Source organism: Pantoea sp. RIT-PI-b (assembly GCF_001187905.1).
Classification (GTDB): domain Bacteria; phylum Pseudomonadota; class Gammaproteobacteria; order Enterobacterales; family Enterobacteriaceae; genus Pantoea; species Pantoea nemavictus.
On sequence record NZ_LGIS01000007.1, the window covers coordinates 112651 to 313367 of the forward strand.

Annotated in this window: 148 protein-coding genes, 1 tRNA gene and 4 pseudogenes (1 of these 153 running past the window's edge); 87 read left to right on the plus strand and 66 right to left on the minus strand. The window is 55.8% G+C overall.

From position 1 onward, the window contains the following. Window positions 1-434, minus strand: the 5' portion of a protein-coding gene (gene tolC / locus AC790_RS00670) for an outer membrane channel protein TolC (RefSeq protein ID WP_009127681.1). The gene continues 1039 nt to the left of window position 1, outside the view; 434 of the gene's 1473 nt are visible here — the first part of the coding sequence; it begins with the start codon at window positions 432-434; its stop codon lies off the left edge, out of view. Window positions 435-647: 213 nt separating this feature from the next. Here tolC and nudF point away from each other — a divergent pair, with 213 nt between their 5' ends. Genes nudF through parE form a run of 5 tightly spaced genes read left to right on the plus strand, consistent with a single transcriptional unit; the run spans window position 648 to window position 5102 of the window. Beyond that, complete coding sequence (gene nudF, locus AC790_RS00680) at window positions 648-1283, plus strand: ADP-ribose diphosphatase (RefSeq protein ID WP_049850617.1); 636 nt, start codon at window positions 648-650, stop codon at window positions 1281-1283. Continuing rightward, the gene (locus tag AC790_RS00685) at window positions 1280-1705 is read left to right on the plus strand and encodes a DUF1249 family protein (protein ID WP_008103400.1); all 426 of its coding nucleotides are present in this window, start codon (window positions 1280-1282) and stop codon (window positions 1703-1705) included. The genes nudF and AC790_RS00685 overlap by 4 nt, the downstream gene beginning before the upstream one ends. A 42-nt stretch (window positions 1706-1747) precedes the next feature. Further along, window positions 1748-2575, plus strand: coding sequence for a 3',5'-cyclic-AMP phosphodiesterase (cpdA, locus tag AC790_RS00690; RefSeq protein WP_009127687.1), 828 nt, complete (start codon window positions 1748-1750; stop codon window positions 2573-2575). A gap of 3 nt (window positions 2576-2578) precedes the next feature. After that, window positions 2579-3160 carry an esterase YqiA gene (gene yqiA / locus AC790_RS00695; RefSeq protein ID WP_049850618.1) on the plus strand — a complete coding sequence of 194 codons (582 nt, stop codon included), beginning with the start codon at window positions 2579-2581 and terminating at the stop codon, window positions 3158-3160. Window positions 3161-3206: 46 nt separating this feature from the next. Continuing rightward, the gene (parE, locus tag AC790_RS00700) at window positions 3207-5102 is read left to right on the plus strand and encodes a DNA topoisomerase IV subunit B (RefSeq protein ID WP_049850619.1); all 1896 of its coding nucleotides are present in this window, start codon (window positions 3207-3209) and stop codon (window positions 5100-5102) included. Between the two features lie 29 nt (window positions 5103-5131). On the opposite strand, the gene AC790_RS00705 is transcribed toward parE, so the two are convergent. After that, window positions 5132-6604: a tetratricopeptide repeat protein gene (locus AC790_RS00705; RefSeq protein ID WP_049850620.1), complete on the minus strand. Its 1473-nt coding sequence runs from the start codon at window positions 6602-6604 to the stop codon at window positions 5132-5134. A 94-nt stretch (window positions 6605-6698) separates the two neighbouring features. On the opposite strand from AC790_RS00705, the gene AC790_RS00710 reads away from it, so the two are divergent. From AC790_RS00710 to AC790_RS00725, 4 genes are all read left to right on the plus strand, one after another. Next, window positions 6699-7598 carry a LysR substrate-binding domain-containing protein gene (locus tag AC790_RS00710; RefSeq protein WP_049850621.1) on the plus strand — a complete coding sequence of 300 codons (900 nt, stop codon included), beginning with the start codon at window positions 6699-6701 and terminating at the stop codon, window positions 7596-7598. Between the two features lie 266 nt (window positions 7599-7864). Further along, a complete protein-coding gene (locus AC790_RS00715) occupies window positions 7865-10024 on the plus strand; it encodes an Ig-like domain-containing protein (protein WP_049850622.1) in 2160 nt (719 codons plus the stop codon). 54 nt (window positions 10025-10078) lie between these two features. Further along, window positions 10079-10957 (plus strand): OmpA family protein, encoded by an 879-nt coding sequence (locus AC790_RS00720; protein ID WP_049850623.1) that lies wholly within the window; start codon window positions 10079-10081, stop codon window positions 10955-10957. Between the two features lie 210 nt (window positions 10958-11167). Beyond that, the gene (locus AC790_RS00725; protein ID WP_049850624.1) at window positions 11168-14374 is read left to right on the plus strand and encodes an Ig-like domain-containing protein; all 3207 of its coding nucleotides are present in this window, start codon (window positions 11168-11170) and stop codon (window positions 14372-14374) included. Between the two features lie 86 nt (window positions 14375-14460). Here AC790_RS00725 and AC790_RS00730 read toward each other — a convergent pair whose 3' ends face one another. Together AC790_RS00730 and AC790_RS00735 are read right to left on the minus strand one after the other, a co-directional pair. Beyond that, window positions 14461-14772 (minus strand): putative quinol monooxygenase, encoded by a 312-nt coding sequence (locus AC790_RS00730; RefSeq protein WP_049850625.1) that lies wholly within the window; start codon window positions 14770-14772, stop codon window positions 14461-14463. A 31-nt stretch (window positions 14773-14803) separates the two neighbouring features. Beyond that, window positions 14804-15385: an NAD(P)H-dependent oxidoreductase gene (locus AC790_RS00735; RefSeq protein ID WP_009127707.1), complete on the minus strand. Its 582-nt coding sequence runs from the start codon at window positions 15383-15385 to the stop codon at window positions 14804-14806. Window positions 15386-15544: 159 nt separating this feature from the next. Here AC790_RS00735 and AC790_RS00740 point away from each other — a divergent pair, with 159 nt between their 5' ends. Beyond that, complete coding sequence (locus AC790_RS00740; protein WP_049850626.1) at window positions 15545-16309, plus strand: transporter substrate-binding domain-containing protein; 765 nt, start codon at window positions 15545-15547, stop codon at window positions 16307-16309. Window positions 16310-16421: 112 nt separating this feature from the next. Here AC790_RS00740 and AC790_RS00745 read toward each other — a convergent pair whose 3' ends face one another. The 6 genes from AC790_RS00745 to AC790_RS00770 all read right to left on the minus strand — a co-directional run bounded on the left by AC790_RS00745 (window position 16422) and on the right by AC790_RS00770 (window position 21791). Further along, window positions 16422-17282 carry a ketose-bisphosphate aldolase gene (locus AC790_RS00745; protein WP_009127711.1) on the minus strand — a complete coding sequence of 287 codons (861 nt, stop codon included), beginning with the start codon at window positions 17280-17282 and terminating at the stop codon, window positions 16422-16424. Between the two features lie 155 nt (window positions 17283-17437). Beyond that, a complete protein-coding gene (locus AC790_RS00750; RefSeq protein WP_049850627.1) occupies window positions 17438-18289 on the minus strand; it encodes a class II fructose-bisphosphate aldolase in 852 nt (283 codons plus the stop codon). Window positions 18290-18298: 9 nt separating this feature from the next. Continuing rightward, the gene (locus tag AC790_RS00755) at window positions 18299-19390 is read right to left on the minus strand and encodes a PTS fructose transporter subunit IIC (RefSeq protein ID WP_049850628.1); all 1092 of its coding nucleotides are present in this window, start codon (window positions 19388-19390) and stop codon (window positions 18299-18301) included. Between the two features lie 11 nt (window positions 19391-19401). Further along, window positions 19402-19716, minus strand: coding sequence for a PTS fructose transporter subunit IIB (locus AC790_RS00760; RefSeq protein ID WP_009127717.1), 315 nt, complete (start codon window positions 19714-19716; stop codon window positions 19402-19404). A 24-nt stretch (window positions 19717-19740) separates the two neighbouring features. Then, window positions 19741-20211: a PTS sugar transporter subunit IIA gene (locus AC790_RS00765; RefSeq protein ID WP_009127719.1), complete on the minus strand. Its 471-nt coding sequence runs from the start codon at window positions 20209-20211 to the stop codon at window positions 19741-19743. A gap of 17 nt (window positions 20212-20228) precedes the next feature. Beyond that, on the minus strand, window positions 20229-21791 hold the full coding sequence (locus tag AC790_RS00770; RefSeq protein WP_049850629.1) for a transcription antiterminator: 1563 nt from the start codon (window positions 21789-21791) through the stop codon (window positions 20229-20231). Between the two features lie 407 nt (window positions 21792-22198). On the opposite strand from AC790_RS00770, the gene parC reads away from it, so the two are divergent. From parC to ftsP, 3 genes are all read left to right on the plus strand, one after another. Beyond that, window positions 22199-24469 (plus strand): DNA topoisomerase IV subunit A, encoded by a 2271-nt coding sequence (gene parC, locus AC790_RS00775; RefSeq protein ID WP_049850630.1) that lies wholly within the window; start codon window positions 22199-22201, stop codon window positions 24467-24469. Between the two features lie 41 nt (window positions 24470-24510). Next, on the plus strand, window positions 24511-25248 hold the full coding sequence (locus tag AC790_RS00780) for a 1-acylglycerol-3-phosphate O-acyltransferase (RefSeq protein ID WP_009127726.1): 738 nt from the start codon (window positions 24511-24513) through the stop codon (window positions 25246-25248). Window positions 25249-25366: 118 nt separating this feature from the next. Further along, the gene (ftsP, locus tag AC790_RS00785) at window positions 25367-26794 is read left to right on the plus strand and encodes a cell division protein FtsP (protein WP_049850631.1); all 1428 of its coding nucleotides are present in this window, start codon (window positions 25367-25369) and stop codon (window positions 26792-26794) included. Between the two features lie 289 nt (window positions 26795-27083). Here the strand turns inward: ftsP and dkgA are convergent, their stop codons facing one another. Then, window positions 27084-27911 carry a 2,5-didehydrogluconate reductase DkgA gene (dkgA, locus tag AC790_RS00790; RefSeq protein ID WP_049850632.1) on the minus strand — a complete coding sequence of 276 codons (828 nt, stop codon included), beginning with the start codon at window positions 27909-27911 and terminating at the stop codon, window positions 27084-27086. Window positions 27912-28116: 205 nt separating this feature from the next. Between dkgA and AC790_RS00795 the strand changes: the two genes are divergently transcribed. Then, window positions 28117-29037 carry an AraC family transcriptional regulator gene (locus AC790_RS00795; RefSeq protein ID WP_049850633.1) on the plus strand — a complete coding sequence of 307 codons (921 nt, stop codon included), beginning with the start codon at window positions 28117-28119 and terminating at the stop codon, window positions 29035-29037. Here the strand turns inward: AC790_RS00795 and AC790_RS00800 are convergent, their stop codons facing one another. Then, on the minus strand, window positions 29038-29700 hold the full coding sequence (locus tag AC790_RS00800; RefSeq protein ID WP_009127733.1) for a DedA family protein: 663 nt from the start codon (window positions 29698-29700) through the stop codon (window positions 29038-29040). Between the two features lie 98 nt (window positions 29701-29798). Continuing rightward, a complete protein-coding gene (gene metC, locus AC790_RS00805; protein ID WP_049850634.1) occupies window positions 29799-30989 on the minus strand; it encodes a cystathionine beta-lyase in 1191 nt (396 codons plus the stop codon). Window positions 30990-31249: 260 nt separating this feature from the next. On the opposite strand from metC, the gene exbB reads away from it, so the two are divergent. Together exbB and exbD are read left to right on the plus strand one after the other, a co-directional pair. Continuing rightward, window positions 31250-31978, plus strand: coding sequence for a tol-pal system-associated acyl-CoA thioesterase (gene exbB / locus AC790_RS00810; RefSeq protein ID WP_071531065.1), 729 nt, complete (start codon window positions 31250-31252; stop codon window positions 31976-31978). Between the two features lie 5 nt (window positions 31979-31983). Further along, window positions 31984-32406 carry a TonB system transport protein ExbD gene (gene exbD, locus AC790_RS00815; protein ID WP_049850635.1) on the plus strand — a complete coding sequence of 141 codons (423 nt, stop codon included), beginning with the start codon at window positions 31984-31986 and terminating at the stop codon, window positions 32404-32406. Window positions 32407-32490: 84 nt separating this feature from the next. On the opposite strand, the gene AC790_RS00820 is transcribed toward exbD, so the two are convergent. Continuing rightward, window positions 32491-34332, minus strand: coding sequence for an Ig-like domain-containing protein (locus AC790_RS00820; RefSeq protein WP_049850636.1), 1842 nt, complete (start codon window positions 34330-34332; stop codon window positions 32491-32493). A gap of 400 nt (window positions 34333-34732) precedes the next feature. Between AC790_RS00820 and AC790_RS00825 the strand changes: the two genes are divergently transcribed. Then, window positions 34733-36079 carry an MFS transporter gene (locus AC790_RS00825; RefSeq protein WP_049850637.1) on the plus strand — a complete coding sequence of 449 codons (1347 nt, stop codon included), beginning with the start codon at window positions 34733-34735 and terminating at the stop codon, window positions 36077-36079. A gap of 199 nt (window positions 36080-36278) precedes the next feature. Here AC790_RS00825 and AC790_RS00830 read toward each other — a convergent pair whose 3' ends face one another. The 5 genes from AC790_RS00830 to AC790_RS00850 are packed head-to-tail and all read right to left on the minus strand — an operon-like array spanning window position 36279 to window position 41502. Then, the gene (locus tag AC790_RS00830) at window positions 36279-37244 is read right to left on the minus strand and encodes a spore coat U domain-containing protein (RefSeq protein WP_049850638.1); all 966 of its coding nucleotides are present in this window, start codon (window positions 37242-37244) and stop codon (window positions 36279-36281) included. Beyond that, entirely contained in the window at window positions 37241-39676 is a 2436-nt protein-coding gene (locus tag AC790_RS00835; RefSeq protein ID WP_049850639.1) for a fimbria/pilus outer membrane usher protein, read from the minus strand. The genes AC790_RS00830 and AC790_RS00835 overlap by 4 nt, the downstream gene beginning before the upstream one ends. Then, window positions 39676-40371, minus strand: coding sequence for a molecular chaperone (locus AC790_RS00840; protein ID WP_049850640.1), 696 nt, complete (start codon window positions 40369-40371; stop codon window positions 39676-39678). Before AC790_RS00840 ends, AC790_RS00835 begins: the two co-directional genes overlap by 1 nt. A 28-nt stretch (window positions 40372-40399) precedes the next feature. After that, window positions 40400-40894 carry a spore coat U domain-containing protein gene (locus AC790_RS00845; RefSeq protein ID WP_200902246.1) on the minus strand — a complete coding sequence of 165 codons (495 nt, stop codon included), beginning with the start codon at window positions 40892-40894 and terminating at the stop codon, window positions 40400-40402. A gap of 38 nt (window positions 40895-40932) precedes the next feature. Then, window positions 40933-41502 (minus strand): spore coat protein U domain-containing protein, encoded by a 570-nt coding sequence (locus tag AC790_RS00850; RefSeq protein ID WP_008103338.1) that lies wholly within the window; start codon window positions 41500-41502, stop codon window positions 40933-40935. Between the two features lie 548 nt (window positions 41503-42050). On the opposite strand from AC790_RS00850, the gene AC790_RS00855 reads away from it, so the two are divergent. The 3 genes from AC790_RS00855 to AC790_RS00865 all read left to right on the plus strand — a co-directional run bounded on the left by AC790_RS00855 (window position 42051) and on the right by AC790_RS00865 (window position 47910). Continuing rightward, entirely contained in the window at window positions 42051-44150 is a 2100-nt protein-coding gene (locus AC790_RS00855; protein WP_049850642.1) for a bifunctional diguanylate cyclase/phosphodiesterase, read from the plus strand. A 158-nt stretch (window positions 44151-44308) separates the two neighbouring features. Continuing rightward, window positions 44309-46399 (plus strand): bifunctional diguanylate cyclase/phosphodiesterase, encoded by a 2091-nt coding sequence (locus tag AC790_RS00860; protein WP_049850643.1) that lies wholly within the window; start codon window positions 44309-44311, stop codon window positions 46397-46399. Between the two features lie 98 nt (window positions 46400-46497). After that, a complete protein-coding gene (locus AC790_RS00865; protein WP_049850644.1) occupies window positions 46498-47910 on the plus strand; it encodes a PLP-dependent aminotransferase family protein in 1413 nt (470 codons plus the stop codon). Here AC790_RS00865 and AC790_RS00870 read toward each other — a convergent pair. Both AC790_RS00870 and AC790_RS00875 read right to left on the minus strand, forming a co-directional pair. Continuing rightward, window positions 47907-48389: a YlaC family protein gene (locus AC790_RS00870; protein ID WP_009128093.1), complete on the minus strand. Its 483-nt coding sequence runs from the start codon at window positions 48387-48389 to the stop codon at window positions 47907-47909. The genes AC790_RS00865 and AC790_RS00870 overlap by 4 nt on opposite strands. A 158-nt stretch (window positions 48390-48547) precedes the next feature. Beyond that, window positions 48548-50263: pseudogene (locus tag AC790_RS00875) on the minus strand (flagellar biosynthesis protein FlhA); the annotation flags it as partial. On the opposite strand from AC790_RS00875, the gene AC790_RS00880 reads away from it, so the two are divergent. The 6 genes from AC790_RS00880 to AC790_RS00905 all read left to right on the plus strand — a co-directional run bounded on the left by AC790_RS00880 (window position 50253) and on the right by AC790_RS00905 (window position 56073). Continuing rightward, the gene (locus AC790_RS00880) at window positions 50253-51158 is read left to right on the plus strand and encodes a flagellar motor protein MotB (RefSeq protein ID WP_235440712.1); all 906 of its coding nucleotides are present in this window, start codon (window positions 50253-50255) and stop codon (window positions 51156-51158) included. The pseudogene AC790_RS00875 and the gene AC790_RS00880 sit on opposite strands and share 11 nt — an antisense overlap. A 310-nt stretch (window positions 51159-51468) precedes the next feature. Beyond that, entirely contained in the window at window positions 51469-52077 is a 609-nt protein-coding gene (locus AC790_RS00885; protein ID WP_007891882.1) for a cupin domain-containing protein, read from the plus strand. Between the two features lie 111 nt (window positions 52078-52188). Next, window positions 52189-53628 carry a circularly permuted type 2 ATP-grasp protein gene (locus AC790_RS00890; RefSeq protein ID WP_007891881.1) on the plus strand — a complete coding sequence of 480 codons (1440 nt, stop codon included), beginning with the start codon at window positions 52189-52191 and terminating at the stop codon, window positions 53626-53628. After that, a complete protein-coding gene (locus tag AC790_RS00895) occupies window positions 53622-54551 on the plus strand; it encodes an alpha-E domain-containing protein (protein ID WP_007891880.1) in 930 nt (309 codons plus the stop codon). The genes AC790_RS00890 and AC790_RS00895 overlap by 7 nt, the downstream gene beginning before the upstream one ends. Beyond that, a complete protein-coding gene (locus AC790_RS00900) occupies window positions 54548-55348 on the plus strand; it encodes a transglutaminase family protein (protein WP_007891879.1) in 801 nt (266 codons plus the stop codon). Before AC790_RS00895 ends, AC790_RS00900 begins: the two co-directional genes overlap by 4 nt. A 20-nt stretch (window positions 55349-55368) precedes the next feature. After that, on the plus strand, window positions 55369-56073 hold the full coding sequence (locus AC790_RS00905) for a proteasome-type protease (protein ID WP_007891878.1): 705 nt from the start codon (window positions 55369-55371) through the stop codon (window positions 56071-56073). Between the two features lie 71 nt (window positions 56074-56144). Here the strand turns inward: AC790_RS00905 and AC790_RS00910 are convergent, their stop codons facing one another. Then, on the minus strand, window positions 56145-56828 hold the full coding sequence (locus AC790_RS00910) for a response regulator transcription factor (RefSeq protein ID WP_235440713.1): 684 nt from the start codon (window positions 56826-56828) through the stop codon (window positions 56145-56147). Window positions 56829-57038: 210 nt separating this feature from the next. Here AC790_RS00910 and AC790_RS00915 point away from each other — a divergent pair, with 210 nt between their 5' ends. The 5 genes from AC790_RS00915 to AC790_RS00935 all read left to right on the plus strand — a co-directional run bounded on the left by AC790_RS00915 (window position 57039) and on the right by AC790_RS00935 (window position 65791). Continuing rightward, on the plus strand, window positions 57039-58739 hold the full coding sequence (locus AC790_RS00915; RefSeq protein WP_049850648.1) for a lysophospholipid acyltransferase family protein: 1701 nt from the start codon (window positions 57039-57041) through the stop codon (window positions 58737-58739). A gap of 179 nt (window positions 58740-58918) precedes the next feature. Beyond that, entirely contained in the window at window positions 58919-59986 is a 1068-nt protein-coding gene (locus tag AC790_RS00920; protein ID WP_049850649.1) for an ABC transporter ATP-binding protein, read from the plus strand. Between the two features lie 24 nt (window positions 59987-60010). Next, window positions 60011-61000 (plus strand): ABC transporter substrate-binding protein, encoded by a 990-nt coding sequence (locus AC790_RS00925; protein ID WP_049850650.1) that lies wholly within the window; start codon window positions 60011-60013, stop codon window positions 60998-61000. Between the two features lie 2 nt (window positions 61001-61002). Beyond that, window positions 61003-62745, plus strand: coding sequence for an iron ABC transporter permease (locus tag AC790_RS00930; RefSeq protein ID WP_049850651.1), 1743 nt, complete (start codon window positions 61003-61005; stop codon window positions 62743-62745). 202 nt (window positions 62746-62947) lie between these two features. Then, window positions 62948-65791: an EAL domain-containing protein gene (locus tag AC790_RS00935; protein WP_049850652.1), complete on the plus strand. Its 2844-nt coding sequence runs from the start codon at window positions 62948-62950 to the stop codon at window positions 65789-65791. Between the two features lie 138 nt (window positions 65792-65929). On the opposite strand, the gene ftnA is transcribed toward AC790_RS00935, so the two are convergent. Continuing rightward, complete coding sequence (gene ftnA, locus AC790_RS00940) at window positions 65930-66436, minus strand: non-heme ferritin (RefSeq protein ID WP_007893200.1); 507 nt, start codon at window positions 66434-66436, stop codon at window positions 65930-65932. Between the two features lie 238 nt (window positions 66437-66674). Between ftnA and AC790_RS00945 the strand changes: the two genes are divergently transcribed. The 11 genes from AC790_RS00945 to mrdA all read left to right on the plus strand — a co-directional run bounded on the left by AC790_RS00945 (window position 66675) and on the right by mrdA (window position 79332). Further along, complete coding sequence (locus tag AC790_RS00945; RefSeq protein ID WP_049850653.1) at window positions 66675-67778, plus strand: M20 peptidase aminoacylase family protein; 1104 nt, start codon at window positions 66675-66677, stop codon at window positions 67776-67778. A gap of 235 nt (window positions 67779-68013) precedes the next feature. Beyond that, on the plus strand, window positions 68014-69603 hold the full coding sequence (prfC, locus tag AC790_RS00950; RefSeq protein WP_049850654.1) for a peptide chain release factor 3: 1590 nt from the start codon (window positions 68014-68016) through the stop codon (window positions 69601-69603). Between the two features lie 261 nt (window positions 69604-69864). Continuing rightward, window positions 69865-70479: a molecular chaperone OsmY gene (gene osmY / locus AC790_RS00955; RefSeq protein ID WP_007893194.1), complete on the plus strand. Its 615-nt coding sequence runs from the start codon at window positions 69865-69867 to the stop codon at window positions 70477-70479. Window positions 70480-70572: 93 nt separating this feature from the next. Next, window positions 70573-70734: a DUF1328 domain-containing protein gene (locus AC790_RS24020; protein ID WP_007893192.1), complete on the plus strand. Its 162-nt coding sequence runs from the start codon at window positions 70573-70575 to the stop codon at window positions 70732-70734. A gap of 173 nt (window positions 70735-70907) precedes the next feature. Beyond that, a complete protein-coding gene (locus tag AC790_RS00960; RefSeq protein ID WP_007893189.1) occupies window positions 70908-71960 on the plus strand; it encodes a patatin family protein in 1053 nt (350 codons plus the stop codon). Continuing rightward, window positions 71957-72736 carry a metal-dependent hydrolase gene (locus AC790_RS00965; protein ID WP_007893186.1) on the plus strand — a complete coding sequence of 260 codons (780 nt, stop codon included), beginning with the start codon at window positions 71957-71959 and terminating at the stop codon, window positions 72734-72736. Before AC790_RS00960 ends, AC790_RS00965 begins: the two co-directional genes overlap by 4 nt. A gap of 291 nt (window positions 72737-73027) precedes the next feature. Then, window positions 73028-73807 (plus strand): deoxyribose-phosphate aldolase, encoded by a 780-nt coding sequence (gene deoC / locus AC790_RS00970; RefSeq protein WP_049850655.1) that lies wholly within the window; start codon window positions 73028-73030, stop codon window positions 73805-73807. A gap of 62 nt (window positions 73808-73869) precedes the next feature. Then, window positions 73870-75192, plus strand: a complete 1323-nt coding sequence (deoA, locus tag AC790_RS00975; RefSeq protein WP_049850656.1) for a thymidine phosphorylase — start codon at window positions 73870-73872, stop codon at window positions 75190-75192. Window positions 75193-75286: 94 nt separating this feature from the next. Next, window positions 75287-76510 carry a phosphopentomutase gene (gene deoB / locus AC790_RS00980; protein WP_049850657.1) on the plus strand — a complete coding sequence of 408 codons (1224 nt, stop codon included), beginning with the start codon at window positions 75287-75289 and terminating at the stop codon, window positions 76508-76510. A gap of 33 nt (window positions 76511-76543) precedes the next feature. Continuing rightward, window positions 76544-77257, plus strand: a complete 714-nt coding sequence (gene deoD, locus AC790_RS00985) for a purine-nucleoside phosphorylase (protein ID WP_007893178.1) — start codon at window positions 76544-76546, stop codon at window positions 77255-77257. Between the two features lie 200 nt (window positions 77258-77457). Then, window positions 77458-79332: a penicillin-binding protein 2 gene (gene mrdA, locus AC790_RS00990; RefSeq protein WP_049850658.1), complete on the plus strand. Its 1875-nt coding sequence runs from the start codon at window positions 77458-77460 to the stop codon at window positions 79330-79332. A 9-nt stretch (window positions 79333-79341) separates the two neighbouring features. Here mrdA and AC790_RS25280 read toward each other — a convergent pair whose 3' ends face one another. After that, entirely contained in the window at window positions 79342-80664 is a 1323-nt protein-coding gene (locus AC790_RS25280; protein ID WP_049850659.1) for a PAS domain-containing methyl-accepting chemotaxis protein, read from the minus strand. Between the two features lie 195 nt (window positions 80665-80859). Here AC790_RS25280 and AC790_RS01000 point away from each other — a divergent pair. Then, a tRNA-Phe gene (locus AC790_RS01000) sits at window positions 80860-80935 on the plus strand. A 176-nt stretch (window positions 80936-81111) separates the two neighbouring features. On the opposite strand, the gene AC790_RS24520 is transcribed toward AC790_RS01000, so the two are convergent. Continuing rightward, the gene (locus tag AC790_RS24520; RefSeq protein ID WP_082204258.1) at window positions 81112-81435 is read right to left on the minus strand and encodes a TIGR03758 family integrating conjugative element protein; all 324 of its coding nucleotides are present in this window, start codon (window positions 81433-81435) and stop codon (window positions 81112-81114) included. Between the two features lie 285 nt (window positions 81436-81720). On the opposite strand from AC790_RS24520, the gene AC790_RS01010 reads away from it, so the two are divergent. Continuing rightward, on the plus strand, window positions 81721-82476 hold the full coding sequence (locus tag AC790_RS01010; RefSeq protein ID WP_049850661.1) for a hypothetical protein: 756 nt from the start codon (window positions 81721-81723) through the stop codon (window positions 82474-82476). Between the two features lie 97 nt (window positions 82477-82573). On the opposite strand, the gene AC790_RS24610 is transcribed toward AC790_RS01010, so the two are convergent. Then, on the minus strand, window positions 82574-83188 hold the full coding sequence (locus AC790_RS24610; RefSeq protein WP_152929105.1) for a hypothetical protein: 615 nt from the start codon (window positions 83186-83188) through the stop codon (window positions 82574-82576). Window positions 83189-83474: 286 nt separating this feature from the next. On the opposite strand from AC790_RS24610, the gene AC790_RS24035 reads away from it, so the two are divergent. Continuing rightward, complete coding sequence (locus AC790_RS24035) at window positions 83475-83636, plus strand: zinc-binding dehydrogenase (protein WP_369817551.1); 162 nt, start codon at window positions 83475-83477, stop codon at window positions 83634-83636. Between the two features lie 202 nt (window positions 83637-83838). On the opposite strand, the gene AC790_RS01020 is transcribed toward AC790_RS24035, so the two are convergent. The 13 genes and pseudogenes from AC790_RS01020 to AC790_RS01080 all read right to left on the minus strand — a co-directional run bounded on the left by AC790_RS01020 (window position 83839) and on the right by AC790_RS01080 (window position 111269). Then, window positions 83839-84414 (minus strand): Ail/Lom family outer membrane beta-barrel protein, encoded by a 576-nt coding sequence (locus AC790_RS01020; RefSeq protein ID WP_049850663.1) that lies wholly within the window; start codon window positions 84412-84414, stop codon window positions 83839-83841. A gap of 249 nt (window positions 84415-84663) precedes the next feature. Beyond that, window positions 84664-85191 carry a hypothetical protein gene (locus AC790_RS24615; protein ID WP_072093383.1) on the minus strand — a complete coding sequence of 176 codons (528 nt, stop codon included), beginning with the start codon at window positions 85189-85191 and terminating at the stop codon, window positions 84664-84666. Window positions 85192-85889: 698 nt separating this feature from the next. Continuing rightward, window positions 85890-94898, minus strand: a complete 9009-nt coding sequence (locus AC790_RS01030) for a hemagglutinin repeat-containing protein (RefSeq protein WP_049850665.1) — start codon at window positions 94896-94898, stop codon at window positions 85890-85892. Between the two features lie 9 nt (window positions 94899-94907). Next, window positions 94908-95438 (minus strand): toxin-activating lysine-acyltransferase, encoded by a 531-nt coding sequence (locus AC790_RS01035; RefSeq protein ID WP_049850666.1) that lies wholly within the window; start codon window positions 95436-95438, stop codon window positions 94908-94910. Then, window positions 95438-97123 carry a ShlB/FhaC/HecB family hemolysin secretion/activation protein gene (locus AC790_RS01040; RefSeq protein ID WP_049850667.1) on the minus strand — a complete coding sequence of 562 codons (1686 nt, stop codon included), beginning with the start codon at window positions 97121-97123 and terminating at the stop codon, window positions 95438-95440. The genes AC790_RS01035 and AC790_RS01040 overlap by 1 nt, the downstream gene beginning before the upstream one ends. A 422-nt stretch (window positions 97124-97545) precedes the next feature. Continuing rightward, the gene (locus AC790_RS24865; RefSeq protein WP_049850668.1) at window positions 97546-103638 is read right to left on the minus strand and encodes an Ig-like domain-containing protein; all 6093 of its coding nucleotides are present in this window, start codon (window positions 103636-103638) and stop codon (window positions 97546-97548) included. Between the two features lie 237 nt (window positions 103639-103875). After that, window positions 103876-105927, minus strand: coding sequence for a pyridoxamine 5'-phosphate oxidase family protein (locus tag AC790_RS01050; RefSeq protein WP_049850669.1), 2052 nt, complete (start codon window positions 105925-105927; stop codon window positions 103876-103878). A gap of 10 nt (window positions 105928-105937) precedes the next feature. Next, window positions 105938-106555 carry a glutathione S-transferase family protein gene (locus tag AC790_RS01055; RefSeq protein WP_049850670.1) on the minus strand — a complete coding sequence of 206 codons (618 nt, stop codon included), beginning with the start codon at window positions 106553-106555 and terminating at the stop codon, window positions 105938-105940. Between the two features lie 138 nt (window positions 106556-106693). Next, window positions 106694-107206, minus strand: a complete 513-nt coding sequence (locus tag AC790_RS01060) for a ferritin-like domain-containing protein (protein ID WP_007893072.1) — start codon at window positions 107204-107206, stop codon at window positions 106694-106696. Window positions 107207-107276: 70 nt separating this feature from the next. Further along, a complete protein-coding gene (locus tag AC790_RS01065; protein WP_049850671.1) occupies window positions 107277-107459 on the minus strand; it encodes a general stress protein in 183 nt (60 codons plus the stop codon). 356 nt (window positions 107460-107815) lie between these two features. Then, the gene (locus tag AC790_RS01070) at window positions 107816-109222 is read right to left on the minus strand and encodes an MFS transporter (protein ID WP_049850672.1); all 1407 of its coding nucleotides are present in this window, start codon (window positions 109220-109222) and stop codon (window positions 107816-107818) included. A 160-nt stretch (window positions 109223-109382) separates the two neighbouring features. Beyond that, window positions 109383-110471, minus strand: coding sequence for a tartrate dehydrogenase (locus AC790_RS01075; protein WP_007893079.1), 1089 nt, complete (start codon window positions 110469-110471; stop codon window positions 109383-109385). Between the two features lie 14 nt (window positions 110472-110485). After that, a pseudogene (locus AC790_RS01080) lies at window positions 110486-111269 on the minus strand (MFS transporter). Between the two features lie 131 nt (window positions 111270-111400). Between AC790_RS01080 and AC790_RS01085 the strand changes: the two are divergent. The 12 genes and pseudogenes from AC790_RS01085 (at window position 111401) to AC790_RS01140 (ending at window position 122054) form a co-directional block, all read left to right on the plus strand. Beyond that, window positions 111401-112309 (plus strand): LysR family transcriptional regulator, encoded by a 909-nt coding sequence (locus AC790_RS01085; RefSeq protein ID WP_049850673.1) that lies wholly within the window; start codon window positions 111401-111403, stop codon window positions 112307-112309. Between the two features lie 366 nt (window positions 112310-112675). Further along, window positions 112676-113635: a LysR family transcriptional regulator gene (locus AC790_RS01090; protein ID WP_193372792.1), complete on the plus strand. Its 960-nt coding sequence runs from the start codon at window positions 112676-112678 to the stop codon at window positions 113633-113635. 376 nt (window positions 113636-114011) lie between these two features. Then, on the plus strand, window positions 114012-115466 hold the full coding sequence (locus AC790_RS01095; RefSeq protein WP_049850674.1) for an NAD(P)-binding domain-containing protein: 1455 nt from the start codon (window positions 114012-114014) through the stop codon (window positions 115464-115466). Further along, entirely contained in the window at window positions 115463-115945 is a 483-nt protein-coding gene (locus AC790_RS01100; protein ID WP_007893093.1) for a CMD domain-containing protein, read from the plus strand. The genes AC790_RS01095 and AC790_RS01100 overlap by 4 nt, the downstream gene beginning before the upstream one ends. Continuing rightward, on the plus strand, window positions 115942-116508 hold the full coding sequence (locus AC790_RS01105; protein WP_049850675.1) for a peroxidase-related enzyme: 567 nt from the start codon (window positions 115942-115944) through the stop codon (window positions 116506-116508). Before AC790_RS01100 ends, AC790_RS01105 begins: the two co-directional genes overlap by 4 nt. A 10-nt stretch (window positions 116509-116518) precedes the next feature. Beyond that, a complete protein-coding gene (locus AC790_RS01110; protein WP_049850676.1) occupies window positions 116519-117256 on the plus strand; it encodes an amino acid ABC transporter ATP-binding protein in 738 nt (245 codons plus the stop codon). Window positions 117257-117276: 20 nt separating this feature from the next. Then, on the plus strand, window positions 117277-118092 hold the full coding sequence (locus AC790_RS01115) for a transporter substrate-binding domain-containing protein (RefSeq protein WP_049850677.1): 816 nt from the start codon (window positions 117277-117279) through the stop codon (window positions 118090-118092). A gap of 87 nt (window positions 118093-118179) precedes the next feature. Then, window positions 118180-118864 (plus strand): annotated as a pseudogene (locus AC790_RS01120) (amino acid ABC transporter permease). Between the two features lie 15 nt (window positions 118865-118879). Beyond that, window positions 118880-119572 (plus strand): amino acid ABC transporter permease, encoded by a 693-nt coding sequence (locus AC790_RS01125; protein WP_007893102.1) that lies wholly within the window; start codon window positions 118880-118882, stop codon window positions 119570-119572. 174 nt (window positions 119573-119746) lie between these two features. After that, window positions 119747-120277 carry a helix-turn-helix domain-containing protein gene (locus AC790_RS01130; RefSeq protein ID WP_049850678.1) on the plus strand — a complete coding sequence of 177 codons (531 nt, stop codon included), beginning with the start codon at window positions 119747-119749 and terminating at the stop codon, window positions 120275-120277. Window positions 120278-120307: 30 nt separating this feature from the next. Then, a complete protein-coding gene (gene fabF, locus AC790_RS01135) occupies window positions 120308-121573 on the plus strand; it encodes a beta-ketoacyl-ACP synthase II (RefSeq protein ID WP_049850679.1) in 1266 nt (421 codons plus the stop codon). A gap of 58 nt (window positions 121574-121631) precedes the next feature. Continuing rightward, complete coding sequence (locus tag AC790_RS01140) at window positions 121632-122054, plus strand: MarR family winged helix-turn-helix transcriptional regulator (RefSeq protein WP_235440714.1); 423 nt, start codon at window positions 121632-121634, stop codon at window positions 122052-122054. On the opposite strand, the gene AC790_RS01145 is transcribed toward AC790_RS01140, so the two are convergent. From AC790_RS01145 to AC790_RS01160, 4 genes are all read right to left on the minus strand, one after another. Next, complete coding sequence (locus AC790_RS01145; protein WP_049850681.1) at window positions 122051-122473, minus strand: ester cyclase; 423 nt, start codon at window positions 122471-122473, stop codon at window positions 122051-122053. The two genes, AC790_RS01140 and AC790_RS01145, sit on opposite strands and share 4 nt — an antisense overlap. 296 nt (window positions 122474-122769) lie before the next feature. Next, on the minus strand, window positions 122770-123834 hold the full coding sequence (gene uxuA / locus AC790_RS01150) for a mannonate dehydratase (protein ID WP_036622076.1): 1065 nt from the start codon (window positions 123832-123834) through the stop codon (window positions 122770-122772). A gap of 131 nt (window positions 123835-123965) precedes the next feature. Beyond that, window positions 123966-124670: a response regulator transcription factor gene (locus AC790_RS01155; protein WP_049850682.1), complete on the minus strand. Its 705-nt coding sequence runs from the start codon at window positions 124668-124670 to the stop codon at window positions 123966-123968. Continuing rightward, complete coding sequence (locus AC790_RS01160; protein WP_235440715.1) at window positions 124667-127897, minus strand: transporter substrate-binding domain-containing protein; 3231 nt, start codon at window positions 127895-127897, stop codon at window positions 124667-124669. Before AC790_RS01160 ends, AC790_RS01155 begins: the two co-directional genes overlap by 4 nt. 397 nt (window positions 127898-128294) lie before the next feature. On the opposite strand from AC790_RS01160, the gene AC790_RS01165 reads away from it, so the two are divergent. Next, window positions 128295-129251: a sensor domain-containing diguanylate cyclase gene (locus AC790_RS01165; RefSeq protein WP_049850684.1), complete on the plus strand. Its 957-nt coding sequence runs from the start codon at window positions 128295-128297 to the stop codon at window positions 129249-129251. A gap of 128 nt (window positions 129252-129379) precedes the next feature. Here the strand turns inward: AC790_RS01165 and AC790_RS01170 are convergent, their stop codons facing one another. Beyond that, window positions 129380-131248 (minus strand): amidohydrolase, encoded by a 1869-nt coding sequence (locus tag AC790_RS01170; protein ID WP_049850685.1) that lies wholly within the window; start codon window positions 131246-131248, stop codon window positions 129380-129382. Between the two features lie 147 nt (window positions 131249-131395). On the opposite strand from AC790_RS01170, the gene AC790_RS01175 reads away from it, so the two are divergent. Next, window positions 131396-132304, plus strand: a complete 909-nt coding sequence (locus AC790_RS01175; RefSeq protein WP_049850686.1) for a LysR substrate-binding domain-containing protein — start codon at window positions 131396-131398, stop codon at window positions 132302-132304. Here AC790_RS01175 and AC790_RS01180 read toward each other — a convergent pair whose 3' ends face one another. Beyond that, entirely contained in the window at window positions 132305-133894 is a 1590-nt protein-coding gene (locus AC790_RS01180; RefSeq protein WP_049850687.1) for an MFS transporter, read from the minus strand. Window positions 133895-134111: 217 nt separating this feature from the next. Between AC790_RS01180 and AC790_RS01185 the strand changes: the two genes are divergently transcribed. Continuing rightward, entirely contained in the window at window positions 134112-134930 is an 819-nt protein-coding gene (locus AC790_RS01185) for an alpha/beta fold hydrolase (RefSeq protein ID WP_049850688.1), read from the plus strand. A gap of 351 nt (window positions 134931-135281) precedes the next feature. On the opposite strand, the gene treF is transcribed toward AC790_RS01185, so the two are convergent. After that, complete coding sequence (gene treF, locus AC790_RS01190) at window positions 135282-136940, minus strand: alpha,alpha-trehalase TreF (RefSeq protein ID WP_049850720.1); 1659 nt, start codon at window positions 136938-136940, stop codon at window positions 135282-135284. A 416-nt stretch (window positions 136941-137356) separates the two neighbouring features. Further along, a complete protein-coding gene (locus tag AC790_RS01195; RefSeq protein ID WP_049850689.1) occupies window positions 137357-138211 on the minus strand; it encodes an SDR family oxidoreductase in 855 nt (284 codons plus the stop codon). A 101-nt stretch (window positions 138212-138312) separates the two neighbouring features. Between AC790_RS01195 and AC790_RS01200 the strand changes: the two genes are divergently transcribed. Continuing rightward, on the plus strand, window positions 138313-138678 hold the full coding sequence (locus AC790_RS01200; protein WP_049850690.1) for a helix-turn-helix domain-containing protein: 366 nt from the start codon (window positions 138313-138315) through the stop codon (window positions 138676-138678). A gap of 385 nt (window positions 138679-139063) precedes the next feature. Here AC790_RS01200 and yghX read toward each other — a convergent pair whose 3' ends face one another. Beyond that, window positions 139064-139954 (minus strand): YghX family hydrolase, encoded by an 891-nt coding sequence (gene yghX / locus AC790_RS01205; RefSeq protein ID WP_049850691.1) that lies wholly within the window; start codon window positions 139952-139954, stop codon window positions 139064-139066. A 568-nt stretch (window positions 139955-140522) separates the two neighbouring features. On the opposite strand from yghX, the gene AC790_RS01210 reads away from it, so the two are divergent. From AC790_RS01210 to AC790_RS01235, 7 genes are all read left to right on the plus strand, one after another. Further along, window positions 140523-141944, plus strand: a complete 1422-nt coding sequence (locus tag AC790_RS01210; RefSeq protein WP_007890347.1) for a cytochrome ubiquinol oxidase subunit I — start codon at window positions 140523-140525, stop codon at window positions 141942-141944. A gap of 1 nt (window position 141945) precedes the next feature. Then, complete coding sequence (gene cydB / locus AC790_RS01215) at window positions 141946-142950, plus strand: cytochrome d ubiquinol oxidase subunit II (protein WP_007890346.1); 1005 nt, start codon at window positions 141946-141948, stop codon at window positions 142948-142950. A 1-nt stretch (window position 142951) separates the two neighbouring features. Next, complete coding sequence (locus AC790_RS24050) at window positions 142952-143119, plus strand: DUF2474 domain-containing protein (RefSeq protein ID WP_007890345.1); 168 nt, start codon at window positions 142952-142954, stop codon at window positions 143117-143119. 244 nt (window positions 143120-143363) lie between these two features. Next, a complete protein-coding gene (locus AC790_RS01220) occupies window positions 143364-144230 on the plus strand; it encodes a helix-turn-helix domain-containing protein (RefSeq protein WP_049850692.1) in 867 nt (288 codons plus the stop codon). 251 nt (window positions 144231-144481) lie between these two features. Further along, a complete protein-coding gene (locus AC790_RS01225; protein ID WP_235440716.1) occupies window positions 144482-144625 on the plus strand; it encodes a hypothetical protein in 144 nt (47 codons plus the stop codon). A gap of 370 nt (window positions 144626-144995) precedes the next feature. Further along, window positions 144996-145778, plus strand: a complete 783-nt coding sequence (locus tag AC790_RS01230) for a siderophore-interacting protein (RefSeq protein ID WP_049850693.1) — start codon at window positions 144996-144998, stop codon at window positions 145776-145778. Window positions 145779-145868: 90 nt separating this feature from the next. Next, the gene (locus AC790_RS01235) at window positions 145869-146408 is read left to right on the plus strand and encodes a PadR family transcriptional regulator (protein ID WP_152929106.1); all 540 of its coding nucleotides are present in this window, start codon (window positions 145869-145871) and stop codon (window positions 146406-146408) included. A gap of 69 nt (window positions 146409-146477) precedes the next feature. On the opposite strand, the gene AC790_RS01240 is transcribed toward AC790_RS01235, so the two are convergent. Then, the gene (locus AC790_RS01240; RefSeq protein ID WP_049850694.1) at window positions 146478-146771 is read right to left on the minus strand and encodes a SelT/SelW/SelH family protein; all 294 of its coding nucleotides are present in this window, start codon (window positions 146769-146771) and stop codon (window positions 146478-146480) included. 230 nt (window positions 146772-147001) lie between these two features. Here AC790_RS01240 and AC790_RS01245 point away from each other — a divergent pair, with 230 nt between their 5' ends. From AC790_RS01245 to AC790_RS01265, 5 genes are all read left to right on the plus strand, one after another. After that, window positions 147002-149335 carry a TonB-dependent receptor domain-containing protein gene (locus AC790_RS01245; RefSeq protein ID WP_049850695.1) on the plus strand — a complete coding sequence of 778 codons (2334 nt, stop codon included), beginning with the start codon at window positions 147002-147004 and terminating at the stop codon, window positions 149333-149335. 49 nt (window positions 149336-149384) lie between these two features. Further along, window positions 149385-150416 carry a hemin-degrading factor gene (locus AC790_RS01250; RefSeq protein ID WP_049850696.1) on the plus strand — a complete coding sequence of 344 codons (1032 nt, stop codon included), beginning with the start codon at window positions 149385-149387 and terminating at the stop codon, window positions 150414-150416. Continuing rightward, the gene (locus AC790_RS01255; protein WP_049850697.1) at window positions 150413-151255 is read left to right on the plus strand and encodes a hemin ABC transporter substrate-binding protein; all 843 of its coding nucleotides are present in this window, start codon (window positions 150413-150415) and stop codon (window positions 151253-151255) included. The genes AC790_RS01250 and AC790_RS01255 overlap by 4 nt, the downstream gene beginning before the upstream one ends. A 96-nt stretch (window positions 151256-151351) precedes the next feature. After that, entirely contained in the window at window positions 151352-152350 is a 999-nt protein-coding gene (locus tag AC790_RS01260; protein ID WP_049850698.1) for an iron ABC transporter permease, read from the plus strand. Continuing rightward, entirely contained in the window at window positions 152347-153126 is a 780-nt protein-coding gene (locus tag AC790_RS01265) for a heme ABC transporter ATP-binding protein (protein WP_049850699.1), read from the plus strand. The genes AC790_RS01260 and AC790_RS01265 overlap by 4 nt, the downstream gene beginning before the upstream one ends. 72 nt (window positions 153127-153198) lie before the next feature. On the opposite strand, the gene AC790_RS01270 is transcribed toward AC790_RS01265, so the two are convergent. Next, entirely contained in the window at window positions 153199-154182 is a 984-nt protein-coding gene (locus tag AC790_RS01270; protein WP_049850700.1) for an MDR family oxidoreductase, read from the minus strand. A 479-nt stretch (window positions 154183-154661) separates the two neighbouring features. Here AC790_RS01270 and AC790_RS01275 point away from each other — a divergent pair, with 479 nt between their 5' ends. Then, entirely contained in the window at window positions 154662-156812 is a 2151-nt protein-coding gene (locus AC790_RS01275) for an ornithine decarboxylase (protein ID WP_049850701.1), read from the plus strand. Window positions 156813-156946: 134 nt separating this feature from the next. Here AC790_RS01275 and mltC read toward each other — a convergent pair whose 3' ends face one another. From mltC to mutY, 3 genes are read right to left on the minus strand one after another with little or no spacing between them, the layout of a single operon-like run. Beyond that, window positions 156947-158026 (minus strand): membrane-bound lytic murein transglycosylase MltC, encoded by a 1080-nt coding sequence (gene mltC / locus AC790_RS01280; protein WP_007890331.1) that lies wholly within the window; start codon window positions 158024-158026, stop codon window positions 156947-156949. Window positions 158027-158080: 54 nt separating this feature from the next. Further along, a complete protein-coding gene (locus AC790_RS01285) occupies window positions 158081-158353 on the minus strand; it encodes an oxidative damage protection protein (protein WP_007890330.1) in 273 nt (90 codons plus the stop codon). Next, on the minus strand, window positions 158353-159438 hold the full coding sequence (mutY, locus tag AC790_RS01290) for an A/G-specific adenine glycosylase (protein WP_049850702.1): 1086 nt from the start codon (window positions 159436-159438) through the stop codon (window positions 158353-158355). Before mutY ends, AC790_RS01285 begins: the two co-directional genes overlap by 1 nt. A 154-nt stretch (window positions 159439-159592) precedes the next feature. On the opposite strand from mutY, the gene trmB reads away from it, so the two are divergent. The 3 genes from trmB (at window position 159593) to AC790_RS01305 (ending at window position 161457) form a co-directional block, all read left to right on the plus strand. Further along, entirely contained in the window at window positions 159593-160312 is a 720-nt protein-coding gene (gene trmB / locus AC790_RS01295) for a tRNA (guanosine(46)-N7)-methyltransferase TrmB (RefSeq protein WP_007890328.1), read from the plus strand. Continuing rightward, window positions 160312-160638 carry a YggL family protein gene (locus AC790_RS01300; protein WP_049850703.1) on the plus strand — a complete coding sequence of 109 codons (327 nt, stop codon included), beginning with the start codon at window positions 160312-160314 and terminating at the stop codon, window positions 160636-160638. The genes trmB and AC790_RS01300 overlap by 1 nt, the downstream gene beginning before the upstream one ends. A gap of 102 nt (window positions 160639-160740) precedes the next feature. Next, window positions 160741-161457, plus strand: a complete 717-nt coding sequence (locus AC790_RS01305; RefSeq protein ID WP_049850704.1) for a DUF2884 domain-containing protein — start codon at window positions 160741-160743, stop codon at window positions 161455-161457. Between the two features lie 32 nt (window positions 161458-161489). On the opposite strand, the gene hemW is transcribed toward AC790_RS01305, so the two are convergent. The 4 genes from hemW to AC790_RS01325 are packed head-to-tail and all read right to left on the minus strand — an operon-like array spanning window position 161490 to window position 164513. Next, a complete protein-coding gene (hemW, locus tag AC790_RS01310) occupies window positions 161490-162632 on the minus strand; it encodes a radical SAM family heme chaperone HemW (RefSeq protein WP_049850705.1) in 1143 nt (380 codons plus the stop codon). Further along, complete coding sequence (locus tag AC790_RS01315; protein WP_049850706.1) at window positions 162625-163218, minus strand: XTP/dITP diphosphatase; 594 nt, start codon at window positions 163216-163218, stop codon at window positions 162625-162627. The genes hemW and AC790_RS01315 overlap by 8 nt, the downstream gene beginning before the upstream one ends. A 20-nt stretch (window positions 163219-163238) precedes the next feature. Next, entirely contained in the window at window positions 163239-163793 is a 555-nt protein-coding gene (locus AC790_RS01320; RefSeq protein WP_007890323.1) for a YggT family protein, read from the minus strand. 12 nt (window positions 163794-163805) lie between these two features. Continuing rightward, window positions 163806-164513 (minus strand): YggS family pyridoxal phosphate-dependent enzyme, encoded by a 708-nt coding sequence (locus tag AC790_RS01325; RefSeq protein WP_049850707.1) that lies wholly within the window; start codon window positions 164511-164513, stop codon window positions 163806-163808. Between the two features lie 16 nt (window positions 164514-164529). Here AC790_RS01325 and AC790_RS01330 point away from each other — a divergent pair, with 16 nt between their 5' ends. After that, a complete protein-coding gene (locus tag AC790_RS01330) occupies window positions 164530-165522 on the plus strand; it encodes a type IV pilus twitching motility protein PilT (RefSeq protein ID WP_049850708.1) in 993 nt (330 codons plus the stop codon). Between the two features lie 136 nt (window positions 165523-165658). Here AC790_RS01330 and ruvX read toward each other — a convergent pair whose 3' ends face one another. The 8 genes from ruvX to metK form a co-directional block, all read right to left on the minus strand. Then, entirely contained in the window at window positions 165659-166075 is a 417-nt protein-coding gene (gene ruvX, locus AC790_RS01335) for a Holliday junction resolvase RuvX (protein ID WP_007890320.1), read from the minus strand. Next, complete coding sequence (locus AC790_RS01340; protein WP_007890319.1) at window positions 166075-166638, minus strand: YqgE/AlgH family protein; 564 nt, start codon at window positions 166636-166638, stop codon at window positions 166075-166077. Before AC790_RS01340 ends, ruvX begins: the two co-directional genes overlap by 1 nt. 82 nt (window positions 166639-166720) lie before the next feature. Continuing rightward, window positions 166721-167665 (minus strand): glutathione synthase, encoded by a 945-nt coding sequence (gene gshB / locus AC790_RS01345; RefSeq protein WP_007890318.1) that lies wholly within the window; start codon window positions 167663-167665, stop codon window positions 166721-166723. Between the two features lie 38 nt (window positions 167666-167703). Continuing rightward, on the minus strand, window positions 167704-168435 hold the full coding sequence (gene rsmE / locus AC790_RS01350; protein ID WP_007890317.1) for a 16S rRNA (uracil(1498)-N(3))-methyltransferase: 732 nt from the start codon (window positions 168433-168435) through the stop codon (window positions 167704-167706). Between the two features lie 73 nt (window positions 168436-168508). Then, window positions 168509-169216 carry a deoxyribonuclease I gene (endA, locus tag AC790_RS01355; protein WP_007890316.1) on the minus strand — a complete coding sequence of 236 codons (708 nt, stop codon included), beginning with the start codon at window positions 169214-169216 and terminating at the stop codon, window positions 168509-168511. A gap of 88 nt (window positions 169217-169304) precedes the next feature. Next, window positions 169305-169817, minus strand: a complete 513-nt coding sequence (locus AC790_RS01360; protein ID WP_049850722.1) for a SprT family zinc-dependent metalloprotease — start codon at window positions 169815-169817, stop codon at window positions 169305-169307. 83 nt (window positions 169818-169900) lie between these two features. Continuing rightward, a complete protein-coding gene (locus AC790_RS01365) occupies window positions 169901-171295 on the minus strand; it encodes a sugar porter family MFS transporter (RefSeq protein WP_007890314.1) in 1395 nt (464 codons plus the stop codon). Between the two features lie 475 nt (window positions 171296-171770). Next, complete coding sequence (metK, locus tag AC790_RS01370; protein WP_007890313.1) at window positions 171771-172925, minus strand: methionine adenosyltransferase; 1155 nt, start codon at window positions 172923-172925, stop codon at window positions 171771-171773. A gap of 777 nt (window positions 172926-173702) precedes the next feature. Between metK and speA the strand changes: the two genes are divergently transcribed. From speA to AC790_RS01415, 8 genes are all read left to right on the plus strand, one after another. After that, window positions 173703-175682: a biosynthetic arginine decarboxylase gene (gene speA / locus AC790_RS01375; protein WP_049850709.1), complete on the plus strand. Its 1980-nt coding sequence runs from the start codon at window positions 173703-173705 to the stop codon at window positions 175680-175682. A gap of 718 nt (window positions 175683-176400) precedes the next feature. Then, entirely contained in the window at window positions 176401-177090 is a 690-nt protein-coding gene (locus AC790_RS01380) for an EAL domain-containing protein (protein ID WP_049850710.1), read from the plus strand. A gap of 308 nt (window positions 177091-177398) precedes the next feature. Then, complete coding sequence (locus AC790_RS01390) at window positions 177399-192521, plus strand: Ig-like domain-containing protein (protein WP_049850712.1); 15123 nt, start codon at window positions 177399-177401, stop codon at window positions 192519-192521. A gap of 74 nt (window positions 192522-192595) precedes the next feature. Next, a complete protein-coding gene (locus AC790_RS01395; protein ID WP_007890308.1) occupies window positions 192596-194047 on the plus strand; it encodes a TolC family outer membrane protein in 1452 nt (483 codons plus the stop codon). After that, window positions 194044-196215, plus strand: coding sequence for a type I secretion system permease/ATPase (locus AC790_RS01400; RefSeq protein WP_049850713.1), 2172 nt, complete (start codon window positions 194044-194046; stop codon window positions 196213-196215). Before AC790_RS01395 ends, AC790_RS01400 begins: the two co-directional genes overlap by 4 nt. After that, window positions 196212-197438 (plus strand): HlyD family type I secretion periplasmic adaptor subunit, encoded by a 1227-nt coding sequence (locus AC790_RS01405; protein WP_049850714.1) that lies wholly within the window; start codon window positions 196212-196214, stop codon window positions 197436-197438. The genes AC790_RS01400 and AC790_RS01405 overlap by 4 nt, the downstream gene beginning before the upstream one ends. 264 nt (window positions 197439-197702) lie before the next feature. After that, window positions 197703-198623, plus strand: coding sequence for an agmatinase (speB, locus tag AC790_RS01410; protein ID WP_007890305.1), 921 nt, complete (start codon window positions 197703-197705; stop codon window positions 198621-198623). 54 nt (window positions 198624-198677) lie between these two features. Continuing rightward, the gene (locus AC790_RS01415; protein ID WP_049850715.1) at window positions 198678-199085 is read left to right on the plus strand and encodes a YidB family protein; all 408 of its coding nucleotides are present in this window, start codon (window positions 198678-198680) and stop codon (window positions 199083-199085) included. Between the two features lie 80 nt (window positions 199086-199165). Here AC790_RS01415 and AC790_RS01420 read toward each other — a convergent pair whose 3' ends face one another. Continuing rightward, complete coding sequence (locus AC790_RS01420; protein ID WP_007890303.1) at window positions 199166-199921, minus strand: M48 family metallopeptidase; 756 nt, start codon at window positions 199919-199921, stop codon at window positions 199166-199168. Between the two features lie 273 nt (window positions 199922-200194). On the opposite strand from AC790_RS01420, the pseudogene AC790_RS01425 reads away from it, so the two are divergent. Then, a pseudogene (locus AC790_RS01425) lies at window positions 200195-200717 on the plus strand (transketolase); the annotation flags it as partial.

Consider the following 200717-nt stretch of genomic DNA (forward strand, 5'->3'; position numbering starts at 1 on the left):
AGCGTATCGATTGCCTTCAACACGTTGAAATAGGCAGTTGCGCTGTTCAGAATCAGGTCTTGCTGGGCAACCTGATAAGTGACGTCTTGAATACCGGCTTGTTTTTCCTGCAGCGACAGCGCACGCCATTTCGACATATCGAAAATAGTTTGAGTTAATTGCAGAGATGCGCTGGTCGTGTTGGAATGAAGTCCGCTGCTGTCACGGTAACCGTTGTTATAAGTGTAATCTGCGCCCAAGCCTAACTGCGGCAATAAAGGACTACGCGCTTCATTGATTTTCTCAAATGCAGCGTCGCGGTCAGCGGCGGAAGCACGCAGATCGGGGTTGCTAAGGCGCGCCTGCTGGTAGACCTGCAACAGGTTTTCTGCCTGGCTGGCAAGGCTGAATCCGCCCAGGCTCAGTCCAATAAAAAGTGGGAGCAGTTTTTTCATTTGCATTCCTTTTGTTGCAGCAAAATGCACGGGTAGTGCTGCAGGTAAGCCAAAAAAATAATCGCCGATTCTACAGAGGCGGCGTCAGAGATAAGTTGGCTGAACGTGCCTTCTTCCCCTAATTTACGTAAATAATTCAAAAAGAACCACTCGGACGGAGCGGTATACTTGGCTTTTCTTTGCTCCATCCCAATCTGCATAAGGAATCAGACGATGATGAGTGAAAAAAAATCCCCTGTGACTTTCACAAAAAACGATGTAGAAATTATTGCACGCGAAACGCGTTACGATGGTTTTTTTTCCATTGTCAGCTACCGTTTCCGCCACCGTCGTTTTAATGGCGAAATGAGCGGTGAAGTGGTGCGCGAAGTTTTTGAGCGCGGACACGCCGCCGTGCTGCTACCCTATGATCCCTTACGTGACGAAGTGGTGCTGATCGAACAGATCCGCATTCCGGCTTTTGATTCCAGCCCAACGCCCTGGCTGCTGGAAATGGTGGCTGGAATTATCGAGCCCGGCGAAACGCCGGAAGATGTCGCACGGCGTGAGGCAATAGAAGAAGCCGGCCTCAAGGTTGGCCGTGTAAAACCGATAGTGAATTACTTAGCCAGCCCAGGCGGAACGTCTGAACGTTTGTCGGTGCTGGTGGGCGAAGTGGATGCCAGCCTGGCAGAGGGAAATCACGGGCTGGAGGAAGAGAATGAGGATATTCTTGTCCATGTAGTAAGCCGCGAACAGGCTTACCGCTGGGTGGAAGAGGGGATTATTGATAACGCAGCATCTGTCATCGCCCTGCAATGGCTGGCGTTGCACCATGAAAAACTACGACAAGAGTGGAAGCTAAAATGAAACAGCGCTATACCCCTGACTTTCCCGAAATGATGCGTCTGTGCGAAACCAATTTCGCCCAGCTGCGTCGCCTGCTGCCGCGCAATGACGAGGCAGGTGCATCGGTGATCTATCAGGTGAATGGCGCCAGCTATCAGCTCACCATCGAAGAATCAACGCGTTACACCACGCTGGTTGAAGTGCGTCAGGTGGCACCCGCGGTGAGCTACTGGAGCCTGCCTTCTATGTCGGTGCGGCTCTACCATGATGCGATGGTCGCTGAAGTGTGTTCCACTAAACAGATCTACCGATTTAAAGCGCGCTATGATTATCCTAATAAAAAATTGCATCAGCGCGATGAAAAACATCAGATTAACCAATTCCTTGCGGATTGGTTGCGTTACTGCTTAGCGCACGGCGCTGTGGCTGTACCGGTCTGCTGATAGCGTGAAACGCAACAATGGCGTGGAGATTAAGGAAACGCTTTGGATAGCCTGCTAACTCTTCCTGCGGTAGATGGGTCTGGTATCAGGATTTTACAAATCACGGATACCCATCTTTTTGCAGGAAAACATCAATCGCTGCTTGGGGTGAACACCTGGTCGAGTTTTGCTGCAGTGCTGGATGCCATTGAGGCGCAGCAGCAGCATTACGATCTGATTATCGCCACTGGCGATCTCGCTCAGGATCATACCGTTGAAGCCTACCAGCACTTTGTAGCGGGCATTTCGCGTCTGCCAAAGCCTTGCGTCTGGCTACCGGGCAATCATGATTTTCAACCGGCGATGGTTGATACGCTGGCCGATGCGGGCATTAAGTCGGACAAGCACGTTCTTTTAGGCGATCACTGGCAGTTAGTATTGCTGGATAGCCAGGTGTTCGGCGTGCCGCACGGCATGTTAAGTGAATATCAGCTGGAATGGCTGGATACCGCGCTGCGCAAGTATCCGGAGCGTCATACTTTGGTGCTGCTGCATCATCATCCGCTGGCGTCGGGTTGTACCTGGCTGGATCAGCACAGCTTGCGCAATCCCCATCAGCTGGAAGCGGTACTGCAACACTTCCCGCGCGCACGAAATCTGGTGTGTGGCCATATCCATCAGGAACTCGATCTCGACTGGCATGGGCGCCGCGTCATGGCTTCACCCTCCACCTGCGTGCAGTTCAAACCCCATTGCACCAACTTCACTATTGATACGCTCGCCCCCGGCTGGCGCTGGTTTACCCTGCAGCCTGATGGCACGCTGGAAACCGAAGTGAACCGCCTGCAAAGCGACATGTTCCGTCCCGATCTTGATTCCGAGGGCTACTAAGCCATGGCGGCACTGATTTATCTGCACGGCTTCAACAGTTCTCCGCAATCGGCGAAAGCCACGCAGCTGCAGCAATGGCTTAGCGAACAGCATCCGCATATTCATGTCATGGTGCCACAATTACCGACCTTCCCGGCTGAAGCCGCCATTATGCTGGAAGAGTTGGTCATGCAATATGCGGGTGAACCCCTTGGTCTGGTGGGATCGTCGCTCGGTGGCTATTTTGCCACCTGGCTGTCGCAATGTTTTATGTTGCCGGCGGTGGTGGTGAATCCCGCCGTGCGGCCGTTTGAGCTGCTGGTGGATTACCTGGGAGAAAATCGTAATCCCTACACTGGCCAGCAATATGTGTTAGAGTCTCGCCACATTTACGATCTGAAAGTGATGCAGATTGACCCTCTCGAAGCGCCCGATTTACTTTGGCTGCTGCAACAAACCGGCGATGAAATACTCGACTATCGCCAGGCGCTGGAGTATTACAGCGCATGCCGCCAGACGGTTGAAGAGGGCGGCAATCATGCCTATATCGGATTCGAACGCCATTTCGCACAAATAGTTGATTTTCTGGGATTAAATCCTCAGTAACGCTGTGAGATGGGGCCATTTTCCTATTGCCAATCAGACATATACGATGAGCCAATCAAGCTATAATGCCGATGCCATTGAGGTCCTGACCGGCCTTGAACCGGTGCGTCGTCGTCCGGGGATGTACACCGATACCACGCGCCCAAACCATTTGGGCCAGGAAGTGATCGATAACAGCGTCGATGAGGCGCTGGCCGGTCACGCCAAGCGCGTTGAAGTGATTCTTCATGCCGATCAGTCGCTGGAAGTTATTGATGACGGTCGTGGCATGCCGGTGGATATCCATCCGGAAGAGGGCGTGCCTGCGGTTGAGCTGATTCTTTGTCGCCTGCATGCGGGTGGTAAATTCTCCAACAAAAACTATCAGTTCTCTGGCGGCCTGCATGGCGTAGGGATCTCGGTGGTGAATGCCTTATCAAAGCGCGTAGAAGTGACCGTGCGCCGTAACGGCGAAATCTATCAGATTGCCTTTGAAAACGGCGATAAAGTGCAGGATCTTACCGTTACCGGCACCGTCGGAAAACGTAACACCGGCACCAGCGTGCACTTCTGGCCGGATGAAAGCTTCTTTGATAGTCCACGCTTCTCGGTTTCTCGTTTATCACATCTATTAAAAGCGAAAGCGGTACTCTGCCCGGGCGTAGAAATTGTCTTTAAAGACAAGGTCAACGACACCGAACAGACGTGGATGTATCAGGATGGCCTGACGGATTATCTGTGTGAAGCCATTGACGGCTTGCCGACGCTGCCAGAAAAACCCTTCGTCGGCAGCTTTGCCGGCGACGTTGAAGCGGTGGATTGGGCGCTGCTGTGGCTACCGGAAGGCGGTGAGCTGCTGACGGAAAGCTACGTCAACCTGATCCCGACCATGCAAGGCGGCACGCACGTCAACGGCCTGCGTCAGGGATTGCTGGATGCAATGCGCGAGTTCTGTGAATTCCGCAACATTCTGCCGCGTGGCGTGAAGCTCTCGGCGGAAGATATCTGGGATCGCTGTGCGTACGTGCTGTCGGTGAAGATGCAGGATCCACAATTTGCCGGTCAGACCAAAGAGCGCTTGTCATCACGTCAGTGTGCGGCGTTCGTCTCAGCCGTAGTAAAAGATGCCTTCAGCCTGTGGCTGAACCAGAATGTGCAGGCAGCTGAAATGCTGGCCGAGCTGGCGATCTCTAGCGCCCAGCGTCGTATGCGTGCCGCCAAGAAAGTGGTGCGTAAAAAGCTCACCAGCGGGCCGGCATTGCCTGGCAAGCTGGCTGACTGTACCGCGCAGGATCTGAACAAAACTGAACTGTTCCTCGTCGAAGGGGATTCTGCTGGCGGATCCGCCAAGCAGGCGCGCGATCGCGAGTATCAAGCGATCATGCCGCTCAAGGGTAAGATCCTCAATACCTGGGAGGTCTCTTCAGACGAAGTGCTGGCCTCGCAGGAAGTGCATGATATTTCAGTGGCGATTGGTATCGATCCCGATAGCGAAGATTTGAGTCAGCTGCGTTATGGCAAGATCTGTATTCTGGCGGATGCGGATTCCGATGGTCTGCACATTGCCACCTTGCTGTGCGCGCTGTTTGTGAAGCATTTCCGCTCGCTGGTGCAGCACGGCCATGTCTACGTAGCGATGCCGCCACTCTACCGCATCGATCTCGGCAAAGAAGTCTATTACGCGCTGGATGAAGATGAGAAAGAGGGCGTGCTGGAGCAGCTCAAGCGCAAGAAAGGTAAGCCTAATGTGCAGCGCTTTAAAGGTTTGGGTGAGATGAACCCGCTGCAGCTGCGCGAAACTACGCTCGATCCCAATACGCGTCGTCTGGTCCAGCTCACGGTCAGTGACGAGGATGTCGATCAAACGCTGCGTGTGATGGATATGCTGCTGGCGAAGAAACGTTCGGAAGATCGCCGTAACTGGCTGCAAGAGAAAGGCGACTTAGCCGACCTCGAAGTGTAAAAATAAGGGACGCCGCGGCGTCCCTTTTTTTATGGCTGCAAGGCGTGTTTCACGCGTGCGATCACGTCGCTCCACTCTTCATCCTGCCCACGCGCAAACAGTCGCATCTGCGGGTACCACGGTGAATCCTCGCGATCCGCCAACCAGCGCCAGTCGCGAGCCCATGCCGGTAGCAATACCCAGCAAGGTTTGCCCAGCGCACCCGCCAGATGAATCACCGAGGTATCCACCCCAATGACCAGATCCAGCTGTGAAATGACCGCAGCGGTATCCTGATAATTGGCGAAGCGGGCGCCATAAGGTTGCACCTGCGGGAAATCAATAACCTCCTCCTCGCCCGCGCCTTTTTGCAGGCTAATCCAATGCGTATTCGGCAGATCAAACAACGGCGCAAGCTGTGACAGGTGTGCAAGCGATCGCTGGCTATCATTTTTATGTCCGCTCGATCCTTTCCACACGACACCGATTTTTTTGCCAGTTCCTGCAATCGGCCACTGTTCCTGCTGCTCAGTTGAGCTGAACAAATAGGGATGTTCGGCACTAAAAGGCTGGACTGAGTCGAGGAAATGCTGCGGCAAATCTAACAGCGAGCACCAATAATCGACTTTGGGCAGTGAATGCTGTTTATCTTCCCTAACCAGATAGCTATCAACGTGTGCCAGCGTCACCATCAAGGGTTTGAGGGCGTTACTGCCCAGCATAAGCACCTTGTCAGCCTGCTTTTCCGTTTTCACCCGTGAGAGAAAACGACAGAACTGAATCTCATCTCCCAGTCCTTGCTCGGTGCGCACCAGCAGCGTTTTACCGCGCAGATCTTCGCCCTGCCAGTAAGGAAACGGCAGCGTAGGTAAGGAAAAGAAACGGTCGGGATTATCTAACGCGTAACGAGCCTGATAATTGCGCCAGCCGGCGGAAAAATTGCCCTGTTGCAGCTGCACCATGCCAAGCGCGTTACGGCAGCGGCGATCGCTGCGTCGTTCACGCAGCACCTGCTGCATCAGACTTTCGGCTTCCGGCAGCTGGCCCATATGCGCGAGCAAGGTGCTCATGCCGTAGCGGGCTTCGGTATAATCCGGCTTGATATGTAGCGCCAGGCGATATTGTGCGAGTGCGGCGTGATAACGATGCTGTTTATGCAGCAGAATGGCGTAGTTATTGTGACAGGCGGCGTAATGGGTATGTGCCTTAAGCGCAGCCTGGTAACAGGATTCTGCTTCAGAGAAACGCCCAGCGTCATAGTGGGTTAAACCTAAGCCATTCAGTAATCCGGCATCCTGCGGCGTCACTTTTAACGCGCGCTGATAGTAGCGCTGCGCCAGCTCCAGTTCACCGTTGCGTCGCGCCAGACGTGCGGCCTCATGCAGAAACCAGCTATCGTAAGGTACCAGCGTCAGGTGCGCACGGATCTTGCGCCAGGCTTCATCCTGTCGTCCTTGCTGCAGCAGCTGAGTTACTGCCTGCTGCTGACGTAGCTCGTTACTCATCCGAGGTTTATGGCGCATTATGTTATCCTGCCGCTGGTGAAAGTGGCGTAATCTACGGCAAAAGTTGCTGCTCAGGCGCTAAGACAGGTCTTGTTCTCAGGGAGATGGAAGAGTGAAAATCACGCTGGAAGAGTTACGCGCATGGGTGGCGGTGGTAGATACCGGTTCGATCACTGCGGCAGCGGAACAGTTAGAGCAAACCAGCTCCGGTATCAGCCGCGCGTTGAGTCGTCTGGAAGGCAAGCTGCAAACCACGCTCATGCATCGCACCACCAGACGTCTGGCGCTCACCGAAGAAGGACTGATTTTTCTCGACCATGCGCGGCAGATTCTGGCTTCCGTTGAGCAGGCAGAAGAGCACATCGCCCAGCGTCGGGATATCCCTTCAGGACGGCTGCGCGTCAACGCTAATACGCCTTTCACGCTGCACGTGATTGTTCCGCTGGTAGCGGAATTCCGTGAGCGCTATCCGCAGATTCAGCTGGAACTGAACACGGATGACATTGTGATCGATCTGCTGGAACAGCAAACCGACATCGCCATCCGCATCGGCGAACTGCGAGATTCAACCCTACGTGCGCGTGTGCTCGGCAGCAGCGCCATCCGCCTATTAGCTAGTCCCGGCTATCTGGAAAAGTTTGGTGTCCCTGAAGATGTTGCGGCGCTGGCAAATCATCAACTGCTGGGTTTCAGTCAACTTGATGCCCATAACGTCTGGCCGGTGTGGCAGCGTGAAGGTGAGTTTTTGCGCATCAAGCCAACGCTTTCCGCATCCAGCGGCGAGACGCTGCGCCAGCTGGCGTTAGCTGGACAAGGCATTGTGCGCTTATCTGATTTTGTCAGCCGCGAAGATCGTGTCAGTGGCCGCCTGGTGCAGGTTCTACCCGATGACACTCGCGAACTGCGCTTACCCATCCACGCTGTGTATTACCGCAACCAATCCCTCACCTCTCGCATTACCTGTTTTCTGGATTTTTTACGTGAAAAAATTCAGGAAAACCATCTGCTTTAGTCCTCTTCCTGACTCATCCCTCACCATGTTTATTCTCCGTGATTTTCATTAAATAACCATTAATTCAATTAGTTAATGAGTTAATCCCTTTTTGGGCAACGTTTGGAATTATTTATTTCTTAACGGGACGTTTCTTATGTCTCGGAAATCTCTCTTTCCGGATTATGACGCTCACTTTGAGCCCACATCCGTGGGTTAAGCCAGGGAGATTGCTGCGCTTGTCCGCAATCGAGCAATCAAAATTTAATGTACGGAAGGGATTAACCATGAACGTTTCGCCCGTGAGTGTTGCTGTTATTGATAAAAAAACAATAACCAAGGCCGAAGTATTACGTACCGGCAAAGATGGCAAGGCGGCAAAAGTCCAGGCCATTACTAATGGCAAATATTTGCTGACCCAAAATAATGACGGTGTTGCGCCAGAAAACATTACCGTCAAGCGCGTAGGAAAGAATCTGTTAGTGATGCTGGAAGGCTCTGACGCTAACGATCCCGATCTGATTATCGAAGACTTTTTTGCCAAATCTGGCGCACTGGTCGGTAAAGCCGAAGATGGCGAAATGCATGAGTACGTCGCTACCGATGGCGATGCCGATCATGATGCTGCCGCGTTGGCTGATGGCGAAACCAGCTCGCTGGCCTTGGGCGAAGGAGCTTATGTTGATACCGCAGGCGGCTTTGATCTGGCCTCCGGCTTTGAATGGTCACCTGCGCTGATTGCGCTGGGTGGCTTAGCAGCCATTGCGGCGGCGGCTGGCCTTGGCTATGTGGCGGCGAAAGAGCAATACCAGGACAGCAATAACGGCGGTAACAGCGGTAACGGCGGCGGTGATAACGGACAAGGCGGCGGCGGTAGCGGCGGCAGAGACGTACATGTTCCGGTCGTGAAAGGGCTATTCGATGACGTAGGCAGCATCACAGGTCCAATCGCCAAAGGTGGCAGAACGGATGATGTGACTCCAACGCTTAACGGTACGGGCTCTAAAGGTAATGTCATCGAGATTTGGGATGGCGAGAAGAAAATTGGCGAAACGACCGTCGGTGCAGACGGCACCTGGTCATTTACGCCAGGCACGGCGCTGGGCGCCGGCGAGCACAGCATCACTACGCGTGAACGTAATGAAAAGGGCGTGGTAAGTGAGAAAAGCGAAGCGTGGAAATTTATCGTTGATCTGACCGCACCAAATCACGGCACCATCGATAAGATGCTCGACGATAGCGCTAATCCAGCGAAAGAGATTAGCAATGGTGGCGTGACCAATGATAAAACGCCCGTTTTGTCTGGCAAAGCTGAAAAGGGCTCTACCGTCGAAATCTGGAAAGATGGCAAGTTGGTAGGTACGGCGAAAACCGACAGTGAAGGTAACTGGAAATTTATCAGCCCGGAGTTATCCGAAGGCAAGCATGATTTCAGCGCTGTAGTGGTTGATGAAGTAGGTAATAAAGGCCGACCATCGGACCCGTATATTGTTGAGATTGATACCACAGCGCCAGAAAATAAAGGCATCGGTAAAATCAGCGATGACGATGGTAAGCCCATCGAGAATGGCAACGAAACGGAAGACAGAACGCCTACCTTTGGCGGTGAAGGTGAGAAGGGTGAAATCATCACCATCATCGATAACGGCAAGCCAATTGGTAGCACCATTGTTGGCGATGACGGCTCATGGACTTTCACTCCAGAAAAACCTATTGATAACGGCGAGCATGAATTCCAGATTATCGTAAAGGATCCCGCCGGCAACGAATCTGAGCTGTCTGATAAAGTCATTATCGATATTAAAGATCCGGAAGGTCCCGTAAATCCGGGGGAAGTGATCCCCGATCCGAACGTGCCCGTAACCGGTAGCATTGAGGCCCTGTTCAAAGATAATAATCCTGGAGGCACGAAATTCTTGGTAGGTAATCATATCTCTAATGACACCACGCCAATTATCGAAGGTAAGGGAGTTGCAGGGGATACTGTTTATCTGTGGGTTACCGGTTCTAAAGGCCACACCTACTACTCCACGACTATAGGTGCTGATGGTAAATGGAGTTTTACCTTCCCGGAACTGGCTGAAGATAAGTACAAGCTTGAGGCCGCTTTCAAGGATGCTGATGGTGTCGTAACCGCAAAAACACCTGTTTTTGATTTTGAAATCGATATTACGCCGCCGCCGCGACCAATCCCTAAAATTGATGGGGTCGATTTTGATGAACTAGGCTTATCCGATTTGCTGTCAGATCAAGGTCATTCTCTATTTAGCGATCAGCAGGAAGAGAGTGTTCTACTTCACGATTTGAAAGCAATGTTGCTAAATGATATTTCGTTCAGCGCTGATGCCAGCGGAAATAGTGCCTCGGGTGTATTGGCTGCGAATAATTCAGCGAATAATACTACTCATCAAATGAATGATCTCCTTGATCAGATATCACACGACTAATTATTGAGATAAAGAGAAACAGGTATCTTTTGATACCTGTTTTCCGGAGTTATTATGAAAAATAAATCTATGATGATATTGGCTGCATTTGCGTCATTGTCAGTAATGACAGTATGCAATGTGCAAGCACAAAATAATTTTGGTCAGAGCTGGCGTTCAATGCCTGCCGCAGCGGCTGATCAAGTACGGATTGTTTATTATCGTCCAGCAGATGCTGTAAGTAATTCACCGGCAAATATTTATGTGGATGGTGAATTCCAGACTTCATTGCTTGCCGGTGGATACAGTACTTTCTGTTTAAGTCCAGGCGTGCATTCGCTGGGAAGTTTTACCAATGATGCGCCATCGTATCAGGGCAAGCAGCAGCAACCGTGGCGCGATAATCTGGCAGCCGGAAAAACTTACTATATTCGCGCGAGCCTGGATGGATCGGGTCGTCCATTAGTGACCAGTACCACAGACGCGCAGCAGCAATTAGTTGGTACCCGCCAGCAAACGCATTTGTTGTCACGTGCTTCATCGGTTGTTGCTTGTCAGCAAGGCACAACACAGTCTTATGATAACTATACATTTTCATCAGACCTGCTGTTTAAATTTGCTAGCGCGAACAGTGATGATATTTCCGATGAAGGCCGCAGGGCTATTCAACAATTTACTGCCATGCTGAAGCAACAATCCAACATGCAGGCGCATATCGTTGTATCTGGTTTCACCGATCCTATTGGTGATGAAGAGAGCAACATGAAATTGGGCCAGCGTCGTGCTGATGCGATTAAGAAATTACTGGTCAATAATGGCCTGTCCAGTGCCAATATTTCTTCTCAAAGTATGGGAGAAAGCCAGGTATCTAAACAGTGTCAGGGCACACGTAAAGAGCTGGTAGCCTGCTATGCAAGTGAGCGTCGTGTTATTATCAGTGTAGAAAATAAATAACACTCCTGTAATTTTCTTATTATTAACCAAAGGCCTTCCGATATTATTCGGAGGCCATTTATTTTAAATCTAACCTTCTGGTTGTGAAATTATTAGCGTCCGGAATTTGAGACATGTCCTGTGTAACGAATTACGCTAACCAGGAGAAAATTATTTCGTTCCGGAGGGATATCCGGAGTCCGATAATCACACCTTGAAAGGAATATAATCATGGCGAAAAATATTTTTAACGACGTCCCACCGCCGGAATATCCAGCGATTATTATTAATACTAAAAACTCCGCTTACAAATGGGAAAGTCAGGAAACCGGTGAGCCCTATGGCCAGGCTGAAATCGTCATTGATGGTTACTCCAAGACCATTGAGCTGGGTGCCGATGGTAAATGGAGCTATGATCCAACGTCAGTATGGGAAAGTGGTAAATGGGCGGAAGGTGAACACGTTATTCAGGTGCGAACCTTTGATGCCGGCGGTAACGATGGCCCACCTCTGCTGTACATTTTAAACGTTGATAACACCCCACCTGCAGCGCCTGAGATTTGGCGTGTTGTGGACAATACCGGTAGCGACATGGGTAACCTGACGCCGGGCCAAACCAGTGATGAACGTAAACCTGTCATCTCGGGTGTGGCTGAGCCGGAATCAATGGTTTATCTCTATGATAAAGATGGCACCACGCCGATTGGCGAAGCGCGTGCAGACAAGATGGGTGCATGGACCATCACTCCTGAACTGGGCGATGGCGACCATATCCTGACCGTCACTTCGCAGGATGCGGCGACCAATACCAGCGTCAAGTCAACCCCATTCAATATGACGATCAGCGGTGGCGCTGTGGTCTTTGCCGAAAAGGGAGTGGCTGAAGCCTCTGAAGTCGCAAACGAGACTGCTGGAGTGGGCACTTTTGAGGAGAGCGAAGATTCCCTTACCACACCACGCACCTATTTCAGCAGTGGCAAATTGGAACTTGGAGATAACACCGGCGAAGGATTGGTTAAGGTGCAGGTCGCGATTGGTGATTATGCTCACACTTTCTATGCTGACGCCAACGGCGACTGGAGTTTCAACGGATTCCCGGAACTGCCGGATGGCACTTATGTCTATCAGGTGCGCTACTGCGATCTGGGCGATAACTGGGGTGAGCCGCTGCAACAGATCTTTGTGATCGATAGCTCTCTACCGGAAAAACCGCAAATCATGCGTGTTATTGATGATAACGGGGCAACGGATTGGCTGACATCGGGTCAGTACACCAATGACACAACCCCAACCATCAGCGGTGTGGCTGCGCCAGGCTCGACAGTTTATATCTACGATATCAACTCAAATGAGATCGGTTCTATGGCCGTAGGCGCAGATGGCCGCTGGACCTTTACCACCCCAGAGCTGACTGGTGATGACACGCATGCATTTACTGCGGCGTATAAAGATCGTCACCAGCGTATGAGCCCTAAATCCGATAACTTCGTTATCAAGTTAGATACCTCTGTTCCGGTTAATCCGAAAGTAGAAAAGGTTTGGGATGATGAGGGAACCGTGGGGCCAGTGGAATCAGGTAAGGCCACTGATGACAAAACGCCAATTATGTCAGGTTCAGGCACGGCAGGATCCACAGTGCGTATCTGGGAAGGCGATAAAGTCATTGCCAGCACCATCGTTGACCAGCAGGGCAAATGGGAAATCGTCTTGCCAGAACAGGAAGACGGTACCCACAATCTGCGTATTGATGCGGTGTCGAAAGGCGGTACCGAGTCAGCTGGCTCAGATAATTTCCAGCTGGTAGTTGATGCAAAAATGCTGCCACCGACGCAAATTGAGGAAGTGATTGCCAATAACGGTCCAGAGGATGTCGTCATTAAAGACGGTGACGCCACCAGCGATGCAACCCCGGTTCTGCGTGGTAAAGGTAATGATGGTGAAATCGTCATTATCTCTGATAACGGCAAACCTATTGGCTCAACGGTAGTTAAAGACGGCAAGTGGGAGTTTGAAATCCCTGAGGCTGAGAAGTTTGAAGACGGCGACCATCAGTTAGTGGTTCGGGTTGTAGATCCAGTAACGGAAAAGAGCTCCGGCGATTCTGATCCGGTGAACATCGTGGTTGATACCACACCACCAGAGAAGCCTTCTGAACCGACCATCATCGATCACGAAGGTGACAACGCAGGTCAGATTGTTGCGCCGGGTGAACCGATTGACGATAGCCGTCCTGAGTTTGGTGGTAAGGATGCTGACAAAGACGATATCGTAAAAATCATCATTCGCGATGAAGACGGTAATGACACGGTAATTGGTACGGCCATCGTTGGTGAGAGTGGAGAATGGACCATTCGTCCAGAAGAGCCAATCCCTGATGGTGATTATGAAGTTATCGTTGTCATCACCGATCCAGTGGGTAATGAATCTGAGAAATCGGATCCGATTGAGTTGATTATCGATACCAAAGAACCAGGTGCATTAACCGATTTGGTCCTGACCGATGACGTTGGCTTGATTACCGGACCGATTAAAAATGGTAGTGAGACCGACGATGACAAGCCTGTTCTGACGGGTAAAGGTCAGGATGGCACCCAGGTCATCATTTACGATGGTGAAGATGAAATCGGTCGTGCCAACGTTGAAAACGGTCAGTGGTCATTTGAGCTGCCAAAGCTTGCAGAAACTGCTCATAGCATCAAAGTTCAGCCAGTAAGCGGCTCAGGTAAACGTGGCGAAATCGTTGATGTAGCTGATTTTATTGTCGATACCTCAATACCAACCTCAGGTACCTTTGACAGCGTTCATGCTGACAATAAATTAGATCCAGATACTAAGCTGCCTGTAGAAAGGGATGCGACGGCTGGACCTGGTGAAGTCAATGACCAGACCTTGATCATGCGCGGTACCGGTACCGATGGCGACCTGGTAATCGTTTATGGTGATCAGGAACGTACCAACATCATCGGCAGTACCACGGTAGAGAACGGGGTGTGGAGGCTGGATACGGAGGAACTGCCTGAGGCTTGGTACCACTTTACCGCAAGCTTCTTTGATAAAGCGGGTAACGAGTTGGCGATTGACGCAGACTTTAAGGTTAAAGTCGATATCACTCCGCCAAAAAGGCCAAGCCCTGTTCCAGCTAGCATCAATGAACTGGAAGAAGAAGATCTGATGCACATGTCACTGAATGACATTATTGCTAACAGCAATGATTCACTGTTCATCGACAACGGCAAAACGCAGCTGGTGGTATCTGAGAAAGCCGGTAAAGAGCTGACGCTGGAAGACATCCTGCCGAAAGGTGAAGATGTGAATAACTGGAGCCAGGCGAACGGCACCGTAACCGTGGCAGGCGTTGAGTATGACGTTTACCAGAACAACGGTGGTGATGCGGAAGTGCTGGTACAGCACAACCTGAACCAGGAGCAGCAGCACTAATCTCTGATTAGCTGCTAAACAAAAACCCCAATCGAAAGATTGGGGTTTTTTTATGCTTGATGCTGAAACAAAAATGAAGCACTAATTCATTTTTTTGCGTCTTCCAGCACCAGAATTTTCACATCAACCACTTCATCTTTAATGATTTCGCGATGCGCATCCATATGCGGCATTTGTTGATGCTGCTCCAGATGGCGCAGTGATTCCCACAACTCCAGCATAAAAATCGAGTCTGGCGAATTCTGTTTCCACGGCACCTGCGCCTGATGATCCACCAACGCATCGTATTGATGGCAGCCATCCTCTTCCAGCACGGTTGGAATCAGTTTATTAATAGCATCCAGCACCACCTGACGGCGGCCTGGCTTCACACAAATCTCTGCGACGACGGTTAACATAATGCTTCCTCTTTTCCCTGGGTGCTTACAGTTAAGCAAAGATCTGGCTGAGATGAGTCCGATAACGCTCAATATCGCGTGGCACATCCGGCATCTTAATCACATCGTTACAGATAAAGGTCGGCAGAGCTTCCATCCCGAGGAACTGGTTGGCTTTATGGAAGTGCAGATACAAACCATCTACACCGACGCCTTCGAAGAACTGCTCTGGATCGTTAAACGCTTCCAGCGGTGCGTTCCAGGTCAAAGACAACATGTATTTTTTACCCTGAATCAAGCCGCCCGAACCGTACTTTTTACCGGCATCGCTGCGCGTGCGGCCATCGCTGGCATACAGTGAACCGTGACCTTCGGTGAAGACGTCATCGATGTACTTTTTCACCGTCCACGGCTCGCCCATCCACCAGCCTGGCATCTGATAAATCACCACATCGCTGTCGAGATATTTCTGCACTTCTTCAGTCACGTTGTAATCGCTATCGGCAAGGGTGACTTGTACCTGATGTCCCAGGTCGCGCAGCTGGCTGGCCGCCACGTCGGTTAACGTATGATTCAGCTCGCCTTTCGAATGGGCAAAGGTTTTTCCGCCATCGATAATTAAAATATTGCTCATGTTTCGCTCCGTTTCTCGTTGATGGCGCACACTCTACGCGCGTGCGGGAGAGAGAAAAATGCGTGATTGATCACAACACTTTTGCGAATACAGCAATAATGCGCCCGCTTATGAAACAATCTGCGCGCAAACTAACATCAACTCGAAAAAGAAGAAGCCATGAAAACCGCGATACTGAGTGCATTACTTCTGGTGACCGGCGCTGCTCAGGCGCAATCCCACCTTGATGAAATCCGTGCCAGCAAAACCTTAAAAGTCTGTACCACCGGCGATTACAAACCTTACAGCTATCTGCGCAGCGATGGCCAATATGAAGGGTTGGACATCAGCATGGCGCAATCGCTGGCCGCCAGCCTTGGCGCAAAAGTGCAATGGGTGCCGACCACATGGAAAACCCTAAGCGATGATTTTGTGGCGAAGCAGTGTGATATCGCCTTGGGCGGCGTCTCGGTTACGCTGAAGCGTCAGCAGATTGCCTGGTTTGCCCAACCGCTCGGCGTGGATGGTAAAATTCCGCTGGTGCGCTGCGATGACAAAGTGAAATATCAAACGGTTGAACAGATTAACCAACCCAGCGTGCGGGTGATTGAACCGGCCGGCGGTACTAATGAGGCTTTCGTGCACAGCCATCTGCCGCAGGCGACGCTGCAACTGGCCGATAACGTCGGCATTTTTCAGCAGCTGGTGGATAACAAAGCTGATGTGATGATCACCGATGCGTCTGAAGCGCTGTTCCAGCAAAAGCACTATCCAACGCTGTGCGCGATCAATCCGGATAAGCCGATGCAGTACGGTGAGAAGGCGTACATGATCCCGCGCGATGATATGAGCTGGAAGCTGTATGTCGATCAGTGGCTGCATCTCAGCACCGCCACCGGCGAATATGCGCAGATTGCCGGACAGTGGTTAGGGGTGATTAAGTAAAAAAAATGCGCGATAAATCGCGCCGCTACGGTTTTGTGCACTGTTTGGGCACAAGCCTCAATACGTCCACTTACTGTAGCGGCGCAATTTATTGCGCAAGGTAGCATAACGATCAGTACAAACTCGCCTTACCCAATCCACCAAACAGATTCATTTTGTAGCGAATCACCGCTTTCGCGGCAGTAATCGCATCCGGATAAATCACGTTCGGATCCCACCAGGTCTCACGCGCCAGAATTTCACGCAGCTTATCGAAATAGGCAAATTTCATATCGCTGGAAATATTGATTTTACCCACCCCAAGCGTCACCGCTTCAGCGATCTCCGCATCCGGATTGGCTGAACCGCCATGCAGCACCAGCGGAATGGTTACGCGCTGTGAAATGTCTCGCAGAATATGCATCTGCAGCTCCGGCTTCATATTTTTGGGATAGATGCCGTGCGCGGTCCCAATCGCCACCGCCAGCGTATCCACGCCGGTGCGCTGCACAAAATCCTCCGCCTGCGCCGGTTCGGTGTAGATCACTTTACTCACGCCGCCTTCCACAGAAGTACCGGTATCGCCGATGGTGCCGAGTTCACCTTCCACCGACACCCCCACCGCGTGCGCTAGCTTCACCACCTCTTTGGTCAGCGCCACGTTCTCTTCATAGGGCAGCAGCGAACCATCTATCATCACCGAAGTAAAACCGCACTGAATGGCGCGCAACACCTGGGCGATAGACGCGCCATGATCGAGGTGGAGGGTAAACGGCACTTTGCTTTTTAGCGTGCGTTCACGCACATAGCCAAAGAACGCATCGGTGACAAACTCCAGCTCGCTCGGGTGGATGGAAATTATCGCGGGCGTGTTTGTGGCTTCGGCTTCTTCCACTACCGCACGGATAAAGCAGCTGTCCGCCACATTAAAAGCGCCAATCGCATAACGGTGTTCACGAGTCGGTGCCAACATCTCTTTCATTGAAATCAACATGTTAATTTTTCCTCAGCGTGATGTTTACCGGAGCCGACGTGCGCGCCGACCCGATGATGGAGAGTGATAAGGTGATTTTTAAAACCGGGTGCGCCTAAATGCGTACCGTACAATGTTGGGTCGCCATTAATGGCGACCGCCAGCCAGCGCCGTTGCTAAACCTTGCCCGCCGAGCCCGACCAGCTCAGATACTCAACCACCACTTCGCGGCAGGCGGACTCCATCAGCGCAAGGAGATCGGCGAGCTCGGCGTGGGGATGTTGTTTCAGCGCCTGTTCAACCGCCATTTTCCCGGCATCAAACACCGCCGCGCCGACGTTAATCTTGGCGACGCCAAACTCGCTCACGCGGCGAATATCCTCGGCCGGCGTGCCCGAACCGCCATGCAGCGCCAGCGGTCGGGTGGAAACCGCCTGCAGCTCCTGCAAGCGCTGGAAATCAATCTTTGGCTTTACGCCCGCCGGATAAAGCCCGTGCGCCGTGCCGACCGAAATCGCCAGCAGATCGATATCGGTCTGCTCGATAAACGGCAGCACATCCGCCACCTGCGTCATCTTTACCGAAGCATCCGCCAGCGCGTAGGTGGGCGCATCGGCGATATGCCCTAACTCGCCTTCCACGCAAACGCCGGCGGTGTGCGCCATCTTTACCACCGCCGCGGTCTGGCGAATGTTTTCGGCGAGTGGCTCCGATGAGGCATCAATCATCAAGCCGGTAAAACCGGCGCGAAACGCCTGACCAATCAGCGGAAACGCTTTGCCGTGATCGAGTGCCAGCGCCACCGGCACGCGGGCGGTATCGGCCAGCGCTTTGACTAACGGCACTGCGATCGCTGGCGGAAAGTGCGCGCTATGCCCCTGATAAACATTGAGGATCAGCGGGGCGCGCTGCTGTTCGGCGGCCTGAATGGCGGCGCGCGCGGTTTCAAGGTTGAAGCAGTTAATCGCCAGCACCGCGTAGCGCTGTTGGGCAGCGGCCTGAATCAGGTCATTCATCATGGCAAACATGGTGGCTCCTTATTCCAGAGTGAATTTGATCTCTTCATCGCGGACGCCTGGGGCTTCCACGTCATCGAACTCTTCATCTGCCTGGGTGACCGGTTTCTTCAGCACCGCCAGCATCACGCCGCACACCGTGGTACCGATGCCGAGCGCTAAGCAGAACAGCCAGGGTTTAGTGAACAGCGGCACCACAAACATCCCGCCGTGCGGCACCGGTGCGCCCACGCCCCACACCATAATCAGCCCTCCGGCGAGGGCGGAGGCCACCACGCAGCTGCCAACCACGCGGAACAGGTCACGCGCCGCAATCGGAATCACCCCTTCGGTAATCATGCAGATGCCCATCGGGAAGGCAGCTTTCAGCGCCTCTTTTTCCGCTTTGGTGTACTTGTTGCGACTAAGCAGATACGACAGCGTGATGCCGAACGGCGGGATCATCGAGCCGACAAACTTCACCGCTTCCGGCCCGTAAATGCCGTCAACCAGCATGCCGTCGGCGAACAGCGACATGGTCTTATTCACCGGTCCACCGAAGTCGAAGGTGGCCATCGCGCCAAGAATCGCGCCCATCACAAACTTCGAGCCGCCCTGCATCGACTCCAGCAGCGCAATCAGCGCCTTTTGCAGCCAGACAATCGGCTGGCCGATAAAGGTCATCATTAGCAGCCCCGCAATGATGGTGCTGAGCACCGGCAGCACCATAATCGGCATTAAGCCCTGCATTGATTTCGGCAGCCTGATGGTGCGACGCAGCAGCAGCACCGTGTAACCCACGAGGAAGCCACCGAGAATGCCGCCGATAAAACCGGTGCCGATCTGTCCGCAGATAAAGCCGACGATCAGGCCGGGCGCAAAACCGGGACGATCGGCGATCGAGTAGGCGATCGCCGCGCTGATCAGCGGCACGATCAAGCCCATGCCCCAGCCGCCAATCTGATTGAGCATCCAGGCGAGGCTACCGGTCTGTTTGCCGACATCCGGCCCGCCGATCACCTGGCCGAGCGCGATACAGATCCCGGCGGCAACGATCAGCGGGATCATCCAGGAGATGCCGGTGAGCAGATGCCCTTTGATCTCCTGGCCGTACTGGCGTTTGTTATCACTCATGCTGGATCTCCTCAGGCGCGCGCCAGTGAATCCGCCACTTTTTCGAGGAATTTAACCGGTGACTTGATCACCACTTCGGTTTTCACTCGCACAATGGGTTTGCCCTGAAAGCGCTCCTCGCCTTTAATCTTCACGTCGACGGCGAGGATCACCACGTCAGCGGCGGCAATCTCCTCCGCCGTCAGTGGCGTTTCGGTGCCGATGGTGCCCTGCGTTTCCACGTGGATGGTGTGGCCCAACGCGTGGGCCCCCTTAATCAGTTTTTCGCGCGCAATATAGGTATGCGCGATGCCTGCCGTGCAGGCCGCTACACAGACGATATTCATGTGTCACCTCAGAGAGTTAGGCGGTTAACAGAGGTCGGTTTCGGCGTACTGACTAAACAGCCGGATGATATTGCTGGCATCGTTTTCCACCAGCAGTTGGGCTATCACCTCATCATCGGCCAGCGCGCTGGCCACCTGCGACAACAGGCGAATATGGGTAGTGTTCTGATCTTCCAGCCGCACCGCGAACAGGATGATGCAGCGCACCTGGCTGCCATCCAGCGTTTCCCATGGAATGTCATGTTGGGTGCGGCCGATGGCGAGTGTGGTTTGTTTCACCGCCGCAGATTTACCGTGCGGGATGGCAATGTGGTTTTCGAAGCCGGTAGAACCTTCGGCTTCGCGCAGCCAGACGTCCTCAATAAAGGCGGCGCGGTCGCTGATGGCGCCGTCGTGGTAGAGCAAATCGGTCAGCTCAAGAATCGCTTCTTCTTTGCTGGTGGCGGTTAGCGCCAGGTTAACGCGGCGCGGCGTCAGAATGCGGGAAATATCCATGGTGAATCCTCATGCAATTAATGTTCAGCCAAGGCGCAGAAGGCGCCGTCAGGTAGCTGGCTACCAATCATGGCGTCAGTCACCCGCCGGATATCGTCATCGTTAAAGAAGGCGCTGACATACACTGCCGGAACAGCGCCGGCGTGAAGGTGAATGGTGGTAATCACCAAATCCACCGTTTCTCGCTGGCAAAAGTCAGCCTGATTACTGGCCGAGACGACGCCAACAATTTCCCAATCCGGAAAGGCGCGCAGGATGCGGCTCTTAAGCAAATGCGAGGTGCCAACGCCGCTGGAGCACACCACCAGAATGCGTTTGTGAGCGATTTGTCGCTCCAGCGCGGCCTGGAAATGCACGCACAGATAACCTATTTCGTCATCCGCCACCGATGAAAGTCCCTGGCTGCGTGCAGTTAATTGCATTGCCTGTTTAGTCAAAGAAAATATCTCTTTCATCTCCTGCTGAATATCTTCCAGCAGCGGATTGCGAATATGAATATGGTATTTGAGTCGATTTAATAATGGTTTTATATGTACCAGCAATCCTTCAAATAATAATCGGTCCTGCACTAAATCCTGCTGAATAAAGGATGAGAAACGATCAATTAATTCACAGGTTATTTTTACGGATTCAGCAGTGGAAAATTGATTATGCAGCGGTGCATTATCACCGCGCTCTTCCACCACAATGCCGGATGAGACGATATATTGATAAATAAAGCCCACCTCATCGGCCGGCAGCGCGCAGCACATACGCTGCTCAATCTGGGTCACCATCTGCCTGGCGATGGTGAGAATTCGTTGATCGAGATCCTGCGCGCTGGTCATGGTTTCCAGCGCCAGCGCGTTTCCTTGCGCCATGCGATGCATCATGATCAGGATATGGGTGCAGAGATTGAGGTACCACGCATCGCCCAGCGGATAACTCAATTGCTGCTCCATGTGCTGCAGCAGTGCCTGTACAAAAGCCACATCCTCATCGCCAAAATAGTGCACCAGCGCTTGCTGGCTGCCGGGGTCGAGCCGCGGTAGCAGCGGCGTGCCGGCAACGTTTTGCTGCATCACATCGTTAATCAGCGACACCATCGCCTGGCGCAGCGCCTGCTCATTGCCTTCAATGTGCGTGCCGCCGGGGCCGCGCTGCAGCTGCAAACCTAACGGCTGCAACCACTCCTCAATCACCTTCAGATCATTGACGATGGAGGCCTGGCTAATGAAGTAGCGCTCCGAAAGCTTGCTGATCGAGGTGGCGCGCGGTGCGTCGCTCAACAGCTGCGAGGCGATTTTCACCCGGCGGCTATTATGGCCCAGCGCATCCGGGCTGCTTTCATCGCCGTTAAGCTGCTGCTCCAGCAGCAAGCGCTGCTGAATATCATCCACTCGCAAACGTACGCCGCGTCCCGGCGTTTTTTCCAGCTGCAGCGACCAGTTGCTGAGCCAGCTCTCAAGCCACTGCAAATCGCGCTGAATGGTTTTCTCAGACACGCCAAGCTGTGACGCTAACTCTTTACTGGGCTGCGGTGCGGCATGATGCAGCAGCAATTTCACTAATCGGTGTTGTCGCGAAGTCAGTATTTGCATGCGGTCACCCTTATTTCGGCAAAACGTTAATGGCGAATTGATGTTTATATTTATTCCATGCCAGAAATCAGAAGCGCAAAAATGTGGGTCTTGTGGAGTATGAATTTAGGAGAGTCATCAGCAAGCAACAATACTAAATGTTGTCCGCGCGAGCGGACATTATTAATAGGGTATTGTCGGTGTGGCGTTAATTGCGAAGCTGCTCACATATTATTTGGGATATTCAGTGTGATATAGCTCCCATTCCTTTTTAAATTTCCAACCAATATCACGTTATTTAATATGAGACGAATCTGTTCGCTGCACTGGCTTCTTTGTGACTAAACCGCACGAATAAGGTAATATCCTCGCCAAATGAGCGCCGGATGTCCCGCCGTTGCGGGCCACGAAGTGAGGATGCGAGCTTAATGAGCGAATTGACGCAGGATGGTGCAGAGCGTCTTGCCCTGCACAAGTTTACGGAAAACGCGTACCTGAACTACTCCATGTACGTGATCATGGATCGTGCGCTGCCGTATATCGGCGACGGTCTAAAACCAGTGCAGCGCCGCATTGTGTACGCCATGTCGGAATTGGGCCTCAATTCCACTGCCAAATTCAAGAAATCGGCGCGTACCGTGGGTGACGTGCTGGGTAAATACCATCCGCACGGCGACAGCGCCTGTTATGAAGCGATGGTGTTGATGGCGCAGCCGTTCTCCTATCGCTATCCGCTGGTGGATGGCCAGGGAAACTGGGGTGCGCCGGACGATCCGAAATCCTTCGCTGCGATGCGTTATACCGAATCGCGCCTGTCTAAATACGCTGAAATCCTGCTGGGTGAGTTGGGTCAGGGCACGTCCGATTACATCCCGAACTTTGACGGCACCCTGCAGGAGCCGAAAATGTTGCCGGCGCGCCTGCCGAACATTCTGCTGAACGGCACCACCGGCATTGCCGTGGGGATGGCAACCGACATTCCGCCGCACAACCTGCGCGAAGTGGCTGAAGCCGCGGTTAAACTGATCGACAATCCCAAAACCACGCTGAATGAGCTGTTGGATGTTGTGCAGGGGCCGGATTATCCGACCGAAGCCGAAATCATCACGCCACGCAGCGAAATCCGTAAGATCTATCAAAGCGGTCGCGGTTCCATCCGCCAGCGCGCGGTGTGGAAAAAGGAAGATGGCGATGTGGTGATCACCGCGCTGCCGCATCAGGTTTCGGGTGCGCGCGTGCTGGAGCAAATTGCCAACCAGATGCGCAACAAAAAGTTGCCGATGGTGGAAGATCTGCGTGATGAATCTAACCACGAAAACCCGACGCGTCTGGTGATTGTGCCGCGCTCTAATCGCGTGGATGTGGAGCAGGTGATGAACCATCTGTTTGCCACCACCGATCTGGAAAAAAGCTATCGCGTTAACCTGAACATGATCGGTCTGGATAACCGTCCGGCGGTGAAAAACCTGCTGGAAATCCTCACTGAGTGGTTGGTTTATCGTCGCGCAACCGTGACGCGCCGCCTCAACTATCGTTTGGATCGCGTATTGCGTCGCCTGCATATCCTTGAAGGTATGCTGGTAGCGTTCCTCAATATTGATGAAGTCATCCATATTATCCGCAGTGAAGATGAGCCGAAGCCGGTGCTGATGTCGCGCTTTGACATCAGCGACACCCAGGCCGAAGCGATTCTCGAATTGAAACTGCGCCATCTCGCCAAGCTGGAAGAGATGAAGATTCGCGGTGAACAGGCGGAGCTGGAAAAAGAGCGCGACCAGCTGCAGGCGATTCTGGCGTCAGAGCGCAAGATGAGCAACCTGCTGAAGAAAGAGCTGCTGGCTGATAGCCAAACCTACGGCGACGATCGCCGTTCGCCGCTGCGCGAGCGTGAAGAAGCGAAAGCGCTGAGCGAAACCGAGCTGGTCAGCGCCGAGCCGGTCACCATCGTGCTGTCGCAGATGGGCTGGGTGCGTAGCGCCAAAGGTCACGATATCGATCCTGCCGGTTTGAGCTACAAAGCGGGTGACAGCTATCTGGCTGCCGCGCGGGGTAAGAGCAATCAGCCGGTGGCCTTTATTGACTCAACCGGGCGCAGCTACACGCTGGATCCCACTTCGCTGCCGTCAGCGCGCGGGCAGGGCGAACCGCTCACCGGCAAACTAACGCTACCGCCGGGCGCGGTGATGGAGCAGGTGCTGATGGAGCCTGACGATCAGAAACTGCTGATGGCGTCGGATGCCGGTTACGGTTTCATCTGTACCTTTGCCGATCTGGTGTCGCGCAATCGTGCCGGTAAAGCGTTGCTGACGCTGCCGGAAAACGCCAAAGTGATGACGCCAATGGCGGTGCATTCGGGTGATGATATGCTGCTGGCGATCACGCAGGCCGGACGCATGCTGATGTTCCCGGTCGGCGATCTGCCGCAGATGTCGAAAGGCAAGGGCAACAAAATCATCTCAATCCCTTCGGCGGATGCTGCTGCGGGCACCGACAAACTACAATGGTTGCTGATTCTGCCGCCAGGCGCGTCGATCACCGTGTACGTTGGCAAGCGTAAGCTGATTATGCGTGATGAAGATCTGCAGAAAGTCCGCGCCGATCGCGGTCGTCGCGGCAGCGTAGCGCGTGGCCTGCAACGCATTGATAGCGTAGAAGTGAATGCACCAGCGCGTCCAAAAGCTGACGCGAGTGAAGAGTAACGCTGTAATTCAGGCGATGGAATGCCCAATTTGAGGAATCTATGTTACTAATTTTACGAGCAATTATTGTTATTGTTTATTCTATTGTGGTCAGTATTATCGGCATTATCTGGTGTCTTTTTTCACCGCGTAATCCGCGTCACGTGGCGACGTTCGGCCATATGCTGGGTCGGCTGTCGACGGTGTTTGGTCTCAAAGTAGAACTGCGCAAGCCGCCGGAAGCCGCGCATTATGGCAACGCGATCTATATCGCCAACCACCAGAACAACTACGACATGATCACCGCTGCCAAGATTGTGCAGCCCACCACGGTGACCGTCGGTAAGAAAAGCCTGCTGTGGATTCCATTTTTTGGCCAGCTCTATTGGCTGACCGGTAACCTATTGATTGACCGTGATAACCGCTCGAAAGCGCACGGCACCATTGGTGAGCTGGTGGATCAATTCAACAAAAAGCGCATCTCGTTCTGGATGTTCCCGGAAGGGACGCGCAGTCGCGGTCGCGGTCTGCTGCCGTTCAAAACCGGCGCGTTCCATGCGGCGGTGGCGGCCGGTGTCCCGATCATTCCTATCGTGGTGTCCAACACCCACGATAAGATCAAGCTGAACCGCTGGAACAACGGTTTAGTGATTGTCGAGATGTTGCCACCGGTCGATACGTCGCAGTTTGCCACCACGTCGGTACGCAAGCTCGCCACGCACTGCCGTGAATTAATGTCGACTAAACTGGAAGAATTGAACGCCGAAGTCGCCGAGCGTGAAAAAAGCGGTAAACTCTGACCAGCAAAAAGGGGCAGATAATCATCTGCCCCGTTCTCAAGCCACACAGCAACCAATAATCAATTAAAACAACATGGACACGGCGTCTTTACGCCACGCTCAAAAGGTCTGAAGTTTTATGTCTTGCAGCAGACGTCAGTTTATTCAACTTTCTGCCGGTGTCGCGCTGGCTTCCAGTGCCATGCCTTACGCCGCCCGCGCCGCCGCGCCATTGGGCGATACGCCACTTCCTATTCCGCCGCTGATTGAATCACGTCGCGGACAACCGCTATTTTTGACCCTGCAGCGCAGCCATTGGTCGTTCAGCGGCAACAGCAATAAAGTGCCGGTGTGGGGTCTTAACGGTATGTATCTCGGCCCAACGGTGCGCGTTTACAGCGGCGACGATGTGAAGCTGATCTACAGCAACCGCCTTAACGAACCGGTATCAATGACCGTTAGCGGTTTGCAGGTGCCGGGTGCGTTGATGGGCGGTGCGCCGCGCATGATGTCGGCGGGTGCCGATTGGGCACCGGTATTGCCGATTCGCCAGGGCGCGGGCACTTTGTGGTATCACGCCAACACGCCAAACCGCATGGCGCCGCACGTCTATAACGGCCTGGCCGGCATGTGGCTGGTTGAAGATGATGTCAGCAAATCGCTGCCGCTGCCGAAACATTACGGCGTCGATGATTTCCCGTTGATCATTCAGGATAAGCGGCTCGATAACTTCGCCACGCCGGTTTACAACCCACCCTCCAGCGGCGGTTTTGTTGGCGATGTGCTGTTGGTGAACGGCGTGCAAAATCCGTATGTCGAAGTCTCACGCGGCTGGGTCCGTTTGCGTTTACTGAATGCTTCCAACGCGCGCCGCTTCGATCTCAGCTTCTCCGACAATCGTCCCTTCACGGTGATTGCCAGCGATCAGGGTTTCCTGCCTGCGCCAGTTGCGGTACAGCTGCTGACGCTGGCGCCGGGCGAACGTCGTGAAATATTGGTGGATATGTCGCAGGGCGATGAAGTATCGATTACCGCCGGAACGGCGGCGGGCTTGATGGACCGCCTGCGCGGTCTGTTTGAGCCGTCTTCAATTCTGACCAACACGCTGGTGCTAAGCTTGCGCCCAACCGGTTTGTTGCCGCTGGTGACGGATAACCTGCCGATGCGTTTATTGGCGGATCAGATTCTTGATGGCGTAGCGGTGCGCACGCGTGAGTTCCGCATTGGTGACAGCGAGCCGGGCATTAACGGCGTGCTGTGGGACATGAACCGCATTGACACCACCGTGCAACAAGGCACCTTTGAACGCTGGATCATCCACGCCGATCGCCCGCAGTCGCTGCACATTCAGGGCGTGATGTTCCTGATTAAGAACGTGAATGGCGCGCAGCCGATGGGCGAAGATCGCGGCTGGAAAGATACCGTGTGGGTTGATGGTAGCGTAGAGCTGCTGGTGAGTTTCCCGCAGAGTTCGTCAGAGCATTTCCCGTTTGTCTATTACAGCCAAACGTTAGAGATGGCGGATCGCGGTACGGCGGGGCAGTTATTGGTGAATCCAGCGTTGTAATGCCCTCACCCCAGCCCTCTCCCGCAAGCGGGCGAGGGAGCAGATCGAGCAGATTTGGCACCTAACAACTCCCTCTCTCGCAAGCGGGCGAGGGAGTAGATCGAGCAGATTTGGCACCTAACAATTCCCTCTCCCGCAAGCGGGCGAGGGAGTAGATCGAGCAGATTTGGCACCTAACAATTCCCTCTCCCGCAAGCGGGCGAGGGAGCAGATCGAGCAGATTTGGCACCTAACAATTCCCTCTCCCACTTGTGGGAGAGGGTTAGGGTGAGGGGAAGACCGCACCAACCTAGCCGTTAAACGCTTCCGGATCCGGCCCCAGACGATTACCGCTATCCAGCTTACTGATTTCACTCACCTCCGTCTTATCTAACCTGAAATCAAACACCTGGAAATTCTCGCGGATACGCTCCGGCGTAATCGACTTCGGAATCACCACCAAACCGCTATCCAGATGCCAGCGAATAACGATTTGCGCCGGCGTCTTACCGTACTTCTTCGCCAGCTCGCGGATAATCTCCTGATCGAACACGCCTTTACCGCCTTGCGCCAGCGGGCTCCAGGATTCGGTTTGAATCTGGTGCAGCGCATTCCACGCATGCAGCGTGCGCTGCTGCAGCATCGGATGCAGTTCAATCTGGTTCACCACCGGCGACACTCCAGTTTCATCGATTAAACGTTTGAGATACGCCTCGTGGAAATTACATACGCCGATACTTTTGGTTAAGCCTTGCTGCTGCAGCTCAATCATCCCTTTCCAGGCGTCGACATAGGTATCTTTCTCCGGGCACGGCCAATGCATCAGATACAAATCGACCTGCTCCAGCTGCAGCTTCTTCAGACTGGTTTCCATCGCCTGCTGCCAGTTGGTCTGATCGTCGTTCCACAGCTTGGTGGTGATAAAAATGTCTTCGCGCGCGACATCAGTCTCTTGCAGCGCCTGTCCAACCGCCTCCTCATTTTTATAGATGGCGGCGGTATCAATGGAGCGATAGCCCACTTTTAAGGCTTCCAGAATAGCGTTACGAGCATCGTCAATGCTCGCCTGCCAGACACCAAGTCCAAGCTGCGGCATCATGTTGCCGTCGCGTAATTTAATAATGGGTTGCTCTGCCATAATTGCTCCTTATCCGTTGCAGTGACTTACCGTAGAAAAGATGTGCTTAAGTCTAGTCAACAAACCTTGCCTGCGGATCAGTGTGGCAAGCATGCAGCACTTTTGCCTGGGCAATTTCTGCAAGAATCTTGCCTGATTCTCCAGTCTGATGGAGTTTTAAGCAGCGTTACGGCAAACTGCTTTTTTTGCTGCCTGAGAGAAAAACATGTCAAACGACGCCCTTTGTCGCCAGCTGGCGCAGCGTGTGGTTGCGTTGATGAGCGACCTGAGTAAGCCGCTGTGCACGGTGGAAAACGTCAAGCTAATCTATGCCTGCGAAACCCTGCCGCGTACGCCGATGATGTATCAACCTGGGATTGTGATTCTGTTTCAGGGGCGCAAAACCGGTTACCTTGGCAGCACCATTTTTCACTACGACGCCACTAAATATCTGATGCTCACCGTGCCGCTGCCGGTGGAGTGTGAAACCGAAGCCACGCTGGCAGAGCCGCTGGCGGGCATGTGTTTGAGTGTTGATATCGCCAGCCTGCAGGATTTGTTGCTGGATATTGGTGATGACGAGCAGTTCCAGCCGCAGGCGCAAACCTCCGGCATTCATTCAGCCTTTATGAGCGACGAGATGCTGTGCGCTGCCGAGCGCTTGCTGGATGTGATGAACAATCCGCGCGATGCCCGCGTACTTGGGCCGCAGCTGGTGCGCGAGATGATCTATTACGTGTTAATCGGGCCGATTGGCGGTGCGCTGCTGTCGCTGGTCAATCGTCAGACGCAGTTCAGCCAGATTGCCCGCGCGCTGCGTCGCATCGAAAATCACTTTGCTGAAAGCCTGAGCGTCGACATGCTGGCCGCCGAAGTGAATATGAGCATCTCGGCGTTTCATCACAACTTTAAAGCGGTGACGCAAACGTCGCCGCTGCAATATCTCAAGCGCTATCGCCTGCATCAGGCGCGCCTGATGATGTTGCAGGATGGCATGAAGGCCAGCGCCGCGGCAGTACGCGTCGGCTATGAAAGTCCTTCGCAATTTTCGCGCGAGTTTAAGCGTTATTTCGGCGTGACGCCGGGAGAAGAAGCGAGCCGCGTGCGTCAAACCGTACCGTTATTACCGTTTGACGCCGCGTCGTAATCAGGAGACTTTCTGGCGGCGTTTTTTCCACACCACCACAATGCTGCCGGCAAGACCGATAAACAGCAGGGCAATCGGCAGGATCATTAGGATCGCCATCACCTGATCTTCATGGCGTTTGATAAAGGGCACATGGCTGATGCCGTAGCCCAGCGTCACCACGATCCCAACCCACAACAGGCCGCTCAGCCAGTTAAATAGCTGAAAACGCCCATTTTTCAGTCCAGAAATGCCGGCCATGGTGGGCAGCAACGTGCGGACAAAGGCGAGGAAGCGGCCAACCAGCAGCGCCATCAAGCCATGGCGGTCAAACATCGTCCACGCGCGCTGGTGATATTGTGCCGGCAAGTGTAATAACCAACTTTTCACCAGTTTGGTATTGCCCAGCCAGCGCCCTTGTAAGTAGCTCAACCAACAGCCGAGACTGGCTGCGGTAGTTAAAATGACGATGGTCGGCACGAAATCCATCACGCCCTTGGCCACCATCGCGCCGGCCAGTAACAGCAGGCTGTCGCCCGGCAGGAACGACGCGGGCAATAAACCGTTTTCCAGAAACAGCGTCAAAAACATCACGCCGTAGACAATCCACACGACATCCGGATTACCTAGCGCGGCAAAATCCTGATGCCAAAGCGCCTGGACAATCTCATGTAAAACACCCATCAGCTATTCCATCGAGTCACAAGGATTCTAATTTTAACCTTCTGTGGCACTGCATTCGTTGATCTCTCATCGCCGCCACAGCGTGGTTGAGTTTCTGTTTAGTTTTTTAAGCGCGCAAAGCCAGCTTTCAAATCATCCAGCAAGTCATCAACGTGTTCGAGACCAATATGCAGACGCACTAAGGTGCCATCAAAATCAACGCCGCCCGCCGGACGAATCGCCGCCAATTCCTCAGGCTGATTCGCCAGAATCAGCGATTCATAGCCGCCCCACGAATAGGCCATGCTGAAATGGTGGAAGTGATCGAGATAATTTGCCAACTGCTCGCGACTTAATTTTTCATGCAGGATAAAGGAGAACAAACCGCTGCTGCCGCTGAAGTCGCGCTGCCAGAATGCGTGGCCTTTACACTGCGCCAGCGCCGGGTGATTAACGCGCGCCACTTCCGGCTGCGCGGCCAGCCACTCGGCGACCTGCAATCCGCTCTCTTCGTGCTGACGCAGGCGCGTGCCCAGCGTGCGCAGGCCACGGCTCGCCATATAAGCGGTATCGGCATCGACCATCTGGCCCATCAGGTACGAATTCTCGCGCAGCTGCGGCCAGCAACGCGCATTGGCTACCGCGGTGCCAATCATCGCATCGCTGTGACCAATGATGTATTTGGTGCCGGCCTGAATCGAAATATCGATGCCGTGCTCCAGCGCGTTAAATAACACGCCCGCCGCCCAGGTATTATCGATCATGATTATCGCGTCAGGCGCTTTCGCGCGCACGGCGGCAACGATGGCCGGGATATCCTGCACTTCCATGGTGATCGAAGCCGGAGATTCCAGGAACACCACGCGCGTATTCGGCTGCACCAGTTCGCCAATTTCGCTGCCGATGCAATGATCGAAATAGGTGGTGGTGACATTCAGCTTGCTGAGAATTTTAGAGCAAAAATCCTGGGTCGGTTCATACACCGCGCCGCTCACCAGAATGTGGTCGCCGGCTTCGACAAAGGACAAAATGGCGTTGGATACCGCCGCCGCGCCGCACGGATAAAGCGCACAGCCCGCGCCGCCTTCCAGCTCGGTCATCGCATCCTGCAGCGAGAAATGGGTGAGGGTGCCGCGACGGCCATAAAACAGTTCGCCTGTTGCGCGACCGGCGGTGGCGCGTTTTTTGTCGGCGACGCTGTCAAAAACCAGTGAGGAAGCGCGTTGAATCACGCTGTTTACTGAGCCCTGAGTGTAACGTTTGCTGCGTCCCGCGGTGACCAGCCTGGTGTCTATTTTTTTCGTTGCCATCACTGCCTTTCCTGACATTTCCCACAAAACATTCACGTTACCACGAATCGCTATGGCGGGTTGAGCCTGAATGCCGATTATCAGAGTGAGGCCAGTATTGCGCATAACATCGGCTAAATTGTGGAAATGACAGGCATCTTTCCTTTGTAAATAGTAATGAGAACCACTATCACTTCGGTGGTGTTTTTTGCTATGATCCGCGCTTCAATCGTGAACTGTGCAACAGAAGTTGGAGATGCAGCGTGGTAGCCAGTGATTTGATGCAAACGGATCTCTCCGTTTGGGGCATGTATCAGCATGCCGATATCGTGGTAAAGATTGTGATGATTGGCCTGTTACTGGCTTCCGTCGTCACCTGGGCGATTTTCTTCGGTAAGTTTGCTGAGCTGAGCGGGGCGAAACGTCGCCTGAAGCGCGAGCAGCAGGCGCTGGGCGAAGCCCGATCGTTAAACGATGCTTACCGTGCTGCAGAAAACTTCAAAGGCAACAGCCACAGCGCTGTGTTGCTCAACGATGCGCACAATGAACTGGAGCTGTCAGCCGGCACTGAAGATTTGGACGGCATTAAAGAGCGCACCAGCTTCCGTCTCGATCGCCGCGTTGCCGCCTTCAGCCGTCATGCCGGTCGCGGTAATGGCTTCCTGGCCACCATCGGTTCCGTTGCGCCATTTATCGGCCTGTTCGGTACCGTTTGGGGCATCATGAACAGCTTCATCGGTATCGCGAAAACACAAACCACCAATCTTGCTGTAGTGGCACCCGGCATTGCTGAAGCGCTGCTGGCCACGGCCATTGGTCTGGTTGCGGCGATTCCTGCCGTGGTTATCTACAACGTCTTCGCGCGCATGATCGCCAGCTACAAAGCGTCGCTGGGCGACGTCGCCGCGCAGGTCATGTTACTGCAGAGCCGCGATCTTGACCTCGGCAACGTCGATACGGCGAAAGAAGCCAACCGTCCAGCGGCGGCACAGAAACTGCGCGTAGGATAAGTATTATGGCGATGCGTTTAAACGATGACTCGGTAGGCGATGGCGAAATGCACGAAATCAACGTGACGCCGTTTATCGACGTCATGCTGGTTCTGCTGATCATCTTTATGGTCGCCGCACCGTTAGCCACGGTCGATGTGCGCGTTAACCTGCCAGCGTCGACCAGCGCGCCACAGCCGCGTCCGGAAAAACCGGTTTATCTGTCGATTAAAGAAGATAAGCAGATCTACATCGGTAACGATGCGGTGACCAAAGAGACGCTGGTGAATACGTTGAGCGCGCAAACCGAAGGCAAGAAAGACACCACCATCTTCTTCCAGGCGGATAAATCAGTCGATTACGCCACCCTGATGGAAGTGATGGATCAGCTGCGCGAAGCCGGTTACCTGAAGATTGGTTTGATGGGCAGGGAAACGGTTAAGAAGTAATTCCGTTTGGTACGCTGATGTCTTGAATAGAAGGGTCGCTCTTGCAGCGACCCTTTTTTATGGCTGCCTTACTGAGAAGCAGTGTTAGGCGGCGTAAGAGCCAGCGCCGTCCTGCAGCAGCTGTTCGCTGTTGTCATGGCTATAAACGTGGTATTGCGCAGCAGTATTGGCCGTAGCGGTTTCTTGCATCCAGTCGCTGGCCTCTGTTCCCTGCGGCAGAATATCTTCCAGCTGTAACGCCACGGCAGTAGTGTCCTGGAGCTCAAGCTGCGAGCTGTCAATAAACAGACCTTCGCCTTCCTCGACCAGCAACTGCTGCAGCGTTAGGTTGCTGTTTTCCTCTGGCTCGACACTGCTGATCTGCGCCTCCTCAACAAGGTTGATGTGGAATTTATCGCTCCAGTTACTTTTCATCTCCCCGGTGGAGGCGCGAGCCTGGTATTCCCAGATGCCCGGTTGATCCAGCTGCGGCGAGGTAAAGCTCCATTTACCGTCTTCACCCACGCGTGCAGTGCCGCTGCTGCGCAGACTTTCTCCCTGCAGACCAAACTCAATTTCAATGATCTGGCCAGGTGTACCCGTGCCTTGCAGCGTAGGTGTGTTGTCGTCAGTGGTGCCGTTGTGGAAAACAGGATCCTGCACCAGACCCACATCATCGTTGGCAAAATTGATGCTCGGTGCCAGCGGGGCACCTGGGATCATGATCAGCTCGAAGTTATCGCTCCAGTCACTGGTTTGCCCTGCAGTCACGCCGCGCGCACGAAACGCCCACTCGCCATAATTGCTCAGCTCAGCGGACTTAACCTGCCAATTTCCCTGTTGATCAACCGTTGCACTGCCCGCACTTTGCCAGCTACCGTTACTGAGCTTGTACTCAATTTCTACCACGCTTCCTGGCGCGCCTTTGCCCTCTAGCGTCGGCGTTTTATCATCGGTGGTGCCACGGTGATAAACCGCACCGGTCATCGCCCCAGCGTCATCGTGGGCAAATTCAATGGTTGGCTCGATGTCCTTCAGCGCTTTCATATTGAGCGCAAAATCGGGACGGTAGTCGGCGATGCTATTCACATAGGTTGCATGGAAGGTGTAAAGGCCGTCGCCACTGATCATTGAGCGCGACTGAATGGACCAGTCACCATTAGCATCTGCCAGCACGCTGCCTTTATAGCCGATGCCGCCGTGGCTATTCTGCGCATACAGATAAACTATGCTATTTGGCTCAGCCCGACCGACAATAACTGGCGCGAAGTCATCGGTGCTTGCGCCAGAGTTCAGTTTGCCCTGTACGGTACCCACGTCATCCATGGCATAGCTGATGGTAGCGGGAATCCCCGGTGAATCATCGACTTGTAATACGTAGCGATCTGAAGATTCACTGACGCGATCAAACTCGTCAGTCGCGGTCACTTTCAACTGATGTTCGCCGTTGCCAAGCTGTGCCTTGATCGTCCATTCACCATTCTGTAGCGCTACGGTGCAGCCTACCCATTGTTCAAAGTCATAAAGTTGCACAGTGCTACCGGGTTGGGCATAGCCTTTTAGCGTAGGGGTTGTGTCATCAGTGATCTGACCATTGCCAATTCCGCCGGTAACCTTGCCGACATCATCTATCGCTGAAGTAATCGCGGGTTTATCGGGGGCTGAAAGGTCGACCTCCAGTGAGAATTGGTGCGGTTCTCCATGATTATCAGCGAGATCAAAACCGCGCATGGTGACGTTATGGCTGCCTTCATTGAAAAACAGCGGCGGCTGAAATGACCAATTACCATCCTCGCCGACTGTGGTGCTGAAGATACGTTCATTAATGATGAATTCAATCACGGTACCGGCTTCATCGGGCAAATTACCTTGCCAGAATTGATAAGGCGTACCGACGCGAATTGATTTACCACCTGAGATAGGATCAAAGCTGAGAGGTGTTGGCATGAGTGTTCTCCACCGGAATTAGCCACGGCCCAATTGCCGTTAAGCGGGCCAAGAATAAAAGCGTGGGTAACGAATATCCTACGGGACTTGTCTCGGAATCGAGCAGAGTCTTATTTATAGGGCTAATTAATTTCACATTAAAAACAATAGGTCATTTCGCCACGTATTTTCAGTTAGTTTATGATTGATAATGAAATTGATAAATTAAAAAGGCGATAGCTCTTTTAGGGTTGAATTCGCCAATCAATAATAATTTTAATATTATTCCTATTGCTTATGAAATCTGATTGTTAATTTTTGGTTACCATTGATCATGTTTTTGTAAACTGCAATGGTGAAGAAGATCACGTTTATTCCTGGCTCAACACGTTAAAACGGAAGAAAAACCAGGAAGGACAATATGAGCGCAAGTCACTCTTTACAAAAGTCGCCGCAGGGCGGTGCCAAAACTATCTTTAGCGTTACCAGCGGTAACTTCCTTGAGATGTACGATTTCATGGTGTTTGGCTATTACGCTACGGCGATCGCCAAAACCTTTTTCCCCGGTGATGATCCCTTTGCCTCTTTGATGCTCACGCTGATGACCTTCGGCGCGGGCTTTTTAATGCGTCCGCTGGGCGCGATTATCCTCGGGGCTTACATCGATCATCATGGTCGACGCAAAGGTTTGCTGCTGACGCTGGGCTTAATGGCCATCGGTACCTTGACCATCGCGCTGGTGCCGGGATATGCCACGCTGGGTGCCGCCGCACCGATTCTGATTCTGCTCGGCCGCTTGCTGCAGGGCTTCTCGGCGGGCGTTGAGTTAGGCGGTGTATCAGTTTATCTGGCGGAAGTGGCGCCAAAGGGGCGCAAGGGCTTTTATGTCAGCTGGCAATCAGGTAGCCAACAGGTGGCGGTGATCTTTGCGGCGCTGCTGGGCCTGGGTTTAAACCATCTGCTGGCGAAAGACGCGGTGACCGAATGGGGCTGGCGTATTCCGTTTGTCGTCGGCTGTATGATTGTGCCGTTCCTGTTCTACATCCGCCGTATGCTGGAGGAGACCGAAGCCTTCAGCCAGCGTAAGCATCATCCCTCAATGAGCCAGATTATGCGCTCAGTCGGCCAGAACTGGGGGCTGGTGTTGGCAGGCATGCTGATGGTGGTCACCACCACCGTGATGTTCTACATGATCACTGCCTTTACCCCGACGTTCGGTAAAACAGTCTTGATGATGAGCGATAAAGAGAGCTTCCTGGTGACGCTGTTTGTCGGCATCTCGAACCTGTTTTGGCTGCCGGTGATGGGCGCATTATCGGACCGCGTCGGGCGCCGTCCGCTGCTGATTATTTGCACCATCCTGATGATTATCACCACCTGGCCGGTGCTGCATTGGCTGGTCGGATCGCCGACCTTTGCCCACCTGGTTGAAGCCGAACTGTGGCTCTCATTCCTGTACGCCAGCTACAACGGGGCGATGGTGGTGTACCTGGCAGAGATTATGCCGGCAGAAGTGCGCGCCACCGGCTTCTCATTGGCCTATAGCCTGGCGACGGCGCTGTTCGGCGGTTTTACCCCTGCGGTGTCGAGTTATCTGATTCATGCGACTGGCGATAAAGCCATGCCGGGCATATGGCTGTCATTCGCGGCGGTGTGCGGGCTGGTGGGTACGCTGCTGATTGGCCGTAGGGTGAAGCAGTACCGCGATGAGCATCGTTCCCCTCACCCTAACCCTCTCCCGCAAGCGGGAGAGGGAATAGTTAGGTAAACCCCTGCAAGCGAGAGAGGGGATAGTCAGGTAATAACCAAACCTACAAACCGCTCGATCGGCTCCTTCTCCCGCCTGCGGGAGAAGGCTGGGATGAGGGACAGCACGCACTATCCCAAAACCCAAAACCCAAAACCCAAAACCCAAAACCCAAAACCCAAAACCCAAAACCCAAAACCCAAAACCCAAAACCCAAAACCTAAAACGACACATCCACCACCACGCTATCGGTATAATTCCCCGCTGCCGGCGTATTCTGCGTCGTCAAAATCTGCGCGGTATAGGTAAAGTTGCGCGTCACGGTATCCGCATTCAACGAGGTCGACGTCGTGCTGCTCCAGCGATCGGTGCCGGTCGGCCCCCAGCGTGCAGTCGTCGTCGTACCTTTGTAGATGTCATACGCCAGCCGATTAGTTCCGCTCGCCATCTGCCGCGTGGTGCCGCTGTAGTAGCTGCCGTTGCTTAAGCCCACGGTGTAAGTGCTGCCCTTCGAACACACCACGTTAATCGTCTGCTGCACCGTTGAAAAACTGCCGACTAACGGCGCACTGCCAAAGCTGACGTTGGGCGCGGTGATAGTGGTGCAGTCATTGGTGACCACCAGGTTTACGGTAATTGGCATCGCTGTGCCGGCGCTGGTCTGCAGCGTGCCCACACAGGCTCCCAGCAGGTTCACGCCTGCGCAGACGTTATAACTCACCGTAAGCGTAATGGTGGTGGTGTAGGTGCCCGCCGCAATCACCTGGCCGGGCACGGTGCGGAAGTAGAGCGGAATATTGAAGTTGAGACTGTTCCCCAATGCCAGCAGCGATGATGAGTTCCAGCGATAGCTGCCACCCTGTTGTAATTCGGTCGCACAGGCGCTGTCGATACACATCTGAATCGGAATGCTGTCGGTACCGCCGCTCGAGGTTTTTAGCGCCGCGCGCGTGCCACTGAGGTTGGTGGCGGTGGTGAAGGCATAAGTAATGAAATCCGTCCCCAACAGAGACAGGCCGCCGGTACCGCAGTTGACGTTGGTGGTGCTGGACGTGGGATTAACGGTTGAGCCAACCGAAAAGGTAGTGACAGAGCCGAAGGTGGCGGTCGGTGCGGATAATCCGCAGGCGGCATAGCCAACGCCAGGCAGTAACAACAGCGCCAGCAGCAGCAGAAGCGTTCTCATGGTGAAATTCCTGACTGTGAATTATCCGCGCTGCTCACCGCGGCACCCTGCGGTGGCGGTGGCAGCGCGCAGGTAAGCGGCCCGTAGGTTTCCAGCGCTATTGGCTGGCCGTCGGCAATCGCCAGCTGCGTATCACAGCTGCGTCCATCCGGCGTCACCACGTGAATCGGATTGTTAGCGCCGAGATCTTCCATCCACACAATGCCGTCCCAGCCAACGTATTCAGTGGCTTGATTCGGACGTAACACCTGGCTGGAGATCGGCAGCGGCTGATGATTGCTGTCATGCAACACCACGCTGGCCGCGCGTAACCGCTCAACCGGGAAGTTAAGCAGATAGCCGCTTTTACGTTTCACGGCAAAGCGCTGTTCCACTTTTGGCGCAGTGCGATCGGCGGGGAGATCGAGCGTATCGATATCGTATTTGGCGCCGTAATAGCTGCTGATGGACGGCACCAGCAGATAGCCCTCGTTATCGGTGCGGCCCATAGTTTGGTTTTCATAGCGCACCGTCACGTCGGGATAATCGGTCTTCACCACCACAAAGGCGTCATTGATATCGTTGGCAGCGAACACGCGGTTATCCATTAACACCACCGAACCGGTGAAATCGGCCCACTGCGTGGTGTTGTCGTTATCACCGTAAAAGCCGGCCGAGGTATCAATTTTGTTATTGCGATAGCGCAGGCTGCCCTGGCGATAATCCCCGCTGTCGCTGCCTTGATTGGCCCACGCGGCATCGTAGGAGAAGCCGCCGTCGGTTGGCATCGCGCGTGACACATACAGGCGTTGATTGTTGTTGCCCTGCTGGTCGCGCTCCATGCTGACCGAAGCGCTACTCTGTTCGCCAAACGGAATCACCAGAGAAATCGCGCCACTCCAGTCGCCCTGATCCCGATCGCGACTGGCGGAGATGTACAGGCTGCTGTTACCCCACAGGTTTTTACTCCACGACAGGTTCATCAAACGCGTGCGATCGCCATTGCCGCCGGAGATATCGAAATAGGCCAGCCCGAGGCTGCCATAATCGCTGAGCGACACGCTGGCAGTGTATTGCGCGCTGCGGCGTGACAGCGAGTAGCTGGTATTGGCGCTGTCGCCACGGCTGCCAACCAGCGCGAGATTACCGAACTCGGCACTACGAATGGTGTGCTGCGTGCCAAGGCTGAACCAGCTGTTGTTGTATTGATAACCCCAGCTGTATTGCGTGCCGGCACTGCCCGCCATCTGGCTCTGCGCCAGCGCGCCGTTGACCACGCCCAGGCTGCCAAGCTTGACCAATCCCCCCGCGCCGCCCATCGCCACGTTGTCGCTGCCCTCCGCATGGCTCTCCAGCGTCAGCCAGTCGGTTAGGCCGTAACGGTAAGAACCGCTGGCGGCGGCGGCACCGTAATCAAAATTCTTAATGCCGTAGTTTTCGCGTATCGCACCGGCAGAGAACGAGTAATCGGATAAGCCCTGTTTCAACAAACTGCTGGAGACGTAAAACGGTAGCGTAGTGGTGATTTGCCGTCCTACCGCATCGGTGGTGGTGATCACCGCATCGCCCGCACCGTTCACAAACGGCACGTTAGTGAGCGACCACGGACCGGGCTGAACATCCGCCTGCGCGCTGCGGTAGCCGTTGATAAACAGATCGACCGACGAAGGCACCGCCGCCTGGCCCGAAAAGGCTGGCAACGGATAGGTCACCAGATCCGGACGCACGCTGAAGTCGCGGCCAATCTGCACCCCGCCGAGGCGCACGCTGTTGCTCCAGCTCAGCGCATCGGTGACCAAATCCCCGGCGCGCCAGCTGATTGCCGCGTTCTCGTTTTCGTTGCTAAACCAGGTGTCGTAGCGAATGTAGCCTTCCTGCTGGCCGGAGACGCCGCCTTCCAGTTGCTGTACGTACACGCCGTTCGTTGAAAACTGCCCAGCCGGGCCGAAGAGACGCAGTTCGTTCCAGCTGGAGAGGCGCGAACCGGCGTTATCGGTGCGCGTAGCGTAGAAGTCATAGTTGAGCAGGGCGCCGTTGCTGGCGCGACCGGGAAAGCGCGGCGCGTTTAGCTGTTGGCCAATAGTCTGGCCCGGTAGCCAGGCGGGCGGCACCGTCAATAACAGGCGCTGACGGCGTTCGTCATACTCCACTTTCGCTCCGCTCAGGTTGCTGACGTCGATCTGCTGCCCTTGCAGTTTCCCGGCCGGAATACCGGCGCGCTCCAGATCGCCACGACGCACCCAGAACGCCCCATTTTTGCGCTCCACCGGGACGATGTCGCCACGTTCGCCCTGGTTGACCACCAGTTCCAGCATGTATTGCTGGCCGCTGGCGTTATTCTCCAGCGCAGGCGGCGGTGGCAGCTCGGAGAAGGTCTCCGCGCTGCTGGTAATTGGGCTGATACAGAGCACGCTGGCCACCGCCAGCGCGCAGGGATGCGGCGTTAACTTCATCAACGCGCGGCAGCGCTGCTCCAGTGGCCTTTATTCATGTCTGCTGCCAGCTCACCGCTCACGCTGCTGGTTAACGGCCAGCGATTGCTGCTGTTCGCCAGCACGTAGCCGAACAAGCCATTGCCCATTTTGCGTCCGCCAATGGTAACGTTGCTTAACCGCGCGTGACCGCTGCCGCGATTGGTCAGCTCCAGCCAGCGTTTGCCGCCGCTGTTCACTTCCTGCCAGCTCAGCTGCGGTTTTGCCGTATCGCGCGTGACGCCGTCGCCATACACGAATAACGGCACCGAATAGCGCATCTGGAAAGTCAGGCCCGCCTGGTTTTCGCCTGGCGTGCGTGGCGTGGGGATCTCATCCAGCACCACGCGATACGCCATTTCACGTCCGGCAGTCGGCGGGGTTTGTTTAATTAAGCGCACCAGCTGGCGCTGTCCCGGCTCAAGACGCACCATCGGCGGGCTCGCCGCCACCTGCTGCTGGGTTTGATACTGCTCCTGGCCGTTAATTTGCTGCCAGCTGAAGATGCGCACCTGCATCATGGTGGTGGCATTGCCACGATTCTCCAGCCACAGCTCGCTGGCTTTTTCGTCGGGGTTGATGGCGGGATCGATGGGCCACACCATCAGCGAGTTGGCGGCGTGCACCGCGGGCGTGAGTACCACAAGCAGCAACAGTAATCGGGCGCGCAGGTTCATCTTCATATCATCCTTCTTATCACTGACGTCACCAACTGAGCGTGACGGTTAAGGTGTCGGTATAGGTCCCGGCGCGCGTCGGGCCGGGCAGCGTTAACAGGCCATAAATTGGCAAAGTAATGTTGTTGGCATTGCTGTAACTCAGCGCCACGGCGCTGTTTACCGGAATCGCCGTGGTATGCGCGGCATTGGTGTAGAGGCTATAGGCCACGGTGTTGGTGTTACTGGTGTGTTTGAGGTTGCGGCTAGAGGTGTAGTTGCTGCCGCCGTTAATGCTCATGCTGACGGCGGTGCCTGGCGTGCAGGCGAGCGTGATGGTGGTGCTTTGCACATAGCTAGCGCTGACGCTGCTGGAAGCCACGCCAGATTGGGTACCAAAATTGAGCGTGCCGAATACCCCGGTATTGGTTCCGGAGACGACACAGCCTGCCACTACTGATGCTGAGACCTGAAAGGTTGCTGTCGGCAACCCCCAGGCGGAGACGCTCCCTATCAGCAGGGCGAGGCCGCCTGCACTGTGCATCAACCGCTGCACCACGGCCACCCTGATTATCCTTTCCCTCAGTAATTCACCGCCACGTTAATGGTATCGGTGTAGGTGCCTGCGGGAATCAACGGGTTAAAGCCGCCGCCCACTACGCGACCATAAATGGCGTAGTTGGTCCCGAGCGTCGGGTCCGTGGTGCCACTAGCGGCGATGTTGGTGTTATTAGCGATGGCAGTGGTAAACGCGGCGTCGCTATACAGCGTATAAGCGATGCCCTGCGTATTGTTGGAGCCGAGGATGAGATAACGCGGCTGGCCGCTCACCGTACCGTAAATGGTCGCCGGTGCAGCATTACTGCTGGTGACCTGCACGTTGAAGGTTTGTCCGGTGGTGCAGCGGACAAAGATGCCGTTACCCGAGGCACCTACCAATGTAGCGTTCAGGGTATCGAAGGTTGCTGCGCTGCTACCAAAGTTCAGAGTACCAAAGTTAACGCCTGTCGTTGCTGACTGACCATTGACTAAACAACCGGTGGTCAGCGTCAAGGTGGCATTGATGGTTCCCGTTGTGGTGGCGGCAAAAACAGCAGTAGGGGCAAGTGCGGCGCTTAGGCTGGTAGCCACAAGAAAAAGCTTGAGTTTCATAATCATTCCTTACTGATTATCCAAGGTCAGTGCTTTTTCACCTGGTTATACATTTATGCAAATACATCCGAAATCAAACAAGAGCCGCATGCAGCCCGACAGCGTAAGCGCCCGCTATCTAAGAAAATTCTTAGATGGTGGATTAATGATTTATATCAGTTTTCTTTACTATAGATCAGCAAATCGGGCCTTGTGCGCCAATGTTCACTTTTTTCCCTAATCAATTGCCACTTTTCGCCGATAACGCAGTAAACACAAGGGGTGGCGAGTGGTTAAAAAAACTAAACAAGCGGTGATTCCCCCCTCTACCACGCGCTTCGGTTCGATGATATGTTCGTGCATTAATCAGATATTATTAATTTTTCTATTAAAGACTGACGATGAATATAAAAAAAACCAGCCCCACCATTCCAGATTTGTCTGGAACGGCTTTTTGTTGAACTTCGCCACAGGCGGTCATTAAGCACGCTTGATCGGCGTTTTATCATCCTTGTTGATATTTGACGACACCGAACCTGCTGCGCAGCGGGTTGAGTTTAGGAGCGCACATGCTGCTGGTTACCTGGGATAGCGTTCTGGTTACCGTTTCACTGATTGTGGCCTTCATCGCCGCTTTTACCGCTCTGGACAGCGCCGGACGCGTGGCCGTATCACGCGGCACGCTGGCAAAATTGTGGTTAGTCGGCGGCGGTACCGCCATGGGCATCGGCATCTGGGCGATGCACTTCATTGGCATGCTGGCGATGAAAATGCCGATGACCATGCGCTATGACATGCAGCTCACCGCCATCTCCCTACTGGTGGCGATTGTTGCCGCCATCTTTGCCTTTGCTCAGGGCGTGCAGGGCAGCCATCTCACGCGCCGGCGTTTACTGCGCGGCACCCTCATCCTCGGCAGCGGCGTGATTGTCATGCACTACCTCGGCATGAACGCGCTAATGATTGAAACCCCCATCTACTGGAATATGCCGCTGGTGCTGCTGTCGGTGGTGATTGCCTATGCCGCGTCTGGCGCGGCATTGTGGCTGGCGTTCCATTTGCGTCAGGGCAAAAGCCTGCTGCTATTACGCGCCTGCGCGGCGCTGGTGATGGGCATTGCCGTTGCGGGCATGCACTACACCGGCATGGCGGCGGCAGAATTCAGCATGCCGGTTATGATGCAGCATCACGGCGCCAGTGAAGAGGGGCTGGCGGTGTGGGTAACGATTATTACGCTGACCATTCTGGGGCTGATGCTACTGATTTCGATGCTGGATGCGCAACTGCGCGCGGCGCGTCTCGCGGCCAAACTCAAGCGCGCCAACAGTGAACTGCGCCAGCTGGCGCTGCACGATAATCTGACCGCGCTGCCGAACCGCGTGATGCTGGAACAAGAACTCACTGCGCAGATCAAACAGGCGACGCTGCAGGATGAGAACTTCGCGCTGATGTTTATGGATCTCGACGGCTTCAAGGCGGTTAACGATACCTGGGGCCATCACGTTGGCGACCGCTTGCTGATTGCGGTGGCCGAGCGCCTGCGTGTGGAGTTGAGCGAAGAGATTTTACTGGCGCGGTTGGGCGGCGACGAATTTGTGTTGCTGTGTCCGCAATGCTATCTCCATCAGGCGACACAACTGGCGCAGCGGCTGGTGCAGGTGATTGATGCACCTTTCGATCTCGATCGTTATTCGCTGCGCGTGTCGCTCAGTATCGGCATTGTCATCTTCCCGCTGCACGGTCGCAGCCAGCAGGAGATGATGTTCAACGCCGATTCCGCCATGTATCACACCAAACACAGCGGGCGTAATGGCTGGTGCGTGTTTGAACCGGCGATGAGCGCGGTAGCTCAGCATCAGCTGGCGCTGGCCAACGATCTGTGGAACGCGCTGGAATATCAAGAAATGCGCCTGTTCTATCAGCCTAAATTCCGCGCGGGCGGCACGGTATTGATCGGCTTTGAAGCGCTGTTGCGCTGGCAGCATCCGCGTCGCGGCCTGCTGATGCCGGACACATTCCTGGCGCGAGCAGAGAAAACCGGGCAGATTGTCGCGCTGGGTAACTGGGTGATTAACGAAGCCTGCCGCCAGCTAAAACAGTGGCACGATGCCGGCAACGCTGACTGGACGGTGTCGGTTAATCTTTCGGCCCTGCAATTCCAACAGCGCGATCTGATCGATAGCGTGCGCCAGGCACTGCTGCACCATCAGATACCCGCCGGGACGTTGATGCTGGAGATCACCGAGAGCATCGCCATGCGCGATCCGCAGTTTAGCCAGCAGCGCATTGCCGAATTGCATCGGCTGGGGGTGAAAGTGGCGATCGATAACTTTGGCATCGGCTACGCCAATCTGCTGCATCTGAAACATCTGGAAGCCAGTGAGCTGAAAATCGACCGGGCCTTTATCAATAGCCTGCGCGCCGGCAGCGAAGATGCCGCCGTGGTCAGCGCGATGTTATCGCTGGCGCAAACGCTCAACCTGCGCATGGTAGCCGAGGGCGTTGAGACCGAGGAGCAGCAGCGCTTGCTGACGGGATTAGGCTTCGATACCTTGCAGGGCTATCTGCTCGGTAAGCCAACACCGGCGGAGCGCATCGGCGAATTTACCGCTGCGCTTAATCTGCCGCTGGTGTTGCCGAATAGCATCGTACCGCTGGCCAGGGCGTGATAAACCATTTTTCTTTTCTTCCGCATCGGAAGGTTTCATCGTTCATAGACTCAGATCGGCAGGTATTCTGCCGATAATTCCTACAATAAAACCAATAGATTCCTCACTTTTCACAACACCACAGCTGACTTAACCCGGCTTTAACTTGGGAAATCACTATGTTAGTGACTTCGTACGATTCGTTTACCGTCATCGTCTCCATCCTGGTGGCAATGCTGGCTTCGTTTACCGCGCTGGATATGGCAGGACGCGTGGCTTCCTCAACTGGCAAGGTGGCGCTGGTTTGGTTATTCGGCGGTGGATTCGCTATGGGCATCGGCATCTGGGCGATGCACTTTATCGGCATGCTGTCGATGAGCCTCGATATGGTCATGAGCTACGACCCCACGCTCACCGTCACCTCGATGGTGGTGGCGGTGCTGGCTTCGGTGTTTGCGCTGTGGCTGGTGTGCTCAACCCCGACGCTGCCATGGCGACGGCTGTGCGGCGGTGCGCTGGTGCTGGGCACCGGCGTGGTGGCCATGCACTACACCGGCATGGCGGCGCTGATGTTTTCGCCGGGTATCACCTGGAACTGGGGCTGGGTGGCGGCCTCGGTGGCTATCGCGCTGATGGCTTCAGGTGCCGCATTATGGCTGGCGTTCAACCTGCGTGAAGGACACGGACGCGTTACCGTCCTGCGGCTGGGCGCATCGGTGGTGATGGGCTGTGCGATAGCCGGCATGCACTACACCGGCATGGTCGCGGCCAACTTCCCGATGCAGAGCCACGCGACGCACATGGGCGTGAACAGCAACTGGCTGGCGGTGGTGGTGACGGTGGTGACGCTGGCGATCCTCGGCATTACCTTGCTGGTATCGATGCTGGATGCCCGCCTGCAGGCTCGCACCTCAATCCTTGCCCACTCGCTAGCTGAAGCCAACCGCGAGCTGGCACAGCTGGCGCTGCACGATAATCTGACGCGCTTGCCCAACCGTATTCTGCTTGAAGATCGCCTGGAGCAAGCCATCAATAAAGCTAACCGTGAGAAATCACAGTTTGCGCTGATGTTTATGGATCTCGATGGTTTCAAGGCCGTCAACGACGCCTTTGGCCATCATGTCGGCGACAATCTGTTGATCGGCGTCACCGAACGCATGACCGACCAGATGAAAGGGCACTACACGCTGGCGCGCATGGGCGGCGACGAATTTGTCCTGCTGCTGGAAATTGACGATCCCAACGATGCGGCGGCGGTGGCAGATTCGCTGGTGAAAGCGGTAGATCGTCCTTTTGATATCTCGCGCTACGAGCTGGTGGTGTCGCTGAGTATTGGCATTGCGGTTTATCCGGGCGATGGCAAAGACGAGCGCGAACTGATGTTTAACGCCGATGCCGCCATGTATCACACCAAAAACAACGGTCGCAACGGCTACACCTTCTTCCAGCCGTCGATGAATATGCTGGCGCAGTCCCAGCTGCAGCTGAATAACGATCTGTGGCAAGCGCTGGATAACCATGAACTACGGCTGTTCTATCAGCCAAAATACTGCGCACCGCGCGGGCCGATCCTCGGTTTTGAAGCGCTGCTGCGCTGGCAGCATCCGACACGCGGTCTACTGGCGCCAGATACCTTTCTGCCGATGGCGGAAAAGACCGGCATGATTGTGAGTATCGGCAATTGGGTGATTAACGAAGCCTGTCGCCAGCTGCGTTCCTGGCATTTACAGGGGCATCCGCACTGGTCGGTGGCGGTCAACCTGTCGGCACTGCAGTTTGAGCAGAGCAACCTGGTTGAAACGGTGACCGATGCGCTGGCGCAGCACCAAATCCCGGCTGAGCTGCTGACGCTGGAAGTGACGGAAACCACCGCGATGCGCGATCCAGAGGAGAGCGTGCGTATTCTCACCGAGCTGACCAATATGGGCGTCAAGGCATCGATAGATGACTTCGGCACCGGCTACTCGAGCTTGCTGTATCTCAAGCGTTTACCGGCCAGCGAGCTGAAGATCGATCGCGCGTTTGTTAATGAACTGCAGGCGCATTCGGAAGACGCCACCATTGTGTCAGCGATAGTCGCGCTGGCGCAGTCGCTGCATCTTAAAGTGGTCGCTGAAGGAGTAGAGACGCAGGATCAGCAGGCGTTTCTGACGGGCCTGGGCTGCGATACGTTGCAGGGCTATTTGCTGGGTAAACCGGTGCCGCCGGATCGCATCAACGAGCTGCCGAATTTTTACGAGGAAGTAGTAGAGCTGGAGCGCATGCCTTAGCCCGTAAGTTTTCCCCTTCTATTCATTCCCTCTCCCGCTTGCGGGAGAGGGTTAGGGTGAGGGAAACTAGCCGCCAAATCTTCTACATCGGAGTTCGGGTGGCGAAATATCAGCAGTTGGTCGAGCAGCTTCGCACGCAAATTGAGGCACGCATCTGGCCGCCAGGCGAAAAACTGCCGTCGCTACGCCAGCAGGCGGAGCAGAGCGGGCTCAGCCTGATGACGGTAATGCACGCCTACGAGGTGCTGGAGAGTCAGGGCTGGATCGTATCGAAACCGCAATCCGGCTACTACGTGGCGCCGCGCGCTGCCGAAAGTCGTCCCCGGCTGCCCACCCAGGAAATTGCCAAAACCGATCAGGCCGACACCAACAGCTTTGTGTTTGACGTGCTGCAAGCCACGCGCAATCCCGCCATTATGCCGTTTGGCTCAGCCTTCCCGGATCCCGAACTGTTCCCGCAGCGCCAGCTGATGCGCTCGCTGGTGAAAGTCTCGCACAACCTTAAACCCACCGATGCGCTCAACAACCTGCCGCCGGGCAATGAAGAATTGCGCAAAATTCTGGCGCAGCGCTACGCGCAGCAGGGCATTACGCTGTCGCCGGATGACATTGTGATTACCAACGGCGCGATGGAAGCGCTCAACCTGAGCCTGCAAGCCGTCACCGAACCCGGCGATTGGGTGATCCTCGAGAATCCGTCGTTTTATGGCGCCCTGCAGGCGATTGAACGCCTCAAGCTGAACGCCATCGCCATTGCCAGCGATGTGGAACACGGCATGGATCTCGATGAGCTGGAGCAGGCGCTGCAGCGCTGGCCGGTAAAAGCCTGCTGGCTGATGACCAACCGGCAAAATCCGCTCGGCTTTACGCTCAGCGCCGAGCGCAAACAGCAGCTGGTGGCGTTGCTGGCGCGCTACAACGTAGCGATGATTGAGGATGATGTGTACGGCGATCTGTATGAGGGCCACGACAAGCCGCTGCCGGCCAAAGCCTTTGATCGTGACGGCAACGTGCTGCACTGCGGCAGTTTCTCTAAGAATCTGGTGGCGGGATTTCGCGTAGGCTGGGTGGCGGCCGGGCGTCATGCGCAACGCGTACAGCGTATCCAGCTGATGAGCACGCTGTCGACCAGCGCGCCGATGCAGTTGGCCTTAGCCGATTTTCTCAGCACACGCAGCTATGATGCGCATCTGAAAAAGCTGCGCCAGACGCTAGCGAAACGCAAACAGCTGGCGCAGCAGGCGCTGCGGCGGGTGCTGCCTGCTGATGCCAGCATCAGCGACACGCCGGGCGGTTATTTCCTGTGGATTGCGCTGCCTGCGCAGATCAATACCACTGAGCTTTATCATTTGGCGTTGCAGCAAGGGATCAGCATTGCCCCCGGCCAGCTGTTTTCCAGCAGCGAGGGCTTCAGTCACTGTTTCCGCTTTAACACCGCCTGGCCGTGGGATAGCCGTGCCGAAGCGGCCGTCGAAACGTTAGGCAAATTGATTGCCGGGCTAAACCGCTAAACCTGAGCCGCCTGCTGGTGGCCCCAGGTGAGGTAGTAGACATCGTAGAAATCCACTTCACCTTTCTGCTTCATCAGGCGATCGATGCCGCTGCGCACGCGATCGGGCGTTTGTGGGTTATCCAGAATCTTATCCAGCGCCTGCTGCGAAACCGGCTGCACGTAATACCACTCGCCGTTATAGCAAACGCGTAAATCCAGCGTATCGATATCTTCGAAGCGATATTTGGGATTGATATCCATCAGCATCAGCACGCTCATCACCACCACAAACACCGTGGCAAACCAGAAGGCGGGCCAGCCGAGCATGTCGGTGGAGAAGATCAGCGCCACGCACAGCGCGTAGCACAGGTACATGATGGCCCAGAGTCCCGGATGGGTTTTGAGGAAGGAAAAGCTAAAGCGCGGCAAGTTATCGCGCTGCCCCTCACGGTTCAGCGTGGCGATTTCGTCGAGCAGAATTTGTTTAATCGCGTCCATTGTTCACCTCTAATTATCACTGCCTGCCAGTAAAGCACATAACAGTGAAGCGAATTAGAGACAGATTTGCTGTGTTTTTTTATAACAGTTAGCCTGGTGCGGTTTTTCCCTCACCCTAACCCTCTCCCGCAAGCGGGCGAGGGAATTGATCGAGTGAATCAAGAAACCTGCCCCACAATCTGCAAATTAGCGTCATCCGGTACTTCGTTATACGACAGCACGTTCAGCCCGTTGGCAAACAGTCGGGCATAGCGCGCAATCAGTGGACGCAGCTGCGGCGTTACCAACAGCACCTGGGTCAGATTCTGCGCTTTAAGCTGCTCCATCATCACCGGCAGCGTGCTCTGCAACTGCGTCAGGATATTCGGATCGACCGGGAAGCTATCGAGCGCCACTTTGCCGGCCTGCTGCGCCTGGTTCAGCGCGGACAGCAGCAGATTCTCCAGACTGTTCTCCAGCGTATAAGCCGACAACGGCTTGTTGTCCGGCGCAATCGCCGCCACCATCGCGCGCCGCAGCGCATAGCGCACATCGGAGGTCAGCAGAATCGGATCTTTGGTGATCGCTGAGCTCTCCAGCAGCGTAGTCGCAATGGTGGTGATGTCCTTCAACGACACCTGATCGTTCAGCAGCAGACGATAAACCTTGAGCTGCAGACTGAAATTCACCGCGGCATTCACATCTTCCGATAGCTTGGGTGCCACGTTGCTTAGCCGCTGATGCAGCTGCGTGATGTCATCATAATTAAACAGCTCCGGCAGATGCTCGCGCACCACTTTATTCACATGCGTAGCGACGACGCTGGCGCAATCTACCACCTGATAACCCAGATTCAGCGCCTTGGCTTTCTGCTCCGGCAGGATCCAGGTCACCGCCATGCCGTAGGCGGGATCGGTGTCCAGCACGCCGTCGATCTCGCCGTACTGCTCCGGCGTGGGGATCGCCATCAGACGATCGGCGTGCACTTCGCCAACTGCGGTGCGCACACCATTGATCTTAATCGCGTACTGCGCCGGTTTGAGATGGAAATCCTCGCGCAGGGCGATTTCCGGCAGCAGCACGCCGCTGGTTTCAGACACCACCTGACGCACGCCGCGCATACGCAACGTCAGCGGCGCACCTTTGCCTTTATCCACCAGCGTCACCAGCTTGTAGCCGAGATTGAGGCCGATTGGCTCAACCATCGGGATATTGTCCCAGCCAATCGCCGGCTGCTCTTCCGGCTGCGCCAGCGCCTGATGGATGGCGTCCATATCGGCATGATCCTGCGTCGGCTTTTGCACATTACGGCCTTGACGCCAGGCAGCGAACAGCAGCAGAGCGGTAAAGATCAGGAACACCAAATGCGGCATGCCGGGCACGATCGCCAGCACAAACATCACGGCGGCGGCGGTGTAAAGCGTGTTGGGTTTTGCCAGCAGCTGCGATTTAATGTCATCGCCCATGTCCGCGCCATCGCTGATGCGCGTCACGATAATCGCTGCCGCCGTTGACAGCAGCAGCGAGGGAATCTGTGCGACTAAGCCGTCACCAATGGTCAGCAGCACATACTGCTCAAATGCTTGTCCCGCCGGTAATCCGTGCTTGAACACGCCAATCAAAATACCGCCAATCACGCTGATCAGCAGGATCATGATCCCGGCGATCGCATCCCCGCGCACGAACTTTGAGGCACCGTCCATCGCACCGTAGAAATCGGCTTCATTCGCCACGTCTTTGCGGCGGCTACCGGCCTGCTCCTGATTGATCAGGCCAGCATTGAGATCGGCATCGATCGCCATCTGTTTGCCGGGTAATGCATCAAGGGTAAAGCGGGCCGACACCTCAGAGATACGCTCGGCCCCTTTGGTCACCACCACAAAGTTGATCATCAAACGCGGCGGCAAGAAGGCGCACCACGCTCATCATGGCGGTGCGTGGAAAGTGGCGTTTGCCGACTTTACCCTGGCGATGATGGCGCTGTTTATGGTGCTGTGGATTATGGGCGCGGTGACCGAAGACGAGCGCAAAGAGATTGTGGCGCAGCTGAACGGCACGTCGGTGTTTGAGGGCTCCGGCTTCAATCCGTTTGACGTCGAGAAGTCCATGGGCTCAGCGGGATCGTCGATCATTGGCGAAACCCTCGCGGTTTCACCGCCGACGCAGAGTGCGACCGTTAGCGCTTCACCGGCGGATAACACGCTGGAGAGCGGCAGCAAGCCGCAGGAAGATTTAGACAGCGTATTATCACGTTCTGATGCCGAACTGACGCTGTTACAGAGCCAGATCCAGCAGTTGATCAATAGCTATCACGCGCAAAATTATCTGATGCTGGAAACCCTGCCGCAGGGCCTGCGCATCCTGATTCAGGACGATCAGGATCGCATGATGTTCCCGCGCGGGAGCGCGGTGTTAACCCCGTTCTTCCAGAAGCTGCTGACGGAACTCGGTCCGGTATTTAACCGTATCGACAATAAAATCATGATCAGCGGTCATACCGATGCCGCGCAATACAGCGGTAACGCGGCTTACAACAACTGGAACCTGTCTGGCGATCGTGCGCTGGCGGCGCGCCGTGCGCTGGAGCGTGGCGGGCTGGAGAGTGCGCGCGTATTGCAAGTCAACGCCATGGCATCACGCATGCCGCGTGACAGAGAGGATCCAATGAGTGCACGCAACCGCCGCATCGAGATTCTGGTATTAACCGATGCAGCAGCCGAAACTCTGTTCCAATTTTATGGCCGCGAAGGGGAGAACGTCGTAAAACCCATCGCTGAACGCCTGCGATAACCTGTCAGTGCCTTTGAATCATCTTTGATTCGACCGGTGGCGAAATCCACCGGTTTTTTTTTGCCTGAAATCCATGCGCCTTGCGGCCAGGTGCGCATAAATGCGCCCCGACAAAACCACTCTATCCCTGCGTAGGGTCGCCATTGATGGCGACCGAATTAACGCCGGCACATCATGTTAAATATGTTGCGCAGTAATTTGGCTTTAGTTAGCTAAATCATTCTTTTATGTGAATTTTGTCGGCGGGCGCACATTGCATTGTGGGTTGGGTAAGCCACAATTAAGCATCGTGTTTAACCGGAGAAAGAGTATGACTGCCAACCACTCCAGCCTGCTGTTACTGATGTCTTTCGCCGCCGGTACCTTTTCCGCGGGATCGTCCAGCAATCCGCAACATTTGATGCTGTCGCTGCCCTCCGGTGGCGTGCCCAATAGCCCGCTGCCGCTGATCATCTGGCCCGGCATCGTGCCGGATGAAGATGAGGCGGAAGATAGCGCCGCCTGGTTTGAAAAAACCTTTACCCGCAACGGCTGGCCGGCCGCCTGGCGTTCGCCGATCTTCCCGTACACCCATTATCATCCCAACACCCATGAAGTGTTAGGCGTAGCGGCCGGTTGGGCGGAGGTGCTGTTTGGCGGCGATAGCGGCCGCATGGTGACGCTGCGCGAAGGCGATGCGGTGCTGATTCCCGCTGGCGTCGGCCACAAGCAGGTGTTTGCCTCGGAGGATTTTTTCACCGTTGGCGCCTATCCTGAAGGAATGTCCCCGGAAACCGTGCGCGATGAGCCGTCGCGTTTGCGTGCGTCGAAGGAGAAGATCCAGCAGGTTCCACTGCCGCAGCGCGATCCGTTTACCGGTGGCGAAGGCGCGATGACGGAGATTTGGCTGCCGATCGCGCAGCAGCTGATGCACCAGTAAAGTGCAATTTCGCCATTTCCTACCGCGCGGCGCGTGTGCCATGCCGGGGCAAGCCTCTGGCACAGTTTGTGCAGGAGAGAGTGATGTCCTCTGACAAGCGCCGGGTAAATCATGAAAGAAAGCTACCAGATAGCACCGCACTTCTATGATGAGATGTTGCTGAGCGATGGCCAACACCGCGCTCACTACCAGCATTACTGGGAATGGTTACAACAGGCGGACAAAGATGCCGTGGCGCGCAAGCGCGAAGAGGCGGAACTGCTGTTTCATCGCGTCGGCATCACCTTCAACGTGTACGGTGACGACGGCGGGGCAGAGCGTTTAATTCCTTTCGATAGCGTGCCGCGCATTATTCCTGCTAGCGAGTGGGCGATGCTCGATCGCGGCATTCGTCAGCGCGTGCAGGCGCTCAACGCCTTTCTGCATGACATCTACCATCAGCAATTCATCCTCAAAGCAGGCATCGTACCCGCCGAGCAGGTGCTGGTGAACGATCAATATCAGCCCTGCATGCACGGCGTCGATCTGCATCGCAATATCTACGCGCACATCGTCGGCGTGGATATGGTGCGCAATAACGACGGCGAATATTACGTGCTGGAGGACAATCTGCGCACGCCATCTGGCGTCTCCTACATGCTGGAGAATCGTAAGATGATGATGCGCCTCTATCCGGAGCTGTTCGCCGAGCGCCACATCGCGCCGGTGGAACGCTATCCTTCTCATCTGCTGCAAACGCTGCGTGAAAGCTCGCCGGTCAACGATCCGGTGGTGGTGGTGCTCACGCCGGGCCGCTTTAACAGCGCCTACTTCGAACACAGTTTCCTCGCGCAGCAGATGGGCGTGGAGCTGGTGGAGAGCGCCGATCTGTTTGTGAAGGATGGCGCGGTGATGATGCGTACCACCGCGGGCCCGTGCAAAATTGATGTGATCTATCGCCGCGTTGATGATGCTTTCCTTGATCCGCTGGCGTTCCGTCCGGATTCGATGCTCGGCGTGCCGGGCCTGCTATCAGTGTATCGATCCGGCAACGTGGTGCTGGCGAATGCCATCGGCACCGGCGTCGCTGATGATAAGTCGATCTATCCCTATGTGCCGGAGATGATCCGCTACTACCTCGACGAAGAGCCGATCCTGAATAACGTTCCTACCTGGCAGTGCCGCAAACCACAGGATTTGACTTATGTGCTGGCCAACCTGGCGAAAATGGTGGTGAAAGAGGTGCACGGCGCGGGCGGCTACGGCATGTTGATTGGCCCGGTGGCGAGCCAGCAGGAGCTGAGTGATTTCCGCGATCGCCTCAAAGCGCGGCCGGAAAATTACATCGCCCAGGACACGCTGTCGCTCTCGACCTGCCCAACCTTTATTGATAACGGCCTCGCGCCGCGTCATATCGATCTGCGGCCGTTTGCCCTGTGTGGCGCGGATATCCGGCTGGTGCCTGGCGGCTTAACCCGCGTGGCGCTCAACGAAGGTTCGCTGGTGGTGAACTCGTCGCAGGGCGGCGGCACCAAGGACACGTGGGTTCTGGAGGATGACGCATCATGCTAAGCCGCACGGCCAGTGGCCTTTATTGGATGGCGCGCTATCTGGAGCGCGCAGAACAACTCGCTCGCGTGTTGGATGTCACCAACCGTTTGTCGTTAATGCCGGTACGCGGTAATCAGGGTGATGATCTGCTGCTGCCGCTCAACCTCACCGGCACGCGTGAACTGTTCGAAACCCTCAACGGTCGCTTCACTATGTCGCAGCTGTTCAACTTCTTCGCGCTTGACGATCGCAATCCGTGCAGCATTTTCAGCTGCTGGCAGGAGGCGTGGAACAATGCGCATGCGGTGCGCGGCAGTTTGTCATCGGAAGTGTGGGAGAGCATCAACTCGACCTGGATCGAGATGCGCAATACGCGGCGGCGCGGCATCACCAGCGCCAATGCCGATAGCTTTTTTGATTGGGTTAAAGAGCGCTCGCACCTGTTTCGCGGCGCGATGTTCGGCACCTTGCTGCGCGGCGATGCCATGAGCTTTATCCGCATCGGCACATTAATGGAGCGCAGCGACGGCACCGCGCGTCTGTTGAGTGTCAATCAGCAACTGATGGAGCAGCAGTCGGATTCGGTACGTGAATATTATCGCCTCGACACCCTGCTGCGCGCGGTATCCGCCCGCGAAGCCTATAACGCCATATTCAAGCAGCAGCTGTTGCCGGATCTGGTGAATGAGATGCTGATCCTGCGCAGCGAAAGCCCGCGATCGCTGCACTCCTGCATTGATGAGATCGCTACGCAGCTGGAGCAGCTCGGCAGCAGCGGGGAAGATCGACCGCGCTATTTGATCACCGTGCTGCTGGCGGAGATGCGTTTCAGCACCTGGGAAAGCCTGACGCAGGAAGGGTTAACGCACTGGCTCACGGCTTTCCTGACGCGCCTCAACGCGCTGGCAGACAGCATCAATCACACCTATCTGGAGGCGAAATGAGACTGAACATCGAGCATAAAACCCGCTACGCCTATGAGCAGCAGGTGACACTCAGTACCCAGTATCTGCGCCTGACGCCGCAAAACTCGGTGCATCAACGGATTATCTCGTGGGATCTGGAGCTGCCGTGCGCAGCCACCTGCACGCAAGATGCCTATGGCAATGTGATGCATGTGCTGACGCTGGATACGCCACATCAGCAGCTCGATATCGCGGCGCGTGGCGTGGTAGAGATTCTTGATGCCGGCGAATGGGCGCCCGATCCGGAATGCGCCTTGTCGCCGCTGGTGTTTCTGCGCGCCACGCCGCTGACCCAGCCCGATGGCGAAATCCGCGAGTTTGCTCAGCGCTACTGGCGGCCGGAAAAGCCGCTGGCCAGCCTGGAAAAATTGATGGATGAACTGCTGCTGAAGATGCCGTATCGTCCCGGCAGCACCCAGGTGAGTGATAACGCGGCGAAAGTATTTGCTGCCGGCAGCGGCGTTTGCCAGGATCACAGTCACGTGTTTCTCGCCTGCTGTCGCAGCCTGGGGATTCCGGCGCGCTATGTCAGCGGTTATCTCTATACTGAAAACGTGGAGCACGTCGCCACTCATGCCTGGGTTGAAGCCTGGCTGGATGGCAGTTGGCACAGCTTTGATATCACCAATAATACCCGTAGCACGCGCCAGCATTTGCGGCTGGCAGTCGGCGTGGATTATCTCGATGCGTGTCCGGTGCGCGGTATGCGGCTGGGCGGCGGCGGTGAAGATATGCTGGCGGTGGCTGCGGTGCTGCAGGTGCACGGGCAGCAGTAATTTTCCTGGCAGGCTTAACTATGACTTATTGTGTGGCAATGCGTTTATCGTCAGGGATGATTTTTGTTTCCGATTCACGTACCAACGCGGGCGTTGATCATATTTCCTCGTTCCGTAAATTGCATGTGTTTCAGGTGGATGATGAGCGCACGCTGGTGCTGCAAAGCGCTGGCAATCTGGCGACCACGCAGAGCGTGCTGAGCCTGCTGCGACGTAACAACGGCGATGGCGATCAGCCCAATCTGCTGAATGGGCGATCGCTGTATGACATTGCGCTGATGGTGGGTGAAACGCTGCGTGAAGTGATTAAGCGCGATGGCGAGGAGTTTGGCGGCACGCTGTTGTTGGGCGGCCAGATTCGCGGCGAGGAGCCACGTCTGTTTCAGATCTACCCGCAGGGCAACTTCATTGAGGCGAGCGTCGATACGCCCTATTTCCAGATTGGTGAGAGCAAATACGGTAAACCGATTATTGATCGCGTGCTGCGCTACGAAACGCCTTTAAGCCAGGCGATGCAGTGCGCGCTGATTTCGATGGACTCTACGCTGGCGAGTAATATTTCCGTTGGCCTGCCGCTGGATGTGATGGTGTATCGCAGCGACAGTTTTAGCGACAGCGAGCAATATCACATCACCGAACAGCATCCCTACTATTCGCAGATTCGCCAGCTGTGGAGCAAAGGGTTGTTGAGCGTGTTTTCGCAGTTGCCACCGTTAAAGTTGTAACCGCTGCATGTAAATGCGCATGTTATGCGCTAGGGTCGCCATTAATGGCGACCTGGTCAATTGCCGCGCAATTAAATCAGCGCATTGAGTTTGGCGGTCATATTAATTCCGCTAATCCCTTTTAATCCTAATTTGCGCAGGATTTTTATTTTATAAGTGCTGACGGTTTTACTGCTCAGCTGTAATTGCGAAGCGATCTCTTTATTACTCATCCCCGAAGCCAGTTTAACTAACACCACCAATTCGCGTCGCGTCAGGCTCATCAGTTTCTCGCTCTCGATCAATTCTCCGGCATCCGCGGCGGCATGGGTCACCGGATAAAAACGATTACCGCGCTCGACTTCTTTTATGGCGGTAATGAGCGTGTCTAATTCCCCCCGTTTGTAGACATAACCCTCAACGCCTAATTGCAGGCAACAGCGTTGATAAAAAAGACTTTCTGAGGCGGTAAATATGATGATTTTCTGTTCAGGAAGCGCGCGTTTAATATCGGCAATCAGCGGAATGCCGGCGCGGCCGGGCATGGTGAGATCGAGTAGCAGGACGTCTGGACGCAGCTGGTGCAGCTCGGTAATCAGCATATCTCCTTTCTGCGCAATGCCAACAATTGCATAGTGATATGAGTCTAAAAGTGCCTGGATACCCGCACAAATTAACGGATGGTCATCAACAATAAATACCGAATGAATCATATGTGTAGCCCAGAAAAAAAAGAAAAAACCCAAGGGTGAAAAACACCCATAAAAAAAACACAACCAGAGGTGTGACCAGATTAATTCACGGGGCTTAACAATAAGATTTAAGCTCTGTCTTGAATTTGGGAATTTAAGATCAATTGATCGGTTTTATGCGCGAGAACAAAGCACGTTGCTTTTTTTTCCGCCGTAACAGGACGCGAGTCATAAATCTGAAAACAAGCCGTTTTAACGTCGAGGCGATAAACCGCGGCGCATAAAAGGTGAATGATGTTTTCAGTTGATCAGCTTCTCGATAGTTACTGGCCAGGTCATCAGGCGGCGAACTGGCAAAAAAGCGCGCTGAAATGGGCGGTTCGCGAGCATGAATTCCAGGCATTTGCCGCGCGTTATCGCCACCTCAAAGGCGTGGACATGGTGGAGCAAGTGCTGGATCACCTGGATGTGCGCTGCGAACTGAGCGAGCGTGATTTAGAGCAGATCCCCACGCGCGGGCCGGTGGTGATTGTGGCGAATCATCCGCTCGGTGCGTTGGATGGATTGGCGCTGCTGGCGGCGGTTTCACAGGTGCGGCGCGATGTGAAAATCGTGGCTAACCGCATGTTGATGATGCTGGAGCCGATCAACAACATGATGCTGCCGGTGGATAACATGGGCAACCGCACCAGCCGCGAGCAGCTCACGCGCATGCAGCAGCATCTTGATAATCAGGGCGTGCTGATTATCTTCCCGGCGGGCGAAGTGTCGCGCCTCTCCAGCCGTGGTGTGCGCGATCGTCACTGGCATCACAGCTTTCTGCGCCTCGCGGCCCGCGCCCGTGCGCCGATTGTGCCGGTGCACGTGGTGGGCCGTAACAGCCTGGCGTTCTACGCGGCGGCCAAAATCGCCTCGCCGCTGGCGCTGTTAATGCTGGTACGCGAGATGTTCCGCCAGCGCGGGTCACGCATCAAACTGCATATCGGCGAGCAGATCCCGTTTGCCAACTGGCACGATGGCCACACGCCGGGCAAAGAGCTGGCGAAGCGGCTGCGCAAACATCTCTACCGGATTGGTCAGGGCCGTCGCGGCCTGTTCCAGACCGAAGCGGCGATTGCGCGTCCTGAAGATCGCGCTGAACTGAAAAAAGCGCTTTTGGAGAGCGAGCGTCTGGGCACGCTGCCCGATGGCAAACAGATCTATCTGTGGCGGCGCAACGGCGCCAGCTGGGTACCGCTGCTGCGTGAACTGGGACGTTTGCGCGAAGTCGCGTTCCGCGCGGTGGGCGAGGGCAGCGGTCGCCGTCGCGATCTTGATAAATACGATGATGATTACTATCACCTGATTCTGTGGGATGACGATGCGCTGGAGATCGTCGGTGCTTATCGCTTTATTCCGGGTGCCGAACAGCTGGCGCGCCGTGGGCTGGAGGGGATTTACAGCGACAGCCTGTTCCACTACGACGCGCGCATGTTGCCGATCATTAATCAGGGATTGGAGCTGGGGCGCAGTTTTATTCAGCCCGCTTATTGGGGCAAACGCGGCCTCGATTATCTGTGGATGGGCATCGGTGCCTACATCGCCCGCTATCCGGAAACCCGCTATCTGTTTGGTCCGGTCTCGATTTCCGGCGGTATGCCGCTGGCTGCACGCGATCTGCTGGTGGCGTTTTATCGCCTCTACTTCCCCACCGAACTGCCGCTGGCCACCTCACGTCGTCCCTATCCGGCATCGCTGCCAGAAGTGCTGGCCCAGTTCACCGGCGATAACTACAGCGAAGATTTGCGGCGTCTCAAACATCTACTGGCCAATCTCGGTACTGCCATTCCTACGCTCTACAAACAGTACTCCGAGGTGTGCGAACCGGGCGGCGTGCAGTTTATCGATTTCGGCAGCGATCCCGATTTCAATAACTGCATTGATGGCCTGGTGCTGGTGGATCTCACCCGCGTGAAGCCCGCGCGCTATGAGCGCTATATCGGGATGCATCTGTGAATCGGCTTGCAGCACGCACGTCCTCGTTGCGGCGCGATTTATCGCGCTCTGTACACTCCGCTCTCCTGGAGAACGCGCAATAAATTGCGCCGCTACAACCTAGGCGGACAATGATGTCACGGCGCTGTCATCTGAGTGTCGTAGGGTCTTAGCCGGACTGTCAGAGAAAGGCCGCAAACATGGCGTCAATCACACTGCGCGGGCTGTGCAAATCCTTTGCGGCGCAGCCGGTATTGCAAGACATCTCGCTGCAGATTGCGCAGGGAGAATTTATCGCCGTATTGGGCCCGTCGGGCTGCGGCAAGACCACGTTGCTGCGCCTGCTGGCCGGTTTCGAAACCGCCGATGGAGGCGAAATCCACGTTGGCGATCGCTGCTTTGCCGCACCGGGCGTGCATCTGCCGCCGGAAGATCGTCAGCTTGGCGTGGTGTTCCAGAGCTACGCGCTATGGCCGCATATGACGGTGGCGGAGAATGTCTCCTACAGCCTGAAGGTGAACGGCGTAGCACGTGCTGAGCGCGAGCGCCGCACCCAGCAGGCGCTGGAGCTGGTGGGATTAGAACACTTCGCGGCACGTCGTCCCGCCGATCTCTCCGGCGGCCAGCGTCAGCGCGTGGCGCTCGCCCGTTGTTTGGTGGCGCAGCCGACGCTGGTGCTGCTCGACGAGCCGCTGGCGAACCTCGATGTTCATCTGCGTGCCACCATGGAAGAGGAGTTCCGCCGCTTCCATCACCACAGTCACGCCACCCTGCTTTACATCACCCACGATCAGCATGAAGCGATGGCGCTGGCCGATCGCATTGTGGTGATGGATGGCGGACGCGTAATGCAGTTCGCCACGCCGCAAACGCTGTGGCGCGAGCCGGCGAATGCCATGGTCGCGCGCTTTATTGATGACGGCAAAGTTCTGCCCATCAGCGATATTGAACCGCTCGGCGAGGGCCGCGCCTTTGCCACGCTGTTTGGGGTGCGCATGGCGTTACGCTGTGCGCCACATCAGCGCCCGCAGCCACAGGCGCAGGCCAGTTTCCACGCGGTGGATTTTCGTCTGGCTCAGCCCGGCGAGCCGCAATTTGCCGCTCGCGTACAGCGGGTGATCTATCGCGGCGGCCATCATCAGCTCAACGTCACGCCGCTGGCTGCACCCGAATCCCGCCTCACGCTGCTGCTGGCCGATCAATCTTTACCCGCTGTCGACGCGACCCTCGGTGTGGCGCTGCGCGACGGCTGGATTCTTCCTTCTTAACCTTCTTCTACTCAGGGACATGCGATGCGTACTACCTTCAACGTTTTGATGTTAGCCAGCGGTTTACTGGTTTCTGCCGTCACTCATGCCGAACCGGCGCCAGCGGGCAAGCTGGTGGTCTACACCTCGCAGGCGCCGGAGATTGCGCAGCAAACCATGGATGCATTTAAAGCCGCCTATCCCAATGTGCAGGTGGAGTGGACGCGCAACGGCACCACGCAGTTGATGAACGTGCTGCGTACCGAAATGCTGAGCGGCCAGGCCAAACCGGACGTGCTGCTGATTGCCGATGCCATTAACCTTGGCGCGCTGAAAAATGAGAACCAGCTCTACACCTACAACGATGCGCCGCTCAGCCACATCAATCCGTCGTTCTACGACCAGGACAAGACCTTCTTTGGCACCAAAATTATCGCCACGGTGATTGCGTATAACACCCAGCACGCGCAGCCGGTTGACAGCTGGAGTGCGCTGGCGGTCGAAGCCAATAAAGGCCAGATCGCGGTGCCAAGCCCGCTGTACTCCGGCGCGGCGCTCTACAAGCTGCACACCGATATCAACACGCCGTCAATTGGCTGGAGCTTCTATAAAAAGCTGGCGGCGCTGGGTGTTGCGCCGCAGGGCGGCAACGGTCCGGCGCTGAAGGCGGTGGCCAGCGGGCTGGATAAATACGGCATCATCACCGACGCCGATGTGATTCTGGCGAAGAAAAAGGGCTCGCCGGTTGATCTGGTTTATCCGCAAGAGGGCGTCTCCTACGTCACCGAACCGGTAGCGATCATGAAATCGGTGCATAACCTGCCTGCCGCCAAAGCGTTCGTGAACTTTTTGCTGTCCGAGCCGGGCCAGAAACTCGTGGTTGAGCAGGGCAACCGTCCGGTTGACGATCGTATCGCGGCGCCGGAAGGTTTCACGCCCATCAACAAAATTAAGTTGCTGTCGCCGGACGTAGCGCAAGCGATTAAAGAAGACGCCGCAGTGCGCGAGCAGTTTACCGCGCTGTTTGGCGGCTAATCATGAGCGTGGTGAGCAACGAATGGCGTAGCACGGCGCGCGGCGCTAAACGCCTGGGCTTTAACAGCGAACGGCTCATTCTGGCGCTGCTGGTGCTATTGATTGGCCTGCTCTCGGTCGCGCCGCTGCTGCGGTTGGTGTGGACCGCGATTGCGCCGCACGGCGTGCCGGATCTGGCGCGCTTGACGCGTCTGCTGGCGAGCGATCGCGTGTTGATCGCCAGCTTCAATACCTTGTTCATTGCGCTCAGTTCGACCCTTATCTCGGTGCTGCTGGGCACCGTCGCCGCGTGGCTGGTGGCGCTCAGCGATATGCGCGGCAAAACCGCCTGGGTGTTTGCCTTTATTCTGCCGCTGATGATTCCGCCGCAGGTGACGGCGCTGGCGTGGCTGCAGGCGCTGGCGCCCGGCAGTCCGCTGGCGCTGCTGTTTGCCCGTCTGGGATGGCCGTGGTTTGCGCCGGGCGAACAGCCGCTCTACTCCTTAAGCGGCATGGTGTTGCTGCTGGGTACCCATAATGCGCCGCTGGTGTTTCTCACCGTGCGCGCGGGATTACGGCGGCTGCCGGCTGATTTGGTCGAAGCCGCGCAGGCCAGTGGCGCCTCACGGGCGCGCGTGCTGTTCACGATTATTTTGCCGCTGGCGCGCCCAGCGATTTTTGCCGGTGCCGCACTGACCTTTGTCGCGGCCGCAGGCAACTTCGGCATACAGGCGATGCTGGGGATTCCGGCGCGCGTCCCGACGCTGATCACGCTGGTGTATCAACAGCTGAATGGCATTGGTCCGAGTGCGCTGCCGAATACCGCCGTTTACGCCTTGTTAATTGCCGTAATTACGCTGGCGGGCATGGCGGCCAGCGCGTGGTTAGGTGGGCGACATGATGTGCGCGTCAACGGTGCGCCGCGTGTGTGGCAGCAATCGCTGGGGCGTGGCCGGATGGCGATTGCCGGCGCCGCCTGGCTGTGGATGGCGCTGACCTTGTTATTACCGCTCAGCGCTTTGCTAATCACCGCATTAACCCGTGGTTTCGGCCAGGCGCTGAGCTGGCAAACCCTGACGCTGGAGAACTTCCGCGCCGCGTTGTGGGGATATCCGGCGGTGCGTCACGCTTTTCTCACCAGCCTGGGCTTGACCACGCTAACGGCGCTGCTGCTGACCTTCTGCGCGCTGTTTCTCGCTTACTTCCTCAGCTGGCGTCGCAGCAAATTAGTGCGCGGCCTGTGGCTGGCAAGTGAACTGACCTACGCGCTGCCGGGCATTGTCACCGGCGTGGCGGCGATGCTGTTCTTCCTGCGTCCGCTGCCGATGATCAATGTGTCGCTGTACGGCACGGTATGGATCATCCTTGCCGCTTATCTGGCGAACTTTCTCGCACTGGTGTTGCGTCCGACGCTGGCGGGATTTGCGCAACTGGAACCGGCGCTGGATGAAGCCGCGCGGTTGTGCGGTGCGGGTTTCATGCGCCGCATGCGCGATATTTTACTGCCGCTGGCGGCGCCGTCGGCCCTGGCCGGCAGTGTGCTGGTATTTCTCACGGCGCTGAATGAGATTCAGGTTTCAATACTGCTGGTGACCTCGCAAACGCAAACTATCGGACCGACCATCGTGTTTCTTGATGAAGGCGGATCGGCTTCGCTGGCGGCGGCGGTGGGCTGCCTGATGATCCTCGTGGTTTTCTTATTAATGGCGCTTGCTAGCAGGCTGACGCGCCGCCTGCCGCAGGGCGTTTTGCCGTGGCAGGCATAACGGTTTTTACCGTCAACAGTTGCTGATTGCTGAAGTATCCCGCTGAACATTTTCTCGCCACTGCCGATAACTGACCTACCAACATTTGTCTGTGGATGAATAGCGCTTGTCAGCGCTGCGTATTTGCGCTTAAGTCTGCATGCTAATTAAGAATTTTCTTAATATTTCTGAATAATACCAGGCCAGCAATAGGCGAATAACAATGAATAATAACTCTGACGTCATGTACCGATTATTGGTGCAGAGCGTGGTGGATTACGCCATTTACATGCTCAAACCCGATGGCACCGTGGCGAACTGGAACGCCGGGGCACAACGCGCCAAAGGCTACACGCCCGATGAAATTGTTGGGAAGAATTTTGCGCTGTTCTACAGCGAAGACGATCGTAAAAACGGCGCGCCGCAGCGCGGGCTGGCGGTGGCGACAGCGACGGGGCGCTTCGAAACCGAAGGCTGGCGCTATCGCAAAGATGGCAGCGCGTTTTGGGCGCATGTGGTGATCGACGCGATTCGGGATGAGTATGGCGAGCTGATGGGTTTTGCCAAAATCACCCGCGACTGCACCGAACAGCAGGAACAACAGCGTAAACAGCGCGAGCAGGAGCAGCGCTTTCGCATGCTGGTGGAGGGCGTCAGCGATTACGCCATCTACATGCTCGATTTGGACGGCAACGTTGAAAATTGGAACGTAGGCGCCCAGCGCGCGAAAGGCTACGTGGCCGAAGAGATCGTCGGACAGCACTTCTCACGCTTCTATAGCGCGCAGGATCGCCTCAATCACATCCCGGAAAAAAACCTTACCACCGCGTTTAAAACTGGCCGTTTCGAAGATGAAGGCTACCGCTATCGCAAAGATGGCAGCGCGTTCTGGGCGCACGTGATTATTGATGCGATTCGCGATGATGCCGGTAAATTGATCGGCTACGCCAAAATCACCCGCGACTGTACTGAGCAGCAGGCGCTGCTGCGCAAACAGCATGAGCAGGAGAAAAACTTCCGCCTGCTGGTGGAGGGCGTGCGCGATTACGCCATCTATATGCTGGACGTGCAGGGCCGCGTGGTGAACTGGAATAGTGGTGCTCAGCGCGCCAAAGGCTATATCGCCGACGAGATTGTCGGTCAGCACTTCTCGGTGTTTTACAGCTCCGCCGAACGCAATGCCAACGCGCCCGAAGCCAACCTCGGGATTGCGTTAAAAACCGGCCGTTTCGAAGATGAGGGCTGGCGCTACCGCAAAGACGGCTCGGCGTTTTGGGCGCATGTGGTTATCGAGGCCATCCACGATGAAATCGGCAAACTGATTGGTTTCGCCAAAATTACCCGCGATATCACTGAACGGCGTGAGAATGAGCAGCAGCTGCTGCGTGCGCGCGATTTAGCGCAGACGCAGAGCGCGAAGATGTCTGAGCTGTCGGGCTTCCTTGACACCATCATCAGTAATATTCCGTCTTGCGTGATTGTTGAAGACGCCATCAGCCGCGAAATTTTGATGGTGAATGACAAAGCCGAGCAGCTGTTTGGCGTCAATAAAGCGCTGATCATGCATAAACGTCCGCATGAGTGCATGTCGGCCGAGCTGGGGGATTACTTCAATAGCCTGGCGGATGTGGCCTTGCGCAGCGAAGGTATTCATGCGCGCGAACAGCTGATGCTAACCGCCGGCGGCGAGCGCATTCTGCATACCCGCGCCACCACCATCAGCGGCAAAGATATGCGGCAGAACTACGTGATGCTGATTGTGGAAGATGTGACCGACCAGCGCGAAGCCGATGCGCGCATCCGCCATATGGCGCACCACGATAACCTCACCAGCCTGCCAAACCGCGTGCTGTTCCGCCAGAAGCTGAGCGAAGCGCTGCGCGTGGATAACCAGAACGGCCACACCAGCGCCACGCTGTGTCTCGATCTCGACAACTTTAAAAACGTCAACGATGCGCTCGGCCACCAGATTGGTGACGACCTGCTGCGCGTGGTGGCAAAGCGCCTGCGAACTGCGCTGCGCGATCACGATACCCTGGCCCGCATCGGTGGCGATGAGTTTGCCATTGTGCTGCCGAATGTGCGCAGCGCGGATGAAGCGGCGGTGGTGGCACAACGTTTGATCGAAGCGATTCGTCCGCCGATTAACGTGGAAGGGCATAACTTGTCGGTGGGCTTGAGCGTTGGCATCGCGCTGACCTCGCAAGCCACCAATACGCCGGAACATATGCTGCGCTGCGCCGACATGGCGCTGTATGAAGCCAAGCGCAATGGGCGCAACCGCTTCGAGCACTTCACCATGGAGATGGACGATCAGGCGCGCAGCCGTCGCGTGATCGAGAACGATCTGCGGGAAGCGATCACCGGTCGCCAGCTCAAACTCTATTACCAACCGATCACCGACGAGAAAGGCATTATTGGCTATGAAGCGCTGATGCGCTGGCATCACCCGATTAAGGGGCTGATCATGCCGAATGATTTCATCCCCATTGCTGAAGAGACCGGCTTGATCCATATGCTCGGCGCGTATGCGCTGTATGAAGCCTGCCGCGAAGCGCAGAGCTGGGGCACGCAACAATCGGTGTCGGTTAACCTGTCGCCGCTGCAGTTCAAAAACAGCTCGCTGGTTTCGGTGGTGGAAGGGGCGTTACGGGAATCAGGGCTGGCACCGCATCGGCTGGAAGTGGAGATCACCGAATCGGTACTGCTGGACGATACGCTTGGCAATATCCGCACGCTACAAAGCCTGAAAACCCTTGGCGTGCAGATTGCGCTGGATGATTTCGGCACCGGCTATTCATCGCTGAGCTATTTGCGCTCGTTCCCGTTCGACAAGATCAAAATCGACAAGTCGTTTATCAACGATATGGGCGACAGCCGCGAGGCGCTGGCGATTATCCGCGCCATTACCGGCATGAGCCGCAGCCTGGATATTCAGATCACCGCCGAAGGTGTGGAGAGCAGCGAGCAGTTCGCCAAGCTGCGCGAAGAGGGCTGTACGCTGTTCCAGGGTTATTTCTTTGGGCGTCCACAGCCATCGGAACTGCGTTTGAAAGAGCTGGATTAAAATCGCGCGATAAATCGCGCCGCTACAGATTCGTGCATGTAGTGTAGCGGCGCAATTTATTGCGCAATGTTGAACGCAGCCAAAAAAAACGCCCGACATGTCGGGCGTTTGCTGTTTTGCTGTGGGTAATCTTTATTATTATGCACCGTGGCCGTCGACGGACATGTGGCCGAGATCTTTGTCCACCAGGAACAGGCCTTCGCCTTTGTTGCCCACCAGCGCCAGTTTATCCAGCACGGTTTTGAACAGTTTCTCTTCTTCATGCTGCTCTGCCACGTACCACTGCAGGAAGTTGAAGGTCGAGTAATCCTGGGTGGTTAATGCGGTGTGCACCAGCTCGTTGATTTTTTTGGTGATCAGTTGCTCATGCTTCAGCGCTTCTTCCAGCACGTCATTCAGTGAAGTCCAGCTAATTGCCGGTGCGGCAATGCTGCCCAGAACCGGCAGAGCACCTGCATCGCTGACGTAATCGAACAGCTTCTGCATGTGCTGCATCTCTTCGCGTGAGTGCATTTTCAGGAATGAAGCGGCACCTTCGTAGCCTTTGTCGCTGCACCAGGCGCTCATCTGTAGATACAGGTTGGCAGAGAAGAATTCGAGGTTCAGCTGGTCGTTCAAACGAGAGGTCATTTCAGCAGTTAACATGGCTGATTCCTTTTTAATTTATTAGGTGAAGTACGGCGAATTATGCATCAATCTATACTTTTTTGTGAAGGCTTTTTCGTAAAAAGGTTGAATTTATCTTATTGATTGTAAATGGAATTATTCCACTTGTTGAATGCGAGGAGTTCTCAACTTTGACTAATTTTCATTCACGCTGGATTGATTATAGCTGCACATCGGGCGATGCTGAGGCTTGCCTTTACTTGTCAGGAGCTTAGCGGTGTCCAACGTCTTAGAGCATTACCATTATCTGCATGAAATCCCTGAGCTGGGTTTTCAGGAATTTAAAACCTCCGCTTATATTGCCGATCAGCTGGAAAGTGCCGGCATTAAGGTGACGCGCGGCATTAATAACACCACCGGCATTGTGGCGGAAATCGACAGCGGCAAACCTGGCCCGGTGCTGGCGCTGCGTGCGGATATGGATGCGCTGGGGCATATCATTAATGGCGTGGCTTGTGCTCGCCACACCTGCGGTCACGATGGTCACTCCTCGGTGGTGCTGACGGCGGCGCAACAGCTGCTGAAAGAGGGCGCAATTAAGAGAGGACGCCTGAAACTGCTGTTCCAGCCCGCCGAAGAACTGGGTGCCGGGGCGCTGGCGATGATAGAAGGCGGCGCGCTTGATGATGTGGAGATGATTCTTGGCTTCCATGTGCGCCCGCTGGAGGAGTGTCACGTGGGGCAGGCGACGCCGGCGGTGATCTACTCCGCCTGCAGTACGCTGGAAGCGACGATTAAAGGGACTCCCGCGCACGCCGCGCGTCCGCATTTGGGCGTTAACGCGCTGGACGCGGCGGTACAAGCGGTGCAGGCGGTTAACGCTATCCATCTGCCGCCAGGTTTAACCTGGAGCGTCAAAGCGACGCGCTTCCTGTGTGATGCCGGTGTGACCAACTCGGTGCCGGATGAGGCGCGCGTGGTGTGGGATCTGCGTTCGCAGGAAAACGCGCCCATGGACCTGCTGAAAGAGAAGGTGACGCTGGCGATTCAGCACAGCGTGGCGGCGCTGGGTGCCTCGGCGGACGTGGTGGTGCTGAAAGAGATGCCGGCCGCGGAAATTCACGAGGAAGCCACTGCCGTGATTCGCGCGGCGATTGTTGATGTACTGGGCGAAGAGGGTTTGCTGGAAACCAAAACCACGCCGGGCAGCGAGGATTTCTTCTATTACCCGGTGAAAAATCCGCAGGTGAAGGCCGGTTTCTGGGGGCTGGGAACCAATCTGGTGCCGGGCCTGCATCATCCTGATATGCGCTTTGAATTGAGCTCGCTGGAGATTGGCGTGAAGATCTTTAAGGCGGCGGTGGTGCGGGTTCTGGGTTAGTTGTGATTGTTTCCCCTCGCCCTGACCAGCGATTCCCCCCCTCGGCGAAATATTGTATGCTATGCCGCCTCAATTACTGATGGGATTTCAGGACTGCCGCCAATGTAGATCGCGCACCTCTTGCTGTGAACTGACGCTACTGCGTCGCCATTGGCCGCGTTATCCCGCGGAATGACCCCGAAACGATTTATCGCAGCGCGCCGCCCGCGCGTTGCCCTTGAAGAAGAATTCACTCATGTCTAATGCTCCCTTTTTAGAAGAAGTGGCGCGCCGCCGTACCTTTGCGATCATCTCGCACCCGGACGCCGGTAAAACCACAATCACCGAAAAAGTGCTGCTGTTCGGACAGGCGATTCAAATCGCCGGTACCGTCAAAGGCCGCGGCTCCAATCAGCACGCGAAATCAGACTGGATGGAGATGGAGAAACAACGTGGTATCTCCATCACCACCTCGGTGATGCAGTTCCCGTATCGCGATAGCCTCGTTAACCTGCTGGATACTCCAGGACACGAAGACTTCTCCGAAGATACTTACCGCACGCTGACGGCGGTCGACTGCTGCCTGATGGTGATCGATGCTGCGAAAGGCGTCGAAGATCGTACCCGCAAGTTGATGGAAGTGACGCGCCTGCGTGATACGCCGATCATCACCTTCATGAACAAACTCGACCGTGACATCCGCGATCCGATGGAGCTGCTGGATGAAGTGGAGAGCGAGCTGAAAATCGCCTGCGCGCCAATCACCTGGCCGATTGGCTGTGGCAAGTTGTTCAAAGGGGTTTATCACCTCTATAACGACGAAATCTACCTGTATCAAACCGGTAAAGGCCACACCATTCAGGAAGTGCGCATTGTTAAAGGTCTGGCGAATCCAGAGCTGGACGCGGCGGTAGGTGAAGATCTGGCACAGCAGCTGCGCGATGAGCTGGAGCTGGTGCAGGGCGCTTCGCACGAGTTCGATCAGGAGCTGTTCCTGAGCGGCGAAATCACCCCGGTATTCTTCGGTACCGCGCTGGGTAACTTTGGCGTCGATCATATGCTCGATGGCCTGGTTTCGTGGGCGCCACGTCCGATGCCGCGCAACACCGACACGCGTCTGGTGGAAGCGAAAGAAGAGAAATTCAGCGGCTTCGTGTTTAAGATCCAGGCAAACATGGACCCGAAACACCGCGACCGCGTGGCATTTATGCGCGTGGTGTCCGGCAAGTACGAAAAAGGCATGAAGCTGCGTCAGGTGCGTACCGGTAAAGATGTGGTGATCTCCGATGCGCTGACCTTTATGGCGGGCGACCGTTCGCACGTGGAAGAGGCCTATCCGGGCGACATCATTGGTCTGCACAACCACGGCACCATCCAGATCGGCGACACCTTTACTCAGGGTGAAAACATGAAGTTCACCGGCATTCCGAACTTCGCGCCAGAGCTGTTCCGTCGCATTCGTCTGCGCGATCCGCTGAAGCAGAAACAGCTGCTGAAAGGGCTGGTGCAGCTGTCGGAAGAGGGCGCGGTACAGGTGTTCCGTCCGGTACATAACAACGATCTGATCGTCGGCGCGGTCGGTGTGCTGCAGTTCGAAGTGGTGGTGGCGCGCCTGAAAAGCGAATACAACGTTGAAGCGATTTACGAAGCCATCAACGTCTCAACCGCCCGTTGGGTTGAGTGTGATGACGCGAAAAAATTCGACGATTTCCAGCGTAAAAACGAAGTGAACCTGGCGCTGGATGGCGGTGATAACCTCACTTATATCGCGCCAACCATGGTGAACCTCAATATCACCCAGGAGCGTTATCCTGACGTGAGATTCCGCAAAACGCGCGAGCACTAATCGGCATTGCCTGCAGGGTCAGTGGTTTTCACTGGCCCTGTTTTATCGGATACAGACTCCTCCTAATTCCGCTGTTTTTTTCTCTTTTTGGCGATATATCAACCACAAGAGCCAGCAAAAGCTGTAATCCCTACTACTATTATCCTGTCGGACGAGAAAAGAGACCTTTCAGGTTTCATTACGTCCACTAACTCAGCAACGCCGTTCGTTGCTGGCGCATCCGCGATAACGGATGAGTTAACTGATAGAAGGATGATATCGATGAATAAGACTAAGATTGCCAAAACCCTTATTGCTGCTCTTGCCGGTTCTGCTCTGCTGAGCGGCGCGGCGTTTGCAGATGAATCACTGTCGCAGAAAGCACAGCAAACCTCCGACAGCGCGGGTTCGAAAATCGATAGCTCAATGAAAAAAGTCGATGGTTATATGGATGACAGCGGCATCACTGCGAAAGCCAAAGCGGCGCTGGTGGATGATGAAGCGATTAAAAGTACGGATATCTCCGTCAAGACGCATGATGGCGTGGTGACCTTGAGCGGCTTCGTTGCTTCTCAGGATCAGGCTGAAAAAGCCGTCGCGCTGGTGCAGAAAGTCGAAGGTGTGAAATCCGTCAGTGACAAACTGCACGTTAAAGACAGCAAAAATGCTTCGCTGAAGGGTTATGCCGGTGATACCGCCACCACCAGCGAAATTAAAGCTAAGCTTTTAGCAGATGACATTGTGCCATCGCGCAACGTTAAGGTGGAAACCACCGACGGCGTGGTGCAGTTATCTGGGGAAGTGGCGAACCAGGCACAGTCCGATCGTGCTGAGAAAATCGCCAAAGCCATTGAAGGCGTGAAAAGCGTGAAGAATGACCTGAAGGTGAAATCTTAACGCGGGCGACTCGGCACCTGCTGGTGCCGTTTCGTAATAAAAACAAAGGTGTAAATAAGCAGTTCGATTTTCACAATGGTAAAGGAGAGGCTTATGTTTCGTTGGGGTATTATCTTTCTGGTCATCGCTCTGATTGCTGCAGCATTAGGTTTCGGCGGTTTGGCGGGTACGGCAGCATGGGCAGCTAAAATTGTCTTCATTGTCGGTATTATTCTGTTCCTCGTGAGCCTGTTTACCGGGCGCAAACGACCCTGACTACTTGCGTCATAGACGCTAACCCGCGAGTTACGTAAAGCGGAGACCGGTCATTTGCGGCATACTATGAAGCCGCAACGATTGCAGACGCAATTGGTCAGGGAACGACAATGACTGGTTCTCCGGGATGCTGCTCAGGCAGCTCCCTCAGAGCAAACACTGAGGGACATCCATTGGGTACTCGTATTCCGCTGACGTTAGGTTCATTTGAACCGCTGGCTTTAACTCCCTTCAAATCCAACAAAATTGCCTTAGTGTGCGAAGGCGGCGGCCAACGTGGCATCTTCACTGCGGGCGTACTGGATGAGTTTCAACGCGCTGGATTCAATCCCTTTCAACTGATGCTTGGCACCTCTGCCGGTGCACAAAATCTTTCCGCTTTTGTCTGCGGCCAACCTGGCTACGCACGACGCGTGATCTCCCGTTACACCACCAGCAAACTGTTTTTCGATCCGCTGCGTTTCGTGCGCGGAGGGCATCTTATCGATCTCGATTGGCTGATCGATATCACTAAACAGGAATTTCCGCTGGCGCTCACCACCGCTGAAGGGCTGTTTGCCAAAGGCAGCGAGTTCTATATGTGCGCTTGCCGCAGCGACGATTATCGTGCTGAGTACTTCAACCCGACCAGCACCAACTGGCATGACATCATCAAAGCCTCCAGCGCGATTCCCGGCTTCTACCGCAGCGGCGTGCAGATGGATGGCGTGAGCTATCTGGATGGTGGCATCAGCGATGCGATCCCAGTGCGTGAAGCGGCACGCCGTGGCGCGGATACCATCGTGGTGATCCGTACCGTGCCGTCGCAGATGTCGTATACGCCGAAGTGGTTCAAACGCATGGAGCGCTTTTTGTCCGATAGCGCGTTGCAGCCGATGATCAACGTCCTGCATCAGCATGAAGAGAGCTATCGTGAAATCCAGCAGTTCATTGAACAGCCGCCGGATAACCTGCGCATCATTGAAATCTGCCCGCCTAAGCCGCTGGCGAGCATGGCGCTCGGCAGCCGTTTGTCATCGCTCAATCAGGATTACCATTTAGGTCGCCGCAGCGGACGCTATTTCCTCGCCACGCTCGGCCAATGGCTCAGTGATGCCGAACCGCTGGTGCGTTCAACCACGGTAACGCCGCCGGCTGCCGTCGCCAATGCGCCCGACAATCGCCCGTTGATTACGCCCGCGCTGGCGGAAAACGATGCTGATTTTGATAAAGGCTCGCTGGCATGAAGTTTATCGACACCCATTGTCATTTTGATTTTCCACCGTTCGTTGATGCGGCACCCGCCAGTATTGCGCGCGCGGCGCAGGCGGGCGTGGAACGCATCATTGTGCCAAGCGTCGATGCCAGCCGTTTTGCGTTGGTCAGTCAGCTGGCGCAGCAGCATGACGCGCTATATGCCGCATTGGGCCTGCATCCGATCAACATTGCACAGCATCAGGAAGATGCGCATCTTGGCGAGCTGGAAAGCTGGTTGAAGAAGCCAGATAGCAAGCGCGTGGCGATCGGCGAGATCGGCCTCGATCTCTATATGCAGGAGGCGCAATTCGCTAAGCAGACGCGGCTGCTTGATAAGCAGCTTAAGCTGGCGAAGCAGTACGATCTGCCGGTGATTCTGCACTCGCGGCGCACCCACGATCAGTTAGCTGTGCACCTGCGTCGTCACGATCTGCCGCGCCGTGGCGTCGTGCACGGTTTTGCTGGCAGCCAGCAGCAGGCCGAGCGCTTTATTCAGCTCGGCTATGCGATTGGCGTCGGCGGCACCATTACCTATGAACGTGCCAGCAAAACCCGCAATACCATCGCCAACCTGCCGCTACATTCCCTGTTGCTGGAAACCGACGCGCCCGATATGCCGCTGCAAGGTTTTCAGGGCCAGCCTAACCGTCCGGAGCGGGCGCGCAACGTGTTTGACGTGCTGTGCCAGCTTCGCAGCGAATCGCCCGAGGTGATTGCCGACGCATTATGGCAAAACAGCCTGCGCCTGTTTGCTCTGCCTGCCTGATCCTCCCCGACAGATTCTGCATTTACGCTGCCTTACGCCCGATTAGCTACAGTATTAAAGCGGGAAGTACACTTTTACGTCCTTTTTTGTGATAATAATAACAACGCCAGTCTGGTCGATATTTTGGCCTGATCAGCAATTATTTGTGATGTTTATCACTAAATAATTGTATTTTCATGACGGATTTTCTTTTCTGTGTGACGTAAAGCGCAATTCATCGTCACGGTTATTGTTAGAATTATCACATTCTCCGGTGGGTTGTGCCTGCCGGTCTGACTTTTGGAGAGCATCATGACCGACCTTAAAGCAGCCGCACAGCGCGCACTGCAACTGATGGATTTAACCACCCTGAATGAAGATGACACCGACGAGAAGGTGATCGCGCTGTGCCGTCAGGCGAAATCGCCAGCCGGTAACACCGCGGCTATCTGTATCTATCCGCGTTTCATTCCGGCGGCGCGTAAAGCGCTGCGTGAACAGGGCACACCGGACATCCGCATCGCCACCGTGACCAACTTCCCGCACGGCAACGATGACATCGAGATTGCACTGGCCGAAACCCGTGCGGCAATCGCCTACGGTGCTGACGAAGTCGACGTGGTGTTCCCGTATCGCGCACTGATTGCGGGCAACCGCGACATCGGTTTCGAGCTGGTGAAAGCCTGTAAAGCCGCCTGCGCAGAAGCCAACGTGCTGCTGAAAGTGATTATCGAAAGCGGCGAGCTGAAAGACGAAGCGCTGATCCGTGCCGCTTCGGAAATCGCGATAGATGCCGGTGCCGATTTCATCAAAACCTCTACCGGTAAAGTGCCGGTCAACGCTACGCCAGACGTAGCGGCGATCATGATGCAGGTGATTCGAGATAAAGGCGTGCAGCAGCAGGTTGGTTTCAAACCGGCGGGCGGCGTGCGCACCGCTGAAGACGCGGCGCTGTATCTGAAACTGGCCGACGACATTCTGGGCCAAGGCTGGGCCGATGCGCGTCATTTCCGCTTTGGCGCTTCTAGCCTGCTGGCAAGCCTGCTCAACACGCTGGGCCACGAAACCGCGACCAGCAAAGCGGGCTACTAAGTTCAATCCATTCTTTGTAGGGTCGCCATTCATGGCGACCTCCTCATTCCAGGGAGGCAACCGTGTTCCTGCCACAAGAAATTATTCGTAAAAAACGCGACGGCCAGACGCTGAGTGAAGCGGAGATTCGCTTTTTCATCAACGGCGTGCGCGACAACAGCGTCTCGGAAGGCCAGATCGCCGCGCTGGCGATGACCATCTATTTCCACGATATAACGCTGGAAGAGCGCGTGGCGTTAACCATGGCGATGCGTGATTCCGGCACGGTGCTGAACTGGAAATCGCTGAATCTTAACGGCCCGATTGTGGATAAGCACTCCACCGGCGGCGTGGGCGATGTGACTTCGCTGATGCTCGGTCCGATGGTGGCGGCCTGCGGCGGCTACGTGCCGATGATCTCCGGTCGCGGTCTGGGCCATACCGGCGGCACGCTGGATAAACTGGAAGCGATTCCTGGCTTTGATATCTTCCCCAGCGACGATCGTTTCCGCCAAATCATTAAAGATGTCGGCATCGCGATTATTGGCCAGACCAACTCGCTGGCGCCGGCCGACAAGCGTTTCTACGCTACGCGCGATATCACCGCCACCGTCGATTCCATTCCGCTGATCACCGCCTCGATCCTCGCTAAAAAACTGGCGGAAGGATTGGATGCGCTGGTGATGGACGTCAAAGTGGGTTCCGGTGCCTTTATGCCGACCTTCGAAGCGTCAGAAAATCTGGCGCAGGCGATTGTCGGCGTGGCGAACGGTGCAGGCTGCAAAACCACCGCGCTGCTGACCGACATGAATCAGGTGCTGGCTTCCACTGCCGGAAATGCGCTAGAGGTGCGTGAAGCGGTGCAGTTCCTGACCGGCGTTGCACGCAATCCACGCTTGCTGGAAGTGACGATGGCGCTGTGCTCAGAAATGCTGATCTCCGGCAAACTGGCGGAGAACGATACCGAAGCGCGCAAAAAACTGCAGCAGGTGCTGGATAACGGCAAGGCCGCTGAAGTGTTCGCCCGCATGGTGGCGGCACAAAATGGTCCGGCAGATTTCATTGAGCGCATGGACAGCTATTTGCCGGCGCCAACCCTGAGCAAAGCGGTTTACGCCGAGGGTGCTGGCATTGTCAGCGCCATGGATACGCGCGCGCTCGGCATGGCGGTGGTGTCGCTAGGCGGCGGACGTCAGCGCGCCAGCGACAGCATTGATTACAGCGTCGGCCTGAGTGACATGACCACGCTCGGCACCCAGATTGACGCGCAGCGCCCGCTGGCCATCATTCACGCCAGTTCGGAAGCGCAGTGGCAGCAGGCCGCCGCTGCGGTGAAAGCCGCCATCACCTTGAGTGACAGCGCGCCAGCGATGACGCCGGTGGTTTATCGTCGCGTCAGTGAATAACTGGCGCTTCTGCGTGCCAGGCAGCGGCCGTTCGGGTATACTGATCTGATCGCTTTTTTTTGACTTGTCATCGCGCATTGCGCAGGAGACTTGCATGAAACGTGCTTTTATTATGGTTCTCGACTCCTTCGGGATCGGTTCCAGCAAAGACGCCGATAAATTCGGTGATGAAGGATCGGACACCCTCGGCCATATCGCCGAAGCGTGTTTCGAAGGCCGCGCCAATGAAGGTCGCGAAGGCCCGCTGCACTTACCTAACCTGACTAAATTAGGACTCGGCAAAGCCGCTGAGCTTTCCACCGGTCGCTTCCCGCCAGGCCTCGATCCCAACGAGGAAATCATCGGTGCGTACGCTTACGCCAGCGAACTGTCGTCGGGTAAAGATACGCCGTCGGGCCACTGGGAAATCGCCGGCGTGCCGGTGCTGTTTGATTGGGGCTACTTCAGCGACAAAGAGAACAGCTTCCCGCAGGAATTGCTGGATATTCTGGTGAAACGCGCCGATCTGCCGGGCTATCTCGGCAACTGTCACTCTTCAGGAACGGTAATTCTCGACCAGCTCGGCGAAGAGCATATGAAATCCGGCAAGCCGATTTTCTATACTTCGGCGGACTCGGTATTCCAGATTGCCTGCCACGAAGAGACCTTTGGCCTCGATCGCCTGTATGAACTGTGCGAAATCGCCCGTGAAGAGCTGACGAAAGGTGGCTACAACATTGGCCGCGTGATTGCGCGTCCGTTTGTTGGCGACAAAGCCGGACACTTCGAGCGTACCGGCAACCGTCATGACCTCGCGGTAGAACCGCCATCGGCGACCATGCTGAAAAAACTGGTCGATGAGAAGGGCGGTGAAGTGATTTCGGTAGGTAAAATCGCCGATATCTACGCCGAGCAGGGCATCACGCAGAAAGTGAAAGCGACCGGTTTAGACGCGCTGTTCGATGCCACCATTGATCAGATGAAAAAAGCGCCTGATACCTCAATTGTGTTCACTAACTTCGTTGATTTTGACTCAACGTGGGGACATCGTCGTGATATCGCCGGTTACGCGGGCGGGCTGGAGTTGTTCGATCGTCGCTTACCCGAGCTGATGGAACTGGTGAAAGAGGGTGACATTCTGATTCTCACCGCCGATCACGGCTGCGATCCCAGCTGGGAAGGCACCGAACATACGCGTGAGCACATTCCGATTCTGATCTACGGCCCGCATGTGAAGCCAGGATCGCTGGGATACCGCGATACCTTCGCCGATATCGGCCAGACCATCGCAAAATATTTCGGCCTGTCCAGCATGGACTACGGCAAGAGCATGCTGTAAAACAGCGCACCAATTTTTATAAGGAAAATAATCATGGCAACGCCTCATATTAATGCAGAAATGGGTGATTTCGCGGACGTCGTGCTGATGCCGGGCGATCCGCTGCGCGCGAAGCACATTGCGGAAACCTTCCTCGAAGATGCGGTAGAAGTGAACAACGTGCGCGGCATGCTGGGTTACACCGGTACCTATAAAGGCCGCAAGATTTCGGTAATGGGTCACGGCATGGGCATTCCATCCTGCTCGATCTACACCAAAGAGCTGATCACCGATTTCGGCGTGAAGAAGATCATCCGTGTGGGTTCTTGCGGTGCCGTGCGCGCTGACGTGAAACTGCGTGACGTGGTGATTGGGATGGGTGCCTGCACCGATTCCAAAGTGAACCGTATGCGCTTCAAGGATCATGACTTCGCCGCAATCGCGGACTTCGACATGGTGCGCAACGCGGTTGACGCGGCCAAAGCGCTGGGCGTTGATGCACGCGTGGGTAACATCTTCTCGGCCGATCTGTTCTATACGCCAGATCCGCAGATGTTCGACGTGATGGAGAAGTACGGCATTCTGGGCGTGGAAATGGAAGCGGCGGGTATTTACGGCGTGGCGGCGGAGTTCGGTGCGAAAGCGCTGACGATCTGCACCGTGTCGGATCATATCCGCACCCATGAGCAGACCACCGCGGCTGAACGCCAGACCACCTTCAACGATATGATTAAGATCGCGCTGGAGTCGGTGCTGCTGGGAGATTAATTTCTATCCTTGCTGCGCCTATTAACCAGGGCGGCATAAATGCCGCCCCTACAACGAATGTAGGGTCGCCATTCATGGCGGCCTGGCTCCCCACCGTAAACATCTGACACACTTTTACCCAGGCTTGTGCATCTTCGTGCTGGCTCTGAAACATTCTCTGCTTATCATTAGCGTGATAACAAAGAGACTAAGCCCACCTGATGAATTTTCGTAATTTCGAAGCAGAAGAAAAGCTGTTTGCCCGCCGTGCGATTGTCGCTTTTGCCCTGGTTGTCATCTGCTTTACCATTTTAGGCATCAACCTGTATCGCCTGCAGGTTGATCAGCACAGCTATTACCAAACGCGATCCAATGAGAACGACATCAAAATGATCCCCATTGCGCCTACGCGTGGGCTGATTTTCGATCGCAACGGTATCCCGCTGGTACGCAACGTCAGCTGGTATGACATTCACATCACGCCGTACAGAATCGCCGACATGCAGGCAACGCTAAAAGCGCTAACGCCGATTGTCGATCTGACGCCAGAAGAGATCGAAACCTTCGAGCATGAACTCAAGCAGAACAGCCGCTACAAGCCGGTTGAACTGAAAGCCGAACTGACTGACGAAGAAGTGGCGCGCTTCGCCGTCAATCAATTCCGCTTTAGCGGCGTCACCGTCGATACCTATCAGGATCGCGAATATCCTTACGGCGCCGATCTGGCGCACGTGCTCGGCTACGTCTCGAAAATCAACGATAACGACTACAAGCGTCTGAATGCCCAGGGCGTGGGCGAGAACTACGCCGCCGACCACAACATCGGTAAGCAGGGCATTGAGGGCTATTACGAATCGCTGCTGCACGGCAAAACCGGCTATCAGGAAGTGGAGGTGGATAATCACGGCCGCATCGTGCGCGTGCTGAAAGAGGTGCCGCCGGTTGCCGGACAAAACATCACGCTAACGCTCGATCTCCATATGCAGCAGTATGTTGAGAGCCAGCTGGCGGGGCAACGCGCGGCGGCGCTGATTGAAGATCCGCACGACGGCAGCGTGCTGGCGATGGTCTCCGCGCCGAGCTACGATCCCAATCCGTTCGTTAAAGGCATCAGCTATAAAGCCTATAAAACCCTGCTGCAGGATAAAGACCTGCCGCTGATTAACCGCGTCACCCAGGGTTTGTATCCGCCAGCCTCGACGGTGAAGCCGTATATGGCGATGTCCGCGCTGCTCACCAAAGTGATTACGCCGGGCACCACCTTCTTCGGCGCGCCAACCTGGACGCTGCCGGGTACCGATCGCAAATATCGTGACTGGAAAAAGTCGGGCCACGGCATGCTGGATGTCACGCGCGCGATTGAGGAGTCCGCCGACACCTTCTTCTATCAGGTGGCGTTCATGATGGGTATCGATCGCATCCACACCATGCTGAGCCAGTTTGGCTACGGCAAATCGACCGGCATCGATCTCAACGAAGAGTACGCAGGCTTGCTGCCGAGCCGGGAGTGGAAGCAGAAGGTACATAAACATGTGTGGTATCAGGGCGATACCGTATCGGTCGGTATTGGGCAAGGTTATTGGGTGGCCACGCCGATTCAGATGGTGAAAGCGATGGTGGCGCTGATCAACAACGGTCGGGTGATCAACCCGCATCTGCTGGAGAAATCACAGCGTGGCACCGACATGCAGCCGTATCAGCCGAAATTACCGCAGGCGCAGATTGGCGATGCCAAATCGCCGTATTGGTCGCTGGTGCGCCACGCCATGTTCGGTATGGCAAATGCGCCAAACGGTACCGGCTACAAATATTTCCACACCGCGCCGTACGGCATTGCGGCCAAATCGGGCACCTCGCAGGTCTTCAGCCTCAAGCAGAATCAGGTGTATAACGCCAAAATGACGCCGATGCGTCTGCGCGATCACATCTTCTATACCGCGTTTGCACCGTTTAACGATCCCAAAGTAGCAGTGGCGTTGATTCTGGAAAACGGCGGCAACGAAGGCGTCACGGCGGCGCCGCTGATGCGCAACATCCTTGACCATATCTTTGTGCCGGAAGCTGCAGCGCCGCCGCTGGCAACAGCGGCGCAGTAGGAAAGTGAATTAGTCCTCTTTCAATGCATCCGTAACGTGGCCGATGGCGCGCACCACTTCGCTGGAACTGCCGCGAATATCGGCCATCATGCCGCCCGCTTCCTGCGCTAACACCACGCCTTGATCGGCGCGTTTCAGGTTAGATGCAATGCCTTTCAGCGCTTTCTCCGCCAATGTGTGGTTCTGCTGCACCATGTTCTCAATCTCGGTGGTGGCGCGGTTGATGTTAGCCGCCAGCGTACGCACTTCGTTGGCCACCACGGCGAAGCTGCGACCGTGCTGACCGGCGCGCGCCGCTTCTACCGCCGCGTTGAGCGCTAGCAGATTGGTTTGATCGGCGATGCGGCGAATGCTTTCGACGATGGCGCCAATGCGATCGGATGAGTCGCTCAGATTACTGATATCGCCTGAAATACCGTGCAGTTCGCTAGCCAGATCGTTCATGGTCTGCACGCTGTTTTCAATCACCGTCGCACCCAGTCGCGTGCTTTCGCTGGTTTGCAGCGCGGTTTGATACGCCTGCTGCGCCGCTTCGCGCTCCAGCTGATTCTTCTCTACCTGCGCGGTGACATCGGTGGCGAACTTCACCACTTTGTACAGCTCGCCGGCTTCGTTAAACACCGGGTTATAGGTGGCGCGCAGCCACACCGTTTGGCCGCGTTTGTTCACGCGCTGAAACTGGCCGGAGATAAATTCGCCCTGATTGAGCTTGTGCCAGAAGCGGCGATACTCGTCGCTGGCACGCATCTCTGGCGGACAGAACTGGCGGTGATGCACGCCAACTACTTCCGTCGCGCTGTAGCCCATGGTTTTCAGGAAGTTGTCATTGGTCATCAACACTTCGCCCTGTAAGTTGAAGGCAATCACCGCCATGGAGCGCTCTATGGCGGTGGTCATCGCGCGCTGCTCCTGCGCATCCATAATGCGCGCGGTGATATCGCTCGCCAGCTTGACGATTTTAATCACGCGACCGCTGCGATCCTGCACCGGCACATAGTTGGCTTCCAGCCAGATGGGACGGCTGTGTTTTGCCACGCGCAGAAATTTGTCGCTAAAACCTTCGCCACGATTCAGGCGCCGCCAGAAGTCGCGATAGTGCGGAGAGGTGATCTGATCGGCGGTGCAAAACAGGCTGTGATGTTGGCCGACGATTTCTTTGAGCGTATAACCCATGCGCTCAAGAAACAGATCGTTGGCGGTGAGAATTTTGCCTTCGGGGGTGAATTCGACCATGGCGATAGCGTCCTGCAACGAATTGAGCGTTGCCAGGCTATGACCGCGTTTCTGCCACGCAAGGCGCGACAGGATTCCTGATGTAATTGTGCTGAACATGGTGCACCTTAATTATTGGTATGAGATGTCAGCACGGTTATCGGCACAAGCGATTAAAAATTCATCGATAACTGCGATAGGTAGAATGATTTTTTACCGGTTGGTCTGGCGGTTGCTTTAAAAGGCATCAGTCAGTCAATTTTTGCCGAAAAGCGTTTGACGGTGCCGCGCCAGTAAGGTTTAATGCGCCCCGTTGCCCGGATAGCTCAGTCGGTAGAGCAGGGGATTGAAAATCCCCGTGTCCGTGGTTCGATTCCGCGTCCGGGCACCAACATTTAGAAAACCCAGCTTATGGCTGGGTTTTTGCTTTTCTGCGTCAGCTCATCTTTAAAATAACTCAATCAGCATATCCAGAAAGGCACGTAACCGCGCTGTCGAGCTGGGTGTATTCCTCTTGTATGGGGTTAAATATCGAAATTGTCTGATTTTAATGGTGAAAATTCAGGTTCAGACGATTAATAAAGCCACTGAACAGATAAAAAAACGGACAAGCGTAGCATCCTTGACTTTGGTCTTTTCCCAGCCATGCCAGACATCCAGCGCCGCCCATGCTGCCCAGAGAAACAGCACACACAGTAGTAGCCCAACGGGCACAAGATACAGAACGCTAATATCAATATTGCCGGATACTGTTTTAACGTGTTGATCTGCGCGGCGGCCATCGCCATAGCGGACGGCCTCAAGTGCTGACCTTGCCCTAATCCAGCGGCTGCGCACGCGAATGCTACGTATAGCGATCAATGCCAGCACGCATGATGTTGAGGTTTTCATTGGTTTTTTTGTAATCGAACAGGTAAAGGCAGCAGTTATTGGGGTAGGACTGCGCGGTGACGGTGTGGGCGCGGGAGAACTGGACTTGATCGATCAGGCGTTGGGGGGCGAGTTCGTCGAGTTCACTTGCCATACTGGTAAAATTAATAGTCAGTAGAGCTATATAATGGAATTTTAAACATGATCTGTTCCTAATCGACAGTTTTGGTCAAACTAAATTAAGTGTTGAATATGCTTTCTGCGTAAATGATTTTTAAAAAATAAATTAAAAGACAAGGGGTTTTTATGCTAAGTAAGGTTAAGGAGTTTTTGGGGTTTGAAATAACAGATTCAGACATGAAAAATTTAAGGCGATTGCCATCAATAGTGATTCCATTCCTACTAATGCATTTTATATATTTCCCATTAATAGCTTTTGAATTTATCTTCAACTACATGGCTAAGAATGGTTTTTTTAGTTACGAATTAATCACTGAAAATTTTTTTGTTGTAAGCCTTTCGACTGGAGTAACTTTTTTAGTGTTGGCAGCATTTTCAATCATGTGTTGGGGAGCCTTAGCATATTTTTTTCTTCTAAAGAAAAAAGTCATTAAGCGATCATCATTTATGTGGGCGGTGATCATATGTACGGTTTTTATGCAAATATTGATGTGGCTGACTATCGCAACCTCCAATAATCCCATGGTGTTATTAACTGTATATTTTTCCTCGCTCGTTTTAGGTATGTTTTATTGTTTTTATTTCACTTCAGATCTAAAAGCTAAGATATTTTGGGTTGCAGCTCTGACAGTAATGACAAGTTATCTTCAGCTTACAGCTGGAGAATATGCGAGTGATTTATTTGGAAAGTCACTCAAGAAATTTGGAATTGGAGGTGGCATTCAAGTAGATATTATTTTAATTGATAAAAACTATAAGGTTCAGAAAGGAACGATGACGTTAATGACGCCCGACTTTGTTTATATGAAAAGCAAAAATGGTGCAGAAGTCATCCCTATGGTTAATGTTAGGCAGATTATTAGACCTTACGCTAAGCTATAACGCTGACATAGCTTATTGCTGTTATATCCCTTGCAACAGTGCGCGGACTCAAGCTGAGCACTGTTGCTTCTTTGGCTAATATTATATGGAGGAGGGCTTATTCTTCCAAAAGTTCATTGATTTTCATCATTCGTATATGGGAGAAAATTATTTTTATCAGCTGAAAAGAAAATGCAATATATAGAAGAAAGATTAATGAAAAATTAATTGCATTCGCTCCCATTATAAATAATTCATCAATCATTAACTGATGCTCATTTTTCTGAAATGCTTTAGCTGTTTGGTAATTATGTACTAAGACTTCGGTGTAATGTAATGCACCAAAGAAACAGGCGACTACTATCATCATACAAACAGCCATACAACCTATGCGGCGGGGCAAAGTTGCAAAAAGCCATGTGTATTTAAAACCAAGAACACCATCATGTATATCAGGCTTAATTAACTCCAGTACTCCTCGGCATCGAGATAGATTTGACATAATCTCGAATGAGTTGTCCTTTTGTAGTATCACCAATGCGTCTGTATAAGGTATTGGGCGCATACGATGAATTTTGCTGATCAAGCTTTCAATAACATAAGGGCATGGGTGTTCGCCAGATATTTCTTTAGATAACTCACTTAATAGTCCGATATTATCTTTTTTAATTGATTGGATGAATACGAGAAATGAGATGGTTATTGGAAGTACAGCTAGCAAAGTCGTCAACATGGATTATAACCCAAAATATCAATGGTAATATACTATCGGCCATTGTCATTAAATATTTAACATTTATATTATTAATCTTAGAGGTGTTTGACTTGCAACTGCCTCGCCACACATTGCATCTTGCCTGTTGACGTCAGCGTATAAAGTCGAGCTGTCGTCCTGAGCTACGCTCTACTAATTGAGACGATTTACATACCTAATTTTCTCACTGTGAGGATAGCCCTGAAAAATTTTCTTCTTGCACTGAGCTGCCTTGGAGTCTTAAAGCGATGTCATCAACACGGGTGTGCTTCAGGGCAGACAGCTGGCGGAAGCAGGGAAATTACTTGAGAAGGGCATGATTCGTGTAGTTGTTGAAAGCATTTATCCGCTGGCAGAAGCCTACGCCGCACATGAGCGCGCTGGCCGGGGAAATATCCAGGGAAAGATTGTTCTGACTCACGTTTGAAGAATGTTTTTCGCCAGTATAAGTGGGCTAAGAAGGGGTGTATACAGCAACGATTTAAAGGTGAACCGCTTGATCTTGGTAAATTGGAATCTGTTGACGTTGTAATCTTTTTTGATCCTGAAACCGTGCGAGCGGATAGAACCCGGTATCAAGCCGGATTCTATCCGCTATTATTCAATAAATAGCGCTTTGTTCAATCGACTTAAAATCGATACCCCACACCAATATTGAATCCATTAATCGCATAATCCTTATTTTCGTAGCTGGCTTTAGAGCCTTCATATCCAATATCTATTGTCAGACTACTCCATGGATTAATTTGCACACCAGCACCGTACATGAAGTTGGTAGATTTACCGCTGCCATTGAAGTTGCCCATATCGGTATACCCACCGCCACCATAGTTATTCCAGTTATAGTTATAATCAACTTTGCTATGGTTAAAACCGACTAATCCATAAATGCTAAATATACTATTAATTCTGTAAGCCGGGCCTACTGCCAGAGAGTAGTATTTTGCATCGGTATGTCGAGTAATAATGTCCCGAGCGGCTGAGTAAGTGCCATCATCACTGCCTTTAAGATAGGTGAAGGAGGTTATAATACTCAGCGGCGAATTCCATTCATAACGATATTTCACATTCAAACCGTGAATATCTTTAAAATCCTTCACCTTACTTTGTGCATAACCCAGGGTGATGGTGTGATTATCTGCTTTAACAAAAGCTGAGGTAGTCATTGCAGCTAAAAAAGCCAGAGATACTATGGTGTACTTCATAAATCATCCTTAATTAACAAGTTACTCACAGTTGCGCTTTCTGTGAATATTAAAACTACAGTTGATGACAAGGTGAATTCAATAAATATCGTGAAATTTTGAGATGCCTGTCTGCTTTTCTTCTTCTGGTTAGTTGGGGTTAAGTGCATTTGTTACTTGTTCTATTTAAGCATTGTCTTGTTTTTTGGTGTGGTTGAAATATACAGATATGTCTTGTTGTTGATGTTATGCACGTCATCGAAGGAGTTATCAACCAAAGAAACCAGTCTTGCATAAGTCTCCACTCCATGAATTTGTTCCACCCTCTGACGGGGTAAGATCCTTAATTCTAATCGATATGTCACTAACAATTACATCATAATCATGATTTGGCAGAGGGTATAATCGTGTTGAAATTTGACGTTCAAACGAGCCATAAGTATGGCTTTCAGTATAATACCGAACAACTTCTAAATATTGATTTGGTTTTATGCTGTATTCTTTTACAGACATGGTTTTTATGTCAGCAGAAGGTGTCATCCCTGCTACTTTTTTATTACCTGTTGTAGGGATACCCATAAGTACCAGTGAAGAGGTAACGCTTTTTTCAGATACTTTTTTATAGCATTCACCAATTTTTTCATAGGTACGGATAGCCGTGTTACCATCATTACCTACTCTTACTCGCGCCGCATCCGTGCCAGTGTACTCCTCAGGAGAAGGCCTGAAATTCAGCGTACAGCCTGAGATTATTAATGATGTTAAACAAACAATAATTACTTTATTGAGTCCATACATATTAAAACTCCTTTTATATGATTGAAGAAATTAAGTTATTTATATGTTACTAACGCTGTAACGATATCAGATTGCCACCCGCCAGCTTCTGTAGCGCCATTTAGCTATATCCTCGCTAACTTGCTGAAGACTATCACTTAGAGTTGATAGTCTTCGCATACGCAGATAAATATGCGGGGAAGTGATTTTTTAATTTAATGCGATGAGTTTTCCCTGAAGGAAGTACTATTCCCCAGCTTTCACGGTAGGAAAAAGACTTCATTAACCGAAATTATCCCATCTCAGGTTGCTTCATGATTATTTTTACTTGGTTTTATCGGTTTTTTTAAATGTTTACTGTCCTTGTGTTGTGATTAATTATCATGACATTTTTCATTAAGGCTAAGAGTATGTTTCTTTAGGATTAGCCTCACCAGACTATTCTTTTGTTCTGTCTTATTACAAATGTTATTTTTTGTTCTTTCTTTCCTGTGATTTATTTTTAATCCAAAGGCCTACCCCCAATAATAAACCAATAACAAAACCTTTACTTAAGGCAGTGTGTAAGGAATTTCTCCATGTGAAAAGAAATTCCCCATCGCTATAATAGAAAAGTAAGGACACTCCTAGTTGACCTATGAAGAGGATTAGTGTCATCAAAATGGAACAATAAATAACCAAAAACAAAAACCAGGCAATGCCTACTTTTCTAAAAATTTTCATTGTGTTTTGCCTCTTTTATCCAATTCACTTTTGACAGCGCCACCAGTGGTTTCTAAAGCAGCAGATCCTGCAACTGCACCAATAACATCTTTTGTCACTTGATCCTTTACCGGAGATAATGCATCCACAACTTTACCCCCAATGCTGCCAGCCACGCTACCCAAGCCAGCACCAACAATGACAGAGTTGGTAGGTTCTTCACCTTTAATTCCACTACCAACTGCAGCTCCACCTATATTGATGGTTGCTGATGATCCAATACCTTTACCTGTTGTCAGCGCGGAGGTAACTCCTGCCATAACTGCATCAATATAACTAAATGGATCTTTTCCGCTTAGCTGAACACCAGCATTAACTCCAGCACCTATTGCTGCATTAATAGCCATACCTTCTTTAATAGTGCTGCCCAGCACACTGCTACCAAATAACAATGGCGCATCACCAATACTTGCGTTTGATTTATGGTAGCCCCAGGTATTCATAATCGATTGGGCTTTAGTCATTGCTTCAGAATCAGGATTTCGTTTGATGTAATCCTGGCCGGACAACATTCCTTTAACTAGTTCCTGCGCGACAGCTGGACCATATTCTTTCTCCATTTCAGAGGCATATATACGCAGATAACCAGCCAGTTCCGCACGCTCCGAGCTGCTCATCTGAGAAGGATCTTTATTAAACTTAGAGACTAACGCATCACTACGCTGATCTGCATTTTCCAGCTTAAGTAGTTCATTGGCTGCGGTAAGGGATTTATCACCCTGTTTTATCTTCTCTACGGTGTTATCCAGTCTGTCGGAGGATGATGAACTCAGGAAGTTATTCTCAACCGTCGTCTTGCCCGCCTGAGCGCCCGCAACCGCATCCGCCGTCGAGCCGCCAGCCAGCCCACCCGCAAGCCCGGCAGCAAGCGTAGCAAGAGCTGACACCGTCTGCTTCTCCGTTTCGCTCAGCTCGCTGACCGGCTTGTCATAGTAGGATTTGGCAATCATACCCATCGCTTCGCCGATCGCCGCGCCTGCCGCTCCCGCTGCTGCGTTTTCCCCCTTAGCCAGCGCCAGCGCCGCATTGATGGCCGCATGGGCCATCAGGTTAGCGGCCGGATTGTCTTCTCCGACGGTGTTCTTAACCACCGTTGCCAGATAGGGCGCAGAGCCGCCCGCCAGCGCTTTTCCGATGTCGCCGCCCGCCAGCCCCTGAACCGCCGCGGTGGCGGCCTGGATAGCCTGCTGCACCTTGCCGCCGGTGCCAAAGCCGCTGTTGGTAAAGGCTTCGTTATAGAAGTTCTGGTACGCCTGGCCGCTGATGTCCTCCGCCGTTGGCGTTTTGCCCGGGTTGGCTTTGCTCCACTCATCCTGCGCCGCCTGCAGCTGCTGCGGCGTGACGTCCTTCATTTTGTCGGTTGCGGCTTTTGCTGCCGCAATCTGCCCCTGCGTCCTGGCAATGTCCGCCGCCTGGTTGCCAATCTCGCCAATCAGCTGCGCCTCTTTGAGCCGGTTCTGCTCTTTCTCCTTATCGAAGATTTGCCCCAGTCCCGGGTTAGCGTTCTCCACGTCGCGGCTCAGGTCTGCCACGTCCTGCTTCTGGCTCGCCTGGTCGCGGATAACAATCGTGCCGTCCGACACCGCCGCTTTCGTGGTGCTGTCTGCGCTGCCCGAGTTATTCGCACCGGTCAGCAGGTTGTTCGCCAGGTTCCCGGCGAACTGGCTGCCGATGGCGCCGATACTGACGCCGCCGGTGCCGCCCAGCGGGCCGGTGCTGATGCCGACGCTCTGGTGCTCGGTTTTAAACGCCGCGCTGTTGTGGATGTCGCTGAAGCCGAGCGTGCCGGTGTCGAGCCGGTTCAGGCCGGCGTCCGCGGTCGAGCCGATAACCGCGCCGTTGAGCTGTGTGTGGCCGCCCACCGTGACGTCGAAGCCGCCTTTGCCCGCCAGCATGCCGGTCTGCTCCTGCACTGACCTGTAGTCGCTGTGCATTTTGTCTTTGCTCATGTTGACGCTGGCCGAGCCGGTCATGGAGCCGAAGCTGAAGCTCGCCCCCGCGCTGCTGTTCTTCTGCTGCGCGTCGTAGGTGGCGCTGTCCTGCTCGCTGGTCAGCGTCAGGTTGCGGCCCACGTCGGCTTTGATGGATTCGCCGCTCACCTGCGCGCCGGTCAGTGTGGTGTCGCGACCGCTCACCAGCGTCACGCGGTTGCTGGCGGTGACCTGGGTTTCGCTGTGGCTCAGGCTGTCGCTGTTCTCGTGGCCTTTGCCCTTATTGATGCTCGCCGAGACGTTGAAGCCGCCGCCGCTGCCGTCTGAACTGGTGCCGAAGCCCACGCCCAGCGAGCCGCCGCTCGATGAGTTGGTGCCGCGCGAGCGCTCCGTTTCCTGGCTGGAGGTGGGGCTGATGTCGCGGCTGGCGTTCAGCAATATATCCTTGCCCGCCTGCAGCTGGCTGCCCTGGACGCTGATGTCGCCCGCACTGGCGATGACGTTCAGGTTATTGCCGGCGGTGAGGGTGCTGCCCTGGTGGGGTTGCTGCGTCCGGGTGGTCTCAGACTTCGACTGCTGGCTGCCGTAGGAGAGGCTGACGCCGATGGCGTTGTCCTCGCTGGCCGCGCCCGGCTGGGTGGCCTGCGCCGCCTGAACGCCGGTCAGCGCCGCCTGCACGCCCTTCAGCGCCTGCAGCCGCCCGCTGCTTTCTTCACGCGCGTCCTTCGCGGTGGTGACCGCCGTGTTCAGCGCGCCGCCCGCCACGCCGGAGAGCGCCAGTGTCAGGCCGCTCTGTTTGGTTTCATAGGTGTCGCGCTGCGTCAGGCCCTGCTCGGCGGCGCTGACCGTGACGTTTTTGCCGGCAAGCGTCAGGTCTTTACCGGCGATGGCGTCTGAGCCGTGCAGCAGCAGGTCGTTGCCCGCCTGCATCGTCAGGTTACCCTGCACGCTGCCGACGGTGCTGCCGCGCACGCTGTCGGTGTGCGTGGTGGTGGTGGACTTCTGCGCGGTGCTGCCGTAGCTGACGCCGATGCCGCCGGTGCCGGACAGGCCCGATTTCTTCTCCTGAATCATGCGCGACTCATCGCGCTGTTCGGCAGCGGTGGTGACGGTGAGGTTATTGCCCGCCGCCAGCCGCACGTCCTGCGTTCCCGCCACGTCGCTGCCCTTAACCAGCAGGTCTTGACCGGCCAGCATCTGCACGCTGTCGCCGGAGAGCGAGCTGCCCACCGCCGTGCGCGCATCAAGGGTGGTGTGCGTTTCGCGGGTGCTCTTCGAGGCGAAGCCGCTGCTGCCGCTGGCTTTAGTGTGCTCATCCATCTGCGTGCGCGCTTCGCCGCTGACGATGCTCAAATCGTTGCCCGCGCTCAGCGCCAGCTGGCTACCTGCGCTGACGTTCGCCGCCGTCGCCAGCAGGTTATTGCCCGCCGCGAGGCCCACGTTGCCCTTGCCGGCAATCTCCGTTCCCAGCTGGGTCGATGATGACTGATGCAGCCAGTTGCTGCCGTCGAAGTTGAGGTCGTCGCGGCTGCCGGTGGTGACGGCGTTCAGGTTCAAATCGCGTCCGGCAACGATCGTCGTGCTGCCGTTTTCGCTGCTGTTCACCACCTGCGCGGCGGTAAGGTTAATATCACGTCCGGCCTGCAGCGCCAGCGTGCCGTCGCCTTTTTCCACGTAGATACCGGCGATGCTATCGAGGCTGGTGCGGGCAAAGTTGCCGTCGGCGCTTTCAGCCGTGCGGGTGGCGGTGGTGACATTAATGTCGCGCCCGGCCAGCGCGGTGAGCGCGGAGGTGCCTTTCAGCACGCCGCCAAAGTTGTTGATGTCGGTGCGCGCCTGTAAACCGGTGCTGTCGCCCTGAATCAGCCCGCCGAGATTATTGATATTGTCGGCCACCACCTGGGTATTAGCGCGCGCGTTAATGCGTCCGCTGTTGTTCAGATCGCCGCTCAGGTTGAGGCTGACATTTTTCCCGGCCAGCAGCGCGCCGCTGCCGTCCAGGTCGCCCGGTTCCACTTTCGCAAACAGCTGCGGCACCAGCACCTTTTGCTGGCTGCCATCCGGCAGCGTCACGCTCTGCGTCACCAGCCACACCATGTCACCGGTCATCAGGCTCATCTGTTCGGCGGTCAGCGCCATGCCCGGCAGCAGATTAAACTGCTTACCGAAGGCGATACCGGCGTCCATCAGCGCTTTGTACTGATCCTGGTCGCTATCGTAGCCATCCAGATAGCGCTGGCCGGTTAAATTAATCACCTGCTGGCGAATCAGATTCTGCTCGTAGTAAGCATCACCGAGGCGTTTGTGCACGTTATCCGGATTGGTCACGAACGCCTGCATCATGTAATCAGAACCCAGCCACTTCTGGGTGTTGGTGAAGCGCGGATCGGTTTCGATCAGGTAATCACCGCCAGCCGAATTGGTTTTGTACAGGCTGTTATCCGGCAGGCGCGTGTTCGGGCCCTGGGTGCGGATCACGCTGCTGGCCGCATCGCCATCCGCTGCCGTATTCACTGGCACTTCAAAGGTTTTACCCGGCGGCAGCAATACCGCGTTACCAGGATTGAACGCTGCACCCGCACTCAAATCACCCAGCGAGATATCGCCCACGCTACCGCCCGTCCGGTTATCAATCACCAGACCGCTGCCTTCCGCTTTTTGATGTTCCTCTATAGTGCTGGGTTTTAAGGTAATGCTCTGGATAACGGTGGGCGGAGTGTAATCCGCCGTGCTTCTGCCCTGGCTGTCGCCACCTTTCTCGTGGATGCGCCAGTAGTGGAAAGCGGTGCCGACGTCGGTGATGTGCCGTTCACCGGCCACCTCCACGTTGTCGAGCGTGTCGGCGTTAATCACCAGATTGTTTCCGGCGACGATCTGGCTCTTATCGTTGAGGACGTTATCCGCGTTAATCGTCAGATTGCCGCCCGCGATAATCCGGCCCGGATCGCTGGTTTTAATCCGCGTTTCATCAACGGTGCGCTCGTATTGGTAGCGATACCAGTTGTCGTTAATATCGTTTTGCTGCCATGGATAATCAGGCGTCAGCACGAAATCGACTTCTTTGTGCTCGAAACTGACCTCATCGCGGCCGTAGCGGTTGGCATTGCCGGATACCTGGTACTCCTCGATGTTTTCGCGTGAGACCTCAACCAGTTCGGTTTCAAAGTTGTCGTTGATGTTGTTCAGGCTGGCGACGTTGAGCAGCATATCGCCGGCGGATTCGATGGTGGCGCTGTGGTTATTGAGGGTTCCTGCCTGTCCGGTGGCTTGTCCATTAGCGTCGAGTGTGCCGCCAATGCTCATCACGCCGTCGCTGTAGATCAGCGCGTGATCGCGGTTGTTGAGCGTGCCGACGCCGAGATCCAGACGCTGACGCGCGGCAATCGTCGCCGCCACGCCGTCCTGCGCGAGGTTGTTCAGCGTGCCCGCCTGGATGCTGAGGAAATCGCCGTAGATGCGTCCGCTGCCGATGTTGCTGACGGTGTCGCCGTTCAGGCGCGTGTTATAGCCGTCAATCAGGCCGTAGTTGGTCAGCATGTCGCTGGCGTCGAGCAGGGTGGTGTAGCCGCTGAGCTCGGCGTCCTGCAGGTTAACCAGATTGGCGGCGCTGACGTGCAGCGTTTCCCCGGCCTGAATCAGCTTTTCATTGCGGATGTCGCCGCCACTGGCAAGCGTCAGGTCGCCATTGGCCTGCACGTTGCCCTGGTTGGTAAAGCTGTTCACCAGCGTCATCGCCATATTACCGGCGGCCTGCACCGCGCCGCGCAGGTTGGTCAGCGTGCTGGTGACGAGAGCGAAATCGCCTTTGCTGGCCAGCGTGCCGTCGGTGTTGTCGATATCCGCGCTGCTGAGGGTAAGATCGCTGCCGGAAATCACCTGGCCTGCGCGATTGTTCAGATCGCCGCTGCGCAGGGTGAAATCGCCCTGAGCGCTGAGCAGGCCGTCGGCATTGTTGAAGGCGTTGCCCTGCGTATTCCAGTCAAGCACGCCGCCGGACTGAATATTGCCCTGCTGGTTATTGACCGCCTGCGTTTGCGCGGTGATGCCGCCGAGCCCGGTGATTTGTCCGAACTGGTTCAGCAACTCTCCGGACGCAAGGTTGATGGCCCCGGATGCCAGCAGCGCACCGTGCTGGTTATCCAGCTCGCCAGCAACCAGATGCATATCGCCCTGGCTGATCAGGCCGCCGCTGTCGCCGCTGTTGGTGTTGCTCAGCCGCTGGCCGTTGGTGTCGATACTCAGCGCCGCACCGCTCTGAATCAGCCCGCCGTTATCGTTTTGCAGGCGTTGCGTGTTGAGCGTTAAATCTTCCACCGCGCCGATTTTCCCCTGGCGGTTATCCAGATTAGCGGTGGCAAGCGCTGCCGGGCCGCTGCTCATGATCAAGCCATCGGCGTTGAGCAGCTCATTGCTGCGCAGCTGCAGCGCCTGTCCGGCAATCAGATTTCCCTGCTGGTTATCAATGTTGCCTGCTGTGATGTTCAGGGCGTTCTGCGCCGCCAGCAATCCCTGCTGATTATTGATATCGCCGTTGAACAGGCTCAAATCCTGCGCGTTGATCACGCCGCTGCGGTTATCCAGCTGACCGGAACTGAGCGTCAGCGAACCGAGCGCGATAATGCCGCCGTCGGTGCCGCTGTCGTGGTTGATAAAGGCGTTACCATTAGTGTTGATGCGCGCATCGCCCTGGCTCTGTACCAGTCCGGCGGTGTTATCGAACAAGCCGCTGCTGACGTTGAGCTGTTCAGCGGCGGCGATCGTGCCGTGCTGATTATTCAGCGTGCCGCTGCCGAGCTGCAGCGTGGTGGTTGCGCCAGTAAGCAGCCCGTCGCTGTTGTTCAGGCCGTTGCTGGTCACCGACAGCGTCTGACCAGCATTGATTTTGCCTGCGCTGTTGTTGAGCGTCTGGCTGGTCAGCTGCGCGTTGCCAGCGACGGCGCTGATGGCACCCGCAGTGTTATCGAGCGTTTCGGCATTAACGGTCAGGTTCTGGCTGGCCGCCAGCGTGCCGCTGTGGTTATCCAGCTTCTGCGCAATAGCGGCATTCAGCGAACCGGAGCCGGCGGCAATAACCTGGCCTTTCTGGTTATTCAGGGAACCGGCATGCAGATTCACATCGCCATTACCGGCAATTTTCCCGCTGCTGTTATCCAGCGCCGACACTACGTTGATAGTCATCACGCCGTTGTTGCTCTGCACCATCTCACCCTGACGATGCGAAAGGCTGCCTGCATCAATGCGGATCTGCGTAGCGGCGGTGGTAGCGCCGTCAAGGTTGAGCGCATCGCCGCGCAACGCTAAGCCACCGTTGGTGATAACACTTCCCTGGCCGCCGTTGAGCGTGCTGGCATTGATGTTCAGCTGGCCGCTGCCCGCGTGCTGAATCCTGCCTGAGCCGTTATCCAGCAACCCGGTGTTCAGCGTCAGGTTGGTGCCGTTGCTGGCAATGGTGCCGCTGGTGTTGTCGATGCCTGCAGCGTGCGACAGCAGCAGATCGCTTTCACCCAGCTGGCTGAGCACGCCCTGGCGGTTGGAGAGCAGCGGGGCGGTCAGATCCAGTTTATCCGCCTGGATTTTGCCGCCGTCATTGTTGATGCGCGTTTTGCTGCTGGCGCGCAGGCTGTTCTTCGCCTCGACCGTGGCGCTGCGCGTGCTGACGTCGCCAGTGCTGGCGGTCAGGTTGATATTGTTGCCATAGGTCTGGCTGCCGCTGAGATCAACCGCCGTGCCTTGCGCGTTCAGATTACCCGCTGCGAGGTTGGGACCGTTGCTGGTAAGCTGGCCGCGCGTGGTCAGGTTCAGGTCGCCCTGAGAACCGAGTGAGCCGTCGGCTTTCATACCGGCGGCCAGCACGCCGCTGCTGGTGTTGCTGAGCGATGCCGCCTGAATGCGGTTATTGCCTGCGGCGGCCAGCACGCCCTGATTGCTCAGCCCGCCGGTGGCCTGAAGCTGGCTGTTGCGCTGGGCGTAAACCGTGCCGCTGTTGCGGATGTCGGCGTTACTGGTCAGCGCAATATCCTGCGCGCCGTTGATGCTGCCGCTGTTCTCAATGCGGCCGTCGCTGGTGAGCGTAAAGTTGCCCGCCGTGGCGCCCAGCGCACCGGCGTTGCGCACGCCGACGCCCTGTTCAGTACCAATCAGGCGGATTTTGCTGGCGTACATGCCGCCCAGCGCCGCCACGTCGAGCGCCACCTGTGGGCGGCGGGCGGCGTCGGTCTGCGTTGCCGTCAGCGTTTCATGCGCGGCATCCACCTGGTTGAGGCCGGTGGTCACTTTCAAATCATTAGCCCAGACGCCAGCGTTGACCTTCACGGTGCGGGCGATGATGTCGGTGTAATCCTGACTGCGTGAATCCAGCCCTTTGCCGCTGATGACAATCTCACCGCCGCTGACCTGATAACCCGTCAGGTTGCCATTAGTGACCTGCGCCTGGCCGGTGGTCAGCGTGGCGCGATTAGCGTTGATAAAGCCGCAGCCGTCGCAGGTAATCCCGGACGGGTTGGCAATCACCACCTGCGCCTTTTTACCGGCGACTTCCACGTAGCCGTTGAGCTGGCTCGGATTGCGCGAATTCACCTCGTTGAGGATCACGCTGGCTTCTCCGCGCGCCAGCCACGGGTTGCCGGTGACCATGCCGCTCAGCTGGGTTTTGGTGTTGCCGTGTGAGTTATTAAGGATCACGCCCTTCTGATCGACATCAAACTGGCTGTAGTTGTTACGCGATACGCCGCCAGCGCTCGGCGCCTGGATATTGACCTGCGTGGTGCCGTTGGCGCTGCTGACCACGGTCGGCTGCTGGTTGCCTGGCGCCTGGCCGTTGGCCACAATCTGCGCCTGAACGGGCAGTACGCTAACGCAACCCAGCGCGCTCAGTAGCGAGAAACGCAGCGCCGAAAGGGCACAGATCCGGCTGGCCGCCTGCTGTGTTCTGCGTGCACGTGCCTGCTTGCCCTGGCCGCTGCGGGCGATATCGGCAACCACCATCAGCATGCCGCGCGCTTTGTTAAAAATGATGCGATAGAGAAGTTTGTTCATCTGATGTCCTTATCCGATTTCGGGTAACGCCATGCTCAGCGGATGCGCCTGCTGCCACTGTTTGGCCGCGCTCTCGCTGACTTTCTTTCCATGATAAAAATGCACCCGCTGACCGCGCAGATTGCCCTGCTGATCCTGCCAGCGGAAGCACTGCTCCGGCAGGATCACCTCACACATCAGGCGCAGCAGATCGCGGATCTCACCAAAGGGGGCGATGAAATCGGTGATCCACAGGCGATCGCCGCTGATCCAGTCCTGCTCTTGCATCATCACCGAGGCGTGCGTGAGGTAGCGCCGTTCCGCCTCCTCATCCAGCCACGCCCAGCCGAGATAAAACTGCGGGCGACCCTCTTTTACCGCGATGGCGTACTGCTGCTGTTTGATCGGCGGCAGCAGCAGCGTCGGCAGCGTATGTAGCGGGGCATCGCGGTGGCGCTTCGAGTGCATCCACAGCCAGACCGCCATGCCCAGCACTTCGGCCTCGCTGGTGTCATCCGCGGCCAGCCAGGGCGCAATTAACCGGTAACCATTAATCTCCATCAGTAGCTCCAGTTCAGGTTGAAGCCGAGCGTTAAGCCGCTGGTGTGATAGCCGGCAGGCTTCGAGAGCGGAATACCGGCGAACAGGTCATAGCTGGTGCGGAAGGCGTAGCCGCGCAGTCCCACCGCGCTACCGGCCAGATGTTTACCAATCAGGTAATCCTGCCCGCTGTTGCGTCCACCCACTTCGCCGTAATCCAGCGCCAGGTAGAGCTCCTGCGACGGCAGTGGCGTGGCCCAGCCGATATCGTTGCGCCAATACCAGCCCTCATCGGCGTTCAGGGTGCGCTGGCCGTCAAAGCCGCGCACTGACCAGCGGTTGCCAATGGCAAACTGATCCTGCGACGTCAGCGGCGTGTTGCTCATCTGGCGCAGATACTGGGTGTTAAAGCTGAATTGCTGACTGAGCAGCGAGAAGGGCACGGTCAGCTGGGCGTTGAGCTGAATAATCTTCGACAGCGCGGTGGCCTCGCCCCAGAACTCTTCGGGCGCGGGCTGTGCGCCAAACCAGCGCGTACCGCGCTGATAGCTGACGCCCGCATCCAGCGTCGCGCTGCCGATATAGTGGCGATGCTGCAGGCCGAGGCGCCACGCCGAAGTCTGGCGGCGCTGCACTTCAACTTCGGTGTCGTTGATGAAGTTGCGGGTTTCACGCGTCATCACGTCATAGCTCAGCGTGGTTTTCTGGTTGCCGTTGCGGTGCAGCACGCGGCTGAGATTGGCGTTCAGGCTTTTGCTTTTGCCGCTGTACTGATAGTCGGTGAACGCCCCGGCTACCGTCTGGTTGTAGCTGTAATCACTGGTAGTGATGCCCGCCATCCAGTAACCAAACGGCACCGAGTAGCTGCCGGTGAAGTTTTTGGTGCCTTTGTCATTACCAAACTGCAAATCATGGCTTGCCGAAACGTAGAGCATGTCGCTCAGCGACAGCGGGTTATCGACATAGAGCGTCAGCCCGCCCTGATAGCGGCCGGTGGACGTTGAGCCGGAATCGTCGAGTGAAGCACCGAGTCGCCACATCTTGCTCTGGTTCCACTGCACCGCCATCACGCTTTCACCCGGCGCACTGCCGGGGATCAGCGCCATATCGGCCTGCACGGTAGGTAGACGCTGCAGGTTTTCCAGCCCCTGTTCGGTATCGCGCAGGTCGTACAACTGACCTTCGCGTGAAGGCAGGGCGCTGGCGAGCGTGACGTAGCGATCGCTGGAGTCGGTGCGCGTGATGTGGCTGATTTTTCCGGCCAGCAGCTGCAGCGACAGCGTGCCTTGCGTCAGATCCTGCGGCGGAGCCAGCACCCGGCTGGTGACATAACCGCTGTCGATCATGCGGTTTTGCAGCACGCTCATCAGCAGGTTGATGCCTTTCACACCGAGGCATTTTCCCTCGCCCTGATTAGCCAGCCGCTGCAGCGGTAGCCAGTGCGGAAAGTCACTCAGCCCGTTCAGCGTGATGTGCTGAATGGCGAAACAGGGCGTTTCCTGTGGAAAGCTGACGCGGGAGGAGCCGCTGGTGGACGGGGATAAACGCACGTCAGGCGTTGGCGGCTGAAGCTGGGCCTCAATCGCTTTCTGTCGCTGTTGCTGAATAATGTCCTGTTCGGCGGCGGTCGCCACCTGCGGCAATATAATGCCGATTGCCAGCGACCATGCGCTAACGGCAAGCGCTATGCCTGCTTTCTCTTCCATGAGTTTATTCCAGATTAATGATTATCCTTAACTGCTATTAATACTCTACCTGTTTATTGGCGCATGGCAATATTTCAGTTTGATTTTTGATGGGTGAAAATATAGGAAATTTCTTGTTATTTAGGCAGTTTATTGAGAGTTAATGATATTTTTAATAAATATTCCATTGAAAGGAAAGGGGGGTGTGAATAAGCGGAGGGAAGATGTTGTACAGAATTGTCCTGGGTAAATTCATTCATGGATATATAAAAGGAATCTATAATCTTTTGACAATTAAAATCGCATGATAATCGTCGGCAAGGTTTAATTTCAGGGTTATATTTTGAACGCCATCATAATAGCTAATAATATCCACTATTTAATCCATAAAAAAACGGATGGCGAACCATCCGTTTTGGCTTAATGATTTATGCGTGCAGGCATCAGATTACTGAGTAGTTTTGCTCCTCAGTTTCAATCATCGCTAGCGCACCGTTGTTCACCACGCCGGACTGCGTTTCCACCGCCATATCGGCTTGCGCGATTGACAGCGGTTGGGCAGCAGGCTGCTGAACGTCAGCTTCCTCACTGAACAGCGCAGGCTCCGCAGAACTCAGCAGATCGGCGGCTGAAATATTCAGCAGCGATGTCTCTGATTCAGCAGGGGCAGACTGAACATTAAAGCTATTAGGGTAGCTCTCCAGATAGAGGCTTTTTACCACAATAGAGTGCGGACCATCTTGCAGCTCAGGGACAACAAACGACCACGAGCCGTCCTGCAGGGTCTGTACCGAACCGATGGGTTTGCCATTGTCCAAAATTTCCAACAGGATATCTTGTCCAGCAAAACCTTTCAGCGTAGGGGTTGAGTCAGAAGAAATCTGACCGTTTCCAATCAGAATTTCACCCTGTTGATCATCATAGACGCCGCATGAGATTGCCATATCATACGGTGACGCCAGCTCGAAGCTAAAATCAATGCTCTCAACCTGACCTTCAGCGGTGACTTTCACCAGATTATTGCCCGATTTCAACGGCTCGGTGACGTCGAAGTTCCAGCGACCGTACTCATTGGTTAGCGCCGTTCCATGTGTCTTACCATTGATAGTGATGGTGACGACCGAACCTACTGCTGCGATACCGCTAAATGACGGCGTGTTGTCGTAAATCGCTGTGCTATGACCAATACCAAAACGCTCAACACCCTCGTTGTAGGTACTCACACCTTCCAGCACCAAAATACGCGAGAATTCGGCTGGTACCACGGTGAAGGTAAATGCCTCGCCGTGATATTTGACGTTCGATCCCGCCGTGATGTTGTGTTTACCCAGCGACAGAGCGGTTTCGACCTGGTACGTCCATGAACCGTTGGCACTAGCGCGCGTTTCACCAATCTGAACGCCATTATCGAAGATCTTCACCAGCGCATTGCTATCGGCTTTTCCTGCCAGGAACGGAGCATTATCATCACTTTCTCCGTTAGCTTTGATGAAGCCAGACTTAAAGAAGTTATCGTAGGCACTGGTAACTTCATACGTCGTCCCTTTCGGTAATGGGTTTTCTGGATCAGGCGCTACCACGGTCAAGACAAAGGCGGGGCCATAATGCTCGGCATCAGGACCTGCACTGATTTCATGCCTGCCCAGCGACAATGCAGGTTCTGGTTTGAACGTCCACAAGCCAGACGCATCAGCGGTTGCTTCACCGATCTTCACGCCATTATCGAAGATATGGACCAGCGCATAGGCTGATGCCTTTCCTGAAAAGCGCGGAGCTGCGTCATCACTCTCGCCGTTCTGTGGAATACGTCCCGATTCCAGCACACTATCGTAGGCGTGGCTGACTTCGTAAATGATCTGGATCGGTAATGGGTTTTCTGGATCTGGCGCAACCACGGTGAAGCTAAAGGCTGGGCCTTTATGCTCTGCATCGGGTCCAGCGGTAATGTCATGTTTACCCGGAGTTAAGGCTTCTTCAAGTTGGAACGCCCATGTGCCAGACACATCAGCCTGTACTTCACCGATCTTAACGCCGTTATCGAAGATCTGGACCATGGCATAGCGTGAAGCCTTACCGAAAATAAGTGGGGTAGCGTCATCTGTCTCGCCATTGGCAGGAACAGTACCTCTTTCCAGCACGTCATCACTCACCCTCGTAACGGTGTAAGTCACCTCTGGCTCAACCGGCGGCTCAACGACAGTAGGTTCGGTGATGTCGAAGGTGTAGGTCTCGCTGGTATTACCCTCTTCAGCGACGGCCACGATGTGATGTGGGCCGATACTCAGCGGCTCGGTAAAGGTAAAGGTCCAGCTGCCGTCGGCTAAGGTCTTAACTGAACCAATCCATTTTTCACCTTCATACAGATTGATCACCACATTTTTCGGACCGCCGCCGCGCAGATCGGGTGTGGTATCGGCGGTTGAATTCCAATTCGACTCCTCACCGGAGTTGGCATAAACAGCATTCGCACTCACCGGTACTTTCACCACCAGCACAAACGGATCGCTATCCTGACCATTGTCGGCTTTCGCCACAAAGTTATGTGAACCTTGTCCCAGATAGTCGTGAACGATGTATGACCAGGTACCAAGATTGGAGGTTCTCGCCTCACCGATTTTTACATCATTATCATAAATGCTGATCAGGCTGTTAGGCTCAGCGAAGCCGGAAAGTGACGGCTTGTCGTCCTGAATGACATCATGCTGTTTCAGATGGCCGGTTTTGTTTCCAACCTTGGCAAAACCGTAATCAATTTTGGTTTCACGCACAGGCTCCGGTTCAGGTTCCGGCTCAGGCTCAGGCTCAGGCTCAGGCTCAGGCTCAGGCTCTGGCTCTGGCTCTGGCTCTGGCTCGGGTTCTGGTTCAGGTTCTGGCTCAGGCTCTGGTTCAGGCTGAGGTTCCACTGGTGCATCGATATACAGCGTAAATGGATTACTTTCGCTGCCGTCTTCACTTTTCACCGTGATGATATGCTCGCCGCCGCCCAGTTCCTGCTCGAAGTTCCAGCGTCCGCCCCAGCTTGATAAGACCGAGCCGATCTCAACCCCGTTATCGAAAATAAAGATCAGCGTATTTGGCTTCGCGGTACCGTTAAAGCGGGGTGCGGTATCTTTGACGCTATCGTTGTCGCCGACTTCACGGTCATAGCCAGCACTGTCATCAAACGCGCGATCGATGGTGACTTCAGGTGCCTTCACCGGTGCGGTGATGTAAATCGTAAACGGATCGCTCACGCTGCCGTCTTCGGTTTTCACTGTGATGATGTGTTTGCCCGCGCCGAGTTCCTGCTCGAAGTTCCAGCGTCCGCCCCAGCTCGATAAGACTGAGCCGATAGGAACCCCGTTATCGAAAACAGTGACGACCGTATTAGGTGCCGCTTTGCCGTTAAAGTGTGGCGCGGTGTCACTGACAGTGGCGTTGTCGCCCACTTCGCGGTCATAACCGACGCTATCATCGAATGCGCGATCGATAGTGACGGGCGTCGCGGCGACGGTGAAATCATAGGCTTCACTCTCGCTGCCTTCGCCTGCCTTAAAGGTGATGCTGTGCGCGCCACCTTTTAGCTCGGCGGTGTAGCTCCAGTAGCCCCAGGCATTAGACACCGCGGTACCAATAGGCTGACCGTGGTCATACACGGTGATTTTCGCATTTGGCCCCGCTTGCCCACTAAAGCTTGGCGACGTGTCATTGATGGTGGCGTGGCGAGCAAAGTTTTGGCTGTAGCCTAAGGAGTCGTCGTAGGCATCATCAACGATGATCGGCTGGCTATCCGCCGTCACCACCGTGAAGTCAAACGAATCGGTTTGGTTATCTTCGCCTGACTTGAAGACGATTTTGTGCGCGCCGCTGTTCAGGAGGGCGGTATAAGACCAGTATCCGCTGTAATCGGGAGTAATGACGCCAATCGGCTGACCGTTGTCATATACGGTGATTTTCTTACCCGGCTCGGCGTGACCAACAAAACGCGGCGTTGAGTCGTTGATCGTGGTGTTGCGTTCAAAATCACGTTGGTAACCCTGCGAGTCGTCATACGCGTGGGTGATGGTAATCGGCATCACTTCCACGGTGAAATTAAACGCATCGCTCTCGCTGCCTTCACCGGCTTTGAAGGTGAAGCTGTGCGCACCTGCCTTCAGCTCAGGTGTGAACACCCACTTACCGTTGTGATCGGACATGGTGAAGCCGATAGGCTGACCGTTGTCATACACATTGATTCTGAGATTCGCGCCTGATGTGCCGTTAAAGCGCGGCGTGGTGTCATTGGTGATGCCGTTCTCCGTCACCAGCTGCCAGGCAGAATGCGCGTTGTCATATACCTCATCCACGATGATTGGCTGGCTTTCAGCTAATACGATGGTGAAGCTAAACACCTTGCTCGCGTTGCCCTGAGCATCCTTAAAGCTGATGTTATGCAGACCGCTGCCCAGTTCCGGCGTGTAGATCCACTCGCCGCGGGCGTTGGAAGTCATGCTGCCGATCGGCTCGCCGTTGTCATACACGGTGATCAGCACATTCGGGCTGGCCTTACCGTTAAAGCGCGGCGTGGTGTCGTTGGTGGTGCCGTTCTCCGCAATGCGCTCCCACACATAATTACTGCTCTGATAGACCTCTTCGATGGTGATTTGCGCGTCGATGGTGAAGCTGAACACCTTGCTCTGGTTGCCCTGAGCGTCTTTGAAGCTGATGTGGTGCTCACCGCCGCCCAGCTCCGGCGTGAAGACCCACTCGCCGCGCGCGTTAGAGGTGGTGCTGCCGATCGGCTGGCCGTTGTCATACACGGTGATCAGCACATTCGGGCTGGCCTTGCCGTTAAAGCGCGGCGTGGTGTCGTTGGTGCTGCCGTTCTCACTGATGCGTTCCCAGACATAATTGGTATCCTGGTTCACCGCTTCGATAGTGATGTTCGCGTCGATGGTGAAGCTGAACACCTTGCTGCCGTTGCCTTGAGCGTCCTTAAAGCTGATGTTGTGCAAACCGCCGCTCAGCTCTGGCGTGAAGACCCATTCGCCGCGGGCGTTAGAGGTGGTGCTGCCGATTGGCTCACCGTTGTCATACACGGTGATCAGCACATTCGGGCTGGCCTTGCCGTTAAAGCGCGGCGTGGTGTCAATGGTGGTGCCGTTCTCAGCAATAGATTCCCAGACATAGTTGATGTTCTGGTTCACTTCTTCGATGGTGATTTGCGCATCGATGGTAAAGCTGAACACCTTGCTCTCGTTGCCCTTAGCATCTTTAAAGCTGATGTTGTGCATGCCGCCGCTCAGTTCCGGCGTGAACACCCATTCGCCACGCGCGTTAGCGGTGGTAACGCCGATTGGCTTACCGTTGTCATACACGGTGATCTGCACATTCGGGCTCGACTTGCCGTTAAAGCGCGGCGTGGTGTCGTTGGTGGTGCCGTTCTCGGTAATCAGCTCCCAGACATAATTGGTGTTCTGGTTCACTGCTTCGATGGTGATGTTCGCGTCGATGGTGAAGCTGAATACCTTGCTCTCGCTGCCTTCACCGGCTTTGAAGCTGATGTTGTGCTCGCCGCCATCCAGCTCCGGTGTGAACACCCACTCGCCACGCGCGTTAGAGGTGGTGACGCCGATCGGCTGGCCGTTGTCATACACGGTGATCTGCACATTGGCACCCGCTTTGCCGTTAAAGCGCGGCGTGGTGTCGATGGTAGTGCCGCTCTCAGCAATGCGCTCCCAGACATAATTGGTGTTCTGGTTCACCTCTTCAATGGTGATCACCTGGGTTTCCGGGCCTTCAATCACCGGCACTTCTGGATCAACAATCACCGGCTCTTCCGGTTCTGCGCTGCCGATAATTTCGAAGTTAAACGGTTTGGTGGTATTGCCGTTGCCAGCATCAAAGGTGAGGGAGTATTCGCCCAGGCCAAGCGTCGGGAAGAACTCCCAGATGCCCCGGTCGTCAGAGGTTATGGTGGCTATTGGTTTGCCATGATTGTGGACGGTGATAGTGATATTAGGATCGGCAAGGCCCACAAAGCGCGGGGTGGTGTCCTCGATTTTATCGCCGGGCACCAGCTCTATGCTTTTCTCATCCATATCAAAGGCCTGAGCCTTGAGAGTAATCAATTGAGACCCTACTGCAAGCAGCAGAAAATCAAACGTATCGCTTGATTCATTGGTTGTGAATGTCAGATGGTGCTGGCCAATGTCTAAGCCGGGAGTGGTGCTGAAATTGAACGTCCAGTTGCCGTTAGCATCAGACGTGGTAACGCCAACCTCCTTTTCACCATCAAAGATGGTGATTTCGGTATTAGGTGCAGCAACGCCAACAAACCGCGGGGTGTCGTCATAGGTTACTCCGTCGCGATAGATGGTTTTAGAGCGCGTGTCATCAATAGCATAATAGACGGTTAACGCGACAGGTTCTGCCAGCGTGGTATGGGTGGCGGCAATCTGTACAGCTGCAAAATCGGCACTATTTTCAATCGCGTTTTCCGGCGCAGCGCTTAAAACGGAAACCGTTGCGTTCTCGTGACTGGAACGATGCACGCTATTTTTTTTGGATTCTTCCATGGTGTTCATTCTCAAATACTCAGCTACATCCTATACGCAGCTAACGGCGCCATAATAAGGGCCGCGAAAAAAGTATTTATGAGACGTGGCTCAAAGCCACTCTGCGTCGCCTTTATTATTTGACGTTAAATTAATTAACATTAAAAACAATCAGTTGCGTATGGATCGGGAAGTTAAACTTTTCGTTAATAATTCACTGTGCACACGCTGTCTTGATGGCGGTGGATTGCCCCCCCCTCACAACGCCAAATGAATCGCCTGTTCGTCACCTTCCTGCTGCGCGGGCTGCGCACAGCAAATCAGCACTTCATCTTCTGCCACGCGGGCGCTGGGCGGCGTTTTATAGGTCACTGCGCCCTGCAACAGTTTGGTTTTACAGCTGCTGCAGTGTCCGGCACGGCAGCTGTAGGCCGAACTCAGGCCGCGCGCTTCGGCCAGCTCCAGCAGTGAACCGGCTTGCGGCGTCCAGCGCGCTTCCTTCATCGAGTCCATAAACTTCACCGGTACCGATTCAGTCGCCACCGGCGGCAGCGGCTGTGCTTCTGCAACGCCATCGCGGCTACGCTGCAACGATGATGGCCCAAAAGCTTCGGCGTGAATGCGGCGATCGGCGATGTTGTAGGCGCGCAGCCCGTCGTACAGCGCCTGCGTGAATTGCGGCGGTCCGCACAGATAGAAGTCGTAGTCGTTGAACGGCAGCACCTGCGACAGCAACGCCATATCGATGCGTCCGGCGACGTCGTAATCCAGATCCTGCTGCGCATCTGCCGTTTGGCTCAGCACGCGCACCAGCTTGAGCGCGCCCTGCGCCTGCGCCAGCAGCCGATCGATTTCGCGCGCGAAAGGGCGCTCGGCTTTGCTGCGCGCTGACTGCAGCAGAAACGTCGGCCGCATCCGCTGTTTGCGCTGCCCCTCAAACACCAGATGACGCAGCATTGCCAGCATCGGCGTAATTCCCACGCCCGCAGCAAGCAGCACCGCCGGACGCGTTTCGCTGGCATCAATAGTGAAATCACCCGCCGGTGCGCGCGTTTCCACTATGTCGCCAACCGCAAGCTGCTGGTGCAGATAGCGCGACACCGCGCCATCACGCTTAACGCTGATGCGATAAAAACCGTCGGCGGGCGCGACTGATAAGGTATAGGCGCGCATTAGCGGCTTGTCAGCGCCCGGCGGCTGGACGCGAATCGGCAGATGTTGACCGGCCAGATGCGGCAGCAAACCGGCGCCATCAGCCGGCATTAAATGAAACGAGCGGATGGTGGCGCTCTCATCGACAATTTTCGTCACCCGGAACGGCCGCCAGCGCGTTGCCAGCTCCGCCGCACGCAAACGCTCGGCGGCAGTTTGCCAGTCACCGGTCATCAGTGAAGCGGGCGCGCTGCCATCGGCTGGCGTTTGCCAGCGCAGGGCGAGGGCGGCACGACGGCGCACGATACGGCGCGCGCGAAACGTCCACAGCCGCTCAGCCCCCTGAAACGCGGCGATCTCCGGCGAGTCGAGTATCACCGCCGCTTCGCCGCTCATCTGCAGCGTGTCGCCGCTGGCGTAATCAATAAACAGCAATCCTGCCTGGCCATTCTGATGGATATTGCCGAGCGTGGAGAAGAACAGGTTGCCGTTGAAATCGGGAATGGTCAGCAGGCCATCATCGCCGACGCGCACGAAGCCGGGCTTGCCGCCACGATGCGAGGCATCCACCTGGCGATGCGGTTGATCGTTGTAGGTCGCCACGTAAAAGGTATCCGCTGCGGCGATGCTGGCGCGAGCTTCATCATCCAGCGCGTTGAGCGTTTCCACGGCGCCGTGATAAGGCGCGGCGGGATCGCGCGCAAACTGAAAATCACGCAGCTGAATATAGCGCGGGCAGTTGCCAAAACTCTGCTCTACCTGCACGCGAAAACCGCCGCCAATCGCCTGCAGCACGCCATTCATGCGGTTACGCCGCCGCGTGTGCAGCTCAATGCCGAGCAGCCCGATCGGCGCTGCATCCTGCATGCCGGCCGCAGCCGGATCGCTGGCATCGGCGTGCACGGCGATATCCAGCGTGGTGGCGTTGGGCGAGAAGATAAAACCGGGCTGGCCTTCCAGCAGCGTAGCCCAGGCATCGCCGTGCGCATCCACGCTGCCCGCGATAATAAACGGCAGCTGCGCGTAGAAATCACGATGCTGATCGGGCATGTGATCGCGCACCACGCGCTGGCCCACTTCCGCCATGCGATCCGCCACGCCCGCCTGCTGCTGCAGCGCAATTTCACCCGCATGCCACACTGACAGTTTCTCGCCCATGATCGTCTCCTTAAGCCTGGCTGCGCAGGCCCGCGGCGGTTTGCGGGAAGGGCACAAAGCCCGGCAGCGCTTCAATGCGGCGCAGTAAAGCGTTCACCGCCGGGTAGCCGGAGAGATCGACGTTGCCTTCCGGCGCACCGGCAATGTAGCTGTACTGCGCGATGTCGGCGATGGTCGGACCATCGCGCACCAGCCATTCACGCCCTTCAAGGTGCTGCTCAATGCGTGACAGCACCAGATGGGCGCGGGCGATGACTTCTTCTGGATTATATGGCCGACCAAACACGGTAATTAAGCGTGCCGCCGCCGGGCCAAAGGCGATATCACCGGCCGCCACGGTAAGCCAGCGCTGCACCGCCGCCGCACCGCGCGCATCTTCCGGCAGCCACTCGCTGCGCCCGGTTTTCTTCGCCAGATAGACCAGAATGGCGTTGGAGTCGGCAATATACACGCCGTCATCTTCCAGCACCGGCACCTGGCCGAAGGGGTTCATGGCGAGGAACGCGGGCGTGTGGTGCTCGCCCGCTTTGAGATCGACATCCACAACTTCATGCGGCACATCCAGCAGCGACAGGAACAGACGAGCGCGGTGCGCATGACCAGAAAGGGGGAAGTGATAGAGTTTCATGATGCGATTCCTTAGGTGATGCTCGGGATGATCCCGAGCCTGACCATAAGGTTCGCACAGACAATTGCGGGGCAGAATAGCCGGATTAGCGAAGTCATTGTTGCGAAAAATGGAAGAGTCTCGACGGGTTGATGAGCGCTATTTCTTGGCCTCAACGCCCGGCGTGGCGTCACGAATTAAATACTGCTCTGTGACCTGCGGCAGATGCGTCAAGGTCCAATCCGCCATCGCGATTTCCTGGTCGCGAATACGGTTAAAGATCTCGGCACTTTGGTGATCGTTAAGATGCTGCGCCGCCGCAATCAGCGAGGTGTAGCTGGCGATCTCAAGGTGTTCAAACACGTTGCCGCTGATGGCGCCTTTCACCACTTCATCTTCCACCATGACACCGCCGATGGATTGGCCGAAGGCCGAGATTTTGCCGGCGATATCTTTCAATACCGATTGTGAAGTGGAGTAACGGTCAATAACGCTCTGTACTAATACCTGGTGTTCACGGGTTTCAACCAGATGTTGTTCGATACGCAATTTAAGATCCGGATAGTGTTCAAGGCGCGACGCCATTTTTTCCAGCATCTTTTCGGCCTGTTTTTCCATCGCATGGGCATCTCTCACCCAATCAAGAAAGTGTGCTTCGCTGTTATTACTCATCGTATGGTTCCTTACTTAAAATAAAGGGAGCTGCAGCTAACGTGGATATTTATCGCTAGCCGCAGTGACATTACTCAGGGGTTTTACCCACGACGCGACGGTTTTTTTTCCCCCCTTTTCCCCCCGTTTCTCCCGCGCCCTCGGGTTTATTCCGAAATTTCCCGCCGCTAAGCTGGCCGCCTTTTTTACCCGCTTCGCGGGCTCTTTCTGGGTCCATAGCAAAATTGCCAGAACCGCCACGTGGTGTTGTCATAATGAATGCCTCAAATAAGGTAGATAACTATTATTTCAGTTACCACTTAAGGCTAGTCGTTAAAGCCTAACGCACAAGGCAGGCTAATTAGGAGTTATCTTATCGGTGTTGAAAAGGCTCGCTTATTTCTCGTTATTTAATTTATTATTTTGTCGGAATGATAAATATATTCCTCTGGCTTAATTATGCGTAAAATAATTACCCGTATCGCTTATATTTAATTTAATTTTCAAGCTGATGAAATTAAACACCATTAAGGTTATTCTTTTACTATGCGGAGAGATGATTACTATTTGGATTATTAGCCCTTCTCTTCAAAGGGCTATGAACCATTTATTTACTTATACTGGGCAACTTTATTTCACCAGCACCTGTGCACCGGCATTTTTCTCCAGTCGACACACATCAACTAGCGAAAGCAGCACTAATAACGCGACGCCGGCGAAAGCGATGTGAATGTCGCTTTGCGCAATGGTCGTATGATCGTGCCACAGCATGGCGCCGCGCAGGAACAGCGCGGCCAACGCGATACCCGCGCTCATGCTGAACTGGAAGAAGATGCTGAATACCACCGACGCATCGCTCATTTTGGCCTGCGGCACATCGGCGAAGCCGAGGCTGTTGTAGCAGCTGAACTGTAGCGAACGCGACAGCCCGCCAATAAACAGAATTGCCGCAATTGCGAAATAGCCGAGTGACGGATTGAGCAGCAGGCAGCCCAGCATCGCCGCCAGACTGATGACGCCGTTAACCATCAGCACCCGACGAAAACCCCAGCGCTTCATCAGCCAGGTGGTCGCCGGCTTCATCGCCAGATTACCGGCAAACACCCACAGCACCATCGCGCCCGCCTGCGCCGCGCTCCAGCCAAAACCGAGCTGGAACAGCAGCGGCAGCAAAAACGGCACGGCATTGATGGAGGCGCGGAAGAACGATCCGCCCATCACCGCGTTGCGGAAAGTGGCAATTTTCAGCGCGCTAAAGGGCAGCAGCGGCTGCGCATGGCGGAAGCTGTGACGATAAGCCAGCCAGCTGCTCAGCACGCCGAGCAGCAGCAGCGGTACGCCGAGGTTAAGATGCATCTGCCCCAGCGCTTCCAGCGCGATAATCAGCGAGGTGCAGGCGGTGGCGGTCAGCACGAAGCCCTGCACATCAAAGCGGCGCGGTTGCTCGGTTTTAAACTGCGGCACCAGATAGCCGGTCGCGATCAGCGCGAGGATGCCGAGCGGAATATTGAGCCAGAAAATCCACGGCCAGTGACCATACGTAACAATAAGTCCGCCAAGCGGCGGGCCGAGCACCGGCGCAATCAGCCCCGGCCAGGTGATAAACGCGATGGTTTTCACCATCTCTTTTTTCTCGGTAACGCGCAGCACCACCATGCGCCCGACCGGCACCATCATCGCACCACCAATGCCTTGCAGAATGCGGCTGAGCGTGAACATCGCCAGCGTGTCGCTCAGGCCACACAGAATGGAAGCGAGCGTAAAAATCAGAATGGCGCTGGCAAACACCGTACGTGCGCCGTAGCGCTCCGCCAGCCAGCCGCCCATCGGGATGAAAACCCCCCCCGCCAGTAAGTACGCACTCACACCCACGTTGAGCGCCACCGGGCTTGCAGCGAAATCGCGCGCCATCTGCGGAATGGCGGTGGTGATCACCGTGGCATCCAGGTTTTCCATAAAGAAGGTCACGGCGACCAGCAAAGCTAACATCATGGTGCGATTAACGTTCGGACGGGCTTCTCTGCCTGAGTGCGTCATGCGGGATCCTGCAAAAAACAACGGTAGGCAGAGACTGTTAATGAAAAATGCTTAGGGTGCAAATCAAATCACAGCATGCACCCGTCGTAGCGGCGCAATTCATTGCGCGATAAATCGCGCCGCTTCGGAAGGTGCGATGATTGGACCCGCACTGGGCAAATCAGATGGCTTCTGCCACGCTGGCTTTGGACGTAATAAACTGCACTACCGCACGCGTCACCTCGGCGGTGTTGGCCGTGCCGCCGACATCCGGGGTCAAAATGCCTTTGGCGCAGACAAACTCGATGCCTTGCATAATCAGCGCCGCCGCGTCGCGCTCGCCGAGATGCTCCAGCATCTGCACTGCGGTCCAGAAGGTGGCGATCGGGTTGGCAATGCCTTTGCCGGTGATATCAAACGCTGAGCCGTGAATCGGTTCGAACATCGACGGGAAGCGACGCTCGGGATCGATATTGGCGGTCGGCGCCACGCCGAGACTGCCCGCCAGCGCGCCAGCCAGATCCGACAGAATATCGGCATGCAGGTTGGTGGCCACGATGGTGTCGAGGCTTTGTGGATGCAGCGTCATGCGGTGCGTCATGGCATCAACCAGCATTTTGTCCCACTGCACGTCCGGGAACTCCAGCGCCACTTCGGCGGCAATCTCATCCCACATCACCATGCCGTGACGCTGGGCGTTGGATTTGGTCACCACGGTGAGCAGTTTGCGCGGGCGCGACTGCGCCAGTTTAAAGGCATAACGCATGATGCGCGTCACGCCGACGCGGGTGAAAATCGCCACCTCGGTGCCGACCTCTTCCGGCAACCCGCGGTGTGCGCGCCCGCCGTTGCCGGAATATTCGCCCTCTGAGTTCTCCCGCACGATGACCCAATCAAGATCGCCAGGACCGCGATTGCGTAGCGGTGACGTCACACCTGGCAGGATTTTGGTGGGGCGCACGTTGGCGTACTGGTCAAAGCCCTGACAGATCGGCAGACGCAAACCCCACAGCGTGATGTGATCCGGCACGTCTGGTGCGCCAACTGCGCCGAAGTAAATCGCATCGAACTTCTTCAGCGTTTGCAGGCCCTCTTCCGGCATCATCACACCGTGTTGTTTGTAGTAATCCGAACCCCAATCAAAGGTCTCGACATCGAACTTCAGCTGCGGATCCTGGCGCGTCAGCGCGTGCAAGACTTCCACACCGGCCGAGATCACTTCCGGGCCAATACCGTCTGCGGGAATAGCGGCAATCGAATAGTTACGCATGTTGTTTCTCCAGATTAATGAGTATGAGGATGAGGAAGCTCGGCCGTTTGCGGCTTATTGCCGCTGGCAGAGAGCAGCAGAACCACGATGGCGGAGATCGCCAGCAGTCCCGCCACGAAATAGAGGCCCCAGCTGTAGCTGCCGGTTTGCTGGCGAATCACGCCAATCATCATCGTTCAGCCACTTCGCTTTTGCCGGACGATCGGTGAGGTAGAACAGCACCACAATGCCGAACAGCAGCGCTGGAATGGCTTCCAGCACAAACATCCATTGCCAGCCAGCGAAGCCCAGCAGGCCATGCATCTCCAGCAGCGCAGCAGAGATTGGCGAACCGAGCGCCGTTGAAAGCGGTGCGGCAGCCATAAAGATGGCGGTGATCTGCGCGCGTTTCGCCGCCGGGAACCAGTAGCTGAGATAGAGAATGATGCCGGGGAAAAAGCCGGCTTCCGCCACGCCGAGCAGGAAGCGCAGCACATAGAAGCTGGTGGTGCCCTGCACGAAGGCCATGCAGCCGGAGACTAATCCCCAGGTGATCATCACGCGGGCGATCCAGATGCGTGCGCCGACTTTATGCAGAATTAAATTCGACGGTACTTCAAACAGGAAATAACCAAGGAAGAAAATTCCGGCACCAAAACCAAATACCGTGGGCGAGAAACCTAAATCCTGATTCATGGTTAATGCAGCAAAACCAATATTGACGCGATCGAGAAAGGCGATGAAGTAGAGCAGCATGATGAAGGGCACAATGCGTAACGTCACTTTACGCATCACCCTTTTTTCGAGGTGAGAGTTCATATTAAAGTGCTCCAGATTGTGTAGGGGTAGTATTATTTTTTTGTCTTCGCGTTCAGTATGCAGTTTTGCTTTGGCGGATCATCAGGCGGGGATTATATAAAGTATTTGCATAATCAACAGGCGAGGGAAATGTGGATATAAATCAATTGCGTTGTTTTGTCGCCGTGGGTAAAGAACTCCATTTCGGGCGCGCTGCCCAAAGAATGGAAATGATGCCTGCGTCACTTTCTCGCTTCATCCGTTTACTGGAAGAAGACCTTGGCGTGCGCTTGTTAAATCGTTCGACGCGTAATGTTTCATTAACCGCCGAAGGTGCAATATTTTTTTATGAGGCCAGCAAATTAATCGATCAATTTGATGCGCTGGCGCAGCGATTTAAAGTGGGATTAAAAGATGAACGTCGGACATTACGCATTGGCGCCATCGATAGCGCCGCACGCGGATTAGTTCCGGCTTTACTCAACTTATTTGTGCCGCTGCATCCGCACAGTGATATTCATATTATCGAAGACAAAACCATTAATTTAATCCCGAAATTAAAATCGGGCTGGCTGGATATGATTTTTATTCGCGAACCGCAAAGTATCGATGCGTCTTTAGCGGTGCGCTTTATTACCCGTGAAAGCTGCGTGCTGGCGGTGCCAATTCAGCATGCGCTGGCGCAGCGCGAACAGGTGGCGGTGGCTGATTTTCAGCAGGAGGCGATGATTATTCCCGATCGCCGCATGCGCCCGCACAGCCACGATCTGACGATGAATTTGTTCAAACTGGCGGGACTCACGCCGCACATCGCGCAGTTCGCCGAAGAGAAACAAACCATTCTGAGTTTGGTGTCGGCCGGTTTGGGATTGGCCGTGGTGCCCGCGTCGTACCGCACGATGAATAGCGACAGCGTGCGCTATATTGCGCTGGATTTACCGGAACAGATTAAAGGTTTGCCGCTGAGCATTGCCTGGCAGAAGGGCAACGAAGACGGGTTTTTACTCGAGATGCTGCGGCTGCTGCATGAGAATGAATGTGAGTTGACGGAGAAGTTGTGATTTCCCTCTCCCTAACCCTCTCCCAGAAGGAGAGGGAATGATTAGGTGGGAGAAAATGCTGAATTCCGCAGAGGGCGGTTCCCTCTCCCTAACCCTCTCCCAGAAGGAGAGGGAATGATTAGGTGGGAGAAAATGCTGAATTCCGCAGAGGACGGTTCCCTCTCCCAGAAGGAGAGGGAATGATTAGGTGGGAGAAAATGCTGAATTCCGCAGAGGACGGTTCCCTCTACCGCCTGCGGGAGAGGGCTAGGGTGAGGGACAAAGCGCACTGTCCACCCAGTGGCTAATTCCCGCGACTCTCTCTATGATGAAAACTTTCCCGCGCCAATGTCGGGAGTGATCAATGAGTTAGGGAAAAATCGCGCGATGACCATTTTAAACGACCTGGATTTGCGGCAGCTGGAAGCCTTCTCGGCGGTGATCTCTGCCGGGAGCGTCACGGCAGCGGCGAAGGCGCTCAATCGCTCGCAGCCGGCGGTGTCGCGCTTGATTCAGGAACTGGAACAGTCGCTCGGTTATCCGCTGTTTATCCGCAACGGCCCGCGCATTCATCCCTCGGAAGAGGCGTTGCAGCTGCATCAATACGTGCAGAAAGCGCTGCTATCGTTGCAGCAGATTCGCCTGCGCGCGCAGGAGATCGCTCACCAACAGCATCGTCCGCTGAGTATTGCCGCCACGCCCGCGCTGGCGGCGGGGTTGCTGCCGCAGGCGCTGGCCGCACTCAATTTGCAGAACAAAGTGCAGATCATCAGCGAATCCGCGGTTAATACCGCGCATGCAGTGATCACCGCGGAGGCCGATCTCGGTCTGTGCAGCTTGCCGCTGGAGCATCATGCGGTGGAGCTACACTGGATTGGGCAGTCGCAGTGCGTCGTGGCGCTGCCGGAGAACGATGAGCTGGCGGCGCAAACGCGGCTGTCGCTCAGCAGCCTGGCGGGACGCCGTTTGATTGCGCCGTGGAGCCCGCAGCGTCTACGCGGGCGCTATGAAAAAGCGCTGAAAAAGGTCAAAACGCCGCTGCATGAAACCATCGAGACTAACTCCTCCGCCAACATTCTCGGCTGCGTGCGCGCCGGATTGGGCGTAGCGATTCTTGAGCCGGTGACCGGTTGGGGCATGCCGCTGGCCGGTGTGGCGATTCGTCCACTGGAGGAGGATATTCCGTACTACTTTGGCGTGATCACGCCGCAAGGGCGACAAATCTCCACCGCTGCACAGGCCTTGGTGGAGGCCTTAGCCGACGCTGCGGCCCATTTGCTACCGGGCTTTGAACGCCTGCCTGCCAGCGAGCATCCGCGCATTATGCGCCTGATTAATCAGGATTAAATAACAGTGCGGATATCAACAAGGTCGTCATAAATGACGCCCCTACAATAGCCTCGTGAACCTCTTTCACCCTAAATAGTGACGCCACTCGCAAACCCGTAGGGTCGCCATTTATGGCGACCGGCAGCCAGCTCCAGACCCGCTTATAACATTTTCGGCATAAGATATAAGAAATCCATTGGTCAAAAGCTGAGCGAGATTGTTGACTCCGTTTTAGGGCAAGAGGATTATGCGAAACCTTAGCTCTTACTATGTGATTTGGTGATTAATACCCACTAACTATGTGTTATCAGGATAATGAGAATGCATAGTCACCAACGCACTTTAGTGGTTTCGCCCGTTTGCTGGCCGCCGCTTATTTCAGGGAAAAACGTGTATGACTTATGCCGCCGATGGCCTTGCCGCGCTGGAAGCACAGCTGCAGCAGGATCTGGAATATCTTGAACTGCCCGCGAAATCCTGGGTGCCAGCGCGCACCCAGGATGGCGCACCGGTGCGTGATGTGGTGGTGATCGGTGCAGGCATGTGTGGCCTGGCGGCGCTGGCTAAACTGCAGCTTACCGGCATCAGCAACGTGGTGGCCTATGACGCCGCGCCCGCCGGGCTGGAAGGTCCGTGGGTGACCTTTGCGCGCATGGAAACGTTGCGTTCACCGAAGTCACTGCATGGCCCGGCGCTCGGCATGGCGCAGCTGACGTTCCGCGCGTGGTTCACTGCGCAGTGGGGCAAAGAAGCCTGGCAGGAGCTGGATAAAATTCCCAAAGCGCAGTGGATGGATTATCTGATTTGGTATCGCAAAGTGCTGAATCTGCCGGTGCGCAACAATGTGCGCGTCACCAATATTACCTTCGAAGGTGAGTTAATCGCGCTCGATCTCAGCGGTGCCGAAACCGGCCGGGTTTACACCCGCCGTTTGGTGCTGGCTACCGGACGCTCTGGCCTTGGCGGTTTTGCCGTGCCGGACTTCCTGCAGGGTATCGAGCGTACATTCTGGGCGCACTCTGCTGACGACATTGATTTCGCTGCTTTGCAGGGCAAACACATTGCGGTGATTGGCGCAGGTGCATCGTCGATGGATAACGCCGCCACCGCGCTGGAAAACGGCGCGGCTGCCGTGGATCTGCTGATTCGCCGCCCACAGATGCCGCGCATCAACAAAATGACCGGTATTGGCAGCCAGGGCGTGGTGCACGGGATGCATCAGCTGCCGGACGCATGGAAATGGAAGTTTGTGGATTACACCGCGACCACGCAAACGCCGCCGCCGCGTTCTTCGACACTGCGCGTTTCACGTCATGCCAATGCCCGCTTCTTCCTCAACTGCGGCATCAAAGCGGTAAAACAGCAGGCCGATGAGTTGCTGATCGAAACCACCCAGGGCCCGCTGCGCTACGACTTTTTGATTGCCGCGACCGGCTTTAGCAACGATTTCCACGGACGCCCAGAGTTTGCCGCCATCGCACCGCATATCCGCAGCTGGCGCGACGGGCGTTACCAGCCAGAAATGGGCGCGCCGCGCGCCAATCTGCTTGAAGCGCCGGATCTCGGTCCCGCCTTTGAGTTCCGCGAATTGACGCCAGGCGCGTGTCCCGGACTGGCGCATATTCACTGCTTCAACGATGCCGCCATGCTGACGCACGGCAAAGTCTCCGGCGATATTCCGGCGGTGAGCGCCGGTGCCGATCGTCTGGTGCGCGGCATCAGCGCGTCGCTGTTTGCCGAAGACGTCGAGCAGCATTACGCCAACTTACAGGCTTTTGACACCCCTGAATTGCAGGGCGATGAATGGGTGGATTCCACGCCCTTACTCAACCAGGAGAACGCGCAGTGAGTGACGCAATTGATCGCGCAGTCGGCTTAAACGCTGAAGATGCGCTGTACGGTACGCGCCGCCTGCGCCCGGAATTTGTTGATGGCGCAGAACAGTGCCGTGTATCGGTGCTGGCACCTAATGATGATCAGGGCTTAGCGCCGGATGTGCGTTTTGCGCTGGCGCAGCGCATGGCGAAGCTGAATGGCGATGCCGAGCTGCAACGCGATTACCAGGCGCAACTGGCGGCGTTGCAGCCATCAGACGCGCTGCTGGCGCTGGCGGCCGGTGCCAGCGATCTCGCCGAACCGCTGGCGACTATCGCGCGGCATGCCGATCTCGTCACGCAGCAGCCAATGAACGCCACCGAGCAGCACATTCGCCTGCTGGAACAGGCAGGATTGAGCAATCCGCAGATTGTGGCGCTCTCTGAACTGATCGCTTTTGTTAACTTCCAGACGCGCGTTGCGGCCGGATTACGTTTGTTGAGGTCTGCATGATTCCGTCGGTTAATCTCAAGCCGCTGCACTGGCACCCTTATATCGCGCCGGTCGAAGTGGCAGACGCCACGCCCGCGCAGCTCGATGCGATGAAAGTGACGCCATCGAACAAAAAGATCTCCGAGTATGTGCGCACACTGGCGCACGATCCCGACAGCTACGTGGCGCGCACCGTGCTGTTCAACGCCATTATGTATGTTGAGGGCGGGCTGGATCGTACGGATCGTGAACTCGGCGCGCTGGGCGCGTCGATCGTCAACGGCTGCAAATATTGCGCGGTGGTGCACGCACGCCGCCATGCGCAGCTGGCAGAAAGTGATGCGGTAGTCAGTGCGATTTACTTCGATCGTGCCGATGTGCTCGGCGAGCGTGATGCGGCGATCTACCGTTTTGCCCGTCGTCTCTCCGTCACGCCGTCAGAGGCCAGCGCTGAGGATATGGCGGCACTGCGCGCGGTCGGCATGAACGATCAGGAGATTATCGATCTGATCCACGCCATCGCCATTTTCGGCTGGGCCAACCGTCTGATGCATGTGCTTGGCCATGCTGACCTGAATAAATAGGGGCTGCTGCATGTTAGAACTCAACGATATTAAGCTCGCTTACGGCAGCACGCCGATCCTGAAAGGCGTCGATCTGTCGGTAAAACGTGGCGATGTGGTGTCGATCATCGGGCCAAGCGGCACCGGTAAAACCACGCTGCTGCGCTGCATTAACTATCTGGCGAAACCGGCATCCGGCACCATTCAGCTTGATCAGATTCGCATGGATTATCAGGCACCGGACAAAGCGGCGATCCAGGCGATCCGCCTGCGTACCGCGATGGTGTTCCAGCAGTTCAACGTGTTCAAAAACATGACGGTGCTGGAAAACGTGATGGATCCGCTGATCGTTATTCAACGCAAAAGCAAACAGCAAGCGCGCGACATCGCCGTACAGGAGCTGGAGCGCGTCGGTCTGGGCGCCAAGCTCGATCACTATCCGTCGCAGCTTTCCGGTGGCCAGCTGCAGCGTACCGGCATCGCCCGTGCGCTGGCGGTGCGTCCGGACGTGATGCTGTTTGATGAACCGACCTCATCACTCGATCCAGAGCTGGTGGGCGAGGTGCTGAAAGTGATTAAAGACGTGGCGTCGTCCGGCATCACCTCGCTGCTGGTGACGCACGAGATGCAGTTTGCCAAAAGCATCTCTAATCGCATCGTGTTTATGGATCAGGGCGTGGTGGCCGCGCAGGGCAGCCCGACTGAGATGTTTGATAATCCCACCCTGCCGCGCCTTGCTCAGTTCCTCAATTCAGAACGCGTATTCTAATAATTAAAGGAATCAACCACATGCCTGCAATCAAAACCACATTACGTCGCCTGGCCGCGCCTGGCATCATCGCGCTGGCACTGATCAGCGGTAACAGCTTCGCGGACGCGGTGCGCACCATCAAAATCGCTACCGCGGCGGAATCCAAACCGCTGTCGTGGGGCGCGATTGGTCACGAGCCGCAGGGCTACGAGCCGGACGTGCTGAAAGCCATCAACGCCAAACTGCCGCAGTACAAATTCGTCATGGAAGGTGCGGCGGATATCGCCCAGGAAACCGGCCTGGCGACCGGTAAATATGACATGGCGACCGGCGGTTATTACAAAGCGCCGACGCGCAGCAAACAGTTCCTGATCCCGGATGCGCCGATTGGTGCCAGCCTGATGAAGATCTACAGCCGCAGCGATAGCAATATCAACGGCATGAAAGATCTGGTCGGCAAAAACATCGTGCCGGTTACCGCAGGTGGCGGCGTGTACAAATTCGTGACCCAGTGGCAGCAGGACAACCCAAACGACAAGGAGGAGATCAAAGCGTCGAGCGCAGGCGTGCCGTATCCGGATCGTCTGAAAGAAGTGCAGCGTGGCAAATATGATGCGCTGATCCTGCCTTCTAACCTCGGCGAGCAGACGGTGATCGACAACCAGAAACTGGCGATCAAAGCCAGCGAGCCGGTTTCCATCAACAACACTTACGTGCTGATTCACCGCTCCGCTGAAAACCAGGCGCTGAACGATGACATCAATAAAACGTTGCAGCAGCTGAAGGCCGACGGCACGCTGGATAAGCTGGCGCAGAAGTGGTTTGGCGAAGACGTCACCAAGTACATGAAGTAACAGATTCACCTGAAGCCGCTGCGCCCGGTGCTGAGCCGGGCGTTGCTTCATTGTTAGCAGGAGTGTTTCACCGTGAATCTGACTTCGATGATTCCCGAGCTGCTCTCGGCGCTGCCGTTGACGCTCGGCATAATGTTTGTTGCGATGATCGTCGGGTTCTTCCTGGCGCTGATCGCCACCGTATTCCGCGTGCGCCGCATTCCGGTGATTAGCCAGTTTGTGGATCTGTACGTCTCTTACGCGCGCAGCGTGCCGGTGGTGCTGCAGCTGTTTGTCGCCTTTTATGGTCTGCCGCTGGTGGCTGAGCAGTTCGGCTTCAGCGATTTTGTCACCGCCAATATCGCGGCGATGATTGGCCTGAGCCTCTATCACGGCGGTTTTCTTTCGGGAGTGTGGGCCGGCGTTTCTTGCCGTGGAGCGCGGCCAGCACGACGCCGCCGACAGCATGGGCTACAGTTTCCGCCAGAAAATGCTGCGCATTGTCGGGCCGCAGGCGGTGCACTTCGCGCTGCCGGGTTACGGCAATGCGATTATCTATCTGATTCATAACGTGGCGTTGGTGATGTACATCGGCGCGGCGGATGTGATGGCGACCGCGCATCTGATCATGGAACGCGACTACAACCAGTATCAGTTCGGTACCTATCTGGTGCTGGCGGTGCTCTATTCGCTGCTGTGCGGCGTGGCCTGGTTGATTATCCGTTTCTTCGAACAACGTCACGCGAAGTACAGCTCGAAAACCGCTGCACGCGTGAAATTCACCAGCGTCTGATAAGGGGGAGCAACCATGTTTGATCTTGAGGTTTTGCTGCCGGACTTCTGGAGCATTCTCGATGCGGTGCCGGTTACGCTGCTGATGGCGGTGACGGTGTTTATCTGCTCGACGCTGCTCGGCGGGCTGTTCGCTTTTGTGGAGCATCGCCGCATTCCCGTGCTGCGCCAGCTGGTGATCGCGTACAAAATCGCCTTCAAAGGCGTGCCGATGGTGGTGGTGATTTTCCTCGCCTATTACGGTTTGCCGCCGGCGCTGCACTATGTCGCTACCCTGTTTGGCGTGGAAGTGAATGCCCACTCGTTGCCGAACTGGGTGATCATTATCGTCGCGCTGAGCGCCTGCGTAGCGGCGTTCCAGGCGGAAGTGTGGAAGGGCGCGCTCAATTCGTTTGATAGCGGCCAATCGGACGCTGCACTGTCGCTTGGCTACAGCGGCGGCCAGCTGTTCCGTCGGGTAATGTTTCCGCAGATTATTGTGGCGGCGATCCCCGATCTGGCGAACGCCTTTATGGTGATTATGAAAGCGCTGTCGCTGGCGTTTGCTATTGAAGTGGTGGATATCTTCGCTCAGGCGCAATTGACCGCAGCGCTGAATTTCTACTACCTCGAAGCCTTCCTGATTGCGGTGGTGTTCTACATGGTGATTGCGTACGTCGTCACTAAAATTGCCGACAAGATTGAGGCGGCGCTGCGGGTGCGGACCTAAATCCTGGTCGCCATGAATGGCGACCCTACAAAACCCGCATAACCAATCACGTAGGGTGCGCATTTATGCGCACCTTTTTTATCGCCATCATAACTTTCATTCTGCAAGTTACTTGCAAAATGAAAGTCACTCTGTAACAGTATTCGACACCAAAACAATGTCGGATATCCAGCCTTGAAAAACCAACCGCTTTGCAACATGCCTTGTCCCGTCGCGCGCAGCCTCGGCCGTATTGGCGATGGCTGGAGCATGCTGATCATGCGTGATGCGCTGGCCGGTTTTACCCGCTTCGATGAGTTCCAGAAAAGCAGCGGCGTGGCCCCCAACATTCTGTCGCGTCGGCTAAAAGAGCTGGTGGAGGATGGCCTGCTGCAGAAGGTGTGTTACAGCACCAGTCCGGCGCGCTACGAATATCATCTCACGCCGATCGGGCGCGATTTTCGCGGCGTGATTCTGGCGCTGACGGAGTGGGGCAGTACGCACTTTTCGCCGGAAGGTCGCCAGATGCAGCTGGTGGAAACCGCCACTCAGCGTCCGGTGAAGATGCAACTGGTCGATAGCGAAAATGGTCAGCCGCTTAGCCTGGACAAATATCAGATGGTACCCGGCCCGGCGGCGGTGCCGATGATGCACTATCGCCATGACTATCTGCAGAAAAAACGCGCTGGAGACAACGCAGTGAAATTCGCGCCGCCGATTCTTTGATGTAAAGCCGGCGGTTTAAAGGAGTTATTTATGAGCAAACGTATTGTAATCACCGGCATGGGGCTGGTCTCGCCGCTTGGCTGCGGCACGGAGGCGGTGTGGCAATCGCTGCTGGCGGGGAAATCGGGCATCAGCGCCCTACCGCCAGAGATGGTGCAGGATATCGCCTGCAAAGTGGCGGGGCAGGTGCCGACGCTGGAGCAGGATGCGCAGCACGGCTTTAATCCCGACGGCATCATTGCCGCCAAAGATCGTAAGAAAATGGATCGCTTTATCGAGTTCGCGCTGGTGGCCGCCCATGAAGCGCTGGCGCAGGCCAACTGGTCGCCGCAGGATGTGACGCAGCAGCAGCGCACCGCCACGGTGATCGCCACCGGCATCGGCGGCTTTAACGAAATCGCCAATGCGGTAGAAACCACCGCTGCGCGTGGGCCGCGTCGGCTGTCGCCGTTTACCATTCCTTCGTTTCTCGCCAACCTCGCGGCGGGACACGTCTCGATTGCACATGGCTTTCGCGGGCCGATTGGCGCACCAGTAACCGCCTGTGCGGCCGGGGCGCAGGCGATTGGCGATGCGGCACGACTGATCCGCAGCGGCGAAGCGGATATTGCGCTGTGTGGCGGCGCTGAAGCGGCGATCCATCGCGTTAGCCTGGCGGGATTTGCCGCGGGGAAGGCGATGTCGGGCGGCTTTAACGATCATCCTGAGCAGGCTTCGCGCCCGTTTGATCGTGACCGTGACGGCTTTGTGATGGGCGAAGGCGCGGGTTTGCTGGTGATTGAATCGCTGGAACATGCCCAGGCGCGCGGCGCCACACCGCTGGCGGAGCTGGTGGGTTACGGCACCAGTGCGGATGCTTACCATCTCACCGCCGGGCCGGAAAATGGCGAAGGAGCGCGCCGGGCGATGGAAACCGCGCTGGCGCAGGCCGGGATTTCCCCTGCTGAGGTGCAGCATATTAATGCGCATGCCACCTCGACGCCGGTGGGTGATAAGGGTGAGCTGGCGGCGATCGCTTCACTGTTTGCCGGCAGCCAGGTGGCGATCACCTCAACGAAATCGGCCACCGGGCATCTGCTGGGTGCGGCGGGCGGCGTGGAAGCGATCTTCTCGATTCTGGCGCTGCGTGACCAAATTGCCCCGCCAACCCTGAACCTGCAACATCCGGATGAAGCGGCGGCAGGGCTGAATCTGGTGGCGTTGACCGCACAGCCGACGGCGATGACCTATGCATTATCCAACGGCTTTGGTTTCGGCGGGGTGAATGCCAGTTTGCTGTTTAAAGCCTGGCGCTAGCGCAGATTTATCGCGATTCCCTATAATGGGGCGAAGATATTTTGCCAGAATCGCCAACTTGACCACTGAAACCTCAACCCAGCAGCTGGCGGAAGAACTCCGCCAGCTTGTCAGTCATCTGGTGCGTAATGTGCGTGTAGCCACGGCGACCGTACGCACGTCGCAATATGAAACCCTCGATCTGCTCGACAGCCATCAGGCGCTCTCCATCGCGGACCTCGCGCGACTGCGCGGCGTGAAGCATCAAAGTATGCGTCTGGTGATTAACGAGCTGGAGTCACAGGATTTGGTGCTGCGGCAAAAAAGTGCGCTGGACGCGCGGGCCCAGGTGATCGTGCTGAGCGATCGGGCACGCGCTGCTTTGGCCGCCGCACGTCAACAGCGCGCTGAGTGGATTGCGGCGCGCATTGATGATCGGCTTAACGAGCACGATCGCGACGATCTGCAGCAAGGCCTGGCTGTGCTGCGCAAGTTGCTTTAGCCGGGCGGATTGGCGCTGCGTAGCTGATTGATCACCGCCTGCAGCGTATTCATGCCCCAATGTTCGGCGTATTTCCCCGCTTCGATCCGCACCATATCGATCACCGCGATCGTCACCGCTAGACCGGTGGGTGCGATCCCCATCAGCGATCCGCTGTGTATGCCGCGAATAGTTTTACGCGTGGTGACCCAATCACGTTCGGCGATTTGATCCTCAATCTGCACCTGTAGTTCTGAGAAAGCGGGACGCAGGATCTGATCGAAAGTGTGCCACAGGCTTTCGCGATCGTTAGGCGCGCCGGCAGGTGCGGAGCGGTTGATAAAGTTTTCTGCGACGAGTTGCTCGAACGCCTGGCGATTGCCGTCGGCAATCACCTGCTGATTGAAGCGGCGCACTATGGCTTTGTTCTGTTCTGACATGCTGATTCCCCTCTGAATATATACAGTTTAACTGTATATATTTAACGGTAAGCGGGGGAAGGGGTGTTAGTTATGTTGTGCTTTGTGCGGAGTTTACTGCGAATAGAGTCTGCTGCGTGCTGATGCCCTCACCCCAGCCCTCTCCCACAGGGAGAGGGAGCAAAAAGTGCCCTTATCCGCGTAGAAGAGGGAGGTGCTGGTGTAATGATGGAGTTAGATAAGGTTAGATGGGGCGTGGTCGGTTCCCTCTCCCGCGGGCGGGAGAGGGTTAGGGTGAGGGGAAAAACGCACCAAACTCAGCGCTTACCCAGCGCTTCCCACAGTCCCAGCAAATAGGTGGTGCCCAGCGCGCGGTCGTATAAACCATAACCGGGACGTCCGGTTTCGCCCCAGATAAAGCGGCCGTGATCCGAGCGAATGTAGCCATCGAAACCGTTGTCATGCATTGACTGCAGCACTTTATACATATCCAGCGAGCCATACTCGGTTGGGTGCGCGCACTCGTAGAAATCTTTGTCCTGAATAATCTTGATGTTACGCACATGGGCAAACGGAATACGTTTGCGGCGCGAGAACTCAGCCAGAATGGCGTAGACATCATTGTTCGGATCTTCCGCTATCGATCCGGTGCACAGCGTTATGCCGTTGGCTTCAGAATCCACCACGTTACAGATCCAGTCGAGATCGTCGCGGTTTTTCACCACGCGCGGCAGGCCGAAGATCGAATACGGTGGATCGTCCGGATGAATCGCCATCTTCACGCCAACCTCTTCACACACCGGGATCACCGCTTGCAGGAAGTAAGCGAGATTCTCACGCAGCTTGTTGTCATCCACATCTTTATATTGCGCAAACAGATCCTGCACTTTCGCCAGACGCTCAGGTTCCCAGCCCGGCAGGGCGAAACCGTTTGAGTTGCCTAACACTTCCTGCACCACTTCATCGAGGCTCTTATCAATGCCTTTCTTCTCGAAAGCCATGGTGAGCGAGCCGTCTGGCAGCACGTAGTTCATGTCGGTCTTCATCCAGTCGAACACCGGCATGAAGTTGTAGCAGATCACTTTTACGCCGGCGTCCGCCAGGTTGCGGATGCTCTGCTTATAATTTTCGATATAGCGATCGCGGCTGGGCAGGCCAATTTTGATATCGTCGTGAATGTTAACGCTTTCGATCACTTCGACGGTTAATCCGGCGGCATGCACCTGCTCAACCAGCGCGTTGATCTTATCGACCGGCCAGGTTTCACCCACCGGCACGTCGTACAGTGCGCCAACCACGCCGCGTACGCCCGGCACCTGGCGAATATATTCCAGCGAAACTTTATCTTCTTTCGGACCAAACCAACGCATTGTCAGTTGCATAATGTCATCCACCGTTATCGTGTCTGTGATAACTGATAAACTACCATTCTAGTAAACATCATGACAGCGTGACGCATGGAATATGCCTTGATCCGCGTCACAGAACACACTTTATCCCCGCCGGTAGAGCCTTAATGCTGCACCACCAGATCATTGAAATGATCTTTGTATTTGAACAACTCCAGATCGGATCGTAAGCCTAATTTGCGCAGCGCGGTCTGTTTTTGTCCGCTGATGGTTTTGCGACTGCGCGCATATTTGACCGCGATCTGCGTGACGCTTAAGCCATCCAGATAGCAGCGGATCACTTCGAGTTCACGAGGGCTCAGCTCGCGCAAGATCAGCGTGATCTCATCACCCATCTGGCGCGGCAGCAGGTAGTCATGCATTTCGCGATCGCTTTCGTGGAACTTATCCATCTCCATCAACATGTCGGCGGTGAGAAAACGCTTGTTGCGACACACCTGATGCAGCGCGGTAATCAACACTTCCTGGTCTTCACTTTTACCAACAAAGCCTTGCACGCCGGCTTTCAGCAGCAGCTGCACGATGGCCGGTTTCTCCACCGCCGAGGAGACCAGAATTTTCAGTTCGGGATAGCGCACGCGCAGCTGTTTAACCATCTGCAGGCCGTCGAGCTCGTCCTCGCCGAGCATGTAGTCAAGCACCAGCACATCGACCGTATGGCGCTGTAAAAACGCCATCAGCTGCTGGCGCTGGGAGAAAGCACCCGCCAGGTCCAGATCGGCCTCCTGCGCCAGACGATACTGAATGGCTTTACCGATCAGCGGATGATCGTCTAAAACCGCCACCTGCCAGATTGCACCTTCTTTCATGAGTTCACCTCTTCATTGTCACTGGTTTCTAATGCGCGCTGGAACAACGTATTCAGCTCTGCCACTGCGGTGACAACCGCGGGCAGATGGTGTTGTAGTTGCGCACTGTCGTGTTGTTCTGCTGCCTGTTCGCTGGCGAAGCAGCTGTGCTGTAGGGCCTCGGCATGCAGCAGTTTGGCGCTGCCGAGCAGTTGATGTGCGGCATGACGCGCGCTGGCGAAATCCTCTTCGTCTACTGCTTGCTGTAACTGAGCGAGGTCGCGCGCATTTTGCTGCTGGGCGGTGATCACCAGATCGCGCCAGGCTTGCGGATCGTTGGCCGCCAGATTTTCCAGCGTTAACAAGGTGTCATGGCGGGGTTGATGCGTCGGCGCGCCCGTCACCACCTGCAGCAGTTGCGTGCGCTCCAGCGGTTTAAACAGGCAGCCATTCATACCGGCTTGGGTAGCGAGTTGCGCGACGCGCTCTTCCGCCATCGCCGTCAGGCCGTAAACCGGCACGGCACGACGATTGAGTAATTTCTCCTCGGCGCGCAGCTGACGCGTAAAGGCGAAGCCATCCATGCCGGGCATGTTGCAGTCGGTGATTACCCGATCGAGTTCATGTTCGCGCCACAGGGCCAGCGCCGCTTCGCCGCCGTCGGCCACCAGCACATGATGTCCGGCGTAACGCAGCTGCTGGGCCAGCAGCATGCGGTTGGTGGCGTTGTCATCCACAATCAGCATGCGCAGGGCAACCTGAACGCTCGAATCCACCTGCGGCGTTTCTGCCTCGGCTGCAGTTATCGTGGTGGGTTGAGCGGTGAAACGCAGCATAAAGACGCTGCCGGCATCGGGTTCGCTCTCCACGTGCAGCTCGGTGCCCAGCATTACCGCCAGGCGGCGACAGATATTCAGTCCAAGTCCGGTACCGCTCACGCGATTCGTGCCCTGATCAACCTGAATAAAGGGTTCGAAAATCGCCTGCTGCTGTTCAGGCGTGAGACCAACGCCGCTGTCACACACTTCCAGCACGTACTCGGGTTTGCTGATATCAGCCTGATACAGCGCCACTTCCACTTCGCCCTGCGCGGTAAACTTAATGGCATTACTCACCAGGTTCGCCAGAATCTGCTTTAGCGCCACCGCATCGAACAGCACGCAATCCTGATCGATCTCCAGCATCACCTTGAGTGCCAGGCCTTTATTGTGCGCAACCTGGCGGAACAGCGCTTCGGTGTCGTACACCACATCGCTCAAGGACATTGGCATCAGGCGGATGCTGAAGTGGCCGGATTCGATTTTCGCCAGGTCGAGAATATCGCCCACCAGTGACAGCAGTGAGCGCGAGGATTGCCACGCCAGATCGATGTTCTTCTGCCTTTGCTGTTGATCGCTCTGACCCAAATGTTCGATCTCCAGCAGGCCAATCAGGGCGGCGAGCGGTGTGCGGATTTCATGGCTCATGTGCGAAAGGAAGGTACTTTTGGCTTCGCTGGCACGCAGCGCCGCTCGTTTCGCTTTGCGTACATCATCCAGCAGCGTTTCGATGTAATGCAGCTGGTTGCTGATTTCCCGCTCGTGCTGACGCTGTTTCGCCAGCGAAGATTTGAGTAAATGGTTGCGCCACAGGAAAAACAGCAGGCAAGCACCCGTTATCGCGACAATGCGTAATATGTAGCTGCGATAGCTTTGCCACGAGGTGCTGGTGGCTGGCGGCGTGTATTTAATCCAGCGCTCCATCAGCGACTGCAGCGTGGGTTGGGGAATATCGGACAGCGCTTTATTGAGAATGGCAATCAAGTGCTCATCCGCCGCGTTGGTGGCCATCGCCATGCGAAACATCGGCAATGGCGCCACAAATGCCACTTTGAAGCGATCGTTAAAGTGATTGTTGAGTAGATACTGCGCCGACTCATACGGCACGATAAAGCCGTCTACCTGCTTCTCCTGCAGTTGCCCGAGTGAATCAATCGAGACGGCGTTTTCATTGAAATCGATCTCTGGCCAGCGACGACGCAGGTCAAAGCGATAGTAAGAGCGCTCATAAATGCCGATACGTTTGCCCGCCATCTCATCAAAGCTGCGCCAATGGCTGTCGCTGCGGGTCATCACCACCCAGGGAGAATAGATATAAGAGCGGGTGTAGCTGATGTGCTGACTTTGCTGCGAGGCGGCATCGCTGACCACAATCAGTGAATCCCGCTGATTCACCAGCGCATCGCGCATGTTGGCCAGGCCTTGCATCGGCTGGTAGTGAAAACGGATGCCGGTGCGCTGCGAGATCAGTTTTAGCAGATCGACGCTCAAGCCCGCCACGCGCTGCTTTTCATCAAGAAAGGTGAAAGGCAGATGCATGGGATCGTATTTGACGGTGATATCGCGATGCTGCGCCAGCCAGCGGGCTTCTGCTTCAGTAAGATCCAGCGGATGATTTTTTACTACGGATTGATAATCCAGCCCCCAGGCTTCGGCGATTTGTACCGCATTGCGCAGCGGGATATTGATCAGGATTTCGTTGATCGCGGCGATCAGCGTTTCGTTGCCGGCGCGGGTGGCAAAGCGCGCGTCGACATCATTGGTATACGGCGTGCTGTGTGCTTCGATGATGTTCTGCAGGCCGCGCTGTGACAAATAGCGCTGGGTAGCGGAATTGCTCCAGAACACCGCGTCTTGCTTAAAGGCAGTATCGGTGTAGGCCCACAACGGGGGCGAGGCCGGGATTAACGTCGCCTGCGGATAGCGCTGGTGCAGCAGCGCTTTCAGTTCGTCATCGCCGTAGTACATCAGCTGATAGCGGCTATCTTTCAACTCGCGATCAAACTTTGCTTGGCGACGGCTGATCAACACACTTTGCGCCAGCGAATAGGGAATGCTGAGCGCCAGTTTGGTCTGGTGATTGGCGGACTGCGGGTAGTAAGGAATTAAATCGACTTGCTGATTATTCAGTGCATCAACCAGCTCTATGCGGCTATCGAATTTTTTGATCTCTACCGGCAGGTTCAGCGTTTTGGCGATGATGGCGAGATAGTCGGCCGACAGGCCTTCGAAGGCATCTTTTTCCAGCTCAACCGAATAGGGCGGCAACGAGTGGCTCCAGATGCCAACGCGTAACACCTTATGGCGCGTTTGCCATTGCTGACTGGCAGGATTCAGGGTGACTTCCGGCGCCACTAAGCCATAACGCGGTGTGAAATTGAGCGGGGATGCACTCCAGGCAGAGAGGGAAAAGCCCAATAGAAAAATCATGCTTAGAATGCGTTTGCCCACGAATCAGTTCTCAGTCATCAATGCCTGCGTCATGCACGGCCAGCGTGGCGGTGCAACCTATCGACGCGACTTCAATGCGCCAGATGACTTCTCACAGCGGCACGCAGCGCAACAATAATTAAATAAAACTAAGAATTTTCTTAGTTTCGTATTAGGACGGTTTGTTATGAAAAAGCGCAGCCGCGCACGAGAAGGGGAAGTGATGTACTTATGGCTGGTACTTAATTAAGTTAAGTCAGCTGTTTTTGCTGCATAGTTTCGACGTTACTCCTGAAGTCGGCGCAATTTACCGCTGCTAATCGGCTTTTCATTTGTTTTATTTACAGAAACTTCCTGGCAGGCAAAATAGCGCTTATTTCCTCTCCCTCAGCCAATCATGTCCGAAGAAGCGCTGCGTCAGCAGATTCAAAACCTGAAAAAGCATAATGCGCGATTGAAGCGTATAGCGCATGACGCGCGTAACAAGCTGAGTGCAGCGCTGGACGGAACCGGTCTTTGTTTGTGGCAGCTGGATATTCCCAGCGGCAAGCTGGTGATCTTTAATCGTCGCTGGGGCGCAATGCTGGGTTTCCAGCCAAAAGAGACCAAAGCGCAGTTCGACGTGTGGCGCGAACGCCTGCATCCGGACGACGCTGACGAAGTGCTGAAAGCCTTTTACGATCACATTGAAGGGCGCGCGCCTTACTACGAAGCGCTGCACCGCATGCTGGGCAAGAATGACCAGATTAAATGGGTGCTGGATCGCGGGCGCGTCACCGAATGGGATGAGGCAGGCAACCCGATCAAGGTCACCGGCACGCACATTGATATGACCAAAGAGAAACAGTACGAAGCGCAGCTCTCGTCTTTGGCGCATCACGATCCGCTGACCGGGCTGACCAACCGCCACGCGTTGCACACGCAGTTCAGCAAGCTGAAAGCGTTGGGACCGCTGTGTGTGGCGTTTATTGATCTCGACAACTTTAAACACGTTAACGACACGCTGGGACACCGCAGCGGCGATGAGGTGCTGATTCAGCTTAGCCAGCGCATCATCGACGTGGTGCCCCCGAACGTGGTGATTGGCCGCCTGGGCGGCGATGAGTTTGTGCTGCTGATGCCGTTTCTTATCGACTATCCCAAAGTGCGGATTATGCTGCAGGCGGTGCTGGATGCGGCGCTGACGCCGTTTGATATTGATAACGGTCATGCGCAGATTGGTGCGTCGATTGGTATTGCCCAGGTGCAGGAGCGTGACGGTTTTGATGATGCGCTGACGCGTGCCGATGAGGCGATGTATCAGATTAAGAAGAACGGTAAGCAGGGGTTTGGGTTGGCATCCTCTGCGCTTTGATGCCCTCACCCTGGCCCTCTCCCACAGGGAGAGGGAAATGCTGCCATATGCAATAACGTATTCGCTCGATCGGTTCCCTCTCCCGCTTGCGGGAGAGGGTTAGGGTGAGGGCACCAGCCCGCAGAGGACTAAAACGCAAAACACGAACAGCCCAGCGCGCCCCAGAACGCATTATTATCCGACACCGGCACCGATGACTGGCGTGCGACATCGTGCGAGTGACTATGCACGCCGCACGGTCCGCTGCACTGATGCACTTTCGGCATCATCGCGGCGCGGCCATTGGCCTGCGGCGGGGCGCTGCGATAGTGGCCTGGCACCGTTACCACCGGCGACCACTCGGGCAGCACCGGCACCGGCGGCGGTGACAGCGGCGTGAAGCCACCCGCGGCATACACCACTTCGCCATCCACCAGCGTCAACACCGATTCAATGCCTTTGATCTCCTCTTCCGGCACGCTGAAGAAATCTTTCGACAGCAGCACCAGATCCGCCAGCTGGCCGACTTTGATCTCGCCCTTAGCGCTCTGCTCATTGGAGAACCAGGCGCTACCTTTAGTCCACAGCATCAACGCGGTTTCGCGGTCAATGCGTGCATTATCATCGTACAGTTGCATGCCGCCGACGGTGCGACCGGACACCAGCCAGTAGAGCGCGGTCCACGGGTTGTAGCTGGCGACACGCGTGGCATCGGTACCCAATCCTACCGGCACCCCGGCTTCCAGCATGCGCGCCACCGGCGGCGTCTGTTTTGCTGCCTCTTTGCCGTAGCGATCGACAAAATATTCGCCCTGAAACGCCATACGATGCTGCACCGCCAGGCCGCCGCCGAGCGCCTTCACGCGTTCAATATTGGCTTCGGTGATGGTCTCCGCGTGGTCGAAGAACCAGTGCAAGCCGTTAAACGGAATATCGCGGTTCACTTTCTCGAAAACGTCGAGCATGCGGCTAATCGATTCGTTATAGGTGGCGTGCAGGCGGAACGGCCAGCGGTGTTCCACCAGATGGCGCACCACGCGCTCCAGCTCATCTTCCATGCCGGGCGCTAAATCCGGACGCGGTTCGAGAAAATCTTCAAAATCGGCGGCTGAGAACACCAGCATTTCCCCGGCGCCGTTGTGACGCAGGAAATCGGTGCCCTGGCCGGGCTTCAGCATATCGGTCCAGCGTTCGAAATCCTGCAGTTCATGGCCGGGATTCTGGGTGAAAAGGTTGTAGGCAATGCGCACCGTCAGCTGCTTTTTGGCATGCAGTTCGGAAATCACATCGTAATCATCTGGAAAGTTTTGGAAACCACCGCCGGCATCGATAGCGCTGGTCAGGCCGAGGCGATTTAGCTCACGCATAAACTGACGCGTCGAGTTCACCTGCTGCTCCAGCGGCAGTTTTGGACCTTTCGCCAGCGTGGCGTACAGCAGCATGGCGTTGGGACGGGCGATCAGCATCCCGGTTGGATTGCCGTTGCTGTCGCGCTGAATCTCGCCACCCGGCGGGTTCGGCGTGTCTTTGGTGTAACCCACCACGCGCAGCGCGGCGCGGTTGAGCAGGGCGCGATCGTACAGGTGCAGGATAAATACCGGCGTGTCAGGCGCGGCGGCGTTGATCTCATCCAGCGTCGGCATGCGGCGTTCGGCAAACTGGAACTCGGTCCAGCCGCCGACCACGCGCACCCACTGCGGCGACGGCGTGCGCAGCGCCTGGTCACGCAGCATGCGCAACGCATCCACCAGCGACGGCACGCCTTCCCAGCGCAGCTCAAGATTGTAATTCAGCCCACCGCGAATCAGGTGCAGATGCGAATCGTTGAGGCCAGGAATACCGGTGTGACCTTTGGCATCAATAATTTGTGTGTCACTTCCGGCGAAGCGCATCACCTCGGCTTCACTGCCGACCGCGAGAAATTTGCCGTCTTTAATTGCCACCGCTGTGGCCAGCGGATTGGCACGATCTACCGTGTGGAACTTGCCGTTAGTGAAAATCAGTGAGGCCGTTGTCATGGTTTTTCTCCAAAAGATTTCGCATTGCGTGGCTGAGTCAGTGTTAAAGCGCTTGCTTCGTTGGTTAAAAAAATACGAAATGAGAGCAGTTATTGATAACGGATTGTTTTTGGTTTGTTGTTCAACAAATTTTGGGGAGGAGGGGCAATGCGTTTAAACCTTGAGGCGCTGTTGATTCTGGACGCGCTGGATCGCCACGGCACCTTTGCGGCGGCGGCCGCGCGACTATTCAAAACCGCCTCGGCATTGAGTTACACCGTGCAGAAGATGGAGAGCGACCTGAAAATCACGCTGCTCGATCGTTCTGGTCATCGCGCCACCTTTACGCCGACCGGGCGCCTGATGCTCGATAAAGGGCGCACGCTGCTGCGCGCGGTGAATGAACTGGAACAGCAGGCGCGCTACGTGGAGAGCGGTTGGGAAAGCCAGCTGGTAATAAGCGTAGATGCCTCCGTGCCGTTTAGCCTGCTGACGCCGTTGATTGATGCGTTTTATCAGCAGCATCCACATACCCAGCTGCAGTTCCGCCAGGACGTGCTCTCCGGCTGCTGGGAAGCGCTAAACTATGGCGAAGCGGACATTGTCTTTGGCGCGGTGCAAGAGCCCGCCACGCGCAAAGAGATCGTCTGCCAACCGCTGGGCTGGCTGGAATACGTGTTCGCGGTTGCGCCCGGGCATCCGTTAGCCAGTGCAGCGGAGCCGCTGCAGCGCGAACTGATTCGCCAGTATCGCGCCGTCACCGTGCACGACTCCTCGCGTCACGGGGCGGGCGTTGATTTACGCGTGCTGGATGAACAGAAAACCTTGAACGTGCACGATTTCCCCACCAAGCTGCAGGCGCAGCTGGATGGCCTTGGCTGCGGCTATTTGCCGCTCTATCTGGCGCGTCCACATCTGGCAAGTGGGGCGCTGGTGGCGCGCCAGCTGGATAGCGAATGCCGTCGCGATATGGCGTACCTGGCATGGAACGAAAGCGCCTGCGGTAATGCCGCCACCTGGTGGCGTGAGCATCTCCTCACGCTGCCAGGTTTGCATGATATCTACCTGCCCGCGTAATCAGATGGCGATATGGTGGCTGACCTGCGGGGCATCTTCGCCCTGATGATATTGCAGCACCGCCTGTTGCAGCGCAGCATCAGCGTGGGAAACGCGCTGGTGCTGACGCAAATGCTCCTGCCACGACTCCACCAGAAACCACTCCAGCAGCGCGTTGGGGTCGTCGGTTTGCGCCATCAATCCCCATGAGTAAGCGCCATCGCGGCGGCGTGACTGCGCCAGCTTATGGATAGCCAGTTTGAACGCGGCGCGATCTTCTGGCATCACGCGATAGCGAATCTGAATCAATACCGGCCCCTGACGCACATCGAGGTTGGCATCCACCTCCGGTTCCACCCAGTGCAGCGCGGGCTGCAGATCGGCTTCACCGGCTGGCAACACCAGACGTTTCAGCAGCAGCGCGCTGATAATCAGGCCCGCTCCGGCGATCAGCAGCGTATTGGCCAGGCCGATATGTTGGGCGATTAAGCCCCATGCCAGGCTGCCGCCCGCCAGCGTGCCGTTGAACACCATCAAATAGACCGCTAAACCGCGACCGCGCACCCAATCGGGCAGCACCGCTTGCGCGACGCCGTTCAACGTCGTGAGCGCGATAATCCAGCCCACGCCCAATACCAGCATCAGCATCAGCGCCAGCCACTGCGGCGGACTCATGGCTAATCCCAGCATCACTAGTGCGCTCAGCACCGCAGAGAGCAGCAGCAGGCCATCATGACTCATTGAGCTGCGCAGACGCGGCAGCAGCAGCGCGCCGGCAATGGCACCGCCGCCCACCGCGCCGAGCAGCAAGCCGTAGAAGCCAGCGGTGCCTTGCAGCATGTTGCGGGCGACTAACGGCAGTAACGCCCAAATGGCGCTGGCGAAGGCGAAGTACAGCGCGGCACGCAATAACACGCGGTGCAGATCGTGGCTGGCGCGCACGTAACGCAAGCCAGCACGGAACGCGCCGAAGAAGTGTTCATTCAGCTCGGTTTTTGCTTTCGCTGGACGCTTCCAGTACAGCAGCGCGGCGATAACGAAAAAGTAGCTCGCCACATCCGCCCCGTAGGCCGCCATCGCCCCGAAACTGGCCAGCAGTAACCCGCCCGTGGCTGGACCGATGGCGCGCGCGATGTTGATGCCGAGCGAGTTGAGTGCCACGGCGTTTTTCAACTCATGACGCGGCACCAGCTCCGGCACAATCGCCTGCCAGGCAGGACCAAACAGCGCTGCGCCAATCCCGCCGACGAAGGTCAGCCCGATTAACCATTCGACGGTCAGCCAGTGGTTATGCGACAGCAGCAGCAGGGTGCCGCTGACGCTGGCCATTAATATTTGCACTACAATCAGCAAGCGGCGGCGGTCAACAATATCTGACAGCACGCCCGCGGGCAGCGCCAGCAGGAACACCGGCAAGGTCGCAGCGGTTTGCATCAGCGCCACGGCGGTGGGGTTATCGGATAAGCCGGTCACCAGCCAGGCGCTGGCGACATCGCGGATAAAGCTGCCGGTATTGCCGAGTACCGAGGCGGTCCAGATCAGGGCGAATAGCCCGTAACCGAAGGGAGAGAAGGCACCGCTGCGCGGCGTGGCTGATTGGGGCTGGCTCATCATCATGTTCCTGTAAGAGTGCGATGTAAGCACCTTACGAAGCCTGCAGTCTGCTTGATAGCGGAAAAAATCCATCAACTTGTCCAGGCTTTTTTAACAGCGCTTGAGCCGCAAAAAAGATTGAACAAGTTGTCAAAATCTCTGCTTTAGGTTTTTCCCCTCGCTCGATGTAGTTTGATTGGCAGACACAACATCACTCACTTACGGAGCAAAAAACATGAGCACATTCAAGACGAAAGACGGCGTTAACCTCTATTTTAAAGATTGGGGTAAAGGTCAACCGGTGCTGTTTAGTCACGGCTGGCCGCTGGATGCCGATATGTGGGATAGCCAGCTGAATTTTCTGGCTGAACGTGGCTACCGCGTCATTGCTTTTGACCGTCGCGGCTTTGGTCGCTCCGAGCAGCCGTGGGAAGGCTACGACTACGATACCTTTGCCGATGATATTCAGGGTCTTATTGAGCATCTGCAGTTGAATGAGGTGACGCTGGTGGGCTTCTCAATGGGCGGCGGCGATGTGTCGCGCTATATCGGGCGTTACGGTACGGAGAAAGTGAAAGGGTTGGTGCTGCTGGGCGCGGTCACGCCTATCTTCGGTAAAACCGCCGATCATCCCGAGGGCGTTGAGCAGTCGGTGTTTGATGGCATTAAAGATGGCTTACGTAAAGATCGGGCGCAGTTTATCAAAGAGTTCGCTACGCCGTTCTATGGCATCAACGCTAGGCAAACAGTTTCTGACGGCGTGCTGACGCAGACGCTAAATATTGCGCTGCTGGCATCGCTGAAAGGCACTATTGATTGTGTGACCGCCTTCTCCGAGACCGATTTCCGCGCAGATATCGCTAAGGTTGATGTGCCAACGCTGGTGATCCATGGCAGTAACGATCAGATCGTGCCGTTTGAAGCCACCGGTAAACTGGTGCATGAACTGATTAAAGGTTCGGAATTGAAGGTTTACGAGAACGGCCCGCATGGCTTTGCGGTGACGCATCAGGATCAGCTGAATGCGGATTTGCTGGCGTTTTTACAGAAGTAAGGTGCGGTTTTTCCCTCACCCTAACCCTCTCCCGCAGGCGGGAGAGGGGACTAATCCAGCGAATACGTTATGACTGTCTGCTGCAATATTTAATCTTCTCACCCCTAATTATTCCCTCTCCTGCAGGCGGGAGAGGGGACTGATCCAGCGGATACGTTATGACTGTCTACTGCAATATTTAATCTTCTCACCCCTAATTATTCCCTCTCCCGCAGGCGGGAGAGGGGACTGATCCAGCGAATACGTTATAACTGTCTGTTGCAATATTTAATCTTCTCACCTCTAATTATTCCCTCTCCTGCAGGCGGGAGAGGGCTAGGGTGAGGGCATTTAGGGCATCAGCGCACCATCTCAATCCGCCAGTAAATGCCCATACATCGTCATCAATCGGCGGGTAACACCGTTGGTCCAGCCGAAACCATCCTGCAGCGGATATTCGCCGCCGCCGCCCGGACGGGAACGATCGCCGCTGATGTCATATTTCTCTACCAGCTTATGGTGCAGCGTATAGAAATTATTCACCGTATTCAGCCAGTTAACGGCAATTTCCGTCGCCAGCGTCTCTTCGCCATAATGATTCAATCCGACCACCGCCATCCACTGCAGCGGAGCCCAGGCATTTGGTTTATCCCACTGCTCGCCGCTCTCCACCATCGACGTTAACAAGCCGCCTTGCGTCAACAGCAAATGACGCAGCGCCACGGCCTGCAGGTGCGCCTGTTCGGGCGACGCGAGGCCGAGGAACAGTGGCACCACTGCAGCGGCGGTGAAGGCGCCAAAGCGCTCGCGACGCCAGTCGTAGTCACGATAAACCCCGGCGGTGTTATCCCACAGGTAGCGGTGAATTGCCTGCTTACGCGCATCGGCTTTTTTCTGCCATGCCAGCGCCGTCAGCTCTTCGCCCTTGGCATGCGACAGCGTCGAAATCATCAGTTCCAGCTTGTAGAGGAATGCGTTGAGATCGATCGGAATAAATTGTGTGGTGCGAATACTCGCCAGACGCTGCGGATCGCGCAGCCAGCGTGAAGAGTAATCCCAGCCTGATGCGGCACCGGCACGCAGATCGCGATACACTTCGTTCGCCGGACGTCCCGATTTTTTCGCGGTTTCAATATCTTCCAGCCATGACTCATCACGCGGCGTGTCGCGGTCATCCCAGTAACGGTTCAGCAGCGAACCATCTGGCATGCGCACCACGTGGCGATAGGCCTGATGCGGCATCAGTTCGCCCGCGCCATCCATCCAGAATTGATACTCTTTCATTAACTGATCGAGATAGCGTTTCGCGCCGCGAATGCCATCCTCTTCGAACAGTTCCACCATCAGCGCAAACACCGGCGGCTGCGAACGGCTGAGATAGTAAGTCCGGTTGCCGTTTGGCACGTGACCGTAGTTATCAATCAACCAGGCGAAGTTGTCCGCCATATGTCGCAGCAGATCGTCGCGTCCCGCATCGGCGAGGCCAAGCATGCTGAAGTAGGAGTCCCAGTAATAGGTTTCTCCAAATCGACCGCCCGGCACCACATAAGGTTTTGGCAGCGGCAGCAGCGAGGAATGCGCTAAATGTTGCTGCGGCATTTTGGTTAACACTGGCCACAGATCGTCTATATGTTCCGTTAAGGTTTTATCCGGATTAGAAACATAAAAACTCTCATTCACCTGTGGTGAATAAAAATGTTCGTGCACGAATTTTTCCAGATCAAAATCCGCTGCACGTTTACGCCGGCGAAAGCGGATTAAAATATCCAGCGGGTCGAATTTAGGCGCACAGTCCGGGAAGGTTTTGCTGTCGGCAAATATGTGCGAAGTCTGCACCTGCTCAAACAGTTCCATGTAGCGATCGGCAGGCGTCAGCGCATCCGGCGCGGGAAGACCTTCGATCAGCTCAGGTTCCGGCTCCGAATCTTGCATACCTTCGCGGACAAATTCATGAGGATTATATTGATACTCCAGTTCAGCATCTGCGCGTCGATCCTCGAAAGCGTTATATTGCTGTTGGTTAGTATTAATAGCAGCCTCCTGGTAAATTCTTGAATGCGTAAAGGACAAATTATAGAGCTATGAACGGGCGAAACAACAATGCGAATTATCTATGAACGTAATAAATCATGTCGATGGATCGCGGGTTTTTACGATTGTTCAGCGATTACAACGGACTATATTTCAGGAATTGAAAGCGGCTTTTAGGATGGATGTTTAAATAACTGCACAGAATTATCTGTAATTAAGAAAATCGCTAATATTGGCGTGAAAAAGGGCGGGATGGCTTGATCAATTTATGGCAAACGCAGCGGGGGCTAAGCGGTTTTTCCCTCACCCTAACCCTCTCCCACTTGCGGGAGAGGGAATGTTTAGGGCTGAAGCGGACTCGATCGGCTCCCTCGCCCGCTTGCGGGAGAGGGCTGGGGTGAGGGACCAAGCGCACCTTACTTCTTCAACGAGGCTTTAATCACATCCGCATACGGCGTGGTTGGGCGGCCAATCAGTTTGCTCAGGGTATGGCTATCATCGAACAATCCGCCTTTCTCGGCACCGGCATCGGAATCCGCCAGCATCTCGGACAATCCATCCGGCAGCCCGGCGCCTTTCAGCGCGGCGGCGAACTCCGCCTGCGGCAGGTTGATGTAATCCACTTGCTCACCAGACTGTTTGGCGATCTCGGCACTAAACTGCGCCAGCGTGTAGCTGTCGTCACCGGCCAGCTCATACACTTTGCCAGCCTGATCGTCACGGCTAATCACCTCAGCCGCTGCGGCCGCATAATCACTACGCGCAGCCGATGAGATGCGACCTTCGCCCACCGCACCAATAAAGGCATGATGCGCCAGCGCTGGGGCAATGCTCGCGGCATAATTCTCGGTGTACCAGCCGTTGCGCAGCAGCGCAAACGGAATGCCTGACGCTTTCAGCTGCGCTTCAGTAGCGCGATGCTCAACGCCTAAACCCAGTGGTGAAGACTCGGCATGTAGCAAGCTGGTGTAAGCGATAAAGCTCACGCCCGCTGCCTTGGCCGCGTCAATGACGGCTTTGTGCTGTGCTTCACGCTGGCCGACTTCACTGGATGAAATCAGCAGCAGCTTATCAACACCGGCAAATGCGCTCTGCAGAGTTTCCGGTTTGCTGTAATCCGCCGCACGCAGCGTGATGCCTAGCGCTTGAAGATCGGTCGCTTTCTCAGGTGAACGCACCGCTGCAATCACGTCGCTGGCGGGCACTTTTTTCAATAACTCGTTAATCACCAAACGGCCCAGTTGGCCAGTGGCGCCGGTAATCGCAATCATGATGTTCTCCTTCAGTTTCAGCTGGAATGAAAACAGCCTACGGGATAAGCTAACTTATAGTAAGTACTTACAGATTTGTTAGTTTGCAAAAGGCAAGATAAATGTCTGAAAAGATGAGTGAAAAATTTACGCGCGGCGAGTTGCTTAACGTCAATTGTCCTTCGCGCGAAGTACTAAAACGCATTACCAGTCGCTGGAGCGTACTGATTTTACTGGCGCTGCGCGAAGACACCCTGCGTTTTAGCGAGCTGCGTCGCAAGATTGGTGGCGTCAGCGAACGCATGCTGGCGCAGACGCTGCGCTATATGGAAGAGGATGGTTTTGTTGAGCGCATCGCCTATGAAGTGGTGCCGCCGCATGTGGAATATCGCTTAACGTCGCTAGGCCGCGAAGTGGAAGGGCAGGTGACCGGGCTAGCAGATTGGCTGGAGAGCAATGTGCATCGGATTCTGAAGCCTGCGCATTAACATGGTCGCCATGAATGGCGTAATGCCGATTAGTTAAGCGCTGAGCAACTTTCGTTCGCCATCGGCTGGGGGCAGTTTCAGCTCTGCCGTGCGGCGACCGAGCAAAGGGCGTCTGGCCACGCCCTCTGCACTCCGGGCCCTGCGCCAGCCCATCCCGCCGCTTCGCGGTACCTTCACTCCTTCACGATTCCTGACGGACCGGCGGCGATTCGCTCCTGCTCAGCGCCGCCTCTCGCCGCATCCCTGCGGCTCGCCCTGGAATCCCTCACTCGCTCAGCGGGTTGGGATGTCGCCTCAACACCCGCGCTGCAGCATCCATGCGTTTTTCTAGATCACCATCGCTGTAACGCCTGTAGGGTCGCCGTTCATGGCGACCATAAAGGCATCAGGCATACAAATACTTCTCAAACCAGCCCAGTGTGCGGCTCCAGGCCAGCTCGGCGGCGGCTTTGTCATAGCGCGGCGTCGAATCATTATGGAAGCCATGATTCACGCCCGGATACACATAGCCTTCATAAACTTTATGGTTGGCTTTCAGCGCCTCTTCATAGGCGGGCCAGCCTTCATTGATGCCTTTATCCAGCGCGGCATAGTGCAGCAGCAACGGCGCTTTGATGCGCGGCACATCCTCGGCTTTAGGCTGACGTCCGTAAAACGGCACGGCGCAGGCTAGATCGGGAAATGCCACCGCTGCGGCATTCGCCACGCCGCCGCCGTAGCAGAAGCCGGTAATGCCCACTTTGCCGGTGCCTTCCTCGTGATGCATCAGGAAATCAATCGCGGCGAAGAAGTCATTCATCAATTTGGTGGGATCGACTTTGGCCTGCATGGTTTTGCCTTCGTCATCGTTGCCCGGGTAGCCGCCCAGCGAGCTCAAGCCATCCGGCGCCAGCGCGATATAACCGGCTTTTGCCACGCGTCGTGCCACATCTTCGATATAAGGATTCAGGCCACGATTCTCGTGCACCACCACCACCGCAGGCACTTTGCCTGTTGCGTTGGCCGGACGCACCAGATAACCGCGCACCTCGCCGTGCCCTTGTGGCGAGGGATAGTGAATGTATTCGGGTTTGATCGCCGGATCGGTAAATTCCACCTGCTGCGCCAGCGCATAGTTCGGGCTCATTGCGCTTAACAACGTGGCACCCGTCATCCCGGCAATGGTGAATTTTGCCGCCATCGCGATGAATTCGCGTTTGCTGATTTTTCCGTGGGCGTAGTAATCGTAAAGCTCGAGCAGTTCCTGAGGGAAATCCTGTGCGGTAAGACGGGCCATAACCTCTCCTTCGCTGTTTTAACTGGTTGATTACTGCTCTAAAAAAGCACAGCTTGCCGTCGCTGGCAAATGCCATGCAGCACCAGGTTAACGCCGCAGGCTTTACATCACGTCACTAATAAGCATCAGAAATATATCTTTTTGTTCTAAAATGATTATCTTTTAATTAACAATTAAGATCATGTTTATGTGTCCGGAAATATTTACATGCCAAAATGCCGGCTGATAAATAATCCATTTTTTCTCCGCACTAAAAAATAAATAAATGAAGTGCTTACCTGATAAGCACAGCGGGAATATGCCGCAAATAATAACAATATTGTCACAATGAATGAGGGTGATTAACCTTAACGTGGTGATTTTTAAAGTATTAGTTTCTACTGAAAACAATGATCGAAATCAAAAAACACTGTTATAGTTTTACCGACTTCCACTGTTTCTTTTCGTTCGCATCGCTTGCTTTTACATTGGTGCGACATTTCTTTAAGCACGGCGAAATATCGCGCTGCGCTCTGCTTGTTAATTATAAGTAAAAATTTCGGTGTAATTTGTGGCAATGAGGTAAGCAATGTTTGGATTAGATGCCTTTCATCTGGCAAGGGTACAGTTCGCCTTTACTGTTTCCTTCCATATTATCTTCCCAGCCATCACCATCGGTCTCGCCAGTTTCCTGGCGGTGCTTGAAGGGATGTGGCTGAAAACCCGTAACGAGACCTATCGCGATCTCTACCATTTCTGGTCGAAAGCTTTCGCCGTTAACTTCGGTATGGGCGTGGTATCCGGTCTGGTGATGGCCTACCAGTTCGGTACCAACTGGAGTGGTTTCTCGCAGTTTGCCGGCAGTATTACCGGTCCGCTGCTCACCTATGAAGTGTTAACCGCCTTCTTCCTCGAAGCTGGCTTCCTTGGCGTGATGCTGTTTGGCTGGAACCGCGTCGGTCCTGGCTTGCACTTCTTCGCGACCTGCATGGTGGCGCTCGGCACCATCTTCTCCACCTTCTGGATTCTTGCCTCAAACAGCTGGATGCATACGCCGCAGGGCTACATCATTCAGAACGGCATTGTGGTGCCGGAAGATTGGCTGAAAATCATCTTCAACCCTTCATTCCCTTATCGCCTGTTCCATATGTCGGTGGGTGCCTTCCTTGCCAGCGCCTTCTTTGTTGGTGCGTCGGGCGCGTGGCATTTGCTGCGCGGCAATGACAATCCAGCGATTCGGAAGATGTTCTCGATGGCGCTGTGGATGGCACTGATCGTGGCACCGATTCAGGCGATGATTGGTGATGCGCACGGTCTGAACACCCTTGAGCATCAGCCAGCGAAAATCGCTGCGATTGAAGGTCACTGGGAAAATAAATCGGGTGAAGCGTCGCCGCTGATTCTGTTCGGTGTGCCGGATATGGATCAGGAGCGTACTAAGTACGCCGTTGAGATTCCGTATCTCGGCAGCCTGATTCTGACGCACAGCCTCGATAAGCAGATTCCTGCGCTGAAGAGTTTCCCGAAAGAAGATCGCCCGAACTCAACCATCATCTTCTGGTCATTCCGCGTGATGGTGGCGCTGGGCCTGCTGATGATTACGCTGGGCGTGGTTAGCCTGTGGCTGCGTTTCAAAGGTCGCTTGTATCACTCGCGTCCGTTCCTGTGGTTCACGCTGCTGATGGGGCCATCGGGTCTGATCGCCATTCTGGCCGGCTGGTTTACTACCGAAATTGGTCGTCAGCCGTGGGTGGTGTATGGCGTGCAGCGCACCATTGATGCGGTCTCCGCGCATGGCGATATGCACATGAGCATCAGCCTGCTGGCGTTTATTCTGGTCTACTCATCGGTATTTGGCGTCGGCTATCTCTACATGATGCGTCTGATCAAAGAGGGTCCGGTGACCGGCGAAGGTAAAGAGGTTGATCACGGTGGTCCGGGTCAGCATCACACCCCAGCGCGTCCGTTGTCGGCGGCGAAAACCCATAGCGAAAAGAGTGGGGAGCACTAAGATGATCGACTTTTCAATTATCTGGTTTGCCATCATCGTATTCGGCACCCTGATGTACATCGTGATGGATGGCTTCGACCTCGGCATTGGCCTGCTGTTGCCGTTCAATAAAGATCCCATCGAACGCGACATGATGGTCAACACCGTTGCGCCAGTATGGGATGGTAACGAAACCTGGCTGGTGCTGGGCGGCGCGGCGCTGTATGGCGCATTCCCGCTGGCATATTCAGTTCTGCTGGATGCGCTGTCGATTCCGTTAACGGCGATGTTGATTGGCCTGATCTTCCGTGGCGTTGCTTTTGAGTTCCGCTTCAAAGCCACTTTGGAACATCGCGCGTTCTGGGATAAGTCGTTCATTGCCGGTTCACTGCTGGCGACCTTCAGCCAGGGCGTGGCGGTTGGCGCGATCCTGAATGGCTTCCCGGTGGTTGGCCGCGAATATGCCGGTTCAGCGATGAGCTGGCTGGCACCGTTCCCGCTGTTCTGTGGTGTCGGTTTGGTCATCGCCTATGCGCTGCTGGGTTGTACCTGGCTGATCATGAAAACCGAACACGATCTGCACCGTAAAATGTCTGCGCTGGCCACGCCGCTGACGCTGACGCTGCTGCTGGTGGTGGGGATTATCAGCATCTGGACGCCGCTGACGCATGCGGATATCGCGCAGCGCTGGTTCACGCGTCCAAACCTGTTCTGGTTCTTGCCGGTTCCGGTGCTGGTGGTGCTGTGTTCGTGGGGGATTGTACGTGCGATTAAACGCGAAGCGCATTACTCGCCGTTCATCCTGACGCTGGCGCTGATTTTCCTTGGCTTCTCGGGCTTGGGCATCAGCATTTGGCCGAACATCATTCCACCGTCAATCACCATCTGGCAGGCCGCTTCTCCGGCCAGCAGCCAGGCGTTTATGTTGGTGGGCGGCTTGCTGATTATTCCGGTAATTCTGGGTTACACCTTCTGGAGTTACTACGTATTCCGCGGAAAAATCAAAGCAGACGAAGGATACCATTGATATGAAAACCGAGGTCAGCAGCATGAAAACTCACACTGAAACGAAGATTCCGTGGTGGAAGCAGGTGATGTGGCTGGTTGTTATTTACGGCGCAAGCGTGCTGGCACTCGGTGTGGTGGCATCACTGTTTCGTATGATGATGACGGCAGCGGGCATGCGCTCGCACTGAGTATCTGCACGGAGGTGCGCAGCAATGCGCACCCTACAAATCAGGTCCGTTATGCCGTAGGTCGCCATTCGTGGCGGCCTTTTTTTTTTTGTGAGCTAAAAAACGTTAGTAACCTAAGCAATTAATGCTTTTCCCGCTTCGGTACGTTTACTCTTCCTTACGTTAGTAATACGTTTTTGTTATATTTATGTGACGAATAACGCATATTCATTACCTTCAACCCCTTCACTCGACCATCAAAATCATGCTCAGTCTGAATCTGAAAAAACAGTACATCATTGATCTGGTGGACTGGATCGAGGCGAATCTAACCGACGAGCTTAATGTCGATCTGATCACCCTGAAATCCGGTTACTCCAAGTGGCACATGCAGCGCATGTTCAAAGAGATGACCGGGCAAACGCTGGCGTCCTACACGCGTAAGCGTCGTCTGACGATGGCGGCAATGGCGCTGCGTCTTACCAGCATGCCGCTGATCGATATTGCCGTGCGCTTTGGCTTTGATAATCAGCAAAATTTTACGCGGGTGTTTAAAAGTCACTTCTCGATGACGCCGGGTGCTTATCGCCGCATCCCGGACATGCTGATGAAGGATTTCCACAGTCGTATCTCAACGCAGCGCGAGTGGGTGAATGCGCGTCTGGCGCAGAAGCCGGAGATTCAGCTGTGCGGTGAAGTGATTGAGTGGGAATGCCGCTTTGGCGAATATATTGATCATCACCACCATGTAGTGGCGCAGCACACGCGTGATTTTATCGCCTTTGCCGGCCAACACGTGAGCCGCGGCTGGCTGGGCTTTCAGTTCAGTCCGGGCGTAAATTCTGCCGACCAGCAGCACATTAGTCTGTTCCAGGCGCTGGAGAGTCAGTACGCCGATGTGCTGCCGCGCAACGTACAGAACTGGACCGGTGAAAAGGGCTTGTACGCGGAGATTGACTGGCACGGTACGCCGGAAGAGATTAACGCCTTTACCGCCGAGATTTACTACAACCATCTGCCTGCGCTGGGCGTGGCACGACGTACGGGCAAAGATCTGCTTAAGCTCGATCTGAAATACAGCACGCCCGATCTGCTACAGGGCACGTTCTATATTCCGGTGGCGGATAACTAATGCATAATTCGTGCGGTAAACCGTGACAAACCGCACGATTTTATAAACTCATTGCCATAATTGGCGTAAAATTCTTCATCGAAACCTGATTGGCCGCGTAAATCACCAGCCGCCACACATCAGGCTGGATAATCACCTGCATTTCTGGTCCATTCCGGACCGCTATAGTGAATTGATAAAAAATTATGCGACTTTTACCGTTGTTCCTCATGACAGCGCTTGTAGCGTTTTCTTCGCTGGCAAGTGCGCAGATGGCTGAGCCTTTTTCACCGCCGGGCGGCCTGCACCCGCATCAACCACATTGTGCGCAACATGAAATTCTTGGCGACAATGTGCTGCCGAATCATACCCAGGATGAGGGTAGCTTCGTCACCTGCGGTAACCATCAGGCTTAATATTTCTGCGCTTTAATCTCGCTTGCCGGTCGCACTGCTTGTGCCAGATGTCCGGCAGGATGAGTTCTCCCATGAAAAATCTTCACGCCTGCTGTATTGCCAGGTGCGATTAGCCACGTCTCAAATTCCGTGCGTCCATGTGGACGGTGCGCATAAATGCGCACCCTACAAAACCCGCGCGTCGTTATAAATGCGCACCTTACAAAACCCGTAGGGGCGCCATTTATGGCGACCACTTGCGAATCGCACTGATTTTGCCATCGCCACAATCTGCCAATAGCATTTTTCGGCATTGCATCGAAGATATATCATAGCTAATCTTTGCCCATCAGATGAGAATGACTTTCACTATCTTTTAGGGAGACAACGCTTGCAAACTACCCCTTCCGCACGCATACCGCGCCGCGTACGAAATGAACTGCGTTTCCGTCACATCACCGTGGTGAGCAAAACGCTGATTGCCGGTGAATTCTGGCGCATTGTTTTCAACGGCAGCGATCTGGCAGGCTTCAATTCGCCGTCGTTTGACGATCACATCAAAGTGTTCTTCCCGGACAGCGCCGGCAGCGCGCTGGCACTGCCACAAATGACGGATGACGGCATTGTCTGGCCGGGCGGCGTACGTCCTGCCGCGCGTGATTACACGCCGCTGGAGTTCAACGGCGTTGATTCACTGACCATCGATTTCTACCTGCACGATGGTGGCGTGGCCAGTAGCTGGGCCAATGACGCTAAGCCGGGCGACCAAATTGCCATGGGCGGCCCGCGCGGTTCACTTATCGTACCCGCTGATTATGCCTGTCAGATTTACGTCTGCGACGAGACCGGTCTGCCGGCCTTTAAGCGCCGCTATGCTGAGATGCAGGCGCAGCAGATTCATCTGCTGGCGTATGCGGATGAAGCGACAGGGCGCGATTATCTGGGGGATTTACCCAATGTGCAGGTGACCTGGCTCGGCAGCGGCACCATGCAGGCCGCTAACCTTGCCGCCATCACCGCGCAGCTGGATAACATTGCCTTGCCCGCCGATGATTACTTCATCTGGCTGACGGGTGAGGGCGAAGCGGTGAAACAGCTCAGCGATTACTTTACCCAGGGACGCGGTGCACACACCGATTACGTGCGCGCTGTGGCCTACTGGCATCAGAAATAACCGACACTTCCCCGCGCGCTGCCGCCTGTGTTGAATTTTGCCAGGTGGCAGACTACTATCAACCTCCCCAAATTGACGCTCAGGAAGGCAATGAAACAGCAGCGGGATTTTCCATGGCAGTCCGACCACGCACCGCGTGCCATCTGTGCAGGCGCACGTAAAAAGCGTCGGGAGCGAATGCTGGATGCCAGCGATATCCGCCTGTTAATGCTGCACTTTCTGGCGAACAGCTCTGCGCACGGCTATGAGCTGATCAAATCAGTCGAAGAACTCTCCAAAGGGGAATACTCCCCCAGTCCCGGCATTATTTATCCCAACCTGACGCTGCTTGAAGAGATGGATGCGATTCGCGTGGTGGATGCGCAGGCATCACGTAAAGCCTATGCGCTGAATGACAGCGGCGCGGCGCTGCTGGCGGATAATCGTGACAATGTGGAGGCGATTATCGAGCGCTTAACTTCGCTGGCGATTCTGGTGAATAACCGCAGCATTCCGCAGGTTGAGCAGGCGATTCATTTGATCAAGCACACCTTGAATCATCGTCTGGCGCAGGAAGATATTTCGCCAGAGGCGCTGGAGATGGTGATTAACGCGCTGCACGAAGCGGCGGAGAAAATCGCCAGGAGTTAGGTGGTTGCCAGTTCCACCCGTAGGGTCGCCATTTATGGCGACCGTTCCGATAACCGTACGGAGAGCAGATCAGCTCTTCTTCTTGTCCTTGTCCACATGCCCCAATGCGCGATCCGGCCAGCAAACATCGCGCACGCGTTGCTTCAACGCGGCCGCATCCGGGAATCCGCCTTCCTGCTTACGCTCCCAAATCACCAGCCCATCAATCTGAATCTCAAACACGCCACCGGTGCCTGGCTTAAGCGTTACCGCACTCAAATCCTCGGCAAAGGTATGCAGTAACTCCTGCGCCATCCACGCAGAACGTAGCAGCCAGTTGCATTGAGTACAGTAGTGAATGGTGATGGCAGGTTTCTGAGTCATAGGTGTCTCTGCTTAATTATTGATAATAAACAAGTTAACAAATTGTGCGCTCTAAGATACATCTTAATGTAAATGCTATTGATAATGATTACTACTTGCATTACATTTCTGTCGCAATCATTTATTACATAAAATAAGTCCGCAACTTTTTACGGTCTTTGCTTCAAAGTCCGTACTTTCTAATAGCAAGCAAGTGAGCGAATACTAACAATTAACCAGGTATTTCGCGCATGTCTTCACTCTTTCAGGGATTAAACCAGCAGCGTCTTTTCAAAGTTGCCATCTTATCTTCGGCTATTCATGCCGCTTGCAGCGTTGCCGCCAGCGATAACGCCAGCAATGAGCCGGTACTCACCGTCACCGCGCCGAAGCAGCAGGCCGGCAATAAAACCACCATCACCGCGCAAGAGCTGCAAAAACGTGGCGCCAATGATTTCGGTTCGATCATGCGGTATGAACCGCTGATCAGCGCGACCGGCTCCAGCGGTGGTTCATCTGCCGGTAAAAGTGGCTTCGACCGCGCGGGTTACACCGGTTACAACATTCGTGGCCTGGAGAGTAACCGCGTCGGCATGGATATCGACGGCATTCCGATTCCAGATGCCACCGGACGTCCTTACGTCAGCCGCACCGGCAATAATACCTTTGGTATCGGCCGCGATTACATCGACCCTTATATGTTCGGCAGCGTCGACATTGAGAAGGGCGCTACTGCGGTGGATCAGCCGAATACGTCGATCGGCGGTAACGTCTCGTTCCACAACAAAACCGCCGATGATTACCTCAGCAGCGATAAAAATACCTACTTTGGCTATCAGAGCGGTTACGACTCATCGAACCGAAGCTGGCACAACGGTATCACCGCTGCCGCAGGCGATGATGAGCTGCGCGGCCTGTTTGTTTACAGCCGTCGTGATGGTCAGGAAACCGAGAACAACAGCGGCGTCAAAGAGGCTTATCCGGCCAACTGGCACTCCGATGCCTTTATGACGTCGGGCATCTGGCAGCCGAACGATCAGCACAAGCTGAGTGCCACCTTCGATTACTATCACAAAACCAATCACAGCCACTACGATACCTGGGACACCAGCGGCAACACCGTGTGGGGCACCGCGCAGCAGCAAAGTGATACGCGTCGCTGGGGCATCAATCTGGCGGATGAGTGGACGCCGTACAACGATTTCATCGACACGCTGACTACGCGCCTGTACTGGCAGCAAACCCAGGCGCATGACAATACCTGGCTGCCGACCAGCGCCAGCCAGTACGGCTTTGTTTATTCTGATTTCAACGTTGATACCTACGGTTTCGACACGCGCGGCACCAAAACGCTGGGGCGCCATGAGCTGAGCGCCGGGATTAACACGCGTCTGGATAACAGCGAGCGCCCGTTCCGTCAGGCGCCGACGCCGAGCACCTTCAGCGCCATTACCCAACCGCAGTCAGACAGCCGCACGTTTGCCGTAGCCGGTTATCTGCAGGATAAGATCAACTTCGATCTTGATAGCCACAACTTCGCGATCATTCCCGGCGTACGCGTGATGTATCAGAGCACTAAGCCGAAGGATCTGGGCGATCTTACCAATGGCAGCGCGGTGTTGACCGAAGAGCAGGTTGATGCGCTGTACGGCAAAACCAACTCTGATACTCAGGTGCTGCCATCGCTGACCTTCCAGTACGATTTGACGCCCGCGCTGACCACCTATCTGCAATACAAACGCGGCGTGCAGTTCCCTACCACCAGCCAGCTGTACGGTTCATGGAACCTGGGTTCGAGCTATGCCGGTAGCGCGCAGTATGCGCTGATTGGTAATACCGATCTGAAAACCGAAACCAGCAACAACTTCGAGTGGGGCCTGAAAGGTCAGGCCACCGAAGGCGTAACGGTTAACACGTCGGTGTTCTACAACCAGTATAAAAACTTTATCGCTTATACCCGCTATCGTCGTGCCACCAATCCGGAGAGGTTCGTCAACGTACCGAGCAACATCTACACCAGCTATCAGGCTGAAAACCGCGATAAGGCCTACATTTATGGTGCTGAGATCTCCACCAAAGTGAATTACGGCACTTGGTTCTCGCAGGTGGATGGCCTGAGCAGCACCTTCGCGCTGGGTTATAACGAAGGGAAATCCAAGTCCAGCTACTCCGGTGACAAATACATCGATCTCGATAGCGTCGCACCGCTGAAGGCGATTGTCGGCCTGGCGTGGGATGACAAAGCGCGCGGCTACGGCGCAGCGCTGACCGCCACCTTCGTGAAAGGTAAGCAGGCGACGGCCACCAACCGCGAAAGCTATACCAATGCTGGCACGCCGATCACCGATTCCACCACGGAATATATGCGTGTTCCGGGTTATGGCATGGTTGATGCGACGGCTTACTGGCAGGCGACGAATAACGTCAAGCTGAGCGGCGGCATCTACAACATTACCGACCGCAAATACTGGGATTACACCAGCAGCCGCACGCTGACCAGCAGCAATGACCAGGAACGCAACGACATTAATCTGGCGGTGATGCCAGGCCGCACCTTCCAGTTAGGTGTTAACGTCGATTTCTAACCTCTTTTCGCCCTGCGGCAGCGCAGGGCCTTTTCATGGAGCAAGCGCAATGAACCCACGTTACGATCACTATCTGGCACTGAAAGGCGAACATCCGAAAAAGTACGCGCGCGATCTCGCCGCGCTGATGGGCATTGGCGAAGCACAGCTGTGCGAAGCGCGCGTTGGTCAGGATGCCAGGGCGTTAAAAGCCGATTTCCCCGCGCTGCTGGCAGCACTGGCCGCCGTCGGTGAAACCAAAAGCATCACGCGCAATGAGTATGCGGTACACGAGCAGGTCGGCAAATATGAAAACCTGCACCTCGGCGAGCATGCCGGGCTGATTCTTAATCCGCGCGCGCTCGATCAGCGCCTGTTTCCCAATCAGTGGCACAGCGCGTTCTTTCTGCGTGAGCAGACCGCGCACGGCGAACGCCAAAGCATCCAGATTTTTGATCGCCACGCTGATGCAGTACTGAAAATTTACGCCACCGACAACACCGATGTCGCCGCCTGGGATGCGCTGCTTGCCGAGTTTGTGGTGGAGAGTGCAGCGGCGTTAGATCCACAGCCTGCCAGCCCGCCGCAATACAGCAGTGCAATTGACGCCAGCAAAGTGGAAGCGGAATGGCGCGCGATGACGGATGTGCATCAGTTCTTTGGTCTGCTCAAGCGCCATAACCTTGCGCGCCCGCAGGCGTTTCGCGCGGTGGCAGACGATCTGGCACGTCAGGTGAGTAATGATTCACTGGCGCAGCTGCTGAATCTGGCGCAGCAGGATGGCAATGAAATCATGATTTTCATCGGTAACCGCGGCTGCACGCAGATCTTCACCGGCGCGGTGCACAAGCTGATGCCGATGGATAACTGGATCAACATCTTCAATCCCACCTTCACGCTGCATTTGATGGCAGACCGCATCAGTGAAAGCTGGGTGACGCGCAAACCGAGCGGCGACGGCTTCGTCACCAGCCTCGAGCTGTTTGCCGCCGACGGCACGCAGATCGCCCAGCTGTACGGCCAGCGCAGTGAAGGCACGCCGGAGCAGGCACGCTGGCGCGAACAGGTGACCTCACTGACAGCGGCAGGAGCGTCAGCATGAGACAACTTTTGTTGCTGCTCAGCGCGCTGGCGCTGCCAACCTTCGCGGCGGAGCGCGTCATTTCCATTGGCGGCGACGTCACGCAAATCATTTATGCGCTGGATGCGCAGCAGGATTTGGTGGCGCGCGACAGCACCAGCCAGCATCCGGCGCAGGCCAACAAACTGCCGGATGTGGGTTATATGCGGCAGCTGAACGCCGAAGGGATTCTGGCGCTGAAGCCGACGCTGGTGCTGAGCAGCGAGCTGGCCAAACCGTCGCTGGTGCTGCAGCAGGTGGCACAAGCTGGCGTGAAGGTGGTGGATGTCACCGGCAAAAACAGCCTCGATGCTATCGCGGAAAAAATCGCCACTATCGGCAAGGCGCTGCATCGTGAAGATGCCGCCAACGCGCTGATCGAAAAAGTGAACAAGCAGCGCGCGCAGATCCCACAAAAACCGTTGCCGATTAAAGTGCTGTTCATCATGGCGCATGGCGGCATGCGCACCCAGGCGGCTGGCGCGCAAACCGGCGCGGACGGTGCCATTCGCAGCGCCGGGCTGATCAACGCCATGGCGGCGGTGCCGCACTATCAGCAGCTGTCGCAGGAAGGCGTGGTCGCGGCGGCACCGGATTTGATTGTGGTGGGCGAAGATGGCCTGCGCACGCTGGGTGGCGAAGATAAAGTGTGGTCGTTGCCAGGATTGGCGCTGACGCCAGCCGGCCAGCATCGCGCCTTGCTAGTGGTGGATGAGATGGCGCTGCTGAGCTTTGGCCTCGATACGCCAGGCGTTCTCATCAAGCTGCGTCACGCCGCCGAAGCAGCTTCCCCGTCATACTTCAAGCCGCAGGCGCGTTAGCTGCGTGTTCTCACCCCAGTCACTTACTTTTGTAAGCTCCTGGAGATTCGAACACTTGCTGCCTTCCTGCATCTTGAATTATTTAGGGGAAAAAACATGACGAATGCATCCATGCTGCGCTGGCTGTGTGTGATGGGCATCAGCATGGTGATATGCATGCTGATGGCCGCCAACTTCGGTGCGATGCCGCTTTCGATGCGCACCTTGTGGCGCGCCCCGCTGAGCGATATGGCGTGGCAAATCTGGATCAACATCCGCCTGCCGCGCGTGCTGCTGGCGGTGCTGCTCGGCATGGCGTTGGCGGTCTCCGGCGCGGTGATGCAGGGATTGTTTCGTAACCCGCTGGCCGATCCCGGTTTGCTCGGTATTAGCAGCGGTGCCGGATTGGCGGTGGCGATTTCGATTGTGATTCCGCTGAGCTTACCGCCGCTGCTGGCGTTATGGTTGCCGACCCTCGCTGCCTTTGGCGGCAGCCTGGTCGTCACCTTGCTGATCTTCAGCTTCAGCCGCCTGGCGCTGGGCAATTTGTCACGCTTGCTGCTGGTTGGCATTGCGATTAATGCTTTGTGCGGCGCGGCGGTCGGCGTGCTGTCATGGCTGAGTAACGATCAACAGCTGCGTCAGCTGGCGCTGTGGGGCATGGGCAGTTTGAGTGCGGCGCAATGGCCAAGCCTGACCGTGTGCGCGCTGCTGATTCTGCCTGCGCTGATCGCCATTCAGCTGCGCGCGCGTCGCCTCAACTTGCTGCAGCTCGGCGAGGAAGACGCACATTACATGGGCATCGACGTAAAGCGTACCCAGCGTCAGCTGCTGGTGCTGAGCGCCTTGTTGGTTGGCACCGCCGTGGCGGTGAGCGGCATTATTGGCTTTGTCGGCTTAGTGGTACCGCATCTGATGCGTTTCTGCCTCGGCAGCGATCATCGCTGGATGCTGCCGGGCTCGGCGCTGGCGGGCGCAATTTTGCTGCTGCTGGCGGATACGCTGGCGCGCACGGTGGTGGTGCCGGCGGAGATGCCAGTGGGGTTGTTAACCAGCCTGATCGGCGGCCCGTGGTTTCTCTGGCTGATTCTGCGTGAGCCCAAGGGGGATGAATGAGTGATTGCCTGCAGGCGCGCGGCCTGCGTTTTAGCCACGGCTCGCGCGCATTAATCGATGACGTTTCGCTTAGCTTACAGCCGGGTGAAATGGTCGCGCTGATTGGTCCGAACGGCGCCGGAAAATCTACCCTGCTGCGTCTGCTAACCGGCTTTCTTACGCCGCAAGCCGGCGAATGCTGGCTCGGCGATCGCCCTTTAAACGACTGGCCGCGTGAGCCGCTGGCACAGCGCCGCGCGGTGATGCGTCAGCAAAACAGCGTCACCTTTCCGTTACCGGCCGCCGAGGTGGTGGCGATGGGACGTGCGCCCTGGCCGAGCAGTCAATCAAAAGCGGTTATCGAAGAGGTGATGCACATCACCGGCAGCCTTGAACTGGCCAGGCGCGATTATCGCTCGCTCTCCGGCGGGGAGCAGCAGCGCGTGCAGCTGGCGCGCGTGCTGGCGCAGCTGTGGCACGACGATGGGCCGCGCGGCTGGCTGTTTCTCGACGAACCGACGTCGGCACTCGATCTGTTCTGGCAGCAGCACAGTTTGCGTTTACTGCACCGCTTAACGCGCAACGGGCGCTTCAGCGTCTGCACCGTGCTGCACGATCTGAATCTCGCGTCGCTGTGGTCGGATCGTGTGTTGCTGCTGCATCAGGGCAAGCTGGTGGCGGAAGGTGCACCGCAGGAGGTGATGACCGAGCGCACGCTAACGCGCTGGTATCAGGCGGAGCTGGACGTGGTGATAAAGGATGAAAAGGGCAGGCCACAGATTCAACTGCGCGCCTGACACCGTAGCGGCGCGATTTATCGCGCTCTGTAAAAGATGCGCAATAAATTGCGCCGCTACGTAATGGTGCGATTAGCGGCAATCGACGATCAAGCGTCCACGCACTTTCCCCGCCAGCAGCTGCTCGGCACCTTCACGCGCTTCCGCCAGCGGAATCACTTTGGTTAACTGCTGCAGCAGCTCGCCATCCACCAGCTCCGCCAGACGTTGCCATGCCTGCTGACGCAGCGGTTTCGCGCACATCACGCTATCCACACCGGCCAGCACCACGCCGCGCAGAATGAACGGCGCGACGCTGGTTGGCAGATCCAACCCTTGCGCCATGCCGCAGGTAGCTACCACGCCATCGCGCTTGATGCCCGCTAATACATTGGCCAGCGTGTGGCTGCCGACGCTATCAATCGCTGCGGCCCAACGCTCTTTGGCCAGCGGTTTGCCGGGCTCGCTCAGCTCTGCGCGATCGATAATCGACGCGGCGCCAAGCGTGTTGCGCAGGTAGTCGCTGTCGCTGGCGCGCCCGCTGGAGGCCACCACTTCGAAGCCGAGGCGTGCCAGCAGGCTGACGGCAAAGCTGCCCACGCCGCCGCTCGCGCCGGTAACTAACACCGGACCGTGCTGTGGCGTGATGCCCTGTTTTTCCAGCGCCAGCACGCACAGCATGGCGGTAAAGCCTGCAGTGCCAATCGCCATGGTTTGCAGCGGGCTTAGCGCAGAGGGCACTTTCACCAGCCAGTCGCCCGAGACGCTGGCTTTCTGCGCCAGTCCGCCCCAATGTTTTTCACCTACGCCCCAGCCGGTGAGCAGTGCGACATCGTCCTGCTGCCATTCGGCATGACGGCTATTGATGACACGACCGACAAAATCGATGCCCGGCACCATCGGGAATTGGCGCACAATCGGGCCTTTGTTGCAGATGGCGAGGGCGTCTTTGTAGTTGAGTGTGGAGTAGCTTACTTCGAGGGTGACATCCTGATCGGGCAGTTGTTTTTCTGACAGATCTTGCAGGGTGGTGCGATAGCCCTGTTCATCATTTTCAATGACCAATGCCTTGAACATGCAGCCTCCGGCTGGTTGAGGAAAGTAGGGTAATAGTACTCCTTTTTTTCCCTCACCCCAGCCCTCTCCCGTAAACGGGCGAGGGGGCCGTCCGTGCGGTAGCTAAATATTGAGTACCAAATTCGAAATCTGCTGGATCGGTTCCCTCTCCCGTAAACGGGCGAGGGGGCCGTCCGTGCGGTAGCTAAATATTGAGTACCAAATTCGAAATCTGCTGGATCGGTTCCCTCTCCCGTAAACGGGCGAGGGGGCCGTCCGTGCGGTGGCTAAATATTGAGTACCAAATTCGAAATCTGCTGGATCGGTTCCCTCGCCCGCTTGCGGGAGAGGGTTAGGGTGAGGGCGCGGTTGTTCCTGCAAAAAAAAGATGACATGATTGCGCCCCAGTCAGTGATCAACTCCCTTATGACTTTCGCCGAGGAAACCTCCTCATTGCTGTGCCATCGGCACCCACTCATCCTCTCTCAGGGATTTGTGTTATGAACCCATTGAAAATTGCTGCCAGCGTTGCTGTAGCGCCAAACCTCAGCCTGAACACCGCGCGCGACGTGGTGACGCTGGACAATACTGATTTTACCGATGTGGCAGCGGTGGTTATCTCCCTGTCGGACACCCGTAGCGGCGTTTTGACACTGTTGCGCCAAACCGGCTTCAATCTGCCGGTGTTTGTCGCTCATGCGTTCGATGAAGAGGTGCTGAAGTTGCCGGGCGTGAGCGGGGAAATCAATGGCGCGCCTGAAGAGTGGGCCGCGCTGGAGGACGCTGCGCAGGCGTACGAATCCGAGTTACTGCCGCCGTTCTTCGACACGCTAACGCGCTATGTCGATATGCAGAACAGCACGTTTGCCTGTCCGGGACATCAGGGCGGCGCGTTCTTCCGTAAACATCCGGCAGGACGTCAGTTCTATGAGTTTTACGGCGAGAACGTCTTCCGTTCCGATATGTGCAACGCCGACGTTAAGCTTGGCGATCTGCTGATCCATGAAGGTTCAGCCAAAGATGCACAGAAGTTTGCCGCCAAAGTGTTTAACGCCGACAAAACCTACTTCGTGCTTAACGGCACCTCCAGCGCCAATAAAGTGGTGACCAATGCGCTGCTCACGCGCGGCGATCTGGTGCTGTTTGACCGCAATAACCATAAATCCAATCACCACGGTGCGCTGATTCAGGCGGGCGCGACGCCGGTGTATCTGGAAGCGGCGCGTAATCCGTTTGGCTTTATCGGCGGCATTGATGCGCACTGCTTTGACGATGCCTATCTGCGTGAGCAGATTGAGAAAGTCGCGCCACACCGCGCGAAGGATCAGCGTCCTTTCCGCCTGGCGATCATTCAGCTCGGCACCTACGACGGCACGGTATATAACGCGCGTCAGGTGGTCGATCGCATCGGTCATCTGTGTGATTACATCCTGTTTGATTCGGCGTGGGTGGGTTATGAGCAGTTTATCCCGCTGATGGCTGGCTGCTCGCCGCTGACGCTGGAGCTGAACGAGAACGATCCCGGTATTTTTGTTACGCAGTCGGTGCACAAACAGCTGGCCGGTTTCTCGCAGACCTCGCAAATTCATAAGAAAGACAATCACATCCGTGGGCAAAAGCGTTTCTGTCCGCATAAACGCCTGAACAACGCCTTTATGCTGCACGCCTCGACCAGCCCGTTCTATCCGCTGTTTGCCGCGCTGGATATCAACGCGCGTATGCACCAAGGTGAGGCCGGACGTAGCATGTGGCACGACTGCGTCACCATCGGTATCGATGCGCGCAAAGCGATTCTGGAACGCTGTGAAATGATCCAACCGTTCCTGCCGGAAAAAGTGCACGGTAAGCTGTGGCAATCGGCCGAAACGGAAGCCATTGCCGCCGATCCCGCCTACTTTAGCCTTGAACCCGGGGCGAAATGGCACGGCTTTGAAGGTTATGCCCAGCAACAGTATCTGGTCGATCCCTGCAAGCTGCTGCTGACTACGCCGGGCATTGATGCTGCCAGCGGTGAATACACCCGCTTCGGTATTCCGGCGACGATTCTCGCCAACTATCTGCGCGAAAACGGCATCGTGCCGGAGAAGTGCGATCTTAATTCGATTCTGTTCCTGCTGACGCCAGCGGAAACGCCGGAGAAAATGGCGCATCTGGTGGCGATGCTGGAACAGTTTGAGCAGCACGTGAAAGAGGATGCGCTGTTAGCGGAAGTGCTGCCGAGCGTTTATCGCAAGAATATCGAGCGCTATAAAGGCTACACGCTGCGTCGTTTGTGCCAGGAAATGCACGATTTGTATGTCAGCTTCGAGGTGAAGGATTTGCAGAAAGCGATGTTCCGCGCTGCCTGCTTCCCACCGGTGCACGTCAATCCGCAGGATGCGCATCAGGCCTATATTCGTGGAGAAGTGGAGCTGGTAGCGATTGCCAAAGCCGAAGGGCGCATCGCGGCCGAGGGCGCGTTGCCGTATCCGCCGGGCGTATTGTGTGTGGTGCCGGGCGAAGTGTGGGGCGGCGCGGTGCAGCGCTATTTCCTCGCGCTGGAAGAGGGCATCAATCTACTGCCGGGCTTCTCGCCTGAGCTGCAAGGGGTTTACACCGAGGAAGATGAGAGCGGGCGTAAGCATCTGGTGGCGAATATGATGGTGAGCTGATTTCCCTCACCCTAACCCTCTCCCGCACGCGGGAGAGGGAATGTTTAGGTGGTGAGCATTGTTAAGCATGTGCTGGATCGGCTCCTTCTCCCGCGAGCGGGAGAAGGTTGGGATGAGGGCCAAGCCGCACCGTCCTAGAACCGACGATAGCTGCGCTGCGCCTGGCTCACCTTATACAAATAACGACGTGATTCTGCCGAAGGGTGGTTGGTGGTCAGCGTCTGATACACCTCCGCTGGCGACATACCGTTAATCGACGAGAACGCACGATCTTTATCGCTGGAGAACACGCGCAGTACGCTGCCAGCACCGCCGTTATAGGCCGTAATCACCGCATAACGCCGCGAAACCGGATCCTGAATGCCACCCAAATAGCTTCTCTGCAGCAGCGACAAATACGCGGTGCCCGCATCAATATTATTCTCAGGATCAAGCAGATAGCTACGGCTCGGCTTGCCGCCTTTGCCCTTCATACGGAACACATCAACACCGGCGGTATGCTGCACGACCTGCATCAGTCCCAGCGCATCGGCATGGCTCACCGCATAGGGGTTGAAGCTCGATTCAATCTGCATAATCGCCAGAATCAGTGACGCATCCACGTTATATTGCTCAGCGGCTTTACGCACCATCGGCAGATATTTGTGGGCACGCTTATCGAGGTGGTTCGGCACCATCGGAATGGTCACCGACCAGATGACGTGCAATCCGGAGGTGCGTTTCTGCAGTTTGTTCTGAATCAGATAATCAGCAAAGCTGCCGGCGCGGCCCTGCCAGCGAATCGGCTGGCCGGTATTGTCCAGCACCTGGCCGTAGAGCAGCGGCTCTTTACTGATCTGAATATCGTTGGCATCAGAGTAGAGATCGACATTACCCGGATCTTCGCCAATCAACAGCGTAGTGATGATCGCCTGGCGCAGGCTGGCCATCGGATCGGTGCCGGAAATGGTCTCAATAGTGATGCTACCGCTGTCAAAGTTGATGTGACTGCGGGTGTAATATCCGTCGCTATATTTGACGTAATCTTTCGGTCCAGCGATCAGAACCTCATTGATTCCCCAAATATTTTCAATGTTATGGGCGAACTGACCCATCAAAATATCAAATCCGTTGGTGTCCTTGACCCACTCTTCATGAAACGGCGATTTTTTTTGTCCGGAGCAGGAAACCAAAAGGGGTGCTATCACCAGCAGGGCTATCAGTTTTTTGTTCATTGTAAATACGTGCCTGACTCGAAAAAGAGGGCCTCAAAGGGAAGCCCTGAACGGTTATTTTTCTGGCGGGGTGTAACCTTCAATGTGCACATCTTTGCCTTCAAACAGGAAATTAATCATCTCCTTTTCCAGCACTTTGCGATCTTCCGGGTTCATCATGCTCAATTTCTTCTCATTGATCAGCATGGTCTGCTTGGACATCCACTGTTGCCAGGCTTCTTTGGAGATCTCATTGAAGATGCGCTTACCCAGTTCGCCAGGGTAGAGCTGAAAGTCCTGGCCTTCAGCATCGCGTTGCAGATAAGTACAAAAAATGGTGCGGCTCATTACTCTTCCTCTTCGGTCACATGCTTATGCAGTGACAGTTGCTGGGGATGGCGCAATTCATGCAATAAGCGCTCAACCGGCGCCGCCAAACCCACTGACGGTGGTTGCGCTAAGTTATACCAGAGACCGCCCGCTTCATCCATCAGCGACCCGGAGGAAGGCCACGCTAGCCACATAGGCACAATGTCTAAATGGAAATGGCTAAAGGTATGACGAAACGCCGTGAGCTGCTGCGGTTGGGCGTGAATGCCCCGTTCGCTTAGCCAGTCAGTCAGCGCTTGCTCACTAGTAAACTGTGGGAAGCAGAACAGTCCGCCCCATAAACCTACTGGCGGACGCTGCTCTAACCACACATCATCGCCATCCTGCATCATCAGCATCCAGCCGCTACGTTCCGGCAAAGTCTGCTTCGGTTTCTTGCCGGGATAGTCAGCCCAGCTGCTGTTGGCATAAGCGACGCAGCCGCTGTTGAGTGGGCAGATTTCACACTTAGGACGTGAGCGAGTACATACTAACGCGCCAAGGTCCATCATCGCCTGATTAAACTGGCTAACGCCTGCGGCTGGCGTGACCTCTTCGCTGATCTGCCACAAACGTTTCTCAACGTCTTTTTTGCCCGGCCAGCCGCCGACCGCGTAGCAGCGCGCCAGCACGCGTTTAACGTTGCCATCCAGAATCGGGAAATGCAGACCCAGCGACAGCGATAGCACCGCGCCCGCCGTCGATCGACCAATCCCTGGCAATGCTGCCACATCATCAAAGTTACGCGGAAATTCGCCGCCGTGTTGCTCAACCACCTGCTTAGCCGCTTTATGCAGATTGCGCGCACGCGCGTAATAACCGAGGCCGGTCCACAGATGCAGCACTTCATCCAGCGGCGCGGCGGCTAGATCGGCCACGGTGGGGAAGCGCGCCATAAAGCGTTCAAAATAGGGAATGACGGTAGCAACTTGCGTTTGCTGCAGCATCACTTCAGAGAGCCACACTTTGTATGGCGTCTTCTCCTGCTGCCACGGCAGGGTTTTGCGACCGAAGCGCTGATACCAATCCAGCACTTGTTGCGCGAACATCGGCGCTTGCATCATAAGAAGGAAATTTTCCGTGTTTACTCTACAATCAGGCAGGAATTCCAGCACAGAGACATCAGGGTGTAAACCGGAACATTGCAAAGGCTTGCTTCTGCTTTCTAACTTTGCATAATGCCCGTTTCCCAGAACAGGCTAACCAGCAGGCTTCAACATGATTAATGACGTCATCACCCCTGAATTTGATGAGAACGGGCGGCCATTACGCCGTATCCGCAGTTTTGTGCGCCGCCAGGGGCGCTTAACGAAAGGACAACAGCTCGCGCTCGATAATTTATGGCCGGAGATGGGCGTTGAGTTCCAGCCGGAACCGCTGGATCTGGTGACGCTGTTTGGCCGTGACGCGCCGGTCGTGCTGGAAATTGGTTTTGGTATGGGCGCCTCGCTGGTGACCATGGCGCAGAACAATCCGCACCAGAACTTCCTCGGCCTGGAAGTTCATGCACCGGGCGTCGGCGCTTGTCTGGCGTCGGCGAAGGAAGCGGGCGTAGAGAACCTGCGCGTGATGTGTCACGACGCGGTGGAAGTACTGCAGAAGATGATTCCGGACAACTCGCTGCGTATGGTGCAGCTGTTCTTCCCGGATCCGTGGCACAAAGCGCGCCATAACAAACGTCGCATCGTACAGGTGCCGTTTGCTGAACTGGTGATGCGCAAGTTGAAGCTGGGCGGCGTGTTCCACATGGCAACCGACTGGGAAGCCTACGCCGAACACATGTTAGAAGTGATGAGCAGCATCGACGGATATAAAAATCAGTCGGAGAGTAATGATTACGTGCCGCGTCCCGAAACGCGTCCGTTAACCAAGTTTGAGCAGCGCGGGCAGCGACTAGGCCATGGCGTATGGGATCTGATGTTTGAGAGGGTGAAATAATGGCCGTACAGCGTAGCCGTCGTTTGCGTAAAAAACTGCATATTGATGAGTTTCAGGAATTAGGTTTCTCCGTGGCCTGGCGTTTTGCCGAAGGCACCACCGAGCAGCAAATTGATGCGACTGTTGATCAGTTCATTAACGAAGTGATCGCGCCGAATGGTTTGGCCTACGATGGCAGCGGCTATCTGGTGTGGGAAGGTCTGGTTTGCCTGCAGGAAACCGGCAAGTGCACCGATGAGCACCGCGAGCTGGTGCGTAAGTGGCTCGAGCAGCATAACCTTTCTGATATTCAAGTAACTGAACTCTTCGACGTTTGGTGGGACTAATCTTTAATGGTTGATGCGTGTTGGTGGCCATAAATGGCCACCCTACAATGCATTTCGTAGGGTCGCCATTTATGGCGACCTTTTTATTGCTCAGGAGATTTCATGGTTCGTAAGGCACTTATCGCCGCGCTGCTGCTGGCGGCAACTCAGGCTCAGGCTGCATACGAGTGCAGCGTCAAGCCACAGGATGATGTGATCATTAAACCGCAGAGCGTGCAGGTGGTGGGCAGCAACGGCAACCTCGAAATCACTCCGCAGGGCGATGTGCAGTTTAATGGCCAGAAGGTCAACGTGGATAACGCCGCGCGCCAGAAAGCCATCGATTATCAAACCGCGCTGCGTCGCGACTTGCCATGGATCGATAGCGGTGCGAATTCGCGTCTTGAACGCAGCCGCGTGGCGCTGGATAAAGTGATCGTCGAAAAGCTCGGCGCTAACAGCAATGTGCGTAATCGTCTGACCAAGCTGGACGGCCAGCTCAAGCAGCAAATGAACCGGATTATTGAGCATCGCCCGGATGGATTAACCTTCCATCATCAGGCCATCGATCAGGTGCGCGCTGAAGGCGAGAAGCTGGTGCAGAGCACATTGGGCGGCATCATGCAGGATAGCCTCAACGAAATGGGCAGCAGCCAGGCCGCGAGCGGCAGCAATCCGCTGCAGGCCATTATGGGCAACCTTGGCGGCTTACAGCAGTCAGTGCAGGCGGAATGGAACAAGCAGGAGCAGGATTTCCAGAATTTCGGCCACGAAGTGTGTAACCGCGTCACCGTGCTGGAAGAGCAGCGCAAAGGGTTGATGCAGGGCGTTAAAGGCTAACAAAGCAGAAGGCCGGTTTCCCGGCCTTCTGTTTACTCATCTTCGCTTAAGAACAGCTCCAGCAGCGAGTTCAGGAACAGCTTCCCTTTCTCAGTAATCTGCCAGTGTTCAGCGCTTTCCACCACGTATCCCGCGGTTATCGCGGCATCAATTTGCGGGCGAATGATCTGCTCATCCATACCGGTATAGCGACGGAAATCCGCGCGCGGAGCGGCCTCCAGCAGGCGGAAGCGGTTCATAAAGAACTCGAATGGCTTATCGTTTTCGCCCACTTCGTGCTGCTTATCAAGATAATGACCTTTCATAAAGCCACGTGGATGGCGCGTTTTTACGGTGCGCACGATGCGGCCATCCGGCTGCGTCAGCTTGCCGTGTGCGCCGCAGCCAATGCCCAGATAATCACCAAAGCGCCAGTAGTTAAGGTTGTGTTCGCAGCGATAACCGGGCTTGGCGTAGGCCGAGGTTTCATATTGCTGATAACCTGCGGCGCTCAGCAGTTGATGACCTTGTTCAAAGATATCCCACAGCGCGTCATCATCCGGCAGTTTCGGTGGACGCGAGCCAAATAAGGTATTCGGTTCGATCGTCAGCTGATACCACGACAGATGCGGCGGGTTAAGAGCAATCGCCTGACGCAAATCATCCAGCGCTTCTTCCAGCGACTGATCCGGCAAGCCGTGCATCAGATCGAGGTTAAAGCTGCGCAAACCTAAGCCTTCAGCCAGCTGCGCCGCGCGTACCGCTTCTTCCGGCCCGTGAATGCGGCCCAGACGCTCCAGCTTCTGTGGGCTAAAACTCTGCACGCCAATCGAAATACGGTTAATCCCCGCGCGCTGATATCCACTGAAGCGATCGGCTTCCACCGTGCCCGGATTGGCTTCCATGGTGATTTCCGCATCGGCAGCCAGCGGCAAACGCGCTCGCACGCCATCCATCAGCATCTGCATCGCATTGCTGCTCAGCAGGCTTGGGGTACCGCCGCCGATAAAGATGGTGCGCACTTCGCGCCCCGCGGTGAGCGGCAAATCTTGCTCGAGATCGTTCAGCAGGTGCTGCACATACTCGATGTGCGGCACCTCGCCTTTTAACGCGTGAGAGTTGAAATCACAGTACGGGCACTTCTGCACACACCACGGAATATGGATGTACAGGCTTAACGGAGGTAACTCAGGCATTGCGCATCGCTTCCAGCAGCAGCGTCAATGCTTTACCACGGTGAGAGACGGCGCGCTTTTCGTCTTTACTCAGCTCTGCCGCCGTTTTACCTAATTCAGGTACGTAGAAGATGGGATCGTAACCAAAACCGCCTTCGCCAGCGGCTGAGCGGGTGATTTCACCGGCCCAGCTGCCGTGAAACACCAGCGGCGTGGGATCGGCGGCATGACGCACATACACCAGCACGCAGTGGAATTGTGCCTGGCGTTTGCCCTCCGGCACATTTTCCAGCGCCACCAGCAGCTTCTCCAGATTCTGCTGGTCGCTGGCGTCAACGCCAGCATAGCGCGCGGAGTAAATGCCCGGCGCGCCGCCCAATGCGTCCACCGCCAGGCCCGAATCATCAGCAATCGCCGGTAAGCCGGTAATGTCAGCCGCATGGCGCGCTTTGAGAATGGCGTTTTCGATAAAGGTCAGGCCGGTTTCTTCCGCTGACTCCACGCCGAGTTCGGTTTGCGCCACGATATCGAGTCCGAAGGCCGCTAACAGATCGGCCAGTTCACGAACTTTGCCCGGATTACCGGTAGCGAGAACAACTTTTTGCATAACAGTTCCAGATTAGCGAATTACAGCAAATACCAGAGACCTGGGAACAGGTCCATGCCGAGGAAATTCAGCGCGTACAGCACCAGAATGACAATCATGGCAGAGAAATCGATGCCGCCCATCGCGGGCAGAATACGGCGAATCGGTGACATCAGCGGTTCAGTCAGCTGCAACAACACCTGATCCATCGGACCGCGGCCCTGGCTGATCCAGCTCATCAGTGAGCGGATGATGATTACCCAGAACACCAGATAACCGGCGGACTTCACCAGCGACAGCAGGCCAACCAGCAGATTGGTCGGATCAATCGAGAATACGCCGACCTGAATCAGCAGCAGTATCGGATATTTCAGCGTGGTGAGCACAAACGCCAGCAGCAGCGAAGCGGTATCAATTGGGCCAATCGCGGGGATGATACGGCGCAGCGGCTTGATAATCGGCTGAGTGATCTTCACGACAAACTGCGCCAGCGGGTTGTAGAAGTCACAGCGCGACCACTGCATCCAGATGCGCAGCAGCAGCACCATCACGTACAAATCGATCAGCGTTTTGACTAAAAACGTCAGTGTTAACATGAGGTTCCTCAATTATTGTTGTGTAGGTCGCGCATAATCCCGCGCGCCGAAAACGGCGGTGCCAATCCGCACCATGGTGCTGCCCGCGGCGATTGCCGCGTCCATATCGTCACTCATTCCCAGAGAAAGCGTATCGACGTCAGGATAATCCTGCTGTAAGGCATGAAACGCGCTGGCCATCTGCTGGCAGACCGCCAGTTGCCGATCGTATTCTGATTCCGGCGCTGGAATGGCCATCAGCCCACGCAGGCGCAAATGTGGCAGCGCGGCGATGTATTGCGCCAGCTCGGGCAGCGCCTCCAGCATGATGCCAGATTTGCTGTTTTCGTCACTGATATTTACCTGAATTAACACGTTGAGCGGCGGCAACGACGCCGGGCGCTGATCGTTCAGGCGCTGCGCGATGCGCTGCCGGTCAACGGTGTGACACCAGGCAAAATTTTCCGCCACCAGACGGCTCTTATTGGATTGTAGCGGACCGATAAAGTGCCATTGCAAATCAGGATGTGCGGCCAGCTCAGCCACTTTTTCAACCCCTTCCTGCACGTAATTTTCACCGAACGCCTGCTGTCCAGCGGCAATGGCTTCTGCGACCGCGCTCGCAGGTTTGGTTTTGCTCACTGCAAGCAGCGTAATTTCTTCTGGCGCGCGCCCGCAACGTGCGGCGGCAGCGGCGATGCGCTCACGCACTTGCTGTAAGTTGTGCTCAATGGAAGTCATAGTCAGGAGAAGTTAAATGGAGTTGGATGAAATTGTGGCCCTTAGTGTAAAGCATAACGCCGCCGATCTGCACCTTTGCAGCGGACATTTGCCGCACTGGCGCCGACAAGGCGTGCTGGAGCCGATTCCGCAGCAAAGCGCGCTGGAGGGCGGCTGGCTGGAAAGCTTTATGCAGCAGTGGCTCACTGCGTCACAGCAGGCCGAGCTGGAGGAAAATGGCCATGTCGATTTTGCCATTACGCTGACCAGCGGCGTGCGACTGCGTGCCAACCTGTTTATGCAGCGGCACGGTTTATCGTTGGCGCTGCGGCTGATTGCCAGCAGCACGCCTAATCTTAGCAGCCTGCATTTGCCCGAAGTGGTGAGCCAGCTATTACAGCTGGAAGAGGGGCTGATTTTGATCACCGGCGCCACCGGCAGCGGCAAATCCACCACGCTGGCGGCAATGGTGGATAGCCTTAATCGTCAGCAGGCGCGGCACATCCTGACGCTGGAAGATCCAATCGAGTTTGTTCATCACAGTCAGCGATCGTTGATTCAGCAGCGCGAAGTGGGCGCGCACTGCGCCTCGTTTCAACATGGGCTAAAAGCCGCGCTGCGCGAAGATCCCGATGTGATTCTGCTTGGTGAACTGCGTGATAGCGAAACCATCCGGCTGGCGCTTACCGCAGCAGAAACCGGGCATTTGGTGCTGGCGACGCTGCATACGCGCGGCGCAACCCAGGCGGTGGATCGGCTGGTGGATGTCTTTCCCGCCGAGGAGAAGAACCTGGTGCGCACCCAATTAGCGGGCAGCTTAAAAGCGGTGCTGGCGCAGCGCTTAGTGCCGGCAAAAGCGGGCGGACGCGTAGGGTTATTTGAAGTATTGGTAGCGACGCCAGCGGTGGCAAACCTGATTCGTGAAGGGAAAATGCACCAGTTGCCAGGCGTGTTACAAACCGGCGCGCAGGCCGGGATGCAAACCTTTGCCCAGAGCGAGCAGGCGCGTCAGCAGGCGGGGATGATTTGATGTGGGATTGAGTACAAATCGTAGCGGCGCAATTTATTGCGCAATGCATGGATGGGCATGGTGCCGTCATTTATACGCGCGATAAATCGCGCCGCTACGGTATGTGATAGATCTGGATGAGATAACTGGTAAGGGTTTAATGCGTCTCGAACCAATCTTCGAGGATAATCACTGCCGATTGCGAATCGACCTGGCCCTTCTGCAGCGCACGAAAACCACCGCGTTCAAACAGGTCGGCACGCGCTTCAACGGTGCTCAGGCGTTCGTCCTGCAGCTCAACGCGCACGCCAAAACGACCGTGCAAGCGATTGGCAAACTTACGCGCGCGCGCCGTCAGCTCTTGTTCGGTGCCATCCATATTCAGCGGCAAACCGACCACTACATAATCGGGCTGCCACTCTTTCAGCAGTTTTTCGATCAGGTTCCAGTCTGGCGTGCCATCTTGCGCTTTTAAGGCCGTCAGCGCACGAGCGGTACCCGTGAGCTGCTGTCCAATGGCGACGCCGATGCTTTTGGTGCCAAAATCGAAGCCCAATAAGGTTTCATTGGCCATCAGGCGTGCCCTGCATCGGTGGCGATATTGTGTATATCCACGCCTAAGCCGCGTGCCGCTTCGCGCCAGCGCTCTGCGATAGGCGTCTGGAACAAAATATTGGTATTAGCCGGTGAGGTAAGCCAGGCATTTTCCAGCAGCTCGTCTTCAAGCTGACCCTTCTCCCAGGCACAATAACCCAGCGCCACCAGCACATTGTCTGGCTGCGAGGCAGTACCTATCGCTTCCAGCACATCACGCGAGGTGGTGATCACCGTGGTGTCAGAAATACGAATGCTCGAGGAGTAAATGCGCTGCGCCGAGTGCAGAATAAAACCACGATCCTCCGCCAGCGGACCACCGGCAAACACTGGCTTATCCAGTTTGATGGCTGGATCGCGTTCGGATGCGCTAATTTTAAGCTTTTTAAGAATGCCTTCAACCGTCAGGTTTTCCATCGGTTTATTCACGATCAAACCCATGGCGCCATCTTCATTATGCTCGCAGATATACACCACGGAGCGTTTGAATAGCGGGTCCTGCAGCGACGGCATCGCAATTAAAAAATGATGCTGTAAATTCATTATCACTCGTATATCAAAAATAACCGGCGCAGCCGCGACAGCGCCGGTTTTGGGTGTTCACGGAGCTTGCACTCCGACGGCATCAGCCCAGGCGTTTCTCAATGGCATCCATCAGCATGCCGGTGATTGATATCGGGAACGCGGCCTCGATTTCACGTACGCAGGTTGGGCTGGTCACGTTAACTTCAGTCAGTTTATCACCGATGATATCCAGACCGACAAAAATCAGCCCCTTGGCTTTGAGTGTTGGACCGACGCGACGCGCAATTTCCCAATCGCTGTCGCTCAGCGGACGCGCTTCGCCACGGCCACCAGCGGCCAGGTTACCGCGCGTTTCACCGCCTTGCGGAATACGCGCCAGGCAGTAAGGCACCGGTTCGCCATCCACCACCAGTACGCGTTTATCACCCTCTTTAATCGCCGGCAGGTAGTTCTGCGCCATGCAGAAGTTCTGGCCGTGATTGGTCAGGGTTTCAGTGATCACGCCGAAGTTCGGGTCATCTTGCTTCACGCGGAAGATGGACGCGCCGCCCATGCCATCAAGCGGCTTCAGAATCACATCACCATGTTCCTGCCAGAAGGCGCGCAGCTGCTCTTTGTTGCGCGTAACCAGCGTATCGGGCGTCAGGTCGGCAAACCAGGCGGTATACAGCTTTTCGTTGCAGTCGCGCAGGCTTTGCGGTTTGTTGACGATCAGCGTGCCTTGCTCTTCAGCGCGCTCCAGCAGGTAGGTGGCGTAGATAAACTCGGTGTCGAACGGCGGATCTTTACGCATCAGCACCACGTTGAGATCGGCCAGCGGGATAAGCTGCTCGCTGCCAAACGTGTACCAGTTGTCGTAGTTCTGCTCAACGCTCAGCAGACGGGTGCGCGCATAGCTCACGCCGCCGCGCAGAGAGAGATCGCTCATCTCCATGTAATGAATTTCGTAACCACGGCGCTGTGCTTCCAGCAACATGGCGAAGCTGGTGTCTTTTTTAATGTTGATGGACGAAATGGGGTCCATAACGATGCCAAGCTTGATCATTATTCTCTCCTCAAGGGGTATTCAACCAAAAGTATCGCTTAACCGAGGTCGCCAAACCTCACCTGAAGTGCCGTAATGGCGGTGAGCGCGGTAGTTTCGGTGCGTAACACGCGTGGTCCGAGCAAAATATCGGTGAAACCCTGCTGCGCCGTCATGGCAATTTCTTCGGCGGATAAGCCGCCTTCCGGTCCAATCAGCAAACGTACGCGCTCCACCGGCTGCGGCAGCGTGTTAATGCTGTGACTGGCGCGCGGATGCAGATTGAGTTTTAAACCCTCATCGGCTTCCGCACACCAGGCTTGTAATGTCATCGGCTCGCGAATTTCCGGCACGCGATTGCGGCCGCACTGTTCACAGGCGGCAATTGCGATTTTCTGCCATTGCTGAATCTTTTTCGCCAGTCGCTCGGCATCCAGCTTTACGCCGCAACGCTCAGAAAACAAGGGCGTAATCACATTCACGCCAAGTTCGATCGATTTCTGGATAGTGAATTCCATTTTTTCGCCGCGCGACATCACCTGACCAAGATGCAGATGCAGCGGCGATTCACGGTCATCAGCCTGACTGGCAAGGACCCTTACTTTTACACGCTTTTTATCAGCCTGGGTGATTTCAGCGTTAAAAGTCAGATTACTGCCATCAAACAGCTCAATTTGCTGACCAGCGGTCATGCGCAGCACGCGCCCGACATGGTTAGCGGCGTCCTCATCAAGGAAGACTTCACTGTTTACTTCAAGAGATTCGGGGTGATAAATGCGAGGTATACGCATGCGGTTCCTGCCAGCGTTATGCCGTGTCCGCTGACACGGCGCAATCGAAAAAAGCTAGTGTAGGGTAGCGCTTTTAGCGCTGGCAAGCCTGCTGTACATAAGCGTTATGATTTCCCTGCACTTTAGCGATGCGGTTGTCGCGCTCGCACTCCCACTTCGTCACCGGATATTGCTTATCCCAGGCGGTAAACAACTGGGTTTGCTGGCGTGACAGGCGCAGCTGATATTGATCGCGCATATAGAAGTAGGTGCGTGCTATCGCACCGCGTGCGCGTTCGGGCGGCTGCGCCAGCTTCTGCTTAAAATCAACCTTCATGCTGCACTGGCCATACTGTTGATCGCCACCGTTCCACTGGCTGTACTGGAAGTTATTGCGATCGCCGTTCACTTCGCCAATCGCCGGCTGCAGGTTATGCAAATCGCTTTCGATGCGGCGATAATCCGCGTCTTTGCTGCAGTTTTTGCGTCCGCCGTTTTGCCAGCACTGACGCTGATGACCGAATTCCCACGCTGGCATCACATGTTCCCACTCAATGCGTTCAGCGCGATTGGCATTCTTACGCACGCTGTAGCCGCAGCTGGATAAATCCGGCACGCCTTTTTTGCCGTGCCAGCTGATTTTGCAGCCGCAGTAAAAGTCCGCAGGCGCATCGGCGTTGATCTGCGCCGCATAGGCTTTGGCCTGATTAAAATTGTTTTGATGATAGTGAGTGAAACTGAGGCTATAAGCACTAAGTGGGGCAACTAATAAGGTAAGAAACAGCAGCGTTTTGCGAGACATATTCCAAAAATTAACCTGGTCCTGAAAAAGGGCGGCAGGGTAACAGAATGATGACGCATGGGATATGAGATTAGACTATGTTGCTGAGCTATGTTGCTGAAAACTCACCGGGCTGCAGCAGAGATTTGCAGTGTACGCAACGATACTCGCTTTCGCCGCGCAGCACGCGGTTATGGCGACGCACAGTCAGCTGGTGCTGCTGACAGCGGCAGCGATAGGGGAACGTATTGCTGCGCACTGAGTCGATTTCAAACTGGTGGGTGCGACGCGCCGGCACGCCGAGCACGCTCTCCATCATCCATTTCCACTCTTTGCCGTGCGGCGGCACGCGGCCAAAGGTTTTCCACACCAGCAGATGCGCCAGTTCGTGCGGCACCACTTCATCAACAAACGCCTGCTGATTTTCCAACAGCAGCACCGGATTGATTCGGATTTCCCACTTTTCCAGCCATGCGGTGCCCGCCGCCGTGCCGCGCTGCTGGTAGATCAGCGAGGGCTCATCAAAGCGGCGCTCCAGCTTCTCGTTGGCCAGCTGTAAAAAATGGCGCAGCGAGCGCATAACGGCTTGTTGTAAGGCGATGGGAAGGCGCGGTGTTTTCATGTGGGGCAGGATAAAAGGTTGCGACAGTTGAATCAAACAAAAAAGGGCCGCCAGCAGGCAGCCCTTGAATTCGCTTATCGGGATTATTTCTGACCGATATCGCGCAGTTTTTTGCCTGACATCAGATTGCGTTCGATGTGTTCCAGCGAGACGTTTTTGGTCTCTGGAATCAGCGTCAGCGTCAGCAGAATGAAGAACACGTTCAGACCGGCGTACACCCAGAAGGTTGGCGCGTTGCCCAGCGTATTCAGCATGGTCAGGAAGGTGGCGCCGACAATCATGTTGGCAATCCAGTTGGTCGCGGTGGAAACCGTGATACCAAAATCGCGGCCTTTTAGCGGCTGGATTTCTGAACATAGCACCCAAATCAGCGGACCGGCAGACATCGCAAAACCAATGATAAACATCAGCAGCATCGCGACCGCGAAGTACTGCGCTTCTGGCGAGTGGATGCCGATGTGCAACATTGTACCCAGCACGCCCATACCAACGGCCATCACCAGGAAGCCCAGCAGCAGCGTTGGTTTACGGCCCCAGCGATCCACCAGACCAATAGCGATAAAGGTAGCCAGCACGTTCACCAGACCCACAATCACCGTGCCCCACATTTGCTGCGTGGTGTTGGCAAAGCCAGCGATTTCGAAGATTTTCGGCGCGTAGTACATGATGACGTTCATACCGGTGAACTGCTGCATCACCTGCAACAGCACGCCGAGGAACACCGCGCGGCGGAAATTACTATTGCTCTGGAACAGCTGCCAGCCAGACTGTTTGATCTTCAGGCTTTCACGAATCTCATCCAGTTCACGTTTTGCTTGTTCGCTGGTATCACGAAGACGCGATAACACGCGTTCCGCACTGCGGAAATCCCCCTTCGCGGCCAGCCAGCGTGGGCTATTCGGCAGGAAGAACACGCCAATCAGCAGCAACACGGCAGGAATGGTGATGATGCCCAGCATCCAGCGCCATGCGCCGGCGTCGGCGAAGGCGGTATCAGAGAGATAAGCGGCCAGAATACCGATGGTGATCATCAGCTGGTAGAGCGAAATCATACTGCCGCGAATCTTCTCTGGCGCGATTTCAGAGAGATAGAGCGGAGCGGTATAAGACGCGACACCTACGGCCAGGCCCAGCACCACCCGTGCAGCGATCAGCATGTCCGGGCTGGTTGCACCCGCAGACCACAGCGAACCAATGACGAACAGAATGGCACCGGCCATCAGGCTTTTTTTACGGCCCAGACGCGATGACATCCAGCCGCTACCTACAGCACCCACCGCCGCACCAAACATCATCGAGCTGACGATCCATTCCTGCTGATGTGCGGTGACGTTAAAATCTTTTGCGATGAAAGGCAGAGCACCGGCGATAACACCGATATCCAATCCAAACAGCAAGCCGGCCAGGGCCGCTAAAAAGCAGACAAACAAGGTCATGACCTTATTTGATGTTCTGCTTTTGTGATTATTACCAGGCATGATGCCTCCAAAGTTTATCCATCGTTGTTGTTATCAATGTTATGAAACCTGTCGGCGGAAAAAAGTGAGAGCGATCACATCAGTGTAATCGGTTACACACGCTGAAACCCTGCAATCCAGCATTTTCCGCCCGAAATAGTTACGTAACCAGTAAGGTATAGCACCCTTTAAGTTTCTGACATTGCACTAAATACCGGCTATCAGACGACGCTGAAAATAACGCATTTTCACAGTAATAACTACGCTGAAAAATCTCTAAATTGCCGATTGTTAAAGGATTTCAAAATGTAATCGTTATCACTATGTTGTAAACACAGCGTAAGAAGTGTAGACGGCATAGAAAAATGCGCCTGACGATTAAAAGGCATAAAAAAAGCCCGCCTAAGCGAGCTCATTTTCAGTCATACATCTTGCAGCGTTTCCCTCTCCTGTGGGAGAGGGCCAAGGTGAGGGCATCAGCCCGCAGAGGACGCGATTACTTCAAGCCCGCCGCTTCACGCAGTTGAGCCGCTTTATCGGTCTGCTCCCACGGGAAGTGCTCACGGCCAAAGTGACCGTATGCTGCGGTCTCTTTATAGATCGGTTTCAGCAGATCCATCATCTGAATCAGGCCATATGGACGCAGGTCGAAGAACTCGCGTACCAGCAGCGTCAGCTGCTCGGTGGAGACTTTCTCAGTGCCGAAGGTTTCAACCATGATGGAGGTTGGCTCAGCCACGCCAATCGCGTAGGAAACCTGAATTTCGCAACGGTCAGCGAGGCCAGCTGCAACGATGTTCTTCGCCACATAACGTGCAGCGTAAGCGGCAGAACGGTCAACTTTTGACGGGTCTTTGCCCGAGAATGCGCCGCCACCGTGACGCGCCATGCCGCCGTAGGTATCCACGATGATTTTACGACCGGTCAGACCGCAGTCACCCATTGGGCCACCGATAACAAAACGGCCGGTTGGATTGATGTGATATTTGGTGCTGGCGTTGATCCACTCCGTCGGCAGAACCGGCTTGATGATCTCTTCCATCACGGCTTCGCGCAGATCGGCGGTGGTCACCTCTTCAGCATGCTGCGTTGACAGCACAACCGCATCGATACCGACAATTTTGCCGTCATCATACTGGAAGGTGATCTGGCTTTTCGCATCCGGACGCAGCCATGGCAGTGAACCGCTTTTACGCACTTCAGCCTGACGCTGCACCAAACGGTGCGCATAGGTTACCGGCGCTGGCATCAGCACATCGGTTTCGTTGCTGGCATAACCGAACATCAGGCCCTGGTCACCGGCGCCTTGCTCCAGCGGATCGGTACGGTCAACGCCCTGGTTGATGTCTGGCGATTGCTTACCAATCGCGCTCAGTACCGCGCAAGAGTTCGCATCAAAGCCCATATCGGAATGGACATAACCGATTTCACGTACGGTATTACGGGTGATCTCTTCAATATCAACCCATGCGCTGGTGGTGATTTCACCGCCAACCAGCACCATACCGGTCTTAACGTACGTTTCGCAGGCCACGCGTGCTTTAGGATCCTGTTCCAGGATGGCATCCAGCACGGCATCGGAAATTTGGTCAGCGATTTTATCAGGATGTCCTTCTGATACGGACTCAGATGTAAAAAGGTGTTTAGCCATTCTGTTCTTTACCTTAACAATGGTTTGAATACGACTGCATAGCGTTAATGATGAAATCGACTTAACGCCCCTTCAGGCAAAGCCACGAGCAGTAAGAAGTTTTAATGCGCCAGACAGACACCGCCTGGATGTTAATCAGTTTAGATGGAAAACCATCTGGACGGCTATTCTAGGTTACTCAGTGAGCACTTTTCCAGTGCTTTTTCCGTTCCCGCATTTTCCGCAACATCGCAAGTGGAATAATTTCCTGACACCGCACGCAGTTACCTGACAAAGATTTTGCAATTTAACCCGTGTGGCTGTATAAAACGCCGCTGCTGTTTCAGCGTAAAGGATGACGTCACTGTGCGTCGCGCCGTCAGATGTCATTTATTCTGACTTTCACCCAAGCCGTTTCTCGCAGGCTGTTAGCCGGCGATGGAGGTGATTAAAGTAATGAACCACTCTTTCTCTCTCACTGGTTCACTGCGCTGTATCGGCGCGCTGGCTCTCCTTTCCCATTCCACATCTGTTCTTTTATCCTGTCGACGTTCTGTTCATTATCCCGACACGAGCATCGGTTAAATTATCCCTACATCTATTACTGCGTTTCACTCGCTAATGAACGTGCAAATCTCCGGCTATTGCCCTGATTTCACCGACTTCGGCGCGGTGTTTTACACTTAGAGTCATGCAACCTTAAAGGGGCAGTAAGCAGGATGGGACAATTTTCACCTGGCGTTACCATGACAAAACGCGGTAACGATTTCATATTTCAACGGAAAATTGAGGTTCGCGATGTCTGACGACATGAAGAATATCAAGGGTTCGTCAGCTGGCGAACAGGGTTCACTCCGCTCCATGCAGGAGGTGGCAATGAACGATCAGGAAGCGAGCAGAATGCTGCGTACCTACAATATTGCCTGGTGGGGAAATAACTATTACGACGTTAACGAACTGGGGCACATCAGCGTGTGTCCCGATCCGGATCAGCCGGAAGTGCGCGTTGACCTGGCAAAACTGGTTAAAGAGCGCGAAGCCGACGGTCAGCGTTTGCCTGCGCTGTTCTGCTTCCCGCAGATTCTCCAGCATCGTCTGCGTTCGATTAACGCCGCCTTTAAACGTGCGCGTGAGTCCTACGGCTATAAAGGCGATTACTTCCTGGTTTACCCGATCAAGGTTAACCAGCATAAGCGTGTGATTGAGTCGCTGGTCAACTCCGGCGAGCCGTTAGGCTTAGAAGCCGGTTCGAAAGCGGAACTGATGGCGGTACTGGCCCATGCCGGTAAAACCCGCTCGGTGATCGTCTGTAACGGCTATAAAGATCGTGAATATATTCGTCTGGCGCTGATTGGTGAGAAGCTCGGTCACAAAGTTTATTTGGTGATCGAGAAGATGACCGAAGTGCGCCTGGTGCTGGAAGAAGCTGAGCGGTTGAGCGTGGTGCCGCGTCTCGGTATTCGTGCGCGTCTGGCCTCGCAGGGTTCAGGCAAGTGGCAGTCGAGCGGTGGCGAAAAATCCAAGTTTGGTCTGGCAGCGTCGCAGGTGTTGCAGCTGGTCGACATCATGCGCAAGGCCGGTCGTCTCGATAGCCTGCAGCTGCTGCACTTCCATCTCGGCTCACAGATGTCCAACATCCGCGACATCGCCACCGGCGTGCGTGAGTCGGCGCGCTTCTATGTTGAGCTGGCGAAGCTGGGCGTTAACATCAAATGCTTCGACGTCGGCGGCGGTTTGGGCGTCGACTATGAAGGCACGCGTTCGCAGTCCGATTGCTCGGTCAACTATGGTCTGAACGAGTACGCGAATAACGTGATTTGGGCGATTGGCGACGCCTGTGAAGAGAACGGTCTTGAGCACCCAACGGTGATCACTGAATCGGGGCGTGCGGTAACCGCGCACCATACGGTGCTGGTGTCCAACATCATTGGTGTGGAACGAAACGAATTCAGCACGCCAGTGGCACCGGATGCCGATTCACCGCGTCCGATCCAGAGCCTGTGGGATACGTGGCAAGAGATGCATGAACCCGATGTGCGTCGTTCGCTGCGTGAATGGCTGCACGATAGCCAGATGGATCTGTTCGATATCCATACGGGTTATTCATCAGGTACTTACGATCTCGGTCAGCGCGCCTGGGCGGAGCAGCTCTATCTGAGCATCTGCCACTATATTCAGCAGCATCTCGATCCCAGCAACCGTGCGCACCGTCCGATCATTGATGAGCTGCAGGAGCGGATGGCGGATAAGATTTACGTCAACTTCTCGCTGTTCCAGTCGATGCCGGATGCGTGGGGTATCGATCAGCTGTTCCCGGTGCTGCCGCTGGAAGGGCTGAACAAAATGCCTAAGCGTCGCGCGGTGTTGCTGGATATCACCTGTGACTCCGATGGCACCATCGATCACTACGTTGATGGCGACGGTATTGCCACCACCATGCCGATGCCAGAGTACGACATTGATAATCCACCGATGCTCGGCTTCTTTATGGTCGGTGCCTATCAGGAGATCCTCGGCAATATGCATAACCTGTTCGGTGATACCGAAGCGGTGGATGTGTTTGCATTCCCGGATGGCAGCGTTGAAGTGCAGCTGTCCGATGAGGGCGATACCGTGGCGGATATGCTGGAGTATGTGCAGCTGAATCCGAACGATCTGATGACGCTGTTCCGCGATCAGGTTACACAGCAGACCGATATTGATGAAGAGCTGCGTGCGCAGTTCCTGTCAGAATTTGAAAGCGGCCTGTACGGTTATACTTATCTTGAAGATGAGTAATTAATTGCTCATTAACCGGGCTTCGCCAGAGGCCCGGTTTTAACCATTCCTGCCTTTTTTCTTTTTCATCGCCACTTATTTAATTAATTTGTGAAGATGATCACTCTTGACCTATTTATAACCGCCCACCCAAAAAACGTCATTAATAGGTTCTTCTCTATCTTCTTATTTTTGCTAAGAAAGCCCGCCGGCTGGCATCGCTATTATCAATAATAACCCTGCAGTAAGTACTGATTCATCAACCATCTGACAGCCAATCTGTTATGTATTGATTGGGATGTATAATAAAAATTTAAACATTAAGGGTTGAATAGTAACTATTGTAATTATCTTTTTTTGGCACCTTTTGGAATCATTGATTTAAAATGAATGAATTCGCATTTAAGGATAAAGATATAAATCAACCCATATTGATTTAATTATTTTTGTTTTATTTCAAATGCTTCGTTGTTTTATGATCTGTCAAGACTGGTACTAACTTAAATTTTTCTAGGAATAATCCGAAGTTTTTATGAACTTTAGAGAAATTTACTTACGTTATTGATTGGTTTAAACGATTGAAGTTGTCAGCACTGTTTACTGAAATCTATTTTTCAAAGTGTAAGTTGTACGTTAACCTTCAGTTAAGGCATTAAGTTTTATCAATGTTTCCCTTACTTCTTACATGAGAAATCCTGACAGTTTAGCGCTATCAGGCAGTTGCAGTAAGGACCATGAAATGAGCAATCAACCGAAGTTTATCTTCATGTTGGAGCCGGTTTACGCTTTATCCGGTCAGGTGATTGCCAGGGAATTGTTAACGCGTTTTGCCGATGACGCAGATATCAATAATAAGCGTAACCCCAACAGGGATGCAGGTTTCTTCAGTCAGCTTTCTGCTGACATTAAATGGCAGTTATTCCTCCACCAGATCGAAAAACTTATTCAGCTATACCAGAAAGGGTTTGATCAGATTGTCAGTGTGAATGTTGATAGAGATATCGTAGCCAGCATCTTTAAAGATGATGAAATACAAGAAAAACTGGCTCAACTGACGCTGCTGCGTCTGGAAATATCCGCATTCTTCACCGCGCGCTTTAATAGCGCCGATCTGCTGCTGTTAAAAGGTGTCGCGAAAGTGACGCCCGCCCCTTTATGGCTCGATGACTTTGGTCCGGGTTATTCCAACCTGAACATGCTCGATAGCGGAATATTTGAAATCGTCAAGATTGACAAAGATTTTTTTTGGCAATTTGGCGACGGTCGCACCTTTGACATTCTGCTCGACCACCTCAACGAATTATGCAACGGCGTGATTGTTGAGGGCGTTGAAAATCAACAACAGGTCGACCTGCTGTCGCATAAAGCAATTTATGGCATGCAGGGCTATTTCTGGCAGAGCATCTATCTCAATGATTTTATAGCGTAATCCTGATATTAGTTGGGTTGGTTTCATCCCTCGGGGAAGAAAAATATGTCAAAGCCTGGGCTGCACGCGTTTCACGTAATTACTGCCCGGCCGATTGAGAATAAAACTATTTTTCCCATGGTGATTTTAAGAAATAAAACCAATGCGTTATCAGGATGGCGGCTTAACAAAACTCAACGCGATTTCATCATTAGCCTGTATGAGGTCGCTCCAGAGAAGAAGTGAATAATCTCACTGATTATTCACTGTAAAAGCCGGTGTCCGCGGATGCCGGGCATTTTTATAGAACTGCGCGGGATCTCAATAACATGAATAATATCTCAGTAACCCCCAAAGGTGGGACCATTGCTTCTGAGCTGAGTGGAAATCAAGTTAATTTAACCGCTCCTAGTGTAGTGAAGCTGCATCTTAATCAGTCTGATATTAAGTCTTTCACACGCAATGGTAATGATTTAGTTGTCACCACAAAATCTGGTGAAGTGGTTGTTATTCATGGTTTTTATAGCCCGAATGGCGATAGCGATCTGGTCCTGCAGGACGATCGCGGCGCGATGTGGTGGGTGGAAGATCCCGGTACAGAAGGTTTCCAGTATGTCTCTATCGACAGCACCGAAGGTCTGTTAGCGGAAAACACCACCAATGACGGCACTATTGCCGCCTTCGGTATCGGTGGTGCAGCGCTGGCCGGTATCGGCGCGCTGTTTGCTGGCTCTGGCGGCGGTGGCGGAAATGCCTCACCTGGAGATAACGGTGGCAATCCCACTAACCCGACCGATCCCGACACCACACCACCAGCCGTAGTGAGCGATGTGGTGGTTACGGACGCCGTTGGCCCCTATCAGGGCACGATCAGTGCAGGTAGCATAACCGACGACAACACGCCAACGTTAAGCGGAACCGCAGAAGCGGGTGCCATCATCCGCATCTATGACGGCAATACGCTGATCGGCTCAGTGACCGCAGGTGCCGATGGTAGCTGGAGCTTCACCACGCCTACGCTGACGGATGGCCAGCATAGCCTGAGCGTGACCGCAACCGATGCCGCTGGCAATACCAGCGCGGCGTCAAATCCCGTAGGTTTCACCGTTGATACCGTAGCGCCGGATGCCGTGGCGGGTTTGACCGTGGTGAACAACAGCGGCTCTACTGCGCAGCCGATCACCAACGGCGGTGCTACCAATGACACCACGCCACAGCTGAGCGGTACCGCAGAAGCGGGCAGCATCATCACCATTCGTGATGGCAATACGGTGCTAGGCAGCGTTACCGTCGGTAGCAATGGCGCATGGAGCTTTACCAGCCCAGCGCTGAGCCAGGGTAGCCATACGCTGAGCATCACAGCCACCGATGCGGCGGGTAATTCCAGCACGCCGACCACCATCACCTTTACCGTGGATACCCAGGCGCCTGCCGCTGCTACGGAGCTGTCACTCAGTGATAACTCCGGCAATAACTCAGGCAATGTGCCAAACGGCTCCTCCACCGATGACAATACGCCAACCCTGAGTGGGCGCGGTGAAGCAGGCGCAGTGGTGAGCGTTTATGACGGGCAAACCCTGCTCGGCACGGCGGTGGTGGGAGCAAATGGCAGCTGGAGTTTCACCACGCCAACCTTGAGCAACGGTAGCCACAGCTTAACGGTTACCTTGACTGATGCCGCCGGTAACGTCAGTCCCGCGTCGCCTGCATATGAAGTCAATGTTCAGGCCGGTATTCCGCCAGCCACCACCTCATTTGAAATCACCGATGATACCGGTAGCACGCTGGTGCAGCTTAGCAACGGTGCCAGCACCCACGACAACACGCCAACGCTGAGTGGCCTCGCCACCGCCGGGGCGCTTATCACGCTGTACAACGGTACAACCGTGCTGGGTAGCGTGGTGGCGGACAGTGATGGTCAGTGGACCTTTACTCCAGGCACTTTGGCTGATGGTTCTTATGCTCTTCACACCTCGGTGACTGATACCGGCGGCAACGTGACGCAAACGCCGACAATTTCCATCACTATCGATACCGTCGCCCCAGCGGCGGCTGGCGGCATACAGCTGAGCGATAACGATGGCAGCACGCTGCAACCGATCGCTTCCGGTGGCGCCACCAATACCACCACGCCGGTGCTCAGCGGCACCGCCGAACCGGGCAGCACTGTGACGGTGCGCGATGGCAGCACCGTGCTGGGCACGGCAACTGTCGGCAGCAATGGCACATGGAGCTTCACCTCGCCGACGCTGACCGAAGGCAACCACAGCCTCACCACTACCGTGACCGATGCGGCGGGTAACGTTGGTCCGGCTTCCAGCCCAATCACCTTCACGGTTGATACCCAGGCGCCAGCGGGTGCCAGCAATGTGGTGATCAGCGATAACGTCGGCAGTACCACCGGCCCTATCACCGCAGGCGGTACCACTGATGACAGCACCCCGACCTTAACCGGTAACGGTGAAGCGAATGCCATCGTCAAAATTTATGACGGCACCACGCTGATTGGCAGCGTTACCGTGGGCACCAATGGCAGCTGGAGCTTTACCACGCCAACCCTGAGCAACGGTAGCCATTCGCTGAGTGTCACGCTGACCGACGCGGCGGGCAACGTCAGCCCGGCCACCACTGGCGTTGGTTTTACCGTGAATGCGGGCGTGCCGCCAACCACCAGTACGCTGGAGATCACCGATGACAGCGGCAGCACGCTGAAAGTGCTGCCTGAGGGTTCCAGCACACAGGACACCACGCCAACCCTCAGCGGGCTGGCTGCGGCCAATGCGGTCGTTGAGTTGTACAATGGCACCACGCTGCTGGGCAGCACCGTCGCCGGTGCGGATGGCCAGTGGAGCTTCACGCCAGCGGCTCTGGCCGACGGCACTTACGCCTTCCACGCGGTGGCCACGGATACCAGCGGCAACGTGACCAATTCCGGCACCATCAACATCACCGTTGATACCGTGGTGCCGGATGCGGCGAGCGGGGTAGCACTCACCAATGATGCCGGCAGCATTACGCAGCCCGTCACCTCCGGCAACGCCATCAATGATGCAACGCCGGTGTTGAGCGGCAGCGCGGAAGCGGGCAGTACCGTCACGATTCTGGATGGCACCACGGTGCTGGGAACTGTGACAGTGGGCGGCGATGGCAACTGGAGTTTCACCACGCCAACGCTGGCGGAAGGCAATCACAGCCTGACCACCACGGTGACCGATGCGGCGGGCAACGTCAGCCCGGCCACGGCACCGATCGCCTTTAGCGTTGATACCGTTGCACCAGCGGCGACCAGCGGATTGGTCGTCACGGATAACGTTGGCAGCAGCACCGGCCCGTTAACCTCCGGCACCATTACCGATGACAGCACGCCAACCCTGAGCGGCACAGCCGAAGCGGGAGCGGTGGTGCGCGTCTATGACGGCACCACGCTGCTCGGCTCAGCGACGGTTGGCAGCAATGGCAGCTGGAGCTTCACGCCAGATGCCGCGCTGACCAATGGCCAGCATAGCCTGACCACCACGGTGACCGATGCGGCGGGTAATGTCAGTCCCTCTTCGCCGGTATTTACACTCAATGTCGATGCTGGCGTACCGGCCACCAACAGCTTGCTGATTGTCAGCGACGACAGCGGCAGCACGCTGGTGGAACTGCCAAACAATTCCAGCACCAATGACACCACACCGATTTTGAGTGGCCAGGCAAGCGAGGGCGATCTGATCACCCTGTACAACGGCACCACGATTATTGGCAGCGTGGTGGCGGGCGCCGATGGGCAGTGGAACTTCACGCCAGCGGCGTTGGCTGATGGCAACTACGCGTTCCACGCCACGGCCACCAATCCAACAACCGGTGTTGAAACCGATACGCCGACCATCAACATCACCATTGATACCGTGGTGCCAAGCGCGCCAGCGGATGTGGCGCTGACCAATGATGCAGGCGATCCGATTCCTGCCGGCAGCAGCACTAACGACAATACGCCAACGCTGAGCGGAACCGGTGAAGCCGGTGGTACGGTCACCATCTCCGATGGCACCACCGTACTCGGCACCACCACGGTGGGCAACGATGGCAACTGGAGTTACACCACGCCTCCGCTAAGCGATGGTAATCACAGCCTGACCTCAACCGTCACCGATCCGGCGGGCAACACCGGCCCAGCGTCACCGCCGGTCACCGTCACCGTCGATACCCAACCGCCAGCGGCGGCAGGCAATGTACAGTTCAGTAACGATGACGGCACGCCGATTGCCGCAGGCGGCACCACCAATGACACCACGCCAACGCTGAGCGGCACCGCCGAGCCAGGTAGCACCGTAACCGTCAGCGACGGCACCACCGAGTTGGGGACGGCGACTACCGGCAGCGATGGCAACTGGAGCTTTACGCCAACCGAACCACTGAGCGAAGGGCAGCACAACCTCAGCACCACCGTCACCGATCCGGCGGGCAACGTTGGCCCAGCATCGTCGGTGGTGATCGTGATTGTCGATACCACGGCACCGGCCGTTGCCAGCGATCTGCAGCTCAGCAATGATGGCAGCGGCACGCTGGTGCCGATAGCCGATGGTGGCACCACCAATGATTTGACGCCGGTACTCAGCGGGCGCGCTGAACCGGGCAGCATCGTGACGATTATCGACGGCACTAGCGTGCTGGGTTCGGTGGCCGTCGGCAACGATGGCAACTGGAGCTTTACGTCACCCGCGCTGGATCCGGGCGCACACAGCCTGACCACCACGGTGACCGATGCGGCGGGCAATACCGGCGCGGCGAGTACGCCACTGACCTTTACTCTTGATGTCACCACGCCGCCAGCACCCGGCGGTGTGCAGCTCAGCAACGACACCAGCGGCACGCCAGTTCCGATTAACTCAGGCGCGGCGACCAATGATGCCACGCCGGTGTTGAGTGGTACCGCAGCGGAGGGCAGCACTATTACCGTCTCTGATGGCGGCACCGTGCTGGGCACCGTTACCGTCGGCAGCGGTGGCGAGTGGAGCTTTACAACGCCAGCCCTGAACGAGGGTAACCACAGTTTAACCGCGACGGTAACCAGTCCGGCGGGCAATACCAGCGCGCCATCGACGCCGATTGTGGTCACCGTAGATATCACACCGCCAGCCGCGGCTACGGGTCTGCAACTGAGCAATAACGACGGTGCGACGCCGCTACCGATTGCCGCTGGCGGTACCACCAATGACACCACGCCAGCCCTGAGCGGTACGGCCGAAGCGGGCAGCATCGTAACGGTACGTGATGGCACAGACATTATTGGCAGCGCCACCGTAGGCAGCGATGGCAGCTGGAGCGTTACGCCAAGCCAACCGCTGGCGGCGGGCGAGCATACGCTCACCGCCACCGTCACCGATCCGGCCGGCAACGTTGGGCCAACCTCAACGCCGATCACCGTCAACATTGATACCACGCAGCCACCGGCAGCAGGCGACGTGGCGCTCAACAATGACAATGGCGGCACGCCAGTGCCGATTACCTCCGGCGGCGCAACCAACGACACCACGCCGGTGATCAGTGGCACAGCAGCCGCAGGTAGCACCGTCACGGTGCTTGATGGCACCACGGTATTGGGCACGGTGACGGTGGGCAGCGGTGGAACCTGGAGCTTCACCACGCCAGCCCTGAGCGAAGGCGCGCATAGCCTGACCACCACCGTGACCAGCCCGGCGGGCAACGTCAGCGATCCGTCTACGGCAATCGCCTTTACGGTGGATACTCAGCCACCGGCCACCTCAACCGGGCTGCAGCTGAGCAATGATGGCGGCACGACCATCGCTGCCGGCGGCATCACCAATGACAACACTCCTATCCTGCGCGGCACCGCGGAGGCGGGCAGCACCGTCACGGTGCGTGATGGCACAACCGTATTGGGCACAGCAACGGCGGACACTGACGGCAACTGGAGCTTCACTCCCGCTACCGCGCTGGGTGAGGGCGCGCACAGCCTGACCACCACCGTGACCGATCCGGCTGGCAACAGCAGCGGCGCTTCCACACCGATCGCCTTTACCGTGGATACCACACCGCCAGCCGCCGCCACCGATCTGCAACTCAGCAATGACAGCAGCGGCACAGCGGTACCGATTGATACCGGTGGCCGCACCAACGACACCACGCCAGTATTGAGCGGCAGCGCCGAAGCGGGCAGCGTGGTGACGGTAAGTGATAATGGCGCGGTGCTGGGTAGCACCACGGTTGGCACCGATGGCAAATGGAGCTTCACACCAACCACACCACTGGATGCGGGTGGACATAGTCTGACCACCACGGTGACCGATACGGCGGGTAACGTCGGCCCGGCATCACCGGCGGTGACGGTGACCATTGATACTGAAGCGCCGCCAGCAGCCACTGACGTGGAACTCAATAACGATCAGGGCAACACGCCAGCACCAATTGCTTCCGGCGGCGCGACCAACGACACCACGCCGGTGCTGAGTGGTAACGCGGATCCGGACAGTATCGTGGTCGTGCGCGATGGTACTACCGTGCTCGGCACGGTGATTGTCGGAACCGATGGAGCCTGGAGCTTCACCACACCGGCGCTGAGCCAGGGCGAGCATAGCCTGACGGCGACCGTCACTGATGCCGCAGGCAACAGCAGCGCACCGTCCACGGCCATCACCTTTACCGTGGATACCGAAGCGCCGTCGGCAGCCACCGGCCTGCAGCTGAGCAATGATTCAGGCGGCACCGCGGTGCCCATCGCCGTAGGCGGTTCCACCAACGACACCACGCCGGTATTGAGCGGTAGCGCCGAAGCGGGCAGCACGGTGACTATCTCTGATGGCAGCAACGTGCTGGGTTCGGTGGTGGTAGGCAGCAGCGGCAACTGGAGCTTCACCTCGACGGTGCTCGGCGAGGGGCCGCATAGTCTGACCACCACGGTGACCGATCCCGCCGGTAACGTTAGCGCGCCATCGGCGGCGCTGAACTTCAGCATTGATACCACACCGCCGGCAGCACCAGACGCGCTGGAGCTGAGTAATAACAACGGCAGCACGCCGGTGGCGATTGATGGCAATAGCACCACTAACGATGCCACGCCGCTGCTCAGCGGCACCGCCGAAGCAGGCAGCACCGTCACGGTACGGGATGGCACGCAGGTGCTGGGCAGCGCGATTGTTGGCAGTAATGGCCAGTGGAGTTTCACCACGCCAACGCTGGGTGAGGGCGGCCATAGCCTGACGGCGACGGTCACCGATCCAGCCGGCAACGTGGGCCCCGCATCCAGCGCGATTGCCTTTACCGTGGATACCGTTGCGCCGGTTGCGGCGACGGGCCTTGAGCTCAACAATAACAACGGCGGCACGCCGGTGCCGATTGCCAACAACGGCACCACCAACGACAGCACACCGCTGTTGAGCGGTACGGCGGAAGCCAACAGCATTGTTATCGTTTCTGACGGCACCACGGTGTTGGGCAGCGCCATCGCCAATGCGCAGGGCGACTGGAGCTTCTCACCCACCCTGACTGACGGTACGCATAATCTGAGCGTGACAGTGCGCGATGCGGCGGGGAATACCAGCCCGGCAAGCAGCGCGATTACCGTCACCGTCGATACCGTAGCACCGCCAGCCGCAACCGGACTGACGCTGACTAACGATATCGGCACGCCGGTCACTATCCCGAACGGCGGCCTCACCAATGACAACACGCCAGTGCTGAGCGGTTCGGGCCAGGCGGGCAGTATCATTACCATTGCCGATCAAAATGGCGTGCTGGGTTCCACCACCGTGGGAGCGGGCGGTACATGGAGCTTTACGCCGCAAACGGCGCTGGCGGACGGAACGCATACCTTCAGCGTTACGGCCAGTGATGCGGCGGGTAACGTCAGCGCCCCTGCCACCATTGGCGTAGTGATCGATGCCACTCCACCGGCAGTCGCGGGGAATATTGTCGCCAGCAACGATGAGGGCACTTCACCGGTTGCCATCACCAACGGGGGGGCAACCAACGACAACACGCCGTTCCTTACCGGTACGGCAGAAGCGGGCAGCACCATCATTATTCGTGATGGCACTGAAATCCTGGGCAGCGCTTCGGTGGGTAGCAACGGGCAGTGGAGCTTTAGTTCACCGCAGCTTGATGATGGCGAGCACAGTCTGACCACCACCGTTGTCGATGCGGCAGGTAACGTGGGTCCCGCTTCCACGGCGATCGACTTTACCGTTGATACCACCGTACCTACGCCAGCCACGCTGGTGGTGAGTAATGACAACAGCGGTGCGCCGGTGCTGGTGCCTAACGGCGCGAGCACCAGTGACAACACACCGCTGCTGAGCGGGGCGGCAGAAGCGGGCAGTCTGGTGACCATTTACGACGGTAATGTCGTGATTGGCAGCACCACGGCGCTGGGCGACGGAAGCTGGAGCTTCAGTTCGCCTGTGTTGACGGATGGTTCGCACACGCTGACCGCGACAGTGACCGATGAAGTGGGGAATGTCAGCGCGCCTTCCGCCAGCTTTACCGTGGTGGTGGATGTTACGCCACCGCAGCCGGCTGACGATCTGCTGCTGCAAAACAACAATGGCGGCACGCCGATCACGATTGCTGACGGCGGCATCACCAACGACAGCACGCCAGCCATCAGCGGCACGGCGGAAGCCAATGCCGTGGTCAGAGTCTACGACGGCACCACGCTGGTGGGTTCGGCGATAGCGGGCAGCAATGGTGCGTGGAGCATCACCACCACGGCGCTCTCGAATGCCACGCATACGTTGAACGTCAGCGTGACGGATGCGGCGGGTAACGTCAGTTCCAATGCCTCGGTATCGCTGACGGTGGACACCTCAACGCCAGCGCAAGTGCTGAGCTTTGCTGTCTATAACGATGCTAATACCACGCCGGTGCAGGTCGCGAATGAAGGGGATACCAACGACAACACGCCAGTGATAAGCGGTACCGGTGTGGCGGGCACCACCATCAATGTTTACGAAGGACCTACCCTGCTCGGCACCACCACGGTGGGTGATAACGGCACATGGAGCTTCCAAACCACGACCTTGTCGGATGGCCAGCATAGCTTCACCGTGTCGGTCACTAACGCGGCGGGTACCACCGGGCCTGAAGCGACGCCGATTACCGTCTATATCGATACGTCGGTGCCGGATCCGATCACCCTCGCTGATTTGACGGTAAACGACAACGTAGGCGGCAGCACCGGTCCATTGACCAACGGCGTCACCACCGATGACAACACCCCTACCTTTAGCGGTACGGCGGAAGCGGGCAGTAGAATCTCGATTTACGATGGCACCACGCTGCTGGGTACCGTCAACGCGGTTGGCGGTAACTGGAGTTATACGCCGGGTACCGGGCTCTCTAACGGCGGGCACAGTTTCACCTTCACGGTAACCGATGCGGCGGGTAACGTCAGCGCGGTGAGCAGTCCGGCGTTTACGCTGAACATTGCTGCCGATCTGCCACCCGCCACCAGCACGCTGGTGATCACCGATGACAACGGCACCACGCCGGTTGAGTTGAGCAACGGTGCCAACAGTAATGACAGCACGCCGGTCTTAACCGGTGCCGCGAACGAAGGGGATGTGATCACCATTCATGATGGCGCTATCGTGCTGGGCAGCGTTACCGTTGGCAACACTGGGCAGTGGAGCTATACGCCTACGCTAGCCGATGGTGCGCACGGTATCTATATCACGACGGTTAATTCAGTCGGTAATCCGGGAGCGACATCGCCGACGGTGAACTTCACTATCGATACCGGAGTACCGCTCGCCGCCACTAATCTGTCTGCCGCTAATAACAACGACGGCATCACAGTACCGATTGCTGACAACGGTATCACCAACGACAGCACGCCACGGCTGGCAGGACTGGCCGAAGCCAACGGTATTGTCACGGTTTATGATGGCAACACGGTGATTGGCTCTACGGTCGCCAACGCTAGCGGTGAGTGGACCTTCACCGCGCCAACCCTCAGCCAGGGCGGGCATGTGCTGAGCGTTACCGTCACCGATGCGGCGGGCAACGTTGGACCGCGCTCGGATGTGGTGAATCTCACCGTGGATACCCTTGCGCCAAACGCCTCAACGCTGGTGGTCAACAACGACGAGACCGGTGCGGTGGTGCCGAATGGCGGCGCGACCAACGATAATACGCCAACCCTGAGCGGTACGGCGGAAGTGGGCAGCGTCATCACCATTTACGATGGCACCACGCTGCTGGGTTCAGTGGCTGCCGGCGCGGGCGGGGACTGGAACTTCACCACCGCAGTGCTGGGTGACGGTAGCCATGCGCTGTCCGTGCGCGTGACCGATGTTGCAGGGAATACCAGCGTAGCGTCCAGCACGGCAACGGTGATCGTTGATACTGCAGCTCCTGCAGCCGTCAGCGGTCTGGCTGCGGCTAACAACAACGGCAGCTCACCGGTGGCGATTGCCGCTGGCGGCACTACCAACGACAGCACGCCAGCGCTGAGCGGTACGGCGGAAGCCGGTAGCATCGTTAAAATTTTCGATGGCGCCAACCAGATTGGTTCAGTCACTGCAGGCAGCAACGGTGCGTGGAGCTTTACCTCGCCAACGCTCGCTGATGGTCTGCATACGCTGACGGTGACGGCGACCGATGCAGCAGGCAATGTCAGCCCAGATGCCTCGATCAGCCTCACGGTGATCACGGCGGCACCAACGCCCGTCACCAATCTGCTGGTCTCTGACAACGTGGGTGCCACTACCGGTAACCTTAGCAACGGCGCTTCAACCGATGACAACACGCCAACGCTGAGCGGAACCGCCACGGCGGGCAACGTGGTGATCATCTCGGAAGGCAGCACGGTGCTGGGTTCTGCGGTTGCCGGCAGCAACGGCGCATGGAGCTTCACCACTGCCGCACTGAGTGATGGATCGCATCCATTGAGCGTGACGGTGCGCGACGCGGCGGGCAACACCAGCACCGCGACCAACTTCACGGTCAATGTGGATACGGTGGCACCGGCCAACGCAACGCTGCTGGTCACCAACGATACCAACGGAACCACGGTGCCGAATGGTGGATCGACCAACGACAGCACGCCAACGCTGAGCGGCACGGCGGAAGCGGGCAGCCGCGTTTCGATTTATGACGGCACAACGCTGCTGGGCACCGCAACGGCAGGAAGCGGCGGGGCATGGAGCTTCACCACCGATGTTCTGACCCAGGGCGCGCATGCACTGAGCGTGACGGTGACCGATGCGGCCGGTAACGTCAGTGGCAGCACCGCGGCGACGGTGAATATTGATACCGTAGCGCCGGTGGCGATCACCGGCCTGGCGGCGGCCAATAACAACGGCAGCACGCCGGTAGCGATTAACGCGGGTGGCAGCACCAACGACAATACGCCAGCCCTCAGCGGTAGCGCAGAAGCGGGCAGTCTGGTGATCATCCGTGATGGTACGGCGATTATCGGTTCGGTCACCGCAGGCAGCAACGGCAGCTGGAGCTTCACTACGCCAACCCTGGCGGACGGAGCACACACCCTTAACGTCACGGCGACCGATGCAGCGGGCAACGTCAGCCCGAATGCCGCGTTCGCCCTGACGATTGATACCGTGGCACCGTCACCGGTGACTAACCTGGTGATCAACGATAACGTCGGCACGATTCAGGGACCGCTGGCTAATGGCGCGGTAACCGATGATGCCACGCCAACGCTGAGCGGCACGGCGGAAGCCAATGCGATTGTCACCATCTATGACGGCAGCACGGTGCTGGGTTCGGTGACTGCTGGAGCCGGCGGTGCGTGGACCTTCACCACTGCCACACTGAGCAACGGCGTTCATCCGCTCAGCGTAACGGTGAAAGATGCCGCGGGTAATACCAGCGCGGCTACCACGCCAGTCTCCATCACCGTAGACACGGTAGCACCGACGGCATCAACGCTGGTGATCACTAACGACGTCACCAACACCACGGTGCCGAGCGGCGGAGCCACCAACGACACCACGCCAACGCTGAGCGGCGTGGCCGAAGCGGGCAGTCGAGTCACGATTTACGATGGCGCTGCGCCGCTGGGTACGGCGATTGCCGGCAGCGACGGCAGCTGGACCTTCACGACCGGTGTACTGACCACCGGCCCGCATCCACTGAGCGTCACGGTAACGGATGCGGCGGGTAACGTTAGCGGCACCACCTCGGCCTCGGTGATTATCGATACCACGCCACCGGCGGCGGTCACCAATCTGGTGGCAGCCAACAACAACGGCAGTACGGCGGTGACCATTCCGAACAATGGCGTGACCAACGACAGTACGCCGCTGTTAACCGGTTCGGGTGAGATTGGTGCGAAGATCAGCGTTTACGACGGGACAACGCTGCTCGGCACCACCACGGTGGGCAGCAACGGCACATGGAGCTTCGTCTCCACTGCGCTGAGTAATGGCACCCACACGCTGAATGTGACGGCGACGGATGCGGCGGGCAACGTCAGCCCAACCACGTCCACCACCCTGAGCATTGATACCGTGGCACCGAATCCGGTCACCAATCTGGTGATCACCGATGATGTCGGGACGATTCAGGGACCCCTGGCCAACGGCGCCTCTACCGATGACGCCACGCCAACTCTGAGCGGCACGGCGGAAGCGAACGCCATTGTCACTGTGTACGATGGCACCACCGTTCTCGGTTCCGTGACTGCGGGCAGTACTGGCGCATGGACCTTCACGACCGCGACGCTGAGCAACGGCACCCATCCGCTCAGCGTAACGGTAACGGATGCGGCAGGTAACACCAGCGCGGCTTCGGCGACGGTCTCTATCATCGTCGATACCGTGGCGCCAGCGGCGTCAACGCTGGTGATTACCAACGACGTTACCGGCACCGTGGTGCCGAGCGGCGGTGCCACTAACGACACCACACCAACGCTGAGCGGTTCGGCGGAAGTGGGCAGCAGGGTGTCGATCTTCGATGGCGGCACGCTGTTAGGTACCGTGACCGTTGGCAGCGGCGGGACCTGGAGCTTCACCACCGGCACGCTCGCTCAGGGCACCCATCCGCTGAGCGTCACGGTGACCGATGCGGCCGGTAACGTTAGCGGCACCACCGCGGCCTCGGTGACGATCGATACCGTGGCTCCGGCGGCGGTAACCAACCTTGTCGCTGCTAACAACAACGGCAGCACAGCGATCGCTATCCCGAATAACGGCGCGACCAACGACAGCACACCGCTGTTGACCGGTAACGGCGAAGTGGGGGCAAGGATCAGCGTTTACGATGGCACCACGCTGCTCGGCACCACCACGGTAGGCAGCAACGGCAGCTGGAGCTTTATCTCTACTCCGCTGAGCAACGGCACGCACACGCTGAACGTGACGGCAACCGATGCGGCGGGCAACGTCAGCCCGAACGCCTCGACTACCTTGCGCGTTGACACGGTGGCGCCAGCGGCCAGTTCGCTCACCATCACCGACGATGCGGGCAGCACGCCAGTGACGTTGGTTAACGGTGCTTACACTCGCGATACCACGCCAGTCCTCAACGGTACGGCGGAAGTGGGCGCGATTGTCACCATCTATGATGGCACCACGGCGCTGGGTTCCGTGACGGTGGGCGCAGGAGGAACCTGGACCTACACCACCGCAGCGCTGGCGAACGGTGCGCATCCGCTGAGCGTGACGGTAACTGATGCGGCGGGCAACGTGAGTACCGGCAATACGGCGGTGACCGTCAATGTCGATACGGTGCCACCGGCGGCGGTTAGCGGTCTGGCGATTAACGATGCCGGTACTACCGTCACCGGTAGCGGTGAGGTGGGCGCCATCGTCACCGTGCGTGATGCGGGCGGCAACGCCCTCGGCACGGCGACCGTCGGCACGGGCGGCACCTGGTCGGTTAGCCTGAGTACCGCGCAGACCACCGGAGCCTCGCTGTCGGTGATTCAAACTGACCGCGCGGGTAACGTCTCCACCAGCAGCCCGCTGACCGGCGCGATTCGTATCGTGGCGGCCAACGATGTCAACGAAGTGGATTACACCACCCAAACCGGCACGCTGAACAATGGCACGACCAGCGTGTCGCACACCGCGCTGCTTACGGTCGGGCTCGGCAATGTGCTGCAAGCCAGCGTATTGACCAATGGTAACGCCTACATGTTTAACGTGGGGCCGGATGACACGCGTACGGTAACGCTGAACGGTTCAATCAGCAGCGTGGGTTTGTTAACCAACTACTCATTGAATCTGTACGAGCAGCAAAGTAATGGTACCTGGCTGCTGATTAACAGCACCACTAACTACCTCGGTGCCGTGTTGTCGCTGGGAACGTTGAAAGGTGCCAACGTGACCTATAACAATCTGGGTACCGGCAACTACGCGGTGATCGTCGCTTCAACCGTTAACGTCAGTCTGCTGCCAACCTCCACGATTAGCACGGTGTCAGACATCACGACGCTGGCAGTGACAGTCGCGGCAACGGTCACCGGTAACTTGCTGACCAACGACACCAGTTCGCTGGCGGGCACCATTCCTAATGGCACGGCGGTAACGGCGGTATCGGGCAACGTGGTGGCGGCGACGGGCAACACCGTGATCAATACCACTTACGGCACCCTGACCATCGATTCACACGGTAACTACACCTATGCACTGAAGGCGGGTCTGAATATCGATACCCTGCCAGCGGCGGATACTTTTACTTACTCGGTAAGGGATGCGAGCGGTGCGTTGACCTCGGCCAGCCTGACGGTGAATTTGCACAATGGTGCGTCGGCGACCTCGTTGTTGGCAGCTAACAGTTTGTTTGCTGACACCACCAGCGGCGACCACGATGCCAGCGGCAGCATCTACGGTTCATCAACGGCGAGCCATACGGGAACCTTGAGTATCACTAATGAACACGGTGATATCACTACGGTTCACAGCGTGGGTACCACGGCGATTGCCGGGGACTTTGGTGTGCTGAGTATTGCCGCCAACGGTAGCTATACCTATGCGCTGAATGCCGGCGTGGATGGACAATCGCTCACCCACAAAGAGGTGTTCAGTTATACCCTGGCCGCGAATGACGGCACCATCACCAGTCAGTCGTTCACCATTGAGCTGCATCCAACCATCACAGGCACAGCGGGGGCTGACACGCTGACCGGCGGTGCCTACGACGACACCATCACCAGCGGTGCCGGCGCAGATACGTTGGTGTATCACTTACTGGCGAGCGCGGATGCCACCGGCGGTAACGGTCACGATACCTGGACCGACTTCAATGTTGCGCAAGGCGACAAAATTGATGTCAGTAACTTGCTTATCGGCTGGAATGATTCCACAAGTAATATTAATGATTTCGTGAAAGTGGACCATACTTCAGATGGCAATACGGTGCTCTCAATTGACCGTGACGGTACCGGTACGGGTTACAGCGCGACTCAACTGATTACGCTGGAAGGCGTGAACGTTTCTCTGGAGGAGCTGCTGCAACAACCGCACCAAAACCACACGGTCTAACGGCTATGTGACGCAGGGATGCAGTAAGGGCACAGGGATGTGCCCCTTTCTCTTTATTGACTGGTGGACTATCGATGGAACTGATGCACTCAGGCGCAACTTTTCGCCGTTCGTTTAAGCTCAGCGTTCTCTGTGCGGGCATGGCTTTACTTTACAGTTCTCAACTTTTAGCGGCCAGTGACGCGTTAACCAACGCGGGGCGTATTACTTCAGCAGGTTTGGCGCAACAACAGGAACTCCCTTCATTAGCCGGCGAGGTGGCTGAACCGGCCCTTGCCAACGTACCCGACTCTCTCACCATCAACCAGGCCGTGCAGCGCGCCATTCAGTGGCATCCGGATATTGCCGAAGCCGTTGGCAAGATGCTGGAACAGGCCAATCAGGTTGATGTGGCGAAAGCCAAATACTATCCGCAAATCAGTGCCGGGATGAATAACGGCTACAGTAACGCCTATAGCGAAAAGGGCTTCAGCCCATCGTTTGTGCTGTCGGTTTCGCAGATGCTGTATGACTTTGGCAAGGTCAGCAGCTCGGTGCGTTCTGCCGAAGCGGGCGTGGCGCAGGAGCAGGCCAACGTGTTGGTGAGTATTGACACCGTAGCGCACGATACCGCGGCAGCGCTGGTGGAAGTGCAGGGTTATCAGCAACTGGTGACGATTGCGCAGCAGCAGTTGGCGGCGCTGAGTAAAATTGGCGATCTGGCGCGCCAGCGGAATGAAGAGGGCGCGGCGTCACTGTCGGATGCGACGCAAACCGACGCGCGTATCGAAGGCGCGCGTACCACGTTGACGCAGTATCAGGCCAATCTCAACCGCTGGCGCGCCACGCTGGCGACCTATCTGGGCTGGCCGCTGGTGAAAAAAGTCAGCGATGATTTCCCCACCAATCTCACCAAATCCTGTCAGATGGCGAAAGCCGATGACAAGCTCAATCCAGCGGTGCTAGCGGCCTGGGCGCAGGCCAATCAGGCGCAGGCAAAACTCGATAACGCGAATGCGCAAAATATGCCCACCATCTCGCTGGAACCGCAGGTGACGCATTATCTCAACGATCACTACTCCGGCAGTGAAAGTCTGGATCGCACGCAATATTCCGCCTTTGTCAAAGTCGAGATGCCGCTCTATCAGGGCGGTGGCATCACCGCCAGCCGTGACGCGGCCGCCAATGCGCTGCGCGCCGCCAATGCGGCCGTCAACTCGGCGCGGCTCAAGGCGCGGCAGCAGCTGAGCGAATCGCAGAACGAGTCGCAAAGCCTGGCGCTCAGCCTCGCCATCATGGGTCGGCAACAGACGTTGGGTGAGAAAACCCAGTCGCTGTATCAGGATCAGTATCTGCAGCTTGGCACGCGTCCGCTGCTGGACGTGCTCAACGCCGAGCAGGAGGTGTTCCAGACCCGTTTCACGCTGCAGCAAACCATCAGCCAGTTACGCTCACTGCAGCTCGATTGCCTCTACAGCACTGGGCATATGCGGTCGGCGTTTGCCCTGAATAATCAGCGGATCCAGTCCGTGGAGATCCAGCCATGACGCAACTACAACTTCCCGATGCGCCCGATAGCGCCTCCGGGGGAAATGTGCCCCTGCACGGATGGGCCACCGCCATTATCCTGATCGCCGGTCATTATCGCTTGCCCTGTTCGCCGGGGATGATCATGGCCGCTGCGGAGTGGCAGGGCAAACAGACGCGTGACAAAGCGTTGCGCCATCTGGCGCGCCAGGCCGGTTTATCGCTGCAGCTGTATGAAGAGAATAAGTGGGAGATCACCAGCTGGCGGCTGCCGCTGGCGGTAGAGCTGGCCGATGGTCAGGTGGGCGTGATCACCCAATTTGACGGTGACGATGAGGTGCGGGTGCACTTTGCCGGTGATGAACAGCCAGCGCCGATTGCACTGGCAACGCTGCTACCGGAAATCCGCTTTGCCGCCGCGCTGCGGCCGGTGACGGCGGCCAAAGACAGCCGCGTTGATCGCTATCTGTCGACGGTGAAACCGGACTGGCTGCGCCGCCTGGTGCTGCACGATCTGCGTCCTTACGGCTACGTGATGCTGGGATCGTTTCTGATCAACCTGCTGGCGCTGGTCGGCATTATCTTCTCGATGCAGGTGTATGACCGGGTGATTCCGGCGCAGTCCTATCCGACGCTGTACGTGCTGTATATCGGGGTGATTATCTCGGTGGTGTTCACCTATATCCTGCGCGTCGGGCGCGATCACGTCACCGATCTGCTGGGTAAACGCGCCGACATGCGCGTCTCCGATCGCGTCTTTGGTCACGCGCTGCGGCTACGGAGCAGCGCGGTGCCACGTTCGACCGGCACTTTCATCTCGCAGCTGCGCGAGCTGGAGTCGATCCGCGAAATGGTCACCTCCACCACGGTGACGGCGATTGTCGATATGCCATTCTTCCTGCTGTTCCTGCTGGTGATGGCAATCATCGCGCCGCAGCTGGCCTGGATTGCACCGGTGGCGGTGCTGCTGATGATCTTGCCGGGGGTGCTGAGCCAGAAAAAACTGTCGAAGCTGGCGCAGCAAAACCTGAAAGAGTCGACGCTGCGTAACGCGGTGCTGGTGGAGAGCGTACAAGGGCTGGAGGACATCAAGCTAATGCAGGCGGAAGATCGCTTCCTGCAGCAGTGGAACAGCTACATTCGCATCACCGCCCAATCCGGAGTCGAGATGCGCAAAGTGATGCACTCGCTGATCACCTGGGGCGTGACGGTGCAAGGGTTGGTGTATGCCAGCGTGATCGTCATCGGCGCTCCGATGGTGATCGACGGCGATATCACCACCGGTGCCATCGTGGCCGCGTCGCTGCTCTCTTCACGCATGATTGCGCCGATGGCGACGCTGTGCGGCGTGCTGGCGCGCTGGCAGCAGGTGAAAGCGGCGAAAGGCAGCCTCGATGCGCTGATGAACTTGCCGGTGGAAAACAGCAAGGACGAGACGCGCATTCACACGCCGGTGCTGTTTGGTCACTATCAGTTCACCGACGCCATGTTCCGTTACTACACCGATTCGATGACTATCGCGCTGCGCATTAAAAGCCTGACGATTAAACCGGGCGAGCGCATTGCGGTGCTGGGGCGCAACGGTTCCGGCAAATCGACCCTGCTGCAGGCGATGTGCGGCGGCATTGATTTAGTTGGCGGCGAGCTGCGGCTGGATAATCTCAGTTTGCCGCATATCGATGTTGCCGACGTGCGACGCAACGTCGGCCTGCTGACGCAAAATGCGCGCCTGTTCCACGGTACGCTGCGTGAAAATTTGACTCTCGGCGCGGCGCACGCCACCGATGATGCCATCTTTGGCGCGCTGACCGTCAGCGGCGGGGCAGATTTTATTCGTCGTCTGCCGCTCGGTCTCGATCATCCGATTATGGAAGGTGGCACCGGACTTTCCGGCGGTCAGCGCCAGTCGCTGCTGCTGGCGCGTATGCTGCTGCGCGATCCCAACATTATCCTGCTGGATGAGCCGACGGCGGCGCTCGACGATCACACCGAGAAGGAGTTTATCGAACGTCTTGGCCAGTGGCTGAATGGTCGCACGCTGATCGTCGCCACGCACCGAGCGGCGATCCTGGCGCTGGTGGATCGTGTGCTGGTGTTGAAAGAGGGACAGCTGGTGATGGATAGCCCGAAAGAGAACGCCTTGCCGCCGCCGCGCGCTAACGGTAGTCAACCGGAGGCGCAATCATGATCAAACAATTACCGGCAAGACTGCGGCTGGTGACCGCCGCAGAGGTGGACTCCTCCGACGATCTGCTGGGCGAGCTGCGATCCGAAACCCATTACACCGGCGCCGTGCGGCTGATTGTCATCAGCACCGCGTTGATCCTCGTCACGGTGATTTGGGCGTGGTTTGGCGTGCTGGATGAAGTCTCAACCGGCACCGGCAAAGTGATCCCCAGCTCGCGCGATCAGGTGCTGCAATCGCTGGAGGGCGGCATTTTGACCGAGCTGTATGTGCATGAAGGCGATCAGGTGCAGGCCGGACAGATTGTGGCCAAGCTTGACGCTACGCGTTCGCAATCCAACGTCGGTGAGAGTGCAGCGCGCTATCGTGCGGCGCTGGCAGCGGCGGCCCGTTTGACGGCGGAAGTGAACGATCAGCCGCTCACCTTCCCGGCGGAGCTGGATAAGTTTCCCGAGCTGGAGGCCTCAGAAACCCGGCTGTATAAAACCCGCCGCGCTCAGCTCTCCGATGCCACCGCGCAGTTTAAAGAGTCGCTGGCGCTGGCCAACCGCGAACTGGCGATTACGCAGCGCCTGGCGAAAACCGGCGCCGCCAGTAGCGTAGAGGTGCTGCGTTTGCAGCGTGATAAATCGGATCTGGAGCTGAAGCTTACCGACATGCGCTCGCAATATTACGTGCAGGCGCGCGAAGAGCTGGCGAAGGCCAACGCCGAAGCCGACAGCATGGCGCAGGTGGTGAAAGGGCGTGAAGACACGGTAACGCGTTTAACCATCCGTTCACCGATGCGCGGCATTGTGAAAAACATCAAAGTCTCCACCGTCGGCGGTGTAGTGCCACCGAATGGTGAGCTGATGAACATCGTGCCAATGAACGATCGCCTGCTGATAGAAGCGCGCCTGTCGCCGCGTGATATCGCCTTTATTCATCCCGGCCAGCGCGCGGTGGTGAAGATCTCCGCCTATGACTACGCCATTTATGGCGGCCTCAACGGCGTGGTGGAGAGCATTTCGCCGGATACCATTCAGGATGAGGTCAAACCGGAGATCTACTATTACCGCGTGTTTATCCGTACCGATAACGACTACGTACAGAATAAAGCCGGTAAGCGCTTCTCCATCAGCCCGGGGATGGTTTCTACCGTGGATATCAAAACCGGCGAGAAGACGGTGATGGATTATCTGATTAAACCGTTTAATAAAGGCAAAGAGGCGATGCGCGAACGCTGATTTTTGCTGCCCGATTGCAGGGCGCTGCAATCTTCGCGATAATCGCGCCCATCATCCCTTCCTCGTCGGGCCTAACGACGCGGAGGGGATTTTTTTCATCTATACCCTAAATACTTCATGCTCTAGGTGCGTTGGCTGCTCTCGTTCACCCGAATCACTTACTCAAGTAAGCTCATCGGGATTCTCTCGTTTGCCGCCTTCCTACAGCATGAATTATTTAGGGTATACCTTATTAGGCTAATGACGGATTAAAGAGGACGATTTATGTATAACACCTTGGGCAATCAGTACGATAACTCCCTGGTTTCTAACGCTTTCGGTTTCATGCGCTTCCCGCTGAACTTCCAACCTTACGACAGCGATGCGGAGTGGGTGATTACCGGTGTTCCTTTCGATGCGGCGACATCAGGCCGTCCGGGCAGCCGTTTAGGGCCGGGCGCGATTCGTCAGATTTCCACTAATCTGGCGTGGGAAGGCTGTCGCTGGCCGTGGGATTTCGATCTGCGTCAGCGTCTGAACGTCGTCGACTGTGGCGATCTGGTGTATGCCTTCGGCGATTCACAGGATCTGTCGGACAAACTGCAGGCGCACGCCGAGAAGCTGCTGGCGAACGGTAAACGCATGCTGACCTTTGGCGGCGACCACTACGTGACGCTGCCGCTGCTGCGCGCGCACGCTAAACACTTCGGCAAAATGGCGCTGGTGCACTTCGATGCGCATACCGATACCTACTCTAACGGTCCAACCTTCGACCACGGCACCATGTTCTTCACCGCGCCGAAAGAAGGCTTGATCGATCCGCAGCATTCGGTGCAGATCGGTATTCGTACCGAGTTCGACAAGAGCCTTGGCTTCAACGTGCTGGATGCGGCGCAAGTCAACGATCGCAGCGTCGACGATATACTGGCGGAAGTGAAGCGCACCGTCGGCGATCTGCCGGTGTATCTGACCTTTGATATCGACTGCCTTGATCCTGCCCATGCGCCGGGCACCGGCACGCCGGTGATTGGCGGCCTGAGCAGCGATAAAGCCACCAAGCTGATTCGCGGTTTGCAGGGCATGAATATCGTTGGTATGGATCTGGTGGAAGTGGCGCCGGGTTACGACCACGCCGATCTCACTTCGCTGGCGGCGGCCACACTGGCGCTGGATATGCTGCACGTGCAGGCGGCGAATAAAGGTTAATCCTTGCGGCTGCGGCTACACTTAGTGGCGGTTAATTAATCTGCGGAGGCTTTTATGGGCTTGCTAGACGATTTAGTGGGATCGCTGGGCAATGGCAACAGCGCAAGTGGACAGGGCAATCAGCTCCAGCAGCTGATGGCTATCTGGAACTGGGTGCAGGAGCAGGGCGGTGTTGAAGTACTGCTGCAGAAGTTTCAACAGGGCGGACTGGGGCAGGTGCTGAATACCTGGATCGGCAGCGGCGATAATCAGTCGATTGGTGGCGGCGATATTCAAAATGCACTTGAGCCTGGGCAGCTCCAGTCGCTGGCGGACAAGTTGGGCACCGATGTGAATGGCGCGTCCGGTACGTTGGCGGCGTTGCTGCCGCAGGTGATTGATAAGTTATCGCCGCAGGGGCACGTCGATACGTCCAGCACGCAGGATTTGGGCGCGATGGTGGATGGTTTGTTTAAGCGTTAATCGTTCTTTGCTGGCTGCCCCCCACCTCGGTCCTCCCCCGTTAACGGGGGAAGGCCGGGATGGGGGACCGCGAGCACTATTTACTTCCCGTCTGCGGCAATACGTTCGCGGATATGCTGCGCGCGTGCTTCAGAATCCGGGTGAGAATCAAACATCGAACTCTGGCGCCCCTGTTCCAGTTTTGCCAACTTCTCAAAGCTTGTCGCCAGGCCCATTGGATTCACGCCGCGTTTTTTCAGCAGATCGTAAGAGTAATCATCGGCCTGTGACTCCTGGGTTTGCGAGAACTGTGCATTGACCAGCTTCTCGCCCATTTCACCCAACTGCGATTGTGACAGCGAGCCAATCACGCCGCCTACCGATGCCGCCGCAGTGCGTGTCGCCGTGGTGGTCAGCGCGACCTGCATAGCTTTACGCGTGTGACCCAGCGCAACGTGGCCCATTTCATGGCCGAGCACGCCTTCCACTTCGTTATCGGTCATCATATCCATCAGCCCGCTATACACGCGAATGCAACCATTGGCCATCGCCCAGGCATTGACGTCTTTGGTTTGATACACCTTGTAGTTGGCGGGTACGCCGTTGATATTGTCGCCCAGCGCGGCAGCGATTTTATTCAAACGCTGCTGATATTCACTGTTGGCGGGCGCAAGCTGGTTGTCTTTATCCATCTGCGCACAGGATTGGTCGCTCAACTCCTTCACTTGTGAATCGTTCAGCGCATAGGCTTGATAAGCCTGCGCGCCAGATTGCAGCAGCGCGTTGTTGTCGAATCCTTCGCAGCCGCTCAGCAGCGAAGCCAGGCCCAGAGCAACAATCGTGGCTCTCATTTTCATATCCGCATCCTTTAGGTAACAAGGTAAAGAAAACAAACACCTGAAACCGTCGCAGGTGTTTAAACGCATTGGTTATAGCTCGCAACTTATTCAATGGCTAGCAGACAAGGCCGGAAATGCAACCGTTTACCCGCTATTTAGCACCCCGATGCATGTACTTTTGCCCTGATTTTCATGTACATTGATGTGCGACTTTTTTCTCGCTTCGCCTTATAACTGATTAATTACAATAAGTTAAGCGTGGCGGAGCATTAATCCGACCTGGAGTAGAAGATGCCCTCTCGTAAAGAGCTTGCCAACGCCATTCGCGCGTTAAGTATGGATGCAGTACAGAAAGCCAATTCGGGACATCCGGGTGCCCCGATGGGCATGGCGGACATCGCCGAAGTGCTGTGGCGAGACTTCCTGAACCATAACCCTACTAACCCGCTGTGGGCAGATCGCGACCGCTTTGTGCTGTCGAACGGTCACGGCTCAATGCTGATTTACAGCCTGCTGCACCTCACCGGCTACGATCTGCCAATGAGCGAGCTGCAGAACTTCCGTCAGCTGCACTCCAAAACTCCAGGCCACCCGGAATACGGCTACACCGCAGGCGTTGAAACCACCACCGGCCCGCTGGGCCAGGGCATCGCTAACGCCGTTGGCTTCGCCATTGCCGAGCGCACGCTGGCGGCGCAGTTCAACCGTCCGGGCCATGACATCGTAGACCATAACACCTACGTGTTTATGGGCGACGGCTGCATGATGGAAGGTATTTCACACGAAGTGTGCTCCATCGCCGGCACCCTGAAGC

Excerpts from the sequence above, each read along its gene's own strand:
- nudF (WP_049850617.1), top strand. The coding sequence starts at position 648 with ATGATGAGTGAAAAAAAATCCCCTGTGACTTTCACAAAAAACGATGTA.
- AC790_RS00685 (WP_008103400.1), top strand. The coding sequence starts at position 1,280 with ATGAAACAGCGCTATACCCCTGACTTTCCCGAAATGATGCGTCTGTGC.
- yqiA (WP_049850618.1), top strand. The coding sequence starts at position 2,579 with ATGGCGGCACTGATTTATCTGCACGGCTTCAACAGTTCTCCGCAATCG.
- parE (WP_049850619.1), top strand. The coding sequence starts at position 3,207 with ATGAGCCAATCAAGCTATAATGCCGATGCCATTGAGGTCCTGACCGGC.
- AC790_RS00705 (WP_049850620.1), bottom strand. The coding sequence starts at position 6,604 with ATGCGCCATAAACCTCGGATGAGTAACGAGCTACGTCAGCAGCAGGCA.
- AC790_RS00715 (WP_049850622.1), top strand. The coding sequence starts at position 7,865 with ATGAACGTTTCGCCCGTGAGTGTTGCTGTTATTGATAAAAAAACAATA.
- AC790_RS00720 (WP_049850623.1), top strand. The coding sequence starts at position 10,079 with ATGAAAAATAAATCTATGATGATATTGGCTGCATTTGCGTCATTGTCA.
- AC790_RS00725 (WP_049850624.1), top strand. The coding sequence starts at position 11,168 with ATGGCGAAAAATATTTTTAACGACGTCCCACCGCCGGAATATCCAGCG.
- AC790_RS00730 (WP_049850625.1), bottom strand. The coding sequence starts at position 14,772 with ATGTTAACCGTCGTCGCAGAGATTTGTGTGAAGCCAGGCCGCCGTCAG.
- AC790_RS00735 (WP_009127707.1), bottom strand. The coding sequence starts at position 15,385 with ATGAGCAATATTTTAATTATCGATGGCGGAAAAACCTTTGCCCATTCG.
- AC790_RS00740 (WP_049850626.1), top strand. The coding sequence starts at position 15,545 with ATGAAAACCGCGATACTGAGTGCATTACTTCTGGTGACCGGCGCTGCT.
- AC790_RS00745 (WP_009127711.1), bottom strand. The coding sequence starts at position 17,282 with ATGTTGATTTCAATGAAAGAGATGTTGGCACCGACTCGTGAACACCGT.
- AC790_RS00750 (WP_049850627.1), bottom strand. The coding sequence starts at position 18,289 with ATGTTTGCCATGATGAATGACCTGATTCAGGCCGCTGCCCAACAGCGC.
- AC790_RS00755 (WP_049850628.1), bottom strand. The coding sequence starts at position 19,390 with ATGAGTGATAACAAACGCCAGTACGGCCAGGAGATCAAAGGGCATCTG.
- AC790_RS00760 (WP_009127717.1), bottom strand. The coding sequence starts at position 19,716 with ATGAATATCGTCTGTGTAGCGGCCTGCACGGCAGGCATCGCGCATACC.
- AC790_RS00765 (WP_009127719.1), bottom strand. The coding sequence starts at position 20,211 with ATGGATATTTCCCGCATTCTGACGCCGCGCCGCGTTAACCTGGCGCTA.
- AC790_RS00770 (WP_049850629.1), bottom strand. The coding sequence starts at position 21,791 with ATGCAAATACTGACTTCGCGACAACACCGATTAGTGAAATTGCTGCTG.
- parC (WP_049850630.1), top strand. The coding sequence starts at position 22,199 with ATGAGCGAATTGACGCAGGATGGTGCAGAGCGTCTTGCCCTGCACAAG.
- AC790_RS00780 (WP_009127726.1), top strand. The coding sequence starts at position 24,511 with ATGTTACTAATTTTACGAGCAATTATTGTTATTGTTTATTCTATTGTG.
- ftsP (WP_049850631.1), top strand. The coding sequence starts at position 25,367 with ATGTCTTGCAGCAGACGTCAGTTTATTCAACTTTCTGCCGGTGTCGCG.
- dkgA (WP_049850632.1), bottom strand. The coding sequence starts at position 27,911 with ATGGCAGAGCAACCCATTATTAAATTACGCGACGGCAACATGATGCCG.
- AC790_RS00795 (WP_049850633.1), top strand. The coding sequence starts at position 28,117 with ATGTCAAACGACGCCCTTTGTCGCCAGCTGGCGCAGCGTGTGGTTGCG.
- AC790_RS00800 (WP_009127733.1), bottom strand. The coding sequence starts at position 29,700 with ATGGGTGTTTTACATGAGATTGTCCAGGCGCTTTGGCATCAGGATTTT.
- metC (WP_049850634.1), bottom strand. The coding sequence starts at position 30,989 with ATGGCAACGAAAAAAATAGACACCAGGCTGGTCACCGCGGGACGCAGC.
- exbB (WP_071531065.1), top strand. The coding sequence starts at position 31,250 with ATGCAAACGGATCTCTCCGTTTGGGGCATGTATCAGCATGCCGATATC.
- exbD (WP_049850635.1), top strand. The coding sequence starts at position 31,984 with ATGGCGATGCGTTTAAACGATGACTCGGTAGGCGATGGCGAAATGCAC.
- AC790_RS00820 (WP_049850636.1), bottom strand. The coding sequence starts at position 34,332 with ATGCCAACACCTCTCAGCTTTGATCCTATCTCAGGTGGTAAATCAATT.
- AC790_RS00825 (WP_049850637.1), top strand. The coding sequence starts at position 34,733 with ATGAGCGCAAGTCACTCTTTACAAAAGTCGCCGCAGGGCGGTGCCAAA.
- AC790_RS00830 (WP_049850638.1), bottom strand. The coding sequence starts at position 37,244 with ATGAGAACGCTTCTGCTGCTGCTGGCGCTGTTGTTACTGCCTGGCGTT.
- AC790_RS00835 (WP_049850639.1), bottom strand. The coding sequence starts at position 39,676 with ATGAAGTTAACGCCGCATCCCTGCGCGCTGGCGGTGGCCAGCGTGCTC.
- AC790_RS00840 (WP_049850640.1), bottom strand. The coding sequence starts at position 40,371 with ATGAACCTGCGCGCCCGATTACTGTTGCTGCTTGTGGTACTCACGCCC.
- AC790_RS00845 (WP_200902246.1), bottom strand. The coding sequence starts at position 40,894 with ATGCACAGTGCAGGCGGCCTCGCCCTGCTGATAGGGAGCGTCTCCGCC.
- AC790_RS00850 (WP_008103338.1), bottom strand. The coding sequence starts at position 41,502 with ATGAAACTCAAGCTTTTTCTTGTGGCTACCAGCCTAAGCGCCGCACTT.
- AC790_RS00855 (WP_049850642.1), top strand. The coding sequence starts at position 42,051 with ATGCTGCTGGTTACCTGGGATAGCGTTCTGGTTACCGTTTCACTGATT.
- AC790_RS00860 (WP_049850643.1), top strand. The coding sequence starts at position 44,309 with ATGTTAGTGACTTCGTACGATTCGTTTACCGTCATCGTCTCCATCCTG.
- AC790_RS00870 (WP_009128093.1), bottom strand. The coding sequence starts at position 48,389 with ATGGACGCGATTAAACAAATTCTGCTCGACGAAATCGCCACGCTGAAC.
- AC790_RS00885 (WP_007891882.1), top strand. The coding sequence starts at position 51,469 with ATGACTGCCAACCACTCCAGCCTGCTGTTACTGATGTCTTTCGCCGCC.
- AC790_RS00890 (WP_007891881.1), top strand. The coding sequence starts at position 52,189 with ATGAAAGAAAGCTACCAGATAGCACCGCACTTCTATGATGAGATGTTG.
- AC790_RS00895 (WP_007891880.1), top strand. The coding sequence starts at position 53,622 with ATGCTAAGCCGCACGGCCAGTGGCCTTTATTGGATGGCGCGCTATCTG.
- AC790_RS00900 (WP_007891879.1), top strand. The coding sequence starts at position 54,548 with ATGAGACTGAACATCGAGCATAAAACCCGCTACGCCTATGAGCAGCAG.
- AC790_RS00905 (WP_007891878.1), top strand. The coding sequence starts at position 55,369 with ATGACTTATTGTGTGGCAATGCGTTTATCGTCAGGGATGATTTTTGTT.
- AC790_RS00915 (WP_049850648.1), top strand. The coding sequence starts at position 57,039 with ATGTTTTCAGTTGATCAGCTTCTCGATAGTTACTGGCCAGGTCATCAG.
- AC790_RS00920 (WP_049850649.1), top strand. The coding sequence starts at position 58,919 with ATGGCGTCAATCACACTGCGCGGGCTGTGCAAATCCTTTGCGGCGCAG.
- AC790_RS00925 (WP_049850650.1), top strand. The coding sequence starts at position 60,011 with ATGCGTACTACCTTCAACGTTTTGATGTTAGCCAGCGGTTTACTGGTT.
- AC790_RS00930 (WP_049850651.1), top strand. The coding sequence starts at position 61,003 with ATGAGCGTGGTGAGCAACGAATGGCGTAGCACGGCGCGCGGCGCTAAA.
- AC790_RS00935 (WP_049850652.1), top strand. The coding sequence starts at position 62,948 with ATGAATAATAACTCTGACGTCATGTACCGATTATTGGTGCAGAGCGTG.
- ftnA (WP_007893200.1), bottom strand. The coding sequence starts at position 66,436 with ATGTTAACTGCTGAAATGACCTCTCGTTTGAACGACCAGCTGAACCTC.
- prfC (WP_049850654.1), top strand. The coding sequence starts at position 68,014 with ATGTCTAATGCTCCCTTTTTAGAAGAAGTGGCGCGCCGCCGTACCTTT.
- osmY (WP_007893194.1), top strand. The coding sequence starts at position 69,865 with ATGAATAAGACTAAGATTGCCAAAACCCTTATTGCTGCTCTTGCCGGT.
- AC790_RS24020 (WP_007893192.1), top strand. The coding sequence starts at position 70,573 with ATGTTTCGTTGGGGTATTATCTTTCTGGTCATCGCTCTGATTGCTGCA.
- AC790_RS00965 (WP_007893186.1), top strand. The coding sequence starts at position 71,957 with ATGAAGTTTATCGACACCCATTGTCATTTTGATTTTCCACCGTTCGTT.
- deoC (WP_049850655.1), top strand. The coding sequence starts at position 73,028 with ATGACCGACCTTAAAGCAGCCGCACAGCGCGCACTGCAACTGATGGAT.
- deoB (WP_049850657.1), top strand. The coding sequence starts at position 75,287 with ATGAAACGTGCTTTTATTATGGTTCTCGACTCCTTCGGGATCGGTTCC.
- deoD (WP_007893178.1), top strand. The coding sequence starts at position 76,544 with ATGGCAACGCCTCATATTAATGCAGAAATGGGTGATTTCGCGGACGTC.
- mrdA (WP_049850658.1), top strand. The coding sequence starts at position 77,458 with ATGAATTTTCGTAATTTCGAAGCAGAAGAAAAGCTGTTTGCCCGCCGT.
- AC790_RS25280 (WP_049850659.1), bottom strand. The coding sequence starts at position 80,664 with ATGTTCAGCACAATTACATCAGGAATCCTGTCGCGCCTTGCGTGGCAG.
- AC790_RS24520 (WP_082204258.1), bottom strand. The coding sequence starts at position 81,435 with ATGAAAACCTCAACATCATGCGTGCTGGCATTGATCGCTATACGTAGC.
- AC790_RS01010 (WP_049850661.1), top strand. The coding sequence starts at position 81,721 with ATGCTAAGTAAGGTTAAGGAGTTTTTGGGGTTTGAAATAACAGATTCA.
- AC790_RS24610 (WP_152929105.1), bottom strand. The coding sequence starts at position 83,188 with ATGTTGACGACTTTGCTAGCTGTACTTCCAATAACCATCTCATTTCTC.
- AC790_RS01020 (WP_049850663.1), bottom strand. The coding sequence starts at position 84,414 with ATGAAGTACACCATAGTATCTCTGGCTTTTTTAGCTGCAATGACTACC.
- AC790_RS24615 (WP_072093383.1), bottom strand. The coding sequence starts at position 85,191 with ATGTATGGACTCAATAAAGTAATTATTGTTTGTTTAACATCATTAATA.
- AC790_RS01030 (WP_049850665.1), bottom strand. The coding sequence starts at position 94,898 with ATGAACAAACTTCTCTATCGCATCATTTTTAACAAAGCGCGCGGCATG.
- AC790_RS01035 (WP_049850666.1), bottom strand. The coding sequence starts at position 95,438 with ATGGAGATTAATGGTTACCGGTTAATTGCGCCCTGGCTGGCCGCGGAT.
- AC790_RS01040 (WP_049850667.1), bottom strand. The coding sequence starts at position 97,123 with ATGGAAGAGAAAGCAGGCATAGCGCTTGCCGTTAGCGCATGGTCGCTG.
- AC790_RS24865 (WP_049850668.1), bottom strand. The coding sequence starts at position 103,638 with ATGGAAGAATCCAAAAAAAATAGCGTGCATCGTTCCAGTCACGAGAAC.
- AC790_RS01050 (WP_049850669.1), bottom strand. The coding sequence starts at position 105,927 with ATGGGCGAGAAACTGTCAGTGTGGCATGCGGGTGAAATTGCGCTGCAG.
- AC790_RS01055 (WP_049850670.1), bottom strand. The coding sequence starts at position 106,555 with ATGAAACTCTATCACTTCCCCCTTTCTGGTCATGCGCACCGCGCTCGT.
- AC790_RS01060 (WP_007893072.1), bottom strand. The coding sequence starts at position 107,206 with ATGAGTAATAACAGCGAAGCACACTTTCTTGATTGGGTGAGAGATGCC.
- AC790_RS01065 (WP_049850671.1), bottom strand. The coding sequence starts at position 107,459 with ATGACAACACCACGTGGCGGTTCTGGCAATTTTGCTATGGACCCAGAA.
- AC790_RS01070 (WP_049850672.1), bottom strand. The coding sequence starts at position 109,222 with ATGACGCACTCAGGCAGAGAAGCCCGTCCGAACGTTAATCGCACCATG.
- AC790_RS01075 (WP_007893079.1), bottom strand. The coding sequence starts at position 110,471 with ATGCGTAACTATTCGATTGCCGCTATTCCCGCAGACGGTATTGGCCCG.
- AC790_RS01090 (WP_193372792.1), top strand. The coding sequence starts at position 112,676 with ATGACCATTTTAAACGACCTGGATTTGCGGCAGCTGGAAGCCTTCTCG.
- AC790_RS01095 (WP_049850674.1), top strand. The coding sequence starts at position 114,012 with ATGACTTATGCCGCCGATGGCCTTGCCGCGCTGGAAGCACAGCTGCAG.
- AC790_RS01105 (WP_049850675.1), top strand. The coding sequence starts at position 115,942 with ATGATTCCGTCGGTTAATCTCAAGCCGCTGCACTGGCACCCTTATATC.
- AC790_RS01110 (WP_049850676.1), top strand. The coding sequence starts at position 116,519 with ATGTTAGAACTCAACGATATTAAGCTCGCTTACGGCAGCACGCCGATC.
- AC790_RS01115 (WP_049850677.1), top strand. The coding sequence starts at position 117,277 with ATGCCTGCAATCAAAACCACATTACGTCGCCTGGCCGCGCCTGGCATC.
- AC790_RS01125 (WP_007893102.1), top strand. The coding sequence starts at position 118,880 with ATGTTTGATCTTGAGGTTTTGCTGCCGGACTTCTGGAGCATTCTCGAT.
- fabF (WP_049850679.1), top strand. The coding sequence starts at position 120,308 with ATGAGCAAACGTATTGTAATCACCGGCATGGGGCTGGTCTCGCCGCTT.
- AC790_RS01145 (WP_049850681.1), bottom strand. The coding sequence starts at position 122,473 with ATGTCAGAACAGAACAAAGCCATAGTGCGCCGCTTCAATCAGCAGGTG.
- uxuA (WP_036622076.1), bottom strand. The coding sequence starts at position 123,834 with ATGCAACTGACAATGCGTTGGTTTGGTCCGAAAGAAGATAAAGTTTCG.
- AC790_RS01155 (WP_049850682.1), bottom strand. The coding sequence starts at position 124,670 with ATGAAAGAAGGTGCAATCTGGCAGGTGGCGGTTTTAGACGATCATCCG.
- AC790_RS01160 (WP_235440715.1), bottom strand. The coding sequence starts at position 127,897 with ATGATTTTTCTATTGGGCTTTTCCCTCTCTGCCTGGAGTGCATCCCCG.
- AC790_RS01165 (WP_049850684.1), top strand. The coding sequence starts at position 128,295 with ATGTCCGAAGAAGCGCTGCGTCAGCAGATTCAAAACCTGAAAAAGCAT.
- AC790_RS01170 (WP_049850685.1), bottom strand. The coding sequence starts at position 131,248 with ATGACAACGGCCTCACTGATTTTCACTAACGGCAAGTTCCACACGGTA.
- AC790_RS01175 (WP_049850686.1), top strand. The coding sequence starts at position 131,396 with ATGCGTTTAAACCTTGAGGCGCTGTTGATTCTGGACGCGCTGGATCGC.
- AC790_RS01180 (WP_049850687.1), bottom strand. The coding sequence starts at position 133,894 with ATGAGCCAGCCCCAATCAGCCACGCCGCGCAGCGGTGCCTTCTCTCCC.
- AC790_RS01185 (WP_049850688.1), top strand. The coding sequence starts at position 134,112 with ATGAGCACATTCAAGACGAAAGACGGCGTTAACCTCTATTTTAAAGAT.
- AC790_RS01195 (WP_049850689.1), bottom strand. The coding sequence starts at position 138,211 with ATGATTGCGATTACCGGCGCCACTGGCCAACTGGGCCGTTTGGTGATT.
- AC790_RS01200 (WP_049850690.1), top strand. The coding sequence starts at position 138,313 with ATGTCTGAAAAGATGAGTGAAAAATTTACGCGCGGCGAGTTGCTTAAC.
- yghX (WP_049850691.1), bottom strand. The coding sequence starts at position 139,954 with ATGGCCCGTCTTACCGCACAGGATTTCCCTCAGGAACTGCTCGAGCTT.
- AC790_RS01210 (WP_007890347.1), top strand. The coding sequence starts at position 140,523 with ATGTTTGGATTAGATGCCTTTCATCTGGCAAGGGTACAGTTCGCCTTT.
- cydB (WP_007890346.1), top strand. The coding sequence starts at position 141,946 with ATGATCGACTTTTCAATTATCTGGTTTGCCATCATCGTATTCGGCACC.
- AC790_RS24050 (WP_007890345.1), top strand. The coding sequence starts at position 142,952 with ATGAAAACCGAGGTCAGCAGCATGAAAACTCACACTGAAACGAAGATT.
- AC790_RS01220 (WP_049850692.1), top strand. The coding sequence starts at position 143,364 with ATGCTCAGTCTGAATCTGAAAAAACAGTACATCATTGATCTGGTGGAC.
- AC790_RS01225 (WP_235440716.1), top strand. The coding sequence starts at position 144,482 with ATGGCTGAGCCTTTTTCACCGCCGGGCGGCCTGCACCCGCATCAACCA.
- AC790_RS01235 (WP_152929106.1), top strand. The coding sequence starts at position 145,869 with ATGAAACAGCAGCGGGATTTTCCATGGCAGTCCGACCACGCACCGCGT.
- AC790_RS01240 (WP_049850694.1), bottom strand. The coding sequence starts at position 146,771 with ATGACTCAGAAACCTGCCATCACCATTCACTACTGTACTCAATGCAAC.
- AC790_RS01245 (WP_049850695.1), top strand. The coding sequence starts at position 147,002 with ATGTCTTCACTCTTTCAGGGATTAAACCAGCAGCGTCTTTTCAAAGTT.
- AC790_RS01250 (WP_049850696.1), top strand. The coding sequence starts at position 149,385 with ATGAACCCACGTTACGATCACTATCTGGCACTGAAAGGCGAACATCCG.
- AC790_RS01255 (WP_049850697.1), top strand. The coding sequence starts at position 150,413 with ATGAGACAACTTTTGTTGCTGCTCAGCGCGCTGGCGCTGCCAACCTTC.
- AC790_RS01260 (WP_049850698.1), top strand. The coding sequence starts at position 151,352 with ATGACGAATGCATCCATGCTGCGCTGGCTGTGTGTGATGGGCATCAGC.
- AC790_RS01265 (WP_049850699.1), top strand. The coding sequence starts at position 152,347 with ATGAGTGATTGCCTGCAGGCGCGCGGCCTGCGTTTTAGCCACGGCTCG.
- AC790_RS01270 (WP_049850700.1), bottom strand. The coding sequence starts at position 154,182 with ATGTTCAAGGCATTGGTCATTGAAAATGATGAACAGGGCTATCGCACC.
- AC790_RS01275 (WP_049850701.1), top strand. The coding sequence starts at position 154,662 with ATGAACCCATTGAAAATTGCTGCCAGCGTTGCTGTAGCGCCAAACCTC.
- mltC (WP_007890331.1), bottom strand. The coding sequence starts at position 158,026 with ATGAACAAAAAACTGATAGCCCTGCTGGTGATAGCACCCCTTTTGGTT.
- AC790_RS01285 (WP_007890330.1), bottom strand. The coding sequence starts at position 158,353 with ATGAGCCGCACCATTTTTTGTACTTATCTGCAACGCGATGCTGAAGGC.
- mutY (WP_049850702.1), bottom strand. The coding sequence starts at position 159,438 with ATGATGCAAGCGCCGATGTTCGCGCAACAAGTGCTGGATTGGTATCAG.
- trmB (WP_007890328.1), top strand. The coding sequence starts at position 159,593 with ATGATTAATGACGTCATCACCCCTGAATTTGATGAGAACGGGCGGCCA.
- AC790_RS01300 (WP_049850703.1), top strand. The coding sequence starts at position 160,312 with ATGGCCGTACAGCGTAGCCGTCGTTTGCGTAAAAAACTGCATATTGAT.
- AC790_RS01305 (WP_049850704.1), top strand. The coding sequence starts at position 160,741 with ATGGTTCGTAAGGCACTTATCGCCGCGCTGCTGCTGGCGGCAACTCAG.
- hemW (WP_049850705.1), bottom strand. The coding sequence starts at position 162,632 with ATGCCTGAGTTACCTCCGTTAAGCCTGTACATCCATATTCCGTGGTGT.
- AC790_RS01315 (WP_049850706.1), bottom strand. The coding sequence starts at position 163,218 with ATGCAAAAAGTTGTTCTCGCTACCGGTAATCCGGGCAAAGTTCGTGAA.
- AC790_RS01320 (WP_007890323.1), bottom strand. The coding sequence starts at position 163,793 with ATGTTAACACTGACGTTTTTAGTCAAAACGCTGATCGATTTGTACGTG.
- AC790_RS01325 (WP_049850707.1), bottom strand. The coding sequence starts at position 164,513 with ATGACTTCCATTGAGCACAACTTACAGCAAGTGCGTGAGCGCATCGCC.
- AC790_RS01330 (WP_049850708.1), top strand. The coding sequence starts at position 164,530 with ATGGAGTTGGATGAAATTGTGGCCCTTAGTGTAAAGCATAACGCCGCC.
- ruvX (WP_007890320.1), bottom strand. The coding sequence starts at position 166,075 with ATGGCCAATGAAACCTTATTGGGCTTCGATTTTGGCACCAAAAGCATC.
- AC790_RS01340 (WP_007890319.1), bottom strand. The coding sequence starts at position 166,638 with ATGAATTTACAGCATCATTTTTTAATTGCGATGCCGTCGCTGCAGGAC.
- gshB (WP_007890318.1), bottom strand. The coding sequence starts at position 167,665 with ATGATCAAGCTTGGCATCGTTATGGACCCCATTTCGTCCATCAACATT.
- rsmE (WP_007890317.1), bottom strand. The coding sequence starts at position 168,435 with ATGCGTATACCTCGCATTTATCACCCCGAATCTCTTGAAGTAAACAGT.
- endA (WP_007890316.1), bottom strand. The coding sequence starts at position 169,216 with ATGTCTCGCAAAACGCTGCTGTTTCTTACCTTATTAGTTGCCCCACTT.
- AC790_RS01360 (WP_049850722.1), bottom strand. The coding sequence starts at position 169,817 with ATGAAAACACCGCGCCTTCCCATCGCCTTACAACAAGCCGTTATGCGC.
- AC790_RS01365 (WP_007890314.1), bottom strand. The coding sequence starts at position 171,295 with ATGCCTGGTAATAATCACAAAAGCAGAACATCAAATAAGGTCATGACC.
- metK (WP_007890313.1), bottom strand. The coding sequence starts at position 172,925 with ATGGCTAAACACCTTTTTACATCTGAGTCCGTATCAGAAGGACATCCT.
- speA (WP_049850709.1), top strand. The coding sequence starts at position 173,703 with ATGTCTGACGACATGAAGAATATCAAGGGTTCGTCAGCTGGCGAACAG.
- AC790_RS01380 (WP_049850710.1), top strand. The coding sequence starts at position 176,401 with ATGAGCAATCAACCGAAGTTTATCTTCATGTTGGAGCCGGTTTACGCT.
- AC790_RS01390 (WP_049850712.1), top strand. The coding sequence starts at position 177,399 with ATGAATAATATCTCAGTAACCCCCAAAGGTGGGACCATTGCTTCTGAG.
- AC790_RS01395 (WP_007890308.1), top strand. The coding sequence starts at position 192,596 with ATGGAACTGATGCACTCAGGCGCAACTTTTCGCCGTTCGTTTAAGCTC.
- AC790_RS01400 (WP_049850713.1), top strand. The coding sequence starts at position 194,044 with ATGACGCAACTACAACTTCCCGATGCGCCCGATAGCGCCTCCGGGGGA.
- AC790_RS01405 (WP_049850714.1), top strand. The coding sequence starts at position 196,212 with ATGATCAAACAATTACCGGCAAGACTGCGGCTGGTGACCGCCGCAGAG.
- speB (WP_007890305.1), top strand. The coding sequence starts at position 197,703 with ATGTATAACACCTTGGGCAATCAGTACGATAACTCCCTGGTTTCTAAC.
- AC790_RS01415 (WP_049850715.1), top strand. The coding sequence starts at position 198,678 with ATGGGCTTGCTAGACGATTTAGTGGGATCGCTGGGCAATGGCAACAGC.
- AC790_RS01420 (WP_007890303.1), bottom strand. The coding sequence starts at position 199,921 with ATGAAAATGAGAGCCACGATTGTTGCTCTGGGCCTGGCTTCGCTGCTG.